General features: G+C 63.3%; 189 protein-coding genes and 9 tRNA genes (1 of these 198 running past the window's edge). 129 read left to right on the top strand and 69 right to left on the bottom strand.

Annotated features, from left to right (window positions below):
- The 3 genes from apbC to MOV80_RS11875 form a co-directional block, all read right to left on the bottom strand.
- Positions 1–714, bottom strand: the 5' portion of a protein-coding gene (apbC, locus tag MOV80_RS11885; RefSeq protein ID WP_043590891.1) for an iron-sulfur cluster carrier protein ApbC. Its footprint begins 378 nt before the window's first position; 714 of the gene's 1092 nt are visible here — the first part of the coding sequence; its start codon is at positions 712–714; the stop codon falls past the left edge of the window.
- Positions 715–867: 153 nt separating this feature from the next.
- Positions 868–2205, bottom strand: a complete 1338-nt coding sequence (locus MOV80_RS11880; RefSeq protein WP_118268255.1) for a CoA-disulfide reductase — start codon at positions 2203–2205, stop codon at positions 868–870.
- A 192-nt stretch (positions 2206–2397) separates the two neighbouring features.
- Positions 2398–3792 carry an L-cystine transporter gene (locus tag MOV80_RS11875; protein ID WP_107731671.1) on the bottom strand — a complete coding sequence of 465 codons (1395 nt, stop codon included), beginning with the start codon at positions 3790–3792 and terminating at the stop codon, positions 2398–2400.
- Positions 3793–4355: 563 nt separating this feature from the next.
- Between MOV80_RS11875 and MOV80_RS11870 the strand changes: the two genes are divergently transcribed.
- The 6 genes from MOV80_RS11870 to MOV80_RS11845 all read left to right on the top strand — a co-directional run bounded on the left by MOV80_RS11870 (position 4356) and on the right by MOV80_RS11845 (position 10716).
- Complete coding sequence (locus MOV80_RS11870; RefSeq protein ID WP_081575836.1) at positions 4356–5618, top strand: MFS transporter; 1263 nt, start codon at positions 4356–4358, stop codon at positions 5616–5618.
- Between the two features lie 152 nt (positions 5619–5770).
- Positions 5771–7831 carry a methionine--tRNA ligase gene (gene metG, locus MOV80_RS11865; RefSeq protein ID WP_043590898.1) on the top strand — a complete coding sequence of 687 codons (2061 nt, stop codon included), beginning with the start codon at positions 5771–5773 and terminating at the stop codon, positions 7829–7831.
- A gap of 255 nt (positions 7832–8086) precedes the next feature.
- On the top strand, positions 8087–8272 hold the full coding sequence (locus MOV80_RS11860; RefSeq protein ID WP_019103612.1) for a hypothetical protein: 186 nt from the start codon (positions 8087–8089) through the stop codon (positions 8270–8272).
- A gap of 173 nt (positions 8273–8445) precedes the next feature.
- Positions 8446–9072, top strand: a complete 627-nt coding sequence (locus MOV80_RS11855; protein WP_043591039.1) for a VC0807 family protein — start codon at positions 8446–8448, stop codon at positions 9070–9072.
- Between the two features lie 421 nt (positions 9073–9493).
- Positions 9494–9570: transfer RNA gene (locus tag MOV80_RS11850), tRNA-Met, on the top strand.
- Positions 9571–9720: 150 nt separating this feature from the next.
- The gene (locus MOV80_RS11845) at positions 9721–10716 is read left to right on the top strand and encodes a 2-hydroxyacid dehydrogenase (protein ID WP_019103610.1); all 996 of its coding nucleotides are present in this window, start codon (positions 9721–9723) and stop codon (positions 10714–10716) included.
- Here MOV80_RS11845 and yaaA read toward each other — a convergent pair whose 3' ends face one another.
- A complete protein-coding gene (gene yaaA / locus MOV80_RS11840) occupies positions 10717–11490 on the bottom strand; it encodes a peroxide stress protein YaaA (protein ID WP_043590899.1) in 774 nt (257 codons plus the stop codon).
- A 135-nt stretch (positions 11491–11625) separates the two neighbouring features.
- Between yaaA and dtd the strand changes: the two genes are divergently transcribed.
- Complete coding sequence (gene dtd / locus MOV80_RS11835; protein ID WP_019103608.1) at positions 11626–12078, top strand: D-aminoacyl-tRNA deacylase; 453 nt, start codon at positions 11626–11628, stop codon at positions 12076–12078.
- 3 nt (positions 12079–12081) lie between these two features.
- Positions 12082–13161 carry an FUSC family protein gene (locus tag MOV80_RS11830; RefSeq protein ID WP_019103607.1) on the top strand — a complete coding sequence of 360 codons (1080 nt, stop codon included), beginning with the start codon at positions 12082–12084 and terminating at the stop codon, positions 13159–13161.
- A gap of 55 nt (positions 13162–13216) precedes the next feature.
- On the opposite strand, the gene MOV80_RS11825 is transcribed toward MOV80_RS11830, so the two are convergent.
- Both MOV80_RS11825 and gloB read right to left on the bottom strand, forming a co-directional pair.
- Positions 13217–15037: a LysM peptidoglycan-binding domain-containing protein gene (locus tag MOV80_RS11825; protein WP_107731673.1), complete on the bottom strand. Its 1821-nt coding sequence runs from the start codon at positions 15035–15037 to the stop codon at positions 13217–13219.
- A gap of 314 nt (positions 15038–15351) precedes the next feature.
- Entirely contained in the window at positions 15352–16116 is a 765-nt protein-coding gene (gloB, locus tag MOV80_RS11820; RefSeq protein WP_043590904.1) for a hydroxyacylglutathione hydrolase, read from the bottom strand.
- Between the two features lie 13 nt (positions 16117–16129).
- Between gloB and MOV80_RS11815 the strand changes: the two genes are divergently transcribed.
- The 14 genes from MOV80_RS11815 to MOV80_RS11750 all read left to right on the top strand — a co-directional run bounded on the left by MOV80_RS11815 (position 16130) and on the right by MOV80_RS11750 (position 31508).
- The gene (locus tag MOV80_RS11815) at positions 16130–16855 is read left to right on the top strand and encodes a methyltransferase domain-containing protein (protein WP_019103604.1); all 726 of its coding nucleotides are present in this window, start codon (positions 16130–16132) and stop codon (positions 16853–16855) included.
- 46 nt (positions 16856–16901) lie between these two features.
- Positions 16902–17345 carry a ribonuclease HI gene (gene rnhA / locus MOV80_RS11810; protein WP_118268251.1) on the top strand — a complete coding sequence of 148 codons (444 nt, stop codon included), beginning with the start codon at positions 16902–16904 and terminating at the stop codon, positions 17343–17345.
- A gap of 70 nt (positions 17346–17415) precedes the next feature.
- Positions 17416–18135: a DNA polymerase III subunit epsilon gene (dnaQ, locus tag MOV80_RS11805; RefSeq protein WP_249605124.1), complete on the top strand. Its 720-nt coding sequence runs from the start codon at positions 17416–17418 to the stop codon at positions 18133–18135.
- Positions 18132–18815 (top strand): 2-C-methyl-D-erythritol 4-phosphate cytidylyltransferase, encoded by a 684-nt coding sequence (gene ispD, locus MOV80_RS11800; RefSeq protein WP_081575840.1) that lies wholly within the window; start codon positions 18132–18134, stop codon positions 18813–18815. The genes dnaQ and ispD overlap by 4 nt, the downstream gene beginning before the upstream one ends.
- A 1-nt stretch (position 18816) precedes the next feature.
- Positions 18817–19293 (top strand): 2-C-methyl-D-erythritol 2,4-cyclodiphosphate synthase, encoded by a 477-nt coding sequence (gene ispF / locus MOV80_RS11795; RefSeq protein ID WP_043590913.1) that lies wholly within the window; start codon positions 18817–18819, stop codon positions 19291–19293.
- Between the two features lie 113 nt (positions 19294–19406).
- Positions 19407–20066: a ribose-5-phosphate isomerase RpiA gene (gene rpiA / locus MOV80_RS11790; RefSeq protein ID WP_043590916.1), complete on the top strand. Its 660-nt coding sequence runs from the start codon at positions 19407–19409 to the stop codon at positions 20064–20066.
- A gap of 142 nt (positions 20067–20208) precedes the next feature.
- Positions 20209–20910: a phosphate signaling complex protein PhoU gene (phoU, locus tag MOV80_RS11785; RefSeq protein ID WP_019103598.1), complete on the top strand. Its 702-nt coding sequence runs from the start codon at positions 20209–20211 to the stop codon at positions 20908–20910.
- Between the two features lie 192 nt (positions 20911–21102).
- Positions 21103–22596, top strand: a complete 1494-nt coding sequence (gene ppx, locus MOV80_RS11780) for an exopolyphosphatase (RefSeq protein WP_275975334.1) — start codon at positions 21103–21105, stop codon at positions 22594–22596.
- Between the two features lie 7 nt (positions 22597–22603).
- Positions 22604–23683, top strand: coding sequence for a magnesium/cobalt transporter CorA (corA, locus tag MOV80_RS11775; protein WP_019103285.1), 1080 nt, complete (start codon positions 22604–22606; stop codon positions 23681–23683).
- A 1033-nt stretch (positions 23684–24716) separates the two neighbouring features.
- Positions 24717–25307, top strand: coding sequence for a fimbrial protein (locus MOV80_RS11770; protein ID WP_019099933.1), 591 nt, complete (start codon positions 24717–24719; stop codon positions 25305–25307).
- 376 nt (positions 25308–25683) lie between these two features.
- Positions 25684–26421: a molecular chaperone gene (locus MOV80_RS11765; protein WP_019099935.1), complete on the top strand. Its 738-nt coding sequence runs from the start codon at positions 25684–25686 to the stop codon at positions 26419–26421.
- A gap of 116 nt (positions 26422–26537) precedes the next feature.
- On the top strand, positions 26538–29024 hold the full coding sequence (locus MOV80_RS11760) for a fimbria/pilus outer membrane usher protein (RefSeq protein WP_249605123.1): 2487 nt from the start codon (positions 26538–26540) through the stop codon (positions 29022–29024).
- Between the two features lie 23 nt (positions 29025–29047).
- Positions 29048–30232, top strand: coding sequence for a fimbrial protein (locus tag MOV80_RS11755; protein ID WP_249605122.1), 1185 nt, complete (start codon positions 29048–29050; stop codon positions 30230–30232).
- Between the two features lie 205 nt (positions 30233–30437).
- Complete coding sequence (locus MOV80_RS11750) at positions 30438–31508, top strand: fimbrial protein (RefSeq protein ID WP_249605121.1); 1071 nt, start codon at positions 30438–30440, stop codon at positions 31506–31508.
- A gap of 155 nt (positions 31509–31663) precedes the next feature.
- Here MOV80_RS11750 and MOV80_RS11745 read toward each other — a convergent pair whose 3' ends face one another.
- Together MOV80_RS11745 and pncA are read right to left on the bottom strand one after the other, a co-directional pair.
- Positions 31664–32569, bottom strand: coding sequence for an S-adenosyl-l-methionine hydroxide adenosyltransferase family protein (locus MOV80_RS11745; protein ID WP_249605120.1), 906 nt, complete (start codon positions 32567–32569; stop codon positions 31664–31666).
- 221 nt (positions 32570–32790) lie between these two features.
- Entirely contained in the window at positions 32791–33423 is a 633-nt protein-coding gene (gene pncA, locus MOV80_RS11740; protein ID WP_249605119.1) for a bifunctional nicotinamidase/pyrazinamidase, read from the bottom strand.
- 142 nt (positions 33424–33565) lie between these two features.
- On the opposite strand from pncA, the gene MOV80_RS11735 reads away from it, so the two are divergent.
- The 3 genes from MOV80_RS11735 (at position 33566) to MOV80_RS11725 (ending at position 36843) form a co-directional block, all read left to right on the top strand.
- Positions 33566–35923 carry a heavy metal translocating P-type ATPase gene (locus MOV80_RS11735; RefSeq protein WP_019102749.1) on the top strand — a complete coding sequence of 786 codons (2358 nt, stop codon included), beginning with the start codon at positions 33566–33568 and terminating at the stop codon, positions 35921–35923.
- A 47-nt stretch (positions 35924–35970) separates the two neighbouring features.
- Positions 35971–36180 (top strand): heavy metal-associated domain-containing protein, encoded by a 210-nt coding sequence (locus MOV80_RS11730; protein WP_019102750.1) that lies wholly within the window; start codon positions 35971–35973, stop codon positions 36178–36180.
- Between the two features lie 459 nt (positions 36181–36639).
- Complete coding sequence (locus tag MOV80_RS11725; RefSeq protein ID WP_118268249.1) at positions 36640–36843, top strand: antitoxin HicB; 204 nt, start codon at positions 36640–36642, stop codon at positions 36841–36843.
- Between the two features lie 67 nt (positions 36844–36910).
- Here the strand turns inward: MOV80_RS11725 and MOV80_RS11720 are convergent, their stop codons facing one another.
- The 3 genes from MOV80_RS11720 to MOV80_RS11710 all read right to left on the bottom strand — a co-directional run bounded on the left by MOV80_RS11720 (position 36911) and on the right by MOV80_RS11710 (position 40093).
- Positions 36911–37234, bottom strand: coding sequence for a DUF190 domain-containing protein (locus MOV80_RS11720; protein WP_019102753.1), 324 nt, complete (start codon positions 37232–37234; stop codon positions 36911–36913).
- 18 nt (positions 37235–37252) lie between these two features.
- A complete protein-coding gene (locus MOV80_RS11715; protein ID WP_118268248.1) occupies positions 37253–38020 on the bottom strand; it encodes a 3',5'-cyclic-nucleotide phosphodiesterase in 768 nt (255 codons plus the stop codon).
- A gap of 180 nt (positions 38021–38200) precedes the next feature.
- Positions 38201–40093, bottom strand: coding sequence for a M14 family metallopeptidase (locus MOV80_RS11710; protein ID WP_249605118.1), 1893 nt, complete (start codon positions 40091–40093; stop codon positions 38201–38203).
- Between the two features lie 203 nt (positions 40094–40296).
- Here MOV80_RS11710 and MOV80_RS11705 point away from each other — a divergent pair, with 203 nt between their 5' ends.
- On the top strand, positions 40297–42162 hold the full coding sequence (locus MOV80_RS11705) for a S9 family peptidase (protein ID WP_205422954.1): 1866 nt from the start codon (positions 40297–40299) through the stop codon (positions 42160–42162).
- Between the two features lie 149 nt (positions 42163–42311).
- Here MOV80_RS11705 and MOV80_RS11700 read toward each other — a convergent pair whose 3' ends face one another.
- From MOV80_RS11700 to MOV80_RS11690, 3 genes are all read right to left on the bottom strand, one after another.
- Positions 42312–43016: an amino acid ABC transporter permease gene (locus MOV80_RS11700; protein WP_019102757.1), complete on the bottom strand. Its 705-nt coding sequence runs from the start codon at positions 43014–43016 to the stop codon at positions 42312–42314.
- Positions 42998–43738 carry an amino acid ABC transporter permease gene (locus MOV80_RS11695; protein WP_118268246.1) on the bottom strand — a complete coding sequence of 247 codons (741 nt, stop codon included), beginning with the start codon at positions 43736–43738 and terminating at the stop codon, positions 42998–43000. The genes MOV80_RS11700 and MOV80_RS11695 overlap by 19 nt, the downstream gene beginning before the upstream one ends.
- Before the next feature lie 372 nt (positions 43739–44110).
- Positions 44111–44914, bottom strand: a complete 804-nt coding sequence (locus MOV80_RS11690; RefSeq protein WP_019102759.1) for an ABC transporter substrate-binding protein — start codon at positions 44912–44914, stop codon at positions 44111–44113.
- A 450-nt stretch (positions 44915–45364) separates the two neighbouring features.
- On the opposite strand from MOV80_RS11690, the gene MOV80_RS11685 reads away from it, so the two are divergent.
- Genes MOV80_RS11685 through MOV80_RS11655 form a run of 7 tightly spaced genes read left to right on the top strand, consistent with a single transcriptional unit; the run spans position 45365 to position 51334 of the window.
- Positions 45365–45973 (top strand): CDP-alcohol phosphatidyltransferase family protein, encoded by a 609-nt coding sequence (locus tag MOV80_RS11685; RefSeq protein WP_019102760.1) that lies wholly within the window; start codon positions 45365–45367, stop codon positions 45971–45973.
- Entirely contained in the window at positions 45966–46913 is a 948-nt protein-coding gene (locus tag MOV80_RS11680; RefSeq protein WP_118268245.1) for a phosphatidate cytidylyltransferase, read from the top strand. Before MOV80_RS11685 ends, MOV80_RS11680 begins: the two co-directional genes overlap by 8 nt.
- Positions 46914–46920: 7 nt before the next feature.
- Positions 46921–47574, top strand: coding sequence for a lysophospholipid acyltransferase family protein (locus tag MOV80_RS11675; RefSeq protein ID WP_019102762.1), 654 nt, complete (start codon positions 46921–46923; stop codon positions 47572–47574).
- A 13-nt stretch (positions 47575–47587) separates the two neighbouring features.
- Positions 47588–49375 carry a bifunctional alpha/beta hydrolase/class I SAM-dependent methyltransferase gene (locus MOV80_RS11670; protein ID WP_249605117.1) on the top strand — a complete coding sequence of 596 codons (1788 nt, stop codon included), beginning with the start codon at positions 47588–47590 and terminating at the stop codon, positions 49373–49375.
- Positions 49372–50697: a phosphatase PAP2/dual specificity phosphatase family protein gene (locus MOV80_RS23560; protein ID WP_205422953.1), complete on the top strand. Its 1326-nt coding sequence runs from the start codon at positions 49372–49374 to the stop codon at positions 50695–50697. Before MOV80_RS11670 ends, MOV80_RS23560 begins: the two co-directional genes overlap by 4 nt.
- A complete protein-coding gene (locus MOV80_RS11660) occupies positions 50694–51083 on the top strand; it encodes a hypothetical protein (protein WP_019103062.1) in 390 nt (129 codons plus the stop codon). Before MOV80_RS23560 ends, MOV80_RS11660 begins: the two co-directional genes overlap by 4 nt.
- A 41-nt stretch (positions 51084–51124) precedes the next feature.
- Entirely contained in the window at positions 51125–51334 is a 210-nt protein-coding gene (locus MOV80_RS11655; protein WP_118268242.1) for a hypothetical protein, read from the top strand.
- A 205-nt stretch (positions 51335–51539) separates the two neighbouring features.
- On the opposite strand, the gene phnE is transcribed toward MOV80_RS11655, so the two are convergent.
- The 4 genes from phnE to lgt form a co-directional block, all read right to left on the bottom strand.
- Positions 51540–53108 (bottom strand): phosphonate ABC transporter, permease protein PhnE, encoded by a 1569-nt coding sequence (gene phnE / locus MOV80_RS11650; protein WP_118268241.1) that lies wholly within the window; start codon positions 53106–53108, stop codon positions 51540–51542.
- Positions 53102–53899 carry an ATP-binding cassette domain-containing protein gene (locus MOV80_RS11645; RefSeq protein WP_107732792.1) on the bottom strand — a complete coding sequence of 266 codons (798 nt, stop codon included), beginning with the start codon at positions 53897–53899 and terminating at the stop codon, positions 53102–53104. Before MOV80_RS11645 ends, phnE begins: the two co-directional genes overlap by 7 nt.
- Positions 53896–54738, bottom strand: a complete 843-nt coding sequence (locus MOV80_RS11640) for a putative selenate ABC transporter substrate-binding protein (protein WP_043590938.1) — start codon at positions 54736–54738, stop codon at positions 53896–53898. The genes MOV80_RS11645 and MOV80_RS11640 overlap by 4 nt, the downstream gene beginning before the upstream one ends.
- A gap of 132 nt (positions 54739–54870) precedes the next feature.
- Positions 54871–55722 carry a prolipoprotein diacylglyceryl transferase gene (gene lgt, locus MOV80_RS11635; protein WP_043590939.1) on the bottom strand — a complete coding sequence of 284 codons (852 nt, stop codon included), beginning with the start codon at positions 55720–55722 and terminating at the stop codon, positions 54871–54873.
- Positions 55723–55919: 197 nt separating this feature from the next.
- Here lgt and ilvD point away from each other — a divergent pair, with 197 nt between their 5' ends.
- Positions 55920–57773 (top strand): dihydroxy-acid dehydratase, encoded by a 1854-nt coding sequence (gene ilvD / locus MOV80_RS11630; RefSeq protein ID WP_019099970.1) that lies wholly within the window; start codon positions 55920–55922, stop codon positions 57771–57773.
- Between the two features lie 95 nt (positions 57774–57868).
- On the opposite strand, the gene MOV80_RS11625 is transcribed toward ilvD, so the two are convergent.
- The 3 genes from MOV80_RS11625 to MOV80_RS11615 are packed head-to-tail and all read right to left on the bottom strand — an operon-like array spanning position 57869 to position 61245.
- Positions 57869–58798, bottom strand: coding sequence for a LysR family transcriptional regulator (locus tag MOV80_RS11625; protein WP_118268240.1), 930 nt, complete (start codon positions 58796–58798; stop codon positions 57869–57871).
- A gap of 59 nt (positions 58799–58857) precedes the next feature.
- Entirely contained in the window at positions 58858–59841 is a 984-nt protein-coding gene (gene speB / locus MOV80_RS11620; protein WP_019099972.1) for an agmatinase, read from the bottom strand.
- Between the two features lie 21 nt (positions 59842–59862).
- Positions 59863–61245 carry a sodium:solute symporter gene (locus tag MOV80_RS11615; protein WP_118268239.1) on the bottom strand — a complete coding sequence of 461 codons (1383 nt, stop codon included), beginning with the start codon at positions 61243–61245 and terminating at the stop codon, positions 59863–59865.
- Between the two features lie 902 nt (positions 61246–62147).
- Here MOV80_RS11615 and MOV80_RS11610 point away from each other — a divergent pair.
- The 3 genes from MOV80_RS11610 (at position 62148) to MOV80_RS11600 (ending at position 66193) form a co-directional block, all read left to right on the top strand.
- Positions 62148–63227: a hypothetical protein gene (locus MOV80_RS11610; RefSeq protein WP_107732787.1), complete on the top strand. Its 1080-nt coding sequence runs from the start codon at positions 62148–62150 to the stop codon at positions 63225–63227.
- Between the two features lie 282 nt (positions 63228–63509).
- Positions 63510–64298, top strand: a complete 789-nt coding sequence (locus MOV80_RS11605; RefSeq protein WP_249605116.1) for a hypothetical protein — start codon at positions 63510–63512, stop codon at positions 64296–64298.
- Positions 64265–66193 (top strand): trypsin-like peptidase domain-containing protein, encoded by a 1929-nt coding sequence (locus MOV80_RS11600; RefSeq protein ID WP_181248054.1) that lies wholly within the window; start codon positions 64265–64267, stop codon positions 66191–66193. The genes MOV80_RS11605 and MOV80_RS11600 overlap by 34 nt, the downstream gene beginning before the upstream one ends.
- A gap of 142 nt (positions 66194–66335) precedes the next feature.
- Here MOV80_RS11600 and MOV80_RS11595 read toward each other — a convergent pair whose 3' ends face one another.
- The gene (locus tag MOV80_RS11595) at positions 66336–67268 is read right to left on the bottom strand and encodes a LysR substrate-binding domain-containing protein (protein WP_019100641.1); all 933 of its coding nucleotides are present in this window, start codon (positions 67266–67268) and stop codon (positions 66336–66338) included.
- Positions 67269–67461: 193 nt separating this feature from the next.
- Between MOV80_RS11595 and MOV80_RS11590 the strand changes: the two genes are divergently transcribed.
- The 7 genes from MOV80_RS11590 to MOV80_RS11560 all read left to right on the top strand — a co-directional run bounded on the left by MOV80_RS11590 (position 67462) and on the right by MOV80_RS11560 (position 73401).
- A complete protein-coding gene (locus MOV80_RS11590; protein WP_118268237.1) occupies positions 67462–68163 on the top strand; it encodes a pirin family protein in 702 nt (233 codons plus the stop codon).
- Between the two features lie 168 nt (positions 68164–68331).
- Positions 68332–68784 carry a DUF3224 domain-containing protein gene (locus MOV80_RS11585; protein ID WP_198001592.1) on the top strand — a complete coding sequence of 151 codons (453 nt, stop codon included), beginning with the start codon at positions 68332–68334 and terminating at the stop codon, positions 68782–68784.
- 22 nt (positions 68785–68806) lie between these two features.
- On the top strand, positions 68807–70054 hold the full coding sequence (glyA, locus tag MOV80_RS11580; protein WP_019100638.1) for a serine hydroxymethyltransferase: 1248 nt from the start codon (positions 68807–68809) through the stop codon (positions 70052–70054).
- Between the two features lie 270 nt (positions 70055–70324).
- The gene (gene nrdR, locus MOV80_RS11575) at positions 70325–70783 is read left to right on the top strand and encodes a transcriptional regulator NrdR (RefSeq protein WP_019100637.1); all 459 of its coding nucleotides are present in this window, start codon (positions 70325–70327) and stop codon (positions 70781–70783) included.
- 58 nt (positions 70784–70841) lie between these two features.
- Positions 70842–71381: a GNAT family protein gene (locus MOV80_RS11570; protein ID WP_019100636.1), complete on the top strand. Its 540-nt coding sequence runs from the start codon at positions 70842–70844 to the stop codon at positions 71379–71381.
- A gap of 3 nt (positions 71382–71384) precedes the next feature.
- On the top strand, positions 71385–72497 hold the full coding sequence (ribD, locus tag MOV80_RS11565; protein WP_249605115.1) for a bifunctional diaminohydroxyphosphoribosylaminopyrimidine deaminase/5-amino-6-(5-phosphoribosylamino)uracil reductase RibD: 1113 nt from the start codon (positions 71385–71387) through the stop codon (positions 72495–72497).
- Between the two features lie 256 nt (positions 72498–72753).
- On the top strand, positions 72754–73401 hold the full coding sequence (locus MOV80_RS11560; RefSeq protein ID WP_107732782.1) for a hypothetical protein: 648 nt from the start codon (positions 72754–72756) through the stop codon (positions 73399–73401).
- A gap of 38 nt (positions 73402–73439) precedes the next feature.
- Here MOV80_RS11560 and MOV80_RS11555 read toward each other — a convergent pair whose 3' ends face one another.
- The 3 genes from MOV80_RS11555 to MOV80_RS11545 form a co-directional block, all read right to left on the bottom strand.
- Positions 73440–73874, bottom strand: coding sequence for a hypothetical protein (locus MOV80_RS11555; protein WP_249605114.1), 435 nt, complete (start codon positions 73872–73874; stop codon positions 73440–73442).
- 851 nt (positions 73875–74725) lie between these two features.
- Entirely contained in the window at positions 74726–75085 is a 360-nt protein-coding gene (locus MOV80_RS11550) for an SH3 domain-containing protein (RefSeq protein WP_043590957.1), read from the bottom strand.
- A gap of 55 nt (positions 75086–75140) precedes the next feature.
- Positions 75141–75530, bottom strand: coding sequence for a hypothetical protein (locus MOV80_RS11545; RefSeq protein ID WP_052052003.1), 390 nt, complete (start codon positions 75528–75530; stop codon positions 75141–75143).
- A gap of 148 nt (positions 75531–75678) precedes the next feature.
- Between MOV80_RS11545 and MOV80_RS11540 the strand changes: the two genes are divergently transcribed.
- Positions 75679–77172, top strand: a complete 1494-nt coding sequence (locus MOV80_RS11540; RefSeq protein WP_043590959.1) for a carboxypeptidase M32 — start codon at positions 75679–75681, stop codon at positions 77170–77172.
- Between the two features lie 180 nt (positions 77173–77352).
- On the opposite strand, the gene MOV80_RS11535 is transcribed toward MOV80_RS11540, so the two are convergent.
- The 3 genes from MOV80_RS11535 to MOV80_RS11525 all read right to left on the bottom strand — a co-directional run bounded on the left by MOV80_RS11535 (position 77353) and on the right by MOV80_RS11525 (position 81807).
- Positions 77353–78231: an alpha/beta hydrolase gene (locus tag MOV80_RS11535; RefSeq protein ID WP_043590963.1), complete on the bottom strand. Its 879-nt coding sequence runs from the start codon at positions 78229–78231 to the stop codon at positions 77353–77355.
- 248 nt (positions 78232–78479) lie between these two features.
- Positions 78480–80096 (bottom strand): MFS transporter, encoded by a 1617-nt coding sequence (locus tag MOV80_RS11530; RefSeq protein WP_019100070.1) that lies wholly within the window; start codon positions 80094–80096, stop codon positions 78480–78482.
- Positions 80097–80190: 94 nt separating this feature from the next.
- Positions 80191–81807 (bottom strand): GMC family oxidoreductase N-terminal domain-containing protein, encoded by a 1617-nt coding sequence (locus MOV80_RS11525; RefSeq protein ID WP_019100071.1) that lies wholly within the window; start codon positions 81805–81807, stop codon positions 80191–80193.
- 163 nt (positions 81808–81970) lie between these two features.
- On the opposite strand from MOV80_RS11525, the gene MOV80_RS11520 reads away from it, so the two are divergent.
- Both MOV80_RS11520 and MOV80_RS11515 read left to right on the top strand, forming a co-directional pair.
- Positions 81971–82894, top strand: a complete 924-nt coding sequence (locus tag MOV80_RS11520) for a LysR family transcriptional regulator (protein ID WP_019100072.1) — start codon at positions 81971–81973, stop codon at positions 82892–82894.
- Positions 82895–82903: 9 nt separating this feature from the next.
- On the top strand, positions 82904–83767 hold the full coding sequence (locus MOV80_RS11515) for an AraC family transcriptional regulator (RefSeq protein ID WP_043590966.1): 864 nt from the start codon (positions 82904–82906) through the stop codon (positions 83765–83767).
- 229 nt (positions 83768–83996) lie between these two features.
- Here the strand turns inward: MOV80_RS11515 and guaB are convergent, their stop codons facing one another.
- Positions 83997–85460 (bottom strand): IMP dehydrogenase, encoded by a 1464-nt coding sequence (gene guaB / locus MOV80_RS11510; RefSeq protein WP_019100074.1) that lies wholly within the window; start codon positions 85458–85460, stop codon positions 83997–83999.
- A 161-nt stretch (positions 85461–85621) separates the two neighbouring features.
- Between guaB and MOV80_RS11505 the strand changes: the two genes are divergently transcribed.
- The 8 genes from MOV80_RS11505 to MOV80_RS11470 all read left to right on the top strand — a co-directional run bounded on the left by MOV80_RS11505 (position 85622) and on the right by MOV80_RS11470 (position 89343).
- On the top strand, positions 85622–86056 hold the full coding sequence (locus MOV80_RS11505; protein ID WP_157221979.1) for a DUF4124 domain-containing protein: 435 nt from the start codon (positions 85622–85624) through the stop codon (positions 86054–86056).
- Positions 86057–87862, top strand: a complete 1806-nt coding sequence (uvrC, locus tag MOV80_RS11500; protein WP_107732733.1) for an excinuclease ABC subunit UvrC — start codon at positions 86057–86059, stop codon at positions 87860–87862. It abuts the gene before it with no gap.
- Between the two features lie 112 nt (positions 87863–87974).
- Entirely contained in the window at positions 87975–88556 is a 582-nt protein-coding gene (gene pgsA / locus MOV80_RS11495; RefSeq protein WP_019100077.1) for a CDP-diacylglycerol--glycerol-3-phosphate 3-phosphatidyltransferase, read from the top strand.
- A gap of 98 nt (positions 88557–88654) precedes the next feature.
- Positions 88655–88730, top strand: a tRNA-Gly gene (locus tag MOV80_RS11490).
- Positions 88731–88756: 26 nt separating this feature from the next.
- Positions 88757–88832: transfer RNA gene (locus tag MOV80_RS11485), tRNA-Gly, on the top strand.
- A 30-nt stretch (positions 88833–88862) separates the two neighbouring features.
- Positions 88863–88938, top strand: a tRNA-Gly gene (locus tag MOV80_RS11480).
- Between the two features lie 41 nt (positions 88939–88979).
- Positions 88980–89053, top strand: a tRNA-Cys gene (locus tag MOV80_RS11475).
- 205 nt (positions 89054–89258) lie between these two features.
- A tRNA-Leu gene (locus MOV80_RS11470) sits at positions 89259–89343 on the top strand.
- A gap of 73 nt (positions 89344–89416) precedes the next feature.
- Here MOV80_RS11470 and MOV80_RS11465 read toward each other — a convergent pair.
- A complete protein-coding gene (locus MOV80_RS11465) occupies positions 89417–90151 on the bottom strand; it encodes a GntR family transcriptional regulator (RefSeq protein ID WP_118268196.1) in 735 nt (244 codons plus the stop codon).
- Positions 90152–90502: 351 nt separating this feature from the next.
- Between MOV80_RS11465 and MOV80_RS11460 the strand changes: the two genes are divergently transcribed.
- The 6 genes from MOV80_RS11460 to MOV80_RS11435 all read left to right on the top strand — a co-directional run bounded on the left by MOV80_RS11460 (position 90503) and on the right by MOV80_RS11435 (position 95795).
- Entirely contained in the window at positions 90503–91513 is a 1011-nt protein-coding gene (locus MOV80_RS11460; protein WP_118268195.1) for an ADP-ribosylglycohydrolase family protein, read from the top strand.
- Positions 91514–91517: 4 nt separating this feature from the next.
- Positions 91518–92909, top strand: a complete 1392-nt coding sequence (locus MOV80_RS11455) for a cytosine permease (protein WP_039753832.1) — start codon at positions 91518–91520, stop codon at positions 92907–92909.
- Positions 92906–93856 carry a PfkB family carbohydrate kinase gene (locus MOV80_RS11450; protein ID WP_019100503.1) on the top strand — a complete coding sequence of 317 codons (951 nt, stop codon included), beginning with the start codon at positions 92906–92908 and terminating at the stop codon, positions 93854–93856. Before MOV80_RS11455 ends, MOV80_RS11450 begins: the two co-directional genes overlap by 4 nt.
- Positions 93857–94348: 492 nt before the next feature.
- Entirely contained in the window at positions 94349–94747 is a 399-nt protein-coding gene (locus tag MOV80_RS11445) for a ProQ/FINO family protein (protein WP_039753830.1), read from the top strand.
- A 158-nt stretch (positions 94748–94905) separates the two neighbouring features.
- Positions 94906–95379: a hypothetical protein gene (locus tag MOV80_RS11440; protein ID WP_019100501.1), complete on the top strand. Its 474-nt coding sequence runs from the start codon at positions 94906–94908 to the stop codon at positions 95377–95379.
- A 2-nt stretch (positions 95380–95381) separates the two neighbouring features.
- Positions 95382–95795, top strand: a complete 414-nt coding sequence (locus tag MOV80_RS11435; protein ID WP_249605113.1) for a YchJ family metal-binding protein — start codon at positions 95382–95384, stop codon at positions 95793–95795.
- Positions 95796–95802: 7 nt separating this feature from the next.
- On the opposite strand, the gene MOV80_RS11430 is transcribed toward MOV80_RS11435, so the two are convergent.
- A complete protein-coding gene (locus MOV80_RS11430; protein WP_249605112.1) occupies positions 95803–96297 on the bottom strand; it encodes a glutathione peroxidase in 495 nt (164 codons plus the stop codon).
- A gap of 270 nt (positions 96298–96567) precedes the next feature.
- On the bottom strand, positions 96568–97137 hold the full coding sequence (gene dcd, locus MOV80_RS11425) for a dCTP deaminase (RefSeq protein WP_019100498.1): 570 nt from the start codon (positions 97135–97137) through the stop codon (positions 96568–96570).
- Between the two features lie 175 nt (positions 97138–97312).
- Between dcd and MOV80_RS11420 the strand changes: the two genes are divergently transcribed.
- From MOV80_RS11420 to MOV80_RS11405, 4 genes are all read left to right on the top strand, one after another.
- Positions 97313–97576 (top strand): FeoA family protein, encoded by a 264-nt coding sequence (locus MOV80_RS11420; protein ID WP_043590981.1) that lies wholly within the window; start codon positions 97313–97315, stop codon positions 97574–97576.
- The gene (gene feoB / locus MOV80_RS11415; protein ID WP_043590983.1) at positions 97573–99345 is read left to right on the top strand and encodes a ferrous iron transport protein B; all 1773 of its coding nucleotides are present in this window, start codon (positions 97573–97575) and stop codon (positions 99343–99345) included. The genes MOV80_RS11420 and feoB overlap by 4 nt, the downstream gene beginning before the upstream one ends.
- Positions 99346–99427: 82 nt before the next feature.
- Positions 99428–99895 carry a bacterioferritin gene (gene bfr, locus MOV80_RS11410; RefSeq protein ID WP_043591049.1) on the top strand — a complete coding sequence of 156 codons (468 nt, stop codon included), beginning with the start codon at positions 99428–99430 and terminating at the stop codon, positions 99893–99895.
- A gap of 142 nt (positions 99896–100037) precedes the next feature.
- Positions 100038–100970 carry a dihydroorotate oxidase gene (locus MOV80_RS11405; protein WP_118268639.1) on the top strand — a complete coding sequence of 311 codons (933 nt, stop codon included), beginning with the start codon at positions 100038–100040 and terminating at the stop codon, positions 100968–100970.
- An 81-nt stretch (positions 100971–101051) separates the two neighbouring features.
- Here MOV80_RS11405 and ettA read toward each other — a convergent pair whose 3' ends face one another.
- The 8 genes from ettA to gpmI form a co-directional block, all read right to left on the bottom strand.
- Positions 101052–102719, bottom strand: coding sequence for an energy-dependent translational throttle protein EttA (gene ettA, locus MOV80_RS11400; RefSeq protein ID WP_039753826.1), 1668 nt, complete (start codon positions 102717–102719; stop codon positions 101052–101054).
- Between the two features lie 87 nt (positions 102720–102806).
- Positions 102807–103286: a DUF456 family protein gene (locus MOV80_RS11395; protein ID WP_019100492.1), complete on the bottom strand. Its 480-nt coding sequence runs from the start codon at positions 103284–103286 to the stop codon at positions 102807–102809.
- A gap of 48 nt (positions 103287–103334) precedes the next feature.
- On the bottom strand, positions 103335–105392 hold the full coding sequence (gene ppk1 / locus MOV80_RS11390) for a polyphosphate kinase 1 (protein WP_118268194.1): 2058 nt from the start codon (positions 105390–105392) through the stop codon (positions 103335–103337).
- A 71-nt stretch (positions 105393–105463) separates the two neighbouring features.
- Positions 105464–105736, bottom strand: coding sequence for an oxidative damage protection protein (locus MOV80_RS11385; RefSeq protein ID WP_019100565.1), 273 nt, complete (start codon positions 105734–105736; stop codon positions 105464–105466).
- Positions 105737–105836: 100 nt separating this feature from the next.
- Entirely contained in the window at positions 105837–107141 is a 1305-nt protein-coding gene (argA, locus tag MOV80_RS11380; RefSeq protein WP_019100566.1) for an amino-acid N-acetyltransferase, read from the bottom strand.
- Positions 107142–107285: 144 nt separating this feature from the next.
- Complete coding sequence (locus tag MOV80_RS11375; RefSeq protein ID WP_232060417.1) at positions 107286–108728, bottom strand: S41 family peptidase; 1443 nt, start codon at positions 108726–108728, stop codon at positions 107286–107288.
- A gap of 27 nt (positions 108729–108755) precedes the next feature.
- Positions 108756–110084 carry a peptidoglycan DD-metalloendopeptidase family protein gene (locus MOV80_RS11370; protein WP_039753911.1) on the bottom strand — a complete coding sequence of 443 codons (1329 nt, stop codon included), beginning with the start codon at positions 110082–110084 and terminating at the stop codon, positions 108756–108758.
- 103 nt (positions 110085–110187) lie between these two features.
- Entirely contained in the window at positions 110188–111711 is a 1524-nt protein-coding gene (gene gpmI, locus MOV80_RS11365) for a 2,3-bisphosphoglycerate-independent phosphoglycerate mutase (protein WP_043590989.1), read from the bottom strand.
- Positions 111712–111814: 103 nt separating this feature from the next.
- On the opposite strand from gpmI, the gene MOV80_RS11360 reads away from it, so the two are divergent.
- Entirely contained in the window at positions 111815–112111 is a 297-nt protein-coding gene (locus MOV80_RS11360) for a metalloregulator ArsR/SmtB family transcription factor (protein ID WP_019100570.1), read from the top strand.
- A gap of 125 nt (positions 112112–112236) precedes the next feature.
- Here the strand turns inward: MOV80_RS11360 and MOV80_RS11355 are convergent, their stop codons facing one another.
- The 3 genes from MOV80_RS11355 to MOV80_RS11345 form a co-directional block, all read right to left on the bottom strand.
- Positions 112237–112467 (bottom strand): hypothetical protein, encoded by a 231-nt coding sequence (locus MOV80_RS11355; RefSeq protein WP_019103844.1) that lies wholly within the window; start codon positions 112465–112467, stop codon positions 112237–112239.
- A gap of 133 nt (positions 112468–112600) precedes the next feature.
- On the bottom strand, positions 112601–113488 hold the full coding sequence (gene ubiA, locus MOV80_RS11350) for a 4-hydroxybenzoate octaprenyltransferase (protein ID WP_249605111.1): 888 nt from the start codon (positions 113486–113488) through the stop codon (positions 112601–112603).
- Positions 113485–114012: a chorismate lyase gene (locus MOV80_RS11345; RefSeq protein ID WP_232060416.1), complete on the bottom strand. Its 528-nt coding sequence runs from the start codon at positions 114010–114012 to the stop codon at positions 113485–113487. The genes ubiA and MOV80_RS11345 overlap by 4 nt, the downstream gene beginning before the upstream one ends.
- Positions 114013–114145: 133 nt before the next feature.
- Between MOV80_RS11345 and MOV80_RS11340 the strand changes: the two genes are divergently transcribed.
- The 3 genes from MOV80_RS11340 (at position 114146) to MOV80_RS11330 (ending at position 115783) form a co-directional block, all read left to right on the top strand.
- Positions 114146–114502: a CidA/LrgA family protein gene (locus MOV80_RS11340; protein ID WP_019103847.1), complete on the top strand. Its 357-nt coding sequence runs from the start codon at positions 114146–114148 to the stop codon at positions 114500–114502.
- The gene (locus tag MOV80_RS11335) at positions 114495–115211 is read left to right on the top strand and encodes an LrgB family protein (RefSeq protein WP_249605110.1); all 717 of its coding nucleotides are present in this window, start codon (positions 114495–114497) and stop codon (positions 115209–115211) included. Before MOV80_RS11340 ends, MOV80_RS11335 begins: the two co-directional genes overlap by 8 nt.
- Positions 115212–115324: 113 nt before the next feature.
- Positions 115325–115783 (top strand): histidine phosphatase family protein, encoded by a 459-nt coding sequence (locus tag MOV80_RS11330; RefSeq protein ID WP_019103849.1) that lies wholly within the window; start codon positions 115325–115327, stop codon positions 115781–115783.
- Positions 115784–115842: 59 nt separating this feature from the next.
- Here the strand turns inward: MOV80_RS11330 and metE are convergent, their stop codons facing one another.
- Entirely contained in the window at positions 115843–118134 is a 2292-nt protein-coding gene (gene metE, locus MOV80_RS11325; RefSeq protein WP_249605109.1) for a 5-methyltetrahydropteroyltriglutamate--homocysteine S-methyltransferase, read from the bottom strand.
- 92 nt (positions 118135–118226) lie between these two features.
- On the opposite strand from metE, the gene MOV80_RS11320 reads away from it, so the two are divergent.
- Complete coding sequence (locus tag MOV80_RS11320; protein WP_275888064.1) at positions 118227–119156, top strand: LysR family transcriptional regulator; 930 nt, start codon at positions 118227–118229, stop codon at positions 119154–119156.
- A gap of 141 nt (positions 119157–119297) precedes the next feature.
- Here MOV80_RS11320 and MOV80_RS11315 read toward each other — a convergent pair whose 3' ends face one another.
- From MOV80_RS11315 to glnA, 5 genes are all read right to left on the bottom strand, one after another.
- Positions 119298–120038 carry a transporter substrate-binding domain-containing protein gene (locus MOV80_RS11315; protein WP_019102297.1) on the bottom strand — a complete coding sequence of 247 codons (741 nt, stop codon included), beginning with the start codon at positions 120036–120038 and terminating at the stop codon, positions 119298–119300.
- Positions 120039–120067: 29 nt separating this feature from the next.
- Positions 120068–121525, bottom strand: a complete 1458-nt coding sequence (gene ntrC, locus MOV80_RS11310; protein WP_019102296.1) for a nitrogen regulation protein NR(I) — start codon at positions 121523–121525, stop codon at positions 120068–120070.
- Positions 121526–121593: 68 nt separating this feature from the next.
- On the bottom strand, positions 121594–122646 hold the full coding sequence (glnL, locus tag MOV80_RS11305) for a nitrogen regulation protein NR(II) (protein WP_249605108.1): 1053 nt from the start codon (positions 122644–122646) through the stop codon (positions 121594–121596).
- A gap of 123 nt (positions 122647–122769) precedes the next feature.
- Complete coding sequence (locus MOV80_RS11300) at positions 122770–123252, bottom strand: DUF4124 domain-containing protein (protein WP_039755391.1); 483 nt, start codon at positions 123250–123252, stop codon at positions 122770–122772.
- A gap of 110 nt (positions 123253–123362) precedes the next feature.
- Complete coding sequence (gene glnA / locus MOV80_RS11295) at positions 123363–124781, bottom strand: glutamate--ammonia ligase (protein ID WP_043591002.1); 1419 nt, start codon at positions 124779–124781, stop codon at positions 123363–123365.
- A 374-nt stretch (positions 124782–125155) separates the two neighbouring features.
- On the opposite strand from glnA, the gene MOV80_RS11290 reads away from it, so the two are divergent.
- The 6 genes from MOV80_RS11290 to MOV80_RS11265 all read left to right on the top strand — a co-directional run bounded on the left by MOV80_RS11290 (position 125156) and on the right by MOV80_RS11265 (position 130643).
- Positions 125156–125608 carry a rhodanese-like domain-containing protein gene (locus MOV80_RS11290; protein WP_019102660.1) on the top strand — a complete coding sequence of 151 codons (453 nt, stop codon included), beginning with the start codon at positions 125156–125158 and terminating at the stop codon, positions 125606–125608.
- A gap of 192 nt (positions 125609–125800) precedes the next feature.
- Positions 125801–126622: a shikimate dehydrogenase gene (aroE, locus tag MOV80_RS11285; RefSeq protein WP_019102659.1), complete on the top strand. Its 822-nt coding sequence runs from the start codon at positions 125801–125803 to the stop codon at positions 126620–126622.
- Between the two features lie 112 nt (positions 126623–126734).
- Complete coding sequence (gene mtgA, locus MOV80_RS11280) at positions 126735–127418, top strand: monofunctional biosynthetic peptidoglycan transglycosylase (protein WP_081574695.1); 684 nt, start codon at positions 126735–126737, stop codon at positions 127416–127418.
- Positions 127419–127621: 203 nt separating this feature from the next.
- Positions 127622–129061, top strand: coding sequence for a magnesium transporter (gene mgtE, locus MOV80_RS11275; protein WP_019102657.1), 1440 nt, complete (start codon positions 127622–127624; stop codon positions 129059–129061).
- Between the two features lie 5 nt (positions 129062–129066).
- Positions 129067–129888, top strand: a complete 822-nt coding sequence (gene prmC / locus MOV80_RS11270) for a peptide chain release factor N(5)-glutamine methyltransferase (protein WP_174243646.1) — start codon at positions 129067–129069, stop codon at positions 129886–129888.
- Positions 129888–130643, top strand: a complete 756-nt coding sequence (locus MOV80_RS11265) for a phosphatase PAP2 family protein (RefSeq protein ID WP_118268180.1) — start codon at positions 129888–129890, stop codon at positions 130641–130643. The genes prmC and MOV80_RS11265 overlap by 1 nt, the downstream gene beginning before the upstream one ends.
- Positions 130644–130762: 119 nt before the next feature.
- Here the strand turns inward: MOV80_RS11265 and MOV80_RS11260 are convergent, their stop codons facing one another.
- Positions 130763–131242 (bottom strand): peptidylprolyl isomerase, encoded by a 480-nt coding sequence (locus MOV80_RS11260; protein WP_019102654.1) that lies wholly within the window; start codon positions 131240–131242, stop codon positions 130763–130765.
- A 139-nt stretch (positions 131243–131381) separates the two neighbouring features.
- Between MOV80_RS11260 and MOV80_RS11255 the strand changes: the two genes are divergently transcribed.
- Positions 131382–132515: a cupin domain-containing protein gene (locus tag MOV80_RS11255; protein WP_019102653.1), complete on the top strand. Its 1134-nt coding sequence runs from the start codon at positions 131382–131384 to the stop codon at positions 132513–132515.
- A 698-nt stretch (positions 132516–133213) separates the two neighbouring features.
- On the opposite strand, the gene bamC is transcribed toward MOV80_RS11255, so the two are convergent.
- Together bamC and dapA are read right to left on the bottom strand one after the other, a co-directional pair.
- Positions 133214–134341 carry an outer membrane protein assembly factor BamC gene (gene bamC, locus MOV80_RS11250; RefSeq protein WP_019102652.1) on the bottom strand — a complete coding sequence of 376 codons (1128 nt, stop codon included), beginning with the start codon at positions 134339–134341 and terminating at the stop codon, positions 133214–133216.
- 31 nt (positions 134342–134372) lie between these two features.
- Positions 134373–135248, bottom strand: a complete 876-nt coding sequence (gene dapA, locus MOV80_RS11245) for a 4-hydroxy-tetrahydrodipicolinate synthase (protein WP_081574694.1) — start codon at positions 135246–135248, stop codon at positions 134373–134375.
- Between the two features lie 175 nt (positions 135249–135423).
- Here dapA and MOV80_RS11240 point away from each other — a divergent pair, with 175 nt between their 5' ends.
- Together MOV80_RS11240 and fabG are read left to right on the top strand one after the other, a co-directional pair.
- The gene (locus MOV80_RS11240) at positions 135424–137055 is read left to right on the top strand and encodes an ABC-F family ATPase (protein ID WP_039755612.1); all 1632 of its coding nucleotides are present in this window, start codon (positions 135424–135426) and stop codon (positions 137053–137055) included.
- A gap of 253 nt (positions 137056–137308) precedes the next feature.
- Positions 137309–138049 (top strand): 3-oxoacyl-ACP reductase FabG, encoded by a 741-nt coding sequence (fabG, locus tag MOV80_RS11235; protein WP_019102649.1) that lies wholly within the window; start codon positions 137309–137311, stop codon positions 138047–138049.
- Positions 138050–138117: 68 nt separating this feature from the next.
- On the opposite strand, the gene cysB is transcribed toward fabG, so the two are convergent.
- Complete coding sequence (gene cysB, locus MOV80_RS11230; protein WP_019102648.1) at positions 138118–139062, bottom strand: HTH-type transcriptional regulator CysB; 945 nt, start codon at positions 139060–139062, stop codon at positions 138118–138120.
- A 112-nt stretch (positions 139063–139174) separates the two neighbouring features.
- Between cysB and MOV80_RS11225 the strand changes: the two genes are divergently transcribed.
- The 16 genes from MOV80_RS11225 (at position 139175) to greB (ending at position 156908) form a co-directional block, all read left to right on the top strand.
- Positions 139175–139879 (top strand): phosphoadenylyl-sulfate reductase, encoded by a 705-nt coding sequence (locus MOV80_RS11225; protein WP_118268179.1) that lies wholly within the window; start codon positions 139175–139177, stop codon positions 139877–139879.
- Positions 139880–139898: 19 nt separating this feature from the next.
- Positions 139899–141557, top strand: a complete 1659-nt coding sequence (locus MOV80_RS11220; protein WP_118268178.1) for a nitrite/sulfite reductase — start codon at positions 139899–139901, stop codon at positions 141555–141557.
- A complete protein-coding gene (locus MOV80_RS11215; protein ID WP_118268177.1) occupies positions 141541–142053 on the top strand; it encodes a DUF934 domain-containing protein in 513 nt (170 codons plus the stop codon). The genes MOV80_RS11220 and MOV80_RS11215 overlap by 17 nt, the downstream gene beginning before the upstream one ends.
- Positions 142054–142291: 238 nt before the next feature.
- On the top strand, positions 142292–142969 hold the full coding sequence (locus tag MOV80_RS11210; protein ID WP_019102644.1) for an OmpA family protein: 678 nt from the start codon (positions 142292–142294) through the stop codon (positions 142967–142969).
- A gap of 173 nt (positions 142970–143142) precedes the next feature.
- The gene (locus MOV80_RS11205; RefSeq protein WP_019102643.1) at positions 143143–144078 is read left to right on the top strand and encodes a bifunctional riboflavin kinase/FAD synthetase; all 936 of its coding nucleotides are present in this window, start codon (positions 143143–143145) and stop codon (positions 144076–144078) included.
- Positions 144075–146852, top strand: a complete 2778-nt coding sequence (gene ileS / locus MOV80_RS11200) for an isoleucine--tRNA ligase (protein ID WP_019102642.1) — start codon at positions 144075–144077, stop codon at positions 146850–146852. Before MOV80_RS11205 ends, ileS begins: the two co-directional genes overlap by 4 nt.
- 138 nt (positions 146853–146990) lie before the next feature.
- The gene (lspA, locus tag MOV80_RS11195; RefSeq protein ID WP_019102641.1) at positions 146991–147473 is read left to right on the top strand and encodes a signal peptidase II; all 483 of its coding nucleotides are present in this window, start codon (positions 146991–146993) and stop codon (positions 147471–147473) included.
- A 27-nt stretch (positions 147474–147500) separates the two neighbouring features.
- The gene (gene ispH, locus MOV80_RS11190) at positions 147501–148442 is read left to right on the top strand and encodes a 4-hydroxy-3-methylbut-2-enyl diphosphate reductase (RefSeq protein WP_118268176.1); all 942 of its coding nucleotides are present in this window, start codon (positions 147501–147503) and stop codon (positions 148440–148442) included.
- Positions 148443–148605: 163 nt separating this feature from the next.
- Entirely contained in the window at positions 148606–150507 is a 1902-nt protein-coding gene (gene htpG, locus MOV80_RS11185; protein ID WP_081574692.1) for a molecular chaperone HtpG, read from the top strand.
- Positions 150508–150635: 128 nt separating this feature from the next.
- Positions 150636–152141: a hypothetical protein gene (locus MOV80_RS11180; protein WP_043591015.1), complete on the top strand. Its 1506-nt coding sequence runs from the start codon at positions 150636–150638 to the stop codon at positions 152139–152141.
- A gap of 64 nt (positions 152142–152205) precedes the next feature.
- Positions 152206–153054 carry a ScpA family protein gene (locus MOV80_RS11175; RefSeq protein WP_249605107.1) on the top strand — a complete coding sequence of 283 codons (849 nt, stop codon included), beginning with the start codon at positions 152206–152208 and terminating at the stop codon, positions 153052–153054.
- A 78-nt stretch (positions 153055–153132) separates the two neighbouring features.
- Positions 153133–153666 (top strand): GNAT family N-acetyltransferase, encoded by a 534-nt coding sequence (locus MOV80_RS11170; RefSeq protein WP_052052006.1) that lies wholly within the window; start codon positions 153133–153135, stop codon positions 153664–153666.
- Between the two features lie 67 nt (positions 153667–153733).
- Entirely contained in the window at positions 153734–154366 is a 633-nt protein-coding gene (gene scpB, locus MOV80_RS11165) for an SMC-Scp complex subunit ScpB (RefSeq protein WP_019102634.1), read from the top strand.
- Between the two features lie 432 nt (positions 154367–154798).
- Positions 154799–155818, top strand: a complete 1020-nt coding sequence (locus MOV80_RS11160; RefSeq protein ID WP_231138334.1) for a pseudouridine synthase — start codon at positions 154799–154801, stop codon at positions 155816–155818.
- 11 nt (positions 155819–155829) lie between these two features.
- A complete protein-coding gene (locus MOV80_RS11155; protein ID WP_019102632.1) occupies positions 155830–156321 on the top strand; it encodes an NUDIX domain-containing protein in 492 nt (163 codons plus the stop codon).
- Positions 156322–156353: 32 nt separating this feature from the next.
- On the top strand, positions 156354–156908 hold the full coding sequence (gene greB / locus MOV80_RS11150) for a transcription elongation factor GreB (protein WP_043591017.1): 555 nt from the start codon (positions 156354–156356) through the stop codon (positions 156906–156908).
- Positions 156909–156979: 71 nt separating this feature from the next.
- Here greB and MOV80_RS11145 read toward each other — a convergent pair whose 3' ends face one another.
- Both MOV80_RS11145 and MOV80_RS11140 read right to left on the bottom strand, forming a co-directional pair.
- Entirely contained in the window at positions 156980–157219 is a 240-nt protein-coding gene (locus MOV80_RS11145) for a zf-TFIIB domain-containing protein (protein ID WP_019102630.1), read from the bottom strand.
- A 97-nt stretch (positions 157220–157316) separates the two neighbouring features.
- A complete protein-coding gene (locus tag MOV80_RS11140; RefSeq protein ID WP_039755609.1) occupies positions 157317–157784 on the bottom strand; it encodes a MarR family transcriptional regulator in 468 nt (155 codons plus the stop codon).
- Positions 157785–157870: 86 nt separating this feature from the next.
- On the opposite strand from MOV80_RS11140, the gene MOV80_RS11135 reads away from it, so the two are divergent.
- From MOV80_RS11135 to MOV80_RS11080, 11 genes are all read left to right on the top strand, one after another.
- Entirely contained in the window at positions 157871–159028 is a 1158-nt protein-coding gene (locus MOV80_RS11135) for a PLP-dependent aminotransferase family protein (RefSeq protein WP_043591018.1), read from the top strand.
- Between the two features lie 1223 nt (positions 159029–160251).
- Entirely contained in the window at positions 160252–165345 is a 5094-nt protein-coding gene (locus MOV80_RS11130; RefSeq protein ID WP_249605106.1) for an amino acid adenylation domain-containing protein, read from the top strand.
- Positions 165345–170006: an SDR family NAD(P)-dependent oxidoreductase gene (locus MOV80_RS11125; protein ID WP_249605105.1), complete on the top strand. Its 4662-nt coding sequence runs from the start codon at positions 165345–165347 to the stop codon at positions 170004–170006. Before MOV80_RS11130 ends, MOV80_RS11125 begins: the two co-directional genes overlap by 1 nt.
- Positions 170003–173554 (top strand): SDR family NAD(P)-dependent oxidoreductase, encoded by a 3552-nt coding sequence (locus tag MOV80_RS11120; RefSeq protein ID WP_161524166.1) that lies wholly within the window; start codon positions 170003–170005, stop codon positions 173552–173554. Before MOV80_RS11125 ends, MOV80_RS11120 begins: the two co-directional genes overlap by 4 nt.
- A gap of 14 nt (positions 173555–173568) precedes the next feature.
- Complete coding sequence (locus MOV80_RS11110; RefSeq protein ID WP_275975331.1) at positions 173569–182724, top strand: non-ribosomal peptide synthetase; 9156 nt, start codon at positions 173569–173571, stop codon at positions 182722–182724.
- Positions 182721–188399, top strand: coding sequence for a non-ribosomal peptide synthetase (locus MOV80_RS11105; protein WP_249605104.1), 5679 nt, complete (start codon positions 182721–182723; stop codon positions 188397–188399). Before MOV80_RS11110 ends, MOV80_RS11105 begins: the two co-directional genes overlap by 4 nt.
- A complete protein-coding gene (locus MOV80_RS11100; RefSeq protein WP_039756561.1) occupies positions 188396–189568 on the top strand; it encodes an acyl-CoA dehydrogenase in 1173 nt (390 codons plus the stop codon). Before MOV80_RS11105 ends, MOV80_RS11100 begins: the two co-directional genes overlap by 4 nt.
- Complete coding sequence (locus MOV80_RS11095; protein WP_249605103.1) at positions 189565–190530, top strand: phosphotransferase family protein; 966 nt, start codon at positions 189565–189567, stop codon at positions 190528–190530. Before MOV80_RS11100 ends, MOV80_RS11095 begins: the two co-directional genes overlap by 4 nt.
- A gap of 50 nt (positions 190531–190580) precedes the next feature.
- Positions 190581–191486 (top strand): NAD(P)/FAD-dependent oxidoreductase, encoded by a 906-nt coding sequence (locus tag MOV80_RS11090; RefSeq protein WP_081574682.1) that lies wholly within the window; start codon positions 190581–190583, stop codon positions 191484–191486.
- Between the two features lie 55 nt (positions 191487–191541).
- Entirely contained in the window at positions 191542–192456 is a 915-nt protein-coding gene (locus MOV80_RS11085) for an alpha/beta hydrolase (RefSeq protein ID WP_162897103.1), read from the top strand.
- Entirely contained in the window at positions 192453–193217 is a 765-nt protein-coding gene (locus MOV80_RS11080; RefSeq protein ID WP_118268169.1) for a thioesterase domain-containing protein, read from the top strand. The genes MOV80_RS11085 and MOV80_RS11080 overlap by 4 nt, the downstream gene beginning before the upstream one ends.
- Before the next feature lie 68 nt (positions 193218–193285).
- Here the strand turns inward: MOV80_RS11080 and MOV80_RS11075 are convergent, their stop codons facing one another.
- Genes MOV80_RS11075 through minC form a run of 4 tightly spaced genes read right to left on the bottom strand, consistent with a single transcriptional unit; the run spans position 193286 to position 196059 of the window.
- A complete protein-coding gene (locus tag MOV80_RS11075) occupies positions 193286–194224 on the bottom strand; it encodes a LysR substrate-binding domain-containing protein (protein WP_019104117.1) in 939 nt (312 codons plus the stop codon).
- 3 nt (positions 194225–194227) lie between these two features.
- The gene (minE, locus tag MOV80_RS11070) at positions 194228–194485 is read right to left on the bottom strand and encodes a cell division topological specificity factor MinE (RefSeq protein WP_019104116.1); all 258 of its coding nucleotides are present in this window, start codon (positions 194483–194485) and stop codon (positions 194228–194230) included.
- 3 nt (positions 194486–194488) lie between these two features.
- Positions 194489–195301 carry a septum site-determining protein MinD gene (gene minD / locus MOV80_RS11065; RefSeq protein WP_019104115.1) on the bottom strand — a complete coding sequence of 271 codons (813 nt, stop codon included), beginning with the start codon at positions 195299–195301 and terminating at the stop codon, positions 194489–194491.
- A gap of 26 nt (positions 195302–195327) precedes the next feature.
- Complete coding sequence (gene minC / locus MOV80_RS11060; protein WP_233423381.1) at positions 195328–196059, bottom strand: septum site-determining protein MinC; 732 nt, start codon at positions 196057–196059, stop codon at positions 195328–195330.
- Positions 196060–196426: 367 nt separating this feature from the next.
- On the opposite strand from minC, the gene MOV80_RS11055 reads away from it, so the two are divergent.
- The gene (locus MOV80_RS11055) at positions 196427–196993 is read left to right on the top strand and encodes a phasin family protein (protein WP_019104113.1); all 567 of its coding nucleotides are present in this window, start codon (positions 196427–196429) and stop codon (positions 196991–196993) included.
- A gap of 46 nt (positions 196994–197039) precedes the next feature.
- Here the strand turns inward: MOV80_RS11055 and MOV80_RS11050 are convergent, their stop codons facing one another.
- The gene (locus MOV80_RS11050; RefSeq protein WP_019104112.1) at positions 197040–197768 is read right to left on the bottom strand and encodes a hypothetical protein; all 729 of its coding nucleotides are present in this window, start codon (positions 197766–197768) and stop codon (positions 197040–197042) included.
- A gap of 337 nt (positions 197769–198105) precedes the next feature.
- Entirely contained in the window at positions 198106–198633 is a 528-nt protein-coding gene (gene ppa / locus MOV80_RS11045) for an inorganic diphosphatase (protein ID WP_019104111.1), read from the bottom strand.
- Positions 198634–198764: 131 nt separating this feature from the next.
- On the opposite strand from ppa, the gene coq7 reads away from it, so the two are divergent.
- On the top strand, positions 198765–199385 hold the full coding sequence (coq7, locus tag MOV80_RS11040) for a 2-polyprenyl-3-methyl-6-methoxy-1,4-benzoquinone monooxygenase (RefSeq protein ID WP_019104110.1): 621 nt from the start codon (positions 198765–198767) through the stop codon (positions 199383–199385).
- Positions 199386–199620: 235 nt separating this feature from the next.
- Here coq7 and MOV80_RS11035 read toward each other — a convergent pair whose 3' ends face one another.
- The 4 genes from MOV80_RS11035 to MOV80_RS11020 all read right to left on the bottom strand — a co-directional run bounded on the left by MOV80_RS11035 (position 199621) and on the right by MOV80_RS11020 (position 203629).
- The gene (locus MOV80_RS11035; RefSeq protein WP_043594457.1) at positions 199621–200655 is read right to left on the bottom strand and encodes a DUF475 domain-containing protein; all 1035 of its coding nucleotides are present in this window, start codon (positions 200653–200655) and stop codon (positions 199621–199623) included.
- 125 nt (positions 200656–200780) lie between these two features.
- The gene (locus MOV80_RS11030) at positions 200781–201992 is read right to left on the bottom strand and encodes a DUF1615 domain-containing protein (protein ID WP_051002782.1); all 1212 of its coding nucleotides are present in this window, start codon (positions 201990–201992) and stop codon (positions 200781–200783) included.
- 67 nt (positions 201993–202059) lie between these two features.
- The gene (locus tag MOV80_RS11025; RefSeq protein ID WP_081574681.1) at positions 202060–202794 is read right to left on the bottom strand and encodes a transporter substrate-binding domain-containing protein; all 735 of its coding nucleotides are present in this window, start codon (positions 202792–202794) and stop codon (positions 202060–202062) included.
- Between the two features lie 133 nt (positions 202795–202927).
- Positions 202928–203629: a peptidoglycan DD-metalloendopeptidase family protein gene (locus tag MOV80_RS11020; RefSeq protein WP_043594454.1), complete on the bottom strand. Its 702-nt coding sequence runs from the start codon at positions 203627–203629 to the stop codon at positions 202928–202930.
- Positions 203630–203743: 114 nt separating this feature from the next.
- Between MOV80_RS11020 and MOV80_RS11015 the strand changes: the two genes are divergently transcribed.
- From MOV80_RS11015 to tdh, 3 genes are all read left to right on the top strand, one after another.
- Entirely contained in the window at positions 203744–204466 is a 723-nt protein-coding gene (locus MOV80_RS11015; RefSeq protein ID WP_019104105.1) for a transporter substrate-binding domain-containing protein, read from the top strand.
- Positions 204467–204664: 198 nt separating this feature from the next.
- Positions 204665–205864: a glycine C-acetyltransferase gene (locus MOV80_RS11010; RefSeq protein WP_249605102.1), complete on the top strand. Its 1200-nt coding sequence runs from the start codon at positions 204665–204667 to the stop codon at positions 205862–205864.
- A 50-nt stretch (positions 205865–205914) separates the two neighbouring features.
- On the top strand, positions 205915–206940 hold the full coding sequence (gene tdh / locus MOV80_RS11005; RefSeq protein WP_019104103.1) for an L-threonine 3-dehydrogenase: 1026 nt from the start codon (positions 205915–205917) through the stop codon (positions 206938–206940).
- 413 nt (positions 206941–207353) lie between these two features.
- On the opposite strand, the gene MOV80_RS11000 is transcribed toward tdh, so the two are convergent.
- Complete coding sequence (locus MOV80_RS11000; protein WP_052052305.1) at positions 207354–208148, bottom strand: SPOR domain-containing protein; 795 nt, start codon at positions 208146–208148, stop codon at positions 207354–207356.
- Positions 208149–208284: 136 nt separating this feature from the next.
- Here MOV80_RS11000 and ndk point away from each other — a divergent pair, with 136 nt between their 5' ends.
- From ndk to MOV80_RS10915, 17 genes are all read left to right on the top strand, one after another.
- On the top strand, positions 208285–208710 hold the full coding sequence (ndk, locus tag MOV80_RS10995) for a nucleoside-diphosphate kinase (RefSeq protein ID WP_043594449.1): 426 nt from the start codon (positions 208285–208287) through the stop codon (positions 208708–208710).
- Between the two features lie 98 nt (positions 208711–208808).
- Positions 208809–209903 carry a 23S rRNA (adenine(2503)-C(2))-methyltransferase RlmN gene (gene rlmN / locus MOV80_RS10990; protein ID WP_019104100.1) on the top strand — a complete coding sequence of 365 codons (1095 nt, stop codon included), beginning with the start codon at positions 208809–208811 and terminating at the stop codon, positions 209901–209903.
- A 41-nt stretch (positions 209904–209944) separates the two neighbouring features.
- On the top strand, positions 209945–210643 hold the full coding sequence (gene pilW, locus MOV80_RS10985; protein ID WP_232060414.1) for a type IV pilus biogenesis/stability protein PilW: 699 nt from the start codon (positions 209945–209947) through the stop codon (positions 210641–210643).
- A gap of 2 nt (positions 210644–210645) precedes the next feature.
- The gene (locus MOV80_RS10980) at positions 210646–211578 is read left to right on the top strand and encodes a RodZ domain-containing protein (protein ID WP_043594445.1); all 933 of its coding nucleotides are present in this window, start codon (positions 210646–210648) and stop codon (positions 211576–211578) included.
- A gap of 13 nt (positions 211579–211591) precedes the next feature.
- A complete protein-coding gene (gene ispG, locus MOV80_RS10975) occupies positions 211592–212875 on the top strand; it encodes a flavodoxin-dependent (E)-4-hydroxy-3-methylbut-2-enyl-diphosphate synthase (RefSeq protein WP_019104350.1) in 1284 nt (427 codons plus the stop codon).
- A gap of 56 nt (positions 212876–212931) precedes the next feature.
- Positions 212932–214203 (top strand): histidine--tRNA ligase, encoded by a 1272-nt coding sequence (gene hisS / locus MOV80_RS10970; RefSeq protein WP_043594442.1) that lies wholly within the window; start codon positions 212932–212934, stop codon positions 214201–214203.
- Between the two features lie 14 nt (positions 214204–214217).
- Positions 214218–214847, top strand: a complete 630-nt coding sequence (locus MOV80_RS10965) for a tetratricopeptide repeat protein (RefSeq protein WP_019104352.1) — start codon at positions 214218–214220, stop codon at positions 214845–214847.
- Positions 214848–214851: 4 nt separating this feature from the next.
- On the top strand, positions 214852–215991 hold the full coding sequence (gene bamB, locus MOV80_RS10960) for an outer membrane protein assembly factor BamB (protein ID WP_019104353.1): 1140 nt from the start codon (positions 214852–214854) through the stop codon (positions 215989–215991).
- Between the two features lie 13 nt (positions 215992–216004).
- Positions 216005–217432: a ribosome biogenesis GTPase Der gene (gene der, locus MOV80_RS10955; RefSeq protein ID WP_019104354.1), complete on the top strand. Its 1428-nt coding sequence runs from the start codon at positions 216005–216007 to the stop codon at positions 217430–217432.
- Positions 217433–217521: 89 nt separating this feature from the next.
- Positions 217522–217779 (top strand): RNA chaperone Hfq, encoded by a 258-nt coding sequence (gene hfq, locus MOV80_RS10950; RefSeq protein WP_039756760.1) that lies wholly within the window; start codon positions 217522–217524, stop codon positions 217777–217779.
- 97 nt (positions 217780–217876) lie between these two features.
- The gene (hflX, locus tag MOV80_RS10945) at positions 217877–219007 is read left to right on the top strand and encodes a ribosome rescue GTPase HflX (protein ID WP_081574731.1); all 1131 of its coding nucleotides are present in this window, start codon (positions 217877–217879) and stop codon (positions 219005–219007) included.
- The gene (gene hflK, locus MOV80_RS10940; protein WP_043594440.1) at positions 218994–220208 is read left to right on the top strand and encodes an FtsH protease activity modulator HflK; all 1215 of its coding nucleotides are present in this window, start codon (positions 218994–218996) and stop codon (positions 220206–220208) included. Before hflX ends, hflK begins: the two co-directional genes overlap by 14 nt.
- Positions 220209–220211: 3 nt before the next feature.
- Complete coding sequence (hflC, locus tag MOV80_RS10935) at positions 220212–221093, top strand: protease modulator HflC (protein ID WP_039756762.1); 882 nt, start codon at positions 220212–220214, stop codon at positions 221091–221093.
- A gap of 126 nt (positions 221094–221219) precedes the next feature.
- The gene (locus MOV80_RS10930; protein WP_043594438.1) at positions 221220–222371 is read left to right on the top strand and encodes an ATP phosphoribosyltransferase regulatory subunit; all 1152 of its coding nucleotides are present in this window, start codon (positions 221220–221222) and stop codon (positions 222369–222371) included.
- A gap of 34 nt (positions 222372–222405) precedes the next feature.
- Entirely contained in the window at positions 222406–223701 is a 1296-nt protein-coding gene (locus tag MOV80_RS10925; protein WP_118268165.1) for an adenylosuccinate synthase, read from the top strand.
- Positions 223702–223803: 102 nt separating this feature from the next.
- The gene (locus MOV80_RS10920) at positions 223804–224853 is read left to right on the top strand and encodes an oxidoreductase (protein ID WP_118268164.1); all 1050 of its coding nucleotides are present in this window, start codon (positions 223804–223806) and stop codon (positions 224851–224853) included.
- 112 nt (positions 224854–224965) lie between these two features.
- Positions 224966–226357, top strand: a complete 1392-nt coding sequence (locus MOV80_RS10915) for an MFS transporter (protein WP_247877800.1) — start codon at positions 224966–224968, stop codon at positions 226355–226357.
- 47 nt (positions 226358–226404) lie between these two features.
- On the opposite strand, the gene MOV80_RS10910 is transcribed toward MOV80_RS10915, so the two are convergent.
- The 3 genes from MOV80_RS10910 to MOV80_RS10900 all read right to left on the bottom strand — a co-directional run bounded on the left by MOV80_RS10910 (position 226405) and on the right by MOV80_RS10900 (position 226784).
- Positions 226405–226491, bottom strand: a tRNA-Leu gene (locus tag MOV80_RS10910).
- 64 nt (positions 226492–226555) lie between these two features.
- Positions 226556–226642: transfer RNA gene (locus tag MOV80_RS10905), tRNA-Leu, on the bottom strand.
- Between the two features lie 55 nt (positions 226643–226697).
- Positions 226698–226784: transfer RNA gene (locus MOV80_RS10900), tRNA-Leu, on the bottom strand.
- A gap of 73 nt (positions 226785–226857) precedes the next feature.
- On the opposite strand from MOV80_RS10900, the gene rnr reads away from it, so the two are divergent.
- Positions 226858–229581, top strand: a complete 2724-nt coding sequence (rnr, locus tag MOV80_RS10895) for a ribonuclease R (protein WP_249605101.1) — start codon at positions 226858–226860, stop codon at positions 229579–229581.
- Positions 229582–229835: the final 254 nt, after the last annotated feature.

Below are 229835 nucleotides of genomic sequence, written 5' to 3'. Positions count from 1 at the left end.
GGTGACGATGACGGCGCCGGTGACAGGCACTTTTTGCGACAGCGTCAGCTGGATGTCGCCGGTGCCCGGCGGCATGTCGATGACCAGATAGTCCAGATTGTCCCAGCGGGTGTCGTTGAGCAACTGTTGCAGTGCCTGGCTGACCATGGGGCCGCGCCAGACCATGGCCTGATCCGCGTCCACCAAGTAGCCGATGGACATGGTTTGCACGCCATGGTTTTCCAGCGGCTTCAGGCTCTTGCCGTCCGGGGTTTCCGGACGCTGGCCCTGCAAGCCCATCATCAGCGGCTGGGACGGGCCGTAGATGTCGGCGTCCAGGATGCCGACGCGCGCGCCTTCCGCGGACAGCGCCAGCGCCAGGTTGGCCGCGGTGGTGGATTTGCCCACGCCGCCCTTGCCGGAGGCGACGGCGATCACGTTCTTGACGCCGGAGAGCAGCGGCACGCCGCGCTGGGCGGAGTGGCTGGTGATCTGGCTGCCCACGCGCACGCTTAGTTTGCGTTGCTCGGCCAGCGGCGCCAGCGCGGCTTCAAAGCGCTGGCGCACGGATTCGTGCTGGCTGTTGGCCGGGTAGGCCAGCACCACGTCCAGCGACAGCTCGGCGTCGCTGATCTTGATGTTTTTCACCGCCTTGGCGGCGACGAAGGGTTTGCCGGTATTGTCGTCGATCAGGCTGGACACGGCTTCCAGCACTTGAGCATCGCTGAGTGACATGCTGTTTTCGGTTCCCGGTGAGGACTGGAAAAGGCGGGTGAGCTTGGAAAGCATGGGGAGGACATCCGTTGAATCTGTGGCTGTCCGGCAGTGTACCCCAACTTGCCCGCGCTGGCATCGGCGCGGGCAAGTTGGGCTTGCTGCCAGCCTGGTTTATTTGACCACGTTGCCGGCGACGTTGAGCACGTCCCAGGTGCGGGCGAACGGCGGCGCGTAGCAGAAGTCCATCATGCCCAGTTCGCGCGCGCTGACGCCTTTGGCGATGGCTACGGCCAGCGCGTCCAGCCGGTGCACCACATCGCCGTTGTGGCCTATCATCTGCGCGCCCAGCAGCCGCTGGCTGCCGGTTTCATAGCAGAGTTTGACGTGGACTTCCGCCTGGCTGGGCACGTAGTTGGTGTGGTTTTTGTCTTTGACCAGCACGCTCTTGCAATCGAAGCCGGCCGCGCGCGCTTGCGCGTCGGACAGGCCGGTGCGCGCGGCGTCCAGCGACAGCACCCGCACCGCGGCGGAGCCCAGGGTGCCGGGATAGGCCTGGTGGCCGCCGGCCAGGTTCTCGCCCACCAGGCGGCCCAGCTTGTTGGCCCCGGTGGCCAGCGCCACGTAGACCGGTTGGCCGGTCAACTGATGCGGAGCGGCCGCGCAGTCTCCGGCGGAGTAGATGTCCGGCAGGCTGGTTTCGCCGTAGGCGTTGACCACGATGGCGCCGTTGCCCAGTCGCGTGAGGCCGGCGTCGGCGGCGAAGGCGGTATTGGGGCGGATGCCTATGCTCAGCACCACCAGATCGGCCGGGTATTCGCCCCGTTCGGTGACCACGCTTTGCACCGCGCCGTCGCCGCTCAGCGCGGTGACGGCCTCGGACAGGTGCAGCGCCACGCCGTGTTCGCGCAATTCCTGCTCCATCAGGCTGGTGATTTCGGCGTCGAAGGCGTCCGGCATTACCCGCTCGGCCAGTTGGATCAGCCGCACTCGCTTGCCCAGGCGAACCATGGCTTCTGCCAGCTCCAGGCCGATGAAGCCGGCGCCGATGATGACAACCTCGCGCACCTCGTCGCGGGCCGCGGCGGCGCGCAGCGCCAGGCCGTCCTCCATTACCCGCAGCGTGTGTACGCCGTGCAAGTCCAGGCCCGGCAGCGGCGGCCGGATCTCGCTGGCGCCGGTGGCGATCATCAGTTTGTCGTAAGCGACGTCGAAGGCTTCTCCGTCCGCCAGCCTGCGCACGCGCACCCGCTTGGCGGCGGGGTCTATGCTCAGCGCCTGGTGGCCGGTGTGCACGCGGATATTGCGCTTGGCGAAGTCTTCCACGCTGAATTCGGCCATATAGCCGGGATCGTCGAACTCGCCGCCGACGAAATAGGGGAGGCCGCAAGCGCCGAAAGAGATGATGTCGGACATCTCGTAGACGTCGATTTCAGCTTGCGGCGCGCTGCGGCGCGCCTTGGCCGCCGCGCTCATGCCGGCGGCTTCGCCGCCGATGATGACGATTTTCATATAGTGTTTCCGTACGGGTTTTGCAGCGCCGCACTGTATCGTTTCGCCGTGCGGCGGCCTCTGTCCGCGCTCTCAGGCGGCCTGTGGGGTTTTCTTGCCCGCTTTAATGGTAAAACCGCCGTGGATGCTTAGTTTACAGGCTGTAAATCGGCATTCCCAGGCGGTTTTCAAGGCTGCTTCGCGCGCAGAGCGTTAAGCCATCTCTTCGTCCAAATTGATTTCGCGATCGCTATTGAACACCTGCATATCGATCTGGCCCAGCAAGCGGCTGGTTACCGTGCCGGCGGTGATGGAGCCGCTGACGTTGAGCGCGGTGCGGCCCATGTCGATCAACGGCTCGATCGAGATCAGCAGGCCGGCCAGCGCTACCGGGAAGTCCAGCGCGGACAGTACGATCAGGGCGGCGAAGGTGGCGCCGCCGCCAACGCCCGCCACGCCGAAGGAACTGATGGTGATGATGGCGATCAGCGGCACGATGAAGTGTAGGTCCATCGGATTGACGCCCACGGTGGGGGCGATCATCACCGCCAGCATGGCCGGGTAGATGCCGGCGCAGCCGTTCTGGCCGATAGTGGCGCCAAAGGAGGCCGCGAAGTTGGCGATGCCGTCCGGAATGCCCAACAGCTTGTTCTGCGTGGCCACGTTCATTGGAATAGAACCGGCGCTGGTGCGCGAGGTGAAGGCGAAGGTCAGCACCGGAATCACCTTTTTAGTCCAGCGCAGCGGGTTGACGCCGGCCAGGCCCACCAGAAGCAGATGCACGGCAAACATCAGCAGCATCGCGCCGTAAGAGGCCAGCACGAAATTGATCAGGTTGACGATGTCGGTCCAGCTGGAGCCGGACACCACCTTGGTCATCAACGCGAACACGCCATAGGGCGTCAAGCGCAGCACCAGGGTCACCATGCGCATCACGATGGCCTGGGCCACGGCGATGAAGTGGCTGAAGCTGGCGAACAGCTCGGGCTTTTTGCGGGCGATGCCGGTGGCGGATAGGCCGATCAGCACGGAGAAGATCACCACTGCGATGGTGGAGGTCTTGCGCGCGCCGGTCATGTCCAGGAAGGGGTTGGCCGGCAGGAAGTCCAGCACCAGCTTGCTGAAGGACAGGTCTTCGACCGTACTCAGGTTCTTCACCAGCGATTCGCCGCGCGCCACTTCGGCGGCGCCAGCGGTCAGGCCCTCGGCGCTGAGGCCGAACAGATTGGCCATCAGAATGCCGGCGCCGGCGGCGAGCATCGTGGTGAACAAGAGCACGCCCAGGGTGGCGGCGCTGATTTTGCCCAGAGACGAGCCGCCTTCCAGCTTGAGCAGCGCGGCGATGATGGACACCATGATCAGCGGGATCACGATCATCTGCAGCAGCTTCACATAGCCGGAGCCGATGATTTCACATAGTTCCAGGCAGGCGGCTAGCGCCGGCGAGCCGGGTTGGGCGAGCCATTGCAGAGCGGCGCCGAAGGCGACGCCCAGCGCCAGGCCGGTGAAGACCCGTTTGGTGAAAGAAACGTGGGTGCGTTGCTGCTGCCACAGCAGCGCCAGCAAGGCCAGCGTGACGGCTAGCGTGGCGATGACGGTCAAGGTCATGGGAAACCCCTTAATCTATTGGTTTTGTCGTCAGGTTTCACTGGCCGCCCGGGCCGGTTGGGTGTAGGAGGTTTGGGGTGGGGCGGCGAGCTGGGCTCAGGGTAGCGACGGCAGGGCGCCGGTTTGTTGAGCGAGGTCAGACGAGCGTGGAATCCTGATAAAAAGCTTCATCCAGGCCGGGCGATGCGCGAGTGAACACGCGCGGCCAAGCCGGTAGATACGGTGATAAAGGTAGTATTTTACCGAGGTTCCATTCTTTTTACTTATATTAATAAGTATAAGCTTATTGATTGTTTTTCTATCAGCCGCGCGGCGATCTTGGGTCGGGGCGATAAAGCGGAGGGCCGCAATGGCGCGGCGTGTTGCCCCTCTTGCTTGGGTAAGATTGATTGTCTTGACCGCAAATAGCTGTTTTTATTGTGTTTGTGGCAAAAATTGCTTTGCGCGGAGGGAGTTCTGCAGGTACAATTGCGCCCTTTTTTCGCTTTATTGGCCCTTGTCCGTCCGGCCGCATGGGCAAGCGCGCCGCCGCTTGCCGGTCTCAGAAAGGCTGCACCTCCGTAATGTCCGCTCTACACGCAAAGCTTAGCCGTTCCAATCTATTGTTCCCGCTGGCTCTGGTTCTGTTCGAATTCGCCGTCTACATCTGCAACGACATGGTGCAGCCGGCGATGTTGGCCGTGACCCGGGAATTCCTGGTCGATGCCTCTTGGGTGCCGGCGTCGATGACTGCCTTTTTGCTGGGCGGCGCGCTGCTGTCCTGGCTGACCGGCCCCTTGTCCGATCGCATCGGCCGCCGGCCGGTGCTGCTGTTCGGCGTCGCCTACTTCACCGTGACCTGCCTGGCCACCTATCTGGTCAGTTCCATCGAAGCCTTCATCGCGCTGCGCCTGCTGCAGGGCATCGGTCTGTGCTTCATTAACGCCGTCGGCTACGCCGCGGTGCAGGAAGCCTTTGAAGAAAAGGCCGCGGTCAAGGTCACCGCGCTGATGGCCAATGTGGCGCTGATCGCTCCCTTGGCCGGCCCGCTGGCCGGCGCCGCCTTGATGGAGCTGGCGCCGTGGCGCACCAGCTTCCTGCTGATTGCCGCGCTGTCTTTCCTGGCCTTGTTGGGCCTGCTGTGGAAAATGCCGGAAACCACCCAGCCCAGCCATGAAAAGCTGCCGCTGGCGCAGATGGGGCGGGATTACCTGAAAGTATTCAGCAACGGCCGTTTCGTATTGTCCGCGCTGTGCATTCCCTTACTGGCGCTGCCGCTGATGGGCTGGATTGCCATGTCGCCGGTGCTGTTGATCCATGATCTGCACATGAGCGCGCTGGAATACGGCCTGATGCAGTTGCCGGTGTTCGGCGGCCTGATCGCCGGCAATCTGGCGCTGGTGCTGGTGGCCGGCCGCTGGCCGCTGGGCCGTTCCGCGTTGATCGGCATGTGGCCCATTGTGATCGGCCTCAGCCTGATGCTGTCCGGCGTGCTCTGGTCCGCGCACCCGCAGTACTTCATGGTGGCGGGCATGATGTTGATGGCCTTCGGCGAAGGCTTGGCCTTTGGCGTGCTGTATCGTTTCGCCTTGATGTCTTGCGACGCCGCCGGCAAGGGCACGGTGTCCGCCAGCATGAGCATGCTGTCCATGGCCGGCTACGCGTTGGGCGTGGAGCTATTCCGCCTCGCTTATCAGCAGGCGGGCATGTTGGGCTTCGCCTGCCTGTCGCTGGCCTTCTCGCTGGCCTATGTGCGGGTGGCGCGCAGTACTGTGCGCTGGGCGATGCTGGAGCGAGCGCAGCAAGCCGAAGCCAAACAGCCGGAACTGGCCAGCCAGGTTTCTTGAGCCGGCGTCTGATTCCGCAAACTAAAGCCCGGCCCGCATGCGCGGCCGGGCTTTGTTTTATCAGCGGCAGCATCCCGGATATCCATCGTGACCGCCGGGGGCGACTGCCTCTATAATCGATCGTTTGAGATCGCACCTTTGGAACAATCCTAATGACCAAACGCAAGATTCTGGTGACCAGCGCATTGCCTTACGCCAACGCGGGGCTGCATCTGGGTCACATGCTGGAACAGATTCAGACCGACATCTGGGTGCGCTTCCAGAAGATGCGCGGCCACGAATGCTATTACGTCTGCGCCGACGATACCCACGGCGCGCCCATCATGCTGGCCGCGGAAAAGCAGGGCATTACCCCTGAGCAGCTGGTGGACAGCGTGCGCGAACTGCACCTGGCGGATTCCCAGGGCTTCCTGATCGGCCACGACAACTACTACAGCACCAACAGCCCGGAAAACAAGGCGCTGGCGGAGCAGGTTTATCTGGCTTTGAAGGCCGACGACAAAATTGCCTGCCGCACCATCGAACAACTGTTCGATCCGGAAAAGCAAATGTTCCTGCCGGACCGCTTCGTCAAGGGCGAATGCCCTAAGTGCAGCGCCAAGGATCAGTACGGCGACAACTGTGAAGTCTGTGGCGCCACCTACAACCCCACCGAGCTGAAGAACCCGTATTCGGCCGTGTCCGGCGCCAAGCCGGTGCTGAAAACTTCCGAGCACTACTTCTTCCGCCTGGGCGAATGCGCCGACTTCCTCAAGCAGTGGACCGGCGGCGGCAGCGTGCGCGCAGACGGCGCGACTCAGCCGCATCTGCAGCCGGAGTCGTTGAACAAGATGAACGAGTGGATTTCCGGCGGCTTGCAGGACTGGGACATCAGCCGCGACGCGCCGTATTTCGGCTTCGAAATCCCCGGCGCGCCGGGTAAGTACTTCTATGTATGGCTGGACGCGCCTATCGGTTACATGGCCAGCTTCAAGAACCTGTGCGATCGCAGCGGCCTGAACTTCGACGAATGGTTCGGCAAGGATAGCCGGACCGAGATGTACCATTTCATCGGTAAGGACATCCTGTACTTCCACGCCTTGTTCTGGCCTGCGATGCTGAACTACTCCGGCCTGCGCGCGCCCACCGGCGTGTTCGCCCACGGCTTCCTGACCGTGGATGGGCAGAAGATGTCCAAGTCTCGCGGCACCTTCATCCAGGCCAAGAGCTACCTGGATTGTGGTCTGAACCCGGAGTGGATGCGCTATTACATCGCCGCCAAGCTCAATGGCCGCATCGAAGACATCGACCTCAACCTGAACGACTTCGTCGCGCGGGTGAATTCCGATCTGGTGGGCAAGTTCGTCAACATCGCCAGCCGCTCCGCCGGCTTCATCGCCAAACGCTTTGACGGCATGCTGGCCAGCCAGGTTAGCGACGGCGATATCCTCGCCAAGCTGCAGGCCGCCGCCGACGAACTGGCAGCCGCCTTCGAAGCGCGCGAATACGCCAAGGCGCTGCGCGACGTGATGGCGCTGGCCGACGTGGTCAACGCCTACGTGGACGCCAACAAGCCGTGGGAACTGGCTAAGCAGGAAGGGCAGGACGCGCGCTTGCAGGAAGTCTGCACCGTGTTGATCAACGCCTTCCGTCTGCTCACCATTTACCTGAAGCCGGTGCTGCCCAAGCTGGCCGAAGGCGTGGAAGCCTTCCTCGACGTGGCGCCGCTTGCCTGGAGCGACGCCGCAAACCTGCTGCTGGGCAAGAAGATCAATGCCTACCAGCACCTGATGCAGCGCATAGACCCTGCACTGATCGACAAACTGATAGAAGCGAACAAACAGAATATGCAAGCTACCGCAGACGCCCCGGCCGCCGCTCAATACGAGCCGCTGGCCGAAACCATCAAGATCGACGACTTCGCCAAGCTGGATCTGCGCATCGGCAAGGTGCTGAAATGCAACTTCGTCGAAGGCTCGGACAAACTGCTGCAGTTCACCGTGGATCTGGGCTTCGAGAAGCGCAATATCTTCTCCGGCATCCGCAAGGCTTATCAGGAGCCTGAGAAACTGGTGGGCCGCAATGTGGTGGTGGTGGCCAACTTGGCTGAACGCAAGATGCGCTTCGGTGTATCGCAAGGCATGATCGTCTGCGCTTCCGGCCAGGACGATAGCGAAGGCCTGTTCCTGCTGGACGCCGATCAAGGCGCCAAACCGGGCATGCGCATCGGCTAAGCCGGTAGTTCCTAATCCTGACTGTTCTTTTTGCTAGTTGGGTCCCGCGGCCCCTGCTGTCATATTGGCATGCAGGGGCCGCGTCATTTCGCGGCCCTGAAATCTTCACCAGGCTGTCATCTGAGGCTGTTACATTCACTGTAAGCCAAATGCGAAACATTCTCGTCCGGCTGGCGGAACTTTTGAAAATATGGTATGTCTCTAGATGAAATGAATTTTGAACAACCCAAAAAAAAGAAAAAGGAATGAACCATCATGAAAATTTCTCAACTGAAACCCGGCTACAAAATCCTTGAGCACAAGGACAGCGGCTCTACCATGCATTACGAAGTGGTCAGCATTCGACAGGTTGGCAAGATGTTTGAAGTGACTTTCAAGTCCGCCTTGGGCTTGGCCAGCGCCTTGTATCCCGCCAATGCCTTCATTCAGGCGGCCGCCTGATGCCACTCCCCTGCGTTTGTCCATTCCATTGCGCAGATTACAGATGAAGCCCCGCGAAACGCGGGGCTTTGTTTTTGGCCGGTCGGTTTCTTCCCGTGTGAAAAACTCAAGCCAGGCAGTTGACGTTTCGATGCAAATTGTTCATGCTTTTTGCATTTGATGGCGGAGGTTCCGTGCCGCAACGTGCAAAACTGATATTGGAAATCATTGTTAATTTCCTACTGCCCTGGTTGTGTTACCGCTATGGCGAGCCACGCTGGGGCGAGGCCGGCGCTCTAATGTTCTCCGCCTTGCCGCCGGTATTGTGGAGCGTGGTCGAACTGCTGCGCTTCCGGCGAGTGGACGCCTTGAGCCTGTTGGTGTTGCTGGGGATAGGCCTGTCCTTGCTGGCCATGCTGCTGGGCGGCGACGCGCGGCTGCTGTTGCTACGCGAGTCCTTGATCACCGGCTTGATAGGCTGCGGTTTCTTGTTGTCTTTGGCGCTGCGTCGGCCGCTGGTGTTTTATCTGGCGCGTGCGACCTTGGCGCGAGAGTCCGAGCAGGGACGGGAGCGATTTGAGCAGCTGTGGCGCTTTGACGGTTTTAGACGCGCTATTCAGCGGATGACCCTGTGGTGGGGTTTGGGCCTGAGCCTGGAGGCCGGCGGGCGCGCTTATCTGGCCTGGACCTGGCCGGTAGAGCGTTTTCTGCTGGTTGCGCCGTTCATCAGCTATGGCGTGATGGGCGGGTTGTGTCTGATGACCTTGCTGTATCGTCGGCGGATGCGGCGCGAAGCCGCCATGGCGATGGCTGCGTCCTGACGTGTTGGGTAGGGAGAATAAAAAAAGGGCCGCATAAGCGGCCCTGAAGTTCCGTGATGAACACTTAGGAGGAAAGACACGGCTGCTTGGTTTGCGGCTTCGCTGGCAGTCGAAACCGCAGCGGCAATGTCTTCCAAAATGCACAAAGATCGCGCCCGCATCGGCAGTGCCTGTTGGCAGACAGGCGGCTGACTTCTCGGGCCGCAATCGCTCGGGGAGAACGACTGCGCTGACCTTGAGTTCACTTTAGACGGTCTTTGTTGATCAGGTGTGTGGCAGCAAAGATCAACTGTTAACAAGTATGAATCATCTGGGGGCGAACTTTCTGCGCGTCTGTAATCTTTTTGTCAAAAGGCTTGACCAAGGAAACGTGGCGGGGTATAGTTCACTCCTCTGCACGAAACACAGCAGACAGATCAGACGCGGGGTGGAGCAGTCTGGTAGCTCGTCGGGCTCATAACCCGAAGGTCGTAGGTTCAAATCCTGCCCCCGCAACCAGTTAAAAAAGCCTGAAGCTAAAACAGCTTCGGGCTTTTTTGCTTTTTCATTCTCGCCCGGGAGGGCCGGAGTTGGCTGCGCGCCAGGCTTTTAGTTGAGAGAAGAGCTGCTTTATAGTGGTTTTATCTATTTGCATTCGGGAGCCCAGGCATGCGCATTGCCGTATTTGACGCTAAGAATTACGACCGCCACGCGCTGGAGGCCGCCAATCAAAATCACCGCCATCAACTGCATTTTTTCGAGCCGCGTTTGAACCAGGACACCGTGGGGCTGGTTCAGGGGGTGGATGCGGTGTGTCCTTTCGTCAACGACAGGCTGGACGCTGCGGTGGTGGCGAAGCTGGCGGCGGCGGGTGTGAAGCTGGTGACTTTGCGCTGCGCCGGCTACAACGGCGTGGATCTGGCGGCTTGCCGCCAGCAAGGCATCGCGGTGACCCGGGTGCCGGCCTATTCGCCGCACGCGGTGGCCGAGCACGCCTTCGCTTTATTGCTGGCGGTGGTGCGTCGCATTCACAAGTCCTATACCCGGGTGCGGGAGATGGATTTTTCGCTGGATGGGTTGGTGGGTTTCGATCTTCACGGCAAGACCATGGGCGTCTTTGGCGCTGGCCGAATCGGTCAGGCCACGATGTCCATCGCCCGCGGCTTTGGCATGCGGGTGCTGGCCTATGATCTGTATCCCAATGCCGAACTGGCGGCCAGTCTGGGTTGCGAGTTCGTATCTTTGGAGGAAATCTGGCGGCAGGCGGATGTGATCAGCCTGCATTTGCCGTTGACGGCGGAAAGCCGGCACTTGATCAATCGCGAGACGCTGGGACGGATGAAGCCGGGCGCGGTGTTGATCAATACCAGTCGCGGCGGCCTGGTCGACACCGCCGCCTTGCTGGAGGCGCTGAAGGCCGGGCGCTTGTCCGGCGTGGGCCTGGATGTGTACGAGATGGAAGAAGGCGTGTTTTTCGAGAACCTGTCGGAAAGCGGACTGCAGGACGATCAACTGGCGCGTTTGCTGACTTTCCCCAATGTGCTGGTAACTTCCCACCAGGGCTTTCTGACGCGGGAGGCGCTGATGAATATCGCCGACACCACCTTAGGCAACGCCGGCGCTTTCGAGCGGGGAGAGGCGCTGGTTAACGCCATCTCCGTTTAGTCAGGGAAGATCTCGGCGGAATACCCAGGTGAGTTCGCTGGAGGCCGTCGCATCGAAGGCGTAACCGGCGCTGTCAAAGTGCTTGAGTTGTTCCGGCTGGCTGACCTGATGCAGCGCGGCCCAGCGCACCATCATGCCGCGCGCGCGCTTGGCGTAGAAGCTGATGATTTTGTACTGGCCGTTCTTGCGGTCCTGGAACACCGGGGTGATCAGGCTGCCGTTGAGCTTGGCCGGCTTCACCGCCTTGAAGTATTCCTCCGAGGCCAGATTCACCAACACCGGGTCTTTTCTTTGCTCCAGCACCGCGTTCAAGGCGTGGGTGACGGTGTCGCCCCAGAACTCGTACAGGTTTTTGCCGCGCGGGTTGCTCAGGCGGGTGCCCATCTCCAGCCGGTAGGGCTGCATCAGGTCCAGCGGCCGCAGCGCGCCGTAGAGCCCGGACAGAATGCGCAAATGGTTTTGCAGATAGCTCATCTGGCTTGGCTCCAGGTTGGCGGCGTTCAGGCCTTCGTAGACGTCGCCCTTGAACGCCAGCACGGCTTGTTTGGCGTTGGCCGGGCTGAACGGCGCTTGCCAGTCGTGGTAGCGGCCCACGTTCAATTGCGCCAGCGCATCGCTGATGCTCATCAGCTTGCCGATTTCCAGCGGGCTCTTGGCGCGCAGCTCCTCGATCAGCTCGGCGCTGTGGTGCAGGAAGTCTGGCTGGGTGTATTGATCGGTGGCGGCGGGGGTGTCGAAGTCCAGCGTTTTGGCTGGTGAGATGACCATCAGCATGAGACGAATCCTTATTGAGCAACCGCCATTGTACTGGACTGCGCCGGGCTTGGCCCGCCGTCGTGACCGGCGGCGCGCTTGGCTCTAAAATGCAGGCCAGGATTTGAATCTATGATGGTCAGGCAAGGAGAAGACATGCGGGTATTGGTGCAGCGGGTGAGGCAGGCGTCGGTGACGGTGGAGGGGCGCGTGACCGGCGAGATCGGTTCAGGACTGCTGCTGCTGGTGGGCATAGAAGAAGAGGACGGGGCGGAGGATATTACCTGGCTGACGCGCAAGCTCAGCCAACTGCGGATTTTCAACGACGAGGCCGGGGTGATGAACCGCTCGGTACTGGATTGCGGCGGCGAGGTATTGGCGGTCAGCCAGTTCACCTTGTTTGCCAGCACCAAGAAGGGGAACCGGCCATCGTATTCGCGCGCGGCGCGGCCGGAGCGGTCTAGGCCCTTGTTTGATCAGTTTGTCGCCGCGATGGCAGAGACTCTGGGCAAGCCGGTGCCCACAGGCGTATTTGGCGCGGACATGCAGGTGGCGTTGGTCAATGATGGTCCGGTGACGATCTGGCTGGACAGCAAGACGATGGAGTGAGAGATGGAAGGCAGCCGCTGGCGGTCATGGCGCATTCTGTTGACGCCGTATTATCTGAACCTGTATGCCCGGCAGGCACATGTGCTGCGAGTGGCCGCGGCGTTTCTGGTTGGGCTCGGCTTGAACCTGTTGTTCGAGATACCCCACGGCAGCTGGATGCTGGTGACCATCCTGATCGTGCTGGGCAGCGTGCCGCATTGGGGCGGGGTGAGGCGCAAGGCTTTGCAGCGCATGGGCGGTTCTTTGCTGGGCGCGGCGGCGGGCCTGGTGGCGATGGCTCTGTACCGCCACTCTCCACTGTCTTGCTATGCGTGGATGACGGCGCTGGTCATGCTCAGCGCCTGGTTCGCGCTGGGCAAGGGCGAGTATTTGGCGCTGCTGGTGGGGCTGACCATGGTGATTGTCGCCGGTTTAGGCAACGAGCCAGTGGAGGCCGCGCTGTGGCGCAGCTTCAATGTGCTGGCCGGCTCTGTGCTGGGCTTGGTGGCCGCTGGGCTGTTTCCATTGCGGGCGATAGACAGCTGGCGTTTCTTGCTGGCGGACAATTTGCGCGAAGCGGCCACCCTGTACAGCAAAATCGCACGGCGGCGCGAGGTGGACGCCGGGCTAGCGCTGGAGCGTTTTAATAGCCGTTTGATCCGCATGCGCGCGCTGGTCGCGGCGGCGGTGCAGGAGTCCGGCCTGTCCGGCGGCCGTTTTGACGCCATCCAGCGGCGGCAACGCGCCCTGTGCAGCCTGCTGGACCGGATGAGCGAGGTCGCCCAGGATACGCCGGCCTTGACCGACGGCGCGGAGTCGCGCCGCGCCATTGTTCGCACGCTGATGCGCGCTGCTCACGGGATGCGTTTCAGCCAGCCGGGAATGCTGGCGGAGACGCTGGAGGAGGCCGTGAGTCCGCTGGCGCTGGACAAGCCTTCGTATTGCCATTGGCTGACCGCGGAGTTCAATCTGGTCGCCGAGCATTTGCGCGAAGACTTGGCGCTGCTGCTGCCCAGCTTGATGCAGGTGCCGCCGCCCAGTCGCGGGGTGCTGCTGATGGTATGGCGCTGGCTGAGCAGCGCCAGTCAAGGACGCGACCGATAGCGGCGGACATGATAAAAGCCAGGGTTTCCCTGGCTTTTATCATGTGTCCACGCGCTTATAAGCCCTGAATGCGCACTTTCTGACCTGGTTGCAGCCGGGTCAACTGGCGGGAATCGTTCCAGCGCTGGATATCGTTGTGGTTGACGCCAAAGCGGCGGGCGATGCTGAACAGGGTGTCGCCGCGCTGCACCACGTATTCGGCCGGCACGCTGCCAGTGGCGCGCTGGTTGATCTGCAGGCTGCTGACTTTGAGCAAGGCGTCTTGCTGCGCCTGGCTGGCTCGGTTGTCCGCCAGCAGCGTTACGCTCTTGTCCATGGTCTTGTTGACGTTCAACACCTGGCCCACCAGAACGGTGTTGGAGTCCAGCTGGTTGGCCGCTTTCAAATCGTCCAGGCCGAGGTTGAAGCGACGGGCGATGCTGTACAGGGTGTCGCCTGCGGCCACGGTGTAATTGCCGTCGGCGTCCGCCACGGCAGCAGCCGTTGCCGGGGGCGCCGTCGCTACGAGGACGGCTTTTGCCTGCGTCGGCGTCGTTTCCGGCGCGGCGGCCAGGGCGGGAGTGGGCTGGGCGCTCGCTTGCGGCGCCTGGGCCTGCGCAACCGGTGTGCTTGGCTGGACGGCTTGGGCCGAGGCGACCATCACCGCCGGCGCCGCGCGCGGCGGCGTTTCCGCCTGCGCCAACAGGGTGGCGCTGTCGCCGCTTTCCGGCAAGGCGGTATCGGTGGCGTCCAGCGGACGGATGTCGCGCTGATCCTTGCTCATCGCCACCAGCACCGGTTGACCGGCCTTGAGCGAGGTGCTGCTCAGATTGTTCGCGCTCATCAACTGGCCGGCGCTCATGCCGTGCTCGCTGGCGATCAGGCTGACGTTGGCGTCCGCGGGCGGAGTGTAGACTTCCCAGGTGAGCAGTGGCTTGTCCCACTTGGCCAGGTTGGCCTGGAACTTGTCGGCCTTGGCAGCCGGGATCAGCATCTGACGGCCGTTTTTGTGCGCGTATACCGGCAGGTTGAAGGCTGGATTCAGTTCTTTGAATTCGCTGATGGACATGCCGGCCAGCTTGGCGGCGATGTCGATGTTCATGTGCTTGCCGGTGGAAACCGCAACGAAGTAAGGCTTGTTGGGGAATTTGTCCAGGCGCACGCCGAACTTGGCCGGATCGTTGAGGATGTTGCGCACCGCCAGCAACTTGGGCGCGTAGTTGCGCGTTTCGTTGGGCATGCGGATATTTTCGTAAGTCACTTCCTGGCCGCTGGCCTGCAGCCGGGCGATGGCGCGGGAGACGTTGCCCTCGCCCCAGTTGTAGGCGGCCAGCGCGATGTTCCAGTCGCCGAACTGTCCATACAGGTTTTCCAGATAGTCCAGCGCTGCGCGGGTGGCTTCCATCACGTCGCGGCGGCCGTCGTACCACCAAGTCTGTTCCAGTCCGTAGTGGCGACCGGTGGCCGGCATGAACTGCCACAGGCCGGAGGCGCCGACATGGGATTTCGCGGTGGGAACGAAGGCGCTTTCCACCAGCGGCAACAGCGCCAGCTCGGTGGGCATGCCGCGGCGCTCCACTTCGTTCATGATGTGAAACAGATATTTTCTACTGCGGTCCAGCGTGCGGCGGAAGTATTCCGGCTTGCTGGCATAAAAGCGTTCCTGGCGGCGCACGATCTCCGCGTTCACTTCCGGCAGCTGGAAGCCTTCGCGCGCGCGTTCCCAAACGTTGTCGCCGTTGCGAAGCAGGCTGGAGTTCAGCAGCATCATGTCCAGGCCGGCGGCCAGGCCCTCGTCCACGCCGACGGATTGGCGAAACGCCCCATCCGCGTGCGCGGCGGAGGCAAATAAAAAAACAAATGACAGCGAAAGTGCCAACGGGGTGAAGCGATTCATTTGGCGGGCCCGGAATTCTGATTTCGGCTGATGCTAAACAGCCAACATAGGGGTGTCAACCAAAAAACCAAATAACTTCATGTGCTTTGCTGACATATAGGCCATACAGACTGCCCTGTGCCAGTTATTTTTAACAGTGGCGATCAGGATATAGTTTCTTGTCATGGTTTCAGCGTTTGCTCACGGACCTCAGCGCGCCGGCGATACGGCCTTGAAAACGCCTTTGAAGGGCCGAGGAACGGAGATGGGTCTTCCGTTTTTCCCGTCTTTTTCGCCTTGTTTCGCTGTAACTTGCGAGCTCATGAACAAATTCCTCAGAAGCGATTTTTCCACTCTCGCAACGCGGCAAAGACTTCGACAACCTCATCAAGAGCTTGGCCGCTCCAGTGCGCGGCGGACTGGCGCACCGCAGGCTCATGCGCGCGCAGGAAAGGGTTGCTGGCTCGCTCCAGACTGATGGTGGAGGGCAGGGTGGGCAGATTCTGTTCGCGCAGCTTCAGGTCCCGGCTCATGCGGATGGCTAGCACAGGATTGCCAGGCTCCACCGTCAGCGCGAAGCGTAGATTGGCCAAGGTGTACTCATGAGCCGGGTAGACCTTGGTGGCGTTCGGCAGCGCGGCCAGCTTGGCCAGCGAATCATGCATTTGCCGCGGCGTGCCTTCGAACAGTCGGCCACAGCCGGCGCCGAACAGGGTATCGCCGCAAAACAGCGCGTCGTCGATCACATAGGCCAGGTGGTTCAGCGTGTGGCCCGGAACTTCCAGCACCAAGGCCGCGCCGAAGGAGAGCTCGACGCGGGCACCGTCCATCACCGGGCGAGAGACCAAGGCGATGTCGGCGGGGCCGTAGACGGGGGCGTCCGGCCAGCGCGCGGACAGCTCGGCCACGCCGCCGATATGGTCGGCGTGGTGGTGGGTGAGCAGAACGGCTTCCAGCTGAAGCCCTTCCCGCTCAAGGAAGGCAAAGACCGGCGCGGCCTCGCCTGGGTCCACCACGACAGCGCGGCCGCTGTGATGCAAAACCCAGATATAATTGTCAGTGAAGGCCCCTACCGGGCTGACGGTGAATTTGGCTGGCATAAGGCTTCTCTCAATGAAGAATTCGTTTAGCGACTGGCTGAGCTCCAGCGAATTGGGATGTTATCTGCTGGAGCGGGAGCAGGCTTATTTCGATCGCGCCGTCGCCGACGTGTTCGGCTTCCATGCGGTGCAGTTGGGATTGCCGGAAGTCGACTTCCTGCGCGCCAACCGCATTCCCTGGCAGTGCCGCGTCGCCGATTCCGGACCGGCTCAGATCCTGTGCGATCCGGAGCAACTGCCGTTCGAGAGCCGCAGCCTGGACCTGTTGGTGATGCCGCATGTGCTGGATTTTACCACCGTGCCGCATCAGGTACTGCGGGAAGCCGAGCGCGTACTGATGCCGGAGGGCCGGCTGATCCTCACCGGCTTCAATCCGGTGTCGCTATGGGGCGTGCGCCGGCTGGTCCAGGGGCGTGAAAACGCGCCGTGGAGCGGCAACTTTCTGTCTTTGGTGCGCATCAAGGACTGGCTGACCCTGCTGGAACTGGAGCCCGCGAGCGGGGGCTTCATGGGCTACGCGCCGCCGTTTTCCCGCTGCGACTGGGTGCAACGCTTCCGCTTCATGGAGCGGGCCGGGGACCGCTGGTGGCCATTGGCCGCCGGCGTGTACGGCATTGAGGCGATCAAACGTCAGCGCGGCATGCGCTTGATTCTGCCCAATTGGAAGCAGGCCAAGGCCAAAACCGGTCTGGCGGTGGCCGCCGGCAACGAGCGTCATCACAGCCACAGAGAACCATGAGACAACACAGCAAGCGGGACGCAAGCCCCGGCAATGACGAGACAGCATGACGACTGAAGACAAGGTAGAGATGTATACCGACGGCGCCTGCAAGGGCAATCCGGGGCCGGGCGGATGGGGCGCTTTGCTGCGCTTCAAAGGCAAGGAAAAGGAATTGTGCGGCGGCGAGGCCAATACCACCAACAACCGCATGGAGTTGCTGGCCGTGATCAAGGGCCTGGCCACTTTGAACCGGCCCTGCCGGGTGGTGGTGTACACCGACTCCCAATATGTGCAAAAAGGCATTTCCGAGTGGATTCACGGCTGGAAGGCCCGGGGCTGGAAGACCGCGGCCAAGGAGCCGGTGAAGAACGCCGATCTGTGGCAGCAATTGGACACCGAACGTAACCGCCACCTGCACGTGGAGTGGCGCTGGGTCAAAGGCCACGCCGGCCATGAGTTCAACGAACGGGCCGATCAACTGGCCAACCGAGGCGTGGAGCTGGCCTGATCCGGCCGCGCCTGCCTTTCTTCAGAGTTCAGAGCGGTGCCGCCGGCGGCGGCCGCCGCCAGGATAGCGCATGAGACAAATCATTCTCGATACCGAAACCACCGGTCTCGAACACGCCCAAGGCCATCGCATCATCGAATTCGCCGGTCTGGAAATGATCAACCGCAAGCTCACCGGCAAGCATCTGCATCTTTACATCCATCCGGAACGCGATATCGATCCGGATGCCCAGCGCGTGCACGGCATCTCGCTGGAATTTCTGGAAGGCAAACCCAAGTTCCGCGAGGTGGCCGAGGAAGTGGCCGACTTCCTGCGCGACGCGGAGCTGATCATCCACAATGCGCCGTTTGACGTCGGCTTCCTCAACGCCGAGTTCGAAAGAGTGGGCCTGCCGTCCATCAAGAACCTGTGCGCCAACGTGGTGGATACGCTGCGCGAAGCGCGCGATCTGTTCCCCGGCAAGCGCAACAGCCTGGACGCCTTGTGCGACCGCTTCGAGATCGACCGCTCCAACCGCACCTTGCACGGCGCGCTGGTGGACTGCGAATTGCTGTCCGAAGTCTATCTATGGATGACCCGCGGCCAGGAAAGCCTGGTGATGGACATTGACGTCGACTTGCCCAATGGCCAGCACGGCGCGATGGATTTCGAGCGCAAGCCGTTGATCGTCAAGCGCGCCAACGAGCAGGAACTGGCCGATCACCAGAACTATCTGAACGATCTGGACAAATCGGTGAAGGGCACCTGCCTGTGGCGCAGCCTGGAGACGCCGGCCGGAGAGGGCACGTGAGCCGCTACCTGGCGCTGGTGCCGGCCGCTGGCCATGGCAGCCGCTTTGGCGCGCCCAGTCCCAAGCAATACCTGCAACTGAACGGCAAGCCGCTGATGTGGCATACCCTGCAGGCGTTGGCCTCTGTGGCCGCCGTTGAGGCGGTGGCGGTGGTGATTTCTCCCTGCGACGAGTGGTTTGACGATTTCGACTGGGACATTCCCAAGCTGCAAGTGCTGCGCGTGGGTGGTGTCAGCCGCGCCGAGAGCGTGCGCAACGGCTTGGCGGCGTTGGACTGCGAGGCCGACGACTGGATATTGGTGCACGACGCCGCGCGCTGCTGTCTGACCGCGGACGCGGTGGAGCGGCTGCTGGCCGAAGTGGGGGACGATCCGGTGGGCGGCCTGCTGGCCTTGCCGGTGCCCGACACCGTGAAGCGCGCCGACGCGGATCAACGCGTGGCGGTCACCGTTTCGCGCGCCGGCCTGTGGCTGGCGCAAACCCCGCAGATGTTCCGCCACGGCAAATTGCGGGAGGCGCTGCAAGGCGGCGATCTGGCGGACGTGACCGACGAGGCCTCCGCGATAGAGCGCTGCGGCGGCAAGCCGCGCCTGGTGGAAGGCGACGCCCAGAATTTCAAAGTGACTTATCCGCGCGATTTGGCCTTGGCGCGCGCGGTGCTGGCGGCAAGAAAGGATTGATATGTTTCGAGTGGGACAGGGCTACGATGTGCACCAACTGGTGGCCGGCCGGCCGTTGATCCTGGGCGGCGTGAACATTCCGCATGACAAGGGCTTGTTGGGCCACTCCGACGCCGACGCCTTGTTGCACGCGATTACCGACGCGCTGCTGGGCGCGGCGGCGCTGGGCGATATCGGCCGTCACTTTCCGGACACCGATCCCGAATTCAAGGGCGCGGACAGCCGCGCGCTGCTGCGCGAAGCGGCCAAGCGCGTGCGCGCCGCCGGCTGGAAACCGGTGAATGTGGACAGCACGCTGATTGCGCAGCAGCCCAAGCTGGCGCCGCACATCGACGCAATGCGCGCCGCCATCGCCGAAGATCTCGGCCTGGACCTCGACGCGGTCAACGTCAAGGGTAAAACCAATGAGAAGCTGGGCTATCTGGGGCGTTGCGAGGCGATAGAGGCGCAAGCCGTCTGCCTGCTGACGTCCGTGTAAAACCGCGCCGCGATTCGCGGTTTGCGGCTCGCAATTGATGACAGGTGTCTGGCGGATCGCCCCGTGCCATAATCCGCCCGGCGCAACACCATCCAAACACAGGAGGCATTACCATGTTGACTCAGGACCAACTGAAGCTTGCCGTGGCCAAGAAGGCCATTGAATTCGTGCCGGACGACAGCATCGTCGGCGTGGGCACCGGCAGCACCGTCAATCTGTTCATCGAAGAACTGGCCGCGATCAAGGGCCGCATCCGCGGCGCGGTGTCCAGCTCCGACGCCTCCACCGCCCGCCTCAAGGCCCATCACATCCCGGTGTTCGACCTGAACGAAGTGGATGCGTTGCCGGTGTACATCGACGGCGCCGACGAAATCAACCACCACCTGCACATGATCAAAGGCGGCGGCGCCGCGTTGACCCGCGAGAAGATCGTCGCCAGCGTGGCCGAGCAATTCATCTGCATTGCCGACGAAACCAAATACGTCGCCATGTTGGGCGGCTTCCCGCTGCCCATCGAAGTCATCCCGATGGCGCGCAGCTATGTGGCGCGCGAACTGGTTAAGCTGGGCGGCCACCCGGAGCTGCGCCAGGGCGTGACCACTGACAACGGCAATGTGATCCTGGACGTGCACGGCTTGAAGATTCAGAAGCCGGTGGAACTGGAAGAAATCATCAACCACCTGGCTGGCGTGGTTACCTGCGGCCTGTTCGCTCGCCGTCGCGCCGATGTGCTGGTGTTGGGCCGTCAGAGCGGCGTCGAAGAAATCCGTTAACGGCCAACTCAAAGTCCTGACGGCGCGCACCTGCCTCTGAACAGGCTTGCGCCGCCCGGAAGCGGGCAGATGAATTGTCACATCGTCGTCATCTGTCCGCATTAACATAGCGTTTTTTGACAGGTTTTGGTTTGGGGCAGACATGGCAGAGCATATTTCCAAACAGTTCGATATGGAGCTGGAAACCATCCGCACCCGCGTCCTGCAGATGGGCGGACTGGTGGAGCAGCAGATTTTGTCCGCGGTGGAAGCCCTGTTGGCAGGCGACATTGACAAGCTGGACAAGGTGATTGCCGAAGACGCGCTGGTCAACGCGATGGAAGTCACCATCGACGACGACTGCCTGCACATCATCGCCCGCCGTCAGCCGGCCGCCAGCGACCTGCGCATCGTGTTCACCGTGATCAAGGTGATCACGGATCTGGAGCGCATCGGCGACGAAGCCAAGAAGATCGCTCGCATGGGCAAGACCATCTATCAGTCGGAGCGCTACCAGATGCCGCGCTTCCGCGAAATCGAGAAAATGGCGGACTCGGCGCTGAGCATGTTGCGCCGCGCGTTGGACGCCTTCGCCCGCCTGGATACCAGCGCCGCCTTGGAATTGGCCGAGGCCGACCAGGAGCTGGACGAGGACTTCGCCGCCGAACTGCGTCAGCTGATCACCTTTATGATGGAAGACCCGCGCACCATCAGCATGTCCATCGACACCTTGTTCATCTCCAAGGCGATAGAGCGCATCGGCGATCACGCCACCAATATTTCCGAATACGTGGTCTACCTGGTCAAGGGCAAGGATATCCGTCACACCACGCTGGAAACCAAGAAGCGAGAAACCCTGGGCTGAGCCTGACCGCGCCGGTCACGGCGACTTGACATGACGGTTTGCCTAAAATGGCGGTAACATTCGGTGTTGCCGCCATTGTTGCGTCCGGCGTCCGTGCCAGTCCCCCGGCGATCCAACCTGATGATGAATCCCCCCGTTTCCGCCGGCGCAGCCGCGCGGGCGCGGGCCTTGATAAAGAGAGAAGGGGTGTCTTTGACACTGACCACGCCCCCAAACAACGTGCTCGCCACCATCGATATGGGCTCCAACAGCTTCCGCCTGCAAGTGTCGCGGGTGGTGGACGACCAGCTGTACGCGCTGGACGTGATGAAGGAGACCGTGCGACTGGGCGCGGGCCTGACCGCCGACAAACAGCTGGACCAGGAAACCCAGGACAAGGCGCTGGCCTGTCTCGCCCGCTTTGGCGAGCGTCTGCGCGGCTTCACCCCGGCCCAAGTGCGCGCGGTGGGCACCAACACCCTGCGCGTAGCCAAGAACGCGGCGGATTTCATCGCCAAGGCCGAGCCGCTGCTGGGTTTTCCCATTGAAGTGATCGCCGGTCGCGAAGAAGCGCGGCTGATCTATCTGGGCGCCGCCCACTCTCTGCCGGACACCAAGGAGCGGCGCATGGTGGTGGACATCGGCGGCGGATCCACCGAGTTCATCATCGGCAGCCATTACAAGGCTTTGGTCACGGAAAGCCTGCCTTTGGGCTGCGTTAGTTACACATTGCGTTATTTCGGCAACGGCAAGCTGACTCAGGCCAATTTCCAGGATGCGATTCTGGCCGCGCGCAATGAGATCCAGCGCATCGCCCATCAATACCAGCGCGAGGAATGGCAGCTGGCGGTGGGCACCTCCGGCACCGCGCGTTCCTTGCGCGACGTGCTGGAAATCAACGACTGGAGCACTGCGGACATCACCCTGTCCGGGATGGAAAAGCTCAAGGCGCTGCTGATCCGGCAGGGCAGCATAGACGCCATCGACGTCAACGGCCTCAAGGCCGACCGCGCGCCGGTGCTGGCAGGCGGCCTCGCCATCATGATCGCGGTGTTTCAGGAACTGGCCATCGACAAGATGACGGTGGCCGAAGGCGCTCTGCGCGACGGCGTGCTATACGATTTATTAGGCCGCCAGCGTGAAAAGGACATGCGCGACACCACCGTCACCCAATTCAAACGCCGCTACCATGTGGACACCGGCCAGGCCGAACGCGTCACCACCCTGGCCGAGCGTCTGTATCGGATGGTGGCCGGCGAGGACGTGGACCAGGCCATGCTCAAGCGCCTGCTGTGGGCGGCCAAGTTGCACGAAATCGGACTGACCATCTCGCACACCGCTTATCACAAGCATTCTTCCTACATCTTGCAGCACGCCGACATGCCCGGTTTCTCCAAGCGCGAGCAGGCCACGCTGGCCGCCATCGTGCTGGGCCACCGCGGCGACATGGGCAAGATGCGGCAATACATGGAAGATTCCAGCCTGTGGCAGGCGGTAGTATCGCTGCGGCTGGCTGTGTTGTTCCACCGCAGCCGCAACAATATTGCGCTGCCGGAAATGCTGGACCTGCGTCAGCACGCTACCGGCTTCGCGCTGACCCTGAACAAAGTCTGGCTGAAAGGCAGTCCGCTGACCGCCAGCGGCTTCAAACAGGAGATCGGCCAGTGGAAGAACGTCGGCTTCGTGCTAGACATCGTGCAAGTGTGATCCGCCCATGCGCCACGCCACTCTGAAAAAACGCATTCCCACGCTGGGCGAAGCGCCCGGCACCTTGTTGTCGGTGGGCGAGGCGAAGTTGCCGGAAGCCTCGATCTCTCTGTTCGAATACAGCCCGGAGCAATTGCAGGAAACCGTGTTCCAGACCGTGGCGGAAGGCCTGGCCCACCAGCCCGGCGGCGGCGTGCTGTGGCTCAATGTCTATGGCCTGCACCAACCCGAGGTGATGCGCGCCATCGGTCAGCGCTTCGGCCTGCACTCCTTGGTGTTGGAAGACATCATGAACGCGCGTCAGCGGCCCAAGGTGGAGGACTACGGCGATTACTTGTTCGTCGCCAGCCGGGTGTTCGACTATCACCAGCACGGTGAAAACGGGGCGGGGAGGCTGCTGTCCGACCAGATCTATCTGGTCATCGGCCGCCGCTTCGTGCTCACCTTCCAGGAGCGCCCCACCGGTGTGTTCGAAGAAGTGCGGGAACGGCTGCGCCGCGGACGCGGCCTGCTGCGTCACAAGGACGCCGACTACCTGGGCTATTCCTTGCTGGACGCGATGATAGACGACTACTTCGGCGTACTCACCGAGTTCAACGAAAGGGTGGAGCGCATGGACAGCACCCTGCTGCGCGGTCGCGATCAGGGCGTGTTGATGCAGATCCAACGGCTGAAGCGCGATTGTCTGAAACTGCGCCGCGCGCTGATGCCGATGCGGGAAATGCTGATCTCGCTGAACCGCGGCGAACATGGCTTCTTCAAGCCGGAAACGCTGGTCTATCTGCGCGACGCCTACGATCACACCATGCACGTAATCGAATCTCTGGAAATGTCGCGCGAGATGGTGGGCGATATGTTGGACCTTTACCTGTCCACTCAATCTCACCGCCTCAACCTGCAAATGCGGGTGCTGACCGTGTTGACCATGATCTTCATGCCGCTGACGCTGATCGCCGGCATCTACGGCATGAATTTCGAATACATGCCGGAGCTGAAATGGCACTACGGCTACCACCTAGTGCTGGTGGCGATGCTGGGCATCGCCAGCGGGTTGGGGTGGCTGTTCTGGAAGCGACGCTGGCTTTAAGAGCCCGGTCAAGGTCCGCTGCGTGTCGGCGATACGGCGTTGAAACCGGCTTGGAAATGCTCATATACCATGTGTACACTCCTCTTGCTCTGCCGTGTTTGTCTTGTTTCGCTTTTGCTCGCGAGATTTCGAACAGGCTCTAGAGAGTTGCCGCGCGTTGGTAGAAACACTGTGCGATGAGTGCCTGCGTCAGAGTTCCATGTTCCGTGTGCACGGTTTTTTCTGTCGCAACGCTCCGAGCTTGTCGCATGGATGATGAATGCGGCCCTATAAGTTTTGCCGGCAGTCAACAAGCCGCCGGGGGAGTTCTGCCTCCCGTTGCCCTTTTCCCTTCCTGAAAATCTCATTTCCTCGGTTTCGATACCTCCTCCCGATCTGCTGAGCGTCGCGAGACGTCGCATGGTGGTTCCACTTTCTCTGTGGTCCCCCTTATCTCGCCTTAGAACGTGTTTACGATCTCGCGAGCTAGGGGGAGACAAGGCGAAAACGGCTGAGAAAGCGGAACGTACGCGTGGTACATGAGCATTTCGAATGCCTTTTTCAACGCTGTTTCGCCGACGCGCAGCAGATCATAAACAGGTTCTTAGCCCGCTAAGACCCGCAACAATACTTCAAACCTGCAATACCAGCCATACGAAAAAAGATGCAAGGCAGGCCTTGGGATTTTGTTAGCAGGTCCAAATCGTCAGCCGTCTCCCGCATGCAGGGATAGTTTGCACTCAAATCCTCTGCACAGATCTTCTACGCACCCCTGTTTTTTTAGATGTCTCGGCTGCTTATTTTCATGGGAGTGATAAATGCGGATGGAGGTCTGTTGGGCTAAATTCCGGAAAATACATATATTTAAATGAAATTAAAATCATTATGGAGTTATGAGATTAAAATGACAATTAAATAGGATTAATCCTATGTTTTACAATTGCTTAAACGAATAGAGTCGAACACGGATTTAAAGTTTTCGGATTGACGCACTTGTGCCGTCGAATATCGCGAGCTTATGGCTGGCGGTTTTTTAATCTGCGGGAGATTTTTTATGAAAATGTTGAGCAGCAAGAAAACACAGGTTGTTTTGGCAGCATTGGCCGTGTTTGTCACCAGCCCGGTGTTTGCCGAGACCCTATCTGGCCAAATTGATTTCACGGGCAGTATTACTTCGGACACTTGCCGGCTTAGCTCGCCCAATGGCGACGCATCCAGCATCAAGGTGGAGATGGGCACCGTGTCGGTGGAAGACATCGGCACGGTGGCTAATCCCAAGTTCACCGGCAGCGGCAGCCGCCAAGTGAATTTCGACATTATTTGCAAAACCGCCAGTAAGGTGTCGATGAATTTGGCAGGGTCCGCGCCAGAGGTTTTGAGCGGTAACAACATCCTGCGGGTCAACAATGGCACCGCATCGCCTGGTTTTGCGAAGGGCGTTGGCATTGCCGTTTTCGACAGCGCTGCCGTAGCCAACCCTAGGGCCTATAACCTGACTGATGGAGCCTTGCTGAAGGAAGAGGGGGCGGGAGCGGCTGACGAAGTCCGCCGCGTCAGTTTTGCCGCAGCCTATGTCACCACGGGCGGCGCGCTGGAGCCGGGCATCGCCAATGCCAGTTTGCCGTTTACCCTGACCTACGAGTAAGCCGTTTGCATGGCGCCGTCCGGCGCCGAGAACCCGCTCTACATTCGGCCGAGTTACAAGGCGATGAAGAAGGCGGAGCGAGAAAACGGAGAGGCTTTGCTGGCCTGCTTCTAGTCAATCCCGTTTTCCTCCTTTGCTGGATTTGAGCGGGTGCTCTTGGAGCCTGTTTAAAGTCTCGCGAGTAAGGACGAGACAAGGCGAAAACGACCTAAAAAGCAGAATGTACAAGTGGTGCGTGAGCATTTTGAGGTTGTTTTCAACGCTCTTGTCTAAAACCCCGCTCAAATGCAGCAGACATTGAACAGGTTCTTATCACACCCCGGCCGCGTGAACCGCCCGGGTTCTTGTTGGATACTCCGTGGCGCTATCTACCTCCATGAAAACCATTTTGCCCTTGATTCTGGCCTTGGCTATGAGCCCGGTTTGGGCCGGCATTGCCCTTAACGGCACCCGCATCATCTTTGACGGTAATAACAAGGAGGCATCCATTACCGTCAGTAACTTGGGCGAAGAGATTCTAGTCCAGTCCTGGCTAGAGCCGGCGACGGGGCCGCAGGGGGAGTTGCCATTCGCGGTGACGCCGCCTTTGGCGCGCTTGCCAGCCAAGCAGCAACAATTACTTCGAGTGTTGTACGAAGGCAGCGGCGCGCCCGATGGCCGTGAGTCGGTGTTCTGGCTCAATGTGCAGGAAATTCCTCAGGCGGCGAACGGCGACAATGTGCTTCAACTGGCGGTTAGGCAACGCATCAAAGTCTTTTTCCGTCCTTCTGACTTGGACGGAGATATGGCTTTGCAAGCGCCGGAAGCTTTGCAATGGAGCCTGATACAAGTCGAAGGCAAGCGAGTGCTGCGCGTGGACAACCCCAGCCGTTACCACGTGACGATGGTGGATTTGAAGCTTCAGGCCGGAAAAAGCGGGCAGGAGCTGGCCAGCGCTTACATGGTGGCGCCCGGCGGCAGCGGGCAATGGCCGCTGAAACCGGCCGTCAGCGTTGATGCCGCACAGCTGCAATACGGCATCATCAACGATTTTGGCGGCCATGTGGAATACGAAGTCTCGCTAGGCGCAGGCCAAGAGGCACGTCCTCGCCCGCGCGACCCCCGCGTTAAGTGACGCCGAACTACGCCGATTTGAGTGTGGGCGGCTGTCTGTTTGCATAAAGCCCAGCCATGCGTATATGTCCAGACCCATTGCCAAGGAGCCACACCTTACCTCGTTGCCGCTCTGCGTTGAAGCCCAGTTGCCTGGCCTTGTTGCTGGCATTGGCGGAGCTGTCCAGAGCGGAAACGACGGAGTGGGGAGAAACCGCCGTTTCGCCCACTCTGTTGGCCTTTAATACCAACTTCATCAACGGCTCCGGCCGGATGCCGGATTTGAGCGCAGTGCTTAGCGCCGGCAATGCGATGTTGCCCGGCAGCTATCGCGTGGATGTGTTGGTCAACGGCCAGTTGACCGGACGCCGCGACATCGTGTTCCGGCAGAGTGTCGCCAACGGCAAGGTGGAACCTTGCATTGATGCCGATTTGCTGCAAACCGTCGGCGTCAAGTTGCAGGAATTGATGCCGCCATTATCCGCGGGCGATCCCGCTTGTCTGGATTTACCCGCGCTGATGGAGCTGGCCTCGGTGGATTACGATCCAAACCGATTGCAACTGCAATTGAGCCTCCCCCAGGCTTTTTTAAGCCGCGGCGCCCGCGGTTACATCGACCCGGAGCTATGGGATGCCGGGGTGGCCGCCGCCTATCTCAATTACCAGTTCAGCGGCAGCGAAAGCCGCAGTAGCGAACCGGGCGGGATAGACAGCCGCAGCGCTTTTCTTGGTCTGCAAAACGGCGTCAATCTGGGCGCATGGCGGTTGCGCAACGACGCCTCGCTCAACTGGGTCGACGGTCAATCGATGAGCGCGCGCAGCAACCGCACCGTGTTGCAGCGGGACCTGATCGCCTGGAAAAGCCAATTGGCCGTGGGTGAGCAATATTCCGACTCCACCTTGTTTGACAGCGTGCGTTTTCGCGGCGTCCAGTTGGCCAGCGACGACGCGATGCTGCCGGACAGCGAGCGTGGTTACGCGCCGGTAGTGCGTGGTCAGGCGCAGAGCAACGCGGTGGTGGAGGTGCGCCAGAACGGCTACACACTGTATCGCGCTAACGTGCCGCCGGGGCCGTTCGAGCTGACGGACATCTTCCCGTCCGGTTCCAACGGCGATCTGGAAATCACCGTGACCGAGGCCGACGGCAGCAAGCGAGTCACACATCAGGCTTTCTCCAGCCTGCCACTGATGCTGCGCAAGGGGCGCTGGCAGTACAGCGCCGCCGTGGGCGAGTACCAGGGCAGCCAGGCTGTTCGTCCCGGTTTCGCCGCCGGCACCCTGACGTATGGCGTGGGCGACGATAGCACTGTGGCGGCGGGCTTCCAGTTCACTCCGGACTTTCAGGCGATCAATCTGGGCGTGGGCACCAACACGCCGGTGGGCGCGCTGTCGTTGGACATGACCCAGTCCATCAGCCGCGCCCAGGGCGAGCGGCAACGGGGGCAGAGCGTGCGGCTGCTTTATGCCAAAACCTTTACCCGCACTTATACCAACCTGACGTTGGCGGCCTATCGCTACTCCACCTCCGGCTACCGTAGTTTCAATGATCACGCCAACGATCTCGCGGGCAATAGCCAGGGGCAGTTCGGCCGCAGCCGTTCGCGCATCGACCTGACCACCCAGCAAGACCTGGGCCGCGAGCGCCGTTTCGGCAGCCTGTATCTGAACCTGAGTCAGCAAAGCTATTGGGGACAGAGCGGAAGCACCGGCAGCGTGGGCCTGGGCTACGGCAACAACTGGAAACTGCTGGGCTACAACTTCACCTTCAGCCAGAACCGCGACAGCCGGCCCGGCGGCCGCAACAGCAATCAGGTGATGCTGACCTTCACCGTGCCCCTGGGGGCCAAGCCGCGCTCGCCGCGGCTGTACTCCAACCTCAGCCATACCTCAGGCAGCGGCTCCACGCTGCAAACCGGCGTCAGCGGCTATCTGAGCGAGGCCACTTCCTACTCGGCGCAGCTGGGCCACACCGGCCGCGACGGCAGCACCTCGGGCAGCTTCAGCGTCAACCACAACGCCGACTTCATGCAGCTGAGCGCGGCCTATAACGTGGGACGCCAGTACCACTCCACCAATATCGGCGCGTCCGGCGCCATCGTCGCCCACTGCGGCGGCGTCAACCTGAGCCGCACGGTGGGCGACACCTTCGCGCTGTTGCAGGTGGACGGCGTGTCCGGGCCGCCGTTGCGAACAGGCGCCGGCGGCGAACTGGGACGCAACGGTTACGCGGTGCAGCCGTATGCGCAGCCTTACCGCGTCAACACCCTGAGCCTGGACACCCGTCAGCTGGGGGCCGACGTGGAGATGGAGGACACGGTCAAGCTGGTGGTGCCGCGGCGCGGCGCCGTGGTCAAGGGCGTGTTCAAGGCCCGGCGCGGCCTGCGCGCCCAGTTCACCCTGTTGCGGCCGGACGGAGCGCCGGCGCCGTTCGGCGCCAGCGTGGAGGACGGCGACGGCAAGCCGCTGGGCATCGTCGACCCCAAGGGCCGAGTGCTGACCTTGCTTAAGCAGGAAACCGGGCGGATGACGGTGAAATGGCGCGATGGCCAGTGCGTGGCGGACTACCAGCTGCCGTCGGCCAAGCCCGGCCAGTATTACCAGCGACGGATCCTGAGCTGCAACTAGATCGAAACGAGAAGGCGTAAGAGATGAAGCGGGAAGTGAAATCAATAGAGGCCGGTTTGTCGGGAGGTAGGCAAGCTCAACGCGGGCTAAAGCGGCTTGTTTGCCAGGGGGGGCTGCTGCTGGTTCTGCTGTGGATCAGCCTGCCGGCCCAGGCCAAGATCAGCCGCTGTGACGATAGAGCCATTCTCTCCAATGTGACCGAAGTGCCTGGAGTACCGCTCAGCAGTTCGTCCAAGGCCGGCGATGTGTTGCACAGGCGGGTTTACGCCATCTCGATGGGCTATACGGTGATCAATCCCATCAATAATGACCGGATGCGCATGGGGGCCGGATGGACGGTCACGCCTGAAGCCGGTCGATTCGACACGGTCCCCGTTCTTCCGGGGCTGGGCATTCGCTGGCGTCATTTCGAAGGTGGTTTTGACGGCCGGATCATCTACAGTGGCAATGCACATGCCAATACTTGGGCCCGGGGCGATGATTTTCCGCAGGCCGCGGGCAGCTACAGCAAGCAGGAGTATTTTGTGCAGGAATTCGTGCTGACCGACCCCAAGCTTTATCAAGGGGGAACGGTGCTGATCATGCCGGCCGGTTTGAATATTTTTGCGCATGGCACCGGCAGCGGCGCGAGCCAGGATGTGTCCAAAGGCTGCAATGATTCGTCCCTGCTCGGGAGCGTGAAGAACCCCAAACTGGTTTACTCTTTTATCTTCGATAATTGGAGCGGCGGCACGCTGCCGCCTCTGCCCAAGCCTAGTTGCAAGGTGTCGCTGAGCTCGCAACATCAGGGCGTGTCAATGGACTCGATCAAGGTCTCCGGCCTGAAGCGCAAGGATGATGTGTCCCAGGGGCGCGTGTCGTTTAGCATCCGGCTGGAGGACTGTGCGATCAACGCCAAGCCGTCGATCAATTTCACTGATGCGGGCACTCCTTCCAATACCAGCCATACCTTGTTCGCCAATAACGTAAATGTCAGCGGCAGCGCCAAAGGACTAGGGGTGCGGTTGCGCCGCAATGGTCAGACCGACCTGTACTTTGGTCCGCCGGACAGCAGCGACAGCAGCCGTCGCATTCCTCTCGGCACCGCCAACAGCGATACGCCGGTGCTGACGCTGGACCTGAACGCCCACTACGTCCGCACCACGGATGCGGCGATCCAGCCGGGCGCTTTCTCTGCGACGGCCACGTTTGTCGTGTCCTATCCCTAGCTCGCGGCTTTCCTGAGATGCCTCGGCATTTTCGCGTGGCCGGCTATGGCCCTTGCTTGTGCCGGGCATTGACGTGGACGACAGGGATGAAGCAGGAGAGGAAGGCGCGCTGAAAGGATGGCGCGTCGGAACGGGGCTCGGCCTTTTCAGAGCAGGCCCGTCTAAGTGGCGGAGTTTGTAATGTGACGGAATGGAGCGTTGGCTAATGAAACAAACCCGAATCTGGTTGAGCGCCGGCCTTGTATCGCTGATGTTGCTTCTGGGCGACATGGCCCGCGCTGGGGCATGCGAGCCGGTCGACAATGCGCAGAGATTCAGTTTCGCCTTCAACAGGGTGTTTGCCACGCCGGAGGAAAACGCCACTGACGCCTTGTATCCCAACGCCTATGAATGGAACCTGGGACGCTTGTACTCCGGACGCTGCGCCTGCTCAGGCAGCACATTGCCGGGTGGCGTCTATTTTACGACTCGGACTTCGCTGGCCAAGGGCATGAGCCGGGGGGTGAATGGGGTCAATGTTCAGTTTTACGAGATCAACCGCAACCTGCAGCTGGGCACCGAGATCTATCTTGCTGGGCTGGTGAAGGCCTTTAAACCGACGCCGTGGAGCCGCTTGTTCAATGAAAACACCGGCAGTTTTAATTGCAGTCAGGGCTCAGCGCTGGTGTCCAACTTTGAGACCGGCAGCCGAGGCCGGCTGCACCTGCTGATCAGCCGTCCCTTTGTCGGCGTCATCAATGTTTCGGAATTCAAGGTGTTGGACGTTTTCGGCTCGATGCATGACGCCGGCGCGGAACCGGTCAAGCCACTGGTGGGCCTGTTCATGAGCATGAGCGTGACGGTGCCGCAGAACTGCAGGCTGGCGCCCGGCCAGTCGACCACCATAGACTTTGGCTCGCTGCTGGCATCCCAATTGGCCGTGCCTGGAGGCTCCAGGCAAGGCGCGGTGAGCCGCAGCTTTTACATTCAGTGCGCCAATATCTCCGCCGGCGTGCGGATCAATCTGGCGTTGGAAGGGCGGCCGCACGGCCGGGACGCGCGCTATCTGGAAACCAGCCACCAGAATGTGGCGGTGGCGATGGAGAGCGGCGGCAAGCTGGTGCCGCCCACCGTGCCTGGCGCGCTGCCGGTCGGTAATCAGTTGATTCCGATCGCGTTGGACTACGACAACTTGCGCGCGCTGTTCGACTTGACCGCCTGGCCGGTGAAGATGACGGAGCGTCCGGTGCCCGGTGCTTTCCAGGGCAGCGCCACCTTGAAGTTCGACTTTGAATAGCGGCAGCGCTTAGAGCCTGTTCAAAGTCTCGCGAGCAAGGGCGAGACAAGGCGAAAACTAGCGAAAAAGCGGAATGTACAAGTGGTACATGAGCATTTTGAGCTTGTACTCACCGTGCAACACTTCACGAAGCGCAGCAGACTTTGAACAGGTTCTTAGGGCCGGCTCAGCTCCACCGACCACTCCGGCCCGGAACCGATGCCGCGTTTGGCGGCGTAGCTGTCCATATTCAGCGCCAGCGACACGTCCAGCAGGCTGTTCAGGTAGACCAGCGGCTGGCCGCTGGCCACTTCGCCGAAGGTATGGCGGTAGGGCGCCACCACCTCGTCCACCGGCTTGCCTTGTTTGAAAATACGCACTTTCACCGCGTCGCCGGGGCGGAAGCCCTGGGCTTCGAACAGCGTCTTGGGGATATTGGTCCACACATTGCCGTATTGCGGGTCCAGCACCGGAATCATGCCCTTGATCCGCTCGCCGACGGCTTCGGCGCGCTGATACGGCAGCTTGACCACGGCGGCGGCCGGCAGCAGCGGACCCAATTCCTCGAAGCGGATCTTGCCGGCGGCCAGCCGCGCGCCGGTGTAGGCGTAAACATCGCGGCCGTGGAAGGTGTAGGAGTCCGCCGAGCCTTGCAGGCGGTTGGTCTTCTCGTCGATGCGGCGCAGCTCGGCCACGCCGTCGCGCTCGGCGATCAAGGTCAGCAGGCCGTTGTTGGGGTTGACGAAATAGCGGCCGTCCCGGGTTTTCAGTACCACGGACTGGCGTTCGGTGCCGACGCCCGGATCCACCACCGACACGAACACCGTGCCCTTGGGCCAGTAGTTGGCGGTCTGGTACAGCCGGTAGGCGCCGCTCCAGATGTCGTAATCGGGGATTTCATGGGTGAGGTCGGACAAGGTCAGTTTGGGGTCCACCGAGTAGGCGACGCCGCGCATCGCCGATACCGCGCCATCCTTGAGGCCAAAGTCCGTCATCAGCACCAGAGGCGCGTCCGCGCGCGCCAAGCCGGCCAGCAGCAGGCCGGCGGCGAGCCAGAGGCGGGCGTGTTGGAATAGCTTCATACTTCTTCTCCTAAAGAACCTGTTTACGATCTGCTGCGCGTCAGCGATACGGCGTTGAAACCGGCTTCGAAATGCTTATGTACCGTGTGTACATTCCGCTTTCTCAGTCGTTTTCGCCTTGTCTCGCCTTAGCTCGCGAGATTGTAAATACGTTCTAAGTGTTTTCTTGTGTTCAAAAAGGTGGTTTGCGGTCTTGCGACGCCTGCCAGCGCTGGACTTGCTTACACCTCGTCCGAACGCAGCCTCCGTACGCCGGCGGCCAGCATATGCGCCCAGGCGCTGCTGAGCGACCCGTTCAGATTGATGCCGCGGCAGGCATCGTCCACCACCGTGGTTTCCAAGCCGGCGGCGCGCGCGTCCAGCGCGCTCCAGGCTACGCAGTAGTCCGTGGCGAGCCCGGCCAGCCACACGCGCTTGACGCCGCGTTCGGCTAGATAGCCGGCCAGGCCGGTGGGAGTTTGGCGGTCCGCTTCCACGAAGGCGGAATAACTGTCCAGTGCTGGGTTGCAGCCCTTGCGAATGATCAACTGCGCGAGATGGGTGTCCAGCTCCGGGTGGAATTCGGCGCCGCGGCTGCCGGCCACGCAATGGTCCGGCCACAGCGTCTGCTCGCCATAAGGCAGCTGGATACTGTCGAAAGGCTGTTTGCCGGGATGTTGGCTGGCGAAGGAAACATGTTTGGCCGGGTGCCAGTCCTGGGTCAGGATCACCCGGTTGAAGAACTGCATCATGTGGTTGATCAGCGGCACGATCTGATCGCCGTCGGCCACGGCCAGCTTGCCGCCGGGACAAAAACTGTTTTGCACGTCCACCACGATCAAGGCGCAATCGTCGCCGTAGCGTTTCAGGGGCATAGCGTTTTCCTGCAAGGGTTCTCAGCCTTTCTTGTTACCACGCGGCCGCCGGCGCGGTAAAGCCCGGCGCCGTGACAATCGCGAAAAAATGGTTTGCCATTGATACCCTATGGGGGTATATAATTCAGCCCAGGAGGTCATCATGACAGCAAGCACCGTGGATTTGCCGATTGAGGGCATGAGTTGCGCGGCCTGCGCCGCCAGGATTGAAAAACAGTTGAACCGGCTGGACGGGGTGGAGGCGGCGGTCAATTTCGCCAGCGAATCGGCCAAGGTCTCGTTCGACCCGGTCAAAACCCCGCCGCAGACGCTGGTGGACACCATCGCCAAAACCGGTTTCGCCGTACCGCGCCGGCAGGCAGAGCTGGATATTCAGGGCATGACTTGCGCCGCCTGCGCCGGCCGCATCGAGAAGGTGCTGAACCGGCTGCCGGGCGTGTCCGCCCAGGTCAACTTCGCCAGCGAAAGCGCCCGCGTCGATTATGTGGCCGGCCTGGCCGACGAGGCGGCGCTGATCGCCGCGGTGAGCCGCGCCGGTTATCAGGCCGCGGCCAAGGCCGGGCCGGGCGACGACTCGCTGGCCGCCGAGCATGCGAGCCGCTACCGGCGCGAGCGGTTGTGGTTCGCGTTCTCCGCCTTGCTGACCTTGCCCTTCCTTATTGAAATGGCGGCGATGTTCAGCGGCGGCCACCATGGCTGGCTGCCGCGTTACTGGCAGTTGGCCTTGGCCACGCCGGTGCAATTTGTCGTCGGTTGGCGTTTCTACAAGGGCGCCTGGGCGGCGCTGCGCGGCGGCGGCGCCAATATGGACGTGCTGGTGGCCCTGGGCACCAGCATGGCCTGGTTGTTGTCGGCGGCTGTGACCTTGCTGGGCCTGGAAGACCAGCATGTATATTTCGAAGCCAGCGCCTCGGTGATCACCCTGGTGCTGTTGGGCAAGCTGCTGGAGGCGCGCGCCAAGGGCAAAACTTCGGCCGCGATCGAGGAGCTGATCCGGCTGGCGCCCAAGACCGCCCGCGTGGAGCGTGAGGACGGCCGGGTGGAGGAGGTGGCGGTGACCGCGCTGCGCCAGGGAGATCTGATTGTGGTGCGCCACGGCGAAACCTTGCCGGTGGACGGCGAGGTGGTGGACGGCGAGGCGGCGCTGGATGAAAGCATGTTGACCGGCGAAAGCCTGCCGGTGGCCAAGCGCGTCGGCGACAGCGTCTACGCCGCCACCCGCAATCAGGACGGCATGCTGAAGGTGCGCGCCACCGGCGTGGGCGGGGATACCCAGTTGGCCGAGATTGTGCGCCTGGTGAGCGCGGCCCAGGGCTCCAAGGCGCCGATTCAGCAATTGGCGGACGTGATTTCCGGCGTGTTCGTGCCGGTGGTGGTGGGCATCAGCCTGTTGACCTTCATCATTACCGGCCTGTGGCTGCAGGATTGGCCGGCGGCGCTGATCCACGCGGTGGCGGTGCTGGTGATCGCCTGCCCGTGCGCGCTGGGCCTGGCCACGCCGACGGCGGTGATGGTGGGCGTGGGCAACGGCGCGCGGCGCGGCATCTTGTTCCGCAACGCCACCGCGCTGGAGCTGGCCAGCCAGGTAGGGGTGCTGTTGGTGGACAAGACCGGCACCCTGACCGAAGGCAAGCCACAAGTCAAACAAGTGTTGCCGCTGGCGGCGGACGCGGACTTGGTGCTGCAACTGGCCGCCAGCGTGGAGGCTGGATCGGAACACCCGCTGGCGCGCGCCATTCTGCAACAGGCGCAAGGACAGGGCTTGGGCTTGCTGCCGGTCAGCGGCTTCGCCGCTCAGGTGGGGCAGGGGGTACAGGCGGACGTGGCCGGCCACGGCTTGGTGCGAGCGGGGGTGCCCGGCTGGCTGGGCGAGCAGGCCTTGAATGCCGCCTTGCCCTTGCAACAGGCGGGAAACACCGTGGTGGCGGTGGCGCGCGGCGAGGAGCTGTTGGGCCTGCTGGCCATCGCCGACCGCATCCGTCCCAGCTCGGCCCACGCGGTGGCGCAGTTGCAGCGGATGGGCATACGGGTGGCGATGCTGACCGGCGACAACCCGGCCACCGCCGCCGGCATCGCCGCGGAGGCGGGCATCCGTGATTACCGCGCCGAGGTGAAGCCGCAGGACAAGGCGGCGGAAGTGCGGCGTTGGCAGGCGCAGGGCTTCAAGGTGGCGATGATGGGCGACGGCGTCAACGATGCGCCGGCGCTGGCCGCCGCCGACGTCAGCCTGGCGATGGGCGCCGGCTCGGACGTGGCGATAGAAGCCGCCGACATCACCCTGATGCACGGCGACTTGATGCACGCGGTGGACGCGATCCGGCTGTCGCGCGCCAGCCTGCGCAAAATCCGGCAGAATCTGCTGTTCGCCTTCATTTATAACGTGATGGGGATTCCGCTGGCGGCGCTGGGCATGTTGAACCCGGTGATCGCCGGCGCGGCGATGGCGATGAGTTCGGTATCGGTGGTGAGCAACTCGCTGCTGCTGAGGCGCTGGAAATAAGGCGGCATCGGCGCTAGCGGAGTTTTGAATTTTTTCAGGAGAAAGCAATGTCCGAATTGATCATGAAAGTGGATGGCATGACCTGCCAGGGGTGCGTGAAAAGCGTCAGCGGCGTGCTTAGCGGCATGGCCGGCGTCAGCGAGGCCGAAGTCAGCCTGGAGGCTAAGCAGGCCAAGGTGGTGTACGACGCGGAGATCGTGTCGCCGGAGGAACTGGCGGCGGCGGTGGAGGACGCGGGCTTCGACGTGACGCGCTGAGTGTTCAACGGCGGCGAAGCGGAACAGGGCATGGCTTGCGGGCCATGCCCTGTTTCATTGTGCTCCTTGGCTGGGCGTTGACCGGGTTCCTGTGATTTTCAGAGGCGTGGACGTCGGCAGGCTGACGGCAATGTATTGTTTTCCAATGATCTTGGCGGGTTGACGGCTTAGAGAGAGGGTGCCAGCATCAAGCTATACTTGGCTGGCAGAGGTCAACGATGAGCGTCGAGAGAACCATAGAGAAAATGAGGTAGTCGGCGGGCAACCTCAGCTTCGATGAACTCGTGGCCGTGTGCGACGCCATGTTTGGCAAGGGCCGAATCAAGGGTAGCCATCATATCTACAAGATTCCCGGGATTCCGGGAGGCGTTAATATTCAAGACAATGGCCACGGCAAAGCGAAAGCGTACCAGGTGAAGCAGGTGCTGAAGGCTATTGAGAAGGTTAAAGGAGCAGAAGATGGACTATAGACACTACTCGTACCGAGTGCTCTGGTCGCCGGAAGACGAGGAGTATGTTGGGCTCTGCGACGAGTTTCCCTTGCTGTCGCATCTGGACAGGTCTCAGGAAAAGGCCTTGCACGGTATCGTCTTATTGGTAAAGGACGTATACGAGCAGATGAAGGCAGAGCGCCAGCCTCTACCGGAGCGTTTGAGCGCTTGAATCGACGCAGCTTCTCCCTCGCCCGCTGGCTGGTTGGTTTTATCCGTTGTCCCTTGGTGCATCGTTTTTACGATTCCTCCTCCCCCAACACGCCGAACTCCACCGGCGTCTTCACGTAAAACACCTTGACCCCGGCGGCGGCGAGCGCGGCCAGCAGCCGCTCGGCCTCGTCGGCGCTGATCACCAGCGTGACTTCCTCGGGCTGGTCCGCCAGATCGAAGAAATGGACGGAGTGCAGCCGGCGGTGGCGGCCGTAGCCTTCACTGGCGGTGAACAGCGTGGCGCCGCGGATGTCCATCCGCCGCGCCTGTTGCACGATCCATTCCGCCAGCGGCAGGCCGTCGTGGCAGTGGTCTTGCTGGGTGAAGAAGGAGAGTTGATAGCCTTGCATGGTCTTGGCCTCCGGCGGCTACAGTTCGATCAGCATGCCTTCGCGCAGCGGGCAGACGCGCAGGCCGTTGGCGTATTCGGAGCGCAGCTGTTCCAGCAGGTGTTCGCGGCAGCCGGGGTCGATGTGGCTGATCCAAAGATGGGTGTTGGCCGGCAGCAGCGGCAGGAAGGGCAGCAATAGCAAGGGCGTCATATGGCCCTGGCGCGCGGCCTCGCCCTGGCGCTCGTCGGTGTAGGTCAACTCGCAGATCACGTCGGTCAGCGAGGGCACATTGGACACCCACTGCCAGAAAGCCGGGCAAGGGCCGCTGTCGCCGCTGAAAGCGAGAGCGCGCCAGCTGCCTTCTATCAACCAGCCCAGCGCCGGCACGCTGTGATTGGCCGGCAGCGCGGTGGCCAGGCCTTCGCCTATCGGCAGCGCGTAGCCGGGCTCCACCGCTTGCAGCCGCAGCCAGGGCTGTTCGACGCTGGGTTGGCGGGTGTAGTCCGGCCAGAGTTCGCTGTTGAACAGATGGGCGCGCAGCGCGTCCAGGGTTTCTTGCTGGCTGTAGACAGTGAGGCCGGGGCCGCGGCGGCTGGCGTGAACGTCGGCCAGCAGCGGCAGGCAGCCGCAGTGGTCGGCGTGGCTGTGGGTGAGCAGCACCTGGCGGATGGACAGCATCTCGTCCGCGCGCAAGCTGGTCACGCCGGTGCCGCAATCTATCAGGGTGTCTTCGTCAATCAGAAAACTGGTGGTGTGGCCGGGGTGGCCAATGCAGGCGGCGGCGCCGAGAACCTTGATGTGCATGGGTTTCTCCTGGTTGCGGCCGTTGACCGGCCGGGCTTGGCCGGTCCGCCGCTGCAAACATGGAAACGATCTGCTGCCCGCCCCGCCCGATGCGAGTTATTGTCGCGCCGCCGCCCAAGAGACCGCCGGCTTGAATCTTTCTAGTGTAGACAAGCCGGCGGCCGCTTGCGCGGTCTGGGCTTAGCGCACGATGCCCACCGGATAGAGGAAGCGGTTGCTGTCGGCGAACGGCGTCTGCTCATAGAACCAGTTGAGCCGGGCGTTGCGGTCCTTGGCGAACTTGGGGTCCTTGAGCCTGGCCTGGAAGGCCTGACGCAAGGCCGGGCTTTCCGCCAGCATGCGCCGCGCCATCGGTTCCATCACATAGGCTTCCGGCGCTTCCGCCGAGGTGAGGTTGGCGTTGAAGAAGCCCCAGTGCAGGAAGGAGTCCGGGCTGGCCGGTTCCAGCAGCAGCATCGCCAGCGTGCCCAAGGGTTGTTGCGGGTCCACCACCACGGAGCCGGCCGGATAGGTGACTTTGCGCTGCAAGGGGTTGGGCTTGCCGTCTATCAGCAGGCGGCCTTCGTAGCCGGGAATCTTGTCGGCGGATTCGCGGTCCGGCTCAAACGGCGTGCCCAGCTTGATATCGTCCAGCCGGTAGACGGTAACGTCCAGCGTTTCCGGCCGGCTCAGTTCGCGCAGCTGGATGCCGTGAGCGCGTAGCCGGGCGATCACCTCGTGCCACTGTGTCGGCACCACATAGGCCTTGGGCCGCGCGGCGGTGAGGTCCGGCACGGTCAGCGGGGTGATGGGCAGGCGGTAGTCGCGCGGCTGATTGCTCCAGCGCACGATCTTGTCGCCGGTGATCGGAGATTGCACCTTGTCGAACTTGACGCCCTTGAAGTCCACCAGCTTGGGTTTGCCCTCGGCTTCCTTCCAGGTCAGCGTCACCGGGTCCGGCCGCGCGGCGCGGTCCTTGGCGATGGCGGCGCGCAGGCTGTCGTAATGGCGGGACACGCTGTCGAAGATGGCGCGATAGAGCACGTAGTTGCCCAGCACTTGCTGCTTGTAGGACTTGAGCGCGTGCAGTTCCACCAGGATGGCGGGGATGCCGCGGGCGTCGGCGTACTGATTGGAGAAGCGCGCCAGATCGCTGTAATACGGGTAATAGCCCTTGCCGGGGTTCTCGTTGTCGTTCATCGAGATGCAGACATTGGGCTCATGGCCGTAGCGGCGCAGTTCGCGATAGACCTCGGGCGTCATCACCTGGTCCATCCAGCGGCTGGACTCGGGCGACCAGCCTTGGCCGTTGTTGCAGTAGGTGACGTCGTATTGGTAGTTGACGCCGTCCGTGCTGTGGGTGTCGATGAAGAAGTCCGGCTGGTAATCGTTGAGCGCGCGCGCCACGTTGCGGATTTCCGGGCTGTCCAGCTTGGTGAAATCCCGGTTCAGGTTGAGGTTGCGGCCGTTGACCCGCCAGCCGGTCTGTTCCGGCCCGTTCTGGTTGATGCGGCCGTATTTGCCGTAGCGCATGTCGCCGTCCACGTTGACGGTGGGGATGAACAGCAGGTTGACTTTTGACAGCAGTGCGTCGTTGCGGATGAGTAGATCACGGATCAGCATCAGCCCGGCGTCCTTGCCGTTGGCTTCGCCTGGGTGGATGCCGGCTTGCACGTAGATCAGCGGCTTGCCGCTGGCGCGCAGGCCTTGCGGCGATTTGTCGGCGGCGGCGGACACCACCGCCATCATCATCTCGTGGCCTTGATCTGTTTTTTCCGCCATCGAGCCCAGCTTGAGCAGCGCCGGTTTGGCCGCGGCCAGCTTGTTCAGGTAGGCGATGGTTTCCGGATAGGCGGGCGTGTGCTTGAAGCCGCTGGCCTCCAGCGGCGTGGCCCACGGGTCGTCCGCCTTGGCGGCGAAGCGCTGGCTGTCCCCCTGCCAGGGGATGTCCGGGGGCAGCACGCGTTGGCGCGCGGCGGATAGGTATTGGCTGTCGTCGACGTAGTCCGGCGCGGCCGGCATGGCGTGTGCGTGCGGACCGAGGTGCAGGGCGGCGAAGGCGGAAACGATGGCGAGGCGCAGCGGCAAGTGCATGATGATTATCCTGATTGTCCAAGACCGAAACAGGCTACGCCCGCCGGCCCGGCGGACGCACGGGCTGTTGCACGGCGGCTTGACCGGGATCAAGCGGTGCCAACGGGGGGTGTGGTTCGAGAGTCGATATTTTTTGTGGCATATTGTCGCAGGGGTCCAGCGCGGCCGCGCCGGATCGGGATCATTTCAGACAAGGGGTTCTCGTGAAAACTTGGGTATCGAGCCTGGCCTTGGCCGCCGCGTTGTCCAGCGCGGCCTACGCCGCGGACATTCCGCTGCGTGACTTTTTCCGTAATCCGGAGCAGAGCAATTTCACCTTGTCACCGGATGGCAAGAGCGTGGCTTTCCTGGCGCCTTGGGAGGCGCGGCGCAATATTGTGGTGCGCATGCCGGGGCAGCCGGACCGGCGCGTCACCGAAGTGAAGGACCGCGACCTGTCGGGTTATTTCTGGAAGGGCAATCAGCGGCTGGTTTACAGCAAGGATAATGGCGGGGATGAGAATTTCCACCTATACGCGGTGGACCTGGTCAGAGGCAAGAGCCGCGATCTGACGCCGTTTCCCGGCGTGCGCGCGGAGATCGTCGACGAACTGACCGAACGGGACGACGAATTGCTGGTGGGCCTGAACAAGCGCAAGCCGGAAGTGTTCGACGTTTACCGGGTGAACCTGAAAACCGGCAAGTTGACGCTGGAGGCGAAGAACCCCGGCAATGTCACCAGTTGGAGCACTGATCACAATGGCCGCATCCGCATCGCCACCACCACGGACGGCGTCAACAGCACCCTGCTGTATCGCGACCAGCCGGGCGGCGCCTTCCGCAAGCTGATGACCACTTCCTTCCGTGACAGCTTCAATCCCTTGTTCTTCACTTTCGACAACCAGCGTTTCTACGCCGCCAGCAATCTGGGCCGCGATAAGAGCGCCATCGTCGAATTCGATCCCAAGACCGGCAAGGAAGTGAAGCAGATCTATCACCGCGACGACGTGGACGTCGACGGCCTGGGCTTTTCCCGCAAGCGCAAAGTGATCACCTGCGCCCGCTTCGAAACCGACAAGCCGGGCCGGCAATGCCTAGATGAGAAGAGCGAGGCCCTGCTTGCTAGGCTGGAGGCGCGGCTGCCCGGCTACCAGGTGGATATCCAGTCCGCCAACCGCGCGGAGAACCGTTTCATCGTGGCGGCCTGGAACGACCGTACCCAGGGCAAGCGCTATCTGTACGACGAGGCCGGAGACAAACTGGAACTGCTGGCCGAGATCACGCCCTGGCTGAAGGAAAGCGAGATGGCTACGATGCGGCCGGTGCAGTACCGCAGCCGCGACGGTTTGACTATCAACGGCTACCTGACCCTGCCCAAGGGCAAGGAGGACGCCAAGGGGCTGCCGGTAATCATTAATCCGCACGGCGGGCCATGGGCGCGCGACAGCTGGCGCTTCAACCCCGAGGTGCAGTTCTTCGCCAATCGCGGCTGGGCGGTGCTACAGATGAACTTCCGCGGCTCCACCGGCTATGGCCGTGATTTCTGGCAGGCCTCGTTCAAACAATGGGGCGGCACCATGCAGGACGACGTCAGCGACGGCGTGGACTGGCTGGTCAAGCAGGGCGTGGCGGATCCGAAGCGCGTCTGCATCTACGGCGGCAGCTACGGCGGTTACGCCACGCTGGCGGGCATCACTAAGACGCCGGATTTGTATCGCTGCGCGGTGGATTACGTGGGGGTGTCCAATCTATTCACCTTCATGAACACCATACCGCCGTACTGGAAGCCGATGCTGGACATGATGCACGAGATGGTGGGCGATCCGGTCAAGGACAAGGCGATGATGCGCGAACGCTCGCCGGTGTTCCAGGTGGACCGCATCAAGACTCCGCTGCTGGTGTTGCAGGGGGCCAAGGACCCGCGCGTCAACATCGACGAATCCAATCAGATCGTCAAGGCGCTGCAGAAGCGCGGCGTGGAAGTGGAATACATGGTCAAGGACAATGAGGGCCATGGTTTCCGCAACGAGGAAAACCGCTTTGACGCCTATGGCGCGATGGAGCGTTTCTTCCGTCAGCATTTGAATTAAGACCCGCTAAGAACGTGTTTACGATCTCGCGAGCCAAGGCGAGACAAGGCGAAAACGAGCGAAAAAGCGGAATGTACCGTGGTACATGAGCATTTTGAGCTCGGTTTCAACGCCGTATCGCCGACGCGCAGCAGATCGTAAACAGGTTCTCAGGCCCTGGCCGGCAGACTCCAGCGCCTGTCGCTCCAGCGGCCCAGCAGTTGCAGGCCGCCGCAGACCACAAAGTAAGCCAGCGCGATGAAGGCGAAGATCTCCAAAGGGTAGACCTGCTCGCGGTTGTTGACCTGAGTGGCGACGAAGGTGAATTCGGCCACGCCCACCACATAGGCGAGCGAGCTGTCCTTGATCAGGGTGATCCACTGATTGACGAAGGAGGGCAGCATCATGCGCAGCGCTTGCGGCAGCACGATCAGCCGCAGCGTCTGCCAGCGGTCCAGTCCCAGCGACAGCCCTGCCGCCCATTGCCCGGGGCCGATGGCGGCGATGCCGGCCTGCACCGACTGGCTCAGATAGGCCGCGTTGATCAGCGCCAGCGCCAACACCACGGTGAGTACGCCGGGGATGTCCACCCCAAACAGGATGGGTAGCAGGAAATAGCACCAGAAGATCAGCATCAGCACCGGGATGGCGCGCAGCAGCGCCACCAGCGTGGCCAGCGTGCGGCGCGGGCCGGGCCCGCACATGACCAGGGCGATGCCGCCGGCCAGGCCCAGCAGGCTGGCCAGCACGCCCGCGGCGGCGCTGATGGCCAGGGTCAGCAGCAGGCCGCCGGGCTCGCCGTTGGTCAGGTTACCCCACAGCAGATAATCGAGATTGTCCTGAATCACCGGCGGCATCATTGCGGCGCCCTCCATGCCGGCTCGCCGCGCTGGCTCAGCGCCTGAGTCAACAGCACCAGCAGCAGATAGGCGGCGGTGGCCACGGCGAAGGCCTGGAAGGCGAGCAGGGTTTCGGTTTCCACCTGGCGCGAGGTATAGGACAACTCCGCCACGCCTATGGCCATCGCCAAGGAAGTGTTCTTCACCACCGCGGTGTATTGGCCGACCAAGGGACGGCGCGCCAGCGCCCAGGCTTGCGGCAGGACCACCCAGCGGAATTCCTGCCAGCCGTTCATGCCCAGCGCGCGCGCCGCCTGGCGCTGGCCGGCGGCGACGCCGCGCAGCCCGGCTTGTAGTTCGCCGCAGATGAAGCTGGCGCTATAAAGGGTTAGCCCCACCAGCGCGGCCAGGAATTCGAAGGACGGCCATGGCAGCGTCAAGCCGCCCGGCAAGGGCAGGCTGCGTGGCGTATTCAGCCACAGCATGGCGGTTTCCGGCAGCAGGCCGGCCACGCCGAAATACCACAGCAGCAGCTGCACCATCAGCGGCGTGTTGCGATGCAGACTGACCCAGAGGCCGGCGGCGTGGCTCAAGGCGCGCCAGCGCGATTCCAGCGCCGCGGTCAGCAGCATGCCTAGCGTGGTGGCGGTGACGCAGACCAGCAGAGCCAGCCAGCCGGTGAGCAGCGCGCCCTTGAGCAGCCAGCCCAGGTAGTGGGGTTCCAGCCAGTGGTGGCCAAGCCAGGAGGGGGGATTCATTGCTTGCTGTCCTGTATTTCGATAAGGCCGCCATTCGGCGCCAGCGGCGCTTCAAATGGCGAAACCGCCGGGCGCGCCCGGCGGCTTGGGATACGGATGGGAAAACGCGCCGTCTTAGAGTCTGTTTACGATCTCGCGAGCTAAGGCGAGACAAGGCGAAAACGAGCGAAAAAGCGGAATGTACGAGTGGTACGTGAGCATGATGAAGCCGTTTTCAACGCCGTATCGCCGACACGCAGCAGATCGTAAACCGGTTCTTAGAGCCGCTAAGAAAACCTCGCGGAGAACCTGAGCCAAGGCGCGCCGACACAGGCAGTACCCGTAGTACGACAAGGAGGCGCAACGCAGGATCAGGGGTTTTGTTAGCGGGTCTTAGCTGGCTTCGCCGATCTTGAAGTCCCTGGGCAGCGGCGCCTTGGTGGCCGGCCCGAACCACTGGTTGTAGATCTTGGCGGCCTGGCCGGATTTTTCCAATTCCAGCAGGCTGTCGTTCACCGCTTTCAGCAGACGCGCTTCGCCCTTGGGCAGGCCGATGGCCTGGTATTCGCGGGTCAGGGTGAACGGCGCCAGTTCGAACTTGGCCTTGTCCGGCGCGTTGGCCAGCAAGGCGGCCAGCTTGGAGCCGTCCTGGCTGATGGCCTGGACGTTGCCGTTGCGCAGCGCGGTGAAGGCCAGCGGGGTGTCGTCATAGGCCACCACGGTGGTCTTCGGGTATTTGTCGCGCAGGTTCACCTCCTGAGTGGTGCCCTTGTCCACGCCCACGCGCAGTCCGGCCAGTTGCTCCGGCTTTTGCAGCGAACCCTTGCGGGCGATGAACTGCTGACCGGAGGCGAAGTAGGGCAGGCTGAACGCCACTTGCTTCTTACGCTCGTCGGTGACGGTGAAGTTGGCGGCGACCAGATCCGCCTTGCCGGACACCAAGAGCGGCACGCGGTTGGCCGGATTGGTGGGGATCAGGCTGAGTTTGACGCCCAGCTTCTTGGCGATGTGCTGGGCCACGTCCACGTCCAGGCCGGAAATCTGGCGAGTCTTGGCGTCGAGAAAGCCGAATGGCGGATTGCTGTCGAAGGCGGCGACGCGCAACACGCCTGCCTTCTTGATGTCATCCAGACGGTCGGCCCAAGCGGCGGTGGCGGCGGTACTCAAGGCGATGGCCAATGCGATGGCGTGTTTCATGATGATGCCCCTTGTCTGAAGACGCGCCGGGGGTTTCGTTCGCGCCGTTTGGCGGCGCGTTTTCAGAAGATGCCGGCGCATCGTGATTCCGAGAAATTTTCTGCCATGGATAAACCCATGACATGCGATGGAGTGATGCTAAGGCATTCTGCAAATTCTTGGAAATTATTAAAAATTAGTCTTATATATTAATTTGTTTTGATTGTGTGATTTTCCTCATCGGAACAATGCCTTGTCCAAATCGAGGCCGTGGCGACGGCGGGCCGATATTTTTGTTCGAGGTAGGATTGCCAAACAATTTCCTTTGCCGCGCTTTTCTGCAATCGGCATAATCGCGGTTTCCGTGCGTTGCCCATTGGCGGACGCGTCGACGGATTTGCAACTTTTCTTGACGACTGTGATGACTGGCGCGAAAGCGCGTCGGGACGAAGCAGACGAGCCGAAGCCGAAATGCCCAGCATCTATCAACTCAAATCCCGTTTTCAGGACCTGCTGCGCCCCTTGCTGCGCGGCCTGGTTTCCCTTGGCGTCACCGCCAACCACGTCACGCTCGGCGCCATGCTGGCTTCCATAGCCTACGGCGGCTGGCTGGCCACCCAGCCGGAGCGGGCTTTGCCGTGGCTGCTGTTGCCCGTATTCCTGTTCCTGCGCATGGCCTTGAACGCCATCGATGGCATGCTGGCGCGCGAGCACGGTCAGAAGTCCCGGCTGGGCGGCATTCTCAACGAAGTGGGCGACGTGGTGTCCGACGCCGCGCTCTACCTGCCGTTCGCCTTCTTGTCGGCGGAGCCGGCCTGGGTGGTGTTGGCGGTGACGCTGGCCTTGCTGACCGAGTTCGTCGGCGTGCTGGGCCCCAGCCTGGGCGCAACGCGGCGCTACGATGGCCCGATGGGCAAGAGCGACCGCGCCTTTGCGTACGGCGCCTACGCGCTGCTGCTGGGCCTGTGGCCGCAGGCGGCGGCCTGGGGCGGCTGGGTGTTTGGATTGAGCGCCGCCTTGATGGCGCTGACCTGCGTCAACCGGGCGCGGGCCATTTTGAAAGAGGGCGAGCATGTTTAAACCGCTGTTGCCGCAGGCATTGATCTGGGCGCTGGGCGCCGTATTCGCGTTGCTGGTGATCGCCAGCGTCGCCATCCGCGTGCTGGAAAGCCGCTCGCCGCACAAGAACTGGCTAGAATTGAAGCTGCGCATCCGCACCTGGTGGTGGATTGTCGCCTGCTTCTCGCTGACCTTGCTGGGCAATGTGCCGCTGGCGCTGGTGGTGTTCGCGCTGATCAGCTTCCTGGCGCTGAAGGAATACCTGACGCTGTGCGCCACCCGCACCGCCGATCACGTGGTGCTGTTCTGGGCTTATCTGAGCATCCCGCTGCAGTATTACTGGCTGGGCATCCACTGGTACGGCATGTTCATCATCTTTATCCCGGTTTACATCTTTCTGTTCCTGCCGATGCGCATGGTGCTGATCGGCGAGACCCAGGGCTTCCTCAAGGCGGCCGCCTCGCTGCAATGGGGGCTGATGATTTGCGTGTTCTGCCTGAGCCATATGGCCGCCGTGTTGACCCTGCCGCAGCTGACCCATATCGGCGAACCAGCCCAGGGCGCGATGTTGCTGTTCTACCTGGTGGCGCTGACTCAGCTCAACGACGTGGCGCAATACTTGTGGGGCAAGGCCTTCGGCCGGCGCAAGGTGGCGCCCAAGGTATCGCCCAACAAGACGCTGGAGGGCTTCCTCGGCGGCGCGCTGACCACCTGCCTGCTGGGCTGGCTGCTGGGGCCGCTGCTGACGCCGTTCTCGCCGCTGCACGCGGCCTTGGCCGGTTTGTTGATCGGGGTGATGGGCTTCATCGGCGACATCGTGATTTCCGCGGTGAAGCGCGACATCGGAGTCAAGGACTCCGGCCGCCTCCTGCCCGGCCACGGCGGGGTGCTGGACCGGCTGGATTCGCTGACCTATACCGCGCCGCTGTTCTTCCACTATGTCCACTACTTGTACTTCTGAGCCGATGATGAGCCGATTGCTGCGCATTCTGTTTGTGTTGCTGCTGGCCCGGCCGGTGGTGCGATTGTGGTTGGGGGTGACGGTGCGCCATCAGGAGCGGCTGCCGCTGAACGGCCCGGCCATCGTGGTGGCCAACCACAATAGCCACCTGGACATCCTGGCGCTGTACAGCCTGTTTCCGCTGGGGCGCATCCCCGAGGTGCAGCCGGCGGCGGCGGCGGACTACTTCCTGAAAAACCGTCTGTTCGCCTGGTTCGCCACCCAGGTGGTGGGCATTATCCCGGTGGTGCGCGGTGGCGTGGCCAAGGGCCTGGACCCGTTGGAGGGTTGCCGCGAGGCGCTGCGCCAGGGACGGATTCTGATCCTGTTTCCGGAAGGCTCTCGCGGCGAACCCGAGGTGCTGTCCGAGATCAAGTCCGGCATCTGGTATCTGAGCCGCGATTTCCCCGACGTGCCGGTGGTGCCGGTCTATCTGCACGGCCTGGGCCGGGCGATGGGGCGCGGCCAATGGCTGCCGGTGCCCTTCTTCGTCGACATCGCCATTGGCCGGCCGCTGCAGTGGCTGGAAGAGAAAACCGCTTTCCGCGACCGTATCCGCGAATCGCTGTTGTACTTGAAGCAAAAAACCCTGCCCGCCGCGCCGGCGGAGCAGGAGGCTTGAAAGGAGCCAGAGCATGCGCCAAGCCGAAGAATCGCAGTTTGTCAGTTTTGACGGTCAAACCCTGTTTTATCGGCATTGGCCGGCGCTGACTCCCGGCGCGCGGCCGCGCGCCATCGTGCTGCTGCACCGCGGCCACGAACATTCCGGCCGCCTGCAGCACCTGGTGGACGAGTTGCAGCTGACGGATACGCCGATGTTCGCCTGGGACGCGCGCGGTCACGGCCGCAACGAGGGGCCGCGCGGCTACAGCCCCAGCCTGGGCGCCACGGTGCGCGACCTGGACTGCTTCGTCCGCCACCTGTGCCAGCGTCACGGCCTGGCGATGGAGGAGATCGTGGTGATCGCTCAGAGCGTGGGCGCGGTGCTGGCGGCCGCCTGGGCGCACGACTACGCGCCGCGCGTGCGCGCGCTGGTGCTGGCCTCGCCGGCCTTCAAGGTCAAACTCTACGTGCCCTTAGCCCGGGCCGGCCTTCGGCTGATGCAGCGGCTGAGGGGCAATTTCTTCGTCAACTCCTATGTCAAGGCGCGCTTCCTGACTCATGATCCGGAGCGCATCGCGTCCTACAACAGCGACCCGCTGATCACCCGGCCGATTTCCTCCAACATCCTGCTGGACTTGTACGACACCGCCGAACGCATCGTCGCCGACGCCGGCGCCATCACGCTGCCGACCCAGTTGTTGATGTCGGGCGCTGACTTCGTCGTGCACCAGGGGCCGCAGCGCGAGTTCTTCCAGAAACTGGGCAGCCCCCTGAAGGAAATGCACCTGCTGCCGGGCTTCTACCACGACACCTTGGGCGAGCGCGACCGCGCGTCGGCGCTGGACAAGATTCGCGCCTTCATCCAACGAGTGGAGGCCGGCGCGCCGGCGGTGGACCTGAGCCGCGCCGACGCCGCCGGCTATACCGCGCTGGAATACCAGCAACTGCAGCAGCCGCGCTCCTGGCTGTCGCCGTTGCGCTGGCAGTTTGCGCTGACCCGGCTGACCCTGGCCACGCTGGGCCGCCTGTCCGCCGGCATACGCCTGGGCTGGCGCACCGGTTTCGATTCCGGTAGCACCCTGGATTACGTTTACCGCAACCAGGCGTCCGGCTTCAGCCCGCTGGGCCGCTTGGGCGACCGCGCCTACCTGGACAGCGTGGGCTGGAAGGGGATACGCCAGCGCAAGCTGAACCTGGAGGAGCTGATCGCCGCGGCGATGAGCCGCCTACGCGTCGATGGCCGGCCGCTGCGCCTGTTGGACATCGCCGCCGGTCATGGCCGCTACATTCTGGACGCCGTGGCCGGCCAGCCGGTGGAACATGTACAGCTGCGCGATTACAGCGACATCAACGTCGGTGCCGGCCGACGCTTGATCGCTGAACGCGGCCTGGAAGCGGTGGCGCGCTTCGACCAGGGCAACGCCTTTGACCGCGCCAGCCTGGCCGCGCTGCAGCCGGTGCCGACGCTGGCGGTGGTGTCCGGCCTCTATGAGCTGTTTCCCGAAAACGAACCCATCCGCCAATCGCTGGCCGGCCTGGCCGATGCGGTGCCGCCCGGTGGCTATCTGGTCTACACCAACCAGCCCTGGCACCCGCAGCTGGAACTGATCGCGCGCACGCTGAGCAGCCATCGCGGCGGCGCGGACTGGATCATGCGCCGGCGCACTCAGCAGGAAATGGACCAACTGGTGTCCGACGCCGGCTTCGAGAAGCTGGAGCAGCGCATCGACGAATGGGGCATCTTCAGCGTCAGCCTGGCGCGACGCCGCGCCGACGCCGCAACGGAGCGGCCACAGCCGCTGGCCGAGGCCGAGGCGTGAGCGCGCCGGCCGCCGCCGGCCGTCCTTGGCGGCTGGCCTGTCTATGGCTGTTGCTGTTGGGGCCCAGCTTCTTCCTGCTCTACGGCGCGGCCAATCAATACGCGGCCGGCCTGCCTCCGGAGCGGGTGGGCAATGTGGCGATGGCCTGGGAGCGCGCCATCCCGCTGTGGCCGTGGACCATCGTGCCGTATTGGAGCATAGACCTGCTCTACGGCGTCTCGCTCTTCCTGTGCGCCAGCCGCGCCGAACTCAATGCCCACGCCAAGCGCCTGCTGGCGGTCACCCTGTTGTCCTGCCTGTGCTTCCTGCTGTTCCCGCTGCGCTTCGGTTTTGAGCGCCCGCCGCTGGACGGCGTTTTCGGGCAACTGTTCGACCTGCTGATGGGCTTCGACAAACCGTTCAACCAGGCGCCTTCGCTGCATATCGGCCTGTTGGTGGTGCTGTGGCTGCGCTACTGGCAGCACACGCCCCGGCGCTGGCTCTGGCTGCTGCATGGCTGGTTCGCCTTGATCGGCGTGTCGGTGCTGACCACCTGGCAGCATCATTTTTGGGATGTGCCCAGCGGTTTCGCGCTGGCGGTGCTGGTCTGCTATCTGTGGCCGATGCCGGCGCCGACGGCGCCGTCCTGGCGTTCGCCCGAGCCGGGCCGCAGCCGCGTTTTGGGCGCGCGTTACGCGGCAGGGGCCGTGTTGCTGCTGGTTTTGGCGGCGGCGCTGGGCGGCTGGGGCTGGCTGCTGGCCTGGCCGGCGCTGGCCTTGAGCGTGCTGGCGTGGGCTTATTGGCGGCTGGGTCCGGTCGCGCTGCAAAAACACGCCGGCCGCCGCCGCTTCGCCGCGCGTGTGCTGCTGTGGCCTTACAGCCTGGCCGCGCGGCTGGCGCATGCTTATTTTCTGCGCCGCTTGCCGGGCGCGGAGGAGGTGATAGAGGACGTTTGGCTGGGGCCGGTCAGCGCGGCGCGCGACGCCCGCTTCGTCGCGGTGCTGGACTTGGCCGCGGAATACGACCGCCAGGCGGCCGGAGCCGTGGTATACCATAGCCAGCCCTTGCTGGATCTGCTGCTGCCGGCGCCGGCTCAATTGCGGCTGGCGGTACAGGCCCTGGATCGATTGCGGGCCGGCCAGCGCGGGCCGTTGCTGGTGCATTGCGCTTTGGGCCTGACACGCAGCGCGGCAGTGTTGCTGGCTTGGATGGTGCTCAGCGGACGCGCGGGCTCGGTGGAGCAGGCGCGCGCGCTGCTGAGGCAACGCCGCCAGCGCGTGGAGCTGAGCGATGCGCAATGTGAGGAACTGGCGCGCCTGTGCGCGCGATTGGAGCCCTTGTGACGTCTGATCTTGCGCAAGCGCGGCTGAGCGCCGCGGTTCTGGCTTCCTGCCGCTGGCTGTGCTGGCCTAGTTGGGGCTTGCTGGCCTTGTCGGCGCTGACGCCGGCGCCGGCCTTATGGCTGCCGTTGTGCGCTGCTGTCGCTTTATGGCAAGCCTGGCTGGGCTGGCGTCTGCAATTGGACGCGGCCTTGTTGCAGGCCGTGGATTCGGCTGGCACTCTTGAGGAGCTGGACCTGGCCTTGTCACGGCTGTTTGGGCGCGACTTGGCCGGCCGCTCGCTGGAGGCAAGGCAGCGCGGCATGGCCCGCTTGCTGCGCGGATTTTTACTGGCGACCGGCCTGTGCTGGCTGCTGTGCCTGGCAGGGCTGTTGGCGGGGCGGATGTGAACAATAAGAAGATTCAAAAGCGTGGGAAGAGGAGAACCGTGATGAGCAAGAGAGCATGGTATGGCGGGGCGGTCTGCGTTTTGCTGGCCTCCGGGGGCTTGGCCTGGTTGGGTTTGATGCTGGCGGGCTTTGGCGCGTCCGGCAGCAATGGCGGCACGTCGGAGTGGCCGTTCTTGGTGGCCAAGGCGCTGGGGTTCGCGGGTTTCGCGATGTTTGTGTGTGGATTGGTCGCCTGCAAGGAAGCCAATTAAGCATGGGATGAAAATGGACGGGGCGGCAGGCTAAGGCTTGCCGCCCTGTTCGTCGTCTCAGAACCTGTTCAAGGTCTGCCGCGCTTCGTGGTGCGTTGCACGGTGAGTACAAGTTTTCAAAATGCTCGTGTAGCACGAGTACATTCCGCATTTTCCCTTGTTTTCGCCTTGTCTCGTCTTTGCTCGCGAGACTTTGAACAGGCTCTCAGCCCAGGCGCCGGCGCAGCGCGCGGCTCAGCTGTTCCACGCCCCAGGACAGCGCCACCATCGCCAGGATGACGGCGGCGGCGGCCTGCTGCTGGAACAGCGACAGCGCCAGATACAGCTGCTGGCCCAGGCCGCCGGCGCCGACGATGCCGAGCACGGTGGCGATGCGGATATTGTTTTCCCAGCGGTACAAGGTGTACGCCAGCCATTGGCTGGCGACCATGGGCAAGGGCCCGTAGCAGAAGGCGACCGCGCGGCCGGCTCCGGCGTGGAGCAGCGCCTGTTCCGCCTGCGGCGGCGCGTTTTCCAGGGTTTCCGCAAACAAGCGGCCCAACACGCCGGCGGTATGCATCGCCAGCGCCAGCACGCCGGCGGCCGGCCCCAGGCCCAGCGCCAACACCGCCAGCGCCGCCCACAGCAGGTCCGGTATGCCGCGCAGCATGTTCAACAACAGACGCGTCGCGCTCTTGGCTGCGACGCCCAGCCGGCCGGCCGCCGGCAAGGCCAGCGGCATGGCTAGAAGGGCCGCCAGCACCGTGCCCAGCGCCGACATCGCCAAGGTCTCCACCACGCCCTGACCCAGTTGCCTCAAAGCGGCGGGGGAGAAGTCCGGCGGCAGGAATTCCATGGCGAAGCGCGGCAGGCCGCGCCAGTCGAAACCGTTGGCTCGCCAGTCCGGCCATAGCCAGCAAAGACTGAAGGCGGCCAGCGCGCCGCCGGCCAGCAACAGGCGGCGGCCGCCGCCGTCGCGTTCCAAAGCGCGCCGCGACCAGCGGCTGACGCCTTCGCTCAAACCCACCAGCAGCAGGAACACCAGGAGCAGAGTGCCCACCTCGCCGCCGTTGAGCATTTTCAGGCTGCTGTCCAGCAACTGACCGATGCCGCCGGCGCCGACGAAACCCATCACGGCCGACGCGCGAATCGCGCATTCCCAGCGGTAGACGCTATAGCTGATCAATTCCGGCAGCGCTTGCGGCCACAGCGCCCAGCACAAGCGTTGCCAGCGGCTGGCGCCGGCGGCCGCCAGAGCCTGCGCCGGCGCGCGCGGCTGGGATTCCAGAATTTCCGCGTAGACCTTGCCCAGCATGCCGCCGTAAGCCAGGCCCAGCGCCAATACCGCCGGCAGGCTGCCCAGGCCGGCGGCGCGGACGAAGAGCAGCGCCCAGACGATGTCCGGCACGCCGCGCAGCCACACCATCAGCCCGCGCAGCAGGCTTTGCGCGGCCAAGACCGCGCGGCGCGGCGGTGAGGCGGTGAGTTGATGATCGTCCAGCGCGCGGCTGGTGGCGAAGGCCAACGGCGCGCCCAGCAGCATGGCCAGGACCAGGCCGGCGCTGGCTACCGCCAGCGTGACGACGGTTTCCCTCACGACTTCTTTCAGGAAGTCGCCGTCGTGGGCCGGTGGCAGAAAGCCGGTGGCGAAGCGCGCCAGGCTGAGCCAGGTGTCGCCGTTGAGCAAGGTGGCCAGCGTGAACTGAGTCAGCGGCAGCGTGGGTAGAAGCAGCGCCAGAGTCAGCAGCAGCCAGCCTAGCCGCGCGCGCGCGGCCGGGTCGCGCGGTTTCAGCATTGCAGGCCTCTGAGCGCGGTGGCGGGCGCGGCCGCTTCCATCGCCGCGTCAGGCGCGTCGCCGGAGTAGAGTTCGGTCAGCAGCGCGGAGTCGACCTGTTCGCGCGGCAAGTCGAAGGCGATCGCGCCGTCGCGCAGGCCGATGATGCGCGGGAAGTGCTCCAAGGCCAGTTGCACCGAGTGCAGGCTGACCAGAAGCGCGGCGCGGCGCGCGCGGGCGTCCTCGCACAGCAGGCGAATGGTGTCGTCGGCCAGCCTGGGGTCCAACGCCGACACGGGTTCGTCGGCCAGCAAAAGTTCCGGGCGCTGGTACAGCGCGCGGGCGATGCCGACGCGCTGGCGCTGGCCGCCGGACAGCTGGTCGCAGCGCTGCCACAGTTTGTCGGACAGGCCCAGCCGTTCCAGTTCGGCGGCGACGCCGGCGGCGTCGTCCGGCCACAGCAGCCGGAGCAGGGCCGCCAGTTCGCCGCTATGGCCCAGCCTGCCGGCCGCCACCGCATGGATCACCCGCTGGCGCGGAGGCAGCGGCGGCGTCTGATAGACACTGCCGATGCGCGCGCGCAAGGCGCGCAGGGCGCGGCGCGGCAGGCGCCAGGGGTTGGCGCCCAGCAGCCGGACCTCGCCGGCGTCCGGGCGCAGGCCGGTGTTGGCCAGCAGCAGCAGCGAACTCTTGCCGGCGCCGGACGGCCCGATCAAGGCCGCTTGCTCGCCGGCGGCCAGGCGCAGCGTTATACCGCGCAGGATGACGGCGCCGTCCAGCTTCAGGCCTGCGTCGTGGAACTCCAGGCTCACTTCAGCAGCCCGGCGGCCGTGGCGGCGGCTTCTATGCCCTGATAATTGTCCGGCTTGGTGGGAATGAAGCGGCTGGCGCGCTGTAAATCCAGCACGGCTTTCTGTTCAGGATTCTTGGCGTCCAGCTTGAGGAAGGCCTGGCGGATTTTGTCCTGCAAACCCTTGTCCATGCTGCCGCGCACCGTCCAGTTGTAGTCGTAGTAGGGTGGGGTGGTGGCGATTACGCGCACTTTGGCGCTATCCACCTTCTTGCTTTCCACCAGCTTCTGCCACACGGAGCTGTTCAATACGCCGGCCTCCACCTTGCCGGCGGCCACCCAGGCCACGGTGGCGTCGTGGGCGCCGGAATAGGCGACGTTCTTAAAGAAGCTTTCCGGCTTGATGCCGTCCTTCTGCATGAAATAGCGCGGCATCAGATGGCCGGACGTGGAGGAGGCCGAGCCGAAGGCGAAGCTGTCGCCCTTCAGCTCCTTCAGGCTCTTGGCTGGGCCGCTGGTGATGAAGGTTGAGGTGAACTTGCTGTCCTCCTCGCGCTGAACCAGCGGAACCACCTTGCCGCGTTGGCTGGCCTGCACATAGGTGAAGCCGCCCAGCCAGGCCAGGTCCAGCTTGTCCGAGGTCAGCGCGGTGACCACGCCGGCGTAGTCCGATACCGGCACGAACTGTACTTTCATGCCCAGCTCTTTTTCCAGATACTGGCCCAGCGGCGCGAATTTGCGCTGCAGTTCGGTGGGAGATTCGTCTGGAATGGCGGAGACTTTGAGCACGGTCTGGGCGGCGTTGGCCAGGGTGGCGGCGGCCAGCAGGGCGCTGGCCAGCGTCAGTTTGATGGCGGTCATGGGGACTCCTATATTAATCACGGACCAAAAGCCGCCAGGGCGGGCGGCTCAAAAAAGGCCAGTCGCGGGACTGGCCTTGGGGCGGAGAGCCAAGGCCCGCCGCGCATGGAAAGTATTCTAGCCTAGCTTGGCTCAGGCCGCCTTGCGCCGGCCGAACACGTAGAACAGCGCCAGGCCGATCACGATCATAGGCAGGCTCAGCCATTGGCCCATGCTGATCACGTCGGACTGGCCGAAGATGCCGGCGTCCGGGGTGCGGAAGAATTCGCTGCCGAAGCGCGCCAGGCCGTAGCCGATCAGGAACAGCGCCGACACCTGGCCCCGGACGCGTGTCTTGGCGCTAAAGCACCACAGCAAGGCAAACAGCGCCAGGCCTTCCAGCGCGAACTCGTAGAGCTGCGACGGGTGGCGCGGCAGGCCGCCGTACTGGAGCAGGGTCACCATCAGGTCGGAGGACTGTTGCGCCTGGATCAGATCGTCCATCTTGGCCTGCGGGAACAGCATCGCCCACGGCAGCTTGGGATCGGCCACCCGGCCCCATAGTTCGCCGTTGATGAAGTTGCCGATGCGGCCGGCGGCCAGGCCCAGCGGCACCAGCGGCGCGATGAAGTCGGTGACTTCCCAGAAGCTGCGGCCGTGTTTGCGCGCGAACAGCGCCACGCCGATCAGCACGCCGATGAAGCCGCCGTGGAAGGACATGCCGCCCTTCCACACCATCAGAATCTCCAGCGGGTGGCTAAGATAATAGCCGGGCTGGTAGAACAGCACTTCGCCCAGGCGGCCGCCCAGCACCACGCCGACAGCGCCGTACATCAGCAGATCGTCCAGCAGTTTGGAGGTCAAGAAGGCGTGGCCGCGCTTGATGCGGTAGTTGCCCAGAATCAGGAAGCTGGCGAAGCCCAGCAAATACATCAGGCCGTACCAGTGAATGGCCAGCGGGCCCAATTGGATGGCCACGGGGTCGAACTGCGGATGAATGATCATTTGTCAGCCGTGTGCGTTTGCGGTAAAAGAATGTGGACGGATTATATGGGAAAGCGTTCCCACGCGTCGCGCGGCCCACCCGCCGCCCGGCGCATTTTTGCCTTGAGCTCCCCGGCACCCGGAGCCAGGCGGCCTGGTTTTAAGCCAAACCGGGCCTGGAGCGCCTTTCCGCCCATGTAGAGATTAAGGAATCAGCAATGCCCCAATACCGCTCCCGCACTTCCACCGCCGGCCGCAATATGGCGGGTGCCCGCGCCCTATGGCGCGCCACCGGCATGAAGGACGACGACTTCGGCAAACCCATCATCGCCATCGCCAACAGCTTCACCCAGTTCGTGCCCGGTCACGTGCATCTGCACAATATGGGCCAACTGGTAGCGCGGGAAATCGAACGCGCCGGCGGCGTGGCCAAGGAGTTCAACACCATCGCCATCGACGACGGCATCGCCATGGGCCACGGCGGCATGCTCTACAGCTTGCCCAGCCGCGACCTGATCGCCGACAGCGTGGAATACATGGTCAATGCCCACTGCGCCGACGCGCTGGTGTGCATCTCCAACTGCGACAAGATCACCCCCGGCATGCTGATGGCGGCCATGCGCCTGAACATCCCGGTGGTGTTCGTCTCCGGCGGCCCGATGGAAGCGGGCAAGGTGCAGTGGGGCAACGACATCCGCAAGCTGGATCTGGTGGACGCGATGGTGGAGGCCGCCAACAGCGCGGTGTCCAACGAGGATGTAGAGCGCGTGGAGCGCTCCGCCTGTCCCACCTGCGGCTCCTGCTCCGGCATGTTCACCGCCAACTCCATGAACTGCCTGACCGAGGCGCTGGGTCTGTCCCTGCCCGGCAACGGCAGCCTGGTGGCCACGCACGCGGACCGCAAGGAATTGTTCCTGCGCGCCGGCCGGCTGATCGTGGACATCACCAAGCGCCATTACGAGCAGGACGACGCCAGCCTGCTGCCGCGCGCCATCGCCACCAAGGCCGCGTTCGAGAACGCGATGAGCCTGGACGTGGCCATGGGTGGTTCCACCAATACCGTGCTGCACCTGCTGGCGGCGGCGCAGGAAGCCGGCGTGGACTTCAAAATGGCGGACATCGACCGCATCTCGCGCTCGGTGCCGTGTCTGGCCAAGGTGGCGCCGGCCACCCAGAAATACCATATGGAAGACGTGCACCGCGCCGGCGGCGTGGTGGCCATCCTGGCTGAGCTGGACCGCGCCGGCCTGATCCGCCGCGAGGTGCCCACCGTGCACAGCGCCACGCTGGGCGAAGCGCTGGAAGCCTGGGATATCCGCCGCCACGGCGAAGACAGCGAGGCGCGACGCTTCTACCGCGCGGCGCCGGGCGGCGTGCCCACCACCATCGCCTTCTCGCAATCCATGCGCTACCCGACCGTGGACGACGACCGCGCCGAAGGCTGCATTCGCGACCGTGAGCACGCTTACTCCCAGGATGGTGGCCTGGCGGTGCTGGCCGGCAATATCGCCGAACGCGGTTGCATTGTTAAAACCGCCGGCGTGGACGACTCCATTCTCAAATTCAACGGGCGCGCCCGCATCTTTGAAAGCCAGGACGCGGCAGTGGAGGCCATCCTGGCCGACCGCATCGTGGCCGGCGACGTGGTGGTGATTCGCTACGAAGGCCCCAAGGGCGGTCCTGGCATGCAGGAAATGCTATATCCCACCAGCTATCTGAAATCCAAGGGCTTGGGCAAGGACTGCGCTTTGCTGACCGATGGCCGCTTCTCCGGAGGCACCTCCGGCCTGTCCATCGGCCATGTGTCGCCGGAGGCCGCGGAGGGCGGCGCCATCGGTCTGGTGGAAGAGGGCGACCGCATCGAGATCGATATCCCGGGCCGTTCCATCCGCTTGGCGGTCAGCGATGAAACGCTGGCGGCGCGGCGCGCGGCGATGGAAGCCAAGGGCCGCGACGCCTGGAAGCCGCAGGGCCGCGACCGCGTGGTCAGTCCGGCGCTGCGCGCCTACGCCGCGATGACCACCAGCGCAGATACCGGCGCGGTGCGCGATGTGACGCAAGTAGAAAAGTAAACGGCGGCAAAAGTGAACGGCGGAGCAGTAAACGCAGGGCTGTTCTGCCCAGCATGAAAAACGGCGGCCAAGGCCGCCGTTTTTTTATCCGGAGATCAAGGGGCTGTTGTTGAGCGCATGGTTTCCTCCATGCTTTCAGCTGCCTGGATCAGCATGTCGAGCAGCCGGACCAGCCCCGGTTTGAGCGGTGCGCCCTGACGGGTGATGGTGTGAAAACATGAGTGATAGGCCAACTGCTCCGGCAGCAAGGCGCGCAGGCGGCCAGCGTTTACCCAGTGCCGGGCGTAGTGGGTGGGCAGATAGCCAAGATAGGTGCCGGACAGCACTAGCGTGGCGATGGCCTCCATTGAATAGGCGCTGACCACTTGGTGCAGACGCCAGTTCTGCGGTCGCTGGTGCTCCGTCATATAACCGCGTCCGGCGTATTCCGCGGCGCAAATTTGCTGCTGGCTGGGGGCGGTGATGGCAAACAGTGGATGGTGGCTGGAGCAATACAGATTCTGCTCCTCGGCGAATAGCGGCTGGTAGCGCAAGCCGGACAACTGGTGATGAAAGGCGCCCAAGCCGAGTTGCAGCCGGTCTTCCAGCACAGCCTGTTCCAGTTCGTCCGGTCTCATGGTGTGCAGATGCAGCTGCGTTTGCGGCCATTGCCGGCGGAATCGGCCGATGACGGCTGGCAAGGGCGCGCGCGGTAGGCTGAGCAGGCCGTCCACCGCGCCGAGATGAAGCGCTTCGCGACAGGGCCCGCCCAGCGCATTGGCTTGTTCTCGAAACTGCTCGATCTCGCGCAATAGGCCCTGAGTAGCCTGATAGAGCGCCTGGCCGGCTGGCGTCAATTGGAAGCCGCCGTTGCCGCGCCGGCACAGCGAATAGCCCAAGCGCAGTTCCAGATCTCGCACCGCCACGCTCAGGCGCGGCAGACCGGTGTTCAGTTTGGCTTGGGCGGCGGTAAAGCCGCCGGCCTCGACAATGCTGCAAAAAATTCGCAACAGGCGTAGATCCAGATCCGAGATATTGCCTAGCATCGGGCCTCCCGCAGCGTGGGATCGAACAGAAGGCGGGCCAGAGGCCCGCCGCCCCGAGTTTACGAAGCCCCTTCCGCGCCGGCAAGCAAGCCGGTCGTGCGGCTTGACTCGGCTAGCAGGCACAGCAGTTCGAACATCAGGGTGGCGCCAACCAGCGCGGTGACGCCGCCGACATCGAACGGAGGCGACACTTCCACCACGTCGGCGCCGACCAGGTTCAGACCGCGCAGACCGCGCAGCAGTTGCAGCGACTGCTGGCTGCTGAGGCCGCCTATCTCCGGCGTGCCAGTGCCGGGGGCGAAGGCCGGATCCAGCGCGTCAACGTCGAAGCTGATGTAAGTCGGCCCGTCGCCGACGATGCGGCGGGCCTCGGCCAGAGTTGCCTGAATGCCTAACTCGGCGAAGGTCTCCATATGGATGACGCGGATGCCGCAGGCCTTGGCGAAGTCCTCATCCTCCGCTGAATAGATAGAACCGCGGATGCCGATCTGAACAGTACGCCTGGGGTCCAGCAAGCCTTCCTCCACCGCGCGGCGAAACGGCGTGCCGTGAGTGTAGCGCTGCTGGCCGAAATAGCTGTCGTTGGTGTCGGAGTGCGCGTCGAAATGCACCATGCCGAGTGGCCGGTCCTGCGCGAGCGCTCGGAAGATGGGCAGGGTGATCAAGTGGTCGCCGCCCACCGCAAGCGGTAGCGCCCCGGCCTGGCGGATCTGACGGAAAAAAACCTCAATCCGCTGAAGCGAGTCCATCAGATCAATGGGGTTGACCGGCGCGTCGCCTAAATCGCCTACGCGGGCCAATTCGTAAGGGGCAAGGCGGCTGACCGGATGCACCCGGCGCATCAGACTGGATTGGTTACGTACCTCGCGCGGACCATGGCGGGCGCCGGCGCGATGGGTGGTGCCGCCATCCCACGGCACGCCGACCAGGGCGACGTCGAGCTGAGCGGGGTCGCTGCAGATGGGCAGGCGCATGAAGCTTGGAATGCCGGCGAAGCGGGGAACCTCTGCGGCGTCGATGGGCTGGGGATAGGCAATGGACATGGGAAACCTCCTGGGTTGGGGTTATTCTCCGACGCTTAGCGAGGGCGCGGCCGGGGTCATCAGGCTGACGCCGACAAAGCTCAGGAAGTTGGCTGCCAGGCCGTAATAGATCGGAGTATTGGCAGCCAAACCATCGAAGATCATCAACGCGACAACGGTTAGACAGCCAAGCAGCATGCCGGCCATGGCACCTTGAACGGAGGCGCGGCGCCATAGCAGGGCGCCGAGAATAGGCACCAGCAGGCCGCTCACCAGCAAGTTGTAGGCGATGCTGAGGCCGGCGATCACATCGTTGACCAGGTAGGACAGCAACAGCATGACCAGGCCCAATGCCAAGGTGATCCAGCGGCTGTCGGCCAGGTGTCTGTCACCGCCGCGCCGCAGGAAGCGGCTGTACACGTCTTCTTTCAACACCGTGGCAGCAGCCAGCAGACAGGCGCTGGCGGTGGACATGATCGCGGCCAGCGCGGCGGCGGCGACCAGGCCGCGTAGTCCGGAAGGAAGCACGCTGCGAGTGAGCTCGGCAAAGGCGTTTTCCGCCACTTCCAGTTCCGGCAACAGTAACCGGGCGGCGGCGCCGATCAGCGCGCAGGCGGCGCCGTAGAAGATGCAATAAACGCCGGAGGCCAGACCGGCGTAACGCACCACTCGTTCGCTGCGGGCAGTGAACAGCCGTTGCCAGATATCCTGGCCGATCAGCGCGCCGAAGAAATACAGCAGAAAATAAGCGCCAATGGTGTCCAGGCCAATCGCGCCGAGTTCGAAAAAGTCCGCAGGCAAACTCGCCCGCATCGTCTCCAGGCCGCCGGCTCCGTTCACGCTGGTCGGCAGTAGCACGCCAAAGATGCCAACAGTCATGATCACGAACTGAACGATATCGGTCAGGGTCAGCGACCACATGCCGCCGATCACCGAATAGAAAATCACCAATCCGCCGCCGGACAGAATCGCGGGAATACGGGGTATTCCAAACATCACCTCTGTCACCGAACCGATGGCGATGGTAGCCGTTACCGCCACCATCAGGTCATAGCCTATCATCACCACGCCGCCCATCAGCCGGGACGAAGCCTGATAGCGCTGCTCCAGAATCTGGGTGACGGTGAATACCCGCATGCGGGCGATCTGCGGCGCAAACGCCAGGCTGAGCGTCATAATGCCCAGGCCCAACATGAATACCAGCCACAGGCCGGAAATACCGTATTGATAGCCTAGGCGCACCGAGCCTAGGGTGGAAGCCCCGCCCAGCACCACTGCGGACAAGGTGCCGAGATACAGTGTCGGCCCCAGGCGTCGCCCGGCCAGCAGAAAGTCGTCACGGGTCCGGGCCTGGCGCATGCCCCACCAACCCAGCCCCGCCATCGCCAGCGCGTAAGCCAGTATCGTCGCGTAATCGAGATACATCGTGCTCCTCCTTAGAAGGGGAAGGGGGCCGATGAGAGTACGGCCGCCGACAAACATCATGGCAAGCCTTGTTCGCGCATTACATAGCGAGGAAGACAAGCGGACTTGCCTATTGAGGCAAGTGACAGTGCTTGAAGAACAGGCAGCCGTTGATATTTGTCATATTTTCTTAACCGGTTTCCGGATAGGATTCGGGCCGTGCGGTTTTTTGCCGCGCGGCCCATTGTTTTTTGTGGCGCAGCAACCATCTGGTTCTCATTCGCTCGTCGTCGTTTTTCACCGGCGCAACCTCGCCTCTCCCTCGCCTCCCGGCTTCCGGCGGCGTCTTAGTCTTGTTCATTTGTTTTCGAATCCAACAGTTCCCCTCTGTGTGTTTTCCTAAATTTTCACAAACGAAATCCGTTCTAATGTCATTAGTCATATGCTTCGTCTGTTTAAATCTAAATGGCATTATTTTTGACTAAAGTGGGGAGGGATCAAGACGGAGCCGATACGGGAGAGGAGGGAGGGCGCGACGAGGCCGCAAGGTGTAGACCGGCAAGTTTCCTTGCTACACGGATTTTAATAATTTGATTATTTAACAGAAGCTTAGCAAATGCTTAGCATGGAGATGGCAGGGGGAAAGGCAAAAAAAATGCGCGGTACCGTTAGGTCCGCGCCAAGTCTACAAAGGAGAAATAGAGGAGAAACTATCAAGAAGCAATTGCTGCATCTCAACGAGAACGAATTATCCAGATTGCGGTATCGAGTGTCAACATGTTGTTTTTCGCAAATGTGTGAAATTATAATTTTCTGTCGCGCATCTGGTACATCTCGGCCGGGGCCGCCGCTGTCGCGGCGCACCATGGCCGCCGCAGCTGTGCCAAAATAGCGGTTTTCCGATTGCAGCAGGATTCCCTTTCATGGACGCCGTACGCCATACCCTTCCCGATCCGCGCCAGTACCACCCGCAAGTGGCGCTGACCAATATGCTGATTCACAATGCACAGTCGGCGCTGAACGCCAAGACCGAGTCTGATCGGGAAATGTGGTTCTCCGCGGTGCGCGACGCCATGGCCGAAATGCTGGCGCGCGGCGAGCTGCTGTCCATTTCCGTGGCGCTGGCCATGGTGCCGTCGCAGCAATGCTATCAATTGGTGTGGGACGCGCTGCGCGACGCGGTGGAAAACGCCGGCGGCGGCCGCGCCATCATCTTCGCCATGCCTATAGTATTGGTGGCCGGCTGCAAGAACCAGACCACGCTGCCCGGCGAGATCGCCGACGCGGCCGGCCTGAACCAGTTGCTGCGCGATCACGGCGTGTTCGCCGGCGACGCCGACGTTGCCTTGGGCGGTGCGCTCTTGCACCCGGACAGCGTGGTGGGCTTGGATTCCGCCCAACTTTATAAGCTGAGCCGCGATCCGGACCATGCCCGCGCGCAGCTGCCGCAACAGCCGGCGCCGATCACGGTGAAGGAAGAGGGCGTGTTCCTGCGCTACCTGTTGGGCGTGGCGATTCAGCCGGAAGGCGCGGAACCGCCGTTGCGCCTGGGCGGCGCGGTGGGCGGCTGGGGCATGCCGTTGATGAAGTTCCTGGGCGAGCAATTGAAGGCCGACGGCGTGACGCTGTTCCCCATCGCTCGTCCGCCGATGCCGGCGATGCAGGCGATGGTGGCCGGCAACTACGCCCGTTTCGAGGTGGCGATGCAGGTATTCGCCAGCAGTCAGATCCGCCGCTTGCGTGAACTGAACAAGGAGCCGGTGGCCATCCTGTCCGCTCACGACAACGGCGAGCTGCACATCACCCTGTCCGCGGAAGGCGACGAGCGTAATTGGGAAGCCTTTGTCTGGCCGCTGGCGGCGTTGGACAATGTGCAACTGATCGAAGAAAGCTTCCGCGAACTGATGGCGGAATGCCATGTGCGCGAAGTGCATGTGTTGCCGGAACTGCACCCGGATAGCAAGGACGGCGTGCCCTTGTTCTTTACCGCCGGCGATTTGTAAACCATCGTTATCGGCCGCGCCGAAGACCCCGCCGCGGCGGGGTTTTATTTTGTTCAGCCTGCCATAGCCCGTGACCCTCACTCCCCGCCATCCAGACTGCAGCCAGCCAGGCTTGCCTCGCATTTGCCACCTTGGCGATGCGCTTATTCATACATTTTTCAAGATTGTCGATTGCTGAGTGACCGCGCTTTACCATGATCTAGCTTTGCCATAGGCAGGGCGATTCGGGTGGGCGCGCTCAGAAAATACATTTAGACCAGTGATTTTTATCATGGATAAAACATGTCTCAGTTAATATTTAAATTAAATATCATGGCGGGAGTACTGCTGTCCGCTGCTGCATTCGCCCAAGATCATGGGAACAATTCGCAAGCCGACCAGAAGATCTTGTCAGATGTTGCATTAAAAATGAACAAGCATGTGGTTCAGCGACAACTACTGCAAGCAGGCAGAAGCGCTCAATCAGGCGTTTATGCCGCTGAAACAAAGGTCGGCGCGCCGGGTATGGAATCGGTCACTCCCTACTTCTCCAAGATCAAGCTGCCGCCGCAGGCTTATATCGAAGTGTCCGATCCGGGTCAAAAAGAAGTGTATTTGTATGGACAGAAAGATTTTGGCGAGCTAAGAGATGGCGAGCTATTCGCCTCCGTATCCATTAGCGGCGAATATGCCCGCATCCGTATCATCTACCCCGCTGGGACGGCGCCTGGTCCCGACGATGCGGTGGTTCTAGAGCACTGGGAGAGCCCGCCGGAAAATTCAAATCGCAACATATCGAGCTATGCCATTATTGGGGGCAAGGATGAGCGCGAGCTGACCCCGTGTGTCACGGCAAAGAAGCCAGAATGGAATCATGCCAGCTTGGCCACCGTCCATATGGCGGCGGGTGGTTCGACGGGAACTAGTTGGTCCTTGGGGAATGACAATTTCATGGTGACCAACCACCATGTTGTGAATAATCAGGAGAACTTGAGTAGGGGGGAGAGGCTCGTTTTCAATACATCACCTCCGGTTGTAAAACCAGCGAACCCGCCCATGTGCTTAAAATCAAGCCGGACAAGCTGCTGGTAACAGGTGGGAGTGGTAGAAATGACTATACTTTATTTACCCTTGATGCTTTCGATTATCAGCATGCTAAGGTAAAAACCCTGTTTGGTGGTTTGGAACTGGATGTCAGGAATCCGACGCAGAATAGCCCGCTTTATATTCCTCAGCATGGCCGTCTTGAATTGCCGGAGGGGCGACGATATTATCAAACGATTGCTTATACCAAAGCCAAAGCTAACTGCAAAGTGACAGAAGTTGGTTCGACTATCGGACATAATTGTGACACCATGCCCGGTTCATCCGGCTCCCCCGTGGTGTCACAGAATAACGGCAAGGCGGTTGGCTTACATTATGCTGCGGGTAATGAGGTCAATAGAGCGGTTACCGCAGAAACCTTGTGGCAGGCCATTCAACCCTATGTCACCCCGCAGCAAAACCAGGCAGTGGTAGGCATGGGTAAGTTGAACTTGGCCCAAGTCAGTGTCAGCAAGGAACAGCTTCCAGTCTTGGGGCAGCGTTTCAGCGACATGCTGTCTTTTGAAGCCTTGTCCGGTCGCTGGCTGGGGCATGAAAAGACCTACACCAAGATTGCCGCCGCATCGCAAGACATTCAGAGTGGAAAAACCTATGAGATTGTTTACCGGGTCAGCCAGAGCGTGAATGGGCAGCACTACAATCTGCAACAAGCCATTGCGGGTAGTAAAACGCTGAGCGTCACTTATGTTGCCGGCGACAACCTGGATGTGTCGTCGCAAGGACCACACAAGTCTTGGCTAGGTTTTAAGGCCAAGGCGACCAATGGCGTGCTGGCCAACAACTATCTGATCAAAGTCAATAATACCATTCCGGGAAATGGTAATGACAATGGTGAACCCACGGTACCGCCTCAGGCGGAGATTTCTGGTCCGGCCGAAATTATGAAAGAAGAGGGGGGCGCCATCTTAAGCGCGGAGGCTTCCACTGGGGACAAGCTGAAGTACCAATGGAGCAACGATAGTCAATTATTGCTGCTACCCAATCAGGATAAAGTCATCGTGCATGCGGGCACGAGTGTTGCCTTGGGATGGCACCAGGTAAAACTGACCGTCACCGACAGCAAGGGCCGTAGCGCCACGGCTGTCCATGCCTTGCAGGTGAAGGGTGATGATGGCTATACGCCGCCCCAGGCCCGTATCAGCGGCGACGCGACGGTAAAGGCGGGGGAAACCCTGGCCTTGTCCGCGGAAAACTCCGTTGGCAGCGAACTGAAATACCTGTGGAGCAATAGCCACGGTTTGAAGTTTCTGCCTGGCAACCACGCCCAGAAAGTCCAGGTCATTGTGCCGGCGGGGGCTCAGGCGGGGCAGGTGTATAGCTTCAAACTGGCAGTCACCGACTCTCTGAATAAAAAGCATGAAACCAGCCATGCTGTCACCGTTAAGAAAGACATCAACGGCAATGCCCCGGTGGCAAGGATCAGCGGTGGCCAACCCAGCTATACCGCCGGGAAGAGCATTCGGCTGGATGGCGGCGGCTCGACCGGGCACAACGGCGCGCTCAGCTATCAGTGGACAGCGTCCCCTGCGCTGAATATGGGCAATACCAGCGCCAGCGCTGTCGCGTTCACCGCGCCGGATGTGAAGAAAGAGACGGCTTACCAAGTCACCTTGACGGTAAAGGATAAGGAGAACGGCAAGGAGCACCGCGTTAGCCACACGATGAGCATTAAGCCCAAAGAAGACGGCGGCAAGCCGCCGACAGGGGACAACTGGGATGCGGCCATGGTTTACAAGACTCCTTGCACCAAAGTGACTTACAAGGGCAAGGAATGGATGAACGGCTGGGAGATTCGGGGCATTGCACCGGGTTCGGATGGTCTGTGGGGCGCATGGCGTGAGCGTGGCGCGTCCAATATGCATGGCGCGTGCAAGGGCAAATAAGGCCGTGATGCTTAGCTTCGCATACGTTTAAGTCCCTTTGGGACTTGCCCGGCAGGCGTTAGCCTGCCGGGCTTTTGTCGTTGAAGCGCTGGACTGTCCATTCGGGCTTGTCAGCCTGCTATGACGCTTTGCCATCAAAGATTCAGCCTTCCGTTTCCTGCTGACGGCGCGCCCACGGCGCGCTGGCCAGCCGCGCCGCCAGATAGTCGATCAAGGCCTGCACTCGCGCCGGCCGGTTGCGGCCCGGCGGCGTCAGGATGTAAAGCGCAATCGGGTCCACCTGCCAATCCATCATCACGGTTTCCAGTTCGCCGGCCTGCACATCCTGCCAGGCCAGGAATTCCGGCTGAAGCGCCAGGCCCAGGCCGGCGCGCAGCGCCGGCGTCAATGCCTCGGCGTTGTTGACCCGCAGCGGCGAGGGCATTTCCAGCGCGAACTCGCCTTCATCCGCGTGGCGGAAGCGCCAGAACTGGCCGCCGGGCGCGTTGCTGTACAACAGCGCGCGGTGCTCGGCCAACTCGCGGGGATGGCGGGGCCGGCCATAGCGCGCGAAATACGCCGGGGAGCCCACCAGAAGGATGCGCACTGCGCACAGTCGGCGCGCCAGCAGGCTGGAGTCGGCCAGCGAGGCGATGCGCAGGGCCAGGTCCAGCCGCTTGGCCACCAGATCCACTTGCTCGTCGCTGAAGTGGAAATCCAGCTCCACGTCCGGGTGGCGGGCCATGAACTCCGGCAGCAGCGGCGCCAGGTGGGACAGGCCGAAGGACATCGGTGCGGTCACCCGCACCGCTCCGCGCAGGCTGGTGGATTGCTCGGCGATGTCCGCTTCCACCGCCTCGCCCTCCGCTAGGATGCGGCTGGCCCGTTCCAGCGAGGCGTGGCCGGCCTCGGTCAGCGCGATGCGGCGCGAGGTGCGGTGGAACAGCATGGTCTTCATTCGGGCTTCCAGGCGCGTGATGGCTTTGGACACCGTGGCCTGGGACAGCGTCAGTTCCGCGGCGGCGCGGGCGAAGGAGCCGCATTCCGCCACCTTGGCGAAAATCGCCCAGGCTTCCAGGTCGGGGAGTCGTTTCATATTAGGGTGGACGGCGGGTTAGATTGATTCCAATTTTAATGCTTGAATAACATTGTTACGCATTCAAGATTTCAAAAATGGAAAGAATGCTATTCGATTCGCCTAGTTAACAGCCTTGGGACCGTTACGTATAGTGGCTGCATCAGACGCGTCGCCGTGCAGGCGGCGCCTCGCCACAATACGGGAGGACCGCATGATAGAACATCGCTCTTTCGCCAGCCTGGGCGGAGCCCACCATGGCTGGTTGGACGCCAAACACCATTTTTCCTTCGCCGAATACCATGACCCGGCGCGCATGCACTGGGGCGCGCTGCGGGTGTGGAACGACGACACCATCGCGCCGGGCACCGGCTTTCCTCCACATCCGCATGCGGATATGGAAATCATCACTTATGTTCGTGAAGGCGCGATCAGCCACCGTGACAATCTGGGCAATCAGGGCCGCACCGAGGCCGGCGACGTGCAAGTGATGAGCGCCGGCAGCGGCATCGTCCATTCCGAATACAATCTGGAAGCCGTCGACACCCGCATTTTTCAGATATGGATCCTGCCGGAGCGGCGCGGCGGCGAGCCGTCCTGGGGCAGCAAGCCTTTTCCCAAGGCGGGCCGCTCCGGCGTCTTCGTCGCGCTGGCCAGCGGCATGGACGGCGACGAGCAGGCCTTGCCCATCCGCGCCCACGCCCGGGTGCTGGGGGCGACGCTCAAGGCCGGCGAAAGCATCGACTACCGGCTGGGCGCAGAGCGCCGCGGCTATCTGGTGCTGGCCCGCGGCCGGGCGGAGGTCAACGGCGTGGCGCTACAGGCCCGTGACGGCGCGGCGATTAAGGACGAGGCGCTATTGCGCATCGTCGCCGGCGAGGACGCCGAGCTGATCCTGGTGGATAGCCGCGAGTGAGAGGGCGCGCATTCCGGGCCGGCTGCGCTATCATGACAAGCGACTGCCGCGCTCGAGGCGCCCGCCTTGAGGACAGATGATGAAAGCCACCGCCAGCGGTCGTTTCGACGTCAAGCTCGCCCCGGATCCCTTGAGCGAGACCGCCGCCGCCAGCGGTCTTGGCCGCCTGTGGCTGACAAGCGCTTTCACGGCGATCTGGACGCCGTCAGCCAGGGCGAGATGCTGAGCTTCCGCAGCGCGGAGCCGGGTTCGGCCGGCTATGTCGCCATGGAGCGGGTGCAAGGCAACCTGCACGGCCGCAAGGGCGGCTTCGTGCTGCAACACAGCGCCACTATGACGCGCGGAGCCGCCGAGCAAGCCATCATGGTGACGCCGGATTCCGGCACCGGAGAACTGAGCGGAATCAGCGGCCGCCTGCGCATCACCATCACCGCCGGCGAGCACTTCTACGATTTTGATTACACCCTGCCCGGACAAGCGGTTCAAAGCCGGCTGCGCACTGGCTCGCAAGATTTTGAACTGGTTGCGCGCATCTGGAGAGGCCCGTTTTTCCCTTCGCGGCAATTGCTTCACGTTAAGGTTTTCGCCTCGGCATTTCGTGTAGAATGCCCGCATCGTTAACCCTTTGATGGATGAGTCAAAGATGTTCGCTGCTGACCAGACGATTGCCAAATTCGACCCCGAACTCGCCGCCGCCATTGCGGCCGAGTGTCAACGCCAGGAAGATCACATCGAGTTGATCGCCTCGGAAAACTACACCAGCCCCGCGGTGATGGAAGCCCAGGGCTCCCAACTGACCAATAAGTACGCCGAAGGCTACCCGGGCAAGCGCTTCTACGGCGGTTGCGAGCATGTGGACGTGGTCGAGCAACTCGCCATCGACCGCGTTAAGCAGCTGTTCGGCGCGGAATACGCCAACGTGCAGCCGCACTCCGGCAGCCAAGCCAACCAGGCGGTGTACTTCTCCATTCTGAAGCCGGGCGACACCGTGATGGGCATGAACCTGGGCCACGGCGGCCACCTGACCCACGGCTCCCCGGCCAACCTGTCCGGCAAGATGTTCAACATCGTTGCTTACGGCCTGAACGACAAGGAAGAAATCGACTACGACGACATGGAACGCGTAGCGATGGAAACCAAACCCAAGCTGATCATCGGCGGCGCTTCCGCTTACGCCTTGCGCTTCGACTTCGAGCGCATGGGCCAGATCGCCAAGAAATGCGGCGCTTACTTCATGGTGGACATGGCGCACTACGCAGGGCTGATCGCCGCCGGCGTCTACCCGAACCCGGTGCCGTTCGCCGACTTCGTGACCTCGACCACCCACAAGACCCTGCGCGGCCCGCGCGGCGGCATCATCCTGGCCAAGGCCGAGTTTGAGAAGAGCATCAACAGCAATGTGTTCCCGACCCTGCAAGGCGGCCCGCTGGAGCACGTGATCGCCGCCAAGGCGGTGGCCTTCAAGGAAGCTCTGCTGCCCGAGTTCAAGGTGTATCAGGAGCAAGTGCTGAAGAACGCCTCCATCATGGCCAAGACCCTGGGCGAGCGCGGTGTGCGCATCGTATCCGGCCGTACCGAGAGCCATGTGTTCCTGGTGGATCTGCGCGCCAAGGGCCTGACCGGCAAGGCCGCCGACGCGCTGCTGGGCCGCGCTCACATCACCGTGAACAAGAACGCGATTCCGAACGATCCGGAAACCCCGTTCGTGACCTCCGGCATCCGCATCGGCTCCCCGGCCATCACCACCCGCGGCTTCAAGGAAGCCGAAGCCATCCAGGTGGCCAACTTGGTGGCGGACGTGCTGGACAACCCGAACGACGACGCGCTGATCGCCCGCGTAGCGGAGCAAGCCACCGCGCTGTGTCACCGTTTCCCGGTGTACTCCAAATAAGCCGCGCTTGCCTCGGCCGTAGAACGTGTTTACGATCTCGCGAGCTAAGGCGAGACAAGGCGAAAATGACTGAGAAAGCGGAATGTACAAGTGGTACATGAGCATTTCGAAGCCGTTTTCAACGCGGTATCGCCGACGCGCAGCAGATCGTAAACAGGTTCTTAAAAAGACGCCCCTAGGGGCGTCTTTTTCATGGGTGGACGATAGCGGCATTAACTTGACCGCGCATTGCTGATAACATCCATACATTGGAACCCTTAGGATTAAGTCATGAAATGCGCGTTCTGCGGCAATGCCGATACTCAGGTAATCGACTCCCGCGTCAGTGAGGACGGCAGCAGCATCCGGCGGCGGCGGCGCTGCCCGGTGTGCGAGAAGCGTTTCACGACCTTTGAAACCGCCGACGTGCGCATGCCGCAGGTGGTGAAAACCGCCGGCCATCGTTCGGAATTCGATATCGAGAAAGTTCGCACCAGCTTCCTGCGCGCGCTGCACAAGCGCCCGGTGCCCACCGCGCTGGTGGACGAAGCGATAGACCGCATCTGTCACAAGTTGCTGCAACTGGGCGAGCGGGAAGTGTCCAGCCGCGAGATCGGCGAAATGGTGATGAACGAACTGGCCCGCCTGGACAAGGTGGCCTATGTGCGTTTCGCCTCGGTCTACCGCAGTTTTCAGGACGTGTCCGAGTTTTCCGACGCGATCAAGGAAATCCAGAAGTCTTCGCATTGACCTCCCGGCGGGAGGCTGGAGTAGACTGCTCCATTCTTCCGTCATTGCGGGTGCCTGCATGTCTGAACCCCTGCCTGCCCATGTTTCGCTGAGCGCGCCTGAGCTGTCCGACGCGCCGGCGCTGTTCGCCTTGATCAACGCCAACCGCGACGCGTTGCGGCCATGGATGCCGTGGGAGCCGCTGACCCGTTCCGAGGCCGACTCCCGCGCCTTCCTGGAATCCGCCGCCGTCGGCCGTCAGATCGGCAAGGCCTATACTTGGCTGGTGCTGCGCGGAGGCGAACTGGCCGGCGTCTGCGATCTGCACGCCATCGACGCCTTGAACGGCCACGCCTTTGTCGGCTATTGGCTGGACAGCCGCCAGGTGGGGCAGGGCGTGATGCAGGCGGCGCTGCGCCTGCTGCTGGCCGAGGCCTTCGGCCCGCTGGGCCTGCACCGGGTGGCGATAGACGCGGCGGCGGACAACCGCCGCAGCTGCGCGGTGGCGGAACGGCTGGGCTTTCGTTACGAAGGCGTGCTGCGCGAGTATTTGTTGTTGCAGGGCCGCTATTGCGACGCCAGGCAGTACAGCCTGCTGGCTCATGAATGGACGTGTTGAACCATGAATTATTCCGCCGATGACCATCGTTACATGCAGCGCGCGTTGCGGCTGGCCGCCGCGGCCACCCGCCGCGCCGCGCCCAATCCGGGTGTGGGCTGCGTGCTGGTGCGCGACGGCGCGGTGATCGGCGAGGGCGCCACCCTGCAGGTGGGCGGCGATCACGCGGAAATCCAGGCGATCAAGGACTGCCTGGCGCGCGGCCTGTCCCCGCGCGGCGCCACCGCCTATGTCACGCTGGAACCCTGCAGCCACCACGGCCGCACCCCGCCGTGCGCGCGGCGCCTGATCGACGAAGGCGTGGCCCGGGTGGCGGCGGCGATGGTGGACCCCTACCACGAAGTGGCCGGCCGCGGCCTGGCCATGCTGCGCGCCGCCGGCGTCGACTCCGACGCCGGGCTGATGGAGGCGGAGGCGCGGCAAGTGCATCGCGGCTTCCTGTCGCGCGTCGAGCGCGGCCGCCCCTGGGTCACGCTCAAGGCCGCCGCCACGCTGGACGGCAAGACCGCCTTGCTCAACGGCCGCAGCCAGTGGATCACCGGCCCGGAGGCGCGACGCGACGTGCATCGTCTGCGCGCCGAGCACTGCGCGGTGCTCACCGGCAGCGGCACCGTGCTGGCCGACGACCCGCAACTGACGGTGCGCGAAGTCCCTTGCGAGCGCCAGCCGCTGCGGGTGGTGCTGGACAGCGCGCTGCGCACCGCGCCGGAGCAGCGCATTTACCAGGACGGCGCCACCTTGCTGGCCACTGGCGATCACCAGGCCGCGCTGCTGCAACCCTACCGCGCCGGCGCGGAGATCCTGACCCTGCCGCGACAGGCCGATGGCCATGCCGATCTGCCGGCCTTGCTGGCCGCGCTGGCGCAACGCGGTGTCAATATGCTGATGGTGGAAGCCGGCGCCGGCCTCAACGGCGCGATGCTGCGCGCCGGGCTGGTGGACGAGATCGTGCTCTACCTGGCGCCGTCGCTGGCCGGCGACGCCGCGCGCGGCCTGTTCGCCTGGCCGCCCTTGGAGGACCTGGCGGACAAGCAGCGGCTAAGCATCCGCGACGCGCGCATGGTGGGCGCGGATTTGCGCCTGAGCCTGACGCCGGCCCCCCTCTCGCCGCGTTGAGAACGGCGACCCCCTGATACTGCATTGCGCCGACTGGCCGTATTCAAGCACGGCCCGCGTCGGCGCGCCTTGTCTCCGCCGTGAAGCTGGTTTTCTTGGCCGCTCTTGGGAAAACGCCAGCGCCGCTGTGAATCCCGTCTGGAGTCTGCAACATTTCTGTCCGAAAATAAGAACAGTCCGCCCGTAGTGCCGAAGAGCGCGAGCGGCGAGGGGAAGGGTAAGACCGGAACGACATTCGGGAGGGCTGGGGAAGGGCATGAGCGATTTGAAGGCGGCGCTGGAGGCTTATATGCGATTGCTGGCGCGTCAGGGCGCGCCGGCCCAGGTCGTGGACGAGCGGCGTCGCATTCTGGAACTGCTGCTGCCCTGGCTGGACGGCGCCGAGCGCAGCGCGGAAGGCTTCCGCGGCCCTTGTGAACGTTTGCTGCAGACCTGTGCGCCGGACGAGCAGGTGCTGGCGCTGACCTGTACTCGCGAGTTCTATTATTTCTGGCTGGGCGATACCAAGAAAGTGGTGGAGATCACCGCGCGCAGCGGTTTCTCGGTGCGCAATGTTCGGGTATGGCTGGAAGCGGATTGGGAAAGCTTGCTGACGCGGATGGAGCGCGACGGTTTTTCCCGCTTTCCGCCGTCGCTGGGCCTGTACCTGGGCAAGCTGTTCGAGGACGGCATGTCCGAGCCGGACATCCATCTGCGCGAGCGCCTGCTCAAATCCCTGCTTTATCTATTGGACGGCCAGCCCATCCAGGGCGACAGTTTCCGCATGATGGTGGACGCGGTGCTGCTGCATCTGCGCGAGGCGGAGCTGAAAAACACCTTCCTGATGCTGGTGCGCGAGTATTTCTATTACTGGCATCAATTCCCGCAAGCCCAGGCGCGCAACGCCGGCCAGCCGGCGGCTTGAGGCGGGAAGGCGAGCCTTCCCGCTTGCTGCGAACCATCTTAGCTATTGCACGACGGCGCCTTGCCTTCCAGTTCCGACTTCTGCGTTTGCGCCTGCTGTAAGGCGTGCACGCTGTCCACATGGGCGTACACGTCGCAGCGCAGCGCGCCTAGCGCCATCAACTGCTCGGCATAGCTGAAAAAGCCCACCCAATAACCGCGGGCGTGGCCGGGGTCCTTGAAATCCACATCGCGGGCGATCTTGCCGAGCAGTCCCTGATTCAGCCTATGCGGCTGGTCCTTGAAGAACTGGGCCAGGTGGGCGGCGCATTCGCGGCCATAGGCGCAGGCGTCGACATAGTCGTCGGCGGGCGGCATCTGCCAGTGATGGGGCTGGCCGCGATGCGGCAGATAACGGACGAAGGGCAGTTGGGTCGCCTGGTTTGCGTGGGGCTTGAGCCGGTAGAAACGGCGAGGGGGTAGGGTTTGGGACATATTGTTGCTCCTGCATTCTGCTACGTGAGATCAACCCACTTCCCGGTTCCAATCGGGATTGGCGGGCACGAGACTGCAAGGTTGGAACACCGACCACGTACGAAATCGGCACGGCAAACGCCGTCCTTGCTGTCCGCGCCCGCCTTATGGGCGTGCAGACTGCATGAACAATGGCCGCAAGAGCGGCCAGTTCGCCGTACGTGTAGATGGGGTTCCAAACCCAGTGCCGGTATTCGGCCGGCACCGCGCTATTGTGGCGGCAGAGGTGGGAGGGGTCAAGGCGGCGGGGTGGGGGAGGATTTGGGACACAAGACTGTCGTTTGGAACCCGACCTCCAAGGTTAGTCGGCACGGCTAGGCCGTACGGCAGCTTGTGCCCCTAGGCCAAGCTAAAGGATGGCTGCGTGGAGGGCAAGCTAGCGCCATCGGTTGAAGCCAGGGAGTTATCGGCTATATAGAGACGTTTACCAAGCGGCCTGTTCATGATCTGTACTAGGTTTGAATCCGCTGCGCGGATGATGATTTTCATTGCCGGGGCTGCCCGGCGGGCAGAGAAAGGATATTTGCTTGGCCAAATATCCTCTCCACTCCTAAAGGCCACCCTGCAAGCCTGGCCTACGGCTTCCCGCTGGGGCCCGTCAGGCCCGAGGCGCGGCTGAACTCTCTACGTGCGAATCTTCGATTCGCTCAGTGATAATTTGCTAACGTCAAATCGCTCAAACAGGGCAGCCGCTTAAGACCTCGGGCCTGCCACCCAACGGCAGGCTTGAAGGGACCCGGGGCGAGTCGGATACTTGGTTTCCTGCGTATCTAACCCCCAGCGTATTTGCAAAAAAGAACGTAAATAGATCCTTACTGCGCTTTCAGGATATTAAGCGGCACCCAGCCGAATGCCTCGCCATCCAGCCGGCGACACCACAACCAGCCGTTCAGGGTTTTCGAACCGAGCAGCCGTTCGCCCGCTTGGATAGCCAGCTCCTGGGTGGAGAAGCTTTCAAGGGCAAACGCTTTGCCGTCGATGTATTCGATCAGTTGGCCGGGCACCCAGCCCCCGGCGGCTTGCTCCGGCGTTTCGCAGAAGTACCAGTTCTCCCAGCCTTCCAGGCCCTCGTACCTTTCGCCTACCCGAAGCGGGGCGCCCTTGGCCAAGCGTATGGGGTCCGTGTGCTCCGGTGTGTGGCCCCGCAGGGCGATATAGCTCTCAACAGTCATGGCGTCTCCCTTGGTTTCCGTCCCTGCCGACGATCTTGGCCATGGCTTCCGCCGATCAGGCCGGTTGCGCGGCTTCCAGCCTGGCCCAGCCCGGCAAGCCCACGCGCCAGGCCGGCGGCGCTTCGGCGCTGGCCCAGTATTCCTCGATCTGGCTGATCAGCCCGTGCTCCAGCGTGAATAGCGAGTTGGCGAAGAAGCGCGACTCGCCGTGGTCCACCTGCGCCACTACATGCCAGCGGCCGTCTGCCAGCAGATTGTCTTGCAGCAGACGGATGCTCCAGCCCTCCGGATAGACGCGGTTGACGTGGACGATGGCGTCCGCGCCGCGGAAGCACTCGCCGCTGCAATGCCACAGCATTACGGCGTCGTCGCGCAGCAGGCGGCGCGCGCGCTCCCAGTCGCGGTCCTGGTAGGCGAGAAAGAGTTGGGCGGCGATGGATGGCATGAATTTACCTCATGCTTGTCATGGAGAGTTGATAATGTACAAAATCAAAATGCTTGTCAATACGCGGCTTTGGCGGGTTTTGGGGCGAAAGTTGTCAGATCAAATAGTCTGATGGCATCATGCTTTTACGACTAGATGAGGAGACAAGATGGCACACACATCCGCCTACCAGGCATTGACCCACACTTTCGCTCGCCTGCACCGTTTTGGTCACCTTGGCGCCATCGCCGGCTGGGACCAGGCGGCGATGATGCCGAGCAAGGGCAACGACGCCCGCGCCGCCGCGCTGGCGGAGCTAGGGGTGCTAACCCACGGCATCATCACCGCGCCGCAGTTGAAGGAGCAGCTGGACGCGGCGGAGCAGGAAAACCTGGACGAGCTGCAACGGGCCAATCTGCGCGAGATGCGCCGCGAATGGGCGCAGGCCAATCTGCTGCCGGCGGCGCTGGTGGAGGCCAAGACCCTGGCCGGCGCACGCTGCGAGCACGCCTGGCGTAGCCAGCGCCCGGCCAACGACTGGAAGGGTTTTCTGGAAAACCTGCGCGAGGTGGTCAAGCTGTCGCGCGAGGAGGGTCGTCTGCTGGCCGAGGCCAGCGGCGGCAGCCGCTATGACGCGCTGATGGACAAGTACGAGCCGGGGATGAAGAGCGCGGAGATCGAGCGCATTTTCGCCGAGGTGAAATCCTGGCTGCCGGGCCTGATCGACCGCGCGCGCGCCAAGCAGGCGTCGGAAACGGTGATCGAGCCGTTGGGGCCGTTCGCGGTGGAGCGGCAGCGCGCGCTGGGCGTGGAGGCGATGAAACTGCTGCGCTTCGATTTTGATGGCGGCCGGCTGGATGTCAGCAGCCATCCCTTCTGCGGCGGGGTGCCGGAGGATGTGCGCATCACCACCCGCTACCGCGACGATGATTTCGTCCAGAGCCTGATGGGCATCGTCCACGAAACCGGCCACGCCCGTTACGAGCAGAACCTGCCCAAGGACTGGCTGGAGCAGCCGCTGGGCCGCGCGCGCTCCATGGGCATCCATGAAAGTCAGAGCCTGTCCTTCGAGATGCAGCTGGGCCGCAGCCCGGCCTTCCTGCAGTTGATCGCGCCGCTGATCCGCAGCCATTTCGGCGAGCAACCTGCGTTTGCGCTGGAGAATCTGCAGTGTCTGTACAGCCGGGTGCAGCCGGGCTTCATCCGCGTGGACGCGGACGAGCTGTGCTATCCGGCGCATGTGATCCTGCGCTTCGAGATCGAGCGCGCGCTGATGGACGGCGAGATCGAGGCCGAGGACATCCCGGCGCTGTGGGACGAAAAGATGATGGCCTATCTGGGCGTGGACACCCGCGGCAATTACACCAACGGCTGCATGCAGGACATCCATTGGACCGACGGCGGTTTCGGCTATTTCCCCAGCTACACGCTGGGTGCGATGTACGCGGCGCAGTATTTCGCCAGCCTGCGCCGCGCTGAACCGGAGCTGGACGCGAAGGTGGCGGCCGGCAATCTGGAGCCTATTTTTGATTGGTTGAACGCCAATATCTGGAGCCAAGGCAGCCGTTGGAGCACGGACGAACTGGTGCGGCGCGCCACCGGAGAGACACTGAACCCGGCGCACTTCAAGGCGCATCTGGAGCGGCGTTATCTAGGCGTGTGATTGGGTAGGTCAATCATGAAAAGCGCGGCTTGGCCGCGCTTTTTTAGACCCGCCAACAAAACCCCTGATCCCGCGTTGCGCCTCCTTGTCGTACTACGGGTACTGTAGCTTCGCAGAAACTTCGTTTTCTGCGTCGGCGCGCCTTGGCTCAGGTTCTCTGCGAGGTGTTGTTAGCGACTCTTATTGGGGCTGGCTGAAAAAGGCGTGGATCGCCGCCGCCAGCGCTTCCGGCTGCTCCCATTGCAGCATGTGGCCGGCGTCGGCGATCACGGTTTCCTGCAATTTGGCGAAACAGGCGCGCCGCTGCGGCATGCTGGCGGCCACGCTCTTGGCCAGCGGGTGGTCGTCGGTGTCGCCGCCCAGCGCCCACAGCACCGGCGCGCTGATGCGCTGCCAGCAGGCCATCGCTTCTTCCAGCCGGTATAGCACCGGGTTGACCATTTTGTGGCGCGGGTCGGCGCGGTAGTAGAGGCCGTCGTCCCGCTGGCGGGTCAGCTCGCGCGCCAGCCATTGGGCGCGCTCCGGCATCAGCCTGGGGTTGCGCTCCAATAGCTTGGCGGCCACGGCGTCCAGTGACTGCAAATCGCCGAACTCCGGCGCGTCGCGGGTTTCGCGCAGCCAGCGCGCGTAACGGCCCGGCGCTTCCGCCGGCTTGGTGGCGGCCAGGCCGAAGCCTTCGGCCAGCACCAGTTTTTCTACGCGCTCGGGGCGGATGCCGGCGTAGATGCCGGCGATCATCGAACCCATGCTGTGGCCCAGCAGCTTGACCGGCTGTTGCGGCGACAGCGCGTCCAGCAGCGCGTCGAGGTCGGCCAGGTAGTCGGGGAAGTAGTAGCTGCCGTCGTTCCAGTCGCTGTCGCCGAAGCCGCGCCAGTCCGGCGCCGCCACTTGCCAGCCGTCCGGCAGCGCGTCCACCAGGAATTGGAAGGTGGCGGAGCTGTCCATCCAGCCGTGCAGCAGCACCAGGAGCGGCGCGTCGCGCGGGCCCCAGCGGCGCAGATGATAGCGGTGGCGGTTGAGGATCAGGGTTTCGGACTGGCTGAGACGTTGAATCGGCATGGCGGCGCGGGCGGTGGGACGAAAGCCCCAGTCTACCCAGAAACACGGCGAACCGGGAGGTTCGCCGTGTTTGGATGGTGTGACAGCGTGAGCGCTCAATCAAACGCCGGCGCCGCGGCCTGCGGGATGGCTATTAGAGCCGCTAACAAAACCGCACAGCGCACCTGAGCCAAGGCGCGCCGACGCAGGCAGTACCCGTAGTACGACAAGGAGGCGCAACGCGGGATCAGGGGTTTTGTTAGCGGGTCTTATTGATGGATGTCGGCGCGGTGCGTCTCCTTCAAGCCCAACAGGCAGACCACGAAGCTGACGCTGTAGACGATGACCGGATACCACAAGCCGTAGAGGATGTCGCCGGTGTAGACCACCAGCGAGAACGCCACGGTGGGGAACAGGCCGCCTATCCAGCCGTTGCCGATGTGGTAGGGCAGCGACATCGAGGTGTAGCGGATGCGGGTGGGGAACAGTTCCACCATGGTGGCGGCCAGCGGGCCGTAGACCATGGCGGCGATCAGGCTGAGCAGCACCAGCACCGCCACCACCATCGGGTAGTTGATCTTGTCCGGGTCGGCCTTGTCCGGGTAGCCGGCCTGCTTCAGCGCGGCCAGCAGTTGGGCCTTGTCGAAGCCGGTCAGCGTCTGTTCGCCCACCTTGATCTGGGTTTCGCCGCCGGCGGGCGCCGCCTGGCGCTGGTAAGGCACGCCGTTCTTGGCCAGCAGGGCCTTGGCCTGGTCGCAGCTGCTGCTGAGCTTGGCCTTGCCCACCGGATCGAACTGGAAGCGGCAATTGGCCGGGTCCGCCACCACCACCACTGGCGCTTGGCGCGCGGCGTGGGCGATGTCCGGGCTGGCGTAGGCGGTCAGCCATTTGAAGGCGGGAAAGGTCAGCAGAGCCGCTAGCAGCAGGCCGGTCAACATCACCGGCTTGCGGCCGATCCGGTCGGACAGGTAGCCGAAGTACAGAAATAGCGGGGCGGCGATCAGCAGGGAAGCCACCAGCAACTGGGTGGCGATCTGTGAGTCGACCTTGAGGATTTGGGTGAGGAAGAACAGCGAATAGAACTGCGCGCAGTAGAAAGTGACCGCCTGGCCGCCGTTGATGCCGAACAGGGCGGTGAGCACGATGCGCAGATTCTTCCAGTTGGTGAAGGACTCGGTCAGCGGCGCCTTGGAGTGTTTGCCCTCGGCCTTCATTTTCAGGAAGGCCGGCGACTCGTGCATCGACAGCCGTATCCAGGTGGAGATGGCCAGCAGCGCCAGCGACAGCAGGAAGGGCAAGCGCCAGCCCCAGTCGTCGAAAGCCGGGCCGGTGAGTTTGCGGCAGGCCAGGATCACCAGCAGGGACAGCAGCAGGCCGGCAGTGGCGGTGACCTGGATCCAGCTGGTGTAAGCGCCGCGTTTGTGGTCTGGCGCATGCTCGGCCACGTAGATGGCCGCGCCGCCGTATTCGCCGCCTATCGCCAGGCCCTGCAACATGCGCAGCACCACCAGCAGGATGGGCGCGGCGATGCCTATGCTGGCGTAGCCGGGCAGCAGGCCCACCAGGAAGGTGGAGACGCCCATGATCAGGATGGTGGCGAGAAAGGTGTATTTGCGGCCTATCATGTCGCCCAGCCGGCCGAACAGCAGCGCGCCGAACGGCCGCACCAGGAAGCCGGCGGCGAAGGTCATCAGCGCGAAGATGAAGGCGGTGGTTTCATTGACGCCGGCGAAGAACTGTTTACTGATCACCGCGGCCAGCGCGCCGTACAGGAAAAAGTCGTACCACTCGAAAACGGTGCCCAGCGACGAGGCGAAGATCACTTTGCGCTCGGAGCTGCTGATCGTGTGTCCCGCCGTGGCGGCGGGCGTCAGGGTGCTGCTCATGGTGCTGTCTCCTCTTGGTGTGGCTTTGCGACAAGTTGTGGGTCGGGAAGTGGGCTTCCTCTGTTTGGGGGGGGGCGATGTTGCGCAGCGCCGCTCAGTCCGGCGCGGGGCGGTCTTGCAAAATCATGCGGGAGGCTTTCTCCGCGATCATCAGCGTGGGCGAATTGGTGTTGCCCGAGGTGATGGAGGGCATGATGGAGGCGTCCGCCACTCTTAATCCGGATAGTCCGTGAACGCGCAGTCTGGCATCGACCACCGCGTCGGTATCCTGTCCCATTTTGCAGGTGCCTACCGGATGGAAAATGGTGGTGCCGATGCGGCCGGCGGCGGCGGCTAGTTCCTCGTCGCTCTGGGCGGCGAGGCCGGGCAGGTATTCCTCCGGCCGGTAGCGCGTGAGCGCCGGCGCGGCGACGATGCGTCGGGTCAGCCGCAGCGCGGCCACCGCGACGGCGCGATCCTGCGGGTGACTGAGATAGTTGGGCTGGATCAGCGGCGCGGCATCCAGCCCCGCGCCGCCGATGGCGATCCGGCCGCGGCTGAGCGGGCGCAGATCGCATACCGAGGCGGTGAAGGCGGGGAAGGGATGCAGCGGTTCGCCGAAGCGTTCCAGCGACAGCGGTTGTACGTGATATTCCAGGTTGGCGCGCGGTTGCTCCACATCGGACTTGGCGAAGGCGCCCAGCTGGCTGGGGGCCATCGCCAGCGGTCCGCTGCGCCGCCACAGGTATTCCCAGCCCATGGCCAGCTTGCCGGCCCAGCTATTGGCCAGTTGGTTCAGCGTGCGCGCGCCGCTGACTTTGAACACCATGCGCAGCTGCAGGTGGTCTTGCAGATTGGCGCCGACGCCGGCCAGCGCGTGGCGCACGGCGACGCCGTGCTCTTGCAGCAGCGCGGCCGGACCAATGCCGCTGCGCTGCAACAAAAGCGGGGAGCCGACGGCGCCGGCGGCCAGGATGATTTCGCCGCGGCAGCGCGCCTGCCAGCGCTGCCGGTGTTGCAGGAATACCATACCGGCGGCGCGGCCGTCCTCCAGCAGCAGGGTTTCCGCCTCGGCGTGGGTCAGCACGGTGAGGTTGGGGCGCTGGCGCGCCGGGCGCAGAAAGGCCTTGGCGGTGTTCCAGCGCAGGCCGCCGCGCTGGTTGACTTCGAAATAGCCGCAGCCGGCGTTGTCGCCGCGGTTGAAGTCGTCCACCGGGGCGATGCCGCTTTGCTCCGCCGCGTCGCGGAAGGCGTCCAGAATTTCCCAGGACAGCCGCTGCCGTTCCACCCGCCATTCGCCGCCGTGGCCGTGCTGGGCGCGGGCGCTGTCGAAGTGGTCCTCCATGCGCAAAAAGTCCGGCAGCACTTCGTCCCAGCTCCAGCCGGGGCAGCCCTGCGCTGCCCAGCCGTCGTAGTCCGCGGCCTGGCCGCGCATATAGATCATGCCGTTGATCGAGGAGCAGCCGCCCAGCACTTTGCCACGCGGGTAGTTGAGGCTGCGCCCGCCCAGGCCGGGCTCGGGCGCGGTGCGCAGGCACCAGTCCGTGCGCGGATTGCCGATGCAATAGAGGTAGCCCACCGGGATGTGTATCCACGGATAATTATCCTCGCCGCCGGCCTCCAGCAGCAGCACCCGGTGCCGCGGATTGAGCGACAGGCGGTTGGCCAGCAGGCAGCCGGCGCTGCCCGCGCCGACGATGATGTAGTCGAATGTGTCCGCCAATGCCTGCATGCCGCGCTTTCCTATGACGTCTGTATCGCCACCATATAAGATCAAGCCGGGCCGGGCTGGGAATAGCCAGAGCGGAACAATGGCTGTTAGTTTTCTAACAGCGGTGCAATTGAAGCTTGTCATCATTGTGTGCAAGCGCACCATAAACGCGGGGGAGGGGGCGATGTTCGACTGGAACGACATCCGTTATTTTCTGGCCTTGCAGCGCAGCGGCAAGCTGTTGGCGGCGGCCAGGCAGCTGCGCACCACGCATGCGACGGTGGCCCGGCATATCGAACAGTTGGAGCGGCAGTTGGGCCAGCCGCTGTTTGTGCAGCAACCGGACGGCTATCTATTGACCGCGGCCGGCCGGCAGCTGCTGCCGCTGGCGGAGCAACTGGAAAACACCGCGTCCCGGATGCAGGACGAGGCGAGGGTGGGGCATGTGGAGGTGGCCGGCCTGGTGCGCTTGGGCGCGCCGGAAGGCTTGGGTTCCTTATTCTTGTCGCGGCACTTGCCGCGGCTGATGGCGCTCTATCCGGCGCTGGAGATCGACCTGGTGTCGGTGCCGCGCTTCGTCAGCATCACCAACCGCGAGGTGGACATCGCCATCGCGCTGGAGCGGCCGCAGGCCAATATGGTGGTGACGCGCAAGCTGACCGATTACTGCTTGGGCCTGTACGCGACGCCGGCCTACCTGGATGCGCATGAGCCCATCCGCGAGCGCGAGGACCTGGCCGGGCATCCCATCGTCGGCTACGTCGATGACTTGCTGTTCTCGCGCGAACTGATGTTTCACCGCGGCCTGTGCCGCAACCCGCTGATTAATCTGCGCTGCACCAGCGTGGTGGGCCAGCAGCAGGCGGCGCTGGCCGACGGCGGCATTGCGGTGCTACCGTATTATCTGACCTACGACGACGCGCGGCTGCGTCAACTGCTGCCGGAGCTGCGCATCATCCGCTCTTACTGGATCAGCGGCCGCAGCGACATCCGCCGAACGCTGCGCTACCGCGTGGTGTGGGATTTCGTGGTGGATGTGTGCCAAAGCATGCAATGGCTGCTGTTGCAACAGCCAACTCAGCAAAACGAATCAATCGATGCGGGATAAGCTCACTTCATGAGAACGCTCTATCGCAACGGCGGCCCGGATTCGCCGTATTTGTGGCGGATGCTGCGAGTGCTGGACTACTTGTGGCGTCATCTGGATGGGCCGGTGCCGCTGGAAAGGTTGGCGGAGGAGGCCTGCTTGTCGCCCTTTCACTTTCACCGCGTGTATCGCGGCCTGATGGCCGAAACGGTGGGAGAGACCCGGCAGCGGTTGTTGCTGCATCGTGCGGCCGGACAGTTGAACGGCGGCTCGCTGCCTTTGTCGAGGGTGGCGGCGCGCGCCGGCTACGGCGGCACTGCGGCCTTTGTCCGGGCCTTCGCCAGGGCTTACGGTGAGAGTCCGGGCCGCTATCGCCAGCGCAGAGCGTTCATTTCTAGGCAAGACTGGGAGACCGTTATGCATGAAGTGACATTGCTCAAGCAAGATAAGGGGCTGAAGGTGCTGATGCGCCGCCATGTCGGCAGTTATATGGAAATCGGCCAAGCTTTCGGCGCTTTGCAGGCCATCAGCCCGGGTTGCGCAGTCGGCGACGCGCCAGGTCGCATATTCGGGATGTATCTGGATGACACGGAACAGACGGAGGAGGCCAAGCTGCGCTCCATCGCCTGCGTGACTGTGCCGGATTCCTGGGAGGAGCGGCCGCTGCCGGATGGGTTTGAATGGGGGGAGATTCCCGCCGGAGAGTACGCTTGCGTGACGCATCTTGGGCCGTACGCGGAGCTGTCCACGGTCTGGTCCTGGCTGTACCGGCACTGGTTGCCCGACAGCGGGCGCGCGCTCGGCGAGGTGCCGTGCGTGGAAGAGTATTTGAATTCGCCTTACGACAATCCGCCCACCGCCTTGCGCACTCGGCTGATGTTGTCGCTGGCCTGAGAACCTGTTTACGATCTGCTGCGCGTCGTGAAGCGTTGCACGGTGAGTACGAGCTCAAAATGCTCATGTACCACTTGTACATTCCGCTTTGTTCGCTCGTTTTCGCCTTGTCTCGCCTTAGCTCGCGAGATCGGAAACACGTTCTGACCGCGTTTGTGGCTCAGCCATGAAAAAACCCGCGCCGTTTGGCGCGGGTTTTGCCGTAAAGGGTGCCAGACGACGTCGGGTCTTAACGGGATACGTGGTAGTTCGGCGCTTCCTTGGTGATCTGCACGTCGTGGACGTGAGATTCCTGGATGCCGGCGGAGGTGATTTCCACGAACTCCGCTTTGGCGTGCATGTCGGCGATGGTGGCGCAGCCAAGGTAGCCCATCGAGGAGCGCAGGCCGCCCACCAACTGGTGGATCACCTGGCCGATGGAGCCCTTGTACGGCACGCGGCCTTCGATGCCTTCCGGCACCAGCTTTTCCACATTGCCTTCATTATCCTGGAAGTAGCGGTCGGACGAGCCCTGGCTCATCGCGCCCAAGCTGCCCATGCCGCGGTAGGACTTGTAGGAACGACCCTGGAACAGCTCGACTTCGCCCGGGGCTTCCTCTGTGCCGGCGAACATGCCGCCCAGCATCACGCAGTTGCCGCCTGCGGCCAGCGCCTTGGAGATGTCGCCGGAGAAGCGAATGCCGCCGTCGGCGATCATCGGCACGCCAGTGCCCTTCAGCGCCTCGGATACATTGTGGATGGCGGTCAGCTGCGGTACGCCCACGCCGGCTACGATACGGGTGGTGCAGATGGAGCCGGGGCCGATGCCGACCTTGACGCCGTCGGCGCCGGCGTCAACCAGCGCCATCGCGGCGGCGGCGGTGGCGATGTTGCCGCCGATCACGTCCACTTGCGGGAAGTTCTTCTTCACCCAACGCACTCGCTCAATCACGCCCTGGCTGTGGCCGTGTGCGGTATCGACCACGATCACGTCCACACCGGCCTTCACCAGCGCGATCACGCGCTCTTCGGTGTCGCCGCCGGTGCCGACGGCCGCGCCCACGCGCAGGCGACCTTGGCTGTCTTTATTGGCGTTGGGGTGCTCGCTGGTCTTGATGATGTCCTTGACCGTGATCAGGCCCTTCAACTCCCAGGCGTCGTTGATCACCAGCACGCGTTCCAGGCGGTGGGTGTGCATCAACTCGCGGGCCTCGTCGATGCTGGCGCCTTCCTTGACGGTGATCAGACGCTCGCGCGGGGTCATGATGGAGCCGACGGTCTGGTCCAGGCGGGTCTCGAAGCGCAAGTCGCGGTTGGTGACGATGCCGACCACCTTGCCGTTTTCGATCACTGGCAGGCCGGAAATCTTGTGGTGGCGGGTCAGCAGCACCAGGTCGCGCACCAGCATGTCCGGGGCGATGGTGATGGGATCCTTGACCACGCCGCTTTCATGGCGTTTCACCTTGGACACTTCGCTGGCTTGTTTCGCGGGGTCCATGTTTTTGTGCACGATGCCGATACCGCCTTCTTGAGCCATGGCGATGGCAAGACGGGCTTCGGTCACTGTGTCCATGGCGGCGGACACCAAGGGCAGGTTCAGGGTGATGTTGCGGGTAAGCTTGGTGGAGAGGACTACGTCGCGCGGCAGAACTTCAGAGTGGGCCGGGACGAGGAGAACGTCGTCGAAAGTATAGGCTTTCTCGATGATACGCATCTTGGCGTTTCCTTTGCGGCAAAGCGGCATTATACCGAGGCATTGCCGCTATTGCAAAAAAACGGGCTTTCCGCCCGCAACCCTGTTACCTTTTTGCCGGCCGGCCGCGCAGGCCTTACAATTTGAGTATCTGCAGCGCAATTCGGGTCAGGGAGTCGATGATGAAGTCAACCTTAGTATGGACCTTTTTGCTGGCTTTGCTGGGCTCCTCCGCCGCCAGCGCGGAAGTCTACGTATGGAAGGACGAAGCCGGAAAAACCGTGTATTCGGATCAGCCGCCGCCCAGCGCCAACGCCCGCCGCATGAATACGCGCGCGCCGTCGCCGGCCTCGGCCCCGGCCAAGGAAAGCAAGAAGGCCATGGGCAAGGATGCGAGCGGGGAAAATGCCAAGATCGCCGCGGAGAACGCCAAGGTCGCGGAGGCCAACGCCAAGATCCGCGAGCAGAATTGCCAGAACGCCCGCAATCAACTGGCCACGGTGCAGACCAATAGCCGCATCCGCATGCCGGGTTCCAATGCGCTGGCCACCGATGCCCAGCGCAATGAACTGATCGCCCAGGCGCAGGCCAATGTGCAGATCTGGTGTGGAAAATAAGTGGCGAAAACGGTTTTTGACTACAAGGCGGTATTGGTTTCCCTACCCAACCTGCCTGGCGTGTATCGAATGCTCGACGCGTCGGGCGGCGTGCTTTATGTCGGCAAAGCCATCGATTTGAAACGGCGGGTCAGCTCTTACTTTCAGAAGAACGACCAATCACCGCGCATCCAGCTGATGGTGCGCCAGATCGCCGATATTGAAACCACGGTTACGCGCTCAGAGGCGGAAGCGCTGATCCTGGAGAACAATCTGATCAAGGCATTGACGCCGCGCTACAATATTCTGTTCCGCGACGACAAGTCCTATCCCTATCTGATGCTGACCGGCCACGCATTTCCGCAGATGGCCTATTACCGCGGCGACCCCAAGCGTCCGAACCAGTATTTCGGCCCGTATCCCAACGGCTACGCGGTGCGCGAAAGCATCCAGATCCTGCAAAAAGTGTTCCGGCTTCGCACCTGCGAAGACGCGGTGTTCGCCAACCGTTCCCGCCCCTGTTTGCTGTATCAGATCAAGCGCTGTTCCGGCCCTTGCGTCGATCATGTCTCCAAGGAAGACTACGCGCGCGACGTGGCCAGCGCGGTGGCTTTCCTGCAAGGCCGCCAGAGCGAGCTGATCGACGGTTTGACCCAGCGCATGATGGCCGCGGCCGAGGCGATGGAGTTCGAGCAGGCGGCGGAGCTGCGAGACCAGATTCAGGCGCTGGCGCGGGTGCAGGAGAAGCAGTTCGTTTCCAGTAACTCCAGCCAGCAAGATTGCGACGTGGTGGCCGCGGTACAGCGGGAAGGCATGCTTTGCGTCAATCTGGTGATGATTCGCGGCGGCCGTCATTTGGGCGACAAGAGCTTTTTCCCGGTCAGCGGGGAGGAGGGCGAACTGGCGGACAGCCTGGAGGCCTTCCTGGCCCAGCATTATCTGGGCGCGCCCTTGCCGCCGGCCATCATCATCAACGGCGAAATTTCCGATACCTTGCGTCAGCACCTGGAGCGGCAAGCCGAGCGCAAGCTGGCCATCGCCAGCAACCCCATAGGGGAGCGGCGGGTATGGCTGGAAATGGCGGAAAAGAACGCCGAGCTGGCCATCATGCAGCGGGCCAACAGCAAAGCCACCCAGAACCAGCGGCTGACCCAGCTCAACGAGGTATTGGAGTTGGAGGGCGCAGGCCGCTTTGAATGCTTCGATATCAGCCACACCATGGGCGAAGCCACGGTGGCTTCCTGTGTGATCTACGACAAGGGCGCGATGCAGCCAAGCGAATACCGGCGCTACAATATTGAAACCGCCAAGCCCGGCGACGATTACGCCGCGATGCGCGAAGTTCTGTCACGTCGCTACGGCAAGCTGGCGACGGGAGAGGGCAAGTTGCCGGATGCCGTGTTCATCGACGGCGGCAAAGGGCAGGTGGGCGTGGCCTTGGAGGTGTTCGCCGAAATCGGCCTGAACCTGCCCATCGTCGGCATCGCCAAGGGAGAAGAGCGCAAGCCGGGCCTGGAAACGTTGATCCTGCCGTATCTGGACAAGAGCCTGCAGTTGAGGCAGGACCATCCTGCGCTGCATTTGATCCAGACGGTGCGCGACGAGGCCCACCGCTTCGCTATTACCGGCCACCGCGCGCGGCGAGCCAAGGCGCGCACCGCGTCCACATTGGAGGAGATTCCGGGGGTGGGGGCCAAGCGGCGGCAACAGCTGCTGATGCGTTTTGGCGGCCTGCGCGGCGTGGCCGCTGCCAGCATGGACGATCTGGCTCAGGTGGACGGCATCAGTCGCACGCTGGCGGAGAAGATTTACAACGCGCTGCATTGATTGCCGGCGCGCCATCGTTTATACACTGTAACCATCGCTGTGCGTCCCGTTGTGGCTTGGGGCGAACGCGCAGTTTTTGACCGAGCCGCAAACAATAAGATTACTGACACCGATGCCCTTCAATTTGCCGATATTCCTGACCTGGCTCAGGGTTGCCCTGATCCCTATCTGCGTAGCGGTTTTCTTTTTGCCGGATTCCGTTCTGCTGCTGCAAAGCCGTAATCAGGTAGGCGCCGCCATCTTCGCATTGGCGGCGATCACCGATTGGCTGGACGGCTACCTAGCGCGCAAGCTGGGGCAGACCTCGGCCTTCGGTGCCTTCCTAGACCCGGTGGCGGACAAGCTGATCGTCGCCGCGGCCTTGATCCTGCTGGTGCAGATGGGGCGCACCGAGGGCTGGATGGCGATGATCATCATCGGCCGAGAGATCGCGATTTCCGCGCTGCGCGAATGGATGGCGGAAATGGGCACCCGCAAGAGTGTGGCGGTGGCCTATATCGGCAAGCTCAAAACCACGGCGCAAATGGTGGCGATTCTATTGCTGCTCTATGCCGGGCCGCTGCTTCCCGGCGTCTCCACATTAATTTTGGGCAACGCCTTCATGGTTTTGGCGGTGATTTTGACTTTGTGGTCAATGGTTTATTATCTTCGGATGGCCGCCAAGGAGTTTTCCGGGAAAAAAATTGATGTTTGAAGTGTTGACAGTGCCTGATAAATCCTTATAATTCGCATCTCTCAGCGCTGCTCCAGCAGCAGCGAAGAGAAAGCAGAAGTATTGCGGCAGTTTTGAATGCGGGAATAGCTCAGTTGGTAGAGCGCAACCTTGCCAAGGTTGAGGTCGCGAGTTCGAGCCTCGTTTCCCGCTCCAAAACTTCTGCAATAGCATTGTGCGACGCGGGAATAGCTCAGTTGGTAGAGCGCAACCTTGCCAAGGTTGAGGTCGCGAGTTCGAGCCTCGTTTCCCGCTCCAGCGTATACATGCTTGTTGTTGTCGTACCCTGCGGGAATAGCTCAGTTGGTAGAGCGCAACCTTGCCAAGGTTGAGGTCGCGAGTTCGAGCCTCGTTTCCCGCTCCAAATTCATAACGGTCAGCGTAAGCTGACAGTTCGCCGGTAACGGCGGGGTAGCAAAGTGGTTATGCAGCGGATTGCAAATCCGTCTACGCCGGTTCGATTCCGACCCCCGCCTCCAGTTAAAGCCCCGTAAGTCAAAGACTTGCGGGGCTTTTGCTTTGTTTGGCCCGTACTCGTAATCGCCAAGCTCAGAGTGGTTTTTTCTCTTTTATCCCGGATTGGAATCAAGTCCGCAGTTCTCCGTAGCGGCGTGCCATGGCCTTGATCGCCATCCCTGTTTGCCAGCGGGCCGGCTCTGGGATAGAATCGCCGTCTCTTTGTCCGCCCCGGTGGTGAAATTGGTAGACACAAGGGACTTAAAATCCCTCGACTTCGGTCGTGCCGGTTCGATTCCGGCCCGGGGCACCACTACGGCAAAACCGTCCACGAGACGAAAACGACCCGCACAGCCAGGCGCTGGGCGGGTTTTTTTCGGCCTCTCTTAAAGCCGCACCTCGAATTCATAGAGATCGCTGCGGCACAGTACTTCGCTGAATTCCAATACCTGTTCCGCCGAGTTCAAACTAGTCTGCTGGATGCGCAGCAGCGGCGTACCGGTCTGGACATGCAATAGGGCGGCGCTATCCAGGTCCGCCGGGCAGGAGGCCAGGCGGAAGTGCTTATGGCCGATCTCCACGCCATGCTGTTCCCACCACTGGTAGAGCGAGTGTTCTAGACGCTCCGGCTCCGGCAAATAGGTCAGCGGGATGTAGGTGGTCTCCAGCGCAGCCGGCGTGCCGTCCATCATCCGCAGGCGGCGTAGCTTGGCGATGTCCGCGCCGGCGGGCAGCCGCAGCAGACCGGCGATGGCGGCCGGCGCGCGTTCACGCTGCCGCAGCAGCCATTGATTGGCCACGCTGCCGCCGCTGCGCAGCACTTGCTCGGTGAAGCCGCCTTTGTCATTGAGCGAGTAGCGGAAAGCCTGCGCGACGCGTGTTCCTTGGCCTTGCTGGCGGGTGATCAGCCGCTTGCGTTCCAGCTCTGCCATCGCTTTGCTGATAGTGACGCGCGACAGCCCCAGTTTTTCCGCCATCAGCCGCTCTGTCGGCAGGAAAGTCCCTTCGGCCAACTGATGCCGCCGGATGGCTTGTTCCAGCGCGTCGGCGATCAGCAGATAGCGCGGCGCGGCGCCAGGCTGCCGTAGGCTGGCAGCCAAGCATTCCAGAATATCGTTCATATCGTATGAAAACTCCTGTGCATGCGCGTTCCAGTCTAAATCAATGCTCGAAGGCATGTGAGAGCGACTCAAGCTTTGTGGCATGCTTTCCTGATCAATAGTATGGTTATGTGCTATTGGATTTGCATTGGACTTATCATACGATGCCAATCAAAGTCCTTAGAACGTGTTTACGATCTCGCGAGCAAGGGCGAGACAAGGCGAAAACGGCTGAAAAAGCGGAGTGTACAGACGGTACATGAGTATTTTGAAGCCGTTTTCAACGCCGTATCGCTGACGTTCAGCAGACCATAAACAGGGCCTTAAACGGACTTCGGCGTTGGCATCCAGGCGGAGAGAAGTGGTTTGACAATGATTAGCAAGGGCTACCAGTCCATTCTTGGGGCTCTTTACGGGCAGGCGGTGGGAGATGCGATGGGCATGCCTTCCGAGCTGTGGCCGCAACGGCAGGTGCAGACGTTCTTTGGTTGGATCGACAACTTCCTGCCCGGCCCTGCCGAGAACTTCGCCGCTTCCGAGTTTGTCGCCGGGGAATTCACCGACGACACCCAGCAGGCCATTGCCTTGATGGACGCCTTGATTGCCGCCGACGGCGCGGTTGAGCCGGAGCGCATCGCCGCCAACATCATCGCTTGGGCCGAGGGCGTCGACGCCTTCAACAAGAACATTTTAGGACCCAGTTCGAAGGCCGCGTTGAGGGCGATTTTGTCCGGCCGGTCCATCGACTCGCTGGGCGCCAACGGCATTACCAACGGGGCGGCGATGCGAGTGGCTCCCTTGGGCTGCTTATTGCCCAGCGGGAACCGCGAGGCTTTTATTCATGCGGTGCGGCTAAGCTGCAGCCCCACCCATCAGTCCGATATCGCGGTGGCCGGCGCCGCGGCTATTGCTTGGGCTGTGTCCCGAGCGGTGGAGGGGGCGGATTGGCCCTGCATCAAGGCAGAACTGCCTGGGGTCGCCGAGCAGGCGCAGCTGGAGCGCGTCACCACTTTCAGTCCTCTGCTGAGCCGGCGTTTGGATTGGGGATTCGAACTGGCGGCGCGTTTGCGGGGGCTGGGCGATGCGGCCGTGGTTGCCGAGCTGTACCGCACGCTGGGGGCCGGCATGGACACGATAGAGTCGGTGCCGACCGCCTTGGCCTTAGTGGATTGCGCGCAAGGCGACCCACGCCGTTGCGCGGTGCTGGCGGCCAATCTGGGCGGCGACACCGACACCATCGGCGCGATGGCCACCGCGGTATGCGGCGCCTTGCGAGGCGCGGACGCGTTGCCCGCCGAATGGCGGGAGCGCATCCGGAAAGTGAATGGCGTTGATTTCGAATCTTACGCGCGGGCTTTGAGCGCATTGCGGTTTAGGGGGTGAGCAGATGAGCGATGTACAAGCAGTAGAGGGCTGGCGACTGGAGAACTCAGGTATAGATTTGGTGCCGGAGCACGAGTGCAAGGGCCGGCCCGTTGAGTTGTTCTGGGTGTGGCTGGCGGCCAATATCGGCATTCTGGGCGTGGTTTACGGCGGCATCGTCACCAGCTTCGGGCTGTCCTTCTTTCAGTCTTTACTGGCCGCGGCGCTGGGGGTGGCCAGTTTCGCCCTGGTGGGGGTGACCAGCATCGCGGGCCGGCGCGGCCGCACTTCCACGCTGACCTTGTCGCGGGCCATCTTTGGACTGCGCGGCAACGCCGCGCCTACCGCCTTCAGCTGGTTCAATCTGATGGGGTGGGAGGCGGTCAACGTGGTGACCGGCGCTTTGACGCTGGCGGCGCTGTGCCAGGCGCTGGGTATAGCGGAGAGCCGCCTGCTGACCGCGGTGTGTTTGTTCTTGTTCATCGGTTTGACCATCGTGGTCAGCCTGCTGGGACAGGCAACCGTGGTGTGGATGCAAAGCTGGTTGAGCCGGATTTTCGGCAGCATGACTCTGGTGGTGATCCTGTATGTGGCGTCGACTGCGAACTGGGGCGCCATCATGGCGCGGCCGGACGGCGACTGGCTGACCGGCTTCTGGCCGGCGGTATCGGTGATCGCCGCAGGCACCGGCATTAGTTGGGCGATCGCCGGCGCGGACTACAGTCGTTACCAGCGGTCCGGCTCATCCAACGGCGGCATTTTCGGGGCGGTGATGGCGGGGGCATCGCTGCCCTTGATGCTGCTGATTTTTACCGGCGTGTTGCTGTCTGCGCAGATTCCAGACCTGGCCAGCGCGGCCAATCCCATCGCCAAGATAGGCGCGGTGCTGCCGGCCTGGATGGCGGTGCCCTATCTGCTGACCGCGACCGCGGGCATCGTGACCATGGCGGTGCTCAGTCTGTATTCTGCCAGCCTCAATTTGTTGACCATAGGCGTCAAGGTCAGGCAGGCACAGGCGGTTTCCATCAATGCGCTTATCGTGTTGGCGATCGCCGCTTACGTTTTGTTCGTATCCAGCGATTTCCTGGGGCCCTTCATTTCCTTCTTGCTGTTTTGCGGCGTGTTCCTGGCGGCCTGGGAGGCGGTGTTCGTACTGGATTACCTGCTGCTGCGTCATCGTCAAGGCTATGACGATGTGGCCTTGTCCGGCGATGGGCGGCAGGCCTTCCGCGGCGGGCCGTTGCTGTGCTGGCTGCTGGGCGCCGCCTGCGGTCTGCTGGTGAGCAAGACCGGCTTTGTCGACGGTCCGTTGGCGGTGGGGGTCTTCGCGGATTCCAGCCTTGGCTTGTTTGTGTCTTTTGGAACCAGCTTGCTGGCTTATGGATTGTATCTGTTGCTGAAGGAGCGACGCGCATGACCATTCCGTGTCCAAGTTATCATCCGATCAAGGCGATTCTGGCTTTGGGCGGCGCCGTTGGGGATGTGGTGCTGACTCTCCCGGAACTGCCGCGAAGCGGCGGCGATGTAGAGGCCTTGCAGCAGGAGCGCCAAATCGGCGGCTGCGCCTTCAATGTGGCGAGGGCGCTGTGTCAGTTGAACGCTCCTGTGATCAACGGCATGCCGGTGGGAAACGGGCCCTGGGGCGCGGCGGTAGACCGGGCGATGCGGGAGTTGGGACTGCCGGTGCTGTTGCGCAACGCGAATCGCGACAATGGCTGGTGCGTGGCCATGGTGGAGCCCAGCGGGGAGCGCAGCTTCATCTCCATCACCGGCTGCGAAGGGGAGTGGAGTCGCGAGCAACTGGACGCGTTGCCATTGCCCGCCGACGCCTTGGTGTACGCCAACGGCTATGAACTGGCGGGAGAAGGCGGGCGGGCTCTGCGCGCCTGGCTGTTGGCCTTGCCGTCGGAACAGTTGCGGGTGATCGACCCCGGTCCGCGCGTCGCCTTGCTGGAGCCGGCGTTTCTGTCCAGCTTGAGCGGCACGGAAACCTTATTGACGTTGAACCGGGACGAGATCGCCATATTGTGCGGCCAGGGCGATCCGGTGGCGGCTGCGCAGCGTTTCGCCAAGGACTACAAACTGACGCTGATCTGTCGCTTGGGTCAGGATGGCGCCTGGGTCTGTCCGGGCACCGACGAGCCATGGCATCTGCCTGGCTACCAAGTGTCGGTGGTGGATACCATAGGCGCGGGCGACGCGCATTGCGCCGGTTTGTTGGCCGGTTTATCCAGCGGCTGGCCGCTGCATTATGCGGTGGATCTGGGCAATCGGCTGGCCGCCTGTGTGGTGGCGAGCGCCGGACCGGACGCGGCGACGGATTGGGACAGCTTGAACCGCCGCTTTCCCGCCGCTTGCCTGTGAGCCGCGTAGAGCGTGTTTGAGGCCCGGAGGCCGGTTTGGCGCGGGGAAAGTGGCAAAAGAAAGACGGATAGGGGTGGAAACGCCGCAATTGGCGTCAAGTGCTGGACATAAAGGGGCATTACTTAGTACTCTCCCACCCTCGTGAGCGCCAGCCCGGCTATGGAGTGCCCGGAGGATTCCGCTTGGCGCTTTCATTCATTGCCGTCAAGTCGGCTTCGGCTTCGCCGTCGGCAAGCAGGGCGGGCCGATGGGTACGGGGGCCGCATACCCGTCCTGGTAGGCCGCGCCGCTTGGGTATGGCTCCTGGACACCCGCCATGATCGGCGATTTTTCACGGCGCGCAGACGTCTTGTCTGCACGTGTTGGTCAAGCCTGATTACGATGTCGTCATTTTTTCGCCGGCTGTCAAGCTGGTCGGGCGGCTGGTTGCAGCGCTTCGCTTGATTAGGCAGCATGCGCTGCTTTTGCATCAATGGATCTAGATAGAAGTTCATGAAGCCAAATACTGAAACGGCACTCGGTGCTGCACTTAAGTCCGCTGTACAAAGTCTGTCCAAGAAAAAGCAGACCGAGATGATCGCGGATCATGTCTACAGCAAGTTCGACGTTTTCCGCCAGTTTCGTCCGCTGGCCTTGGGCATCCATGAGAGCCTGATCGCGGCTTTGCCGCAGTTCGACTCGACGCTGATCTCCCGCGTAGTGGCCAATCACTGTCGCAAGCCGCGCTACGTCAAGTCACTGGCGCGCGGCGGCAAGCGTTTCGATCTGGCCAACAAGCCGGTGGGCGAGGTGAGCGCGGAAGAGAAAAAGGCGGCGGAACAAATGTCCGCGCCCAAGCCGGCCCCGGCTGCTGCGGCTCCGGCCGAACCCGCTGGCGACGCCGCGGAATAAGCGTGCCGCGGCCTCGTGGCAAGAACGTAAACAGCCTGACAGATCCGTTTGTCAGGCTGTTTTGCATTGGCGAGGCGGAACATTGGCACCGGCGAGGCGGTCGCAGCAGAACGCGCCGCGCGGCGGCGCCGAATCAGGACAGGAGTAGAATACCCGGCATGAAACGTCTTTTCTTGTGGGCCGCCATGGCCCTGAGCTTGTCCGCTTGCAGCGCGTTGCAACAACTGGGCGCGCCCATCAGTTCGCATCCTTCCTCTCCGGCCAAGGGCCGGCAGCAGACGGCTCCGGCGCCCAGCGCCAAGTCGGACGCTTTGTTGCGTGAGGCCAACCGTTTGGCAGACAAGGTCAAGAGCGGCGAACTGACCAGGCTGGCGGCTGCTGATCAGTTGGGCGCATTCCGGCTCAAGGCGGTGGGGGCCAACCCCGTCGACGACAACACCTTCGCCATGTACCGCTATCTGACGGTGGAGCGCGAGGCGGGGCGCATTGATCAGGATACGTTCCGAGCCAAGATGGATGAGCGTTTACGGGAGTGGATGAGGCGCTGGCCCAAGATGAATCCCAAGCCGGCGGATCCCGCGTTCACTAACTTCCTGCTCAAACTCTACGGCTTGCCGGCCTTGGGAGCTTGAACATGGGCAAGAAAGCCAAGCCGGACGCGGCCGGCTGTCCCTGCGGACTGGGCGGCGATTACGTGGTCTGTTGCGGCCGTTATCTGAGCGAGGGCGGCGAACCTGCGCCCACGGCGGAAGCCTTGATGCGTTCGCGCTATACCGCTTACGCGCGCGGCGACGAGGCGTATCTGCTGGCGAGTTGGCATCCAAGCACCCGGCCGCAGGCGCTGGACCTGGCCGCGGATGCCGGCGTGGTCAAATGGCTGGGCCTGGAGGTACTGGCGACAGAGGCCGGCGCCGAGGCCGACACCGAAGGGTGGGTGGAGTTTGCCGCGCGCTACAAAGTGAGCGGCAAGGCCGAGCGCATGCGCGAGCGCAGCCGCTTTGCGCGCGAGGACGGCCGCTGGTTCTACGTGTCCGGCGAGTTGAGCTGAACTCGGTTCAGGCGGCGGATGTCGGCAGCAGGCTTTCGATCACGCGTTCCAGCGCCGCTGGCTTGACGTAGGGGGCGAAACGCCCGCGGATGCGCCCCTCGCCATCGATCAAAAACTTGGTGAAATTCCATTTGATGCGCCGGCTGCCCAGTAGACCAGGCTTGGCGGCGGCGAGATAGCGCCATAGCGGATGCGCATTCGCTCCGTTGACATCAATCTTGGCGGACAAGGCGAAACTGACGCCAAAGTTCTTTTGACAGAACTGACCGATGGCGGAAGCATTCCCCGGTTCTTGGCCGCCGAATTGATTGCAGGGAAAGCCGATGATTTCCAGGCCTTGATCGCGGTAGCGCTGGTACAGTTGTTCCAGGGCGCCCAATTGCGCGGTGAAGCCGCATTCGCTGGCGGTGTTGACCAACAGCAGCACTTTGCCGCGATAGCCCGCCAGCGGCAGTGCCTGCCCGTTTAAAGTCTCAATGGAAAAATCATATATGTCCGGCATATTTTCGCCCTTCGCCAAAGCGAAGATCATGGCAAGAAACCGGAAGAAGGGCAATTGGGCAGGGAGATAAAAAAAGGGGCGCAACGGCAAGGGGGAACCGCTACGCCCCAAGAAGAAATCAATTGCTGTACAAGGGCCGACCAACCGGGAAAGTCAGCTAACCCTCTGTTTATCCTAGAACATTAAGGTGAAATTGCGAGGACGGATTTGGCGTTGTTTAAATGACAAAGGGATGGTTTGGCCATCCCTTTTTTGCAGGCGGGAAGCGGTTCAGGGGCGCGGAAGCGTCACGCCCACCTGGCCCATGTATTTGCCGGCGCGGTCACTGTAGGACACGTCGCAGATTTCATCGGATTCGAAGAACAGCACCTGGGCCACGCCCTCGTTAGCGTAGATTTTGGCCGGTAGCGGCGTGGTGTTGGAGAACTCCAGGGTTACGTAACCTTCCCATTCCGGCTCGAACGGGGTGACGTTGACGATGATGCCGCAACGGGCGTAAGTGGACTTGCCCAGGCATACGGTCAACACCGAGCGCGGAATGCGGAAATATTCGACGGTGCGAGCCAGCGCGAAGCTGTTGGGCGGGATGATGCAATAGCCCTTGCCGGAGACTTCCACGAAGGAGTTGGGGTCGAAGTTTTTAGGGTCGACGATGGTGCTGTTGATATTGGTGAATACCTTGAATTCGTCGGCGCAGCGGATATCGTAGCCGTAACTGGAGGTACCGTAGGAGATCACCTTCTGGCCATCCACCATCTTGATCTGGTTGGCCTCGAAGGGTTCGATCATGTTGTACTCGTCCGCCATCCGGCGAATCCATTTGTCCGATTTGATGCTCATTGTCTTTGGCCCGTAGCTTGTCGATTGATTGTCCGCGATTTTAACCGCAAGCGCGGCATGCGGCTATGGCTAATCCGCGCGTAGCGGCGAGAGCGGGGCGCCATTGACACAGGTCAAGCGAGGCTGGAATTGCGGCGATTTGCCGCAGATCGACGCGAATGGGCTGGATATACTAATGCAAACCATTCTCGTTCTTGATCGGATCATCATGTTGACTCTGGATGCATTCCCCGCAGGCCGCCACGGCGTGGTCGAGCGGCTGGAGCTGGCCGAAGAGGCCTTCCGCCGCGTCGCCGCCTTTGGCCTGGCGCCAGGCAGCCGTTTTTACGTGCGCAGGGTGGCGCCGCTGGGCGGGCCGCTGCTGCTGGATGTGGGCGCCACCCGCTTTTTATTGCGCCGCAGCCTGGCGCGCTCCATCCTGGCGAGGATGGAGGCATGAAGCGCTTTGCCTTGATCGGCTTGCCTAACACCGGCAAGTCCACCTTGTTCAACCGTCTCACCGGCATGTCGCAGCGCGTCGGCAACTGGCCGGGCCTGACCATAGAATTGAGCAGCGCCCGCCTGCTGTTGGGCGGCCACATGGTGGAACTGGTGGATCTGCCCGGCGTCAACGATCTGACCGGTTATTCCGACGATGAGGCGGTGGTGCGCGACGTATTGCAGGCCAGCGCTTTCGACGGCGCCATCCTGGTGCTCAACGCCAGCCAGCTGGACCGGCAGTTGCCGCTGGCCTTGCAGGTGCTGGCCAGCGGTCTCAACTGCCAGGTTGTGCTGAATATGGCGGATGAGGCCAAGGCGCTGGGCGTGAGCCTGGATGTGGAGTGTTTGTCGGAACGTCTGGGTGCGCCGGTATCGCTGGTGTCGGCCAGGCATATGCAAGGCTGGCCGCCGCTGATGGCGAGTTTGAACCGACTGGCCAATGACGAGGCTCCGGCCGTGAGAGCGGGGCTGGACGCGGTACCGGGTACCCAGGCGGCGATGGCGGAGGCCAAACGCTTGCTGGACGGTTGCTGGGCCTTGCCGGCTATGCTGCCGGCGCGGCTGACCGAAAAGATCGACCACTGGCTGATGCATCCGTGGCTGGGCTTGCCGCTGTTCTTCGCATTGATGGCGCTGTTGTTCAATCTGACTTATCAGATCGGCACGCCTTTGCAGGAGCTGGCCGGGGCCGGGCTGGACTGGGTCAAGGAGCAGGCGCTGGCGCCCTTGCTCGCGCCGTTGCCTGAGATTGTGCAGAGCCTGGCGCTGGACGGGATCTGGCAGGGGGTGTCGACGGTACTGACCTTCGCGCCCATTTTGCTGGTGTTCTTCGTACTGATGGCGATGGTGGAGGATTCCGGCTATCTGGCGCGCGCCGCCTATCTGACCGATGCCTTTATGGCTCGATTGGGGCTGGATGGCCGCGGCTTCGTGATGCAGTTGATGGGTTTTGGCTGCAATGTGCCGGCCATCATGGGCACCAGGGTGATGCGCGAACGCAAACAGCGGCTGCTGACCATGCTGGTGATTCCGTTCTCGCTGTGCTCGGCGCGGCTGCAGGTGGTGGTGTTCTTCGCCGGGCTGCTGTTCACTGCGGCGCAGGCGCCGTGGGTGCTGATGGGGCTTTATCTGATGAGCTTCGCCGTCGCGGTGTTCACCGCTTGGGTGTTCAAGCGTCGCTACGCCGGGGGCGAAGCCTTCTTGTTGGAAGTGCCGCCGTATCGGCTGCCCGGCTTGAGCCATTTGCTGGGCCGGGCGGTGGGCGAGGTGCGGGCCTTCCTGCAGCTGGCTTCCAGCTTCATCCTGTTGGGGGTGGTGTTGGTCTGGTTGTTGACTCATGTGCCGGCCGGCGATGGCAAGACGCTGGCCGACGTCTTGGGCGGCCTGTTGGCTCCAGTGTTGGACCCGATCGGCATTCGCCATGAACTGGCGGCGGCCTTGCTGTTCGGTTTCATCGCCAAGGAGATTCTGTTGGGCAGCCTGGCTGTGATCTACGGGGTGTCCGAGGCAGGTCTGGGCGCTGTCTTGCTGCAACATCTGGACTGGCGTTCGGCGATGAGTTTCCTGATCTTCACCTTGATCTACGTGCCTTGCCTGTCCACGGTGGCGGCGATGTACCGCGAGTCGCGCAGCAAGTCCTATACCGCGATGGCGGTGGCGTGGTCGGTGAGCCTGGCTTGGCTGTTGTCGTTCGTGTTTTATCAAGCCAGCGTGCATCTGTGGCCTTGAGAGCTTAGAATGAATGGTTCGCGAATTCCGTTCGCGCCGGCGGATAGCCGGCGTCATTGAACTACAACAACAAGAGGTCGTTATGCAAGGTGATCCCAAAACCATCGAGTTGCTGAACGAACTGCTGGCGGAAGAGCTATCCGCCGCGGACCAGTATTTCATCCACGCCGAGATGTACAAGGACTTCGGTCTGCACAAGCTGTTCGAGCGCATCGACCATGAACGCGAGGACGAGCTGTCGCACGCGCGGGTGCTGATCGCGCGCACCCTGTTCTTGCAAGGCAAGCCCAATGTGGCCAAGCGCGTGCCCATCGTGGTGGGCGAGAACGTGCGGGCGATGCTGGCCAGCGATCTGGAAGTGGAATACCGCGTCGGCAACCTGTTGAAAAAAGTGGTGGCCCACTGCGAGAGCGTGAAGGACTACGTGACGCGTCAGGAACTGATGGTGTTGCTGGAAGAAACCGAGAACGATCACGCTCACTGGCTGGAGCAGCAGCTGCGCCTGATCGATATGGTGGGCGAGCAGAACTATATTCAGTCGCAAATGTAAGCGCAGGGTATTTTGACCTTGAGACGGCCGCCTTTCGGGCGGCCGTTTTTTTGCGGCGACCGCGCGGGTTTTGACATGGCGCAGCATGGCTGGGACCGCCTCCGTCTATCATCGCCGGCAGATGAATTCGCCGGAGGGCGCGATGTCGCTGAATCTATCCGTTTCCTGGTTGGGCATGAAGATGTCCAGCCCCTTGTTCAACGCTTCCGGCGTCTATTGCCGCACGCGGGAGGAACTGGAGCAGGTGCGCCGTTCCGCCGCCGGCGCGGTGGTGACCAAGAGTTGCACGCTGGAACCGCGCGCCGGCAATCCGGAGCCGCGTTACCGACGCACCGCGCTGGGCAGCATCAACTCCATGGGCCTGCCCAACGAGGGCTACCGTTATTACCTGGACTACGCCCAGGCTTACGACGACGCCAAACCGTTGTTCCTGTCCGTGTCCGGCATGACGCTGGACGACACCCTGACCATCCTGACCGAACTGGCGGCGCTCAAGCTGCCCTGCCTGCCGGAGGTGAACCTGTCCTGCCCCAATCTTCCGGGCAAGCCGCAGTTGGGTTATGACTTCGCCGCCAGCGCCGAGGCCCTGGAGGCGATCAGCCGGCGCTATGCGCGGCCGTTCGGCGTCAAGCTGCCGCCGTATTTCGACCCGGCCCACTTCGCCGCCATGGCCGCGGTGTTGAACGCCTTCCCGCTGCTGCGCTTCGTCACCTGCATCAACTCGGTGGGCAACGGCCTGGTGATAGATCTGGACAGCGAGTCGGCGGTGATCAAGCCCAAGGGCGGGCTGGGCGGCCTGGGAGGCGATTACGTGCTGCCGACGGCGCTGGCCAATGTGCGCGAGTTCGCCGTGCTGCTGGCCGACAAGCATGTGATCGGCTGCGGCGGCGTGAAGAGCGGGGCCGAGGCCTTCATGCACATCCTGGCCGGCGCCACCGCGGTGCAAGTGGGCACCTGCCTGCACGAGGAGGGCGTCAGCGCCTTCGACCGCATTGAGGCGGAACTGGCCGCCATCATGCAGGCCAAGGGCTACCAGCGGCTGGAGGACTTCCGCGGGCGTCTGAAGACGCTGTGAGCACATGAAAAAAGCCCGGAGAGTCCGGGCTTTTTCGAACCTGTTTACGATCGCGCGACGCAGCGGATCGTCAACACCTCCTTAGCGGGTGATCGGCTTGTAGCGGATACGCTTGGGCTTGGCGGCTTCCTCGCCCAGGCGTTTCTTCTTGTCGGCTTCGTATTCCTGATAGTTGCCGTCGAAGAAGGTCCATTGCGACTCGCCTTCCGCCGCCAGAATATGGGTGGCGATGCGGTCCAGGAACCAGCGGTCGTGCGAGATCACGAAGACGGTGCCGGCGTATTCCAGCAAGGCGTCTTCCAGCGCGCGCAAGGTTTCCACGTCAAGGTCGTTCGACGGTTCGTCCAGCAGCAGCACGTTGCCGCCCTTGAGCAGGGTTTTGGCCAGGTGCAGGCGGCCGCGTTCGCCGCCGGAAAGCATGCCCACTTTCTTCTGCTGATCGGCGCCCTTGAAGTTGAAGCGACCGAGATAGGCGCGGCTGGACATCTCGAATTTGCCGACGGTGAGAATGTCGGCGCCGGCGGCTACGTCCTCGAACACGGTCTTGTCGCCGTCCAGGCCCTCGCGGGTCTGCTCGACAAAGGCCATCTGCACGGTCTGGCCGATGCTGACTTCGCCGCTGTCCGGCTGTTCTTTGCCGGCGATCATCTTGAACAAGGTCGATTTACCGGCGCCGTTGGGGCCGATGATGCCGACGATGGCGCCCGGCGGAGCTTTAAAGCTCAGGTTGTCGATCAGCAGGCGGTCGCCGAAGCCCTTGGACACGCCTTTGAACTCGATGACTTCATTGCCCAGGCGCTCGGCCACGGGGATGAAGATTTCCTGGGTCTCGTTGCGTTTTTGGGTTTCGTAGCTGGACAGCTCTTCGAAACGGGCCAAACGCGCCTTGGACTTGGCCTGGCGGCCTTTCGGGTTCTGACGCACCCATTCCAGCTCCTGCTTCATCGCCTTCATGCGGGCGCCTTCGCTCTTGGCTTCCTGCGCCAGGCGGGCCTCCTTCTGTTCGAGCCAGCTGGAGTAATTGCCTTTCCACGGAATGCCTTCGCCGCGGTCCAGTTCCAGAATCCACTCGGCGGCATTGTCCAGGAAGTAGCGGTCGTGGGTGACGGCCACCACGGTGCCGGGGAAGCGCACCAGGAATTGCTCCAGCCATTCCACCGATTCCGCGTCCAGGTGGTTGGTGGGTTCGTCCAGCAGCAGCATGTCGGGCTTGGACAGCAGCAGCTTGCACAGCGCCACGCGGCGCTTCTCGCCGCCGGACAGCGGGCCGATCTTGGCGTCCCACGGCGGCAGGCGTAGCGCGTCGGCGGCGATTTCCAGCTGGTGTTCGACGTTGTCGTTGGCGCCGGCGGCGATGATGGCCTCCAGCTTGGCCTGTTCTTCGGCCAGCGCATCGAAGTCGGCGTCCGCTTCAGCGTAGGCGGCGTACACTTCTTCCAGGCGCTTTTGCGCGCCCATTACGTCGCCCATGCCGCTTTCCACTTCCTCGCGCACGGTTTTTTCGGGGTCCAGCTGCGGTTCCTGCGGCAGGTAGCCGATTTTGACGCCGGCCAGGTGTTGCACCTCGCCCTCGTATTCTTTGTCCGCGCCGGCCATGATGCGCAGCACGGTGGATTTACCCGCGCCGTTCAGGCCCAGCAGGCCGATCTTGGCGCCGGGGAAGAAGGACAGAGAGATGTCCTTGATGATCTGGCGCTTGGGCGGAACGATCTTGCTCACGCGGAGCATGGACATTACATATTGTGCCATCGGTATTCACGCTGGATTGAAGGGGATAAACCGGGATTCTACCAAATCCCCCGGTTTAGGCCAGCCGCGCGGCCGCGGAGCCGGCCGCTAGAACAGTAGCGCCAGCGCCGCCGTGGCCAGCATGGCGAAAGCGCAGGCTACCTTGGCCACCGCGCCGACGATGAAGCCGATGAAGGTGCCGATGCCGACTTTGCCTGCTTGAAAGGCATCCTTGCGAGCAATGAACTCGCCGATGACGGCGCCGACCAGCGGGCCGAGCAGCACGCCCGCCAGGCCGAAGAACATGCCCACGATGCCGCCGATGAAGGCGCCCCACAGCGCCTGACTGCTGGCGCCGCTGGCTTTTGCGCCAAGCAGGCCGGCGAAGAAATCTATCACCAGACCCAGCGCGGTGAGCAGGGCCATGATGATCAGGCTGATCGCGCCCAGGTGGTTGAAGTTGTCCAGCCAGGCGGCCAGGAGCAAGCCGCCGAACATCAGCGGCAAGCCGGGGATGATGGGCAGCATGGTGCCGGCCAGACCGGCGACGATGAGCAGGGCGGCGAGACTGTAGCCGGCGATTTCCATGGTGGTCCTTGCGGGGGAGGCACCCGCGGCGTGGCCGCGGGCCGGGTGTCAGCGGGTGTACTCTTCCAGTAGCTGCAATTGCGCGCAATGCGGCTTGCCGCGGAAGGTGCGGCGCTTGTAGCCGCCGTCCGGCAGCATGTCCCAGGCGTTGACGTTGTCGTCCAGATAGAGGCGCAGCGCCTCTTTGATCACCCGGCGCTTGAGCTTGGCGTCGACAATGGGCACGCAGGTTTCGATGCGGCGGAAGAAGTTGCGGCCCATCCAGTCGGCGCTGGCGATCAGCAGGTCTTCTTTGCGGTCGTTGTGGAAGTAGAACACGCGCGGGTGTTCCAGGAAGCGGCCGACGATGGAGCGCACGCTGATATTCTCGGACAGCCCCGGCACGCCCGGCCGCAGCGCGCACACGCCGCGCACGATCAGCTGGATCTTGACCCCGGCCTGGCTGGCGCGGTACAGCGCGTGGATCACCTGGCTTTCCAGCAAGGCGTTCATCTTGGCGATAATCTGCGCCGGCTTGCCGGCCTGGGCGTGGGCGATTTCGCGGTCTATCGCCTCCATCACCATGCTGTGCAGCGTGAACGGGCTCTGGAACAGCAGCTTGAGCTGGCTGGCGCGGCCCAGGCCGGTCAGCTGTACGAAGATATCGTTGACGTCGCTGGCGATCTGTTCATTGCAGGTCAGCAGGCCGAAGTCGGTGTAGAGGCGAGCGGTGCGAGGGTGATAGTTGCCGGTGCCCAAGTGGACGTAGCGGCGAAGGCCGTGTTCTTCGCGGCGCACCACCATCAGCATCTTGGCGTGCACCTTGTAGCCGATCACGCCATAGACCACGTGGGCGCCGGCGTCCTCCAGCCGGCTGGCCCAGCTGATGTTGGCTTCTTCGTCGAAGCGCGCCATCAGCTCCACCACCACGGTCACCTGCTTGCCTGCGCGGGCGGCGGCGATCAGCGATTCCATCAGCACCGAGTCGGTGCCGGTGCGGTACACCGTCATCTTGATGGCCACCACATGCGGATCGGAAGCCGCCAGCGTCAGCATGTCAATCACCGGCTGGAAGCTCTGGAACGGGTGGTGCAGCAGAATATCGCCCTTGCGGATGGCATCGAACAGTGGCGTCTTCTTGCGCAGTATCTCCGGCAGCGTGGGGATGAAGGGAGTGAATTTCAGGTCCGGCCTATCCACCAGGTCCGGCACCTGCATCAGCCGCACCAGATTGACCGGGCCGTTGACGCGGTAGACGTCGCGCGGCTTCAGGTTGAACTGGGTCAGCAGAAATTCTTCCATATGCAACGGGCAGGTATCGGCGATCTCCAGCCGCACCGCGTCGCCGAACTGGCGCTGGCGCAACTCGCCCTGCAAGGCTGTGCGCAGGTTCTTCACGTCTTCGTCTTCCACTGTCAGCTCGCTATCGCGGGTGACGCGGAACTGGTAGCAGCCCTTGACCGCCATGCCGCTGAACAGCTCATGCACATGGGAGTGGAGGATGGAGGACAGGAAGACGAAGGTGTGGCGATGGCCGTCGCTGACGTCCGCCGGCAATTTGATCACCCGCGGCAGGATGCGCGGCGCCTGGACGATGGCGATGCCGGAGGCGCGGCCGAAGGCGTCGCGCCCTTCCAGCTCCACCGCGAAGTTCAAGGATTTGTTCAGCACCTTGGGGAAGGGGTGGGACGGGTCGAGGCCGATGGGGGTGAGGATGGGCATCAACTCGCGGAAGAAAAAGTCCTTCACCCATTGCTGTTGCGCGGGGCTCCATTCGTTGCGGCGCAGGAAGATGATGTTTTCCTCGCGAAGCGCCGGAAACAGCACTTCGCTCATCACGGCGTACTGGTCGCGCACCAGTTGGTGCGCGGCGGTGGCCACCTTGGCCAGCGCCTGCTCAGGCGTGGTGCCGTCCGCCAGGATGCGCTCCGGCGTGGCCACGGCGGTTTCCTGCAGCCAGGCCACTCGCACTTCGAAGAACTCATCCATGTTGGAGGACACGATGCACAGGAATTTCAGCCGTTCCAGCAGCGGCAGGTTGGCGTCTTCCGCCTGGGCCAGCACGCGGCGGTTGAATTCTAGAAGGCCAAGTTCGCGGTTGATCAGCAGGTCTTGCGTGTGTGACATACGAGGTTCAAGCCAACAGTGGAGAGTTCAGGGAAAAATAAAGCCCTCGCTTGGAGGGCTGGGCATGGCGATTAGTTCTGCGGCGGAGTGTAGCCGGCGGGAGCGTCGGCGCCGTCGCCGAAGAAGTAGGCTTCCAACTGCGCGGCCAGATACTGGCGGGCGCGGGCGTCGGCCAGGCTCAGGCGGTTTTCGTTGATCAGCATGGTCTGATAGCGCAGCCAGCCTTGCCAGGCTTCTTTCGAGACGTTGTCAAACACTCGCTTGCCCAGTTCGCCCGGCAGCGGCGGGAAGTCGAGGGCTTCGGCTTCGCGGCCCAGCTTGACGCAATTGACGGTTCTGCTCATGGCGCAATCCTTAAAATATCGGAAAAAGGTTAATTCAATATTGTGTCACAGAGATGAAATGCTTCCAACCACGGCGCGGCTTTGGAACCGTTTCTTGGACTCACAAGACCTTGACGAAAACCTTGGAGCGGCGCTGATAGTTGTAGAACTGCTGCCGCGCCAGCGGCAGCGCGCTCTTGTCCGCTTCGGCGAAGCCCCGCTCCACGAACCAGTGCGCGGTTTGGGTGGTGAGCACGAACAGCGACTGCAAGCCTTGGGTGCGGGCCTGGTATTCCACGTGTTTGAGCAGCATCTCGCCAAAGCCGCCGTCGCGTTTGTCCTGAGCCACCGCCAGGCAGGCCAGTTCGGCGGTGCCGGCGTCGGGGAAGGGGTGCATGGCCACGCAACCATAGATCTTGCCGTCGTGCTCCAGCACCGAATATTCGCCGATCTCCACCTCCAGATGCTCGCGGCTGCGCTTGACCAGCACGCCTTGCTCTTCCAGCGGCTGGATCAGGCCGATGATGTCGCCGATGTCTTCGATGCTGGCGTTGCGCACTCGCACCAGCGGGTCGCGGGCGATCATGGTGCCATTGCCGCCGCGGGTGAAGTGTTCCACCAGCAGCGCGCCGTCGGCGTGACGGCTAATCAAGTGGGCACGGGGAATGCCTTCTCGGGTGGCGCGGATGGCGTAGGGCAGGTAGGCGCTGACGTCATCCTGCAGCCGGCCGGAGGCCAGCAGGTCTTCGGCCTGCTGTGCGGTCAGCGTGCTGATTAGTTCCTCGTCCAGCATCACGCCGCGCTGCTCGATCACGAAAATCAGTTTTTCCGCTTTCAGGGTAATGGCGACGTGGGTGGCCAGTTCTTCCATGGTTAGATTGAAGGCCTCGCCGGTCAGCGAATAGCCGATGGGGGACAGCAGCACCAGCTCGCCATGGTCGAGGCGGGCGCGGATGGCGGCGCCATCGGCGCGGCGCACCTGGCCGGTGTATTGCATGTCCACGCCATCGAGCACGCCCAGAGGCTGGGCGGTGACGAAGTTGCCGCCGGCCACGCGCAGATGGGCGCCGTGCATTGGAGAATTGGGCATGCCCATGGACAGTAGTGCTTCGATGTCGCAGCGGGTGGCGCCGGCCGCTTGTTTGACCACGTCCATGGTGGCGGCGTCAGTGACGCGGCGGTCGCGGTGGAACAGGCGGGCGATGCCGTGGCGTTTCAACAGGCCCTCGATCTGCGGACGGATGCCGTGCACCAGCACGATGCGCACGCCCAGGCTGACCAAGAGGTTGATGTCCTGCGCCAGGCTGGCGAATTCTCCGTCTTGCAAGGTTTCGCCGCTGACGGCCAGCACGAAGGTCTTGCCGCGGTAGGCGTTGATATAGGGGGCGGCTTCGCGAAAGGAAAGCACGAATTCGCGGGTAAGCATGGGGTCAGCGGCTCCGGCCGGAAAACTAGGGTTGAGCCGGATAGCGTAGCAGGAATGACGGTGTTTTGCAGGAGGACAATATAGCGCGCGCATGAAAAACGCCCCTGGCGAAACCAGGGGCGCGTTGTGGCTGCGGAGGCGGGGTCAACTGCCTTTTTTCTGCAGGATCTGCTGTACCTTGAGGATGTTCAGCGCCTGCGACAGCTGGTTGTCGTTTTTGGGGTTGGGGTCGCGCGGGCCGAACTGGCTCTTTTCTTCCGGCTTGGCCTTGTCCTTGCCGTCGTCCGGCTTGGCGGGGGCGGGGGCGGGTTGCGGCGCTGGCGCGGGCTTGGCGTTGCTCTTGGGCGCCGGCTTGTCCTCGCCGTTGGGGTTGGCCAAGTGGTTTTCCAGGTCCGCTTCGCGCACGCGGATGGCTTGCTCCGCCGCGGTCAGCGTGCCGTCTTCCACCACCACGTCGGGCACGATGCCCTTGGCTTGGATCGAGCGGCCGTTCGGCGTGAAGTAGCGGGCGGTTGTCAGCTTGATGCCGCCTGCGTTGCCCAGCGGCATGATGGATTGCACCGAGCCCTTGCCGAAGGTTTGTGTGCCCACCAACACCGCGCGCTTGTGGTCTTGCAGCGCGCCGGCGACGATTTCCGACGCCGAGGCGGAGCCGCCGTTGACCAGAACGACCAGAGGCACATTGCGGGCTTCCACTGGCAGCCGGGCCAGCGGGTCGCTGCCGTTGGGGCGGGCGTAGTTCTGCAGATTGGCGGTTAGCCGCATCTTGGCGTCCGGCGTACGGCCCTCGGTGTAGACCACCAACTGGTTCTTGGCCAAGAAGGCGGCCGACACGCCAACCGCTCCGTTGAGCAGGCCGCCCGGATCGTCGCGCAGATCCAGAACCAGGCCTTTCAGCGCCTGTTTGTTTTCCTTGTAAAGCGCCTGCACGCCGGCGGCCAGGTCCTCGGAGGTGTGCTCCTGGAACTGGGTGATGCGCACATAGCCGAAGTCCGGTTCCAGCAGCTTGTATTTGACGCTCTTGGTCTTGATCACCGCGCGCGCCAGCGTGAACACCAGGGGCTTGGTTTCAGTTTTGCGGGCGATGGTCAGCGTGACCTTGGTGCCCGGCTTGCCGCGCATTTTCTTCACCGCGTCGGTCAGAGACAGGCCGCGCACCGGGGTGTCGTCGATCTTGATGATCAGGTCGCCGCTCTTGATGCCGGCCTTCTGCGCCGGGGTGTCCTCGATAGGCGACACCACCTTGACCAAGCCGTCCTCGGCGCCGATTTCGATGCCGAGGCCGCCGAATTCACCCTGAGTGCCTTCCTTGAGTTCCTTGAAGGCTTCCGGGTCCATATAGTCGGAGTGCGGGTCCAGGCCGGTCAGCATGCCCTTGATGGCCGCGGTGATCAGCTTCTTGTCTTCCACCGGGTCGACGTAGTCTTGCTTGATGCGGCCAAACACTTCGGCGAAGGTGCGCAGCTCGCTCAGCGGCAGCGGGGATTCGCCCTTGTCGGCAAAGGCTTGCATGCTGAGCGTCAGCACGCCGCCGGCCATGGCGCCGGCCACTAGCCAGGCAATCTTCTTCATTCTTTGGCTGCTCATGTTTGTTATCTGTCTCCGTTGCCTGGCTCAGCGCGCCCAGGCTTGCGGGTTTAGGGGGCGTCCCATGTGTCGGATTTCAAAGTACAGGCCGGATTCGCCGCTGTCCAGTGTTCCAGTGTTGCCGATCGTGTCGCCGGCCTTGACGCTGCCGCCCACGGATTTGCCTATCACCGATAGTCCGGTATAGACCGTCATGTAATTGCCGCCATGGTCGACCAGAATCGCATTGCCGAAGCCGCGCAATTGATCGGCGAACACCACGGTGCCGTCGGCCACGCTGCGCACCGGGGTGCCGTTGGCGGTCTGGATGAACACGCCTTTCCAGCTGACGCCTTGCTGGCGCGGTTTGCCAAAGCGGCCGACCAATTGCCCGGCCACCGGCATTTTCATTCTGCCCTGCAGGCTGACGAAGGCGCGGCCGGCGGCGCTGTCGTCGGCCACGTCGGTGATCGCTTCCTCTTTCACAGTGACGGTCTGCTTGGCTTCCTCCGGCACAGGCTTGCCTTGTTTCTTGGCGTTTTCAGCCAGCTTGCGGCGGCGCTCGTTCTCTTTGCGCGCCGCTTCGCGGGCGGCGGCCAGCTTGGCTTTGCGCTCTTCAGCCGCTTTGCGCGCGATTTCCGCGCGGCGGCGTTGGATTTCCCGATTGATCTGGGCGATCAGGCCAGTCAGGCGTTTTTCGTTTTCCTGCAGCTGGCTCAGTTTGCTCTGCCCGGTCTTGATTTCACCGGTGACCTTGTTGAGTTCTTGCTGCTGGCTAGCCTTGTCCTGCTGCAATGAACTCTTTTCCTGGCTCTTGCGGTTAGACAGCGAGTTAAGGCGGGCCAGTTCCTGTTCCAGTTGGAAGGACAGCGCTTCCAGTTCGTGCTGGCGGGTGATCAACTGGGCGACCAGCTGCTGTTGGGCGCGGGCAATGTGTTGATAGTAGGCGAGGTCGCGAGCGCTCTGATTGGGGTCGTTCGCGTTCATCATCAGCTTCATCGCGTCGTGCTGGCCGCTCTTGTACTGGCGTGCCAGCATTTGGCCTACCCGTTGGCGCACCGCGGCCAGGCTGTTGCGGCTGGCGTTGATCTGGGCGCGCAGCGCCTCTAGCTGCTGCTCTGAGCTGCTTTGTTTTTTCTCCAGCTTCACCAGTGCCTGGGTAGTCTGGCTAATGGCTTGTTCCGACTCCTTGATCGCCGATTGCGCCTCTTTTTGCACCGCCTGTTTTTGGGCGATGTCTTTTTTCAGCGTATCGATTTCCTTGCGCACCGATTTGAGGTCTTGCTGGTGCGGGGCGGTGGACAGCGCGGCGGAAGCCGGAGGCGCGGCGTGGCTGGCTCCGGCGATCAAGGCCGCCATCAGGACATAAGGTTTCATTGCCGGGAATATGCTTTCTACTTGGGCCGCGGACCAACAAGCGCGCCGTCCGCGGGCGGCGCGCTTGGGTCGATGACGCCGGCGGAGCCGGCGGCGGCGGGTCTTATTGGAATTCGATCAACGATTGACCGCTCATCTCCGCCGGTTGTTCCAGGCCCATCATCGCCAGCAGCGACGGCGCGATGTCGCGCAGCGAACCGCCGGAGCGGATCCGGGCCGGACGGCCGACATAGAGGAAGGGCACCGGGCTCAAGGTGTGCTGGGTATGCGGCTGGTGGTGCTCGGCATCGTACATTTGTTCGCAGTTTCCGTGGTCGGCGGTGATCAATACCTCGCCGCCGGCGGCGCGCATCGCTTCCACACAGCGGCCGATGCAGCCGTCCAGCGCTTCCACCGCCTTGACCGCGGCGTCGAAGATGCCACTATGGCCCACCATGTCGCCGTTGGCGTAATTGCAGATGATGGCTTGGTATTGGCCGGAGGCGATGGCGGCGACGATTTTGTCGGTGACTTCGCCGGCGCTCATTTCCGGTTGCAGGTCGTAAGTGGCCACCTTGGGCGACTGCACCAGGATGCGGTCCTCGCCGGGATAGACCTGCTCCTCGCCGCCGTTGAAGAAATAGGTGACGTGCGGGTATTTCTCGGTTTCGGCGATGCGCAGCTGCTTCAGGCCCTGGCTGGCCAGGTATTCGCCGAAGCCGTTGCTGATTTTCTGCGGCGGGTAGGCGATGGACAGGCGGCTGTAGGCTTCGCCGTAGGAGGTCAGGGTGACGAAGTCGGCGAACTTGGGCTGGCGCGCCTTGAAGCCGTCGAAGGCCGGGTCGGTCAGCGCGCTGACCAGTTGGCGCGCGCGGTCGGCGCGGAAGTTCATGAACACCACGACGTCGCCGTCCCGCATCTTGGCGGCTTCGCCGATGGCGGTGGCCTTGACGAATTCGTCGTTTTCGTCGCGGGCGTAGGCGGCTTCCAGCGCTTCCAGGCCGCTGCGGGCGTGGTACAGGCCTTCGCCCTCCACCAGCAGCCGGTAAGCCGGTTCCACGCGTTCCCAGCGCTTGTCGCGGTCCATCGCCCAGTAGCGGCCGCTCACGGACGCCAGGCGCGCGGCGGGGCATTCGGCCAGCACCGCGTCGAGCCGCTCCAGATAGGTCTTGGCGCTGCGCGGCGGCGTGTCGCGGCCGTCCAGGAAGGCGTGCACGAGGATGCGCGCGACGCCGGCGGCCTGGGCCGCGCGGATCAGCGAATGAATGTGGTTTTCATGGCTGTGAACGCCGCCATCGGACAGCAGGCCCATGATGTGCAGCGCCGAGTCCTTGGCCTTGGCGATACCGGAAACCAGCGCGGGATTGGCGGCGAAGCGGCCGTCTTCGATGTCGCAGTCGATGCGGCTGATGTCCTGTTGCACCACGCGGCCGGCGCCGATGTTGAGGTGGCCCACCTCGGAATTGCCGAACTGGCCGGAGGGCAGGCCGACGAAGTTTTCCGAGGCGTTGATGGTGCCGTAGGGGAAGGTTTGGCGCAGACGATGCCAATTAGGCATCGAGGCATGAAGAATAGCGTTGTCATCGCCTTCGGTGCGATGGCCAAAACCGTCGAGAATCAACAACAACACCGGTTTGATGGATTTCATGGCATTCACATTCTGAATATTAGAAAATCTTGATGGTATTGGATTTTGTGTAGTATTGTACCGCAGTCAGACTAAATAAAATGACTCTACAGGGAGAGAAGCCTTGCTGTTCAACGATGACCAGATCGAGCAGACCTCGAGGGCGATGAAGGCCATGTCGCACCCGCTGCGTTTGAAGATCATATCGGTGCTGGAAGACCAGGAAGTGAGCGTGCAGGATATAGTCGAGCAGGTGGGCACGTCGCAGAGCAATATTTCTCAGCATTTGGCCATTATGCGCGACAAGGGCGTGTTGCGCACGCGCAAGGACGCGAACCGCGTTTATTACCGCGTTGGCGACATCCGCACGCTGGAGGTCTTGAAGATGATGCGAGAGGTGTTCTGTGGCTTCGGCGAATAAGTCGCCGCCCGGCTGAGGCCCGCGCCGGCGTCTGGCCGGCCCTATGATCGTACCCGGATATGAAAACGCCGCGGCTCGCCATGAGCCGCGGCGTTTTTGCGCTGGGCCGGCGGCCCGGCGGTCAATTACTTGGCGGCGGAAGCCGCCTTGTGTTCAGCTTTCTTTCCCGAATGCTTGTGGCCGGATTTCTTGTGGTGCGCGGGGGCCGAAGCGTGCTTCTTGTGGTGCTTTTTGGCGGCCTGCTTGTGTTCGGCCTTGTGCTCCATTTTCTTTTCGGCGGCGGGCGCGGACGCCGGGGTGGCGGCCAGGGCGCTGGTGGCGAAAGCAGCGGCGATCAGAGCGGAAATCAGTTTCATGATATGTCCTTTCTTGTGTGAAGCCGGTGGTGCATGTCGGCTGCAATTCCAAATGGGTGGAATATGCCTTTTCTGGGATTAAAGCCTTTTCGAAAAGTTCACAAAGATTCACATAATGTCGTCGCGCTGAGAATTATGTCATTGGGTTTTGCGGCAACCAGTAGCTGAGCGTCACGCCAACGAGGATGGCCGCGCCAACGCGGTTATTGTCGAGAAAAGCTTTGAAGCAGGCCGCTCGGTCGCGTTCCCGGATGTCCAGATATTGCCTGGCCATCAAGGCGGCGGAGACCAGCAGGGACAGGTAAAAAGGCCAGCCCAGCGCCAGGTGTCGCCCAATGCCGGCCATGAGCGCGAGAAATGCCGCGTGGAACAGCATAATGGCCAGAACGTCGTGGTCGCCGAATGTGATCGCCGAGGTCTTGATGCCGATCTTGAGATCGTCAGGCTTGTCGCTGATGGCATAGGCGGTGTCGTAGGCCAGCGTCCAGCAAGCGTTGGCCAGCAGCAGCAGCCAGGCCAGCATTGGAACGGCGCCGGTCTGGGCGGCGAAGGCCATCGGAATGCCGAAGGAGAAGGCCAGGCCCAGATAGGCTTGCGGCACCGGGAAGAAGCGCTTGGTGAAAGGGTAGCTTGCGGCGATGAACAGCGCCGGCACGCTCAAGAGCAGGGTCAGGCTGTTCAGCGGCAGGATCAGCAGCAGCGACAGCAGCGCCAGGCCGGCGGCCAGCAGCAAGGCTTCCTTCTTGCCAACCGCGCCGCGGGCGAACGGCCGTTGCCGGGTGCGTTCCACGTGGCCGTCGAAGTCGCGGTCCGCGTAATCGTTGATCACGCAGCCGGCCGAACGCATCAGAAAGGTGCCGATAATGAAGATCAGCACGATCAGCGGGTCGGGCCGGCCTTGGCCGGCGATCAGCAGCGCCCACAGCGTCGGCCACAGCAGCAGGAAGGTGCCGATGGGCTTGTCCATGCGCATCAGTTGCATGTAAACGGTCAAGCGTTCATTAAGGCGGGCGGCGTTCATAGCAAGAAATTCTCCAGCTCCGGCAAAAAGAGTTCGCACACCAGCAGCGGCGCTTGCCGCAGCAGGAAGCGGCAGCGCCGCGCCGGGTAGCTGGGGTGCGGGCTGAGTTGGGCCGCCGGCGCGAACAGCGGATGATCGGCGGCAATGAGGCGATAGCGCAGCGGGTCGCGCAGCAATTCCGGCAGGCCGCCGAACAATGTCAGACCCAGGGAGCGGCTGCCTCGGTCTAGAATGGGCTGCCAGGCCGCGCAGTCCAGGCGGGTGACGCTGCGGGCAAACACCACCGGGATGTCGTCTAGGGTCAGAGCCACCTCGCGCGCTTGCAGCGGCGCTCCGGCGGCCAGGCCGAGCTGCGGCGCCTCGTCTTCCAGGCAGACGTCGGGACCTTGCCGCAACACGCGCACGGCGAAGCGGCGACCAGTGCTTTGCAGCCGTTCGGTCAGCGAGCCGGCTTCGGTGAGGCAGGATTGCGCCGCGGCGGACAGCGCGGGCGGCTGAGGCAGCCAGAGAGGGGGATGGGACATGGCGCGCATTATGCCAAAGCCGGCGGGGGCTTGTCCCGCCCTTCTGCGGCGCGATGCGAGTCCATCTGTCTATCCCCAAGCGCGAGCCGGGGCATTATCATGACGTCATCAAGGCGGAAGGAGGAAAGATCGCATGATGGAGACGGCGCTGTGGCTGTTGGGCTATCAATTGGCGGGAGAAGTCTTGGCGCGCGGTTTGGGCGTGCCTGTGCCGGGGCCGGTCATGGGGATGTTGCTATTGTTCGCCACCTTGTGCGCGCGTCGCGGAGTGCCGACGACGCTGCAGACCCATGCGCCGCGCTTTCTTGCGCATATGTCCTTGCTGTTCATCCCTGCCGGCGGAGCGGTGCTGGCCTACCAGACGCTGTTGGCCGATTACGGCGCGCGCCTGGCGGCGGTGCTGGCCTTGTCGACGCTGACCACCTTGCTGGTGCCGGGACTGGCTTTGCATTGGATGCTGGGGCGACGGGGCGGAGGAGGAGATGATTAGCGCCGGAGTGTTGTCCGCGCTGCGGGAGTCGCCGCTGACGGGGGTTTTCGTCACCTTGCTGGCTTACCGCCTGGCCTTGGCGTTTAATCGCCGCTGTCGCGGCCATCCGCTGTCCAACCCTGTGTTGATCGGGGTATTGCTGGTGTTGGGCTGGCTGGTACTGACGCGCACCGATTACCGCCAGTACATGCAGGGCGCGCAGTGGATACAAATGTTGTTGGGTCCGGCGACGGTGGCTTTGGCGGTGCCCTTGTACGGCAACCTGAGCCGGCTCAAGCGCGCGGCGGGGCCGCTGGCCTTGAGCATTGTCTTGGGCGGGGTCACCGGCGTCGTCAGCGCGGTGGGCTTGGGTTGGCTATTTGGTTTGCCGCATGAGGTGCTGCTATCCCTGAGCACGCGGGCGGTGACCACGCCGATTGCGATGAGCGTGTCGCAAAGCATAGGCGGGGTGCCGGAATTGGCGGCGATGTGCGTGATCCTGTCCGGCATTTTTGGCGCGGTGGCGGCGCGGCCGCTGTTCAACGGTCTGCGTCTGCGCAACGACATGGCGCTGGGCGTGGCCACGGGGATTTCCGCGCATGGGATTGGAACGGCGCGGGTGTTTCAGTTGTCGGAGACAGCGGGCGCCTTCGCGGGCCTGGCAATGGGCTTGAACGGGGTGTTCACCGCTTTGTTGGTGCCTGTGTTACTGGCGCTGTTTCCCTTGTAGCGGGCCGGCGGCTTTTATTTCGTAGTCGCGCCAAGCCGCGCATCCCGCCTGGGGCGGGTGCTCGACTTGGCTCGCTTGCGCCTGGATTGAAAATATTTTAACGAGGGGTGTGTATGGATTTGATTTTGTGGCGCCACGCGGAGGCGGAGGACGGCTCCGATGACCTGGCAAGGGCGCTGACGCGGCGCGGGCAGCAGCAGGCAAGCCAGATGGCGGCTTGGTTGCGGGTGCGCCTGCCGCGCGATTATCTGCTGCTGGCCTCGGAGGCCAAGCGTTCGCAGCAGACAGCGGCCTTGCTGGCGAAAAGCTTTCAGACGGTGCCGGCGTTGAATCCGACGGCGTCGCCGGAAGAAGTGTTGGAGGCGATAGGCTGGCCGGAGGCGAACCGCACCGTGGTGTTGGTTGGCCATCAGCCTTATATCGGCTGGTTGACGTCCGCCCTGTTGTCGGAGCAGCAGCAATTGTGGAGCGTGAAGAAGGGGTCGATCTGGTGGTTGAGTCACCGCGACCGCCACGGCATCGAGCAGACGCGTTTGAAGGCGATGATGACGCCGGGCATGTTGCAGCCTTGAATCGGCACTTGAAAAGGCCCCTCGAGCGAGGGGCCTTTTTCTTGTCAGTGTCAAACGTTTCAGACGGTGGCGTCGGCCTCCTGAGCTAGACGCCGACGCAGCGTCTTGCTGACCTTGACCATGCTTGAGAGCGCAGCCTCCACCTCGGGCCAGCCGCGGGTTTTCAGGCCGCAGTCGGGGTTGACCCACAGTTTTTCCGGTTCGATCACCTGCAGCGCCTTTTCCAGCAGTTGTTGGATTTCGGCTTCAGGCGGCACTCGCGGGCTGTGGATATCGTAGACGCCGGGGCCGATGGCGTTGGGGTAGCGGAAGTGGCCGAAGTCCTGCAGCAGCTCCATGTCCGAACGCGAGGTTTCGATGGTGATCACGTCGGCGTCCAGCGCGGCGATGGCCGGCAGAATGTCACCGAACTCGGAATAGCACATATGGGTGTGAATCTGGGTGGAGTCCGCCACGCCGTGGCAAGACAGCCGGAAGGCATGGCCGGCCCAGTCCAGGTAGGCGGCGCGATCGGCGCGCTTCAGCGGCAGTCCTTCGCGGATGGCAGGCTCGTCGATCTGGATCACGCGGATGCCGGCGGCCTCCAAGTCGCGTACCTCGTCGTTCAGCGCCAGGGCGATCTGACGGCAGACTTCGTCGCGCGGCAGGTCGTCACGGACAAAGCTCCATTGCAGGATCGTGACCGGTCCGGTGAGCATGCCCTTGACCGGACGGGAGGTCAGGCTTTGTGCGTATTCCGCCCATTCCACGGTCATCGGCTGCGGCCGCGCCACGTCGCCGAACAAAATGGGCGGCTTCACGCAGCGGCTGCCGTAGCTTTGCACCCAGCCGCCGGCGGTGAACACGAAACCGGACAACTGTTCGCCGAAATATTCCACCATATCGTTGCGCTCGGCCTCGCCGTGCACCAGCACGTCGATGTCCAGCGCCTCCTGGCGGCGTATCGCCAGTTCGATTTCCTGCTGCATCGCCTGGCGGTAGGCGTCGGCGGACAATTCGCCGCGCTTGAAGGCGGCCCGGGCACCGCGGATGGCCGCGGTTTGCGGGAAGGAGCCTATGGTGGTGGTGGGCAGCAGCGGCAGTTTGAGCCAGGCTTGCTGCGCGGCGGCGCGAACGGGATAGGCGCTGTGGCGGCGGTCGGCGTCGGCCGGCAGGTCGGCCAGCCGCTGCTGGACTTCGGGGCGGTGGATCAGCGGGCTGGCGGCGCGTTGCTGGCGGGCGTAGTCGCTGCCGGCCAATTCATTGGCAATGGCGTCGCGGCCTTGCTCCACGCCGCGTTTCAGCACTTTCAGCTCATTAAGCTTTTGCACCGCGAAGGCCAGCCAGGTTTTGACGTCGACGTCGAGCTGGGTTTCCGCGGCCAGGTCGAAGGGCGTATGCAGCAGCGAGCAACTGGGAGCGATCCACAGGCGCTCGCCCAAATCGGCCGCAAGGGGTTGCAGACTGGCCAGCACGCGGGACAGATCGGCGCGCCAGATGTTGCGACCGTCGATGACGCCGGCGGACAGTACCTTGTCTTGCGGCCAGCCCTCGGCGAAAGCCGCCAGTTGCAGCGGCGCGCGCACCAAGTCCAGGTGCAGGCCGGCTACCGGCAAGCGTTGCAGCAGTTCGGCATGCTCGGCGACGCTGCCGAAGTAGGTGGCCAGCAGCAGCCGCAGCGGAGAGTCTTGCAATTGGCGATAAGCGGGTTCGAAGGCGGCCAGCCATTCCGACGGCAGATCCAGGGTCAGGATGGGTTCGTCGATCTGCACCCATTCCACTTTCGCCGCCGCCAACGCGGCCAGAACGTCGCGGTAGGCTTGCAGCAGGGCGGGCAGCAGGGGCAGCTTGTCCAGGCCGGCGTGCTTGGCCTTGCCCAGCCACAGCAGCGACAGCGGCCCCAGCAGCACCGGCTTGGCGCGCAGGCCCAGCGCCTGGGCTTCTCGAACTTGTGCCAGCAAGCGCTCAGGCTGGGCTTGGAATGCGGTGTCGGCATGCCATTCCGGCACCAGGTAGTGGTAGTTGGTGTCGAACCATTTAGTCATTTCCAGCGCCGGCTGGCCGGCATTGCCGCGCGCCAGCTGGAAATACTGCTCTGTGCTCAGCTTGGAGGCGTCGAAGCCGAAGCGCGGCGGCACCGCTCCCACCAGCAGTTGCGCGTCCAGCACGTGGTCGTACAAGGAGAAGTCGCCTACCGGGGACAATTCAACGCCGGCGCCTTTTTGCAACAGCCAATGGCGCTGGCGCAGTTCACGCGCGCCGCCCAGCAGCGCGGCTTCGTCGATTTCGTTTTTCCAGTAGTTTTCCAGCAGGGTCTTCAGTTCGCGCTTGGCGCCGATGCGGGGAAAGCCGAGCAGGTGCAGGGTGGTCATGGTGGACTCCTTCGTTCGTGATGTCCCTAGCATTACGCAAGCTGTTGTATGATACAAACTCATTATTTTGCCATTTAACATGAAATGAATTCATAATGAGCTTTCTGGAGATTAGACATCTGCGCACCCTGTTGGCGCTGGCCGAAACCGGCAGCGTGTCCTTGGCCGCCAGTCGCTTGTTCCTGACCCAGTCCGCGCTTTCGCACCAGCTCAAACAGTTGGAGCAGGGCTACGGCATGAGCTTGTTCGAGCGCAAGACCCAGCCGCTGCGCTTCACCGCCGCCGGGGAAAGGCTGTTGGCGCTGGCGCATGATCTGAACGCCAGGGTGGCCGCGGCGGAGCGCGATCTGGCGCGTCTGCGGCAGGGGGAGGTCGGCGAACTGAGGGTGGCGGTGGAGTGCCATACCTGCTTTGACTGGCTGATGCCGGCGATGGACGCGTTTCGCCAGCATTGGCCGGGCGTTGAGCTGGATATCGTGTCCGGCTTTCACACCGATCCGGTTAGCCTGCTGCTGAGCCATCGCGCCGATCTGGCCATCGTGTCCGAGGCGGAGCCGCAGGCCGGCATCGATTACCAGCCGCTGTTCGCTTATGAAATGGTGGGCATCGTGGCGCGGGATCATCCGCTGGCGAACAAGCGCTGCTGGCTGGCGGAGGACTTTGCCGGAGAAACGCTGATCCATTACCCCGTGCCGGACGAAATGCTGGACCTGGTGCGCAAGGTATTGCGCCCGGCGGGCGTCAACCCGGCGAGGCGCAGCAGCGAGCTGACCATCGCCATCATCCAGCTGGTGGCCAGCCGCCGCGGGGTGGCGGCTTTGCCGTATTGGGCGGTCAAACCCTATCTGGAGCGCGGCTACGTGGTGGCGCGGCCAATAGGCGAACGCGGCTTGAGCAGCGAGTTGTACGCCGCGGTGCGCGGCGACGACGGCGGCCTGGCCTATATGCAGGATTTTCTGGCCACGGTGAGGGAGCAGAGTTTCGCCACCTTGCCAGGGCTGACGCCGCTGGGCGCGGCTTGACTTGGGGCCTGTTTACGATCTGCTGCGCGTTGGTGGAGAGATTGCGCGATGAGCGGCGTCTTCGAAATGCGCATGTGCCACTTGACCATTCCGTTCTACTCAGCCGCTTTCGCCTTAGCTCGCGAGATCGTAAACAGGTTCTTAGGGCAGGTCCAGTTGCCGGCGCAGCGACGGCAATTGACTCCAGACGCAGCGCATGCGTTCCGGATGCGCCTGGCCGTAAGCTTTGGCGAACACTAGATAATTGTTTTCGGTTTTTAGCGGCGGCAGCAGTTTTTTCATGCGCAGCTGCGGGTGTTGCGCCAGATAAGCGTCGCCGCCGGGCTCGTGCATGGCGAAGGCGGCGATGCGGCCCGCCTGCAATTTGGCGAAATTCTCCTCCAGATCCGCGCCGGCCTCGGTGGGAATTCGGCGGGCCTTCAACACGCGGGTGACGGACCAGCCTCGATTAACGCCGACGCTGTCGTCCTCGGGCAGGTCCAGCCGATAGCCGTCCCAACGCAGCGTTGAATCTTGAGGAACGTAGAGCACGTAGGAGAGGGCCGTCAGCCTGAGCCGGCTGTCCGCTGACCCGTCGCGCATTGGGTAGAGCATCTGTTTGGCGCGGTCGGTTTGGAAGGACAGCATGGCGGCGGCGTCGGCCTGGTTCAGGGCCAGGCCGCGCAACAGCCGTCGCGCCGGCAGTTGTCGGAACTGCGCGTTCAGGCCGCAATGTTCCGCCGCTTGCCGCGTGAGGTCGATCACGGGGCCGGATAGTTGTGTGGAGGTATGCTGGATGAAGGGGGCAGGTTCGGCGCTACCGACGACGATGCGCAAGAGGGGGGCCGCATGGACCCACCCGCCGGCCAGCAGGGTGAGCAGCGCTAGCGTGGACTTGGACATGGGTAGGTCCTTGCGGAATGATCATGGATTCATTTTATGAGCCCGAGATCGGCCTTGTCATGGATTTCATCCGCATGAGCTTCCAAACCCAACTCCTGGATCTTGCGAGTCAGCGTGTTGCGACCCCAGCCCAGCAGGTGAGCGGCTTCCACTTTGCGGCCGCCGGTGTGGGCCAGGCCGCTGCGGATGCAACTGATCTCGAAGCGGCGGGTCAGTTCGTCGATGATGCCGACCTCGCCGGCGCGCAGACGGCGGCTGACTTCCTCCGCCAGCAATTGCGGCCAGTCCAGTTGCCCGGTTTCGGCGCCGCCGGGATGGCGGGCGCCGGCGGAGGGATCGCGCAGCTCCTGGGGCAGGTCGGCCGCTTCCACGGTTTGGCCGGGCGCCATCACGCTAATCCACTGACACAGATTCTCCAGCTCGCGCACATTGCCGGAGAACAGGCTGTGTTTGACTACCTCCATGGCGGCATCGCTGAGTCGCTTGGGCTCCACGCCCAACTGGGTGGCGCTTTTGGTCAGGAAGTGGCGGGCCAGCAGCGGGATATCTTCGCGCCGTTCGCGCAGCGGGGGCAGCCGCAGGCGGATCACGTTCAGGCGGTGGTAGAGGTCTTCGCGGAACTGGCCGTCGCGCACACGCTGTTCCAGGTTTTGGTGGGTGGCGGCGATGACACGGACGTTGGCCTTGATCGGGGTGTGGCCGCCGACGCGGTAGAAGTGGCCGTCGGACAGCACGCGCAGCAAACGGGTCTGCAGCTCGGTGGGCATGTCGCCGATCTCGTCCAGGAACAGCGTGCCGCCCTCGGCCTCCTCGAAGCGGCCGCGGCGGGTGGCTTGCGCGCCGGTGAACGCGCCTTTCTCATGGCCGAACAGTTCCGACTCCAGCAAGTCCTTGGGGATGGCGGCGGTATTGAGCGCGATGAAGGGTTTGCCGGCGCGCACAGAGTGGCGGTGCAGGGCTTCGGCCACGCGCTCCTTGCCGGTGCCGGATTCGCCGGTGATCAGCACGGTGACGTTGGACTGCGATAGCCGGCCGATGGCGCGGAATACGTCCTGCATCGCCGGAGCCTGGCCCAGCAGCACCGGCATCGCCTCCTGATGATCGCTGACCGCGATGTCCGGGCGGCTTTCCGCCAGCGCGCGTTCGATCAGCAGCACCGCCTGATCGACGTCGAAGGGCTTGGGTAGGTATTCAAAGGCGCCGCCCTGGAAGGCCGCCACCGCGGAATCCAGGTCGGAGTGCGCGGTCATGATGATGACCGGCAGCGCCGGGTGCTCGGCTTTGACCTTGGACAGGAATTTCAGCCCGTCGGTGCCCGGCATGCGGATATCCGAAATAATGACTTGCGGAGCGCGGTCGTACAGCGCGTTCAGCGCGTCGTCGGCGCTGGCGAAACTGTCGAAGCCGATGCCGGCGCGTCCCAGCGCTTTTTCCAGCACCCAGCGTATTGCCTTGTCGTCGTCAATAATCCATACCGCTTGGTTCATCGCGAAATCCTTGTGCTCGGCGCCGCCGGCGAAGCGGGCGGCGGCAATGTGTTTGTGGGCGGGCCGGCTCAGTCCGTGGCGAAAGGCAGCGTCACGGTGAAGCAGGTCTGTCCCGGCCGGGAGTCGAATTCGATGTTGCCGCCGTGCTGGTGGACGAAGGCCTGGGCCAGGGTCAGGCCCAGGCCGGTGCCTTCGGCACGGCCGGTGACCAGCGGGTAGAAGACATGGTCCTTGATCTCGTCGGGGATGCCGGGGCCGTCGTCGATGATCTGCAATTTCAATGCCAGGGTGTGGCGTTTGCGCGCCAGCGTCACCTGGCGCGCCACTCGGGTGCGCAGAATCAATTCGCCGCGGCCCTTCATCGCCTGAATCGCGTTCTTGACGATGTTGAGCGCTACCTGGATCAGTTGTTCCTTGTCTGCCACCAATTGCGGCAGGCTGGTGTCGTAGTCGCGGCGAATCTGCAGGCCTTGCGGGTATTCCGCCAGCGCGATGCTGCGCACGCGCTCCAGCACTTCGTGGATATTGATCTCGCCGCGAACATGGCTGCGGTGCGGCGCCAGCAGCCGGTCGACCAACGATTGCAGCCGCAGCGCCTCCTCCTTGATCACCGCGGTGTATTCTTTCAGCTCCGGGCGATCCAGCAGTTCGTGCTCCAGCAACTGCGCCGCGCCGCGAATGCCTCCCAGCGGGTTTTTGATCTCATGGGCCAGGTTGCGGATCAGTTCGCGGTTGGCCTGGTGTTGCAGCAGCAGCCGTTCTTCGTTGGCGATTTTCAACTGCTGATCCAGCGGCCGCAACTCGATCAACGCCAGCCCGCCGTCCGCGTCCACCGGGGCGACCGACAGCGCGATGTGCAGCGGCTGCTCGCTGTGCTGCGGGACCAGTTCCAAGTCGTGCTCGATGAAGCTGGCGTTGTGGCGCAGCGCGGTGGACAGCGCCTGACGCAGCGCCGGGCAGGGCTGGAACAGATCGAACAGGCTGTGGCGCAGCAATTCGCGGCTACCGAGCGCCAGCAGGTTTTCGCAAGCGGGATTGACGAAATACAGCGCGCCGTCGGGATCGACGATCAGCACGGGGGTGTCCAGCAGTTCTAGTCCGGCGAAGCTGGTCGGCGGCATGGTGCGGTGTGTCCTGTTAGGCTGGGGCGAAGGGCTTGCGCAGGCTGAGCAAAATTCGGGCCATGCCCGCGCGCCCGGGAATGGCCCATTCATCGTCAGTATGCACCAATGTGGTGCGTCAAACTAGTTCTGCCCCAGCTCGCGGCGCAAGGCTTCCACGTTTTTCTGGCGGTCGGTGACTTCGTCCTGCAGCTTCTGCACCCGGTTCAGGTATTTCTGGTAGTTGCGGGTTTCGTCGCCGTTGCGGGTGGCTTTGCCGTCGGCCAACGCTTTTTCCGCTTCGGTCAGCGCTTTCTGCTCATTGGCCAGCTCCTGCTCCAGGATCTTGCGGCGGCCGTTGTCGCGCTGCTTCTGGGTGCCGGGGTCGACGCTGGGGTAGCTGCCGGCGGGCTTGGCGTCGCCGTTCCCGCCGCTGCTGTTGCCGGGGGCATTGTTTTTCTTGTGTTGGCTAGGATAGGAAGAGAGCGGATTGAGCCGGATTGCCTGCGCGCCGCGAATCGGCACATTGGTGAAAGTGACGTTGCCGTCTTTGTCCACGTACTTGTAAACAGTGGCTTGAGCAGAGGCGCTCAGCAACAGCATCAGACAAAGCGATAGAGTTTTCATGGGCGGCGTGTCGAGTTCCGGGTTTAAGCACTGCAATGATATGCAAATCCGCCGGACAAGTCATATATGAAAACGGCAGCCCAGGGGCTGCCGTTTTTCGTCGCGCCGTTTTACAGCGAGTAATACATCGCGAATTCCACCGGGTGGGTGGTCATGCGGGTCAGGTTGACTTCCTGCATTTTCAGCTCGATGTAGGCGTCGATCCAGTCATTGGAGAACACGCCGCCGCGGGTCAGGAATTCGCGGTCTTTGTCCAGAGCGGCCAGGGCCTCGTCCAGGCTGGCGCACACGGTCGGGATCAGCTTATCTTCTTCCGGCGGCAGATCGTACAGGTTCTTGTCCGCGGCGTCGCCCGGGTGAATCTTGTTCTGGATGCCGTCCAGGCCGGCCATCAGCAGCGCGGAGAAGCACAGGTAGGGGTTGGCCAATGGGTCCGGGAAGCGCGCCTCGATACGGCGGCCCTTGGGGCTGGCCACGTGCGGGATGCGGATGGAGGCGGAGCGGTTCTTGGCGGAATAGGCCAGCTTCACCGGCGCTTCGTAGTGCGGCACCAGGCGTTTGTAAGAGTTGGTGCCCGGGTTGGTGATCGCGTTCAACGCCTTGGCGTGCTTGATGATGCCGCCGATGTAGTAAAGCGCGGTTTCGGACAGGCCGGCGTAGCCGTCGCCTGCGAACAGGTTCTTGCCGTCCTTCCAGATGGACTGGTGAACATGCATGCCGGAGCCGTTGTCGCCGACGATGGGCTTGGGCATGAAGGTGGCGGTTTTGCCGTAGCTGTGAGCCACGTTGTGCACCACGTATTTCAGAATCTGGGTCCAATCCGCGCGCTGGGTGAGCGTGCTGAACTTGGTGCCGATCTCGTTCTGGCCGGCAGTGGCCACTTCGTGGTGGTGAACTTCCACGGGGATGCCCAGTTCTTCCAGTAGTAACACCATGGCGGAGCGGATGTCTTGGGAGGAGTCCACCGGCGGCACCGGGAAGTAACCGCCTTTAATGCCGGGGCGGTGGCCCATATTGCCGCCCTCGAACTCCTCGGCGGAGGCCCAGGCGGCTTCTTCCGCCTTGATCTTGACGAAGCAGCCGGACATGTCGGTGCCCCAGGTCACGCTGTCGAAGATGAAGAATTCCGGTTCCGGGCCGAAGTAGGCGGTGTCGCCCAGTCCGGAGGCTTTCAGATAGGCTTCGGCGCGCTTGGCGATGGAGCGCGGGTCGCGGTCGTAGCCCTTGCCGTCGGCCGGGTCGATCACATCGCAGTGCATGAAGACAGTGGGTTCGTCGTAGAACGGGTCGATGCGGGCGGTGGCCGGGTCGGCCATCAGCAGCATGTCGGATGCCTGGATGCCTTTCCAGCCTGCGATCGAGGAGCCGTCGAAAGCGTGGCCGTGTTCGAACCATGCGTCCGGATCGTCCAGCAGGACATGGGCCGGAATCGACACGTGTTGTTCTTTGCCGCGGGTGTCGGTAAAGCGCAGGTCGATGAACTTGACATCATTTTCGGTAATCAGCTTGACTACGTCTGCAACCGCCATGGTTTTCTCCTGAAAGGCTACATGCATCATGTGCGAATGAGTGGATGGCTAGCGCTTAAGCATTAAGCGTGCCAGCTTTGAAATCGCTGAGATTCCATTGTGTCATAGCCCAAAACCGGGCGCTAGCGAAGTTGAATGAACCAGGGTGGTGCCTGGGTCTGGTTGATGCACCAAAATAGGGCGTTGACGGCGTTGCGGCCGTCTTCGTCGATATGGATAATCCGTATATAAGGTAACAAGAGCGGCTCACAAAACCCCGCTGAGAGTCGGTTCAATGTCTGCTGCGCTGAACAGGTTCTAAGATGTTAAGGCCGGTCGGCGCAGCATCGGGGGGAGCGGCTAAACAAAGCGGCCCGGCCGCGAGGAGAGCATGCATGGATCAGATGACGCAGCTATTGCAGCAGGCTCAGCGCCGAGGGGAAGAACAGGGCTTGCCCTATCGCGGTGCCTTGACGCCGCAGGAGGCGCATCAGTTGAAACAAGCCATGCCGGAAGCGGTGCTGCTGGATGTGCGCAGTGCGGCGGAATGGCAGTTCGTTGGCGTGGTGCCCTATGCCCAGCGGCTGGAATGGCGCAGCTTTCCCGGCATGCAGCCCAATCCGCGTTTCCTCGAGCAATTGCAGAGCATGTTGCCCAAGGGGGGCGTACTGATGCTGATGTGCCGATCCGGCGTGCGCTCCGACGAGGTGGCGCGCATGGCAGCCGCCGCCGGCTTCACCGAGGCCTACAACGTGTTGGAGGGTTTTGAAGGCGACAAGGACGCCGCAGGCCACCGCAACACCGTGGGGGGCTGGAAAGCGCGCGGGCTGCCCTGGCAACAAGGCTGAACCGGGAGCTGCGCGGCGATGTCGTGGTTGATGTTTGGCGTATTCCACGGCAAAGTGTCATAGCGCCGCCGCTACGTCGGCGCGGACGCGGCGAGAGCCGCCAACAAAGCCAAGCGCGACGCGGCGCGAGGGTTTTGTTAGCCACTCTCTAATCCGATACCAAAAACATACCCAATCTTGGAAAACTGACTCATGACCGACCGTTACGCCGTTATCGGCAATCCTGTTTCGCACAGCCAGTCACCGTTCATCCATAATGAATTCGCGGCGGCCACCGGCCAGGATATCGCTTACGACAAATTGTTCGCGGAACTGGGGCGTTTCAACGACGTGGTGGCCGAGTTCGTCGCCGCCGGCGGCAAGGGCCTCAACATTACGCTGCCGTTCAAGGGGGACGCTTACCGTTTCGCCAACGAACTGACCGAGCGCGCCCGCGCGGCGGAAGCGGTCAACACCTTGTGCTTCCGCGATGGCAAGATCTACGGCGACAATACCGACGGCGTGGGCCTTGTGCGCGACATCGTCGATAATCTGGACTACCCGATCGCCGGCGCCAAGGTGCTGATTCTAGGAGCCGGCGGCGCGGTGCGCGGCGTGCTGGAACCCATCCTGGCGCAAAAGCCGGCCTCCCTGACCATCGCCAACCGCACGCTGATCAAGGCCGAGGCGTTGGCGCACCACTTCGCGCCCTGGGGCAAGGTGGAGGCGATCGGCTACGAGCAATTGAAGGGCCGCAGCTTCGACATCGTGATCAACGCCACCTCGACCAGCCTCAGCAATGAACTGCCGCCGATTCCCTACGGCCTGTTCACCGCGCGCACTCTGGCTTACGACATGGTGTACAGCAAGGGCCTGACCCCCTTCCTGCAGCGCGCGCAGGCGGAAAACGCCGGCATGCTGGCCGACGGCCTGGGCATGCTGGTGGAGCAGGCGGCCGAATCCTTCTCCATTTGGCGCGGCGTGGAGCCGGCCACCCGCAAAGTGACTAATATGCTGCGCGAAGTGCTGGCCTGACGCTTCCCGGAGCCGGCCGGGCCGGCGCCGGAAGCGCGGCGCCGCCGGTTTCCTCCCGCGGTTTGAATCCCAATTCCCCCGCCTTGCGGGGGCTCGCTTCGCGAGTCAGATAATGCGTCTCTTCCTGAAAGTGCTGGCGGCCCTGATGGCCGCCTTTCTGCTGTATAACCTGTGGATCTTCGGCCATATCGTCTATTGGCGCAGCCACAATCCGTCGGCCAGTTCCTTCATGAACGAACAGCTGGCCAAGCTGCAGCAGGAGGATCCCGAAGCGGAGTTGCGCCACAAATGGGTGAGTTACGAGCAGATTTCTCCCAATCTCAAGCGCGCGCTGATCGCATCCGAGGACGCCAAGTTCGTCGATCACGAGGGATTCGACTGGGATGGCATTGAGGCCGCGTTCGAAAAAAACTTGAAGAAGGGCAAGATCGTCGCCGGCGGCTCCACCATCAGCCAGCAACTGGCCAAGAATTTGTTCCTGTCCAGCAGCAAGACGCCGTGGCGTAAGCTGGAGGAAGCCTTGATCACGGTGATGCTGGAGGCGGTGCTGGACAAGCGGCGCATCTTCGAAATTTACCTGAACGTGATCGAATGGGGCAACGGCGTGTTTGGCGCGGAGGCGGCGTCGCGCCATTACTACCGCAGCAGCGCCGCGCGGCTGTCCTCGGCGCAGGCGGCCAAGCTGGCGGCGATGGTGCCCAATCCGCGCTATTACGACACCCATCGCGCCGCGCCGGGCCTGGCGCGCAAGACCCGCATCATCCAGCGGCGCATGAGCTATGTGGAACTGCCATGAGCGTCCGGAGAGCGGATTGGAGCGGCGCAGGCGGCATGTTACAATCGCGACTTTCTTTTTAGAGCGCGCCATGCGCGAGGCATGGCGGCTACGCAATGGACTTACCCAGTTACCCCGTAATCCAATCCCGATTTACCGTTAGAGAATAAGCCCGCCTCAGACCGCCCGCGCCGCGCGCGCCATCTGGGCGGAAGGAGACGTGCATGACGGTTGCCTTCAAGCAACAATCCGCCGATCGTCTGCAAGAAAGCCTGGCCCTGGTGCAGCGCCTGCTCGAGCGCCAGCGGCAGTTGGAAGATCTTGTATCCCGTCCGGAGGCCTCCGAGCCGCCGACGGACCCGCTGGCCCCGCATTACAATCTGGAAGCGCTGCGCCTGAAGCTGGAACAGCTGCACCCGGCCGACGTCGCCCATATCCTGGAAGCCTTGCCGCTGGAAGACCGCCTGCTGGTCTGGGACCAGGTGGACGGCGCGCGCGACGGCGCCATCCTGCTGGAAGTGTCCGACGCGGTCAGGGAATCGCTGATCGAAGTGATGGAGCACGGCGAGCTCGTCAACGCCGCTGAGCAACTGGACGCGGACGAACTGGCCGAACTGGCGCCGGACATGCCGCGTCAGGTGGTGTACGAAGTAATGGGCGGCCTGGACGAAGAGGAGCGCGCCCAACTGCAGTCGGCCTTGTCCTACGACGAGGACAAGGTCGGCGCGCTGATGGACTTCGACCTGGTCAAGATTCGCGCCGACGTCAGCTGCGAAGTGGTGCTGCGCTATCTGCGCCGTTTCGACGAGTTGCCGGCGCACACCGATAAAATTTTCGTCATCGACGACCTGGGCCTGCTCAAGGGTGTGCTCTCTATCCGTAAACTGCTGGTGTCCGACCCCGATGCGCTGGTAGCCGAAGTAATGGCCACCGAACTGGTCAGCTTCAGCCCGGACGAAGACGCCGCCGACGCTGCGCTGGCCTTTGAGCGCTACGACTTGATTACCGCGCCGGTGGTGGACGAGGCCGGCAAGCTGATTGGCCGGCTGACCGTGGACGAGATGGTGGACGTGATCCGCGAAGAGTCCGACAGCGAAGTGCTGAACCTGGCCGGCTTGAAAGAGGAAGAAGACCTGTTCGCGCCGGTGATAGATTCGGTGAAGAACCGCTGGGCTTGGCTAGCGATCAATCTATGTACCGCCTTCGTCGCCTCGCGCGTGATCGGCGTGTTCGAACACTCCATTTCCCAATTGGTGGCCTTGGCCGCCTTGATGCCCATCGTTGCCGGCATCGGCGGCAACTCCGGCAACCAGACCATCACCATGATCGTGCGCGCGCTGGCCATGGGGCAGATGCAGCTGAGCCAGGCCTGGCGCTTGTGGCGCAAGGAGCTGCGGGTCAGCATGATCAACGGCGTGTTGTGGGGCGGGGTGATAGGCAGCGTGGCCTGGTTGTTGTACGGCAGCTTCTCGCTGGGTTTGGTAATGCTGGGCGCGATGCTGCTCAACCTGATGCTGGCCGCCACCATGGGGGTGTTGATCCCCTGCCTGATGCAGCGCTCCGGCCGCGATCCGGCGCTAGGCTCCAGCGTGCTGATCACCGCCTGCACTGATTCCGGCGGCTTTTTCATTTTCCTGGGGCTCGCCACCCTGTTCCTGTTGTGACGACCATGTTGACGATAGCCGAGGCGCTGCGCCTATACCCCTTGCCCCGTCTGGAGGCCCGCATGCTGTTGCAGCAGGCGGCGCCGGAACTGAGCCACGCCCGCATCGCCGCTTATCCGGAGCAGGAACTGAGCGCGGAACAGGAAGCGTGTTTCCGCGCGCTGGGGGCGCGCCGCGCCGCAGGCGAGCCGGTGGCTTATCTGATCGGCCGGCGCGAGTTCTACGGCCGCGATTTCTCCGTGGGGCCGCAGGTGCTGATCCCCAGGCCGGAAACCGAGCATTTGATCGAGGCTGCGTTGGAACGGACCGGCCGAGGCGCCGCCCGCGTGGTGGACCTGGGCACCGGCAGTGGGGCCATCGCCGCGACTTTGGCGCTGGAAGCGCCGGCTTGGCGGGTGAGCGCTGTCGACCTGTCGCCCGAGGCGCTGGCCGTCGCGCGCGGCAACGCCGAGCGTCTGGGCGCGCGCGTCGATTTTTATCAGGGCAGTTGGTATCAGGCGCTGCCGGCGGACGCGGTGTTTGATCTCATCGTGTCCAATCCGCCCTATATCCGGCGCGACGACGAGCATCTGGGGCAGGGGGACGTGCGTTTCGAGCCCCGGATGGCCTTGACCGACGAGGCCGACGGCCTGGCCTGTCTGCGCGCCATCGCCGCCGACGCGCCGAGTCGGCTGGCGCCCGGCGGCTGGCTGATTGTCGAGCACGGCTACGATCAGGGCGAGGCGGTGCGCCGGCTTTTCACCGAAGCGGGTTTGCTGCAAGCGGAAACCATTGTCGATCTGGCGGGTCTGGATCGAATCACCCTTGCAACGATGAAAGCTGACTGATGTGGTTTAAGTGGTCCTGTTTGCGCCGGCTGTGGCCGGCGTTGTTGTTGTCGCCGCTGGCTATTCTGCTGGCGCTGTCGCCCGCCTCCAACCGCGAACTTTTCCTGATCTTGCACGAAGCCGGCCGCATCGCGCCCGGCGCGTTCTGGCGCATGCTGAGCGTGTTGGGAGACTGGCCCACGGTGCTGGTCCTGCTGCTGGCCTTGAGCTGGCGGCGGCCGGACAAGCTGCCTGCCTTGCTGGTCGGCTGCGGGACGGGCGTGTTTCTGGCCATCGCGCTCAAGGCGGGGTTCGCCGAGCCGCGGCCGCCGCTGGTGTTGCCGCCGGGATCGGTGCGGCTGCTGGACGACTTGCCCGGCAACGGCTCCTTTCCTTCCGGCCACGCGATGGCTTCCGCCACGCTGGCGAGCTTTCTTTACTATTCCGGCATGCTGCGCCGCGGAGCGCTGCTCACGGTCGCGGTGGTGCTGGTGATGTTGTCGCGGTTGGCGATAGGCGTGCATTGGCCGTTGGACGTGGTCGTGGGCGCCTTGCTGGGTTGGGCGGCGATGTGGGGCGCCTGTCGCTGGGCCTGGCCCCATGGGGGGGCGGCGGGTTTGAGCGCGCGGCTGCAATCGTTGATGCTGCCTGCTCTGGTGCTGCAGTTGCTGTGGTTGTTGTACAAGCCCGGCAGCCATGAGGAGTACGGCTTGAGGCTGGTGGTGTGCGCGCTGGTGCTTGTTGCTGGCTGCCGGCGCTGGAGGCGCGCTCGTTAGAGATAGCGAGGCGGATTCCGCGCGCAGGATGACAAAGGCGGCCCAATGGGCCGCCTTTGTCGAAATCAGGCCGGCGAACCGGCAAAAGTATTACAATGCCGGCTTGACTGGCTGCCTGATCAATGATGGTGGCCGTGCTCGCCGTGGGCGTGGCCGTGGCTGATTTCATCGGCGCTGGCGGCGCGGATTTCCACTACCTTGGCGGCGAAGCGGATGCTTTGACCGGCCAGCGGGTGATTGGCGTCGACAACTGCCTTGCCGTCGGCGATGTCGGTGACGCGGAACAGCAGCACGTCGCCGGTTTCCGGATCGTCGGCTTCGAACATCATGCCGACTTCGACGTCAGCCGGGAACACGTCCAGGTCTTCCAGGCGGATCAGTTCTTCTTCCGGGTCGCCGAAAGCGTCGTCCGGCGTCATCTTGACGTCGATGGAATCGCCAACGGCCTTGCCTTCCAAAGCTTCTTCCACCAGCGGGAAGATGCCGTCGTAGCCGCCATGCAGATAGCTGATCGGCTCTTCGGTTTTGTCGAGGAGGTTGTTGTCAGCGTCGAACATCTCGTAGTGGAGGGTAACGACGGTGTTTTTGGAGATTTGCATGAGTGCGGATCCGTGAAGGAAGGTCAATAAAGCAGATGGCGGCGCAAGCCGGCCATCGAAAACGATTTTCAGATGCGCCGCCATTGCGCGCATCCCATATTGTAAACCATTGCCGGGCGTTTCAGCCCGTGAAACTGCCATGAACACAACAACTTTGCTGGGCGGGATGTCGCCCGAACAGTTCCTCGCCGAGTACTGGCACAAGAAGCCTTTGCTGATTCGCGGCGCCCTGACCGAGGTGGGGCCGCTGGCGGATTTTTCGGTGCTGTCGCAGTTGGCGACCCGCGAAGATGCTGAGTCGCGTTTGATTGAATGCCGCGACGGACGCTGGAGCCTAGAGCGCGGGCCGTTTCGTTCTGCGCGCTTCCGCCGCCTGCCGGAGACCGACTGGACCTTGTTGGTGCAGGGCGTCAACCAGCACTTGCCGCACATCGACGAGCTACTGTGGCGCTTCAATTTCATTCCCTACGCGCGGCTGGACGATTTGATGATCAGCTACGCGCCGCCGGGCGGTACCGTGGGTCCGCATTTCGACGCCTACGATGTGTTCCTGCTGCAAGTGGGCGGGCGCAAACGTTGGCAGATCTCGACTCAGCACGACGACGACTTCATCGAAGATGCGCCGATCCGGGTGCTGAAGGATTTCCGTTGCGAGCAGGAGTTCGTGTTGGAGCACGGCGACATGCTCTACCTGCCGCCAAAGTGCGCGCATCACGGTGTGGCGTTGGACCCTGGAATGACTTATTCGATCGGTTTTCGCGCCCCGCCGGCGCAGGAACTGGCGACACAATTCCTGGTGCATCTGCAGGACCGCATTTGCGCGGAAGGCGTATACGCCGACCCTGACCTCACGCTGCAGCAAGATCCGGCGCGAATAAGCGACGAGATGGTGGAGCAGGTTAGCCGGCTGCTGGAGCAGATCCGTTGGGACAAGGCCGCGGTGGGCGACTTTTTGGGTCACTATCTGACCGAACCCAAGGCGCATGTCTTTTACGAGGCGCCGGAAGAGGAGTTGGACGAAGGAGAGTTCGAGGGCGAGGCGGCCGAGCGTGGATTGGAGCTGGATCGCAAGAGTCAGATTCTGTTCTGTGGCGACAGTTTCTATTGCAATGGCGAGAGACTGGAGGCGGATGAGAGGGATTTCGCGGCCTGGCGCGCCTTCGCCAATGCCAGGCGCATAGCCGGCGCGGCACTTGGACCTGGCATGCAGGAATGTTTGTACGAGGGATACCTGGCAGGCTATTGGCATTTGGCGACGAATGTAGCAAAATAACCACAGAAATTGTTCGGATGCGCAAGTGGTATCGACAAATTCTGGCCTCAACGACAGGGGTAAACGCCCGTTTTTGTGGCTATGCTGCTTTGCGGAAGAGGATTATAGGCAAAGGTGTTTTTTTGGAATTTTGCCCCCTATACAGCCTTTTTTTTCGTGATACAATTTGCGCACTGATGGATTTTCAGTCGCCCGGCTTATTTCGAAGACCGTGCGATAACTGACGTCTTGTTCAACTTATCCTCAAAGGTAATGAAAAAATGAAACAGTCGCTCCTCGTTGCTGCCCTGCTGGCTGTAGCCCTGTCCGCTTGCGGTAAGAAAGCAGAAGCTCCGGCTGAAGCTTCCGCTCCTGCTGTTGAAGCATCCGCTCCGGCTGCCGCTCCGGCATCCGCTCCGGCTGCTGAAGCTTCCGCTCCGGCTGCTGCTTCCGCTCCGGCTGCAGAGGCTTCCGCTGCCAAGTAATTCTTGGCCTGCGACAAAAAAACCGGCTATGGCCGGTTTTTTTGTATCTGTAGCAAATGGAACAAGGGGTGTTGCAACATGAAAACAACACAATTGTCTGTTCGCTACAAAGTGTTACATTTCGTCTGATTATCTATGGTCGGATTAATTGATTGGCCGTTTGATAATTAAGGTACAAAGAAAAAGCCCGCGGCAGCGGGCTTTTTCTTTGTAAGAACGCGCTGACTTCGCGTCTTATTGCAGCTCGGTTTGCAGTTTCGACAGCGCGGCCTTGCTGAATGCGTCGGACAGAGGTTTGCCCTGTTTGTCCTGGATGGACACTGTGCTGGAGCCCGGCGTGGTTTCCTTGATTTGCACGCGGTATTCCTGCTCGGTGGGCTTGGCGGACTTGCCGTCATCGCTCTTCCAGAAGGCGAGGCTGGACCAGAAACCGCCGGATTCGTTCTTGTCGGTTTCGCTCTTGGCCGGTTTGACGAAGTAAACGCCTTGGGAGCGGTCTCGGTCGCTTACCACCAGGCCGACGCGATCCAGCGCCAAGCCGACGCGGCGCCAGGCGCGGTCGAACTCATCGCTGAGCACCAATTGGCCGTCGACGATGGGCGTTTGCGGCTTGGTCGGCGCGCTCAGCGTCTGTTTGACCTGTTCGCGAGCTTTGTCCTCGGCCATGCCCAAGTTCATCATGAAGCGGCCCAGCAACTCGGCTTCCAGGCCTGGGTCGGTAGCGCGCGGCTGCCAGATGGTGTTGGTCTTGGTCGTGTCGGCATAGACTTCTTCCATGCCGCGGTGGGAGAAGTAGACTTCGGTGCCGTTGGCGGTCTTTTCCAGACGAATGCGGAACTTGTCGCGTTCACCGGTGGAGTAGACGCTGCCGAGGCCGACGGTTTCAAGCAGTTTGCGCAGGCCGTCGTTGGGCAGCTTGGCGCGGTTTTCCGCCCAGTCCGTTTCCATAACGCCTACGGCCGGATCTTCGCTCTTGATGACGAAGCCGTTGTCCTGCCAGAAAGCTTTCAAAGCCGGCCATAGCTGTTCCGGACTCTTGCCGGATACAACCAGCCAGCGTTGGGTGCCGGCCCGCTCCATCTTCACGTTGTCCAGCCGGTTCAGGGCGACCGAGCTGCCTGCCGCCGGCTGTTGGGCCTGAGAGTCGGCTTTGGCGCCTTGGGCTGCGGCGCTGGCTGCGCCGGGGATGGTGTATTTATTCTGGACTTGCGGCGCGGTCAGATCGGGCGGCACTTCCAGAGTGTTGACGGCTTTAGGCTTGTCGGACTGGTAGTCCAGCTTCTTGGTTAGCGGCTGTTGCGAGCTGCAACCGGCGATAATGCCGGTTGCCAGCAGAATCGCGGCGGGCGCGGTTCGTTTCATGCGGTCTCCCATCGTTTCGGCAGGGGAAAGGTTAAAGGATGTCGGCTTGTTTCATCGCCGCTTCCACGGAGGCTTGCGCGCCGATGGAGAGCGGGGTCAGCGGTAGGCGGATGCCGGAGGGAATCCGGTTCATCCGCGTCAACGCCCACTTGGCCGGAATCGGGTTGGGTTCGATGAACAGTTGCTTGTGCAGGCCTTGCAGCTTGTCGTTGATCTCGCGAGCCAGCTTGGCGTTGCCGCCGGTGGCGGCTTTGCAAAGCTCGCTCATCAATTTGGGGGCGATGTTGGCGGTGACCGAGATCACGCCGTGGCCGCCACACAGCATGAAAGCCATGCCGGTGGCGTCGTCTCCGGAGTAGAGGGTAAATCCTTCCGGAACGCGCATAACCAAATCGCAGGCGCGGCCGATGTCGCCGGTGGCGTCTTTCAGGCCGACGATGTTGGGATGGGCGGCCAGGCGCAGCGCGGTGTCGTTGCTCATGTCGGCAACGGTGCGGCCGGGCACGTTATAAAGGATGACCGGAAGCTTGCTGGAGTCGGCGATGGCTTTGAAATGCTGGTAAAGACCTTCCTGAGTGGGCTTGTTGTAATAAGGTACAACCGACAGCACGTAATCGGCACCAACCTCCTGAGACAAGTGGCTCAGTTCGATCGCTTCGGCCGTGGAGTTGCCGCCGGCGCCGGCGACGACTTTGACGCGGCCGGCGGCGTATTCGACAACCGCCTTGACCACGGCGATGTGCTCGGTCACGTTCAATGTGGCGGATTCGCCAGTGGTGCCAACCGCGACAATGCCGTCGGTGCCATTCTCAATATGGAAATCGACGAGTCGTCGCAGTGCCTCGTAGTCGACCGAGCCGTCTGCGGACATCGGGGTGACCAGGGCGACCAAGCTGCCGGTAAGCATAGTTCAGCCTATCTCAGGGAATAGAAAACAAGGCTTACGATTGTAGCGGAATTCGAGAAGCTGGCAAAAGGTAGGCGGCGTTTCCTTGACGGACGGTTCGGGAAAACGCCTGCACTGTGCTAGAATCCCACGTTTTTCCGATACTTACGGCTATTTGGCTGAAGGATCCCTAAGCGTGATTACCACAAGCAATATTACCATGCAGTTTGGCGTCAAACCTTTGTTCGAAAAGGTTTCCGTCAAATTTGGCGAAGGCAACCGTTATGGCCTGATCGGCGCCAACGGTTCCGGCAAATCCACTTTTATGAAGATTCTGGGTGGCGACCTGGAGCAGACCAGCGGCGAGGTGGCCATTGAGAACGGCCTGCGCCTGGGTAAGCTGCGCCAGGATCAGTTCGCCTATGAAGATCAGCGCGTCATCGACGTGGTGATGATGGGGCACTCCGAAATGTGGGCGGCGATGAGCGAACGCGACGCCATCTATGCCAACCCGGAAGCCAGCGAAGACGATTACATGCACGCGGCCGAACTGGAAGCCAAGTTCGCCGAATACGACGGCTACACCGCCGAGGCGCGCGCCGGCGAACTGCTGATGGGCGTGGGCATTCCGGTGGAACAGCACGCCGGCCCGATGAGCGAAGTGGCGCCGGGCTGGAAATTGCGTGTTTTGCTGGCTCAGGCTCTGTTCTCCAATCCAGACATCCTGTTGCTGGACGAACCCACCAACAACCTGGACATCAACACCATCCGCTGGTTGGAAAACGTGCTCAACGAGCGCAACTCCACCATGATCATCATTTCGCACGACCGTCACTTCCTGAATTCGGTGTGCACCCATATGGCGGATTTGGACTACAACACCATTCGCATCTACCCGGGCAATTACGACGACTACATGATCGCGTCGGCCCAGGCGCGTGAACGCCAGTTGTCGTCCAACAGCAAGGCCAAGGAACGTATCCAGGAACTGCAGGAGTTCGTGGCCCGCTTCTCCGCCAACAAGTCCAAGGCGCGCCAGGCGACTAGCCGATTGAAGCAGGTGGACAAGCTGAAGTCCGAAATGGTGGAAGTGAAGCCGTCCAGTCGTCAAAACCCGTTCATTCGTTTTGAAATGGACGACAAGTTCAAACTGCACCGTCAGGCAGTGGAGGTGGATCACCTCAATAAGGCTTACGATACCAAAGTCCTGTTCAAGGATTTGAGCCTGATCCTCGAGGCAGGGGCCCGCTTGGCCATTATCGGCCCTAACGGCGCGGGCAAGACCTCGCTGGTCAAATTGCTGGCCGGCGCCTTTGACGCGCAGTTCGCCGAAGGCCTGAGCGCTGACCACGGCTCGATCAAATGGGCGGAGAAAGCTCAGGTGGGCTATTTCGCACAGGACCACGAGGCCGATTTCGACAGCGACATGACGCTGACCGAGTGGATGCGCGAATGGGGCCAGGAGGGCGACGACGAGCAGGTGATCCGCGGCACGCTGGGCCGTCTGTTGTTTGGCGGCGACGAGGTGGGCAAGCCGGTTCGCGTGCTGTCCGGCGGCGAGAAGGGCCGCATGCTGTACGGCAAGCTGATCCTGCAAAAGCCGAATGTGATGATTATGGATGAGCCGACCAACCATATGGACATGGAGTCGATCGAATCCCTGAACATGGCGCTGGAGAAGTACAAGGGCACCTTGATCTTCGTTTCCCACGACCGTCAGTTCGTCAGCTCGCTGGCGACGCATGTGTTGGAGCTGGACGGCAAGGGCGGGTACGACTACTACACCGGCAATTACGAAGACTACTTGGCCAGCAAAGGCCTGGAGTAAGTTGCTGCTTATGGTCGGTTACACTTGGTAACTGACCTGTAGAGCAGTTGCTTTACCGGCGGGAGTGAGTGCGCTATATTGCAGTGCGTCTTGTGCACTGCAATGGCTGCGGCGCACAAACTTCCGCTTTTCTTTTTGCTTTAAAAAATAACCAATAAAAACAGGTGTTTGGCCATAGGTGGTCGATGGTGGAGTTGTGAGTCCGGCCTCTGGGCGGATTGCCTGTCATCTACAAAGTCAGTAAGGAAAATCCATGCGCTTGAAAGGTAAAGTCTCCATCATCACCGGCGCCGCCAGCGGCATCGGCAAGGCGACAGCCGAGAAATTCGTTAAAGAAGGCGCGGTCGTCGCCGTTTGCGACCTCAATCTGGACGCGGTGAACGCGGTGGTACAGGAGTTGCAGCAGGCCGGCGGCGAAGCCATCGGCTACAAGGTGGATGTGACGAATAAGGGTCAGATCGCGGACATGGTTGCTGATCTGAAAAACCGCCGCGGCCGCATCGACGTTCTGGTCAACAACGCCGGCATCGTCATGGACGCTCAACTGATGAAGATGACCGAAGACCAGTTCGACAAGGTGATCGACATCAATCTGAAAGGCGTTTACAACTGTGCCCGTGCGGTGATCGACACCATGGTGGAGCAGGGCGGCGGCGTGATTCTGAACGCGTCCTCGGTGGTGGGCGTCTACGGCAACTTCGGCCAGACCAACTACGCTGCGTCCAAGTTCGGCGTTATTGGCTTCGTCAAAACCTGGGCCAAGGAATTGGGCAAAAAAGGCATTCGCGCCAACGCGGTGTGCCCGGGCTTCGTTGCCACCCCCATCCTGCAATCGATGCCGGAGAAGGTGATTCAGGCGATGGAGGACAAAGTGCCGATGCGGCGCATGGCCGATCCGACCGAGATCGCCAACGTCTACGCCTTCCTGGCGTCCGACGAAGCCAGCTACATCAACGGCGCGGCCATTGAAGTGACTGGCGGCCTGACGCTCTGAATTCTTCGCGCCCGCACGTGAAAACGCCCCGATATCGGGGCGTTTTGCTTTGTCGGGCCACGGAGGCTTCAATCCTCGCTGTCCGGGTCCCGGGCCAGCAGAGCGGCTTCGACTTCGCGTCGGTGCAAATGCGGCGCGAACAGCTCGATAAAGGTGTAGGCGAAGCCGCGCAGATAGGCGTCCTTGCGGATGCCGATCTTGGTCGTGGACGGTTCGAACAGATGGCTGGCGTCCAGCAATTGCAGATTGACGTCGCGCTCCGGTTCGTAAGCCATGCTGGCGATGATGCCTATGCCCAGTCCCAGGCCGACATAGGTCTTGATCACGTCGGTGTCGATCGCGGTCAGCACCACGTTGGGCGCCAGGCCCTGGTCGGCGAAAGCTTTGTTGATCTTGGAGCGGCCGGCGAAGGCGAAGTCGTAGGTGACGATGGGGTAGCGGGCGATGTCCGCCAGCGTCAACGGGCGATCCAACTTTGTCAGCTCATGTCCTTCCTGCACCACGATGGAACGGTTCCATTCGTAGCAGGGCAGCATCGCCAATTCTTTGTACAAAGCGATGCCTTCGGTGGCGATGGCGAGGTCGGCTTCGCCGGACACCACCATTTCGCAGATCTGGGTGGGGCTCCCCTGCTTGATCGACAGCCTCACTTTGGGGTAACGTCGAACGAATTCGGCGATGGCCGGCGGCAGCGCGTAGCGTGCTTGGGTGTGCGTGGTGGCGATGGTCAGCGCGCCTTCCGCCTCTTTGGAGAATTCGTCGCCCACCCGTTTCAGATTCTGCGCTTCGCGCAGAATGCGCTCCGAGATGCGCAGCACCTCTTTGCCCGGCTCGGACACTGAAACCACCCGCTTGCCGTTGCGGATGAAGACCTGGATGCCCAACTCATCCTCCAGCAGCCGGATCTGCTTGGAAATGCCCGGCTGCGAGGTGTGCAGTTTTTCCGCGGCTTCCGAGACGTTCAGCCCTTGCTTGGCCACCTCCACCAAGTAACGCAGTTGTTGCAGCTTCATGCGACGCCATCCTCTATAAAACCTGTAGTAATTAAATACTAACACAATATTCTTTTCAGTTTATAAGCGGCTTGGGTAGGATTGTCATGAAATTTCCTGCCTGGAGTCTCTGATGAGCCTGGAAGCAAAACTGGACGCCACCGTCGCCTGCCTCAGGACGATCGCCGCCGCGCATCCGGACGCCGTGCTGGCCAACAGCTACGGCGCGGAGGACATGGTGCTGACCGATCTGATCGCCCGTCTGGGTCTGGGCATAGCGGCCTTTAGCCTGGACACCGGCCGCCTGCCGGCGGAAACCTACGATCTGATGCAACGGGTGGAAGAGCGCTACCCCAGCCACCCAGTTGCCGTGTATTTCCCTCAGGCCGCCGCGGTGGAGCAGTACGTCGGTCTCCATGGCATCAACGGCTTTTACCGCAGCGTGGACGCGCGCAAGTCCTGTTGCCAGGTACGCAAGCTGGAGCCGCTGCGGCGCGCGCTGGCCGGGCGGTCCGCCTGGATCACGGGGTTGCGGCGCGAACAGTCGCCGACGCGTCAGGACCTGCAGGTCAGCGAATACGACGCCGACAACGGCCTGCAAAAATTCAGCCCGCTGCTGGACTGGAGCGAGCGTGATGTCTGGGACTACCTGCGCGCGCACGAAGTGCCCTACAACGCCCTGCATGACCGCCATTATCCTTCCATCGGCTGCGCGCCCTGTACCCGGGCCATTTCGGTGGGGGAGGATGTCCGAGCTGGACGCTGGTGGTGGGAAAACCCCGATTCCAAGGAGTGCGGCCTGCACGTCAAGGCCAGCCCGTTGAAACGTCCGGCATAGCGCCGTCTGAAAGAGCACCATGTATCAATATGATGAAGTCGATCACCGCATCGTCCGCGAGCGCGTGGTCCAGTTCCGCGATCAGACCCGGCGCTATCTGGCCGGTGAGCTGAGCGAGGACGAGTTTCGCCCGCTGCGCCTGATGAACGGCCTGTACGTGCAGCGCCACGCGCCGATGCTGCGCGTCGCCATTCCCTACGGCCATCTGCGCAGCGGCCAGCTGCGCAAGTTGGCCGACATCGCCCGTCGCTACGATAAGGGCTATGGCCATTTCACCACCCGCCAGAACATTCAGTTCAACTGGCCGGAACTGGCGCGGGTGCCGGATATCCTGGAGGAGCTGTCCACGGTGGAAATGCATGCGATCCAGACTTCGGGCAACTGCGTGCGCAACACCACCACCGACGCCTTCGCCGGCGTGGCCGGCGACGAACTGCTGGACCCGCGGCCCTGGTGCGAGATCATCCGCCAGTGGAGCACGCTGCACCCCGAGTTCACCTTCCTGCCGCGCAAATTCAAGATAGCGGTGTCCGGCAGCGTGGAAGACCGCGCCGCTACCCGCGTGCACGACATCGGCCTGCACGTGGTGCGCAACGCGGCCGGAGAAGTGGGCTTCCGCGTGATGGTGGGCGGCGGCCTGGGACGTACTCCCATCGTCGGCGACGTGGTCAAGGATTTTTTGCCCACGCCGCACCTGCTGACCTATCTGGACGCGGTGCTGCGGGTTTACAACCGCTTTGGCCGTCGCGACAACAAGTACAAGGCGCGCATCAAGATTCTGGTCAAGGCGATGACGGTGGAGGGCTTTGCCGCCAAGGTCGAGGACGAATGGCTGCATATCAAGGGCGGCCCTGCCACCTTGCGTGACGAGGACGTCGCGCATTACGCTAGCTTCTTCACTGACCCGCCGTATCAGACGCTGCCGGCCAATCCCCCCGAACTGCGAGCTCCGCTCGAAGAGGACAAAGGCTTCGCCCGTTGGGCGGAGCGCAATACCCGCGCCCACAAGCGGCCGGGCTATCGCTCGGTGGTGCTGTCGCTGAAGCGCGCCGGCGTGCCGCCCGGCGACATCAGCGCGGAGCAGATGGACGCTGCGGCGGATTTGGCCGACCGCTTCGGCTTCGGCGAACTGCGCGTCGCCCACGAACAGAACCTGGTGCTGCCGGACGTGCCGGAGAAGGATTTGCACGCGCTGTGGCTGCTGGCGCGCGAGCACGGCTTCGCCACCCCCAATATCGGCCTGCTCACCGACATCATCTGCTGTCCGGGCGGCGACTTCTGCTCGCTGGCCAACGCGCGCTCTATCCCGGTGGCGGAGGCGATTCAGCAAACCTTCGAGGACATGGACTATCTGTACGACCTCGGCGACATTGACTGCAATTTCTCCGGCTGCATGAACGCCTGCGGCCATCACCACATCGGCAACATCGGCATCCTCGGCGTCGACAAGAACGGGGAGGAGTGGTACCAGATCACGCTGGGCGGCAGCCAGGGCAGCGCCACCAGCATAGGAAAGGTGATAGGGCCCTCGTTCGCCCAGGCCGACGTGCCCAAGGCTTTCACCACCATCATGAGCGTCTACCTGGAACAACGCGGTCCGGGCGAGCGCTTCATCGAAACCGTGCGCCGCATCGGCATCGAACCCTTCAAGGAGCGGGTATATGCCAAACATCATTAAACAGGGACAAGTCCGGCCGGACGATTGGAATCTGCTGCGCCAGGATGAAAACGGCCAGTTGCCGGAAACCGCGGCGGGCGGCAATGTGATCGTGCCGCTATCCGATTGGCTGGAGCGGCGCGCGTTCTGGCGCAGCCATGCCGCGCGGGTGGGCGTCTGGCTAGGGCCGGACGAGGATCCCGCGCGACTACTGGCCGATTTGCCAGAGCTGGAGCTGATCGCCGTCGATTTTCCGGCCTTTACCGATGGCCGCGGCTACAGTCATGCCCGCTTGCTGCGTGAGCGTTACGGCTACCGTGGGGAACTGCGCGCGATTGGGGATGTCTGGCAAGACTTACTGCACTCCATGGCGCAAGTCGGTTTTGATGCATTCGCCATTAAGGACGGCAAGGCGCTGGAATCTTCGCTGGATAGTTTTAATACTTTTAGCGAAAACTATCAGGCTACTGTGCTGAATCCGCTGCCACTGTTTCGTAGGCGCGTCACATCGCTGTAATGTGTGGTTTATGCGAGACAGAGGCCACAAAAAAACGCTTTTTTTGACGTTTTTTTGCAACGGATTGCTCTCAATCTGTGGCGTCCTAAGTTGACATGGGGTTGCAGCGTTTCTATAGTGCGGGTTAACTGCATAAACACAGTTTGCAGATCACCCTGTTGTTTGCAGTAAAATTGTTCGTGTGGTCTTTGCGTCAGCCCGCATTGCTACCCATTTTATAGATTAAAGAGGGAATAACATGACTAAACAGCTGAAACTGAGCGCCCTGGTTGCTGCTCTGTTGGTTTCCGCTAGCGCTTTTGCTGCTAAACCTGGCTATGCCGTTGACCAGTCCACCGAATCCGTGACTCGCAACAACTATGGCGAGTGCTGGAGAACCAACTTCTTCGACAAGGCTAAAGACGGCCTGGTTGAATGTGGCGATCGCGAAGCTGCCAAGCCGGTAGCAGAAGCTCCGAAGCCGGTGCTGGTTTCCGAAAAAGAAAAAGTCACCCTGTCCGCTAAAGTGCTGTTCGACTTCGACAAGGCCAAGCTGCGCGCTGACGCCAAGAACGAACTGGACCCGCTGGTTGAAAAGCTGAAAGCCAATGCTGGCAAAGGCTACCTGAAGTCCGTTGAAGTTGCTGGCTACACCGACTTCATGGGTTCCGCCGCTTACAACAACCGTCTGTCGCAAGAGCGCGCCGACGCAGTTAAAGGCTACTTCGTAGCCGCCGGCGTTCCGGCCGACAAAGTGACCTCCGTAGGTCGCGGCGCCGCCGAAGCCAAGATGACTGCCGAGTGCAAGGCCAAATTCCCGAAATACCAGAAGAAAGGTTCCAAGCAGAACCTGGCTATCAAGGAATGCATCGAGTCTGATCGTCGCGTTGAGCTGACCATCGACGCGGTTAAAGAGTCCCTGGTTGAGAAGAAGTAATCTCGATTAGCTGCTCTGTTCAAAAAGCCCCGCAAGATTGCGGGGCTTTTTGCATAGTACCGCGGATAGCCGGCTCTGTTTGTCGTTGCCGGCCCAATTGCGTTTCATGTATGGACGCTATCCGTAGCTGGCAGATACAATCGAAGGTTTTCAGGACGCAATAAGACCAGCACATGCAGGTATTTTTTGGAGATCCGCGGCGTTATCAGCTGCCAGCCTGCGCCTTGACCATCGGCAATTTCGACGGCGTGCACCTTGGCCATCAGAAAATGCTGCAGCGTCTGCGGCTGGAAGCCGACGCCCGAGGCCTGCCGACGGCCCTGTTGACCTTTGAGCCCCATCCGCGGGAGTTCTTCGCGCGCGACAATCCGCCGGGCCGCTTGTCCACGCTGCGCGACAAACTGGCGTTTTTGCAGCGGCTGGGCCTGGTCGACTATGTGTTCGTCTATCGCTTCAACCGCGGCTTCGCCGGCATGTCGGCGTCGGATTTCATCGACAAGGTTCTGGTCCTGGGGCTGCAGACCAAGTATTTGCTGATCGGCGACGACTTCCAGTTCGGCGCCAAGCGGCAGGGCCATTTTGAGATGCTGAGCTCCTGTCCCCATTTCGTCACCGAGGCGATGCCGACGGTGTTGGCCATGGGCGAACGCGCCTCCAGCACCTTGGTGCGAGAGCGGCTGGCCGCAGGCGACCTGAGCGGTGCGGAAAGCCTGCTGGGGCGCGAGTATCAGATTTCCGGTCGTGTGGTGCATGGCAAGAAGCTGGGCCGCACCATAGGCTTTCCCACGGCCAACATCCATCTGCCGCATTTGCGTCCGGCCTTGCAGGGCGTATTCGTCGTGCAGGCGGAAACCGCCGACGGCGTGTTGGGCGGCGTGGCCAGCCTGGGTTTGAACCCGACGGTCAGCGACACACCGGACTACAAACTGGAAGTGCATCTGTTCGATTTCGCTGGCGATCTCTACGGGCAGCGGCTGACGGTGCGATTCCTGAAGAAACTGCGCGACGAGGCGCGGTATGATGATTTATCGGCGCTGATCGCTCAGATTGAAAAAGACGCGGGCAGCGCCAAGACCTATTTGACAAGTTTGCAGCGAGAGCAGGCATGAGCATCGATTATCGTAAAACCGTAAACCTGCTGGATACACCCTTCGCCATGCGCGGGGATCTGGCCAAACGCGAACCGGCCTGGGTCAAGCGCTGGCAGGAAGAGAAGCGCTACGACAAGCTGCGCAAGCTCTCCGCCGGCCGTCCCAAGTTCATCCTGCACGACGGTCCTCCGTACGCCAACAACGACATCCACCTGGGCCACGCGGTCAACAAGGTGTTGAAGGACATCATTGTCCGCTCCAAGACGCTGGCCGGTTTCGACGCCCCTTATGTGCCGGGCTGGGACTGCCACGGCCTGCCCATCGAACTGATGGTGGAGAAGCTGCACGGCAAGGACATTCCCGCCGCCAAGTTTCGCGAACTGTGTCGCGAATACGCGAAAGAGCAGGTGGCGCGCCAGAAGAAGGGCTTCATTCGCCTTGGCGTGCTGGGCGATTGGGACAATCCCTATCTGACCATGGATTTCAAGACCGAGGCCGATATCGTGCGGACCCTCGGCAAGATCTTCGAGAACGGCTATCTGAGCAAGGGCGAGAAGCCGGTGCACTGGTGCATCGAATGCGGCTCGTCGCTGGCCGAGGCCGAAGTGGAATACGAAGACAAAGTGTCGCCGGCGATCGATGTCGGCTTCAAGGTGCTTGACGCCGACAAGGCTTCGGCCGCCTTCGATGCTGACGCTTCCGGCGCGATGGCCGTAATCTGGACCACCACGCCGTGGACGCTGCCGGCCAACCAGGCCGTCGCCGCCGGCGCCAATCTGGATTATCAGTTGATCGACACCCCCAAGGGCAAGCTGATCCTGGGCAAGGATCTGGTCGAGTCGGCGATGAAGCGCTATGGCATCGAAGAGTTCCGCGTGCTGGGCGAAGCCAAGGGCGAGGCGCTGGAGCGGATTCAGTTGAGCCATCCGTTCTACGACCGCCAGGTGCCGGTGATTCTGGGCGACCACGTGACCACCGACGCGGGTACCGGCTTGGTGCACACCGCGCCGGCCCATGGTCTGGAAGACTTCCAGGCCGGCTTGCAGTACAAACTGCCGGTGGCCAACCCGGTGGCCGACGACGGGCGCTACAAGAGCACCACCGAACTGTTCGCCGGCATGCTGGTATGGGACGCCAACCCGCGCGTGATCGAAACCCTGGAAGAGCGCGGCACGCTGGTGCACAAGGCCAAGCTGGAGCATAGCTATCCGCATTGCTGGCGCCACAAGACGCCGATCATCTTCCGTGCCACGCCGCAGTGGTTCATCAGCATGGACCGCCAGGCTAATGGCGGCGAGACGCTGCGCGAGATCAGCCAGCGCGCCGTCGATGCCACCGAGTTCTTCCCGGCCTGGGGCCGCGCGCGTTTGGACGCGATGATCAAGAACAGCCCCGACTGGTGCGTGTCGCGCCAGCGAAACTGGGGCGTGCCGATGACTTTCTTCATCCACAAGGAGTCGGGCGAGCTGCATCCGCGTTCCGTCCAACTGCTGGAAGAAGTGGCGCTGCGCATTGAACAGCAGGGCATCGAAGCCTGGTTCAGCCTGGACGCCAAGGAGTTGCTGGGCGAAGAAGCCGAGCAATACCGCAAGCTCTCCGACACTCTGGATGTGTGGTTCGATTCCGGCTCCACCCACTTCGCGGTGCTGAAGCAGCGCCCGGAGCTGGCCTGGCCGGCGGACCTGTACCTGGAAGGCTCGGACCAGCATCGCGGCTGGTTCCAGTCCTCGCTGAAAACCGGTTGCGCCACCATAGGCCGCGCGCCGTACAAGCAGCTCTTGACCCACGGCTTCACCGTGGACGACAAGGGCTACAAGATGTCCAAGTCGCGCGGCAACGGCATTGCGCCGGAAGAGATCTGCGGCACCTTGGGCGCCGACATCCTGCGTCTGTGGGTGGCCAGCGCTGACTACTCCGGCGATATGTCGCTGTCGCAGGAAATCTTGAAGCGCACAACGGAAAGCTATCGCCGTCTGCGCAATACCATACGCTTCCTGCTGTCCAATCTGTCGGATTTCGACCCGCTTGAACACGCCGTTCCGCTGGCCAATATGGTGGAACTGGACCAGTACGCGTTGCTGCGCGCCCGTGAAGTGCAGGAGAAGGCGGCGGGTGAACTGTACTCGCGCTATGCCTTCCACCATGTGGTGCAGGAAGTGGTGGGCTATTGCTCCGAGGATCTGGGCGCCTTCTATCTGGATGTGATCAAGGACCGTTTGTACACCACCAAGGCGGACAGCCATGCGCGCCGCAGCGCCCAGACCGCGCTGTACCACATCACCCGCAGCTTGCTGCTGCTGGTGGCGCCCATCCTGTGCTTCACCGCCGACGAGGCGTGGAACGTGCTGGTGGACAGCGAGGAAGAGTCGCCGCTGTATCACGTCTGGCATGAATTCCCGGCCCAGTCCGCCGAGCGCGAAGCGGCCTTGTCCGCCAAGTGGCTGGCCATTCGCGAACTGCGCGCTCAGGTCAACAAGCAGATCGAAGCGCTGCGCAGCGCCGATCAGCTGGGCTCCTCGTTGCAGGCGGAGATCGAGATCGAAGCCGACGGCGAGCTGTTGCAGTGGCTGAACGCCTTGGGCGATGAACTCAAGTTCGTGCTGATTGTCTCTAAAGCCAGCGTCAAGCAAGGCGAGCAAACCCGCGTCAGCGTGGCGTCGTCGACGCAGCAGAAGTGCGAGCGTTGCTGGCACTACCGCGCAGACGTCGGCAGCCATGCCGGCCACGGCGCGGTGTGCGGTCGTTGCGTGGACAATATCGACGGCAAGGGCGAGACGCGCCGCTTCGCCTGATCCGCGTTGACGACGCGGCGGCACGGCCGGGCCGGAAGGATGGGAGCGCTCAGCATTCCCGACTTCCGGCGCTTTGATATAGAGTGCGCGGAGTTCCGCTTCGCGTCGTGGAAAGGTCTGATGGAATCTGCAATGACTATGCCCAAGGCCAAACAATGGCCGAAGTGGTTTGCGCTGGCGGCGGTAATCGTGTTGCTGGATCAATTGTCCAAGATCTATTTCAACGGCAATTACCAGTACGGCGAAGTCCGGGAAGTCATTCCCGGCTTTTTCGGTTTTACCTTGCTGTACAATCCGGGCGCGGCGTTCAGCTTTCTGCACGACGCCGGCGGCTGGCAGAAGTATCTGTTCTCGGGCCTGGCTTTCGCCGTGTCCGGCTGGCTGGGCTGGAATATCTTCAAGAACCGCTTTAGCGGGCTGATGAATCTGGCCGCGGCTTTCATCATGGGCGGCGCGCTTGGCAATGTGATCGACCGCATCGTCCACGGCCATGTGATCGATTTCATCCAGGTGCATTACTACAGCAGCTGGTCGTACCCGGCCTTCAATCTGGCGGACTCCTTCATTTGCGTGGGAGCCGCCCTGATGGTGCTGGATAGTTTCAGAAAGCCGCGCGCCTGAGCGCAGCGGCTTGAGCAAGGATTTGTGATGACGAAGACCATCATGCTGGCCAACCCGCGCGGTTTCTGCGCAGGCGTGGACCGGGCCATCGCCATCGTCGAGCGGGCGATTGAACTGTACGGCGCGCCGATCTATGTGCGTCATGAAGTGGTGCACAACCGTTTTGTCGTCGAGAACCTGCGCGCCAAGGGCGCGGTGTTCATTGAGGAATTGAAGGATGTGCCCAGAGGCAGCACCCTGGTGTATTCCGCTCATGGCGTGCCGCAGTCGGTGCGCGAAGAGGCCGCGGCTTTGGGCCTGCAGGTGTTCGACGCCACCTGTCCCCTGGTGACCAAGGTGCATGTCGAAGTCAAGCGCATGAACAAGGCGGGCATGGAGATCGTTATGATCGGCCACGCCGGCCACCCCGAGGTGGAGGGCACCATGGGCCAGGTGGACGGCGGCATGTATCTGGTGGAAAACGTCGCCGACGTCGCCGGTTTGCAGGTGCGCAACCCGGCGGCCTTGTCCTACGTCAGCCAGACCACGCTGTCGGTGGATGAGACCCGCGACATCATCGCCGCGTTGAAGGCACGTTTCCCGGAGATCTCCAGCCCGAAAAAAGACGATATCTGCTACGCCACTCAAAATCGGCAGGACGCGGTGAAGGTGCTGGCCGACGAATGCGACATCGTGGTGGTGGTGGGGTCGCCCAATAGCTCCAACTCCAACCGCTTGCGCGAAGTGGCCGCGCTCAAGGGCGTGGACGCCTATATGGTGGACAACTCCGGTCAATTGGAGGAAGCCTGGTTCGCCGGCAAGCGGCGCGTGGGCGTCACCGCCGGAGCCAGCGCGCCGGAGGTGCTGGTGCAGGCGGTGATAGACCAGATCAAGGCTTTCGGCGCGGACAGCGTCAGCGAGCTGGACGGTGTGGAGGAGAACACGGTGTTTGCGTTGCCGCCGGCGCTGCGCGAAGACAAGCGCGCCTGAGCCCGCCCGGCGGCCTCGACGCCAAACCAGCCCCGTGGTCCCCCGCGGGGCTTTTTCATGTTCGCGCGGGGGAGCGATCCTGTGTTGAGGGCAGGGGTATTGAAAAGTCCGGGACAGCCCTTATCTGATGCGCATCGTTGACCAACTCTTGTGATAAGTCACCATGAGCGCATTGAAAGAAACCCTGGGTTTTCAGACCGAAGTCAAGCAGCTGCTGCAGCTGATGATCCACTCCTTGTATTCCAACAAGGAGATCTTCCTGCGTGAACTGATTTCCAACGCTTCCGACGCCGCCGACAAGCTGCGTTTCGAAGGTTTGGCCAAGCCCGAGCTGTTCGAAAACGAGCCTGAGCTGAAGATCACCATCGGCTACGACGCCGAGGCGCGCACGCTGACCATCGCCGACAACGGCATCGGCATGAGCCGCGACGAAGTCATAGCCAATATCGGCACCATCGCCAAGTCCGGCACCAAGGCCTTTTTCGAGCAGTTGTCCGGCGACGCCAAGAAAGACGCCAACCTGATTGGTCAGTTCGGTGTCGGCTTCTACTCCGCCTTTATCGTGGCCGATAAAGTCACGCTGACCACCCGCCGCGCCGGCGACGCCGCCGACTCCGCCACTCGCTGGGAATCCGAGGGCGCCGGCGAATACACGTTGGAGCAAGTGGAGAAGGCCGGCCGCGGCACGGAAATCGTGCTGCACCTGAAGGAGGGCGAGGACGAACTGCTGAACGACTGGAAGCTGAAAGGCATCGTTCGCAAGTACTCCGACCACATCTCGATCCCGATTGAGATGAAAAAGGGCAATAGCTACGGCGAAAACGGCGAAGTCATCGTCAGCGACGAGATGGAAGCCGTGAACTCCGCTTCCGCGCTGTGGACCCGCGGCAAGAGCGAGATCAGCGAAGAGCAGTACAAGGAGTTCTACAAGCATGTGGCTCACGACTTCACCGACCCGCTGGCCTGGAGCCACGCTCGCGTTGAGGGCCGCCAGGAATACACCGAACTGTTGTACATCCCGTCGCGCGCGCCCTTCGACTTGTTCGATCGCGAGCGCAAACAGGGCGTCAAACTCTATGTGCGCCGCGTCTTCATCATGGAAGACACCGAGAAGCTGATGCCGCACTACCTGCGTTTCGTGCGCGGGGTGATAGACAGCAACGACCTGCCGCTGAACGTGTCGCGCGAGATCCTGCAAGAAAGCAAGGACATCGACGCCATCCGCAACGGCTGCGTCAAGAAAGTGCTGGGCCTGCTGGAAGACCTTGCCGCCAATCAGCCGGAAAAATACGCCGAGTTCTGGCAAGAGTTCGGCCAAGTGCTGAAAGAGGGCGTCGGCGAGGATATGGCCAACAAGGAACGTATCGCCAAGCTGCTGCGTTTCGTCTCCACCGCGTCCGAAGGCACTGAGCCGACGGTGACGCTGAGCGACTACGTCGCCCGGATGAAGGAAGGCCAGGACAAGATCTACTACATCACCGCCGATACCCTGGCCGCGGCCAAGAACAGCCCGCACCTGGAAGTGTTCAAGAAGAAGGGCGTCGAGGTGCTGTTGCTGACCGATCGCGTAGACGAGTGGGTGGTGGGCTCGCTGTTCGAGTTCGACGGCAAGGCGCTGCAGTCCGTGGCCAAGGGCGCGCTGGATTTGGGCGCGCTGGAAGACGAAGCCGACAAGGAAGCGCAAAAGCAGGTGGAGGAAAGCGCCAAGCCGGTGGTGGAGAAAGTGCAGAAAGCCTTGGCCGACCGGGTCAAGGAAGTGCGCGCCACCGCCCGCCTGACCGAGAGCCCGGCCTGCCTGGTAGCCGGCGAGCATGATATGAGCGCCCACTTGGAGCGCATGTTGAAAGCGGCGGGGCAGAAGGTGGAGGCTAGCAAGCCCACGCTGGAGATCAACCCCGAGCACGTGCTGGTGAAAAAACTGGCCGACGAGGCCGACGAGGCCCGCGCCAGCGATCTGGCCCAGGTGCTGTACGATCAGGCCTTGCTGGCCGAAGGCGGCAAGCTGGAAGACCCGGCGGCCTTCGTCAAGCGCATCAACAAGCTGATGCTGGAGCTGTCGGCTTAAGCCTGAGACCGCTCCGATCGGAATGCCCCGCCGCGCGCGGGGCATTTTTTTTGCGCTGGCAATAATGCCGCGCCAAAAATCATGGCTGGGCGTATCATCGGCGGCTTCTCTCTCGCTATGACTTGGTCATGATGGAACTGTCGCTGATTCACGCCTTGCCGGAAGGCCCCTGGCTGACATTGGACCTCAAGGCGGTCCAGGCGCAATGGGAGACGCTGGCGGCGCAGCCGGCCGCCCTCGCCGCGGACAAGGCCGGCCAGTGGCTGGAGCAATGGCGGCGCTCGGCCCTGGCGCCGGCGGAACGCCTGCAGCTCTTGCAGGCGCTGCGGGCGCCGTTGGCCGCGCTGGTTGCCAGGCTGGAGCGCGCGGCGGCGCGGCAGGAATTGTCCTGCACCCCGGAGGCGCGCGCCGCATTGCAATCGGCCCGCCAATTGCTGCGGCAATGGCATGAGCAGTGCAAGCTGCTGGCTCAGGCATTCAGCGCGCAGGAAGCCGGCCGTTTTTCCAGTTCTCGTCCGCGGTTGGAGGCTCTGCAACTGGCGTTGGCGAGCGGCTACGATTTGCTGGCGCTGCACGCGCGCAGCTACGCGCCGTTGCACAAGGGCTTCTGGCGGGATTGCCACCGTTTGTACGCCTACGCGCTGGCCCAGGGCTGGGAGGGGCGGCAGGCGGCGGGGGGCGTGGCGGCGCCTGGGCTTAGCTACCGCCGGCTGATGTTGTTGGGTTTGACCGCCAGCAACCGGCTGGAGACGGCCAAGATCGCCTTGCTGCTGCAATGGCTGGAGCAGCATGCCGGCTTGCTGCGCGTGGAGCAGTTGGATCAGCCGCTGGGGGACGACGGCGCGCTCGCTTTCCGCGCCGACGCCGACCGGCCGGCGCGCTTCTGCGCCGAGCTGGATCTGGACGGCGACGGCGTGTGGTGGCGACTGGACGCCGGTCGTTTGTTGGAACGCTTGGATGAATTGAGCCGCCAGCGCCAGCGACAGGGATTGGACGGCGGCCACGAAGCCTGGTTGCTGGCGCGTTTGCGTCAGGAGTGGGGGGCGCCGCCTCGTCGGCGGCACGTCAGGCTGCGCCGGCTCAGCGTCGAAACCGTCGAGCTGGTCAGCTTGTTGCCGCGTTGCTGGCGGCTGGCCGCCGGCGAGCCGGCTGACGGAGAACTGGAGCCCTGCCGTTTGCAGATCAGCAACCTCAGCGCTTCCGGCCTGTTGCTGCAGGGAGAGTCCTTGCAACAACCCTTGCGCGCCGGCGAGGTGGTCATGTTGCGCCGCCGCGGTTTCGGCTGGCAATTGGGCCTAGTGCGCTGGGTCAGCTTCGGGGGGGAGGACATGCAGACCGAGTGCGGGGTCGAGTTCATCGGCAAACGACCGCAGGCGGTTGAAGTCGCCGCGGTCACCAGCCACGCGGCGGGAGGCTTCGAGCCGGCGTTGCGCATGCAGGCCGAGCGGCATTTCCGCCACTCCGGCATTTTGGTGTTGCCGGGCCGTTTATATCAGGCTTTACGGCCGTTTCATCTGCGGGGCGCCGATGGCGAATGTCGGGTGCGCGCGGTGCGCTTATTGCAGCAGACCGCGCATTATCAATTTGTGGAGATCAAGATAGACGAGCTGCTGCCCGCCGACGCGCAGGCTTGAACGGCGGGCAGGGCGGCGGGCAAGTTCCGCCACGCAGCCGGCCAGTGCTGGTATCCTTGCCGCCATGAGCAAGCCCCCCCTTCCCGAGGCCGGATCTTCGGCCGACGATTTTCAGCTGACCGCGCCGGAATTGCCGCCCAGCGTGCCGATTGCGCACGTGTTCGGCCAGCCTGTGCTGGAAGTGCCGCAGGATTTATTCATCCCGCCGGACGCGCTGCAAGTGATTCTGGACAGTTTCGAAGGCCCTCTGGACCTGCTGCTTTACCTGATCCGCAAGCAGAACCTGGATGTGCTGAACATTCCGATGGCGGAGATCACCGTCCAGTACATGGCCTATATCGATGCGATGCGCGATGGGCGTTTGGAATTGGCCGCCGAATATCTGCTGATGGCGGCGCTGCTGATCGAGATCAAGTCTCGGCTGCTGCTGCCCAGGCCGCAGTTGGACGAGGAGGGCGAGCCGGATGATCCGCGCGCCGAATTGGTGCGCCGCTTGCTGGAGTACGAGCAGATGAAGCTGGCGGGGCTGGAGCTGGACAAGTTGCCGCAGGCCGATCGAGACTTCGCCTGGCTGGCGGTCTTGATCGAACAGTCTGCCGAGCAGCGGCTGCCCGACGTCAGCCCGGCGGATCTGCGCCAAGCGTGGATGGCGATTCTGTCGCGCGCGCGCCACTACCGCCACCATAAGGTGGAGAAGGATGAATTGTCGGTGCGCGAGCAGATGAGCTGGATTCTGCGCTACCTGGACGGCCGCGAGTACGTGCCTTTCGAGGAGTTGTTCGACGCGGACAAGGGCGTCGCCCACCTGGTGGTTAACTTCATCGCGGTGCTGGAGCTGGTCAAGGAGGGCTTGGTCAAGGTCAGCCAGGAGGCGCCGTATCAGCCCATTTACGTGAGGATAGCGCTGGTTTGAAAGTGGGGGCGCGCCGATTTGCACTTGATGTTGGCGCGGCAGCGATTAGGATACAGGTATCCATTGCGAGAGCATGCCATGCACATTGAAGCGGCCGACCAGAAACATCTGCCAGCCTATCGTCCTTTTTTCCTGGCCTGTCATGAGGAAGGGCTGGATTATTACCGCCGCGCCGGATCGGACCCGGACGCCTGGCTTGGACAATTGCTGCAACACGCCGAAGGGCGAGCGCTGCCCGAAGGCTGGGTGCCGTGCCGCACCTGGTTTCTGATCAACGGCCGCACCGAGATCATCGGCGCGATCCGACAGCGGCTGGCGGACAGCGCGCTGATTGTGGAGCGCATCGGCCATATTGCTTTCGAAGTGCTGCCGGCTTGGCGAGGCCATGGTTACGGCCGGGTGCTGTTGCAATATGTGCAGACGCTGGGCGAGAAGCCCGCGCATGGGAATTGGGTGTTGGTTTGCCCGGCGGACCGGCCTGCCGCGGTGCGCACGGTGGAAGCCTGCGGCGGCCAGTTGCTGGAAACGATGGAGAACGGAGGGCGAGCGTTCCGGCGTTACAGCCTGACCGCGCTGGCGGCTTGGGACGACATGGCGGAAGGATTAATTTAGCTCCGGACGGAGAGTTCATGTAGAATGTCCGGTTTCCTGCGCAAACGTGTTTCGGCTTCACGGCTCAATGTCCACCATCACCGACCTAAAATACCTGAAGATCGTGCTGGAGACGGCGTTACTGACCGCGCAGGAACCTCTGTCGGTTGCCATGCTCAAAAAGCTGTTCACCGAAGAGGTGAAAGCCGCGTTGATCAACGACATCCTCGACGATATCCAGAGCGACTGGAGAGGCAAGGGCGTCGAACTGGTCAAATTGGCGTCGGGATGGCGCTTTCGCGCCCGAGCGGAGTTCACGCCATACTTGAACCGCTTGAACCCGGAAAAGCCGCCGCGTTACTCGCGCGCGGTAATGGAAACCTTGGCGATCATCGCCTACAAACAACCTGTGACCCGTGGCGATATCGAAGCGATACGCGGCGTATCGGTGTCCACCGGCGTGATGCAGACTCTGCTGGAACGCGGCTGGATCGAAGTCATCGGCCACAAGGACGTACCCGGCAGGCCGGGCTTATATGCCACTACCCGAAAATTCCTGGACGACTTGGGCTTTGTCTCGCTCAAGGATCTGCCGCCATTGGCGGAGCTGGGAAGCCTGGTAGTGCCCGAGGCGGCGCCTCGGGATCAAGGCCCGGCAGCGGCCACAGACGACATCCCCCTCGACGATGAGGCGGATAATTTCGAGCCCATCGCAGAATAACATCGACATTCTGCAGGTTGCTCGCACGGAAAGAGCAAAGCACATATGTCTAAAGGACAACGCAATCACGCCCGCCAGCCGGTGGCGCGTGTCAAAGGTCGCGAAACTTCCCAACCGCGCCAGCCGGCCAACGGCGGCGTTCAGCCGCGCGGCAAGACCCAAGGTGGCCTGATCAAGAGCCGCAGCGGCCAGGCGGATCCCAGCGGCCGTCAGGGCCAGCCCGGCGGCAAAGGCCGCAGCGGCGGCCAGGGCGGCCAGGGCGGCCAGGGTGGCCGCACCCCGCGCGACGCCTACGGCAACCCGCTGATGCACGAGGGCACGCCGCTGTTCAAACTGAGCCGCCGCGAGCAGGAACAGCAAAGGATGCAGCAAGCGCAAGGCCGCAACAAACCCGTCTACCAGCGCGACAGCAACGGGGATATCAACGGCAATGTGGCGCTGGATCACGAACGCCGCTTCGGCAACAAAAACGCCGCCGCGCCGGCCGGCCAGCCGGCCGCGGGCAAGAACGGCGCGCCGCCGCGTCAGGGCAAGCCCGACGGCGGCAAGCAACTGGTGCAAAAAGCCAAGAAACTGCGTTTGCGCAGCCCCAACCAAGACATCAAGGACAAGGCCAAGCGTTTGCGCGAAGTCCGCGTGGATCTGGACGATATCGAACCGGTGCGACTGCAAAAAGCGCTGGCGGCGTCCGGCGTCGGCTCGCGTCGCGAAATGGAAGAATGGATCGAAGCCGGCCAGGTCACCGTCAACGGCAAGAAAGCCAGCCTGGGCGACCGCGTCGGTCCGCGCGACCGCGTGATGGTGAAGGGCGACCAGATCAAGTTGAAATGGCCGGACCGTCTGCCGCGCGTGATCATGTATCACAAGGAAGAAGGCGAAATCGTCAGCCGTGACGATCCGGAAGGCCGCGTCACGGTGTTCGACCGTTTGCCGCAGGCCAAGTCCAGCCGCTGGGTGGCGATAGGCCGTCTGGACGTCAATACTTCGGGTCTGTTGCTGATCACCACCAGCGGCGAACTGGCCAACCGCATGATGCACCCCAGCTTCGAAGTGGAGCGCGAGTACTCGGTGCGCGTGTTGGGCGAACTGACGCCGGAAATCATGAAGCAGATGGTGGCCGGCGTGGAACTGGAAGACGGTGAAGCGCGTTTTGACCGCGTCTTCCAGAAAGGCGGCCCGGAAGAGGCGGCCAACCAATGGTTCAACGTGGTGATCAAGGAAGGCCGCAATCGCGAAGTGCGTCGCATGTTCGAGCACTTCGGCTTGACGGTCAGCCGGCTGATCCGCGTGCGCTTCGGCAATATCGGTTTGCCTCCGCGCTTGAAGCGCGGTCAGTTTTACGAGCTGAACTCCGCTGAGGTGGCCGCGGTGATGAAGTGGTCTAATCTGACCGTCACCGGCGGCAAGAAGGCGGCGCCGGTCAAGAAGGCCTCGGCCAAGGCGCACCGCTGAGCGTGCGCGCCATGTTGTGGAGCCTGGCTGCCCGCGCCTGGTCGCGTTTGCGCGGCGCGGCGCCGGCGGTTGAGCCGGCTCCGCCGGCGATAGGCAAGCGTCAGCGCGCCGCCATCGCCATCGTCGACGGCGGCCGCATCTTGCTGATGCATCGCGTCAAACCCGGCAAGGACTACTATGTTTTGCCGGGCGGCGGCATCAAGCGGCGCGAGACGGCCGCCATTGCCTGCGTGCGCGAGACGCGCGAGGAAACCGGGCTCAACGTTCGTCTGGGCGGCAGGTTGTGCGTGTTGGACGCCAAGGATAGGGTCGAGCACGTGTTCCTGGCGGCCAGCCACGCCGGGGAGCTCAAACTGGGCGGGCCGGAGTTGGCCAAGATGGGGCCCGACAATCTTTACGAGCTTGAGTGGCTGGACCGCGAGCAACTGCGGCGGGTCAAGCTGAAGCCCAAGGGCTTGCTGCCGCATTGCCTGGCCTTGTTGGAACCCGCCGCCGGCCGTTGAGGCTGGCGTTTTTCATGGATGGATGGACGAAGATGAGCAAGGCGTTTACCAAGGAAAACGACGAGGCGGAAGAGGATCTTCCGGCTGAGCGGCGCTTGCCCGCCTCCACTAAGAACTACATCACGCCCGGCGGCTGGCAGCGCTTGAAGGATGAGCTTTATCACCTGGTCAACCGCGAGCGGCCGGAGATGGTGCAGGTTGTGAACTGGGCGGCCAGCAATGGCGACCGTTCGGAGAATGGCGACTATCTGTACGGCAAGCGCCGCCTGCGCGAGATAGACCGCCGCATCCGCTTTCTGACCAAGCGTCTGGAAATCGCCGAAGTGGTGGATCCGGAAACCCGGGAGGCGACCGACCAAGTATTTTTCTCCGCCACCGTGCTGATTGAACGCGGCGACGGCAGCGAGCAATTGTTGCGCATCGTCGGGGTCGACGAGATTGATTTGGCGCGCGGCCATATCAGTTGGATCTCGCCGATCGCGCGGACGCTGTTGAAGGCGCGCGAGGGCGACTCGGTGTTGTTCCGCGGGCCGGACGGCGATGAAGACATCGAGGTGCTGGAAGTGCGTTATGAACGCATAGACTGAGATTTTCGCAAACGCGAGGGAGAACGGCCCGGACATCAGTCCGGGCCGTTTTCTTATTTGGCGGAGCGGAATCAGTCCAATAGCTTGCGCAGCCAGCCGTGTTTGCCGTCGTGGTGACCCCCGCGGCGGCGCTCGTCGTCATGGCCGCGACCATGCGCGGACGGGGCGTAGGCGGCGGGAGTTTGGGTTTGCAATAAGCGCTCAAGCTGGCCGGGGGCCAGCCAGACTCCGCGGCACTGCGGGCAGTAATCGATGGCGACGGACAGACGCTCGCCCATCAGCAGGGTGACTTGGCAACTGGGACAATTCATGGCGTGCTCCTTGGCGCGCCGGAGCGGCGCGGTGGGTCAGGAAAATGCGCAGGCTCGGCCTCGCCAGCGCATTGCAAACCATGAAGCGGCTACAGGGTCAAGTTTTGCCGCGCGGAGGCGCGTCGTCGGGCCGCGATTGCGCGGCCAGGGTGCGGTTGATCTGCATCCAGCCGGCGGTGGCCGGCTTGCCGGTTTGCTCAAACGCCGCTTGCAGCAATTTCAGCTGCTCGCGGTGAAGGGCTTCCTCCAGCTTGCGTCCTTCCGGGGTCAGCGTCAGTTGCTTGACCCGCTTGTCGTGCTGCGCGGCCACGCTTTGCACCAGCGCCATTTCCAGCAGTTGGCGCAGAGGCATGTTGATGGCCTGCTTGGTCACGCCCAGCGCGGCCAGCAAATCCTTGACCGATAAACCGGGGTAGCGGGCGACGAAGAAAAGGATGCGGTGGTGCACGCGGGCCAGGCCGCGTTTAGCCAGCATTTCATCCGGTTTATCGGTGAAAGCTTTGTAGGCATGGAAGAAGGCTTCCATGGCGGCGCGCATGTCATCGGACGGAGATAGGTCAGCCATGTTGACGGAACCTGCTGTGGTCGGTAGATTGAGTCAATATTATTGACATTAGTAAGAAAGCTGCGGACAAGCCTATGCAGAGTACCATGTTTTCAGAGCGCATCGAACGGCTCAGCGGCTCGCTGATCCGGGAAATACTGGCGGCGGCGCAACAGCCGCAGATGATCTCTTTCGCCGGCGGCCTGCCGGCCAGCCAGTGCCTGCCGCCGTTGGATTTTACCGGGATGCCGGCGGCCATGGCGCAGTACGGGGCTAGCGAAGGGGAGCCGGAGTTGCGCGAGCTGATCGCGGAGCAGGCGCGGCGCATGGGCATAAGCTGCAAGGCTGAGCAGGTGTTGGTGCTGTCTGGTTCGCAGCAGAGCATCGATTTGTGCGCCAAGCTATTCATCGATCCCGGCACGCCGGTTGTGACCGAAGGACCGACTTATCTAGCCGCCTTGCAGGCTTTCAAGCTCTTCGGCGCCCGTGTTCACGCGGTGGGGCAACGGGACGGCAGGCTGGAGCCGCAGGCCTTGGCCGCTGCGTTGGAACAGGCGCGGCCGCGCTGCTGTTACCTGATTCCCAGTTTTCAGAACCCGGCGGGCAGCTGTTACAGCGCCGAAGACCGGCAAGCGCTGGCGGCCGCCATCGACGCCGCTGGAGTGCCCTTGATCGAAGACGATCCTTACCGTGCCCTCAGTTACGACGGCGAGGCGCCGGCGCCGTTGGTCAGCCATTTGAAGAACGCGCCTTGGATTTACTCTGGTTCCTTTTCCAAAACTCTGGCGCCCGGCTTGCGCGTCGGTTTCCTGATTGCCTCGCCGGAGCTGTACCCCTACTTGATGCGGCTGAAGCAGGCGACCGATCTGCACACCAACCGTCCGGCGCAGTGGTTCATTGCCCGCCAGTTGCGGGATCCCGGCTATGAGCAACGCTTGCTGGGGTTGCGCGAGGTGTATCGTGCCGGACGCGACGCGATGCAGGCTTCGCTGCAGCGCCATTTCGGCGATCTGGCCGATTGGCAGCTGCCACGGGGCGGCTTGTTTTTCTGGCTCAAGCTGAAGCAGCTCATGGATACCCGCAAGCTGCTGCCGCTGGCTTTGCAGCAGAATGTCGCCTTCATGCCGGGCGAAGCATTTTTTCCGGAGCCGGAAGAGAACCTCGGCTATATGCGCCTGAATTTCAGTCATGCTTCTCCAGAGCGTATCGAGATAGGCATCGCTAGACTGGCGGCTTTGCTGCGCGCCCAGGCCGCCGCGGAGTAAGCAGCGGTTCAAAGTCCGCGCGCCGCCCGTCCTGGGCTGGCGCGCGTCAACGCGGGGATGGGCGCTTGCCGCCCTGTGACATGAGGAACAGCGCCGGCCTCGCTCATGGGGCGGCGCTTCATTTTATCGTCCGTTCTCCGGCGTACGCATTGCTTCCCTTCTTCTCTCCTATCTCTCCCCGCGGCGCGCCGAAGCATCCTTTCAAGCCAAGTTGTCGCTAAGCGCTTCCCCTTGCTCTGATCCTGAGCGGATGGCCGATGCGATCGGTCAGCCTATCCCATTATCAATAAAATTAAATATGCCGTTAGGGTTGATTTCGGTGCAAACATTATGACAATGGCGGTTGTGGCGGATGTTTCGCTCCTAGGCATCATTCTTATATTTATTTTCTTTAATAAAGAATTTGCCAGTATTGGATCAATTAATTGAACAACTGCTGTCGGTTTATGCCGTAATTGTCATGTCGATTGAAGTTCAATTCATCGATCCGGATCTTATTATCGTCGATCCGATCCGCGGCGCTTAAATCTTTGATATCGCCGCCAAAATCTGTATTTCAAAAAATATAAGCCGTAAATCGGCTGAAGTGGTAACTGGCAGTTCGGGGGATGCTTTTCCCAGAGGTCTTTCAGTATAGTGCTGACGCTTCATTCTTCCTGTATGGGATTTTTGGAATTAATGCGATCAAATAAATCTATACGAAAACAATTTGAGCGTCAATATTCATTGCGTTTTTCTGGTTTTGGGCGACACGGGAAAATAGGAATGCAAAGCGTAAAGCAATGCTGATTCGCAATGGTTTGATTGCTGAAATGATATCGAATCATCTCAAAAGAAAGTCCGATTACGGCGCATGAGACACACTGTAAATCCTATTCTCTTGATTCAAACGCTGCTTAGGCAAACCGCCGCGCACGCGTCACGCATCCTTACGTGAAAACGAAGGGATGACCCTCGCCAACCTGTCGAGGACATGGTTTCGACAGGGCGGAATATATCAAAACAGCATGACTGCTTCTTGAATGGGGCGGGCTACGGCCCGGCCCGTATTCAAAGTCCTCGCGATCATCGCGGCATTCGCCGTGGCTGAACGAGCGGCAGGGTGACGGCGAAAGTCGGCCCAGTGAGGGCGAAGCGACGATTCGACTTAGGCCGCACGGGCTTATTTCGATGGGCGCTCGCCGGTATTCCCGGAGCAGTTGTCGATACATGGAGGTCATGCAATGTATTCCTCATCCGATGTCTCATCGCGGCGGACATCCGCCGCAAACAAGCTCGGACCTCATCACGCTTTTCCGCATCGCGAAGCGCTGAGCATCGCCCGGCAGTTGCTGCTGCGGGCGGAGGCGAGTCCCGATAGCCTCGCCTACGCGTCGGCCGATCCGGTGAAAAACGTCGCGCTCAGCTATGCGGCGTTGTGTGAACGGGCGTCCGGCATCGCCGCGCGTCTGGCGCAGGCGACCGAGGCCGGCGATCGCGTGATGCTGGTCTATCAGGAACCTCTCGATTTCCTTCCGGCTTTCTTCGGCTGCTGCCTGGCCGGCGTGATTCCCGTGCCGGTGGCGCCGCGTCACAGCCGGGACACGATGCTTGCGATCGCAGAGGATTGCGGCGCGGTCATCGCGCTGACGGCTGAGGCGCGAGACGCCTTGCCTGGCCTGCGCTGGATGCGTACGGACGAAACCGAGGGCGCCGCGCCCTTTTTGCGCGCCGCCGGCGAAGGCAGTCCGGTTTTGCTTCAGTACACCTCGGGGTCCACGCGCACGCCGCAGGGTGTCGTGGTCACGCAGACCGGACTGTGGGCGACGATAGAGGATCTTGATCGCGGCGCGATGCACGACGCGGACAGCGTGATGATCAGTTGGCTGCCGTATTTTCACGATATGGGCCTGGTGTACGGCATTCTCACTCCCTTGCAATGCGGTTTTCCCGCCTATTTGATGGCGCCGGAGAAATTCGTCGCCCAGCCCATGTCCTGGCTGCGCGCCATTGAGGTGCGGCGGGGCACCCACACCGCCGCGCCGAATTTCGCCTATGCCTTGTGCGCGGACCGCGCGGCGGATCTCGCGCCGGGGACCGATCTGTCGTCGCTGCGTTACGCGTTGAACGGCGCGGAACCCGTGCGCTGCGACACAGTGCGCCGTTTCGAGGCGGCCTTCGCGCCGTTTGGACTGAAGCCGTCCGTGGTGGCGCCGGGCTACGGCCTGGCCGAGGCTACGCTGAAAGTGGCCGCCGGCCGATGCGGCGAGGGCACGCGCGGCGTGCGCTTCGGGCGAGACGCGCTGGCGCGAGGCCGGGTGTCGCCAGAGGCGGACGGGGTTGAGTTGGCGGCCTGCGGTTCGAGTCTGATCGATACGCGCGTCCGGATTGTCGATCCGGACACGCGCGAGCCGTGCGCGGCGGATGTCGTCGGCGAAATCTGGGTGTCTGGAAGCACGGTTGCCGACAGCTACTGGCGCCGCCCTGAGGAATCGCGCGAGATCTTCGGCGCGAGGCTGGCCGATGACGACGGCGTCTGGTTGAGAACCGGCGATCTTGGTTTTCTGTACGACGGCGATCTGTTCGTGACCAGCCGGCTGAAGGATTTGATCATTGTCGGCGGGCGGAATTTTTACAGCCACGATCTCGAAGACACCGTGTCGGCCTGCCACCCGTCCATTCGAATGGGGCGCGTATTCGCCGCCGCCGTCGACGGGGAGGAGGGCGAAGGGGTTTTGATCGGCGCGGAGGTGCGCGGCGGCTGCGAGGAGGCGGATGCCCGCGAGATTCTGCCGGTGATTCGCGCGGCGCTTGCGCGGGAACACGGCGTGGCGCCGGCGCGCGTCGCGTTGCTGCGGCGCGGCAGCATCCTGCGCACGTCCAGCGGCAAAACCCGGCGCAGCGCCACCCGCGACGCGCTGCTGCGCGGTGAACTGAGCATCATCGCCGATGACGCCGCCGACATGAGCGACGACGCGATTCTCGCCGAGATCTCGAGTTTTGTGCCCGGCGCGGCGGCGACGCCCGACGCCAGGCTGATTGATCTGGGGCTGGATTCGTTGTCGGCCGCGCGGCTTGCCGCCATGGCGCGTGCGCGCCACGGCGTGGAATTGTCGTTCGCGACGCTGTTCGCGCTCTCGGCCGAGCAACTGAGGCGCGAGATCGTTGCCGCCAGAGCCCGGCATGATGGAAGCGCTGCGCCTGTTTCGGTTCGCGGCTACGCGGCGGGAGAGCCGTTCGAGCTGTCCGAGATGCAGCAAGCTTATTGGATAGGCCAGCAGGGCGGCGTGCCGCTGGGCAGGGTGTCGCCGCATATCCGAGTGGACTTCGAGATCGACGCCGCGCGCGCGCCGGAACTGGGCCGGCGTCTAGCGAGCCTGGTCGCGCGCCATCCGTCTTTGCGGATGACGGTGGGCGCCGACGGGCGCGGGGTGTTCGACGCGCTCGCTTACGACCCCTTGTTGCCGCCGCAGGATTTGCGCGGACTCGATGCGGCGGAGGCCGCCGAACGTCTGGAGGCGACGCGCGCGAGCCTGGCCGAGCGTGACGGACCGCCCGTGGTCGCGGCGGTGACCCGCCTGACGGACAGCACGGCCATCCTGCACATGCGGCTTGGCTTGTTGGCCGGCGATCTGCGCAGCTTTCTGCAACTGATGGCCGAACTGGCGAGCGGAGCGGCCGGAGATGTTCCCGCGCAACTGATCACGCCGATGACGCCGGCGACGCCGACCGGCGAGCAGCGCGAGGCTTGGTTGCGTCGGGTGGAAGCCATCGCGCCCGCGCCTGAATTGCCGATGAAGATGGCGCTGGCCGACGTGGCCGAACCGCGCTTCGCCGGCTGCCGCCGTGAATTGCCCGCCGCCCTGTCCGCCGCGTTGGCGGCGCGCGCGCAGGGGCTTGGGGTCACGCTGACTTCGCTGTGCATCGCCGCCTTCGCCGATACCTTGCGGCTGTGGACGGCGGCGCATGCGTTCACGCTCAATGTGACTTGCAACACGCGGGCGGAGCAGGCCGGACAGGCGATAGGCGATTACACCAGCAACGCTTTGCTGTCGCTGAGCGAGCGCCATGAGTCGTTTGCCGCGTTCGCCCGGGAGGTGCAGCGGCAAGTGTGGGCGGATCTGGACGCCCCGTGGTGCTCCGGCGTGTCTATCCTGCGCGAGTTGAGCCGCCGCAACGGCGCGCCGGTATTGATGCCGGTTGTGTTGACCAGTTTGTTGTCCGGCGACCCGGCGGACGACCTGTCCATCCTGGACGACATTGGCCGCGTGGTCGATATGGCCAATCCGACGCCGCAGGTGTCGTTGCACGCTGTCCTCGGCCGCCGCGGCGATAGGTTGCTGGTGATGTGGGAATTCGTCGCCCAGTTGTTCCCCGAGGGCATGATAGACGCGATGTTCGACGCTTTCCTCGGCGCGCTGGAAACGATGGCGACTGAAGCCGCTGCCCTTGAGCGGCCGACGGTGGCCCGGCTCGCGCCGGAGCAGGCGGCGCGGCGAGAGGCCGTCAACGCCACCGAGGCGGAGCGCGCGCCGCGCCGGCTGGAAACGCCCATCATCCGGCAGGCGCGGACCGCGCCGGAGGCCGTCGCGGTCAGGCAGGGCGCGGCGACGCTGAGCTACGGCGAGCTGCTGCGCCAGGCGGAGGACATCGCCGGCGCGCTGCGGCAAAGCGGCGTGGCGCGCGGCGACGTGGTGGCGGCCATCGTCGCGCCGGGGCCGCGGGCGGTGGCGGCGCTGTTGGGCATCGTGATGGCGGGCGCGGTCTACCTGCCGATAGAACCGTCTTGGCCGGCCGCGCGCATCGAGGAGCTGCTCGGCGAAGCCGGCGCCCGCCACGCGGTGGTGAGCGAGGGCGGCTGGACGCTGCCGGTGCAAGCGTTGCGTCTTGATTTGCCTCTGCCGCGCGGCGACGCGGGTCCGGCCCCGGACCTTGAGGCCGGGGACGCGGCCTACGTGATTTTCACTTCCGGTTCTACTGGGCGGCCGAAGGGGGTGTTGATTGCGCACGAGGCCGCGGCGAACACGATAGACGACATCAACGAGCGTTTCGCCGTCGGCCCGGCGGATCGCACGCTGTGCGTGTCCTCGCTGGCTTTCGACTTATCGGTCTACGACATCTTCGGTCTGCTCGCGGTCGGCGGCGAGGTGGTTTTCCCCGAGCGGGCTCGGGACCCCGACGCGATGGCCCAGGCGCTCTGCGACGGCCGGATCACGATCTGGAATTCCGTGCCGGCCGTGCTCGAATTATTGCTGGACGTGGCCGCGCCGCGCTCGCCGGATCTGCGGCTGGCGTTGTTGAGCGGCGACTGGATCGCGCCCGGTCTGGCCGGGCGGCTGCGCGACGCGTTTCCGGCGTTGCGGCCCATCAGCCTGGGCGGGGCGACGGAGGTGTCGATTTGGTCGGTGGTGCATCTGATCGCGCCCGAGGACGCGGCGCTGGCGTCCATTCCCTACGGCAGGCCGCTGTCCAATCAGCAATGTTTCGTGCGCGCGCCGGACGGTCGGGAGCGCCCGGACGGCGTGGTGGGCGAACTGCTGCTGGGCGGCCGCGGCCTCGCGCTCGCCTATCTGGGCAACGAGGCGGAAACCCAGCGCCGTTTCTTCATCGACGCCGAGGGGCGCAGGCTCTACCGCACCGGCGATCTTGCGCGCTGGCAGCCCGACGGCGAGCTTGAGCTGCTCGGACGGATGGACGGGCAAGTCAAGGTGCAGGGCTATCGGATCGAACTGGGCGAGATCGAAGCGGCGGCGATGCGCGCAGGTTGCCTGGCGCGGGCGGTGGCCTCGGTGGTCCGGCGCAACAATGCGACGGCCATCCAGCTGCATGTGGTCGCGCGGCCGGATTACGACGGAGATATCGTTGCGGCCATGCGCGCCAAGCTGGTTCTGCATCTGCCCGCCTATATGCAGCCGCATCACGTGACGGTGTTGGACGCTTTGCCGCTGACGGCGAACGGCAAGGTGGACCGCGCGCGTCTCGCCGCGCTGGCGGCCCCGGCTCCCGCGTCGACGAAGCCCGCGGCGACCGCGCGGCGCGACGACTCGCTGGAGGCGACGATGCTGGCCGCGTTCGCCGAAGTGGTCGGCGTCGAGATAGACCCCCAGCAGGGCTTCTTCGACGCGGGCGCCACGTCGATGCACGTGGTGCGGCTGCGCGCGCTGTTGGCGTCGCGCGGCGTCGCCGTTCCCCCGCTGGTCGATTTCTTTTCGCTTGCCACGATACGGGCGCTCGCCGAGCGCGCCGATTCGGGCGACGCGGACCTTTCCCCAATGATTGACGTCGACGGCGCGCGCGCCTATCGACAGCGCGTACGCGCACGCAAGGAGGCTTTGTAATGACTCACTCAACACCCGTGGACGCCGTAGCGATCATCGGCGCCAGTTGCCGCTTGCCCGGCGTCAGCACCCTGGAACAGTTCTGGTCGATGATTGCCGACGGCCAAGTGGCGATCGAGCGCTTCGGCGCGGACGCGGCGCGCCGCGAAGGCGTGCCGGAGACGGTGCTGGGGCAGCCCGGCTTCGTCGGCGCCGGCGGTCCGCTGGACGGCGTCGACCAGTTCGACGCCGCCTATTTCGGCATTCCGCCGTCCCAGGCGGCGGCCATGGATCCGCAGCAGCGCATCTTCCTTGAATGCGTGCATGAGGCGCTGGAACGCGCAGGGCACGGCGCGGCGCGCGGCGCGCGCGTCGGTGTCTGGGCCGGCTCGGCCAGCGTGGATTATCTTGTCGACCATGTGCGCGACCGGCTGGACCGCGCGTCGCCCAACCGCTATCTGCAGCAATGGGTGGGCGTGGACAAGGACTATCTGGCCACTCAGGTTGCGTACCGGCTCGACTTCGGCGGCCCGGCCATCACGCTGCAGACCGCGTGTTCGACTTCGCTGGTCGCCGTGGTCCAGGCGATGCAGGGGCTGTTGAGCTTCCAGTGCGATTTCGCGGTGGCGGGCGGGGTGAGCGTCGCTTTGCCGCAGCGGCAGGGATATGTGTACGAGGAGGGCAGCATTTTGTCCGCGGACGGCGCTTGCCGTCCGTTCACCACAGACAGCAGCGGCACGGTCTTCGGCAACGGCGCCGGCGTGGTGGTGTTGCGCCGCCTGGAGGACGCGCTGGCCGACGGCGATCCCATCATGGCGGTGATTCGCGGCGGGGCGGTCAACAACGACGGCGCGGCCAAGGTGGGCTTCACCGCGCCCGGCGGGCGCGGACAGCAGGAGGTGATCCGTCAGGCGCTGGCGTTCAGCGAGGTGGACGGAGCGTCGATCGGCTATGTCGAGACGCACGGCACGGGCACGGCGATCGGCGATGAGGTCGAACTGGCGGCGCTGGGCGCGGCTTTGGGCGAGCGTTCCGGCGCACGCTGCGCGCTGGGCACCCTGAAGGCGAACGTCGGGCATTTGAACGCGGCGGCGGGCGCTTGCGGGCTGATCAAGGCCGCACTGGCGGTGGAGCATGGGCGGATTCCGGCCGCCGTCGGCGCGGAACGCGCGATAGACGCGTTGCGCGGCGACGCCGGCTTCTATCTGCCGACGAAAACGGCGCCTTGGAATGAGCCGCTGCGGCGCGCGGGCGTCAGTTCCTTCGGCATCGGCGGCACCAACGCCCACGTGATCATCGAAGCGGCGCCGCCGCGCGCGCCGCGCACGGCGGATGTCGCGCCGCTCTTGCTGTTGTCGGCGCGTGGCGAGGCCTTGCCGGCGCTGTGCGCGGATTACGCGGACTTTCTCGAAGGCCATCCCGAACTGAGGATAGAGGACGTTTGCCTGACGGCGGCCCTGGGGCGGCGTCATTGGGAGAAGCGCGCGGCGTTTCGCGCCGAATCCCGGCAGGCGCTGATACGCGCGCTGCGCGCCTTCGCCGCCGGCGAGGCGGATGCGGGCGTGATCGCGGGGGAAACGCCGGCGCGCGCACCGGAAGTCAGCTTCGCCTTCGGCGGCGCAGGCGATCTGGACGCGGTGCTTGCCCGCGTGCAGCTGTGGCAAGCGAGCGGCGTCGTTCCGGCCAGTGTGTGCGCGACGGGCGACGGTGTGTTCGCCGCGGCTTTCGCGGCGGGCGCGCTGAGCCTTGACGATGCGCGGCAGCGCCGCGCGGACCGCGCCGTCGCGCCGTCCTTGCTGTGGGTGAGCGCGGCTTCGGGCCTGCCGCTCGACAGCGAGGAGGCGGTGCGCGAAGAACTGGCGCGCGCGGGGACGGCGCTTAGCGCCGCTGACGCCGCCGAAGCGCTGGAGGCCGCCGGAGCGGAACAGGTGCTGGACTTCGGCGACACGGCGTTGGGCACGGGCGCCGGCATGGCGTCGCTGAATCCGGCCTCTCCGGATGCGCTGGCGCGGCTGTGGACCGCGGGCGTGGCGCTGGATCTCGCGCAGCACTACCGCGACGGCAACCGGGTGGCGTTGCCGACGTATCCCTTCCAGCGCCAGCGTCACTGGATAGATCGCGCGCCGCGTTTCCTGGCGGCGGGCGCGACGCCCTTCCTCGGACGACGCACGGACGCGCCCGCCTTGGACGCTACCTTCTTCGACGCGGAGTGGAGCGTGGCCGCCTTGCCCTTCCTACAGGACCATGTGATCTACGACAAAGTGGTGGTGTCCGGCGCGGCGCTGGCGGTGATGATCGCAGACGGCGCGCGCGAGCTGACGGGATCGGACGCCTGCGTGTTGAGCGATTTGCGCTTCCCGGCGGCCTTGGTGATTCCGCCGGACGCGGCGCGCAAAGTCCAGCTGCAACTGGTGCGCGACGGCGACGGCTTCGAAGCCACGGTGCTGACGCTGGAGTCCGCCGACGTCCACGCCACGGCCAGGGTGGACGCCGGCGAGGCGCCAGGCGTGGCGCCGTCGGAGCCGGTGCGCGGAGAAGCGATCTCCACCGAGCTGATGGATAGCTGGCTGCGCGCGCGCAGCGTGGTGATGGGGCCGACCTTCCGGCGCTTGTCGGACATCGTCGTCGGGGACGGCGACGCGTCTTGCGATATGCGGGCCGACGCCGACGACGCGGGCTGGTTATTGCATCCCGGGATTCTGGATTCGGTGTTGCAACTGGTGGCGGCGGCCGCGCGGCCCGAGGGCAGCAAGGCTTTTGTGCCGACGCGCATCGCGCGGTTGGCGCTGCAAGGGCGGACCGGCGCCGGGATGCGCTGTCGCGCGTCGGCCGAGCGGGGGCAGGCCAGTCTGTTCGATGCAGGCAAGGTGCTGCTCGAAATGACCGGCCTGGAGTCGCGCGAGGTCACTCGCAATGAATTGCTGCGCGTCGAGCCGCTGCGCGAGGGCTATGCGGTGGAATGGCGCGACGCGGCGGGCGGCGAGGCCGCCGAGTTGCCGGCGTCCATCGCCATCCTGAGCGATGCGGGACAGACGGCGGCCGGGCTGGCGGCGATGCTGCGCGACGAAGGCAAGGAGGCCGTCGTGGTGGCGGCGGTGAAGGATATTCCCTTCGACAAGGCGGGCCTGATTGTCGATTGCCGCGGGCTGGAGGCGCGCGGCGACGCGCCAGCGCCGGCGGTTTACGCGGGTGCGCTGGAACTGTTCGCCACGGCCGCGCGACGCGAGCGGCCTTGCCGCATCGCCGTGGTGCTGGCGCCGGACGCGCCAGCCTCGGCGCCGCTGCAGGCGCTGTCGCGGGCGGTGGCGATGGAAACGCCGCATCTTCAGACGCTGGCGCTGCATGCGGGCGACGCGCGGGCGATCCGCCGCGGCCTCGACTGCTTTGACCGCGAGACCGAAGTCGCCGTGCGGGGCGACGCCGTCACCGCGCCGCGCTTCGATGAACGCGCGCTGCCGCTTCGGGCCGATCTCGCGCTCTCGGCCGACGCCACTTGGTTGATTACGGGCGGGTTGGGCGAACTCGGCTTGCGCGTTGCAAGCTGGCTGGCCGCGCTGGGCGCGCGCGCCTTGGTGCTGACCGGCCGCCGACCGGCCGATGCCGCGGCCGAATCGACGCTGTCCGCTCTGCGCCGCGACGGCGTCGAAGTGAAGGTGTGGCAGGCGGATGTGGCGGTGGAGGCGGATGTCGACGCGTTGCTGGCCGAGATCGACGCGACCATGCCGCCGTTGCGCGGCATCTGCCATCTGGCGGGCGTGGTGGAGGACTGCCTGGTCGGCGACGTCACGCCGGCGTCGCTGGCCGCCACTCTGGCCGGCAAGGCTCGCGGCGCCTGGCTGCTGCATGAGCGCACCCTGGCTTACCCGCTGGAACACTTCGTGCTGTTCTCCTCGGCGGCGGCCGCCTTCGGCGCGCCGGGGCAATCCACCTACGCGATGGCGAACGCCTATCTCGACGCGCTGGCGGCGCGCCGCCGCGAGCAGGGGCTGCCCGCGCTGTCCATCGCCTGGGGACCGTGGCAGGACGTCGGCATGCTGGCCCGTTCGAGCGCCAACGCCAAGCGGCGTCTCGCGCAGCTGGGCATCGGCCAGATCGAGGCCGAATGCGGCCGCGCCACCTTCGAGATCGCGCTGGGGGCGGATCTACCAGCCCATCTCGTGCTGCTGCCCATCGATTGGGGGCGCTTGATCGAACAATGGCCGCCGCATGTGCCGGCCAGCCGTTTCGCCGGCATTGCCACCGCGCAGCCGGGCGCGGGATCCACGTCCTCGGTCAGTGAACTGCAGGCGCTGCCCGCGGACGAACGGCGACATCGCTTGTTCCAGCTGCTGGCGGAGGACGCGGCCTTGGTGACGGGCACGCCGCTGGCCTCGCTGGACCCCGAGCGCTCCTTGTTCGACTACGACCTGGATTCCTTGCTGATCACCGATCTGCGCGTACTGCTGGAAAAGCGCTTCGGCCGCGCCATCCCGACCACGGTGATTTTCTCGAACCCGACCATAGCCGCGCTGGCGGACCATCTGACGCAGACGGTATTTGGCATGGCCGACGCGGAGGCGACAGCCGCCGCGCCCGCCGCCGAGATCGACGCGCCGACGGACGCCGCCCCGATGTCGCAGGAGGAGATCGTGGAAATGCTGTCCGCGAAATTGAACGAACTGAATAGAAAGGGCGCGCGATGAGCCAAATCGACACGACTATGCTGATGCGGAACGCGCTGCGCGAGATAGAGCGCTTGCAGCGCGAGCTGGACGGCGCAGAGCAGCGGCGGCACGCGCCCATCGCCGTGGTCGGCATGGCTTGCCGCTTCGCCGGCGTCGATTCGCCGGAGGCGCTGTGGCGGGGGTTGCTTGACGGCGCGGACGGCGTGAGCGAGGTGCCGGCCCAGCGTTGGGACGCCGAGCGCTACTTCGACGCAGACCCGGACGCGAAGGGCCGCATCTATTGCCGCACCGGCAGTTTTCTGGACGATATCGCTTCCTTCGACGCCGGCTTTTTCGGGATTTCGGCGCGTGAGGCGGCGATGCTGGATCCGCAGCAGCGCATGCTGCTTGAAGTGACTTGGGAAGCGGTGGAGCGCGCGGGGATGACGGCGGCGGAACTGAAAGGCTCGGCCACCGGGGTGTTCGCCGGCGTCATGCACCAGGACTACGCGCACCGCTTCCGCCGGGCCGATGACGTCGATCTTTACACCGCTTCGGGCAACGCGCCCAGCGTGCTGGCGGGCCGCGTGTCGCACGCGCTGGGCCTGCACGGACCCACGCTGACGATAGACACCGCGTGCTCGTCGTCGCTGGTCGCCGTGCACCTGGCGTGCAATGCGCTGCGCGCCGGCGAGTGCGACATCGCCATCGTCGGCGGCGTCAATGTGGTGTTGTCGCCGCTGTCCACCGCCGCCGAGTGTCGGGCGCATATGTTGTCGCCCAGCGGCCGTTGCCGTTCCTTCGACGACGGCGCGGACGGTTTCGTGCGCGGCGAGGGCTGCGGCGTGGTGGTGTTGCAGCGGCAGGCCGACGCCGAAGCCGCCGGGCGCACGATAGACGCGCTGATCGCCGGCTCGGCCGTCAATCACGATGGCCGCAGCGCGGGCCTGACGGTGCCGAACGAGCACGCGCAGCGCGAGCTGGTGCGGGCCGCTCTGCGCGCCGCGCGCATCGACGCGTCCCAGGTGAACTATGTGGAGGCGCACGGCACCGGCACCGCGCTGGGCGACCCGATAGAAGCGGCGGCGCTGGCCTCCGTGTTTGCCGGCCGCGATCGCTCGGACCGCGTGCTGTTGGGTTCGATCAAGAGCAATTTCGGTCACCTTGAAGGCGCGGCGGGAATCGCCGGACTGATCAAGGCGGCGTTGACGGTGCGTCATGGCGTGGTGCCCGCCACGCTGCATGTGCGCACGCCCAACCGCGGCATTGAATGGGACACCCTGCCGTTGCGCCTCGCGCTCGGCGCGGAACGCATAGACGGCGGAGACGCGCCCTGCGTCGCCGGGGTCAGCTCCTTCGGCTTCAGCGGCACCAATGCGCACGCGGTGCTGGTCGCGCCGCCGCGCGAGGCCGCCGGCGAAACGGCGGCCAGCGCGGGCGAAGGAGCGCAGTTGCTGGTCGTTTCCGCGAAATCCGACGCCTCGCTGCGCGGCAACGCGGCGCGGCTTGCGGACCATCTGGCCGGACTCGACGCCTCGGCGTGGGAGGCCGCCTGCCACGCGTCGCGCGTTGCGCGTTCGCATTTTCCGCATCGGCTCGCACTGACGGCGGCTACCGCGGAGGAGATGGCGCGCGAACTGGGCCGCTTTGCGCGCGGCGAGGCGGCGGCCGTCCACAGCGGCGTGTGCGGCGGAATGCCGTTCGGCCGCGACGCGGCGCCGCCCGAGACCGACGCGGGCGGCGACCCGGCCGAGCGCCTGGACGCGCTGGCGCGGCGTTATGTGGCCGGCCTGCCGGTCGACTGGCCGGCGCCGGTCGGCGCCGGACGCCGCGTCGCGCGGCTGCCGGCCTATGCCTTTGACCGTCAGTCTTACTGGGTTGACGAAGGGCCCGCGACCGCGGAGTCGCCGCTTTACCGCATCGCCTGGCAGCCGGTGGAGGCGCCGGCCGGCGCGCGCCGATCGGGCGAGCGGATTGTCGCCGGCGATCCGGCTTTGTGCGCGGAAGTGGCGCGCGCGCTGGAAGCCGCCGGCGAACGCTGCGTGATCGCGGCCGCCGAGATCGACGCGATCCGCCACGCGGGCTCCGCCGGCCTGGTGCTTGCTTTCGACCGCGCGTCCGGGGGCGAAGACGCGGTGGAGGCCGTCGCGCGTCGCGGCGCCTTGCTGAGCGCGCTGGCGCGCGAGCGGGCCGCGACGTCGTCGGCGTCCATTGCCGTGGTTACGCGCGGCGGGGCGGCGACCGGGCCGGCGGAGGACGTCGATCCCGTCCTCGCCGCCTTGAGCGCGGCCGTGCGCGTCGCGCGGCGCGAACAGGGGCGAGCCTGGCGAGGCACGATCGATATCGACGGCTCGCCGGCCTCCTTCGACACACTGGCGGCGCTGCTTGCCGACGAAGCCGCCGAAGAACAACTGGCGGTGCGCGGCGCCACCGTGCTGGCGCCGCGGCTGCGGCGGGCGGGCGTTGGCGCGGCGGCCGCGCTGCCGGCGCTGGACGCCGACGCCGCCTACGTGGTGACCGGCGGCACCGGCGCCTTGGGCCTCGCGACCGCGCGCTGGCTGGCCCGTCGCGGCGCGCGCCATTTGCTGCTGATCAGCCGCGGCGGCGAAACCGGCGATGCCGCGAAGGCCGCTTGCGCGCGTTTGCGCGACGACGGCGTCGAGGTCCGCGTGGCGGCGGCCGACGTTGCCGACGAGGCCGCCTTGCGCGGCGCGCTCGCCATGGCCGGCAGGCCGATACGCGGCGTCGCGCACTGCGCGGGCATTGTGCGGGACGCGACGCTGGACGCGCTGGACGCCGCGGCTTTCGCCGCGACCCTGAGCGCCAAGGCCGGCGGCGCGGCCTTGCTGGACCGTTTGACCGAGGGCGAACCGCTCGACTTCTTCCTGCTGTATTCATCCATCTCCGCGGCGGTGGGCCGTCACGGGCAGGCCGCCTACGCCGCCGCCAACGGCTATCTCGACGCGCTCGCGCAGCGGCGACGCTTGCGCGCGCGGCCGGCGCTGTCCATAGGCTGGGGATCTTGGGCGGCGGGCATGGGCGCGGCCGACGCGAAAACGGCGGAACGGATTCGCGCCGGAGGTCTGAACCCGCTGAGCGAAGGCGAGGCCTTCGCCGCGCTGGAGCAGGCGTTCTCGGGCGAGCCGCACCTGGTGGCCGCCTCGATTGATCTAAACCGGATCGCGGCGCAGCCCGATCTGCCGCGCCTGATTGAAGGCTTGGTCGGCCGCGCGCCGGCCGCGAGCGCGCGGACTCTGTCTTTCGACCAACTGCGCGGCCACCCCGCCGGCGAGCGCCGCGCGCTGGTCGCCGATTATCTAGAGGCGGAATTGCGCGCGGTGCTGTCCAGCCTGGCAGCCTTGCCGCGTCAGTCCTCGCTGCTGGACCTGGGCGTCGACTCGTTGACCGGCGCGGAATTGCGCAACGAATTGGAGCGCGCGCTGGGCGTGTCCGTCGCCATCACGCATTTGATCGACGGCTCCTCGCTGGATGAACTGATTGATCAAGTCATGGCGCAGCTGGAGCGGAAGCTGGTGACAGAACAACACTCGGCCGTCGGCGCCGACACGGAGGAAATCACGCTATGACCATGGCACGGCTCATGAGCGATCTTGCCGACGCGGGCGTCACGCTGTGCCGTCGCGGCGATCAGCTTCAGGTACAAGCGCCGCAGGGCGCGCTAGACGCCGCGCTGGTCGCGCGGCTGCGCGAGGCCAAGGAGGAACTGTTGCGCGTGCTCGACGACGAGGGCGCGCGCGCCGCGCCGCTGGCGCCGGCGCAGCCGGGCGAGGCCGGCGACGCGGCGGCCTTGTCGCCGGGGCAGGCTCGTTTGGTCGCGGCGACAAGGTTGGGCGATCCGGCGATGTACAACGAACAGGCGGCGATCGAACTCGCGGACGCGGTGGACGCGGAGGCTGTGGCCCGCGCCTTCGCCGCGCTCGCGCGTCGGCACGACATCCTGCGCACTGTTTTCAGCGAGGGCGAGCCGGTGCGACAGACGGTTTTGCCCGAGCCGATCGTCACGCTGCAAGCGTGGACGGTGGACGGCGACGACGCCTTGCGCGCGCGCGCCGCCGACTTGGCCCGGCTGCCGTTTGCCGCCGGCGCGCCGATGTGGCGCGTCGATTTGTTCTCGACGCCCGAGCGCGCCGCCGTGCTGGTGCTCACCATCCATCACGCCATCTTCGACCGCTGGTCGATGAGCGTGCTGATTCGCGATTTCAGCGCCTATCTCGCGTCGCCGGACGCGGCAGAGGCTTCGGCGTCCGGCCTCAGCTATCGAGACTATTCCGCCTGGCAGCGCCGCTGGATGGCGTCGCCGGACTACGCGGCGCAACTGGACGCCTGGGTGGACGACTTGGCGGAAGTGAACGAGGTGCCGGCGATACGCGGCGACCGCCCGCGTCCGCCGGCGATGAGCGGGCGCGGCGGCACCGAGCGCTTCGAGATTCCGGCCGATTGCATGGACGCGGCCGCCGCGTTCTCCCGCAGCCGCAACACCACGCTGTTCACCACTTTGTTCAGCGCCTTCGCGCTGCTTCAACATCGTTATACCGGCGAAGCGCGCGCGCTGACGCTGACGCCGGCGGCCAACCGGCCTTTCCAGGCCGCGGAGGAGATCGCCGGCTATTTCGTCAACCTGGTGGCGCTGGCCACCAAGGTGGGCGAGGGCGATAGCTTCGGCGCGCTGGTGGACCGGGCTCGCGACGCCAGCGCGCGGGCGTTCGCCCGTCAGGGCGTGCCGCTGGACGCCATTGTGGAGCGGCTGCGCGCGCGCGGCGGCCCCCGGCACGAACAGTTCGCGCAGACGGTGTTCGCTTTCCAGAACGTCCGTCTGCCGGCGGTGCGCACCGCGAGCGGCGCGGCCGTGCCCTTCGATCTGGACAGCCCGTTCGCGCGCTTCGATCTCTATCTGTCGATCGAAGGCGACGAGCGAGGCACTTTCGCGGTGTGGCAGTACAACACCGATCTGTACGAAGCGGCCACCATCCGCCAGTTGGGCGAGCACTACCTGGCGCTGCTGCGCGCGGCGCTCGCCTCGCCCGACGCGGACGCGCGCGCCTTGCCCATATTATCCGCCGAGGAAGAGGCGCGTCTGCGAGGATGGGGGCGGCATGAGCTGCCGTATCGCGCCGACGCCGCGATAGACCGGCTGTTTCGCGAGCGCGCGGCGGACCATCCCGGACGCGTCGCGCTGGAGCAGGGCGGCGTGCGCTGGACTTACGCGGAGCTTGATCAGTGGTCGGACCGCGCGGCCGGCGCGCTGCGCGCGGCCGGCGTCGAAGCGGGCGCGGTGGTGGGCGTCGCGGGCGAGCGCTCGCCGCGGCTGCTCGCCGCCTTCCTTGCCGTGCTGAAGGCGGGCGCCGCCTATTTGCCGCTTGATCCGACTTATCCGGCCGCGCGCTTGAGCGCGATGACGGCGGATGCCGCGCCGGCGCTGATGATCATCGCCGACGGCTTGGACGCCGGATGGCTCGGCGATTATGCCGGGCCGGTGTTGAGCCTGGCCGATTGCGAGGCCGGCGTCGCGCGGCCGCTCCAGTCTGAAGCGCGGCCCGCGGAGGCGGAGAGCCTGGCCTATGTGATGTACACCTCGGGGTCCACCGGTCAGCCCAAGGGCGTGGCGGTGCCGCACCGCGCGGTGGCGAGGCTAGCGACCGGCGGCGGCTATGCGCGGCTGGACGCGTCTACGGTGATGTTGCAGCAGTCTCCGCTGGGTTTCGACGCCTCAACGTTCGAAATCTGGGGATGTTGGTTGAACGGCGGGCGGTTGGTGGTCGCGGAGCCGGGCATGCCGTTTCTGGACGCGGCGTCGCGCGACGGCGTCACCACGATGTGGTTGACCGCCGACCTGTTCCGCATGGCGGTGGAAGAGGAGCCGGCCGCGCTTGGCGGCCTGCGCGAACTGCTGACCGGCGGCGACGCGCTGCCGGTGGCCAGCTGCCGGGCTTTTCTCGAGGCCTGCCCCGGCGTTGCGCTGATCAACGGCTACGGCCCGACGGAAAACACCACCTTTACTTGCAGCCATCGGGTGACGGCCGGCGACGCGCGGCGCGGCTCGATTCCGATTGGGCGGCCTATCGGCAACACCGAGGTGCGGGTGGTCGACGCGGGAGGCCGCCTGGTGCCCGTCGGCGTGCCCGGCGAGCTGTGGGCGGGCGGCGACGGACTCGCGTTAGGCTATCTGGGGCGCGCCGATTTGACGGCGGAGCGTTTCGTCGCCGCCCCGCCGCCGGACGGCGGACGCTGGTATCGCACTGGCGACCGCGTGCGCTGGCGGCGCGACGGGGTATTGGAGTTCCTGGGCCGGATCGACGAGCAGATCAAGCTGCGCGGCTATCGGATAGAACTGGGCGAGATCGAGGCGACGCTGGGCCACCACCCTGGGCTGAGCGGTTGCGCCGTCGCGCTGCGGCGCAGCGCCGCGGACGAGAAGCAATTGGTCGGCTATCTGGTGGCGCGGCCGGATTCGGGCGAGGCCGCGGATTCCGCCGCGGTGCAGGCGTGGCTGGAGGCGCGGCTGCCGGGTTATATGGTGCCGCGCGTCTGGGTCTGGCTGGACGCCTTGCCGCAGTCCGCCAACGGCAAAGTGGACCGTAAGCGTCTGCCGGATCCGGTGGTCGAGACGGGGGCGGCGGCGGCGGAGACCGAGGCCGAGGCGGCTCTGGTGGAAATCTGGCAAGGCCTGCTGGGGCTGGAACGCGTGGGGGTGAGGGATAACTTCTTCGCGCTGGGCGGCGACTCCATCCTGAGCATTCAGATGGCGTCGCGGGCGGCGGAGCGGGGCTTGCGCCTCAGCCCGCAGCAAGTATTCCGCTATCCGACGATTGCGGAACTGGCGGCGGAAGGCTGCGCGGCGGAAGAAGCCGGCGCGCAGGCGGAGCAGGGCGAGGTGGTCGGCGAAGTGAGGCCCGGCCCGATTCAGGCCTGGTATCTGGACTGGCCGGGCACGGACTGGGAACAGTTCAATCAGGGGGCCTATCTGGGCCTGGACGGGACCGTCGACGCGGAGTCGCTGATTGGCGCGCTGCAGGCGGTGGCGCAGCGGCACGACGCGCTGCGGATAGGCTGGCGGCGGGATGGAGAGCGCTGGATTCAGGAAAGCGGCGCGGGCGAACCGGTGGAAGTGAAGGCCGTGGACTTGCGCGGTCTGGCCGATGCGGAGGCCGCGCTGGAGCGGGACGCCGCCGCGTTGCAAGCCAGCCTGCGTTTGGGCGGCGCGAGCCTGTGGGCGGCGCGGCTGTACCGGCTGGACGAGGGCTGGCGCTTGCTGTGGCTGGCGCATCACGCCTCGGTGGACGGGGTGTCGTGGCGGATTCTGCTGGAAGACCTGTGGCGGGCCTACGTGGCGCTGAGCCGGGGCGAGGCGGCGGCATGGCCGGCCAAGACGGTGTCGTATCAGGCGTGGTCGCAGCGGCTGTGGGAATGGGCGGAAACCTTGCCGGACTCAACGCTGAGTTACTGGCGGGAGATGGACGCGCCGGGCATGCCGCTGCCGGGTTTCAGCACGGCCGAGGATACAGTGGCGGCCGAGTCGCGGGTCTCGCTGCAGTGGGAGCCGGAGACGACGGAACGCTGGCTGCGGCAAGCGGGCGAGGCTTACCGGATGCGTCCGGAAGAATTGCTGGTGACCGCGCTGGCGCGGGCCTTGCGCCAATGGACGGGCGCGGAGGAATGCGTGCTGGACCTGGAAGGGCACGGCCGTGACGGGCTGGCGGGCGTGGACGTGTCGCGCACCGTGGGCTGGTTCACCAGCCTGTATCCGCTGCGGCTGCCGCTGAGCGGGGAGCTGTCAGGGGATCTGAAACGGGTGAAGGAGCGGATGCGGAGCGTGCCGGACGGCGGCCTGGCTTACCACGCGCTGCGTTACGGCGGCCGAGGGTCGGCGCTGGGCGGCCATGCGCGCACGGTGTGCTTCAACTACCTGGGCCAATGGCGGCTGGAGGAGGGCGGCGAGCCGCGCTCCACGTGGTTGGGCGAGCCGCCGGGCGGGACGCGCGGGGCGGGGATGACGCGGCGCTACGGGCTGGACGTGGTGGCGCAGGTGCACGAAGGGCGCTTGCGGGTGGACTGGCTGTATAGCGCGGCGAGACAGCGGGAAGACGCGATCAAGGCGCTGGCCGATGGCTTCCGCGCGGAACTGGACGCGGTGCTGGCGCATTGCCAGTCGCCGGAGTCTGGAGGGCTGACGCCGTCGGACCTGCCGCTTGCTCATCTGGACCAGAGCGAGATCGACGCGATCGAGCGCGAGCATCCGCGGCTGGAGGCCCTGTACGGTCTTACGCCGCTGCAGCAGGGCATTTTGTTCCATTCCATTGCCGACGACGGCGCGCCGCTCTACGTGGAACAACTGCACTGGAAAATGAGCGGGGCTTTCGATGCGGAGCGCTTCCGCCAAGCCTGGTTCGATGTTGCGGCGGCGCACGCCGCGCTGCGCACCACCTTCCGCTGGCGGGGGCTGAAGAGCGCGGTCCAAATCGTTCACCCTCGTCTGGACCCGGACTGGGAGACGCTGGATTGGGGAGACGTGTCCGCCGACGCCTGCGCCAGCCGCTTCGCGGCCTTGCGCGAGCTTGACCGCGAACGCGGCTTCGATCTCGAACGCGGACCCTTGCTGCGCGGCACCCTGGTGCGCGAGTCCGGCGACGCTTGGCGCTTCTTGTGGAGCTACCACCACGCGGTGGTGGACGGCTGGTCGGTGCCGCTGATTCTGAAGCAGGTGCTTGGCCGTTACGCCGAGCTCGGCGCGGGCGAGGCGGCTCCGCTGCCGGGCAGCCGTTTTCTGCCCTTCGTGAACTGGCTGGCCGCGCGGGACGAGAGCGAACAGGCCGCGTACTGGAAGCAAGTGCTGGAGGGCATAGAGGAGCCCACGCCCATTGGTTTCGCGTCTCCGGCGCGCGGACCTCAAGCGCAGGGCCAGGGCCGGCGCGCCTTCGTCTTCGACGCGGCGCTGCGCGAGCAGGTAGACCGCGCCGCGCGGCGGGCCGGCGTAACCCGCGCCAGCCTGCTGACCGGCGCTTGGGCGTTGACGCTGGGCTATGCCGGCGGCGGGCGCGACGTGGTGTTCGGCACCACCTTGTCCGGCCGGCCGGCGACCTTGCCGGGCGTCGAGCGGATGGTCGGCCTTTTCATCAACACGGTGCCGGTGCGCGTGGGCATGGACGACGACGCGAGCGTATCGCAATGGCTGCGGCAGTTACATGAACAGCAGAGTGAGCGGGCCAGGCTGGGGGCGGCCTCGCTCACAGACATCCAGCGCTGGGCGGGCTACGAGGGCGGCGAGCTCCTGAGCAGCTTGTTCGTGGTGGAAAACTATCCGGTGGATCGGACGCTGGCCCGGGGCGATGCCGGTTTCGACGTCAGCGAGTTCGCAGCCGCCGAAACGCGCACCAACTATCCGCTGGTCGGCCAGTTGATTCCGGGCGAGGAGACCGTGCTCTACGTCGATTTCGACGCCTCGCGTTACGACGAGGAGAGCATAGGGCGCTTGGGCGCGAGCTTCATGCACCTGCTCTCCCAGCTCGCCGCGCAGCCGGACGCCCAGCTTGGCGATCTGACCCTGGTGGGCGACGACGAGGCGCGCCGGCTGATTCACGACTGGAACGCGACGCCGCCGGTAGGCGAAGGTTATCTGCTGCACGCGGGCATCGAGCGGCACGCCGAGCTGACGCCGCTGGCGCCGGCGATCATCGGCGTGGACGAAGCGATGAATTACCGGGAGCTGGCCGACGAGACGCTGCGCACGGCGAGGGCCGTGGCGGCGGCGGGCGCGAAGCGCGAACCGGTCGCCGTGCTGCTGCCTAGGAGCGCGCGCGCGGTCGCCGCGTACTCGGGCGTGATGCGCGCCGGCAGCGCTTATGTGCCGGCCGATCCGGCGATGCCGCCGGGACGATTGCGCGATCTGCTGGCCACGGTCGGCTACGTGCTGACGACGCGCGAGCATCTGCCGATGTTGGACGGCGTCGCCGCGCGGGCGATCCTGATCGACGAAACGCCGCCGGCCGATGTCGCGCTGCCGGACGCGGTGCCCGACGATCTGGCCTATGTGATGTTCACCTCCGGGTCCACCGGCAAACCCAAGGGCGTGATGATCACCCATCACGCGGCCTCGCTGACGATAGAGGTCTTCCTGCGCCGCTATGAGATAGGCGCGTCCGACCGCTTGATGTGCGTGTCGGCGGCGGGTTTCGACCTGTCGGTATTCGATTTCTTCGGTGCGTTCACGGCGGGCGCCGCCGTCTTGCTCGCGCCGGAATCGTCGACGATCGCGCCAGCCGTGTGGCTGGAACTGATGACGCGCGAGGGGGCGACGGTATGGGAATCCGTGCCGGCGGTGATGGAGCTGTTGCTGCTTGAGTGCCGGCAAAGCGGGCGCGCGCTGCCGCCTTCCTTGAAGCTGGCGATGTTGAGCGGCGACCGCGTGCCGGTGGGGCTACCCGCGCAGATCCGAGCGGCCGCGACGTCCGATCCCGAGGTGCTGGCGCTGGGCGGCGCCACCGAGGCGGCCATCTGGTCGTGCTGGTACGACACGCGGGAACTGGCGTCCGACGCCGCCTTCGTGCCCTACGGTCGCCATCTGCCGGGGCAGCGGCTTTATGTGTTGTCCTCCTCGCTGCAAGCGGTGCCGGTGGGCGTGCCGGGCGATCTGTGGATCGCCGGCGCGGGCGTGGCGCTGGGTTATCTCGGCCAGCCGGATCTCACTGCTTACCGTTTTGTCGACAATCCCTTTGTGCCGGGCGAGCGGATGTACCGGACCGGCGACCGCGCGCGCGTTCTTGCCGACGGCAATCTCGAATTCCTGGGACGAGTGGACGACCAGGTCAAGATCGGCGGCTTCCGGATCGAGATCGGCGAAATCGAAGCCGCGCTAGCGGCGGCGCCGGGCGTGGAGCGCGGCGTGGCTTCGGTGGTCGAGCGAGACGGGCGGCGAATCATCGCCGGCTATGTGCTGTTGCTGCCGGGCGCGAGTTTGGATCTCGCCGCGGTTCGCGACGCGCTGGCGCGGCGCTTGCCGCCCTACATGCTGCCCGCGTCGATCATGGCGCTGGACAGCTTGCCGCTGAGCGCCAACGGCAAAGTGGACCGCAAGCGCCTGCCGGATCCGGTGGTCGAGACGGGAGCGGCGGCGGCGGAGACCGAGGCCGAGGCGGCGCTGGTGGAAATCTGGCAAGGCCTGCTGGGGCTGGAACGCGTGGGGGTGAGGGATAACTTCTTCGCGCTGGGCGGCGACTCCATCCTGAGCATTCAGATGGCGTCGCGGGCGGCGGAGCGGGGCTTGCGCCTCAGCCCGCAGCAAGTATTCCGCTATCCGACGATTGCGGAACTGGCGGCGGAAGGCTGCGCGGCGGAAGAAGCCGGCGCGCAGGCGGAGCAGGGCGAGGTGGTCGGCGAAGTGAGGCCCGGCCCGATTCAGGCCTGGTATCTGGACTGGCCGGGCACGGACTGGGAACAGTTCAATCAGGGGGCCTATCTGGGCCTGGACGGGGCCGTCGACGCGGAGTCGCTGATTGGCGCGCTGCAGGCGGTGGCGCAGCGGCACGACGCGCTGCGGATAGGCTGGCGGCGGGATGGAGAGCGCTGGATTCAGGAAAGTGGCGCGGGCGAACCGGTGGAAGTGAAGGCCGTGGACTTGCGCGGTCTGGCCGATGCGGAGGCCGCGCTGGAGCGGGACGCCGCCGCGTTGCAAGCCAGCCTGCGTTTGGGCGGCGCGAGCCTGTGGGCGGCGCGGCTGTACCGGCTGGACGAGGGCTGGCGCTTGCTGTGGCTGGCGCATCACGCCTCGGTGGACGGGGTGTCGTGGCGGATTCTGCTGGAAGACCTGTGGCGGGCCTACGCGGCGCTGAGCCGGGGCGAGGCGGCGGCATGGCCGGCCAAGACGGTGTCGTATCAGGCGTGGTCGCAGCGGCTGTGGGAATGGGCGGAAACCTTGCCGGACTCAACGCTGAGTTACTGGCGGGAGATGGATGCGCCGGGCATGCCGCTGCCGGGTTTCAACGCGGCCGAGGATACGGTGGCGGCCGAGTCGCGGGTCTCGCTGCAGTGGGACGCGGAGACGACGGAACGCTGGCTGCGGCAAGCGGGCGAGGCTTACCGGATGCGTCCGGAAGAATTGCTGGTGACCGCGCTGGCGCGGGCCTTGCGCCAATGGACGGGCGCGGAGGAATGCGTGCTGGACCTGGAAGGGCACGGCCGTGACGGGCTGGCGGGCGTGGATGTGTCGCGCACCGTGGGCTGGTTCACCAGCCTGTATCCGCTGCGGCTGCCGCTGAGCGGGGAGCTGTCAGGAGACCTGAAACGGGTGAAGGAGCGGATGCGGAGCGTGCCGGACGGCGGCCTGGCTTACCACGCGCTGCGTTACGGCGGCCGCGGGTCGGAGCTGGGCGGCCACGCGCGCACGGTGTGCTTCAACTACCTGGGCCAATGGCGGCTGGAGGAGGGCGGCGAGCCGCGCTCCACGTGGTTGGGGGAGCCGCCGGGCGGGACGCGCGGGGCGGGGATGACGCGGCGCTACGGGCTGGATGTGGTGGCGCAGGTGCATGAAGGGCGCTTACGGGTGGACTGGCTGTATAGCGCGGCGCGACAGCGGGAAGACGCGATCAAGGCGCTGGCGGAGGGCTTCCGCGCGGAACTGGACGCGGTGCTGGCGCATTGCCAGTCGCCGGAGTCTGGAGGGCTGACGCCGTCGGACCTGCCGCTTGCTCATCTGGACCAGAACGATATCGACGAAGTGTTACAGCTACTGAACGAACAGTTATGAACCAAACATTATCGAATACCGCACAGCAAGCCCGCTCGAAAGTCGAGACCATGCTGCCGTTGACGCCGACGCAACAGGGCCTGCTGTTTCATACGCTGAAGGCGCCGGAGTCAGGCGTCTATTACGAACAGGTGGCTTGCTCCTTCCACGCCGCGCTCAACGCCGCCGATTACCGGCGCGCGCTGGAAGCGGTGGTCGCGCGGCACGGCGTGCTGCGCACCGGCTTTTTGTGGGACGGCCCGTCCAAGCCGGTGCAAGTGGTCTTCCGCGACGTCGAACTGCCGTGGGTGGAGGAGGACTGGCGAGCGTTTGACCAAGAGGAGCAGCAGCGCCGTCTCGCCGCCTATCGGGACGCGGACCGGCGTCCCGGCTTTCACCTGAGCCGCGCGCCGCTGATGCGTTGCGCCTTATTCCGCACCGGAGAGGAGCGCTACGAGTTCGTGTGGAGCTATCACCATCTGCTGCTGGATGGTTGGTCGGTGCAGATTGTGCTGGGGGAGGCGCTCGCCTTTTACGACGCTTACCGGCGCAGCGTCGTTCCGGCTATGCCGCCGCCCCAGCCGTACAGCGCCTTCCTGCGCTGGTTGGACGAACAGGACGGCGCCGAGGCCGAGGCTTTCTGGCGAGCGCGGCTGGGCGATGTGCGCTCGGCCACGTCCCTGCCGTTCGCCGACGACGCGCGTCCGGACCGCGCACCCGGCCACGGTCTGATAGAACGCGAGCTCGACGCGCGAACGAGCGAGGGATTGCAGCGTTTGGCGCGAGAGTGCGAGCTCACGCAGAGCACGGTGATCCAGGCCGCCTGGGCCTTGTTGTTGGCGCGCGCGAGCGGCCGCGACGACGTGGTGTTCGGCACCACCGTGTCCGGCCGGCCGGCGGCGCTGCGCGGCGTCGAGCAGATGGTGGGGCTCTTTGTCAACGCGCTGCCGACGCGCGCGTCCGTCGACCTTGAACTGACGCTGGGCGACTGGCTGCGGCGGCTGCATCGCCAGCACGTCGACGCCGAAGCCTATGCGTATACCCCGCTGCACGCGATTCCGGGCTGGAGCGGAGTCGCTCCCGGCGCGCCCTTGTTCGAGAGCTTGGTGGTGTTTGAGAACTACCCGGCGCGGGCGGATGCGAAACGCTATCGCGAGCAACTGGGCGTGAGCGATGTCGAGGTGGTCGAACAGACCAATTACCCGCTGACCGTGGTGGCGATTCCCGGCGAGCGCTTGCGCCTGCGTCTGCATTTCGACCGCCAGCGGATCTCGGCGGCGTCGGCAGAGCGGGTCGTGGAGATGCTGGCGGGGGTGTTGGGCCAGTTTGAACGCGGCGGCCCGGCGCTGAGCGTCGCGCGGGTGTCGCTGTTGGGCGACGAAGCTGGCGGCACGCTGGCCGCGCGCTGGAACGCGGCGGCCCGTCGCGCGGACGATGCGGAGCGCCAGTGCCTGCATCGCCGTTTTGAGGCGCAAGCGCGCTCGCGGCCGGACGCCGTTGCGCTGAAGTGCGACGGCGAGACGCTCACTTACGCGGAACTGGATCGCCGCGCCAACCGGCTGGCCTGGCGGCTGGACGCGGCCGGGGTGCGCGGCAACGCGCCTGTCGCGCTGGCGTTTGGGCGCGGCATGGACAGCGTCGTCGCGATTCTGGCCGTGCTGAAGGCGGGCGCCTTTTACGTGCCGCTGGATCTCGACCATCCGTCGGAACGCCTCGCATGGATGCTGGACGATATCGGCGCCGGCGCGCTGATCTGCGGCGAGGAGGCGCGAGATCGCTTCGGGGATTTCGGCGGGGTTCTGATCGGGATGGGGGATGCGGCGGCGTCCGGCGAGCGCGAAGACGCGCCGCCGCCGCGAGACACTTCGCCCGCGGACCTGTGCTATGTGATCTACACCTCGGGTTCGACCGGGCAGCCTAAAGGCGTGTGCGTGGAGCACCGCAACGCGGACCATTTGTTCGCGGCCACGCGCCGGAGCTACGGCATTGGACCGTCGGACGTATGGACCTTGTTCCATTCCTATGCCTTCGATTTCTCGGTATGGGAAATCTGGGGCGCCTTGCTGCATGGCGGACGGTTGGAAATCGTGCCTTACCGCTGCTCGCGCACGCCGGACGAATTTCTCGCGCTGCTGGAACGCGAGGGCGTCACGATGCTGAGCCAGACCCCCAGCGCTTTCAAGCAACTGCTGCACGCGCTGGACGACGCGCGGCGGCCTTTGCCGGCCGGCTTGCGCTATGTGTTCTTTGGCGGCGAGGCGACGATTCCCAGCCAGTTCGCCGCCTGCCTGAACGATGCGGGCGGGGTGGCGCTGGTCAATCTCTACGGCATCACCGAGACCACGGTGCATGTCACCGAGCGCGTATTGGGCCCGGGCGACGCGCAGTCGTCGCGCAGCCCTGTGGGCCGGCCCTTGCCGGGCTACCGCGTCTACCTGCTCGACGCCGCCGGGCATCCGGTGCCGCCGGGCGTGCCGGGCGAAATTCACGTGGGCGGGGAGGGCGTGGCGCGCGGTTACCACAATCGTCCTGAGCTCGACCGCGAGCGTTTCATCGCGGACCCGTTCCTGCCCGGCGAGCGGCTTTATCGCAGCGGAGACCTAGGGCGCTTCGACGCGCGCGGCGAGCTGGACTATCTGGGCCGCATCGACGACCAGGTCAAGATCCGCGGTTTCCGCATCGAGCTGGGCGAAGTGGAGGCGACGCTGGCCCGGCATCCGGACGTCGCCGCGGCAGCGGTCATGGTCGACGACGCGACCATAGACGGCCACGCCCAATTGGCGGGTTTTGTGGTGGCGCGCGGTTCGGCGCGCGTGTCCGGTTCCGCGCTGCGGGACTGGCTTGCCCAGCGCCTGCCGCCGCATGCGGTGCCGGCGCGCCTAGTCGAGGTGGACGCGATTCCGCTGACGAGCAACGGCAAGCTGGATCGCCGCAGGCTGGCCGGCGCGCTGGCGGCGGACGCCGACGCGGCGCGTCCGCGCATAGCGCCGCGCAACGCGGTGGAGCAGGCGCTGGTCGGTGTGTTCGAGTCCGTGCTCAAACGCTCGCCTATCGGCGTTACCGACAACTTTTTCGAGCTGGGCGGCGACTCCATCCTGAGCATTCAGATCCTGTCCGCCGCGCACAAGGTCAACATCGATTTTTCGCTGGACGATTTGATGCGCTCGCTGACCATAGAGCGGCTCGCGCCGCGCGTCCGGCAGGCGGACTCGGCGCCGCCGACCGCGAGCGCGCCGCCGCTAGATGCCGTCCACGAGGACGCCTATCCGCTCAGCGAAATGCAGATGGCGATGCTCGCCAACGAGATGCGGCACGGCCAGGACTCGGCTTACCACAACGTCAACGGCCAGCGTCTGGCTCTGCCATTCGACGCTGCCGCGCTAGAGGCGGCGCTCCGCGGCGCCTTTGAACGCCATCCGGCGCTGCGCACCGCTTTCGACCTTGCGGCCGACGAGGAGCCGCTGCAGTACGTGCATCGTCAAGTGCCTTTGCCGCTGACGGTCAGCGATTGGCGAGGCCTGGACCCGGAGCGGCAGGACGCGCGGATTCGAGATTGGCGCGAAGCCGAGCGGCGCCGGCGCTTCGACGTCGAGCGTCCGCCGCTGATCCGCTTCGCCGTGCACCGCTTGAGCGAAGAGGCGATGCACATCGGCGTGACCAAGCACCACGCGATTCTGGACGGCTGGAGTTTCAACCTGCTGCTCTCCGAGCTGATCTCCGACTATTCGGCGCGGCTGGCCGGCCGGCCGCTGACGCTGGCTGCGCCCGCGAGCCGGTTCCGCGATTTCGTCGAGCGGGAGCGCGAGGCGGCGCGTTCGGAATCGCTGCGCGATTGGTGGCGCGCGCGTCTGCAATCCTTGCCGGTCACGCGGCTGGCGCGGGAGCCGGGCGGCGACGCGGAGCCGGTCGAAGTGCCCATTTCGGCAGCCCAGTCGGCTGGCCTGGAAGCGCTTGCCGCGAGCGCGGGCGCATCAGTGAAAAGCGTGCTGCTGACGGCCCATCTGCTCGCCTTGTCGCGCATCGCAGGCGCATCCTCGGTGACCAGCGGCGTGGTGTTCAACGGCCGCAGCGAGGGTGTTGACGGCGATCGGGTGCTGGGCCTGTTCCTGAACAGTCTGCCGTTGGGTTTCGACTTTCCGGCCGGCGCCTTCGACGCCGTCGCGTTGGTGCGCGCGGTGCAGTCGGCCGAGCTGGAAGTCTTCAGTCGCCGGCGCTATCCCTTGATCGAATTGCATCGACAGGCCGGCACGGTGTTCGACGCGCTGTTCAACTTCACGCATTTCCGCGCTCTGGAGGAAGCGGTGCGCGACATCGAGGTTTCCGACGGCTATGCGAGCGATATGACTAATGTGCCGCTGGTGGTGCAGAGCAGCTTCGACGGTCGGCAGCGCGCACTGCGGATCACGCTGGTGCCGTCGCGCGGGTATTTCTCTACGGCGACCATCAACCGCTTCGCGGCTCTCTATGCGGGCGCCTTGCGAACGCTGCTGGGCGAGCCCGAGGCAGAGGGCGCAGGCGCCGTCGGCGCGATAAGGGCGGACGGCGGAGAGCGCCGGAGCGGGGCCTCTACCGCCGCGACGCCGGCCGCGGCCGGGAGGGCCGCGGCGGCGCGGCCTAGCGGCGCGGCCCTGCGACGCGAACTGAGGGCGCTATGGGCGGCCGTGCTCAAGCGCGAACCGCCGTCCGACGACAGCGATTTTGTGGCGTTGGGCGGAGACTCGCTGCTGATGCTGCGGATCTGCTCCCGCGCCGGCCGGGCGTTTGGGCTGAACTCAGCGGTGGTGGCTCGCTTGCTGACGGCACAAACGGTAGCCGAGCAAGCCCGCGTCATAGAGACAGACGGCGCGGGCGAAGACGGCGCACGGGTCGGCTCGCTCGTCGCCTTGTCCGCGCAGGGCGATGCGCCGCCGCTGTTCTTCGCGCCTGGCGCGGGCGGCCATGTGCCGTATCTGCGCGCGCTCGCGGCCGAGTTGCCGAACGCCTTCTCGGTGTGGGGCATGGAGCTGTCCGGCGACGCGGACAGCGTGGAAGCGACGGCGACGGCGCTGATCGCGGACATCCGGCGGGTGCAGCCTTACGGCCCGTATCGTCTCGGCGGTCATTCCTTTGGCGGTTGGGTCGCTTTTGAGATTGCCCGGCAATTGGCCGGACAGGGCGAGGCGGTGGACTGGGTCGCGGTGGTGGACAGCTTGCCGCCGGGGCCGGCGGCGCAGTCGCGGAAACAGGATTGGCAGGGCGGCCGTTGGATAGCGGAGATCGGCAACAGCTTCGCGCGCCTGGCCGACGCCGAACTGGTGTTCGACGAAGGCGAATTCGACGCGCTGGACGATGCGAGGAGAGTCGAACGCTTGCGCGAGCGCTTGATCGAGGCGGGCGCGGTGCCGGAGGCGCTCGGCCTGGCCGAATTCGCGGCGCGCGTGCGCGCCTTCATTGCGCATTCGCTGACCGATTACGCGCCGGCGACGCCTTATGCGGGGCCCTTGCACATGATCGTGGCCGCCGACGGGGACGGTGAAGCGCTGATAAGCGGCTGGCGTCAGGCTGCGTCGGGCGCGGCGACGGCGGTTCGCCTGGCCGGCGACCATATCGGCATCATGCGCCGCCCGTTCGTCAACGGGTTAGCCGCCGCTTTGCGCGCCGCGGAAGCCGCCGCGCGCCGATCCGTTTCCGTGAAGCAAACCGAGGAAGAACAATGAATACACGAGTGAAGGCATTCGCCGCCGTTGAAGCGGCGCTGGCGGAACCGGAGGCGGCGCTCGCCAACGGCGATTTCGAAACCGTTGAACGGCTGATGAGCGGCATCCGCGAGAGCAACCGGATGAAAGGCGTCTGGCTGCCGCAGGTGCCGCGCGCGGACGGCGGCCTGGGCTTGAGCCTGCTTGAGCTGGTGGAAGTAGGCGAACTGCTGGGTGCCTCGCCGCTGGGCCATTACGCGGTCAACTACCAGGCGCCCGACGCCGGCAATATCGACGTGCTGCTGGAGTACGCCACTCCCGCGCAGCGCCGGCGCTGGCTGGAGCCGCTGCTGCGCGGCGAGCTGCGCAGCTGCTTCGCGGCGACGGAGCCCGAGTCCGCGGGATCCAACCCCTCCTCGCTGAAAACGACGGCGGTGTACAAGGACGGCGGCTGGCACTTGAGCGGCCGCAAATGGTTCGCGTCCGGCGCCGACGGCGCGGGCTTCGCCATCGTGCTGGCCGTCACCGACGAGGCCGCGCCGCTGCACGCGCGCACCAGCACCTTCATTGTGCCGACCGACGCGCCGGGCTTCCGCCATGTCCGCAATCTGCGCGTAATGGGCGACGAAGGCTGCGGCTGGGCCAGCCACGGCGAACTGGAGCTGGACGATTGTCGGGTGGGCGAGGACGCGATGCTGGGCAAGCCGGGCGAGGGCTTCGTCGTGTTGCAGGCCCGGCTCGCCACCGGGCGGCTGCATCATTGCGCGCGCTGGATTGGCGTGTGCGAGCGCGCCTTCGCCATAATGTGCCGGCGGGCGTGCCGCCGGGAGCTGGCTGCGGGCGAGCTATTGTCCTCGCGCCAGACCGTGCAGAACTGGATCGCCGAGAGCCGCGCGTCGATAGACGCCGCGCGGCTGCTGGTGACTCAGGCGGCCACGCGGCTGCAAAACCGTCATGAGCGCGCGCAGATCGACATCTCGATCGCGAAATTTTTCGTGGCCGGCGCAACGCAGACTGTGCTCGATCACGCGCTGCAGGTGCAAGGCGCGCTGGGCGTCAGCGGCGACACGATTCTCAACGTGTTGTGGCGGCATGAACGAGCGGGGCGGATTTACGACGGCCCGGACGAAGTCCACAAAGCGCTGGTGGCGCGCCATGCGCTGGCCGGCTTTCGCCGGGAGCTGACATGAGCGCGCGAATCGCGGAGCGGGCGATGGCGGCATTGGGCCGCTCCGGCATGGGCGCGCGCGCGACGCGGGTCGGCGGCGGCCGGGCCAGCGAAGTGTTTTTGGTGCAAGGGGGCGACAGCGAGCTCATTGCCTACTGGCTGCCGGAGGGCGGCGCGCGGGAAGCGCGGCGTCGTTTCGCGCTCCTTGAGCGGATGGCTGGCCAGTTCCGGCTCGCGCCCAGGCCGCTGGCGGTTGATGAGGACTGCGACGCCGCCTTGTTGCTGGTCGAAAAGCTGGAGGGCGTCGCGCCGGCGGCTTGCGGGCCGCTCGCGCCCGACACGGTGCGCCGGCTCGCGGAAAACTTCATCGGGACGCTGGCGAGCCTGCATGCGCTGGAGGTCGCGCCCGCCGATCGGCCCCCCGACTATCTGCGTCGCATTCTGAGCGAGTGGCGGCGGCGCTGGAACGCGGAGGAGGCGGGCGGGGCGATAGACGCCGACTTCAGCGCCGTGGCCGACTGGCTGACCGAGCATATGCCCGAGACCGCGCCCGCGGCCTGGCTGCACAACGACTACAAGCTGGACAACATCCTCGTCGATCCGGGCGACCCCGCGCGGGTGGTGGGCGTCGTCGACTGGGAGCTGGCCGCCGTCGGCCATCCGCTGGCCGACCTTGGCGCCGCACTCGCTTACTGGATAGAGAACCGGGACTCGTCGCTGCTGCGGCTGGACGCGCCTGGACCGAGCTGCGCGCCGGGCGCGCCGACGCGCGAGGAGCTGGTCGATTTGTACGCGGCGGCGGCCGGACGCGAGGTGACGGCTCCCGCCTATTGGTATGCCTACGGCCTGCTGCGCTTGGCGGTAATCACGCAGCAACTGGCGCTGCGGCGCCGGGATGAAGGCCAGCGGGTGCCGCGCGCCAAGCTGATCGTGCGCTGGCTGCTGGACCGCGCGGCGGAAGCTTGCGGCGGCGGCCGCCTATGAAGGCCGCCCGCGCGCCATCCCATTCATTTCCAATCAAGGACTCTCGACCCATGAATTCCGAAACCTCCCCAATGTTGTTCGACGTCGTCGTGATCGGCGGCAGTCACGCCGGACAATCCGCCGCGCTGCAGATCGCGCGCGCGCGCCGCCGCGTGCTGGTGATCGATGCCGGCGCGCGCCGCAACCGCTTCGCCTCTCAATCTCACGGCGTGATCGGCCAGGACGGACGTTCGCCGGACGCGATCGCCGCGGACGGCAAGGCACAGCTGCTTGCTTACCCTAACGCGCAATGGCGGGAGGACAGCGTGGTCCGGGCGGAGCGGAGCGACGCCGGCTATACGCTCATCTGCGCATCCGGGCAACACTACAGGGCGCGCCAGCTGGTGCTCGCCTTCGGCGTGGTGGACGAGCTGCCGGAGCTGGAGGGCCTGGAGGAACGCTGGGGGGACAGCGTGTTCCACTGCCCTTACTGCCACGGCTACGAACTGGATCGGGGCCGCATCGGCGTGCTCGGCAGCGGGCCCTTGTCCTATTTGTCGGCGATGTTGATGCCGGAGTGGGGGCAGACCGTTTTTCTGACCGACGCTAGCTTCGAGCCGGACGAGGAGCAGCGCGAGGCGCTGGCGCGGCGGGGCGTTGAGATCGTGCGCGACCGGATCGCGCGCATTGTCGACCGCGCCACCGTCGAACTTGCCGATGGGCGCCGGATCGCGTTCGACGGGCTGTTCACGATGAACCGCATTCGCCTGTCCAGCCCCGTCGCGGAACAACTGGGCTGCGCGATAGAGGAGGGGCCGCTGGGGCCGTATGTGCGGACCGACGACGCGATGGAGACTTCCACGCCGGGCGTGTTCGCTTGCGGCGACATCACGCATCGGGGCGGCACCGTGGCGCTGGCCATCGGCAACGGCGCGCTGGCGGGCATCGCCGCGCATCGCAAGTTGGTGTTCGGGTGAGGCGCGCGCGGGGCGTGGCGGCGCGTTTCTCTTTCTTGCTACCGGAAATTGATCAATGAGTTGGCAAAACCTATGTTTTTCGTGGCTGTTGCGCAGAACGGCCAAATCTCTGACCCGCAAACCCGGCCTGACCGCTCAGGAAATGCGCGAGCGCAGCGCGAAATGGGCTCGCGGCGAAGCAAAGCCGCCGCGCGGATGGCGGGTGCGCAAGCTGGACGCGCAGGCGTTGCGAGGCGAGTGGATAGAGCCGGAGGCCGCCGAGCGGCGCGAGGCGACCGGGCGGGTCATTCTGTATCTGCACGGCGGCGGCTATTGCTTCTGCTCCCCGGTCACGCACCGGGGCGTGGCCGCCGCGCTGGCGCGGGAAGCCGACGCGCGGGCGTTTTCGTTGGATTACCGGCTTGCGCCGGAACATCCGTTCCCCGCCGCCGTCGACGACGCGCTGGCGGCGTATCAGGCGCTGCTGGACGAGGGCGTGGCGGCGGACCGGATCGTGATCGCCGGCGATTCGTCGGGGGGCGGGCTGGCGCTCGCCTTGCTGCTGTCGCTGCGCGACGCGGGCGCGCCCTTGCCGGCCGGGGCGGTGCTGTTCTCGCCGTGGACGGATTTGGCGGCGACCGGAGCGTCTCTGGAAGCGAACGATGCGTCTGACGTGATGCTGAGCGCGGTTGCGGTGAGGAATTTCTCGCGTTACTACCTTGGCGACGCCGCGGCCGATCATCCCATCGCCTCGCCGCTCTACGGCGATTACGCTGGTCTGCCCGATCTGTTCATCCAGGCCAGCGACACCGAGGTGCTGCTGGACGACGCCGCGCGCGTGGCCCGCAAGGCGAGCGCGGCCCGCGTCCCGGTGGACTTCAAGGTGTGGCGGCGGCTGCCGCACGCATGGGCCACCTTGGCGCCCATGCTGCCGGAGGCGAGGGCGGCGATTAAAGAGGCCGGCGGTTTCGTTCGCAAGGTGGCGCCATGAACCGCGAATGGACGCCGGCGCCGGGCGGCGCGTGGGTGGACGCCGCGCCGGCGGGCCGGCATGCGGCGCTGCGCCTGTTTTGCTTTCCGTATGCGGGCGGCGGCGCGGCGGTGTTCCGGGGTTGGGAGGAGCGGCTTCCGGCCGAGGTGGATGTCCGGCCCATGCATCCGCCGGGGCGGGGGCGGCGGTTTCACGATGCGCTGCGCTACCGGCTGGATCAGCTGGCCGACGAGGCGACGGACGCGATTGCGCCGTTGCTAGACCGGCCTTACGCCTTGTTCGGGCACAGCATGGGCGCGAGCCTGGCGTTTGAAGTGGCTCAACGGGCGCAGGCGCGAGGCCTGCCGTCGCCGTCGTGTTTGATCGTTTCCGGTCGCGCCGCGCCGCACTTGCCCGCGAGGGATCGGCCGATCCACGCTTTGCCGGACGAGCAGTTTCTGGACGAGGTGATGAGGATGAACGGCACGCCGGCGGAAGTGCTGGAGCACCCGGAGCTGGTTCAGATCATTCTGCCGGTGCTGCATGCCGATTTCGAAGCGATAGAGACCTACCATCCCGAGCCGCGTCCTCCGCTGAGCTGCCGCATCCTTGCTCTTGGCGGCAGCGAAGAGGTCCGGGGCGCGGAGGCGGCGGCTTCATGGCGAGGCTACACCACCGGCGGCTTCCGCGGCGAGATCCTTCCCGGCGATCACTTCTTTCTGAATGGGAAGCCGGACAGTTTGTTCGCGATACTGAACGAGGAGCTTGGCCGATTTTTGTGACCAGTGGCTGGGCGGAAAAAAACCGCTGAGGCACGGGGCGCAGCGGTTGGGGCGGTTTGGGCTCCGGCTCAGGGCGTTGGCGTTGCGCCTTCCAGCATGGAAACGCCTTCCAGCCCGGAGCGGAACACCGCCTGTTGCAGGGTGTCGATCGCCTTCTTGCGGAAGAACTGCTTGCGAGTCACCAACAGCACGCGGCGCTGCGGCGCCGGCGTCTTGAACGGCACCACCGACAGCAGCGACTCATCGGTCGGGCCTATCGAGGTCGACGGCATCACCGTGACGCCCATGCCGCTGGCCACCATGTGGCGGATGGTGTTGAGCGAGCTGCCTTGCAGATTGGCCGCCAGCGTGCCGCCATGGCTTTGCCGGCTGGCGAGGTCGCTGCAGGCTTGCAGCACCTGGTCGCGGAAGCAATTGCCCTGGGTCAGCAGCAAGACGCTCTCGTCTGCCAACTGATTGGCGGCGATGGCGCCAAGCTTTTCCCAGGGATGGCCCTTGGGCGTGGCCACGACGAAGGGCTCGTCGTACAACGGGCTCGCCACGGTGCCGGCTTCGTCGAAGGGATCGGCGACGATGATGGCGTCCACCTCGCCCCGCTTGAGCATTTCCGAGAGCCGGGAGGTGTAGTTCTCCTCCAGGATCAAGGGCATGTCAGGCGCCAGGATGCGCAAGGCCGGGATCAGGCGCGGAAGCAGATAGGGGCTGATGGTGAAAATCACCCCCAGCTTCAGCGGGCCGACCAACTCGTTCTGATGCTCGCCGGCCAGGCGTTTGACGGTTTCGGCTTCTTCCAGCACGCGCTGCGATTGCTCGATGATGCGCTCGCCGATCTCAGTGACGCTGACTTCCTGGCCGCCGCGCTCAAACAGCGTGACGCCCAGTTCGTCCTCCAGCTTCTTGATGGCGATGGACAGCGTCGGCTGGCTGACGAAGCAGCTTTGCGCGGCGCGGCCGAAGTGGCGCTCCCGCGCCACCGCGACGATATAGCGAAGTTCGGTCAGCGTCATGGCTCAGCGCTGGTGCTCCGGCAGCACGATATTGACTTCCAGCACTTCAAAATCGTCCTGACGCTCCACCTGTACTTTGATGTCGTCCAGATTGACCGCGACGTATTTGGAGATCACTTCCATCAGCTCGCGCTGCAGCGCCGGCAGATAGTCGGGCGCGCTGCGGCCGTTGCGTTCGTGGGCCAGGATGATTTGCAGCCGTTCTCTGGCAATGGCCGCGGTTTTCTGGCGCTTGCCAAAGATCATTTCGATCAGGGACATGACTTAACCTCCAAAGAGGCGTTTCAGAATGCCCACCTTGGGGGCATCGAGGAAACGCATCGGGCGCTCTTCGCCCAGGAAACGGGCCACCACGTCGGAATAGGCGTCGGCAACGTCCGAGCCTTTCAGATGGATGGCCGGGGTGCCGGAGTTGGAGGCTTGCAGAACGGTCTGCGACTCCGGAATCACGCCCAGCAGCGGCACGCGCAGAATCTCCTTCACATCGTCCACAGACAGCATTTCGCCCTTGTCGACGCGGCCGGCGGAGTAGCGGGTGATGAGCAGGTGTTCCTTGACCGGCTCGCGGCTTTCTTCCGCGCGCTTGGACTTGGAGGACAGAATGCCCAGGATGCGGTCGGAGTCGCGCACCGAGGAGACTTCCGGATTGGTGACGATCAGCGCTTCGTCGGCGAAGTACAGCGCCATCAGCGCGCCTTTTTCGATGCCGGCCGGAGAGTCGCAGACGATGTATTCGAAGCCGGCTTCGGCCAGGTCCTTCAATACCTTCTCCACGCCGTCCAGTGTCAGCGCGTCTTTGTCGCGGGTTTGCGAGGCGGGGATGATGTAAAGGTTGTCGCAGTTCTTGTCCTTGATCAGCGCCTGGTTCAGGCTGGCTTCGCCGTTGACGACATTGATCAGGTCATAGACCACGCGGCGTTCGCAACCCATGATCAGGTCCAGGTTGCGCAGGCCGACGTCGAAGTCGATGACGACGGTTTTGTGACCGCGCAACGCCAGGCCGGAGGAGAAGCTGGCACTGGTAGTGGTTTTACCGACGCCACCCTTGCCGGACGTCACAACGATGATTTTTGCCACAGTCGATCCCTTTGAATAATGGCTTGTTACTCGCCGAGCGCGGACATGACCAGGCGCTCGTTCTCGAGATAGATTTGAGTCGGCTTGCCCAGAATGCTGTCGGGCAAGGCTTGTTCGATAGTTCGATAGACCCCGGCGATGGACACCAGTTCGGCTTCCATGCTGCGGGCGAAAATGCGGGCGCCGGCGTTGCCGCGGGCGCCGGCGAGAGCGCGGCCGCGCAAGGGCGCGTAGATATGGATGTTGCCGTCGGCGATGACTTCAGCGCCGGCGCTGACCATGGCCAGCACGATCAGGTCGCAGCCCTTGGCGTAAATCTGCTGACCGGCGCGCACGGGACGGTCCACGATCATGGCGCCGGTCGCCTGGGCGGGTTCCGGCGCGGCGGGTTTGTCGGCAGGCTCCGGCGCGTTCTGCGCCGAGCGCGGCGGCGTGGCGCTGCTGGTGTAGGCTAGGCCGAACTGGCTGGCGACGCCGGCCAGCGCGGTGCTGGGGTGGCGCAGGGCCACCGCGCGGATGCCGCGGCGGCTCAGCATGGGCAGCAGGCGGCCGTAATCCAGTTCGGCCGGGGCGGGCAAGGCTTCCACGTCGAGGACGAAGGCTTCTACCGGCGCGTCGTGGCCGGTGCCGAAGCGCGCATCCAGCGCCTGGCTCAGCTCATCCAGGTCGTCGGTGCGCAGCAAGAGCGCCAGCAGATCCAGGCTGGCGGATTTTATGTCGAATGCGTTGGCCGCAGGGCTCATTGTACTTGGCTTCATGTAGATAGATTTATTCTATGGGGCGAGTGTACTGGGTTGCTGACGGGCTTTCAATGGCGTTGCTCGGCTTGGGGCCAAAAGGTGGAAATCGGCTAGCGTAACGGGCTTGGGCGCGGGCAAGTGTTGCAATTGCGGGAAACATCGCTAGAAGCGGGAGGGAAGGGCCTTGCTGTCATGTCCCTGGAATGTTTGTGTTGTAAAAATCCATGAAAAATAGTGGTTTAGCGGCTTGTGCGTTGCAACATTTTCTTGACTCGAGAAAGGCGAGTCGCCACAATGGCAATTGTTGCGATGCAACATCAAGAGCGCAGGTTAAGTTCGCTGTCGTTGCTGAGCTGTCAATTTTGGATATTTTTTAGGAGTCGTCATGTTTACCACTACCCAAGAATTCTCCGCTCTCGGCCAGTCGCAGTTCGACAAGGCCGTGCGTTTCTCCTCCATCGTGCTGGCCGGCGCTGAGCGTTTGGCCGCGCTGCAACTGGATCTGTCGCGCAAGCTGCTGGCAGACAACGCCCAGGCAATCAAGGCGCTGAGCGAAGCCAAGGATCCCAAGGCTTTCGCCGAAGTGCAGAGCAGCCTGGCCCAGCCGTCCATCGACCAGGCTTTCTCCGTGGCGCGCAATGTGTACGACGCCGCGCTGGCCACTCAGAATGAACTGGCTGCTTTTGTCGAAGAGCAGATCGCCGAAGGCAACCAAACCCTGCTGAGCAATCTGGATCGTTTGTCCAAGAACGCGCCGGCGGGCTCCGATGCCGCGGTGACGGCTCTGAAAAGCCTGGTGAACACTTCCAACGCCGCTTTCGAAAGCGTGTCCAAGACCGCCAAGAAAGTCAGCGCGGAAATCGCCGAAGCCAGCGTTGAAGCCGCCACCAACTCCGCCAAGGCCGCCAGCGCCGCTGTCGCCCGCGGCAAGAAGGCGACCAGCGCCGCCTGATTCCGGTCCTTGTCGTTAAAAAAAGCCCGCATTCGTGCGGGCTTTTTTAGTTTTCGGAAGCCAGAGGCGACTGGGTCGCAAAATCGCTCCACAGCCGCTCCCAGGCGTGCCGGCAGCCGTTTGCCTGGAGAATCAGCGAGGCAAGGCTGGCGGCGTAGTGGTTTTGCTGCCGGGGAGGCTCAGCGAAGTCCTGACGCGCCGTCGCGCTGTCCGCGGTCAGGTTTTGTTCCGTCAGATAGCGCTGTGACAGGCGAACCAGCTGTTCCCATAGCTGCCACTGTTCTCGCAGCGAGGCTTCCCAGTCCGGCACGGTTTGAGTCACCGGGCTGGGCGGTGCATGTCGTCTCAGCATGAACAGCAGGGCCTCCCAGACTTGACGGGTATAGCGCGCGCTGCCCGCCGGGCCGCAACGCAGCCAGGCGGCCGGCAGCGGAGCCAGCGCGTCCAGCAAGGTCAGGGCGGCGGGCGGCGGAGCGGGTTCGGCCCCCAGCAAAAGCATGAAGCCGAAGTCCGCGCCCAGGGGCTGCCAGGCGCCATCCAGCTCTAGCAAGGAGATGCCTTGTTCGAGACAGAGCCGCAGCCGGGATGGCAAGGGAGCTTGATGCAGGGGGTCGATATTGATCCAGCAGCCGGAGGACAGGTAAAACCCTTGCCAGTCGGAAGGCAGCCAAGACGGCAGTCCGCTTGCGTCCGCGGTCGCGGACACTCCTCGGCTGGCCAGGCGTTGCTGGAGCCAGTGGAGTTGCGGTGCTGAGCCTTGGGCGATATAGGTCACTATGGTTCCGATTGGGCTGCCCGACGCGATGACGGCGGGCGGCGGGGTATTGGGCGAGCGACTGCGGCATCGCCGTCCTGAGCGCGCCCCGGCGCTCCTCATTGAACGATACCTGCAATGCGGCGATGGGTAAAAGAATTATTTATGGTATTTAGTAACAATCACTTGCTTTACTAACCGGATGCGAAAAAGGCGTCCAAGCTTGAGCGATTGTAGCAAATAATAATGGCATATTGCGTTGCAATATCAGCGTAGGCGAATGTGCGCGGATGGGGAGGGCGGGCATGAAAAAACCGGCGACCCGCGCCGGTTGTCTTTCAGGGCAAGCGCCGCGCGCTTATTTTTCGAAGCGGGCGATGCCGTCGACCAGTTCGGCCTTGGCGTCGTCCAGCGTGCCCCAGCCTTGCACCTTGACCCACTTGCCTTTTTCCAGGTCTTTGTAGTGCTCGAAGAAGTGAACCATCTGGTTGCGCAGCAGTTCCGGCAGGTCTTCCAGCTTTTGGATGGACTTGTACATCGGGCACAGTTTTTCCACTGGCACGGCCACCAGCTTGGCGTCAACGCCGGATTCGTCTTCCATCTTGATCAGGCCCAGCGCGCGACAGCGCACCACCACGCCCGGCGGCAGCGGGAACGGCGTTACCACCAGCACGTCAACCGGGTCGCCGTCGCCGGCCAGGGTTTGCGGCACGAAACCGTAGTTGGCCGGATACATCATGGACGTGCCCATGAAGCGGTCAACCACCAGCGCGTTCCAGTCTTTGTCGAATTCGTACTTGATCGGGGCGGCGTTGGCGGAGATTTCGATGACGACGTTGAAGTCGCCCGGCATGTCTTTGCCCGGGCCGATGCTAGCGAGATCCATCAGGGAATCCTTGTTGAACGTGTTGAACACAATGTTTCGATAAACCGCGCAATTATAGCAGTAGCTGCCGTGCTGCGTATCAGGCGGGTATAATCGCCGGCGATTGTGTTAGCGCGAGAAAGAGTGGATTGATGCTGGACAAATGGATCGTCGAGTTCGACAAGGGGTTGCGCACCCTGTTCGCTTCCGCGCAAAGCCTGAGGCCGCATCCGGACGCGGCGCTGGACGAGGCGGAGCTGGCGGCGGAGGAAAAGAAACACGCGCTGGGGCTGATGCGGGTGAACCACTGCGGCGAGGTGTGCGCCCAGGCTTTGTACCAGGGGCAGGCGCTGACGGCGCGCACGCCTCAGGCGCGCGAGGCCTTGCGCCAGGCGGCGCAAGAAGAGGTGGAGCATCTGGCCTGGACCGAGAGGCGCATCCGCGAATTGGGCGGCCGGCCCAGCGTGTTCAATCCGCTGTGGTATACCGGCTCGCTGGCGATAGGCGTGGCCGCCGGGGTGCTGGGCGACAAATGGAACCTGGGTTTTCTGGAGGAAACCGAGCAGCAAGTGGGCGCGCATCTGGACAGCCATCTGAGCCGTTTGCCGGCGGCGGACGTCAAGAGCCGCGCGATTGTCGAGCAGATGCGCGACGACGAGTTGAAGCATGCGGACATGGCCCATGACCTGGGCGCCGCGCAATTGCCGGCCCCGGTGAAGGGCGTGATGAAGTTGTCCGCCAAGGTGATGACGGGCGCCAGCTACCGGCTTTGACTGAGCGGTCTTTAAAAAAAGAACAGGCCTGGACTCCAGGCCTGTTCGCATTTCGGCTCGGGCCTCTTGGAACCTGATTACGATCTAGCAAGCAAGAGCGAGGCAAGGCGAAAACGGCTGAGAAAGCCGAATGTACAAGTGGTACATGAGCATTTCGAGGGCGGTTTTCAACGCCGTATCGCCGAAGCGCGGCAGATCGTAAACAAGTTCAAAACGAAACGGCTCCTAAACAGATTTAGTCGCGATGGCGTTTGCGCCCCGGCAAGCTGGTGACAATGCCCAAGCCGATGATGGCGACGCTGATCAGGCCTGTGAGCACTTCGCCGAGTTCGATGTGGAGCGCTGCGGCGAACATGATGGCCACCAGGGCGCCGATGGCCCAGAACGCTGATGTTTCCAGGTATTTGAATTGGCCGATGATGTTGCGCTCCACCAGCAGGATGGTCATCGAGCGGACGAACATTGCGCCGATGCCGAGCCCGGCGGCGATCAGCCAGAAATTATTGGTGATGGCGAAGGCGGCGATCACGCCATCCATGGAGAAGCTGGCGTCCAGCGTTTCCAGATAGACGAAGCCGATCAGGCCGTTCTTGGCGGCGGCGGTTTGGATGTCCATGCCGCCAAACAGCTGCTTGAACACATGCAAGGCCATGAACACCACGTAGCCCCAGAAGCAACTGCTGAGAAACTCCATCTTCTGGCCGGCGGGAATGGCGGCGGCAACCAGCGCGATCAGCAGGATGGCGATCAGCGACTGGGCGTTTTCAACCGAGCCCAATCGGGCCAGCAGCGGCTCAATGGCCGGCAGCCAGTGTTCGTCCTTTTCCTTTTTGACGAAGTACTCCACCACCACCATCAGCAGGAAGGTGGCGCCGAAGCCCATGATCATCAGGTGCGAGTCATGCATGATCCGCTGGTAGCGCAGCGGTTCGCGGGTGGCGATGGCGAAAGCCTCGAGCAAGGGCGTGTCGCCGGCGACGGCGACGATGAGCAGCGGGAATAGTATGCGCATGCCGAACACCGCGACGGCGACGCCCACCGTCATGAAGAGCTTGCGCCACAGCGAGCTCATCGCCTGCAGCACGCTGGCGTTGACGACCGCGTTGTCGAAGGACACGCTGGTTTCCAGAATCGCCAGCACCAGGGCGGTGACCAGAAAAGAGCCGGCCATGGCGGGGCCGCCCAGTTGGAAGCCGTACCAGCCGGCGGCGGCCAGCACGACGACGCTGAACAGCAGCGAACCGGTAAAGTAGGAGAGCGTGGTGCGCATGAATGGATTCGCCTTGTTGTGTCGGGCGGATTCAAGCCGCCCACCGCTTCGCGCCGCAAGCGGCGCGGGCGGGTGATGACGTGGGATTATAATCGCGGCGCTTCGGAGAAGCGCGGGGCTTTAGATCAACGCGCGCGGGCCAGACAGCTTTGGTAGCGGCCGTCGACGCGCTTGGCGAACCATTCTGTGGTCAGCTTGCGGGTGATCTTGGGGCTTTTCAGGTCGATCTGCGGCAGCTGTTCGCGTGGCGCGGGCTTGCCGAAGCGCTGGTCAGCCAGCGCGTAGGTTTTGCGGTAGAGCTCGCTTTGGCCGAAGGCCGCGCTTTTCTCCAGCTTCAGGTCGCGCAGAATCTCGCCCTGGCCCATGCCCAGCTTGCCGCCCTGGCTGATCACCGCGCTCTGGGTTGTGCTGGGGTAGACCTTGCCGTCCTTGTAGCTGAGCAGGTCGCCGTCCAGCGTCAGGTCCTTGCCGCTGAGTTTCTCCATCACGGCTTGGAAGGCCGCGTTGCGGCTGCTGTAGCGGCCGGCGTTGAAGTCGGCGAAGCGGTATAGCATCTGGCTGTAAGGTGCCGGGTATTGCAGCAGGATGGCCGCGCCGAAGTAGACGCCGCCGCGGCGGGTGAACACTTCCTGGCGGATGCTACCACTGCGCGGGTAGGGGTAGGGCCAGACTTTGACGTGCCCTTCGGCGAATTCGACGCTGACTTGCATCGGCCCGCCGGTGCGGATCGGGTTCTTCATGCTCATCGGCAGGCCCAGCTTGCTGGCCTCGCGGGCCATGTCTTCGAACAGATCGTTCATTTCCCGTTCGGTGCGCAGGCTGTCGATGCGCGCCTTGTAGCTTTTGCCGTTGGGCGAAGTCTTCATCAACGCGGCCTTGACCACCGGCAGCGGGATCAGATAGCCGTGGGCCCGTTCGGCGATCTTGTCCCAGACGATGGCGGGCAGATTGGGCACGGTGGGGTCCGCCTGCCAGCTGGATTCCTGCTCGATCACCGCCGCCAGCGCGCAGAAATTCTCCGCGGTGTAGGGGATCTTAAGGTGAGTGAAGGCCGAGAGAATGTCATTGCTCCAGCCCTGGCGGTCGCGAATCTTGGCGGGCAGCAGGCGATTGAGCAGCAGGCGTCCGGCCTGCGGGTCGTTGTAGGCCGGCCTGAGCGGCGGCGCGCTTACCGGAGGAGGCGAGGGCGGCGCTTCGACCGCCGGCGCGGGGGCCTCCGGCTCGCTTGGAATCGGGGCGACGACGACGGGCGCGGCGACGGGGGCTGGCGGGCTGACGTTGGCGCAGGCGCTCAGCAGCGCGGGCAATAGGGCAAACAGCAAACGGGATGGTTTCACGGTGCGCGGGACGGTGCGGAATCAAACCGTGAAGGTTAGGCTATCTTGCTGTCATCGGCAATCGCGCTCAGAGGTTCTGGTAACGATTCACGATTTGCTTGTAGACGCCGCTTTTTTGAATCGCGCGCAGGCCCTGGTTGAATTCGTCCCTCAAAGGGGCGCTGCGGAAAGCCATCCGGTAAACGGTGGGCGGGAACAGCCGGTGGATATCCACCGGCGCGGTTTTTTCCTTGAACTGGGTGACGAGTTTGTGGTTCATCCAGGCGAAGATGTTGCGGTCGGCCACCACCACGTCCACCGAGCCGCGGAACAACAACCGGTTTTGATCCACCTGGTTGGCGGTTTCGGCGTAATTGGGATTGGTTTTGGCCATGTCCTTGAAGGCTTCGCCCAGGTATTGCCGGGCCAGTGAGAAGGCCAGCACTCGGTAAGCGCCCAGTTCCTTGGCCTGGTGCAATTGAATGCGGCGGCTGCTGAGGGTGATGGCCACGTCCTCGTAACTGATGTAGACGTCGGAATACTCTGCTTGCAATCCGGCTTGTTCGCCGACGGTGGCCACCGCGTCGATATCCTTGTTCTTCAACGCCATCGGCAGGCGGGGCTGGGAAAAGAAGACCGGCTCAATCCGGTAGCCGCGTTCTTGCAGTGCCGCGCGCACGATCTCCAGCTCCAGCCCGTTTTGGCCGCCCTCCATCACATAAGGCTCCAGAGATTCGCCAAACGCCACCTTGACGAGCTTGTGTGCGTGAGCGTCGGCGCCGAGGGCCAGCAGCAAGCTGCCTAGTAACAGTAATCTCCCCATTGGCTTGCCTTTTCGACTTCCTCGCTTCTGGCCCGCGCAGTGGAAACCATGCTGTCCGGGCGATAGAGTTGCGCATGATGCATGAAAAGCATTTTGCGCGTTCGTCGCTGGCGCTGACAAGCGGCCGTGCGGCTTAGTCCGTCAGATAAGGCATGGGGTCGACCGCAGAGGAGCGGACGCGCAGTTCAAAGTGGAGCTTGACCCGAGTGGTGCCGGAACTGCCCATGGTGGCGATGGCGTCGCCGGCTTTGACCGCCTGCCCTTCTTTCACCAGCAATGACTGATTGTGAGCATAGACGGTGAGGTGGGCATTGTCATGCTGGATGATCAACAGATTGCCGTAGCTGCGGATGCCCTTGCCGGCGTAGGTGACCTTGCCGTTGGCCGCCGCGCGGACGGGGGAGCCAGCTTCGCCGGCGATGTCTATGCCCTTGCTGCCCTGGCCGTTGAATTTGGCGATGATGGGACCTTTGGCCGGCCAGACCAGCTTGATGTTGGCCACCGGACGAGCCGCGGGCTTGCTGGGTTCCGAAGCGGAAGGCTTGGCCGCGGGCCGGCTGGGCTGTGGGCGCTTGGCGGGGGCTTGAGCGGCGCCGGCGGGCGGGGAGACGCGCAGCAACTGGCCGGCATTGATGCTGCCGGGGTCTTTCAGTCCGTTCCAGCGCACCAAGTTCGCCACGCTGACCCGGTGGTTCTGGGCAATGCGGAACAAGGTGTCTCCCGGCTTGACGCGGTAAAAGCCGGCGGACTCCACCGCTGCGGGTTGCGAGGTGCTGGCGCAGGCGGCAAGCAGCAGGGACAGGGAAACGGGGATAAGACGAACGGACAAGGACATGGCGCAGATTCTAGCATCGCAGCCGGCGACTGCGCGGTTTCTGTGCGCAAACGCCGGCGGCTGGACTAAAAATCATGTTAAGGACTGTGATGGGCACTGGGCGGAGGCAACGGGATGAAACTGGGATGGGTGATGATCAGCTTATGGAGCGTGGCGGCGTTGGCGGCGGAACCGTCGACGCTTTCCATCTACAGCGTGGAGTATCCACCGCTGGTGTTGAAGGGGGAGGGTGGAAAATTGAGCGGCATCGCCGCGGAGGCGGTGACCCAGGCGCTGCAATTGGCCGGCTTGAGCGTGCGCATGCCGGAGATTCCCTGGAAGCGCGCTCAAGTTCAGGTGCAGCAAGACGCGGACAGCTGCTTAATGCCTTTTACGCGCTCCCCGGAGAGAGAGAAGATGTACCGTTGGGTGGGTTTGGTGATGGAAAGCAATCAATCTTTGTTCATCAACAGCCATCATCCGGTGGTCTTGAATTCGCTGGACGACGCCAAGGGCAAGCGTGTCGTGGTGTTGCTGGGCTCGTCGATGGCGGATTATTTGAAAAAGAACAATATAGCCTATTCCGTCAGGCCCACGCCTGAGGAGGCCGAGCGTGAGTTGGCCGCGGGCGTGGCGGACGTCTGGGCGGTGCATGACGTGGTGGCCAACTACACCATCAAACAAGTGGGCACGCCGGCCGACCATATCCGGGAGGCCTTGCAGGTGCAAACCACCAGCATCTATATGGCCTGCAGCCTGAAAATGTCGGATGCCACCGCGTTGAAGTTGAGCAGGGCGTTTCAACAACTGCGCGAAAGCGGGAAGTTGGAGAAAATCGTCGCCAAGTACATGAAGTGACGATTGTCGGCACGTGGTATTTTATGGTGACAGTGTCTACTCGTATTAATTTTTCAAGGGTACAGTATCTTGGAAAAACAAGTTGAACTGTCTCTGATGGCTGCGAAATGGCTGGGCTAGAATGGTGCCAGTTTTTGAGTCGCCGCGGATCCGGCGGCGCAATGGTGATTCTTTTGTCATCCCTGGACAAGGACAGTCATGAACCGAACCTACTTAGCCCATCTTGAAGCCACGCTGGCGCAGATTCGCACCGACGGTTTTGAAAAGCTCGAGCGCGTGATCGCCACGCCGCAGCGCGCCGACATCGCCTTGAGCAACGGCAGCAATGTGCTGAATTTTTGCGCCAACAATTACCTTGGCCTGGCCGACGACCCGCGTTTGATCGAGGCGGCGAAAAAGGGCATGGACGACTTCGGCTACGGCTGCGCCTCGGTCCGCTTCATCTGCGGCACCCAGCAAGTGCATAAGGACCTGGAGCAGGCGATTTCGGGCTTTTTGGGCACCGACGATACCATCCTGTATTCCAGCTGCTTCGACGCCAACGGCGGCGTGTTCGAAACCTTGCTGGGCGAAGAAGACGCGGTGATTTCCGACGAGCTCAACCACGCCTCCATCATCGACGGCGTGCGCCTGTCCAAGGCCAAGCGCTTCCGCTACAAGAACAATGATATGGCAGATCTGGAAGCGCAGTTGATCGCCGCGGAACAGGCCGGTGCGCGCTTCAAGCTGATCGTCACCGATGGCGTATTCTCGATGGACGGCATCATTGCCGACCTGAAAACCTTGTGCGAAGTGGCTGAGCGTCATGGCGCGCTGGTGATGGTGGACGACTCCCACGCCGTCGGCTTCATCGGCGACAGCGGCGCTGGCACGCCGGAATTGTGCGGAGTCGCCGATCGCGTCGACATCTACACCGGCACCCTGGGCAAGGCCCTGGGCGGCGCGTCCGGCGGCTATGTGTCCGGCCGCAAAGCCATCATCGATCTGCTGCGTCAACGCTCGCGTCCGTACCTGTTCTCCAACACTCTGGCTCCGGCCATCGCCGCCGCCAGCCTGGAAGTGCTGAACATCCTTAAGGGCGGCGAGGGTGCCGAGCTGCGCGCCAAAGTGCGACGCAACGCCGAGCTGTTCCGCCAGGAAATGAGCGCGGCCGGCTTCACCCTCGTGCCGGGCCAGCACCCCATCGTTCCGGTAATGCTGGGCGATGCGCGGCTGGCGGGCGAGATGGCGGCCAAGCTGCTGGAGGAGGGCGTGTACGTCATCGGCTTCTCCTTCCCGGTGGTGCCCAAGGGCAAGGCGCGCATCCGCACCCAGATGTCGGCGCGCCACAGCGAAGAACAGGTTCGCCTGGCGGTGGCGGCTTTCATCAAAGTCGGCCGCGAACTCGGCGTGATCTGAAGCGTAACGCCGCGCGCCAGTGGCGGGCGGCGCGGCGGATAGGAATAGAAATGAAAGCATTATCCAAACTGAAGGCCGAGCGCGGCCTGTGGATGACCGATGTGGCCAAGCCGGAAATCGGCCATAACGATTTGTTGATCCGGATTCGCAAGACCGCGATCTGCGGCACCGACATCCATATCTGGAACTGGGATGACTGGGCGCAGAAAACCATCCCGGTGCCCATGCACGTTGGTCATGAGTATGTCGGCGTGGTTGAGGCGATAGGCTCGGAAGTGCAGGGCTTCAGCGTCGGTCAGCGCGTGTCGGGCGAAGGGCACATCACCTGTGGACACTGCCGCAACTGCCGCGCCGGCCGCCGTCACCTGTGCCGCAACACCTTCGGCGTGGGCGTCAACCGCGAGGGCGCGTTCGCCGAGTACCTGGTTATTCCTGCCTTCAACGCCTTCCCGATTCCGGATGACATCTCCGATGACCTGGCGTCTATTTTCGATCCCTTCGGCAATGCGGTGCACACCGCGCTCAGCTTCAACCTGGTGGGCGAGGATGTGCTGATCACCGGCGCGGGTCCGATAGGCATCATGGCGGTGGCTATCGCGCGCCATGTCGGCGCTCGTCATGTGGTGATCACCGACGTGAACGAATACCGTTTGGAGCTGGCGCGCAAGATGGGCGCCACCCGCGCGGTGAACGTGGCCAAGCAGGACCTCAAGCAGGTGATGGCCGAGCTGCATATGACCGAGGGCTTCGATGTCGGCCTGGAAATGTCCGGCAACCCGCAGGCTTTCCGTCAGATGCTGGAAACCATGAATCATGGCGGTAAAGTGGCGCTGCTGGGTATCCCGCCGGCCGATACCGCCATCGATTGGAACCATGTCATTTTCAAGGGTCTGGAAATCAAAGGCATCTACGGCCGGGAGATGTTCGAGACCTGGTACAAGATGGTGGCGCTGATCCAGTCAGGCTTGGACATCACCCCCATCATCACTCACCACTTCCCAGTGGCGGAATTCCAGCAAGGGTTTGAAGCTATGTTGTCCGGCCAGAGCGGCAAGGTGATTCTGGACTGGGGCTGATGGCTGGGACCGGTTTGATGAAAACCCCCTCTTCGCTGACGAAGAGGGGGTTTTTACATGCCCGGCCGTTGGTTTGAACTTGTTTTGATAATGTTTGAGCGACAGGGGGCGGGGCGGCGAGAATACGCTTCCAGAAAGAAGGGGGCGGAGGGGCGGTCGTGGCTGCTCGGGCCGCCCACGCGCAGAGCCTTTGCCCCGTTCCGATGGATTGAGTGAGTTCAGAGCTTGCCCCCCTCGCATTGCGAAGGGGGCTTTTTTTATTTCGACTTAGAGCCTGCTAAAAGTCTTGTGAGCAAGGGCGAGACAAGGCGAAAACGAGCGAAAAAACGGAGTGTAGTTATGGTGCATAAGCATGTCGGAGTTGTGCTGACCGCATGGCGCCTCACGATGCGCAGCAGATCGTAAGCAGGTTCTTACTGTCCGGAGGGGGCCAGCAGCGGCGCATAACCCAGGCCGCGTAACTTCTCCATGGTTTCGTCGGCTTCGGCGCGGCTCTTGAACGGGCCTACCTGCACGCGGGTGACGGTATGGGCTGGAATGCCGTGCTGTTTCAACTCCTTCACCAGTTTTTCGGCGTTGCCGATACTGGAGAACAGTCCCAGCTGGACTTGATAGCCTATGGAACTGCCGGCCGGTTTTGCCTTGACCGCGGCTTCCTTGGTCGGCGCGACGGGCTTGTCCGTCGCGATGGCGGCGGGAGGTGGGGCTTTGACGGGTTCGGCCGGCGAGGCTTTGGCGGCTGCCGTCTGCGGCGGAGCCGCTGCCGGGCTGGGGGCGGGCGCCGCTTTCGCCGCCGCGCGCTCATGGGCCAGCGCTGGGGTCGCAGCGTGGACGGGCGGGCGGCTGTTGACCACGGCAGGGGTCTTGTCCAGATCCGGGCTGGCCGGGCTGGCGGCGCTGGGCGTTTGCGGCGCGCCGGCGGCTTCCGTCGCGGGCGCGCTGCTTTCCGCTGCCGGCGCGCTGGCTGGAGCGGGCGCCGGCGCTGCTTCCGCCGGGGCGGAGGCGGGCTTGATGATCTTGCCGGAGCTGGGGCTCTGACTGCTGGCGGTCATTTCCACCTTGGGTTTATTGAGGCTGTCGGTCAGCGGAATGGCGGCCAGCGCCACGGCGACCAGGCCGCCGGCGATCAGCAGCCGCTTTTTCAGCTTGCTGTTGAGGTCGGTCTCGCCGCCGGTCTTATCGGGGTCTTGTTGATTTTGTTCGCGCATGGTCCGTGAGACTGAGAAATGTGCAGCACATGGTTGAAAACACTGCTAAAATATCGGGTTCGTCAAAATTGGGTAACCCGAGTGGCTGCATAATACTCAAGTTTAGCCACTTGTCTTGATGTTTGGGAGAATTTATATGGCAATTGAACGCACCTTGTCCATCGTTAAGCCGGACGCCGTTGGTAAAAACGTCATCGGCAAAATCTACGATCGCTTCGAATCCGCCGGCCTGAAAATCGTGGCCGCCAAGATGAAGCAACTGTCCCGCGCCGAAGCCGAAGGCTTCTACGCCGTGCACAAAGACCGTCCGTTCTTCAAGGATCTGGTTGATTTCATGGTATCCGGCCCGGTGATGATCCAGGCGCTGCAAGGCGAAAACGCCGTGCTGAAAAACCGCGAGCTGATGGGCGCGACCGATCCGAAGAAGGCTGAAGCCGGCACCATCCGCGCCGATTTCGCCGACTCCATCGACGCCAACGCCGTTCATGGTTCCGACAGCGTGGAAAACGCCGCGATCGAAGTGGCTTATTTCTTTGCTGCATCCGAGATCAGCGCCCGCTAATCTCATAGTACTCCGTTGTTTGCGGAGCCTGTCCTCATGGACGGGCTCCGTCGAAAAGGCGGTCGTCCACACCGCCTTTGCTTTATCCCGAGGAATGCATGAAAACCAACCTGCTCGACTTCAATCTGGACCAGCTGACCCGGCATTTCGCCGAAATGGGCGAGAAGCCGTTTCGCGCCAAGCAAGTGATGCGCTGGATGCACCAGATGGCGGAAGCCGACTTCGACGCGATGACAGATCTGGCCAAAAGCTTGCGCGCCAAGCTGCATGAACGCGCCGAAGTGAAGGTTCCTTCGCTGATGACCGGGCAGGCGTCTAGTGATGGCACCCGCAAGTGGCTGCTCGATGTCGGTACCGGCAACGGCGTCGAAACCGTCTTCATCCCCGAGGATGAACGCGGCACCTTGTGCGTGTCATCCCAAGTGGGCTGCGCGCTGGAGTGCACTTTTTGCTCCACCGGCCGCCAGGGCTTCAATCGCAATCTGTCCACCGCCGAGATCATCGGCCAGCTATGGTGGGCCAATAAGGCGATGGGCGTGACGCCCAAGAACGAGCGAGTCGTGTCCAATGTGGTGATGATGGGCATGGGCGAGCCGCTGGCCAATTTCGACAATGTGGTCAGCGCGATGCAGATCATGCTGGATGATCATGGCTACGGCCTGTCCCGCAGGCGAGTGACCTTGTCCACTTCCGGCCTTGTGCCGCAGATGGACCGGTTGCGCGAAGAGTGCCCCGTGGCGCTGGCGGTGTCGCTGCACGCGCCCAACGACGCCATTCGCGACGTGATTGTGCCTATAAACAAGAAATACCCGTTGGCGCAGTTGATGGCGGCCTGTCAGCGCTATCTGGAAAAGGCGCCGCGCGACTTCATCACTTTCGAGTACGTGATGCTTGACGGTGTCAACGATAGACCGGAACATGCTCGCCAACTGCTGGAACTGGTGCGGGACGTGCCGTGCAAGTTCAATCTGATACCGTTCAATCCGTTCCCGAACTCGGGTTATGAGCGTTCCAGCAACAATGCGATTCGCGCGTTCCGCGAAATTCTACAGGAACGCGGTTACGTGGTGACGGTGCGGAAAACGCGCGGCGACGACATCGACGCCGCCTGTGGCCAACTGGCAGGCCAAGTGATGGACAAAACCCGCCGTCAAGCCAAATGGATGCAGCTCGTAGAGGACAATAAGCAATGACGATACGGCAAATGGGGTTGATGGCCTGTTTATGGATGGCTGTGAGTTCAACCGCATTTGCCGCCGATGCCGAGGTGTCGCGCGAGTTGGCGACGATACGCAGCCAACTGGCGATTGAATACGCCAAGATCGGCAATTACAAAGTGGCGCTGGAAACGGCGGATCAGGCCGTCGCCGCGGACCCGGCCTATGTCCCGGCCTATGTGTCCCGAGCCTATGTATTGACCCAGTTGCGCGAGGACGGGCCCGCCGAAGCCAATTACCGCAAGGCCCTGCAACTGGATCCAAGCAACCCCGAGGCCAACAATAATTACGGTTTGTTTTTGTGCGATCGAAACCGGCTGCAGGATTCTTTGTCCTATTTTCAGAAAGCGCTGGCCAACCCGCTGTATGATTCGCCTCAGACGGCTTATTTGAACCTGGGGCATTGCAGCGCCAAGGCCGGCAATCAAGAGCAGGCCAACGATTACTTGCTGGCGGCGCTGCGCGCCGCGCCCAATTTCGCGCCCGCGCTGCGGGAATTAGCACAGTTGCATCTTGGGCTGGGTAATGCCAAATTGGCTGCTTTCTATTTCGAACGGATAGGCAAGAGCGCGGCGCTGCAAGCCGACGACCTGTGGCTGGGCGTGCAGATTGGGCGCAAGAGCGGCAACAGGGTGTTGGAAAGCGAATGTTCCGCCGCGCTCAAGAACCGTTATCCGGATTCCAAAGAAACACAACTGCTGTTGAGTGGAAGCTGAGGATGGAGCAACAATTCGAACAACAGGGACAGCCGACGGGATCCAGCGTCGGCGCCCGGCTGAAAGCCGCTCGCGAAGCGGCCGGCATGGGTTTGGGGGAAGTCGCGGATAGGCTGAAACTGTCGATGCGGCAGTTGGAGGCGATAGAGCGCGACGATTTTACGATCTTGCCGGGCGCAACCTTCGTGCGCGGTTTTGTGCGCAATTACGCCCGTTTTTTGCAGATTGATCCCGAACCGTTGATGCACGCGCTGGACAGGCAGTTTCCTTCCGCCGTCAACGACGTCGCCAATCTGGTGCGCGACGGCGCGCATGAGGCTCCGGGGCATGTCGGCGAGCCAGCGGCGTTGGAGGAGGGCGGCTCTTCCGGCAAGTGGATTGTAGGCCTGCTGGTGGTGGCGGCCCTGGGCGGCGGCGTCGCATGGCTGGCCAGCAACCACGGCGGCGACAGCCGGCCGGCTGCAGACGCTTCTTCCGCCATCGCGACTGAGCTGTCTTCAGCGCCGATGGGCGAAGCCTCCGCTCCCGCCGCATTCTCCGCGGAGACGCCGGCTTCGGCGCCGGCAGCCATCGTCGCGCCTTCTCCGGCTTCCGCGCCCCAGCCGGTCAAGGCGGCCAATGTGGCCAGCGCGCCAGTCCAAACGGCGGTGCCGGCGGCCAAGCCGCAGGCCAGCGCCGCCGCGGCGGCGGCCGCCAGCGGCAAGCTGGTGTTGACGGTCAAGGAGGCTGAAGCCTGGGTATCCGTGGTGGACGCCACGGGCAAGAAGCTGGTATTCCAGACTTTGCAGCCTGGCAGTACCCAGGAAGCGGTCGGCACGCCGCCGTTCAAGCTGGTGATCGGCAACGCCTCGCAAGTGGCAGTGAATTTCAATGGCCAAGCGGTGGACTTCTCGGACAAGATCCGCGGCACCACGGCAAAGCTGGAACTCAAGTAATTCAAGGTAGCGAATGGATAGCGTGAACATCGCGCGACGCCCCACCCTGCAGGCTCGGGTGGGGCATGTCATTGTAGGGTCGGATGCTCCGGTGGTGGTGCAGTCCATGACCAATACCGATACAGCCGATGCGGCGGCCACGGTGCGGCAAGTGCTGGAACTGGCGGAAGCCGGATCCGAGCTGGTGCGCATCACCGTCAACTCCCCGGAGGCGGCGGCCAAGGTGGCGGAAATCCGCCAGCGCCTGGACGACGCCGGCTGTGTCGTCCCCTTGGTCGGCGATTTTCATTTCAATGGCGATCGCCTGCTTAGGGAATATCCCGACTGCGCGCAGGCCTTGGCCAAGTACCGGATCAATCCGGGCAATGTGGGCAAGGGCGCCAAGGGCGACGACAAGTTCGCCTTCATGATCCGCACTGCCATCGAGTACGGCAAGCCCGTGCGCATCGGCGTCAACTGGGGTAGCCTGGATCAGGCTTTGCTGGCCAGAATGATGGACGCCAACAACCGCGTCGCCCAGCCGCTGCTCCTGGAGCAACTGATGCGCGAAGCGTTGATCGTTTCCGCGCTGGAGTCCGCCGACAAAGCGATGGAACTGGGGTTGCCGGCCGAGCAAATCCTGCTGTCCTGCAAGGTCAGCAATGTGCAGGACCTGATTACCGTGTACCGCGATCTGGGTAGCCGCTGCAACTTCCCCTTGCACCTGGGGCTGACCGAGGCCGGCATGGGTTCCAAGGGCATCGTCGCGTCCAGCGCGGCGCTGGCGATCTTGCTGCAGCAAGGCATCGGCGACACTATTCGCATCTCGCTGACGCCGCAGCCGGGCGAGGCGCGCACCAAGGAAGTGGTGGTGGCGCAAGAGTTGCTGCAAACCATGGGGCTGCGCAGCTTCACCCCGTTGGTGACCGCTTGTCCGGGTTGTGGCCGCACCACCAGTACCTTCTTCCAGGAGCTGGCGGACCAGATCCAGAATTATCTGCGCACCCAGATGCCGGTATGGCGTTTGCAGTACCCGGGCGTAGAAGACATGAAGGTGGCGGTGATGGGTTGCGTTGTCAACGGCCCGGGAGAGAGCAAGTTGGCCGATATCGGCATCTCGCTGCCCGGCACCGGCGAAGTGCCGGTGGCGCCGGTTTACGTCGACGGTCAAAAGGATGTTACCCTCAAGGGCGACAACATCGCCGCCGAGTTCACCGCCTTGGTTGATCGCTACGTGCAAAGCCGTTATGGCGAAGGCGGCGCCAAGCGCCGCGAGGGCGGCGGCCGCACCATCCCGATTCGTCCGGTAGGCGTTTGAGCGCGTTTGGCGCAATGACCGGGCATTGATTCAAGCGATATACAAGAAAACAAGCAATGGCTCAAAAATATCAAGCGGTCAAAGGCATGAATGACGTGCTGCCGGCCGAGTCCTACCAGTGGGAATTTTTTGAAGGCAAACTCCGCGAGTTGCTGGCCGACTACGGTTACCAGAATATCCGCACCCCCATCGTCGAAACCACGCCGCTGTTTGTTCGCGCCATCGGCGAAGTCACCGACGTGGTGGAGAAGGAGATGTACACCTTCATCGACAGCCTGAACGGCGACAGCCTGACGCTGCGTCCCGAAGGCACTGCGGGCACCTTGCGCGCGGTGGTCGAGCATAACCTTCTGTACAATGCCACCCAGAAGCTGTGGTACATGGGGCCGATGTTCCGTCATGAACGCCCGCAGAAAGGCCGTTATCGCCAGTTCCACCAGATGGGCGTGGAGGCGTTGGGCTTTGGCGGTCCGGACATTGACGCCGAAATCATCGCGATGACTGCCGATTTGTGGCGTCGCCTGGGCCTGTCCCAGTATGTGCGCCTGGAAATCAATTCGCTGGGCAACCAGGAGGAACGCGCCGCGCATCGTCAGGCGCTGATCGCCTATCTGGAACAGCACGTGGATATTCTGGACGAAGACGGCAAGCGTCGCATGTACAGCAACCCCCTGCGCGTGCTTGACACCAAAAACCCGGCCTTGCAGCAGATGGCCAACGAGGCTCCCAAGCTGTCCGACTATCTGGGCGAGGCGTCCCGCGCGCATTACGAAGGCTGGAAGGCGATGATCCGCGAGCTGGGCGTCGACTTCGTGGAAAACCCGCGACTGGTGCGTGGGCTGGATTACTACAACCAGTCGGTGTTTGAGTGGGTGACCAGCGAGCTTGGCGCGCAAGGCACGATTTGCGCTGGCGGCCGCTATGACGGCCTGATCGAACAACTGGGCGGCAAGCCCGCCGCCGGCATTGGTTTCGGCATGGGCCTTGAGCGCGTGGTGCTGTTGCTGCAGGACAAGCAACTGCTGCCGGCGCAACGCAGCGTCGACATCTATCTGGTGAACCAAGGTGAAGGCGCGGCGCTGTATGCGATGAAGCTGGCGCAAAACCTGCGCGCAGCCGGCCTTTCGGTGGTGCAGCACTTGGGCGAAGGCAGTTTCAAGTCGCAAATGAAAAAAGCCGACGGCAGCGGCGCGCAGTTCGCTGTCATCGTCGGCGAAAATGAAATCAAGACGGGTCAGGCGGTGATCAAGGCGCTGCGCGCCGAGATGGACCAACACACTGTGGCGGCGGAAGCGGTGGCCGCCACGCTGATCTCACTGAAAGCTTAAGGGAGAGGGGCGCAATGGCGTTCGACTTGCAGGAACAAGAACAGATTGATTCGATCAAGGCCTTCTGGCAGCAGTGGGGCAAGCTGATCGCCGGCGTGCTGGCGGCGTCCGCCATTGCCTATCTGGGTTTCAAAGGCTACCGCTATCATCAGGAGCAGCAGGCGCAAAAAGCGGCGGCCGCGTACGAGAACATCGACGCGGCGGTAGCCGCCAAGGACATTGCCAAGTTGAAGTCGGCGGTAACCCTGTTGCAGAACGACTTCGGCTCCTCGGCCTATGCCACGCGGGGCTCGCTGATTCTGGCCAAGGCCGCTTTCGACAAGAGCGACCTTGCGTTGGCCAAGAGTCAGTTGGAGTGGGTGCTGGCCAATAGCAAGGACGAATCGGTAAGCGCCATCGCCCGTCTGCGCCTGGCTTCCTTGCTGCTGGACCTGAAAACTTACGATGCCGCGATCGCCGAACTGAACAAGGAACACCCCGCCGGTTTCGACGCGTTGTTCCTGGACTTGAAGGGCGATGTGCTGGTCGCCAAGGGCGACGCCGCAGCTGCGCGCGACGCCTACAAATCGGCGCTGGCCAAGTTGGTGGGCGATTCGCCCAACCGCCAGTTCATCCAGACCAAACTTGATGCGCTGGGAGGCTGATCGCATGCGCCGCCAATTGTTGCTGACCGCTGTGCTGTCCTCCTCGCTGCTGGCCGGTTGCGCCAGCTGGTTTGAAGGCAATACCCAGTTCAAGCCCACTCCGCTTGCCGCGATCAAACCCTTGCAGGGTTTGGACGTTAAATGGACGGCGACTCAGGCCGCGCCGGCTGCCGGCTTCCTGCCGGTATACGCCAACGGCCTGGTGGTGAGCGCCGACGCCGATGGCCGCGTGCGCAGCATCGACGCCCTTAGCGGCCGCGTTAGCGCGGACGTGGACCTGAAGCGCAAGCTGAGCGCAGGTGTCGCCGTGGCTGGCGATATGGTGCTGGTGGGCACTCAGGACGCCAAGTTGTTGGCGGTGGAGCGCGCCAGCGGCAAAGTGCTGTGGCAACAGCCGCTGACCAGCTTGATGCTGGAGGCTCCGCAGGTGGCCGGCGACATGGTGCTGGTGCGCACCAACGACGCGCGCCTGACCGGGTTCTCCCTGAGCGACGGTGGCAAGCAGCTGTGGTCCAGCGGCAATGTGCTGCCGCAGCTGACCGTGCGCAACAACGGCTCGATGCAGGCGGTGGGCAAGGAAGCGGTGATGGTGGGGCAAGCTGGCGGCCGCCTGGACATCATCAACCCGCAGACCGGCAACGCCTTGTGGCAGGGCGCGGTGGCCAATCCGCGCGGCGCCACCGAACTGGAACGGATGACCGACGTGACTTCACGGCCGGTGTTCGACGCCGGCCAGGTGTGCGCGGTGGCCTATCAGGGACGAGTGGCCTGCTTCGAGGCGCGTTCCGGCAATTTGCTGTGGGCGCGTGAAATTTCCTCCAGCCGCGGCCTGGCCGTGGATGGACGCAATGTCTACGTGACCGCGGAAGACGGCTCTGTCTGGGCGTTTGACCGCGGCACCGGCCGCAATATTTGGAAAACCGACGACCTGAAATATCGGGACGTCACCGGCCCCGCGTTGTTGGGCCGCTTCGTGTTGGTTGGCGATGGCGAAGGTTACGCCCATCTGCTATCCAATGAGAGCGGCAGCATCGTAGGCCGAGTCAAGGTCGGGTCCGCCCTGGCCAATCAACCGGTGTCGCTGGGTTCGTCCGCCTTGATGCAAGGCAAGGACGGGCGTCTGGCGATGCTGACTTTGGGATAATAAAGCAGTATTCATGAAACCTACCGTAGCTCTGGTCGGCCGCCCCAATGTGGGCAAGTCGACCTTATTCAACCGGCTGACCCGCAGCCGCGACGCCCTGGTCGCCGACCAGCCCGGCCTGACGCGCGATCGCCACTATGGCCATGGCCGCGTGGGCGAGAAGCCGTATCTGGTGGTCGATACCGGCGGCTTCGAGCCGGTGGTGGACGAAGGCATCCTGTTTGAGATGGCCAAGCAGACGCTTCAGGCCGTGGACGAAGCCGATGCCGTGGTGTTCCTGGTGGATGGTCGAAACGGCCTGACGCCGCAAGATAAAATCATCGCCAACCGTTTGCGCCAGTTGCAGCGTCCGGTCTTCCTCGCCGTCAACAAGGCGGAAGGGATGCGCCACGCCATCGCCGGCGCCGAGTTCCACGAGCTCGCGCTGGGCGAGCCGTTGGTGATCTCCGCCGCTCATGGCGACGGCGTGCGCGAATTGATGGAATTGGTGCTGGCGGACTTCCCCGAAGAAGTGGAGGAAGAGGCCTCGCGCCATCCCAAATTCGCGGTGATCGGCCGGCCCAATGTCGGCAAGTCCACCCTGGTCAACGCCATCTTGGGCGAAGAGCGCGTCATCGCCTTTGACCAGGCGGGCACCACTCGCGACAGCATATATATTGATTTTGAGCGAGATGGCCATACCTACACCATCATTGACACCGCCGGCGTGCGTCGTCGGGCCAAGGTCAGCGAGATGCTGGAGAAGTTCTCGGTGATCAAGACCATGAAGGCGATCGAAGACGCCAACGTGGCGGTGCTGGTGCTGGATGCCCAACTGGATATCTCCGAGCAGGATGCCACCATCGCCGGTTTTGCTTTGGAAGCGGGCCGGGCACTGGTGGTGGCGGTGAATAAATGGGACAACCTGGACGGGGAGCAAAAGGAAACAGTGCGCCGCGAGATCGCGCGCAAACTGAACTTCCTGGATTTTGCAAAGTTCCATTACATCTCCGCCATTGAAGGCCGCGGCGTGGCAGACTTGTTCAAGTCCATCGACGAGGCCTACAAGGCGGCCATGGCCAAACTGGCCACGCCCAAGCTGACTCGAGTGCTGCAAGTGGCGCTGGAACGTCAGCAGCCTCCGCGCTCAGGTCTGATTCGCCCGAAGATGCGCTATGCGCACCAGGGAGGGCAGAACCCGCCCATTATTGTTGTGCACGGCAATGCGCTGGATGCGGTGCCGAACAGTTATACCCGCTATCTGGAACATACTTTCCGGAAAGTGTTCAAGCTGCAGGGCACGCCGTTGCGCGTGCAGTACAAGTCTTCGGAAAATCCGTTCGACACCGACGACGGCAAGGAGAAGTCCCGAGCCAAGCCCAAGCCGATGTCCAAAATGCGCGGACGCGAAAAAGAAGTGCGTTACGGCAAGAACGGCAAGGGCAGCAGCAGTAAAAAATAGTACGCCGGGATGTTTTCTGCTAATAATAAGCAGACAACCGGGCTGTAAGGTTCAGTTAATACAACAATCAACGATTCGGAGAATAACGAATGAGCTCTAAAGGGCAAATGTTACAAGACCCGTTCCTGAACATCCTGCGTAAGGAACATGTGCCGGTGTCCATCTACCTGGTGAACGGCATTAAACTTCAGGGTCAGGTAGAATCCTTTGACCAATACGTGGTGCTGTTGAAAAACACGGTGACCCAGATGGTATACAAACACGCCATTTCCACCGTCGTCCCCGCCCGTCCGGTCAATCTTCCCCATGAACACCCGGTGCAAAAGCAGGAGCAGCAAGACGCCTAAAGCGTTGCTGTGCTTGTAACCGGGCCGATCGGCCGCGCCAATCAGGCGCGGCTTGTCGGCCTTTAATCTTTTGCGCCCCAACTATGGTTTCCGAATAGTGTTTGATCGTCCCGACTTAGGCGACCAGGCGGTTCTGGTCTGCCTGGATTTTGGAGATGCCGATTACCAGGAAAACATCGCCGAGTGCGCCGAGCTGGTCAAGAGCGCCGGCGTCGAGGTGATGGGCGTGGTGCAGGGCAAGCGACAGCGGCCGGACGCCGCGTTGTTCGCGGGCAAGGGCAAGGTTGAGGAAATCGGCCTGCTGGTGCGCGCCACTGATGCCAATGTAGTGATATTCAACCATGCCTTGGCGCCTGGTCAGGAGCGCAATCTGGAGCGGGCGCTGCAGTGTCGCGTCATCGACCGCAACAGTCTGATTCTGGATATTTTCGCGCAGCGCGCGCGCAGCCATGAGGGCAAGCTGCAAGTCGAATTGGCCCAGCTGTCCCATATGTCTACCCGCCTGGTGCGCGGCTGGACCCACTTGGAGCGGCAAAAGGGTGGCATTGGCCTGCGCGGCCCCGGCGAAACTCAGCTTGAAACCGACCGTCGGCTGCTGGGCATCCGTGTCAAGGCGCTGAAAGAGCGTCTGGCCCAAGTGCAAAGACAACGCAATACTCAGCGCAAAGGGCGCGGGCGAGCCGGCATTGCTTCGGTGTCCATCGTCGGCTACACCAACGCCGGCAAGTCCACCTTGTTCAATGCGCTGACCAAGGCGCGCATCTATGCCGCGGACCAGCTATTCGCTACGCTGGACACTACCAGCCGCAAGCTGTTTCTTAACCACGAGACATCCATCGTGATTTCCGATACGGTGGGCTTCATCCGCGATCTGCCCCACACTCTGGTGGCCGCGTTCCGCGCGACCCTGGAAGAAACCGTGCGTGCGGACCTTTTGCTGCATGTGGTGGATTGCTCCAGCGATATGCGCGATGTGCAGATCGAGGAAGTCAACAAAGTGTTGGCGGAGATCGGTGCGGACGGCATTCCGCAATTGCTGGTCTGGAACAAGTGCGATTTGCGCGAAATGGAGCCGGAGATTGAGCGCGACGCGACGGGCCGTCCGGTTTCTGTGCGGGTTTCGGCCCTGACCGGCGCCGGCCTGGAACTCTTGCGCGCGGCGGTTGCCGAATGCGTGCATCCTTCCCAAAACAACCATAAAGACTATTACGAGCATGTCGCAGAATGACCCTAACCGAGGCCGCCGAGGCAATGAAGGGCCGCCGGACCTCGATGAAGTATTCCGCAACCTAAATCAGAAGCTGTCGAGGCTGCTGGGCGCCAAGGGCAGCGGTGCCGGCGGAGGCCCTGCGTCCAGCGCCAAGCCGCCGTTCAAAGGCGGCGCTGTCGCCGTGGTCGGTGTATTGGCCGCGCTGTGGCTGGCCAGCGGTTTCTACGTGGTGGACGCCCGCGAGCAAGGCGTGGTGCTGCGTCTGGGCAGCTTCAACCGGGTAACAGAGCCGGGGCTGCAATGGCACGCGCCGTTCCCGATTGAAAAGGTGGAGATCGTTAACCTGACCGAAGTGCGCAGCGTGGAAGTCGGCTACCGCAATACCGCCCAAACGCGGGTTGCGGAAGAGTCGCTGATGCTGACCTCGGACCAGAACATCATCGATGTCCAACTGTCGGTGCAATACGACATCAAGGACGCGCGCGCCTTCCTGTTCAACAACGCTTCGCGCGAGCGCGACGCGAAGGATATCGTCAAGCAAGCGACCGAAACCGCGATCCGCGAAGTGGTGGGCCGCAACAAGGTCGATTTCGTGCTGAACGAAGGGCGAACTCAGATCGCGGTGGACACCCAGAAGTTGATTCAGGAAGTGCTGGATCGCTACTCTTTGGGCGTGCGCATCGCCAAAGTCAACATCAATGCTGTGCAGCCGCCCGAGCAAGTGTTGGCGGCCTTCGACGATGCGGTGAAGGCTGGTCAGGACAAGGACAAGCTGCGTAACGAAGGTCTGGCTTACGCCAACGAGGTGCTGCCCAAAGCCCAGGGTCTGGCCGCGCGCCTGCAGCAGGAGGCCGAAGCCTACGAGCAGAAAGTCGTCTCCCGCGCGGAAGGCGACGCATCCCGCTTCAAGCAAGTGTTGTCTGAATACAACAAGGCGCCCAAGGTCATGCGCGATCGCCTGTATCTGGACATGATGCAGCAGATCATGAGCAATACCACCAAGGTGGTGGTGGATCAGAAGGGCGGCAACAATCTGTTATACCTGCCCTTGGACAAGCTGATTCAGCAGAGCAGCCCGGGAGCCTCGGGCGCGGCGGCGTCCGTCGCCGGGGCTGCGTCGCAGCCGCCAGAGCCTACGCCGCCAGCCGCTCAGGCCGGCAATGGCAAAGGGGGGCGGGACGTGACCCGCGGACGTGATTTTTTTGGGGCGGAGCGATAAGCAATGGATAGACTGATTCCGACTGTAGTTGCCATAGCCGGTGTGCTATTTGTTGCCAGCCTGTCGCTGTTCACCGTGGATCAGCGCCAATACGCGCTGGTTTTCCAGTTTGGCGAAGTGGTGCGCATCATCAAGGAGCCGGGCATCCAGTTCAAGGTGCCGCTGTTGCAGAACGTGCGTTATTTCGATCGCCGCGTGCAGACCATCGACGCCGAGGCGCCGGAATTGTTCAACACCCGCGAGAAAAAGAACGTGTTGGTGGATAGTTTCGTCAAATGGCGGGTGGTGGACGTTGAGCAGTTCTATAAGAGCGTGGGCTCCGAGGCCGCCGCTGTGGCGCGTTTGAAACAGACCATCAATGACGGGCTGCGCGCGGAATTCGGCCAAAAGATGGTTGCCGACGTCATTTCCGGCAAGCGCGACCAGGTGATGGATACAGTTCGCAAGCGCGCGGACGCGGATGCGCGTAAAATAGGCGTACAAATTCTCGACGTGCGCTTAAAACGAGTCGATTTTCCGGATAAAATAAGCAGTTCGGTTTTCGATCGCATGCAGTCCGAGCGCCGCACCGTAGCCAGCCAGTTGCGCAGCGAGGGCGCTGCGGACGCAGAGCGTATCCGGGCTGAAGCGGATAAGCAGCGCGAAGTGGTTCTGGCCGAAGCGTATCGCCAGGCTCAGGACTTGAAGGGCAAGGGCGATGCCAAGGCGGCGGCGATCTACGCCGAGGCTTACGGCAGGAACCCGGACTTCTACGCCTTCTGGCGCAGCATGGACGCCTACAAGGAGTCGTTCAAGAACAAGAGCGACGTCTTGGTGCTGGAGCCGAGCAGCGAGTTCTTCAAGTATTTCAAGAACCCGCAGTCTGGAGCGGCCAAGGCCAAGTAAACGGTCAAGGCTGGCGAAAGACGCCACGCAAAACAATCGGAGTATGGAACACTGGCCGGGGCGACCTGGCCAGTTTGCTGATAACAAGGCGGGGGCTTCCCGCCTTTTATTCTGTTGAAAAGAATCATGCGTAATTGGCTGTTACCGGAATACATCGCGGATATTCTGCCCGCCACCGCGCGCCAGGTGGAGTCCGCCAAGGCGGCGATGCTGGAAGGCTTTCGCGTGGCGGGCTACGAGTTGGTGCTGCCGCCGCTGATCGAGTACATCGATTCACTGGTCAGCGAGGAAGACGCTTCGCTCGAGCTCAAAACCTTCAAGCTGGACGATCAGTTGTCCGGCCGACAAATGGGCTTGCGCGCCGACATCACGCCCCAAGTGTCCCGCATTGATGCGCATCTGCTTGGCGAGCGCACCGGAGTGACTCGGCTGTGCTACGCCGGCAGCGTGGTGCATACCCGGCCGGACGGCCTGGCCAGCTCCCGCGAGCCGCTGCAAGTGGGGGCGGAGTTGTACGGCTACGCCGGCATCGAGGCTGACCTGGAAATCATCGAATTGATGCTGGGCACCTTGGAGCGCGCCGGCGTGTCCGGCCTGCGGCTGGACATCGGGCATATGGCGATTTATCGCGGCATTGCCGCCGCCGCCGGTTTGTCGGGGGAGACCAGCCGGGCGCTGTTCGCCAAGCTGCAGAGCAAGGACTTGGCCAGCATTCGCGAGTTGGTCTGCGATGTCGCCGAACCGTACCGCAGCGCTTTTCTGGCCTTGCCGGAATTGTATGGTCCGATCGAAGAGCTGGACCGGGCGCGCTCCCGTCTACCGTCCTTGCCCGAGGTGGAGCTTGGCTTGATGCAGCTGTCCGCGGTAGCTAAGGCGCTGGAGGGCCGGGTGGCCCTGAGTTTCGATCTGACCGAATTGCGCGGCACTCAGTATCACAACGGTCTGCTGTTCGCAGCCTATGCTGAGGGCTGGGCCGAGGAGTTGGCGCGCGGCGGGCGCTACGATAATGTCGGCCGCCGTTTTGGCCGCGCCCGACCAGCGACTGGCTTCAGTCTGGATTTGCGCGACTTGATCCGCATCCTGCCCGAGCAAGGCTCGGTCAGGGGGATTCGCCTGGCCGGCAAGCACTGGCCCCAGGCGCGGGCCGAAGTGGCTCGCCTGCGCGAGGCGGGCGAAATGGTGGTGATTGATTATCTGGGCGAGTCCGCCCAGGCTTTGAATTGTGATCGCGAGCTGACCCCGGACGGCTCGGATTGGCATGTGGTTTCATTTAACTGATTTTTGAATCTGACTGAAGAAGAGGTTTTTTCCAATGTCCAAGAACGTTGTCGTGATCGGTACCCAGTGGGGTGATGAAGGCAAGGGCAAGATCGTTGACTGGCTGACCGACCACGCGCGTGCCGTGGTTCGCTTCCAAGGCGGCCACAACGCGGGCCACACTCTGGTGGTGGGCGGCAAGAAAACTGTGCTGCGCCTGATTCCGTCCGGCATTCTGCGTGATGATGTCGAGTGCTTTATCGGCAATGGCGTGGTGTTGTCCCCGGAAGCCTTGCTCAAGGAGATCGACGAGCTGGAAACCGCCGGCGTTAACGTCGCCGCTCGCCTGAAAATTTCCGAAGGCTGCCCGCTGATCCTGCCGTACCACGTCGCTTTGGATCAGGCTCGCGAAGCCGCCAAGGGCGCCGGCAAAATCGGCACCACCGGCCGCGGCATCGGCCCCTGCTATGAAGACAAGGTGGCGCGCCGCGCCTTGAAGGTGATCGACCTGTTCGACACCGCACGCTTTGCCGAAAAGTTGAAGGAAAACGTCGAATACTACAACTTCATGCTGACCAAGCTGTTCCAGGCTGAGCCGGTGAGCTTCGACGCCATCCTGGCCGACACCTTGAAACTGGCCGAGCGCATCAAGCCGATGGTGGCCGATGTATCCCGCACCCTGTACGACATGAACCAGGCGGACATCCCGCTGCTGTTCGAAGGCGCGCAAGGCACCCTGCTGGACATCGACCACGGCACCTATCCGTACGTGACCTCGTCCAACTGCGTGGCCGGCGCCGCAGCGCCGGGCGCCGGCGTGGCTCCGCAAATGCTCAACTATGTGCTGGGCATCGTGAAGGGCTACACCACCCGCGTGGGTTCTGGTCCGTTCCCGACCGAGCAAGAGAACGATATCGGCATGTTCCTGGCCAAACGCGGCAATGAATTCGGTTCGGTCACCGGCCGCCCGCGCCGCTGTGGCTGGTTCGACGCCGCCGCGCTCAAGCGTTCTATCCAGATCAACGGTGTGTCCGGCTTGTGCGTGACTAAGCTGGATGTGATGGATGGTCTGGAAGAGATCAAACTGTGCGTGGGTTACACCCTGGACGGTGAAAAGGTGGATATCCTGCCGTTTGGCTCCGACGCGGTCAGCAAGTGCGTGCCGGTATATGAAACCATGCCCGGCTGGAGCGAAAGCACCTTCGGCGCCAAGCGCTGGGAAAATCTGCCGGCCAACGCCCAGGCTTACCTGACCCGTATCGCCGAAGTGTGCGGCGCGCCTGTGGACATCATCTCCACTGGTCCTGACCGTGAAGAAACCATCGTGATGCGTCATCCCTTCGGTCTCTAAGTCCGATTTGGCTCATCGCCGGAAACCCGCCTGCCAGGCGGGTTTTTTCATGCTCGCGGCGGGCGTAGACTGTTTGGATTCTGGTTTCCGAAAGCAAAACACATGCAGCCATTGAATGTCGCCTTGGTGGGCTACGGTTATGCAGGCAAGACTTTTCACGCGCCCTTGATCTCCGCCACGCCCGAGCTGAAGCTGGCCGCCGTGGTCAGCAGCCGGCCGGACGAGGTGAGGACGGATTGGCCGCAGGTGCCGGTGCTGGCCGGTTTAGAGCAGGCCTTGCTTGACCCCGCCATCGATATGCTTGTTATCGCCAGCCCCAACCGATTGCATTATCCGCAGGCGCGCTCGGGTTTGATGGCAGGTAAGCACGTGGTGGTGGACAAGCCGTTCACAGTAACGCAGGCGGAGGCGCGGGAGTTGTGCTTGATGGCTGAGCGGCCGGGCAGCCCGCTGTTATCGGTGTTTCACAATCGACGTTGGGATGCTGATTTTCTGGCGCTCAAGGCCTTGTTGGCTGGCGGTGAGCTGGGGGCGCTCAGCCATTTCGAGTCCCATTTCAACCGTTATCGGCCGCAGGTCCGCGCGCGTTGGCGCGAGCAGGACCAACCGGGAGCAGGGCTGTGGTACGACCTGGGACCGCACTTGCTCGATCAGGCCTTGCAGTTGCTGGGCTGGCCGCAGACGATTTATGCAAGCTTGTTCAAACAAAGGGCAGGGGCGCAGGCGACGGACTACTTTCACGTACAGCTGGGCTATGCGGAGTATCAGGCGGTGCTGCACGGCTCCTGCTTGGTCAGCGGCGGGGCTCCGCGCTTTAGTTTGCACGGTACGCTCGCCAGTTACGTCAAATTCGGCTTGGACAGTCAGGAAGACTATTTGAAGCATGGCGGCCGCCCTGGCGAAACGGGCTGGGGCGTGGACCTTGCTCCGGGCGTCTTGTTCCGTCAGCGGGACGACGGAGAAATGAGGGAGCCGCGGCCGTCGCCCTTGGGCGATTATTGCGATTTCTACCGTGGGGTGGCTCGCGCCGCGCAAGGCTTGGGGTCTAATCCGGTGACGGCGAGGGAAGCGTGGAGAGTGATGGCCTTGCTGGAACAGGGGGAGCAGAGCGCGCGGGAAGGGCGACGTCTGTTTTGTCTCCCGGTCGCTTGAGAGCGGCCCCGGCTTTCGCTTTACGTTTCGACATCATTTGCGCCGCCCTGTCTCCTTGTCCCAGCGGCAGCCGGTGCTACACTGGCGTTTCCTTTCCTGAAATTTTATCGTCATGCAGCTTAAGCTCGCCGCCGGCATGGTGACCCCGTTGATCGTGGCCACCGCCTTGTTCATGGAGAACATGGACGCCACCGTGATCTCCACCTCTTTGCCGGCTATCGCGCGCGACCTGTTGGTGGAGCCGATTGGTTTGAAGTTGGCGCTGACGTCTTATCTGGTCAGCTTGGCCGTGTTTATCCCCATTAGCGGCTGGATGGCGGACCGTTTTGGCTCGCGGCGTATTTTCCGCGCTGCTATTGCCGTTTTTGTATTGGGTTCGGTGTTGTGCGCGCTTGGCAATACATTGGGCGGCTTTGTGCTGGCGCGCTTTGTGCAAGGTATCGGCGGCGCAATGATGGTGCCGGTGGGGCGTTTAGTGATTTTGCGCACCACGGCGAAAGCGGATTTGGTGCGGGCGCTCAGTTATTTGACGGTTCCCGCTTTGCTGGGGCCGGTCATCGGGCCACCCTTGGGTGGTTTCATCAGCACCTATCTGCACTGGCGCTGGATATTCTTGATCAATATTCCTATTGGCGTGCTGGGCTGGGTGCTTGCCAAGCGTCACATCGAAGACTTGAAGGACGAACAAGTGCCGCCGCTGGACTGGCTGGGCTTTGCCTTGAGCGGAGTCGGTTTGTCCTTGTTGATGCTGGGTCTGGCTTCCGAAGGCAAGCATTTGATCTCGGCGCAATGGTCGGCGCTGCTAGCGGTGATTGGCGCCGGTTTGCTGTGGCTTTATCTGCTGCATTATCGTCGCGCGGTTCATCCCTTACTGGACTTGTCCTTGTTGCGCTTGCCCACTTTTCATGCCGGCGTGGTAGGCGGCTTCGTGTTCCGAGTCGGCATCGGCGCCACGCCCTTCTTGTTACCACTGATGTTACAACTGGGCCTGGGTCTCAATCCTTTTGTCTCCGGTTTGCTGACCTGTTCTACCGCGGTGGGCGCCATTTTCATTAAGACGCTGGTGATGCGCATATTGCGGCGTTACGGTTTCCGCAGGGTATTGATGGTTAATAGCGTGTTGGCGGGCCTTTCCATCGCGGCGTATGCATTGTTCTACGAGGCGCCGAGCTATGTTTGGATGTTGCTGGTCTTCGTATTGGGAGGTTGTCTCCGCTCTTTGCAGTTCACCAGCCTGAACGCGATTTCTTTTGCCGAGGTTGAGGCGGGAAGCATGAGCCATGCCACCAGTCTTTCAGGGGTAGCGCAGCAGTTGGCTGCGGGTTGCGGGGTGACGGCAGGGGCTTTTGTTGTGCAGGGAGTGAGCGGGTTGCAGGGGCATGCAGCCTTGACCGTGATCGATTTCGCCTGGGCTTTCGCCATTATGGGCGCCTTGACCATGTTGTCCGGCCTGATGTTCGCTACGTTGGATCCGCGAGCCGGGGAAGAGTTGGCCTCGCGCTGAAGGGAAAATGCAAAACCCCCGTTGATCATAAATCAACGGGGGTTTATTGGTGCCCAAGAGAAGACTCGAACTTCCACACCCTTGCGGGCGCTAGGACCTGAACCTAGTGCGTCTACCAATTCCGCCACCTGGGCATAAAACTTAAATTGTTTCACTACTGGACTACGATATAAACATCATCGGAGTCAATTAAACTGTTGGTGCCCAAGAGAAGACTCGAACTTCCACACCCTTGCGGGCGCTAGGACCTGAACCTAGTGCGTCTACCAATTCCGCCACCTGGGCCAACCAGATTGTTACTATACAGAGCGAACATCACGATTACAATAGAGTAAATCAGTGGTGCCCAAGAGAAGACTCGAACTTCCACACCCTTGCGGGCGCTAGGACCTGAACCTAGTGCGTCTACCAATTCCGCCACCTGGGCTTCGCTTTGCTGTATTATTTCGCTGCATCTCTGCAACGAGATGCGAATTATAGACATATTCTTGAGGGTGTCAATGGCTAGAACACAAAAAAAACAAAAGACCCTGTCCCTCCGCGAACAGGACCCCTTCCTGGAACGGGAAAAACTTAAATATTCCAATCCCTTGCCGAGCCGAGAGTTCGTTTTAAAGATTTTGGCCGAGCAGGGGGTGCCGCTATTTCCTGATGAATTGGCGCGCATGTTGTCGATTACGCGAGCTGAATCTATTTATTTCGAACGCCGCTTGCGGGCAATGGAGCGAGACGGCGAAGTCATCATCAATCGCAAAGGCGCAGTCTGCGTCGCTCAAAAGCTGGACTTGATCAAGTGCAAAGTGTCCGGTCACCGCGATGGCTACGGTTTTGCCATCCCGGATGAAAGTGAAGGCCAGGGCGGAGATATTTTCCTGCCCGAGCGGGAAATGAAAAAAGCGATGCATGGCGATCGGGTGATGGTCCGCCCGTCCGGCCTTGATCGCAGAGGCCGGCAGGAAGGCAAGATCGTAGAGGTGTTGGATCATGTGGTGACGCGGTTGGTCGGCCGCATCAACCGTGTCCGGGGCGTGTGGGTGGTGACGGCGGAAGACCGCCGCATCAACCACGACATTCTGATTGAGCCGGGTGGAGAGGCGGGTGCCAAGGACGGCCAGGTAGTCATGGTGGAAATCCTTCAATATCCGGATGCCTACCGTCAGCCTGTTGGCCAAGTAGTGGAAGTGTTGGGTAATTACGCCGATCCCGGAATGGAAATCGAGATCGCGCTGCGTAAGCACGATCTGCCTCATCAATTCCCTGAGACAGCGTTGGCGCAAGCAAAGGCGACACCGAAAAAGGTGCGTAAGAAAGATTGGACCAAGGATCGAGTCGACCTGCGTGATCTGCCCTTGGTGACGATAGACGGTGAAACCGCGCGCGACTTCGATGATGCCGTGTATGCGGAGAAGCAGGGCAAGGGCTTCCGTCTGATCGTGGCGATTGCCGACGTCAGCTTTTACGTAGAGCCCGGCGACGCTTTGGATCAGGAAGCGCTTAACCGCGGCACTTCGGTCTATTTTCCGCGCCGCGTCATTCCGATGCTGCCGGAAGCCCTGTCCAACGGGATCTGCTCGCTGAATCCGGATGTGGAGCGGATGTGTATGGTCTGCGATATGCAGATCAACGCCAAGGGCGTGGTCAAGCGCTATCAGTTCTATCCGGCGGTGATGCTGTCCAAGGCGAGGTTGACCTACAACCAGGTTTGGGAGTGGATTCAGAAGGGAAGCGACAGTCCGGTGTTGCCGCAGATCCAGACCTTGTACTCGTTGTTCAAGGTGTTGCTTGCGGCGCGCAGTCAGCGCGGGGCGATCGAGTTCGACTCGGTGGAAACTCAGATGATCTTCAACGACGCGGGCAAGATCGAACGCATCGTGCCCGTTGTGCGCAACGACGCGCACCGCCTGATTGAAGAGTGCATGCTGGCGGCCAACGTTTGTGCCGCTGATTTCCTGGAGAAGAACGGGCACAAAGCCTTGTATCGGGTGCATGAGGGGCCGACTGAAGAGAAGCTGGAGAATCTGCGCAACTATCTGCGCCTGGTCGGCTTGAGCTTGGGCGGCGGTGAAAAACCCACCGCTAAAGACTATGCCAAATTGGCCGAGCAGATTCATGGACGGCCCGACGCGCCGGTGCTGCAGACCATGTTGCTGCGCTCCATGCAGCAAGCGGTTTATACCCCGGACAATAACGGCCACTTTGGTCTGGCTTACGGGGCCTACGCTCATTTCACTTCTCCGATTCGCCGCTACCCGGACCTGTTGGTGCATCGCTCGATCAAGGCTGTACTTAAAGGCGGTAAATACAAGCCTGGCAAGTGGGCGCAACTGGGCGTGCATTGTTCAATGACCGAACGCCGGGCGGACGATGCCAGCCGTGATGTGGAGTCCTGGCTGAAAACCTACTATATGCGAGACAAGGTGGGTGAGATCTTCAAGGGCAAGATCTGTGCGGTGACCAGCTTTGGCGTATTCGTGTTGTTGGATGATGTGTATGTCGAGGGTTTGGTGCATATCTCGGAGTTGGGCAAGGACTACTTCCACTTCAAGAAGGACGTCCAGGCGATCGTCGGGGAGAAAAGCGGCATGCAATACCGCTTGGGCGATACTCTGACTGTGAAGGTAATGAGCGCTAACCTGGAAAGTGCCCAAGTCGACTTCGCTCTGGTCAAAGAGGGTGACTTGCAGATCCCGAGACCGGTTCCCGCGCGTAGTGTTGGGGCGCGCCCAGCTGGTCCGCGTAGGGGCTCCGAGTCCAAGCCCGTGGAAGCGAAGCCCTCTGCATTGCCGGCTGCGCCCAAGGGGCGAAGCCGGGGGGCTGTCCAATCGCCGGTGCCTAAGCCAGTGGTGAATCAGCCCGTAGCGAGAAAGCCAGTAGCGAGCAAGCCAGCAACGAGCAAGCCAGCAACGAGCAAGCCAGCAACGAGCAAGCCAGCAACGAGCAAGCCAGCAACGAGCTCCGCGGCCAAGCCTGTTGAAAATAAGCCCGTGTCGAACCTGACTGCTCCGAAAGTCGCAGGGGCAACGCCCGCGACGGCCAAACCCGTTGTTAAGCGGTCTGCGGCATCCAAGTCGGTGCCTGCGGCGTCTGCGCCGGCAGTCGAGGTTTCTGCGGACAAGTCTGGTGCTATGGTTCGCAAGCCTTCAGTTGAGGAGACTCCGCCTGCCCCGCGTCAACGCAAGCCGTCAACGCGTCGGAGCAGCAGTAAGCGTCGTAGCGAGGACTGATCTTTCGGAGGCGCTTCTATATAAATAGGTGTATCTAGGGAGCAACGGGCCGGCGTTTCGCCGGCCCGTTTTTTATGGATAGTCGGGTCATGGGGCGGGAGTTGGCAAATACTCTTTATGGATATTCATTGCCGCATCAAGGGTTTGCCCGGCCTGGTCCGCTTTTGTTGAGGTTTTTGTCGCAAAAGGTGTTGACGGGTTTAGGGGCGTGACGTATAGTTCGCCTCCTCAGCAGACAACGCAGCGACGGAAAT

The sequence above is a fragment of the Chromobacterium sp. IRSSSOUMB001 genome (assembly GCF_023507765.1).
GTDB classification, from domain to species: domain Bacteria; phylum Pseudomonadota; class Gammaproteobacteria; order Burkholderiales; family Chromobacteriaceae; genus Chromobacterium; species Chromobacterium haemolyticum.
Note: the sequence above shows the minus strand (reverse complement) of the source record. Positions and strands in the feature narration are given on the sequence as shown.

Excerpts from the sequence above, each read along its gene's own strand:
- MOV80_RS11880 (WP_118268255.1), bottom strand. The coding sequence starts at position 2,205 with ATGAAAATCGTCATCATCGGCGGCGAAGCCGCCGGCATGAGCGCGGCG.
- MOV80_RS11875 (WP_107731671.1), bottom strand. The coding sequence starts at position 3,792 with ATGACCTTGACCGTCATCGCCACGCTAGCCGTCACGCTGGCCTTGCTG.
- MOV80_RS11870 (WP_081575836.1), top strand. The coding sequence starts at position 4,356 with ATGTCCGCTCTACACGCAAAGCTTAGCCGTTCCAATCTATTGTTCCCG.
- metG (WP_043590898.1), top strand. The coding sequence starts at position 5,771 with ATGACCAAACGCAAGATTCTGGTGACCAGCGCATTGCCTTACGCCAAC.
- MOV80_RS11860 (WP_019103612.1), top strand. The coding sequence starts at position 8,087 with ATGAAAATTTCTCAACTGAAACCCGGCTACAAAATCCTTGAGCACAAG.
- MOV80_RS11845 (WP_019103610.1), top strand. The coding sequence starts at position 9,721 with ATGCGCATTGCCGTATTTGACGCTAAGAATTACGACCGCCACGCGCTG.
- yaaA (WP_043590899.1), bottom strand. The coding sequence starts at position 11,490 with ATGCTGATGGTCATCTCACCAGCCAAAACGCTGGACTTCGACACCCCC.
- dtd (WP_019103608.1), top strand. The coding sequence starts at position 11,626 with ATGCGGGTATTGGTGCAGCGGGTGAGGCAGGCGTCGGTGACGGTGGAG.
- MOV80_RS11830 (WP_019103607.1), top strand. The coding sequence starts at position 12,082 with ATGGAAGGCAGCCGCTGGCGGTCATGGCGCATTCTGTTGACGCCGTAT.
- MOV80_RS11825 (WP_107731673.1), bottom strand. The coding sequence starts at position 15,037 with ATGAATCGCTTCACCCCGTTGGCACTTTCGCTGTCATTTGTTTTTTTA.
- gloB (WP_043590904.1), bottom strand. The coding sequence starts at position 16,116 with ATGCCAGCCAAATTCACCGTCAGCCCGGTAGGGGCCTTCACTGACAAT.
- MOV80_RS11815 (WP_019103604.1), top strand. The coding sequence starts at position 16,130 with ATGAAGAATTCGTTTAGCGACTGGCTGAGCTCCAGCGAATTGGGATGT.
- rnhA (WP_118268251.1), top strand. The coding sequence starts at position 16,902 with ATGACGACTGAAGACAAGGTAGAGATGTATACCGACGGCGCCTGCAAG.
- dnaQ (WP_249605124.1), top strand. The coding sequence starts at position 17,416 with ATGAGACAAATCATTCTCGATACCGAAACCACCGGTCTCGAACACGCC.
- ispF (WP_043590913.1), top strand. The coding sequence starts at position 18,817 with ATGTTTCGAGTGGGACAGGGCTACGATGTGCACCAACTGGTGGCCGGC.
- rpiA (WP_043590916.1), top strand. The coding sequence starts at position 19,407 with ATGTTGACTCAGGACCAACTGAAGCTTGCCGTGGCCAAGAAGGCCATT.
- phoU (WP_019103598.1), top strand. The coding sequence starts at position 20,209 with ATGGCAGAGCATATTTCCAAACAGTTCGATATGGAGCTGGAAACCATC.
- corA (WP_019103285.1), top strand. The coding sequence starts at position 22,604 with ATGCGCCACGCCACTCTGAAAAAACGCATTCCCACGCTGGGCGAAGCG.
- MOV80_RS11770 (WP_019099933.1), top strand. The coding sequence starts at position 24,717 with ATGAAAATGTTGAGCAGCAAGAAAACACAGGTTGTTTTGGCAGCATTG.
- MOV80_RS11765 (WP_019099935.1), top strand. The coding sequence starts at position 25,684 with ATGAAAACCATTTTGCCCTTGATTCTGGCCTTGGCTATGAGCCCGGTT.
- MOV80_RS11755 (WP_249605122.1), top strand. The coding sequence starts at position 29,048 with ATGAAGCGGGAAGTGAAATCAATAGAGGCCGGTTTGTCGGGAGGTAGG.
- MOV80_RS11750 (WP_249605121.1), top strand. The coding sequence starts at position 30,438 with ATGAAACAAACCCGAATCTGGTTGAGCGCCGGCCTTGTATCGCTGATG.
- MOV80_RS11745 (WP_249605120.1), bottom strand. The coding sequence starts at position 32,569 with ATGAAGCTATTCCAACACGCCCGCCTCTGGCTCGCCGCCGGCCTGCTG.
- pncA (WP_249605119.1), bottom strand. The coding sequence starts at position 33,423 with ATGCCCCTGAAACGCTACGGCGACGATTGCGCCTTGATCGTGGTGGAC.
- MOV80_RS11735 (WP_019102749.1), top strand. The coding sequence starts at position 33,566 with ATGACAGCAAGCACCGTGGATTTGCCGATTGAGGGCATGAGTTGCGCG.
- MOV80_RS11730 (WP_019102750.1), top strand. The coding sequence starts at position 35,971 with ATGTCCGAATTGATCATGAAAGTGGATGGCATGACCTGCCAGGGGTGC.
- MOV80_RS11725 (WP_118268249.1), top strand. The coding sequence starts at position 36,640 with ATGGACTATAGACACTACTCGTACCGAGTGCTCTGGTCGCCGGAAGAC.
- MOV80_RS11720 (WP_019102753.1), bottom strand. The coding sequence starts at position 37,234 with ATGCAAGGCTATCAACTCTCCTTCTTCACCCAGCAAGACCACTGCCAC.
- MOV80_RS11715 (WP_118268248.1), bottom strand. The coding sequence starts at position 38,020 with ATGCACATCAAGGTTCTCGGCGCCGCCGCCTGCATTGGCCACCCCGGC.
- MOV80_RS11710 (WP_249605118.1), bottom strand. The coding sequence starts at position 40,093 with ATGCACTTGCCGCTGCGCCTCGCCATCGTTTCCGCCTTCGCCGCCCTG.
- MOV80_RS11700 (WP_019102757.1), bottom strand. The coding sequence starts at position 43,016 with ATGGAGGGCGCCGCAATGATGCCGCCGGTGATTCAGGACAATCTCGAT.
- MOV80_RS11695 (WP_118268246.1), bottom strand. The coding sequence starts at position 43,738 with ATGAATCCCCCCTCCTGGCTTGGCCACCACTGGCTGGAACCCCACTAC.
- MOV80_RS11690 (WP_019102759.1), bottom strand. The coding sequence starts at position 44,914 with ATGAAACACGCCATCGCATTGGCCATCGCCTTGAGTACCGCCGCCACC.
- MOV80_RS11685 (WP_019102760.1), top strand. The coding sequence starts at position 45,365 with ATGCCCAGCATCTATCAACTCAAATCCCGTTTTCAGGACCTGCTGCGC.
- MOV80_RS11680 (WP_118268245.1), top strand. The coding sequence starts at position 45,966 with ATGTTTAAACCGCTGTTGCCGCAGGCATTGATCTGGGCGCTGGGCGCC.
- MOV80_RS11675 (WP_019102762.1), top strand. The coding sequence starts at position 46,921 with ATGAGCCGATTGCTGCGCATTCTGTTTGTGTTGCTGCTGGCCCGGCCG.
- MOV80_RS11670 (WP_249605117.1), top strand. The coding sequence starts at position 47,588 with ATGCGCCAAGCCGAAGAATCGCAGTTTGTCAGTTTTGACGGTCAAACC.
- MOV80_RS11655 (WP_118268242.1), top strand. The coding sequence starts at position 51,125 with ATGAGCAAGAGAGCATGGTATGGCGGGGCGGTCTGCGTTTTGCTGGCC.
- phnE (WP_118268241.1), bottom strand. The coding sequence starts at position 53,108 with ATGCTGAAACCGCGCGACCCGGCCGCGCGCGCGCGGCTAGGCTGGCTG.
- MOV80_RS11640 (WP_043590938.1), bottom strand. The coding sequence starts at position 54,738 with ATGACCGCCATCAAACTGACGCTGGCCAGCGCCCTGCTGGCCGCCGCC.
- lgt (WP_043590939.1), bottom strand. The coding sequence starts at position 55,722 with ATGATCATTCATCCGCAGTTCGACCCCGTGGCCATCCAATTGGGCCCG.
- ilvD (WP_019099970.1), top strand. The coding sequence starts at position 55,920 with ATGCCCCAATACCGCTCCCGCACTTCCACCGCCGGCCGCAATATGGCG.
- MOV80_RS11625 (WP_118268240.1), bottom strand. The coding sequence starts at position 58,798 with ATGCTAGGCAATATCTCGGATCTGGATCTACGCCTGTTGCGAATTTTT.
- speB (WP_019099972.1), bottom strand. The coding sequence starts at position 59,841 with ATGTCCATTGCCTATCCCCAGCCCATCGACGCCGCAGAGGTTCCCCGC.
- MOV80_RS11615 (WP_118268239.1), bottom strand. The coding sequence starts at position 61,245 with ATGTATCTCGATTACGCGACGATACTGGCTTACGCGCTGGCGATGGCG.
- MOV80_RS11610 (WP_107732787.1), top strand. The coding sequence starts at position 62,148 with ATGGACGCCGTACGCCATACCCTTCCCGATCCGCGCCAGTACCACCCG.
- MOV80_RS11605 (WP_249605116.1), top strand. The coding sequence starts at position 63,510 with ATGTCTCAGTTAATATTTAAATTAAATATCATGGCGGGAGTACTGCTG.
- MOV80_RS11595 (WP_019100641.1), bottom strand. The coding sequence starts at position 67,268 with ATGAAACGACTCCCCGACCTGGAAGCCTGGGCGATTTTCGCCAAGGTG.
- MOV80_RS11590 (WP_118268237.1), top strand. The coding sequence starts at position 67,462 with ATGATAGAACATCGCTCTTTCGCCAGCCTGGGCGGAGCCCACCATGGC.
- glyA (WP_019100638.1), top strand. The coding sequence starts at position 68,807 with ATGTTCGCTGCTGACCAGACGATTGCCAAATTCGACCCCGAACTCGCC.
- nrdR (WP_019100637.1), top strand. The coding sequence starts at position 70,325 with ATGAAATGCGCGTTCTGCGGCAATGCCGATACTCAGGTAATCGACTCC.
- MOV80_RS11570 (WP_019100636.1), top strand. The coding sequence starts at position 70,842 with ATGTCTGAACCCCTGCCTGCCCATGTTTCGCTGAGCGCGCCTGAGCTG.
- ribD (WP_249605115.1), top strand. The coding sequence starts at position 71,385 with ATGAATTATTCCGCCGATGACCATCGTTACATGCAGCGCGCGTTGCGG.
- MOV80_RS11560 (WP_107732782.1), top strand. The coding sequence starts at position 72,754 with ATGAGCGATTTGAAGGCGGCGCTGGAGGCTTATATGCGATTGCTGGCG.
- MOV80_RS11555 (WP_249605114.1), bottom strand. The coding sequence starts at position 73,874 with ATGTCCCAAACCCTACCCCCTCGCCGTTTCTACCGGCTCAAGCCCCAC.
- MOV80_RS11550 (WP_043590957.1), bottom strand. The coding sequence starts at position 75,085 with ATGACTGTTGAGAGCTATATCGCCCTGCGGGGCCACACACCGGAGCAC.
- MOV80_RS11545 (WP_052052003.1), bottom strand. The coding sequence starts at position 75,530 with ATGCCATCCATCGCCGCCCAACTCTTTCTCGCCTACCAGGACCGCGAC.
- MOV80_RS11540 (WP_043590959.1), top strand. The coding sequence starts at position 75,679 with ATGGCACACACATCCGCCTACCAGGCATTGACCCACACTTTCGCTCGC.
- MOV80_RS11535 (WP_043590963.1), bottom strand. The coding sequence starts at position 78,231 with ATGCCGATTCAACGTCTCAGCCAGTCCGAAACCCTGATCCTCAACCGC.
- MOV80_RS11530 (WP_019100070.1), bottom strand. The coding sequence starts at position 80,096 with ATGAGCAGCACCCTGACGCCCGCCGCCACGGCGGGACACACGATCAGC.
- MOV80_RS11525 (WP_019100071.1), bottom strand. The coding sequence starts at position 81,807 with ATGCAGGCATTGGCGGACACATTCGACTACATCATCGTCGGCGCGGGC.
- MOV80_RS11520 (WP_019100072.1), top strand. The coding sequence starts at position 81,971 with ATGTTCGACTGGAACGACATCCGTTATTTTCTGGCCTTGCAGCGCAGC.
- MOV80_RS11515 (WP_043590966.1), top strand. The coding sequence starts at position 82,904 with ATGAGAACGCTCTATCGCAACGGCGGCCCGGATTCGCCGTATTTGTGG.
- guaB (WP_019100074.1), bottom strand. The coding sequence starts at position 85,460 with ATGCGTATCATCGAGAAAGCCTATACTTTCGACGACGTTCTCCTCGTC.
- MOV80_RS11505 (WP_157221979.1), top strand. The coding sequence starts at position 85,622 with ATGAAGTCAACCTTAGTATGGACCTTTTTGCTGGCTTTGCTGGGCTCC.
- pgsA (WP_019100077.1), top strand. The coding sequence starts at position 87,975 with ATGCCCTTCAATTTGCCGATATTCCTGACCTGGCTCAGGGTTGCCCTG.
- MOV80_RS11465 (WP_118268196.1), bottom strand. The coding sequence starts at position 90,151 with ATGAACGATATTCTGGAATGCTTGGCTGCCAGCCTACGGCAGCCTGGC.
- MOV80_RS11460 (WP_118268195.1), top strand. The coding sequence starts at position 90,503 with ATGATTAGCAAGGGCTACCAGTCCATTCTTGGGGCTCTTTACGGGCAG.
- MOV80_RS11455 (WP_039753832.1), top strand. The coding sequence starts at position 91,518 with ATGAGCGATGTACAAGCAGTAGAGGGCTGGCGACTGGAGAACTCAGGT.
- MOV80_RS11450 (WP_019100503.1), top strand. The coding sequence starts at position 92,906 with ATGACCATTCCGTGTCCAAGTTATCATCCGATCAAGGCGATTCTGGCT.
- MOV80_RS11445 (WP_039753830.1), top strand. The coding sequence starts at position 94,349 with ATGAAGCCAAATACTGAAACGGCACTCGGTGCTGCACTTAAGTCCGCT.
- MOV80_RS11440 (WP_019100501.1), top strand. The coding sequence starts at position 94,906 with ATGAAACGTCTTTTCTTGTGGGCCGCCATGGCCCTGAGCTTGTCCGCT.
- MOV80_RS11435 (WP_249605113.1), top strand. The coding sequence starts at position 95,382 with ATGGGCAAGAAAGCCAAGCCGGACGCGGCCGGCTGTCCCTGCGGACTG.
- MOV80_RS11430 (WP_249605112.1), bottom strand. The coding sequence starts at position 96,297 with ATGCCGGACATATATGATTTTTCCATTGAGACTTTAAACGGGCAGGCA.
- dcd (WP_019100498.1), bottom strand. The coding sequence starts at position 97,137 with ATGAGCATCAAATCGGACAAATGGATTCGCCGGATGGCGGACGAGTAC.
- MOV80_RS11420 (WP_043590981.1), top strand. The coding sequence starts at position 97,313 with ATGCAAACCATTCTCGTTCTTGATCGGATCATCATGTTGACTCTGGAT.
- feoB (WP_043590983.1), top strand. The coding sequence starts at position 97,573 with ATGAAGCGCTTTGCCTTGATCGGCTTGCCTAACACCGGCAAGTCCACC.
- bfr (WP_043591049.1), top strand. The coding sequence starts at position 99,428 with ATGCAAGGTGATCCCAAAACCATCGAGTTGCTGAACGAACTGCTGGCG.
- MOV80_RS11405 (WP_118268639.1), top strand. The coding sequence starts at position 100,038 with ATGTCGCTGAATCTATCCGTTTCCTGGTTGGGCATGAAGATGTCCAGC.
- ettA (WP_039753826.1), bottom strand. The coding sequence starts at position 102,719 with ATGGCACAATATGTAATGTCCATGCTCCGCGTGAGCAAGATCGTTCCG.
- MOV80_RS11395 (WP_019100492.1), bottom strand. The coding sequence starts at position 103,286 with ATGGAAATCGCCGGCTACAGTCTCGCCGCCCTGCTCATCGTCGCCGGT.
- ppk1 (WP_118268194.1), bottom strand. The coding sequence starts at position 105,392 with ATGTCACACACGCAAGACCTGCTGATCAACCGCGAACTTGGCCTTCTA.
- MOV80_RS11385 (WP_019100565.1), bottom strand. The coding sequence starts at position 105,736 with ATGAGCAGAACCGTCAATTGCGTCAAGCTGGGCCGCGAAGCCGAAGCC.
- argA (WP_019100566.1), bottom strand. The coding sequence starts at position 107,141 with ATGCTTACCCGCGAATTCGTGCTTTCCTTTCGCGAAGCCGCCCCCTAT.
- MOV80_RS11375 (WP_232060417.1), bottom strand. The coding sequence starts at position 108,728 with ATGAGCAGCCAAAGAATGAAGAAGATTGCCTGGCTAGTGGCCGGCGCC.
- MOV80_RS11370 (WP_039753911.1), bottom strand. The coding sequence starts at position 110,084 with ATGAAACCTTATGTCCTGATGGCGGCCTTGATCGCCGGAGCCAGCCAC.
- gpmI (WP_043590989.1), bottom strand. The coding sequence starts at position 111,711 with ATGAAATCCATCAAACCGGTGTTGTTGTTGATTCTCGACGGTTTTGGC.
- MOV80_RS11355 (WP_019103844.1), bottom strand. The coding sequence starts at position 112,467 with ATGAAACTGATTTCCGCTCTGATCGCCGCTGCTTTCGCCACCAGCGCC.
- ubiA (WP_249605111.1), bottom strand. The coding sequence starts at position 113,488 with ATGAACGCCGCCCGCCTTAATGAACGCTTGACCGTTTACATGCAACTG.
- MOV80_RS11345 (WP_232060416.1), bottom strand. The coding sequence starts at position 114,012 with ATGTCCCATCCCCCTCTCTGGCTGCCTCAGCCGCCCGCGCTGTCCGCC.
- MOV80_RS11340 (WP_019103847.1), top strand. The coding sequence starts at position 114,146 with ATGATGGAGACGGCGCTGTGGCTGTTGGGCTATCAATTGGCGGGAGAA.
- MOV80_RS11335 (WP_249605110.1), top strand. The coding sequence starts at position 114,495 with ATGATTAGCGCCGGAGTGTTGTCCGCGCTGCGGGAGTCGCCGCTGACG.
- MOV80_RS11330 (WP_019103849.1), top strand. The coding sequence starts at position 115,325 with ATGGATTTGATTTTGTGGCGCCACGCGGAGGCGGAGGACGGCTCCGAT.
- metE (WP_249605109.1), bottom strand. The coding sequence starts at position 118,134 with ATGACCACCCTGCACCTGCTCGGCTTTCCCCGCATCGGCGCCAAGCGC.
- MOV80_RS11315 (WP_019102297.1), bottom strand. The coding sequence starts at position 120,038 with ATGTCCAAGTCCACGCTAGCGCTGCTCACCCTGCTGGCCGGCGGGTGG.
- ntrC (WP_019102296.1), bottom strand. The coding sequence starts at position 121,525 with ATGAACCAAGCGGTATGGATTATTGACGACGACAAGGCAATACGCTGG.
- glnL (WP_249605108.1), bottom strand. The coding sequence starts at position 122,646 with ATGCCGCCGACCAGCTTCGCCGGACTAGAACTGCTGGACACCCCCGTG.
- MOV80_RS11300 (WP_039755391.1), bottom strand. The coding sequence starts at position 123,252 with ATGAAAACTCTATCGCTTTGTCTGATGCTGTTGCTGAGCGCCTCTGCT.
- glnA (WP_043591002.1), bottom strand. The coding sequence starts at position 124,781 with ATGGCGGTTGCAGACGTAGTCAAGCTGATTACCGAAAATGATGTCAAG.
- MOV80_RS11290 (WP_019102660.1), top strand. The coding sequence starts at position 125,156 with ATGGATCAGATGACGCAGCTATTGCAGCAGGCTCAGCGCCGAGGGGAA.
- aroE (WP_019102659.1), top strand. The coding sequence starts at position 125,801 with ATGACCGACCGTTACGCCGTTATCGGCAATCCTGTTTCGCACAGCCAG.
- mtgA (WP_081574695.1), top strand. The coding sequence starts at position 126,735 with ATGCGTCTCTTCCTGAAAGTGCTGGCGGCCCTGATGGCCGCCTTTCTG.
- mgtE (WP_019102657.1), top strand. The coding sequence starts at position 127,622 with ATGACGGTTGCCTTCAAGCAACAATCCGCCGATCGTCTGCAAGAAAGC.
- prmC (WP_174243646.1), top strand. The coding sequence starts at position 129,067 with ATGTTGACGATAGCCGAGGCGCTGCGCCTATACCCCTTGCCCCGTCTG.
- MOV80_RS11265 (WP_118268180.1), top strand. The coding sequence starts at position 129,888 with ATGTGGTTTAAGTGGTCCTGTTTGCGCCGGCTGTGGCCGGCGTTGTTG.
- MOV80_RS11260 (WP_019102654.1), bottom strand. The coding sequence starts at position 131,242 with ATGCAAATCTCCAAAAACACCGTCGTTACCCTCCACTACGAGATGTTC.
- MOV80_RS11255 (WP_019102653.1), top strand. The coding sequence starts at position 131,382 with ATGAACACAACAACTTTGCTGGGCGGGATGTCGCCCGAACAGTTCCTC.
- bamC (WP_019102652.1), bottom strand. The coding sequence starts at position 134,341 with ATGAAACGAACCGCGCCCGCCGCGATTCTGCTGGCAACCGGCATTATC.
- dapA (WP_081574694.1), bottom strand. The coding sequence starts at position 135,248 with ATGCTTACCGGCAGCTTGGTCGCCCTGGTCACCCCGATGTCCGCAGAC.
- fabG (WP_019102649.1), top strand. The coding sequence starts at position 137,309 with ATGCGCTTGAAAGGTAAAGTCTCCATCATCACCGGCGCCGCCAGCGGC.
- cysB (WP_019102648.1), bottom strand. The coding sequence starts at position 139,062 with ATGAAGCTGCAACAACTGCGTTACTTGGTGGAGGTGGCCAAGCAAGGG.
- MOV80_RS11225 (WP_118268179.1), top strand. The coding sequence starts at position 139,175 with ATGAGCCTGGAAGCAAAACTGGACGCCACCGTCGCCTGCCTCAGGACG.
- MOV80_RS11220 (WP_118268178.1), top strand. The coding sequence starts at position 139,899 with ATGTATCAATATGATGAAGTCGATCACCGCATCGTCCGCGAGCGCGTG.
- MOV80_RS11215 (WP_118268177.1), top strand. The coding sequence starts at position 141,541 with ATGCCAAACATCATTAAACAGGGACAAGTCCGGCCGGACGATTGGAAT.
- MOV80_RS11210 (WP_019102644.1), top strand. The coding sequence starts at position 142,292 with ATGACTAAACAGCTGAAACTGAGCGCCCTGGTTGCTGCTCTGTTGGTT.
- MOV80_RS11205 (WP_019102643.1), top strand. The coding sequence starts at position 143,143 with ATGCAGGTATTTTTTGGAGATCCGCGGCGTTATCAGCTGCCAGCCTGC.
- ileS (WP_019102642.1), top strand. The coding sequence starts at position 144,075 with ATGAGCATCGATTATCGTAAAACCGTAAACCTGCTGGATACACCCTTC.
- lspA (WP_019102641.1), top strand. The coding sequence starts at position 146,991 with ATGCCCAAGGCCAAACAATGGCCGAAGTGGTTTGCGCTGGCGGCGGTA.
- ispH (WP_118268176.1), top strand. The coding sequence starts at position 147,501 with ATGACGAAGACCATCATGCTGGCCAACCCGCGCGGTTTCTGCGCAGGC.
- htpG (WP_081574692.1), top strand. The coding sequence starts at position 148,606 with ATGAGCGCATTGAAAGAAACCCTGGGTTTTCAGACCGAAGTCAAGCAG.
- MOV80_RS11180 (WP_043591015.1), top strand. The coding sequence starts at position 150,636 with ATGATGGAACTGTCGCTGATTCACGCCTTGCCGGAAGGCCCCTGGCTG.
- MOV80_RS11175 (WP_249605107.1), top strand. The coding sequence starts at position 152,206 with ATGAGCAAGCCCCCCCTTCCCGAGGCCGGATCTTCGGCCGACGATTTT.
- MOV80_RS11170 (WP_052052006.1), top strand. The coding sequence starts at position 153,133 with ATGCACATTGAAGCGGCCGACCAGAAACATCTGCCAGCCTATCGTCCT.
- scpB (WP_019102634.1), top strand. The coding sequence starts at position 153,734 with ATGTCCACCATCACCGACCTAAAATACCTGAAGATCGTGCTGGAGACG.
- MOV80_RS11155 (WP_019102632.1), top strand. The coding sequence starts at position 155,830 with ATGTTGTGGAGCCTGGCTGCCCGCGCCTGGTCGCGTTTGCGCGGCGCG.
- greB (WP_043591017.1), top strand. The coding sequence starts at position 156,354 with ATGAGCAAGGCGTTTACCAAGGAAAACGACGAGGCGGAAGAGGATCTT.
- MOV80_RS11145 (WP_019102630.1), bottom strand. The coding sequence starts at position 157,219 with ATGAATTGTCCCAGTTGCCAAGTCACCCTGCTGATGGGCGAGCGTCTG.
- MOV80_RS11140 (WP_039755609.1), bottom strand. The coding sequence starts at position 157,784 with ATGGCTGACCTATCTCCGTCCGATGACATGCGCGCCGCCATGGAAGCC.
- MOV80_RS11135 (WP_043591018.1), top strand. The coding sequence starts at position 157,871 with ATGTTTTCAGAGCGCATCGAACGGCTCAGCGGCTCGCTGATCCGGGAA.
- MOV80_RS11130 (WP_249605106.1), top strand. The coding sequence starts at position 160,252 with ATGTATTCCTCATCCGATGTCTCATCGCGGCGGACATCCGCCGCAAAC.
- MOV80_RS11125 (WP_249605105.1), top strand. The coding sequence starts at position 165,345 with ATGACTCACTCAACACCCGTGGACGCCGTAGCGATCATCGGCGCCAGT.
- MOV80_RS11120 (WP_161524166.1), top strand. The coding sequence starts at position 170,003 with ATGAGCCAAATCGACACGACTATGCTGATGCGGAACGCGCTGCGCGAG.
- MOV80_RS11110 (WP_275975331.1), top strand. The coding sequence starts at position 173,569 with ATGAGCGATCTTGCCGACGCGGGCGTCACGCTGTGCCGTCGCGGCGAT.
- MOV80_RS11105 (WP_249605104.1), top strand. The coding sequence starts at position 182,721 with ATGAACCAAACATTATCGAATACCGCACAGCAAGCCCGCTCGAAAGTC.
- MOV80_RS11100 (WP_039756561.1), top strand. The coding sequence starts at position 188,396 with ATGAATACACGAGTGAAGGCATTCGCCGCCGTTGAAGCGGCGCTGGCG.
- MOV80_RS11095 (WP_249605103.1), top strand. The coding sequence starts at position 189,565 with ATGAGCGCGCGAATCGCGGAGCGGGCGATGGCGGCATTGGGCCGCTCC.
- MOV80_RS11090 (WP_081574682.1), top strand. The coding sequence starts at position 190,581 with ATGAATTCCGAAACCTCCCCAATGTTGTTCGACGTCGTCGTGATCGGC.
- MOV80_RS11085 (WP_162897103.1), top strand. The coding sequence starts at position 191,542 with ATGAGTTGGCAAAACCTATGTTTTTCGTGGCTGTTGCGCAGAACGGCC.
- MOV80_RS11080 (WP_118268169.1), top strand. The coding sequence starts at position 192,453 with ATGAACCGCGAATGGACGCCGGCGCCGGGCGGCGCGTGGGTGGACGCC.
- MOV80_RS11075 (WP_019104117.1), bottom strand. The coding sequence starts at position 194,224 with ATGACGCTGACCGAACTTCGCTATATCGTCGCGGTGGCGCGGGAGCGC.
- minE (WP_019104116.1), bottom strand. The coding sequence starts at position 194,485 with ATGTCCCTGATCGAAATGATCTTTGGCAAGCGCCAGAAAACCGCGGCC.
- minC (WP_233423381.1), bottom strand. The coding sequence starts at position 196,059 with ATGAAGCCAAGTACAATGAGCCCTGCGGCCAACGCATTCGACATAAAA.
- MOV80_RS11055 (WP_019104113.1), top strand. The coding sequence starts at position 196,427 with ATGTTTACCACTACCCAAGAATTCTCCGCTCTCGGCCAGTCGCAGTTC.
- ppa (WP_019104111.1), bottom strand. The coding sequence starts at position 198,633 with ATGGATCTCGCTAGCATCGGCCCGGGCAAAGACATGCCGGGCGACTTC.
- coq7 (WP_019104110.1), top strand. The coding sequence starts at position 198,765 with ATGCTGGACAAATGGATCGTCGAGTTCGACAAGGGGTTGCGCACCCTG.
- MOV80_RS11035 (WP_043594457.1), bottom strand. The coding sequence starts at position 200,655 with ATGCGCACCACGCTCTCCTACTTTACCGGTTCGCTGCTGTTCAGCGTC.
- MOV80_RS11025 (WP_081574681.1), bottom strand. The coding sequence starts at position 202,794 with ATGGGGAGATTACTGTTACTAGGCAGCTTGCTGCTGGCCCTCGGCGCC.
- MOV80_RS11020 (WP_043594454.1), bottom strand. The coding sequence starts at position 203,629 with ATGTCCTTGTCCGTTCGTCTTATCCCCGTTTCCCTGTCCCTGCTGCTT.
- MOV80_RS11015 (WP_019104105.1), top strand. The coding sequence starts at position 203,744 with ATGAAACTGGGATGGGTGATGATCAGCTTATGGAGCGTGGCGGCGTTG.
- MOV80_RS11010 (WP_249605102.1), top strand. The coding sequence starts at position 204,665 with ATGAACCGAACCTACTTAGCCCATCTTGAAGCCACGCTGGCGCAGATT.
- tdh (WP_019104103.1), top strand. The coding sequence starts at position 205,915 with ATGAAAGCATTATCCAAACTGAAGGCCGAGCGCGGCCTGTGGATGACC.
- MOV80_RS11000 (WP_052052305.1), bottom strand. The coding sequence starts at position 208,148 with ATGCGCGAACAAAATCAACAAGACCCCGATAAGACCGGCGGCGAGACC.
- ndk (WP_043594449.1), top strand. The coding sequence starts at position 208,285 with ATGGCAATTGAACGCACCTTGTCCATCGTTAAGCCGGACGCCGTTGGT.
- rlmN (WP_019104100.1), top strand. The coding sequence starts at position 208,809 with ATGAAAACCAACCTGCTCGACTTCAATCTGGACCAGCTGACCCGGCAT.
- MOV80_RS10980 (WP_043594445.1), top strand. The coding sequence starts at position 210,646 with ATGGAGCAACAATTCGAACAACAGGGACAGCCGACGGGATCCAGCGTC.
- ispG (WP_019104350.1), top strand. The coding sequence starts at position 211,592 with ATGGATAGCGTGAACATCGCGCGACGCCCCACCCTGCAGGCTCGGGTG.
- hisS (WP_043594442.1), top strand. The coding sequence starts at position 212,932 with ATGGCTCAAAAATATCAAGCGGTCAAAGGCATGAATGACGTGCTGCCG.
- MOV80_RS10965 (WP_019104352.1), top strand. The coding sequence starts at position 214,218 with ATGGCGTTCGACTTGCAGGAACAAGAACAGATTGATTCGATCAAGGCC.
- bamB (WP_019104353.1), top strand. The coding sequence starts at position 214,852 with ATGCGCCGCCAATTGTTGCTGACCGCTGTGCTGTCCTCCTCGCTGCTG.
- der (WP_019104354.1), top strand. The coding sequence starts at position 216,005 with ATGAAACCTACCGTAGCTCTGGTCGGCCGCCCCAATGTGGGCAAGTCG.
- hfq (WP_039756760.1), top strand. The coding sequence starts at position 217,522 with ATGAGCTCTAAAGGGCAAATGTTACAAGACCCGTTCCTGAACATCCTG.
- hflK (WP_043594440.1), top strand. The coding sequence starts at position 218,994 with ATGTCGCAGAATGACCCTAACCGAGGCCGCCGAGGCAATGAAGGGCCG.
- hflC (WP_039756762.1), top strand. The coding sequence starts at position 220,212 with ATGGATAGACTGATTCCGACTGTAGTTGCCATAGCCGGTGTGCTATTT.
- MOV80_RS10930 (WP_043594438.1), top strand. The coding sequence starts at position 221,220 with ATGCGTAATTGGCTGTTACCGGAATACATCGCGGATATTCTGCCCGCC.
- MOV80_RS10925 (WP_118268165.1), top strand. The coding sequence starts at position 222,406 with ATGTCCAAGAACGTTGTCGTGATCGGTACCCAGTGGGGTGATGAAGGC.
- MOV80_RS10920 (WP_118268164.1), top strand. The coding sequence starts at position 223,804 with ATGCAGCCATTGAATGTCGCCTTGGTGGGCTACGGTTATGCAGGCAAG.
- MOV80_RS10915 (WP_247877800.1), top strand. The coding sequence starts at position 224,966 with ATGCAGCTTAAGCTCGCCGCCGGCATGGTGACCCCGTTGATCGTGGCC.
- rnr (WP_249605101.1), top strand. The coding sequence starts at position 226,858 with ATGGCTAGAACACAAAAAAAACAAAAGACCCTGTCCCTCCGCGAACAG.